Consider the following 227,425-nt stretch of genomic DNA (forward strand, 5'->3'; position numbering starts at 1 on the left):
TCCGCTCGCAGCTCCCGCCTCCGGGTCTGGCAGGGCCAGTCGGCACCGCAGCCGCCGCACGTCCAGGCCGGCGTGATCGGGTGGTGAGTGGTCATCGGGCGCCGTCCTGGCTGGGCCAGTGGCCGCGGTTTATCGGGATGCGGTGACGGCTGCGGCACGGCAGGTCCGCGCCACAGCGGCAGATGCGTCGCCAGTGCCGCCATGACCAGACCGGGCGGTGGCGCCGGGCGAGGGTGAGCGCTGCTGCCAGGACGTACTCGTCGTAAGAGATCCGCTTCATCGGCTCGCCGCAGCGGTCGAGGGCGCAAACCGCCGAGTTGGGGAGATCGAAGAGAGCACTGCCGCCTCCTCGTGCCGCAGCTATCAGGAGGCGTGGATGCCCGATCGCGGGGGATGCGCCGGACATCCACGCCGGCGAGGGCGGCCCACAGCGCCAACCGAGGGAATCGACCTCCTCGGCAACCTCCCACAGGTACCGTTGGGTAGTCAAGGGCTGACGTAGGTGGTCTACTCGTGTTGCCAACCGAGGGGAACACTGTGCCACCGCGTTACCGCTATGAGCAGATCGCCGACGACCTCGCCGAACGCATCAAGTCCGGCGAGTTCCGGCCGGGCTCCAAGCTGCCCAGCCGGCGAGAGTTGATCGAGCACTACGGCGTCACTGAGCCCGTAATCGACCGAGCCATGCAGGTGCTACGGATCAAGGGAATGACCGAAACCCTGCCGGGCGTGGGCGTCTTCGTCGCTGAGTAGATTCCTCCTACAGCCAGCCGCCGGGACCTGGACCCTTGTCGACCGCGATTATGGAACGCGAGCGTCGCCTTTCGGGGCCTAGAGTGCGATCCATGTCGGGCCGGCGGGAACGGATACGTCGAGAGCTGGGCGGCTTCCTCAAGCAGTATGGCCGCAGCTCTCGATCTCGCAACGGGATGGATCCCAACGATCGCCAGTACAGCCGCAAACTGGAAACCCAGATCAAGCGGTTGCGCCCTGAGGACCTTGACCGCCTGATGCGAGACGACGATGGCGACGACCAGTAGCAAGCACCGCCAGTTTAAAACCGACGACTCCTTGACCCCCAGGCAACCAACACATCTGCCCGACCTGCTTCCCCACGACAGGTGAGCTGCGAGAACCGTCCTCCGGCGTCCACGGTTGTCCGCCGACGTCGGTCCCGGTCGTCACTCAGTTAGTCACCCAGTCCCACCGGGACCTCGTAGTCCCCACGTAAGCCGGTGACCTCGTCACCCTGAGGGTCGTAGATGACCAGGCCGTGCTGCTCCGCCAGATCCAGGATGACGTCTATCGCCTCGCTGCCCCGCGGTGAGTAGCTGATGTTCATGCTCACGTGGTCGAAGCCGACATCGAGAGGTGCCGACATCCAGGGCGACTCCGGGTCGTACGGCGGATGATCCGGGAAGCGCGCACGCAGTTCCTCGTAGAAGGAGACGATGCGCTGGTCAAGCTCGCCGTCTCGGTGTTCCATGCCGGTGCAGTGATCGGCCATCTGCCGCGCATCGTCTGCCGCCGTGGAAGGCTCGACCGCCAGGACCACAAGATCAAAACTCACGGCTACATGCTCCCTGACCAGGAGCGGCTCCGTCGACCTCTACCCCACCGTCAGTTTGGAGGGTGCCAAGCATCAGCTTGGGAATCGGGTTGATTCACACCGTGAGTAGGCCGCGCTGCCTAGTGGATGACCAGGTCCCGGGCGCCGAGGTGCCCTTGTAGGCCGTTGCGGACCGCTGCATCGGGCACACATCGGGCACGCCGACGTTTCGCTGTGAACTCTCACCGTCACGGTCGCGGTCAGTTCCCGTATCCCGGCAACCAGGGCAGCGAATCGACCTCGGCCGCTCGCCCCTTCAAGACCATCCTGAACAGGTCCAGCATCCCGGCCCGGGAGTAGCCATCCATGTGCAGCGGGCCGCGGACTTCGTCGTGATCCTCCCAGATCACAAGCCCTCGGCTGCCCTCGAACGCCGACACGCTGTACCCAGCCTCGTTATCGCTGATCCACACGTCAGGATGCTCTGGGTCCTCGACCTCTAGCTCGTCGAGCAGATCGGCGAGCTGGTCGACCGATGACGCATCCTCACTGCTTCCCCACCGATGCTGGATGGAGCAGCGTCTTGCCCGCGGAGCGTTAGCCATGGAGCAATCCTCGCCCATGCCGAGACTGGTGCCCGATGTGTGCCCCGGCAGACTCCTTGACCCCAGGCAACCAACACGCCTCTGTCACCTGCTGCTCTACGCCGACTGAGCTGCTACGACGGTCCTTCGCTATACGTACTCGTCCGCGGACGTCCGTCGCGATCGTCACTCAATTGGTCACCCGCCCGCACGTCGGCTGTCGTCGGCTCGCGTCGCGTCCTGACCCGGGCGGCTAGACGGACGACTCTTCTTCTGGCCAACACGGCTTAGCAGGATGAGAAGTGGGCCGCCGACGAACAGCGTGAGGCAGCAGCACAGGCTCCTAAGCGGGACGCCTGGATCGACGGTGGAGGGTTCCATTCGAAGCACCCTAGCCAAGATCAGGCGATGTTCGGTGTCCCCGCCTGCCGTTGGCCTCGATCCTGATGCCACTTGGCGTTGTATTGATTTCGGCGGTGGACGTAGCCATCCGAACCGGGCGAGATGCTCTCTGACCCGGGCCGGGACGCGTCATCGATGGTCATTGGTCGTCACTGCTGGTTCACCTCAGACGGCCTGGAGACGGCCTGATCTTGATGGCCCGTCCGATGCTCGCCAACTGGTATCGACTGGATAGCCGGTCCCGCTACGGCTTGGACCAGACAATCGTCGACGACGTCTACAGGTACCTCCGCCTGCCCCGACCCCTCGCTTGTAAGTTCTGGACAGCCCGTCGACCACGTCCAGCTCCGGCCGGCCAGCCTCCGTTCGACCCGCCCGTTGCACGTGATCGTGCGCCGTCGTCCGCCCGTTGCTACAGCCGCTGCTACACCGTCCGGTATCCCATCGGACCAGCGGATTAAGAGTGCTGCCTCTGGGCCATGGCCAAACCCTCTGGCCTCGGCTATGCCTGCTGGGCTGCCGTGCTGGCCGTGCTCGTCTTGCGGCCGGTTGGGGTCGCACTGGGGTCACCCCTGTTCGACGCTGTCGCTGTTGGCGCTACTGGCCCGCCCTCCCCGGGTACGCCGGTCTCCCTAAGGGACGTCTCGTAATCCCGGCGTCTGTCTGCTGAGGACGGTCATCGAGGATGTCTGGGTGCAGGTGATCACCGCGAGGCACCCGGAGTGGATCTTTCCGTTCACTGGACTGCAGCCCGCCCAGTTCCGCCGGCTGGTCCACCTGGTCGCCGAGCGTGGCGGTGACGCGATCGCTGACGGCCGGCCAGGCCGGCAGTGGGCTCTCGACCTGGCCGACCGGGTGCTGCTGGTCGCCGCGTACTGGCGGACGAACCTGACGATGCGCCAGATCGGCCCGTTGTTCGGGGTGTCGCACTCCGCCGCTCACCGGGTCATCGACACCCTCGGCCCGCTGCTGGCCCTGGCCCCGATTCGCCGGCGCCGGGTCGACCAGATCGCGATCGTCGACGGCACCCTCATCCCGACCCGGGACCACCGCCTGGCCGCCCCGAGCAAGAACTACCGCTACTCGACGAACCTGCAGGTCGCCATCGACGCCCACACCCGCCTCGTGGTGGCCCTCGGCGACCCACAACCCGGCAACCGCAACGACACCATCGTCTACCGGACCAGCGGCATCGACCAGAAGCTGGCCGGACGGCCGGTCATGGCCGACGGCGCCTACCGCGGCAACCCAGAGGTGATCATCCCGTACCGCAAGCCAGCCGACGACAGCGAGCTACCCGAGTGGAAGGCAGACCTGAACAGACAGCACCGCACCGTCCGAGCACAGGTGGAACACGCCCTGGCCAGGATGAAGTGCTTCAAGATCCTCCGCGACTACCGCCGCGCCGCCCACACATTGACCGACGCTTCTTCCGGCATCGCCCATCTCCACAACATCATCCTCGCCGGCTGAACCACCAGCCCGGGCGGGGCAACACCTTCGGTGAGTTACGAGACGTCCTTTAGCTCCCGTGTCACTGTGCCATCTAGGCAACGGCGCTAACTGTTCATATCCTCAGGGCGTGACTAATGCAGGCGGCGACGAAACCATCACACCCTTCTACCGATATAATGCTCCCGACAAACCAGTCCGACTCTATAAGGGGCAAATTTCGGGGATTGCGGATCGTCCATTACAAGGCGAAATTCGAATGAATACCGCATCAAAACTAAGCGTTGTATGGATCGCCAAACCGTCGGGCTCCATGGCATTTGGACCACGCCCGCTAAATCTCGGCCTCAACGGGGCATTCAAGAGTGATCCCATTGAGGCTTTCGCGCGCAACTGGGACGAGGGGTGGATCAATGAGGCGGAACTCGGATCCAAGGAGGTCCGGTTAGCAAAAGCCAAGCTCCATTGGTTCAACCTTCCTCGACTACGTGCAGCGCGGCGCCTGCATTCAAGCAACAACAGTGCGGCCGATAGCTACAGGTGGGAACTATCGATCGCCGGATGGGTGCTGCGACTCGATCGGCGGCCTGACTACGATGCGGTGTGGGCCGGCCTGCATGAGTCCGAGAAGTTTCTCATGACCCATGTCATGGAAGTAACCAGAGCCGACGGTAGCGAATACGGCGTTGACGATTTGAAGTCGCTCGCCACGGCCCTGCATATGGCTTTCTCTTTCGCCATGGGCTGTCACGTTGCGCCAGCACTCCCAATAGGTTACGACGGGTCGGGGCGAGTCGTGTGGAAGCAATGGCGCGTCCCTCACTGCGATCCCGCACGCAGCATCAGTCCCGGGTGGTGGTCCGACTTCCAAGGGGCCGACTTCGACTCGTATCTTCAACTAGCGGTGCCGGCACTGATGGACTCACCGCTCGGCGAGCAACTTCAATTTCAGATGATGTTTGCCATCGCTTCCATTGTGCCGACAGGGTTCGTAGAGCAGCGAATTATGATCGGCTTCGCTGGGATCGAGCATTTCACCTGGCACAGACTCGTGGTCGACAGACACATGAGTAAATCCAGCTACCGCGATTTGGACGGGCACGAGCGACTCCGCAAGGTGCTGAACATGGCAGGCATCCCGGCCGACCTCGACGCGGCCATATCACCTGCGTTGGATGCGTTTGCCAAGGCTGAGCTAGCGAGACAGGGCCGCGCGTTGGATGCGGCAGATGTTGCCACTCAGATGCGCAACCGTCTCGTGCATCCCACAGATCTGCCTGGACTGGTGTATCACATCGCTGACCTCATCACCGAGGCTTGGGCGCTCACTCGGCATTTCCTCGCGCTGTTGATTCTTCAGACTCTCGACTACCGCGGCAGCTACCGCGATTTGCGCCAGTTGACGGGAAGCGCCCACCAGGTGGCGCCTGTTCCGTGGAAGTGAGAGCACAAGCACTTCCCGCGAGGGCTTGCGCAGCGTCTCTGCCGCCGGCAAGATCCACGCACCGACACCTGGCCGGACGATACGAGGCAATGGCCTTCACTGCGCAGCCCGCGTTTGTACCCCCCACCTGCGGGACGTGGGCGAAGACGAAGACTTCGTCTATGTCATCGGACTGCGCGAGAGCACCGACCCAGAGTCGTGGTCACTGCTGTTCATGGAGCCTGATGACGAGGACCTAGAGGAGGCCGACGACGAGGACCTGGAGGAGGCCGACCTCGGGACCTACTGTCTCCTCGTCGACCCTGGCCAGGCAACCCACCACGGCGGCGTCATAGAGTGCGAGATAACCGAAACGCGGCTGCGACTCAAGCTGACGACAGAGGCGGCCAGAGATCTTGCCATGCCCACCGACGTCACCTTCACCCCTCCTTCAGACCTAGCAGGCCGCCAGATCGCCTCCACCCCGGGCCTGCAGCCGCACAGTCTCCGGCGTACAGGTCGACTCGTCCGTCGCCCACCAGGCCAGCCGCTGTCGCATAGCGGCTGACCTGCTGTCTCTTCGGGTGTTAATGGTCGTCGTTGGTTGGCTTTGGTCGGCCTCTGACGGCCTCGCGACGGCCCGGACGGCCCAGAGACGCCCCGATGGGTGTGTCGGCTTCTGTCGGTCCTGTTTACCGGCAGCAGTGCATACGTTACTGATCGTCCATGAAGATCCTTCGCCGGTATTGGGGCCTCGTCGCGTTGGCCTTGCTGCTCACCGCCTGGTGGACGACCGAGGTGGGTCCTGGAGTGCTGTACCTGTTGTCGGGTGCGGTCGTGCTCTGGTCGCTCTTCCAAGCGCCTGCCTGGTGTGGAGCCGCGACCCGAAGCCGCGGTGGCTTCTGCCGGAACAACTCGCGTGGGCTGCTGCTCGGTTGCCACCTTCGCGAGCATCGGTGGCAAAAGTTCAAGATGTTGTTCTACTCCAGCCGGTGGGCGGCGTTCAGCCGAGGTACATGGGCCACACCCAGCGCCAAGCTCGCCACAGTGTCGGGCTTGATCGGAGGCGTGTCCGCCATAGCAACTGGCATCAAAGACTTCGCGTTGAGTTGAAGCGGAACTAAGACGCACCGTCCCGCAACCTGCGGTAACGCCCTCTGACACCTGCTCACACGGCTCCTGAGGCTGCCGTAGCTGCTCACTGGTTCACGACGTTTGACGGTCTCTTGTGCCCCCTGTGTGCCCCACGCTGCCGTGCTCGTCAGTCTGGTCGTCCTCGATGCCGGGCCGGACCAACTCAGTCTTCGAGGCTAGGAAGCTGAACCTCTCTCGCCCAGACCTGCCAGTCACCGTCCGACTGGCGACGTTGCCAGCCGTCCGGCTCCGGCCCGTGCTCGAAAAACCTGTCGATGCGCCCCTCAAGCCACCCAGCGAAGCCAGCACGCCGATCATCAGAAAGTCCCGGCACAACCATGGCGTGAACCGTCGCGCCACCATCGCTCGGCCTGAGGACTACATAACCGACTACGTCAGGCTCATCGCTGCGGCCTAGGTCCCCCTCCTCAATCGCCAAGCCGCGTTGAAGGAGCCGCTGTTCGGGCTCGGACATCACGGCCTCCATGGTAGGCGGCATGCCGTTGCCGAGCGAGCCGCGGGCCGCGCAGCGGATTAAGAGGACACGCGCCCGGCCGTGGCCAACCGTCCCTGCCTCGGCAGCGGTCCGCTGCTGGCTTGGCTCGTCGTGCTGTCCTGGCGGCAGGTTGGGGTCACGTAGGGGTCAACCTCGCCTACGACCCCTCGTTTGTAAGTTCTGGGCGCTCTATCCGGCGGGGTCCGTCGGCGTCACCGGCCTCGGGCGACCGTCCTGCGTCGGTCCTTGCTGGGTGTCTTCGTCCGCGCCGGTTGCTAATGAGAGTTACCGGGTCGGTTGCGGCAGACTCGGGTCCGGTAGCCGCTGGCGGGTGAGCACTCGCGGTTGCAGGACGCGATCGCAGTCCTAGTGACAGATCGTGCCCCTGCCGGTGGTCGGGAGGCGGGACCGCTGATGGGATGTCGTGCCCGCCGCTCGCCGGCGTGAGCACTTGTTCATTAGCTCGCGGAGGTCTCCCGGAGGCTGCCTGAGGTCCGCTGTGGACTTGGGAGGCTGATGTGCTGTTCGTGGGAGACGACTGGGCCGAGGACCACCACGACGTCGAGGTGCAGGACGAGACGGGCCGGCGGCTGGGCAAGGCCAAACTTGAGGAAGGGATTGCCGGCATCGCCCGCCTGCACGCGCTGATCGGCGAGCAGTTGGGCGAGAGCGATGAGTCGGCTCAGGTGGTGGTCGGCATCGAAACCGACCGGGGCCCGTGGGTGCAGGCACTGATCGCCGCCGGCTACCAGATATACGCGATCAACCCGCTGCAGGTGGCCCGTTACCGGGAACGGCGCGGGGTGTCGGGTGCGAAGAGTGATGCTGGTGACGCGCACGCCTTGGCCGACATGGTGCGCACCGACCGGCATCAGCTGCGCCCGGTCGCCGGCGACAGCGAACAGGCCGAGGCGGTCAAGGTGGTGGCTCGGGCGCACCAGACGCTGATCTGGGAACGCACCCGCCACACATTGCGGCTGCGGCAGACGCTGCGGGAGTTCTTCCCCGCCGCCCTGGCCGCGTTCGACGAACTCGCCGCCGCCGACACCCTGCACCTGCTCGGCAAGGCCCCTGACCCAACATCGGCGGCCCGCCTAACGACCATGCAGATCGCCGCTGCGCTCAAGCGAGCCCGCCGCCGCGACGTGCCGGCCAAAGCCGAGAAGCTACGGGCGGCGCTGCGCGCCCCGCAACTGGGCCAGCCGCCAGTGTGGTCACCGCGGCGTACGCGGCCACCGTCCGCGCCCAGGTAGCGATCCTGACCACGCTGCACATCCAGATCAAGGCAATGGAGGAGCAGGTCGAGGCGCATTTTGGGCAGCACCCGGACGCTGAGACCTACCTCAGCCAGCCCGGCCTGGGCCGAATTCTCGGCGCCCGGGTGCTTGCCGAATTCGGCGACGACACCACCCGCTACGCCGACGCCAAAGCCCGCCGCAACTACGCCGGCACCAGCCCCATCACCCGCCAGTCCGGGAAGAAGAAGATTGTGCTGGCCCGCTACGTGCACAACGACCGGCTCATCGACGCCCTCGGCCGGCAGGCCTTCGCCGCCCTGAAAGCCTCCCCCGGCGCCCGCGCCTACTACGACCAGCAACGCCACCGCGGCCTCGGCCACCACGCCGCCCTACGCCAACTCGGCAACCGCCTCGTCGGCATCCTCCACGGCTGCCTCAAAACCGGCACCCCCTACGACGAGAACACCGCCTGGCAACACCGCGAAGAGCACCACCACAAGGCGGCCGCTTGACCGCAGCGCTCATGGGATGTCTGTCACCGTTGCTGTCGACAGCATCGACCCGGTTGGCAGAGTAAGTCACCGACCCGTGGCGCGTATGACCTGCTCCGATTTCCGTTCAACTAGAGCGCCCACCACCGAAGACGGCTGTCGCACAGCCGACTCAGCGTTGACTCAACCAACAGAAGGAAGCACACTCTCGGCTTGCAGACCAGCCATACCACGCACAGAGCCGGGGCCAGGCATTGCTAGACTCCACTATTGAAATACTGGGCAACGCTGCGCCGGTCGCTGCGGCCTTGTTAGGGCTGTTCTTTTCGTTCTTCCTGGAAAGGATTGGCCGCAGAAAGGCTAAGGCGGTCGAGGCGGAAGTCATATCGGCCCTGGGCCTGACTGAGCGGGCTTCACCTGAGGGCACTTCTGCCAACTCCTCCCACGAATCGCACACTGCTCCAGCCGACGAAGCAAGCAATGATCCGCAAAATAACCCGGTCTCGCCAAGCCAGAACATTTATGTTGACCTCAGAAACGGTAGCGAAGCTTCGGAAGCTCTGGCCGAGATAGCGCAGCAACAATCTGACGGTCACGCCAGACTGATTGTCAAGTACTACGCCCAGGGCCATCAACAGGCCTTCGTCACCTTCATCGCAAGCATTGCATTCGCCGTTGTTGGTTTTGGTGTCATTATTGCCGCTTGCGTCTATCTGCTTACCCACCCAAAGGACCCAGAACCAGCAGCCATCTCGGGAGCAGTTGGGCTTGTTACGCAGGGTGTTGGGTATTTGTTTTTCCGCCGCGCTGACAATGCCCGTGGGTTGATGATGCAACTGATCGACAAGCTTCGCGATGATCGCGACAGAGAGATAAAGTTCATCGCTGGCATGGTTTCGGCAAATAGCATCGTTTCGCCCTCCCTTCGAGACGCCGTCAAGGTAGCAACGGCAGTGCACTTGGCCGGTGTCTCCATGTCGCCGGAGCAGATCGAGGCGATTGCCAAAGAGGCGGCCCGGCCAAGCACAACGAACGCGGCGCCGATCTATATAAACCCGCCGCCTAAGTCGGACACTCCAGCCTCTACGCCATGAGATCGCCGCGTCGCACCGATACACCAACTACAGGTAGGGCGGACCCGGCCGGGCTGGTGATCGGGCCGAACACGTCCTGCTACCTGGACAGATGTCCTCACCAGTGGTCATCGCTGGTCACTCACGATCAACCTCCGGCGGCCTGGTGACGGCCTGGCCCTGGTCCTCGTCGACCTGCCCCGAGCCGGGCCGGCCCGCTACGACCCCTGCGCCTGCCATGGCTGCTCACTGGTTGACGACGTTGACGGTGTCTTGTGCCCCCTGTGTGCCCCAAGCTGTCATAAGCGACTATCGCTCTCGGTTCGCGTCCAGTCGGTCAATCGTCAAGCCGCAGTCGTGAAAGCGTCTCCGACTACTGATCCGATAAGGGCGCCGATGATCCCTGCCCAGAGACTGTCCACATCGGCAGTATCCTCCCTGGATACAAGCCTTGGCCTTAGCCCGGCCTTCGCACTTAGTCTTCGCCATCAATCTCTAGGCGGATCGACTCATCGTCTGGTATAACGAGGACTCCGCTCGTCACCTTGCCCTTCTCAAGCAGGTACAGCTTGTCGGACTTCTTGGTCAAGAGAAGCAGTCCCTCGTACTTGAACGAATAGCGCGAGTTGGAGGACGCCTCTAGCGTCGTTTTCTCCACGCCGGGCCGCTCAATTCGTAGGTCTTCCTTGCTGTACAAGATCGCTACAGGAATTTTTCTGCGGTCGTCCACTGCCTGGTCGGCTCTGTACGCTCCCAGCCCCGAGCCAACCTGGCCTATAAACGAAAGTGTCAGGATCCCAAGCAGTACTAAGATTGCCGGCAGTGCTTGCTGCACATGCGCGAGGATTGCGTCCGGTACGAGCCCCGCCGCCCGCGCAAACCAATAGTAGAGGAAGCCCACCACGGCAGTGAAAAGGCAGAGTCCGGCCACCAAAAGGGACTCGTATGCGTAGCGATCGCGGGCGAATATTATGATCACGTACAACGCCGTGCCTGCTGCCCATAATAGAGCTCCAAAAATCCTCGACATCCCGACTGCATGCCTAACCTTGCCGTCGCGGAAAAACAGAGGGCGACCCTGCACAATGAGATGGATAATCAGGCCAGCAACTAGGAGTACAACCACAAAGACAGTTCCGCCACTTAACATGACGTCCGCAGGACTCATTCCCAATAGTCCCGTCGGTACACCGAAATATCCATAGTAGGCTCTTTCGTGCGACCATCCATAGAAATAAAGTAACCCGATGAAGAAAACCGACTGAGCAATGACTGATTGAGTAATTGCCACGAAAGCGCCTGTGCTCTGTGCTTTTGCGGGTGTTTGGAGTTCGGTCATCGTCATCCTCCTAGGCATCGGGATACTAGTTGAGGCAAGCTCGTTCGCCTGTCTTCCATCCCGTCTGCCGTCGACCCGCCCTTCGGGGAGCGGACTCTCGCCCGGCCCGCCATGAGGTACGGACCGTGACGGCTGGTTCGCGCGCTGGCGGGTCGGGCGATGGTCTGCTCGGCTTGCCCGGGTCGACGGCAGACGGGATGGCCTACCGCAACCAACCACGGACCCGGCGGCTGCCGACGATCTCGGCCATCCTGGAGCCGGAGCGCCCCCGCCGGAGGCGCAGTAGCCGCAACCCCGCCCGGTGCACCAACTGGCCGACGCGGTCGGCGTGCGCTCCCTCACGACGCGCGGGTTCTGGCCGCGCGGCCCGGCCGGCTGCCGGCTCAACCTCAGCGCCCAATGACCTGTCGTTCTGCGGCGGCCCCTTGGGCTTCCCGCTTCCGCGCCAGCCGCCGGGCGTGTTGCGTGGCCGGCGTGGAGCGACAGCGGCGCGTCGGACGCGCGCCCAGGCGGCGGCGCGTGCGGCCCGTTCAGGGCCGCCTTGATAGACGTACAGAAAGTCCTCCCACACGGCCGGCAGCCGGCCGGTCCGCCTCGGCTTCGGGATCACGGCGGGTTGACGTGTCGGCACCCGGTGCTACTCTGGCGCTCGTCGAGCACGCCAGCGCGGCCTTCCTGCCGAATCGCTGGACTCGACGTCGGAGATGCCGGTCGGCCTTCCTGCCGCTGATGCGGGCCACGTCCCGCCGGCTCTCGATCACACCGGCCGCCGTGCCGGTTCCCTGAATCCGCTGAGCGGCCCAGCACGGCCTTCTGCCGTACACGATGGCCCGGATTCGCTTACCTCCACAGGTGGGGCAGCCTGCGGCAACCCGCCGGCTGCCGACATCCCAGGCTCCCCACCCGTGCCGGCTCTACTCATCAGGTCCACGAGCGCGAAAGGACACGACCGATCGGCGGGAAGTGGCACCACCACGATTCCGCCCTCCGGCGTCAGCCGCCCTCCCGGCGGTGCCAGGAGACCCGACGAACACCACCAGCGGACAGGCGTCCATGGCTGGTGGTGCTTCGTCTCCCGTCCCTGTCACCGTCTGAGGAGGAAGCCATGTCCACCCCGCTCGACCTGTACCGGCCCGCCGTCGCCGCCGGCCGTGACGCCCAAGCCCTGCACCGCGCCGCCACGCCGGATTTCTCCGGCTGGCTGGAGCACACCGCCCCAGCCGGCGGCTGCTCCCGCCCGATCCGTCTCGCTGGCACCATCGCTGCTGTCGACCGCGACAGCGGCAGGATCCTGGACGAGCAGCACACGGACGAGTTGCCCGACCAGGCGCTCTACAAGGCCTGCGGCAACCGCCGCGAATCGCATTGCCCCGACTGCGCCTGGGTCTACGCCGGAGACGCCTACCAAGTGGTGCGCTGCGGCCTGACCGGCGGCAAGGGCGTCCCCGCCTCGGTCGGCCGGCACCCGGTCGTCTTCGCCACCTTCACCGCCCCCTCCTTCGGCGCGGTCCACCGCCGACACGTCCCGCACCACACCTGCGCCACCCGGCAGCGCTGCGGCTGCCGCCCCGCGCCCTGCCACGCTCGCCGGGAGGTCGGGAGCTGCCTGCACGGGCAGCCCGCGGTGTGCTTTGCCCGCCACGACGCCGACGATCCGCGGCTCGGGCAACCGTTGTGCCTGGACTGCTACGACCACGCCCACCAGGTCGTCTGGAACTACTTCGCCGGCGAGCTGTGGCGGCGTACCAAGCAGGCCATCGAACGCCACCTCGCCGCCCTCTGCCGCCGACGCGGCATCCCCCTCGTCCGGGTCGTCACCGGCTCCGGCAAGGTCCGCTGGGTGCCGCCGGTTCGGGTGTCCCACGGCAAGGTCGCCGAGATGCAGCGCCGTGCCGCCGTCCACTTCCACGTCCTGCTGCGCCTCGACGGCATCGATCCCGACGACCCGGACGCCCTCGTGCCGCCACCCGCCGGCATCACCATCGACGACCTGGAGGAAGCGGTCGATGTCGCCGCCTCCCGGATCACCGTCAGCGCGCCCTCACACCCCGACCGGCCGCAGGCTGGGTGGTCGCCTGGGGTGAGCAGGTCGACGTCCGACGCATCAACACTGCCAGCGGCGAGCTGACCGATGGCAAGGTGGCCGCCTACCTCGCCAAGTACGCCACCAAAGCGACCGAAGCCACCGGCCACTCCTTCACCCGACTCACGCCCACCACCATCTACGACTACGCCGACCCCGAAGGCCACCACCTCGCCCGCCTCATCGACGCCTGCTGGCGACTCGGCCGCCCCACCCACGACCCCACGACCAGCGGCGCCGCAACCGCCGACGGCCGTCAAGGCAGGCTTGACGCCAAATCCAATGCCTACGCCGGGCTCCGCCGCTGGGCCCACATGCTCGGCTTCGGCGGCCACTTCCTCACCAAGGCCCGCCGCTACTCCGTCACCTTCGGCCTGCTCCGCGACACCCGCGCCACCTACCGCCGCACCGAGGACGACGACCCCGCCGACACGATCACCGTCGGCACCCTCACCTACATCGGGGCCGGCTGGCTCACCGAAGGCGACGCCTTGCTCGCCAACACCGCCGCCCGGCAGCGCCGGGAGCGCAGACGCATCGGTCGCGAAGAACTCGCTCATGAAGCCTGGCTCACCGGAGCCGCCGCATGAGCAGAGACCTCACCCCGCGCTGGTACTCCCCCGCCGAGGTCGCCGTCCTGCTCGGCTTCGGCATCTCCAAGGTCAAGATGAAGATCGCCACCGACGAACTGCGCTCCATCAAGGACGGCAAGTACCGCCGCATCCTCCCCGAATGGGTCGACGACTACATCCGCGAACAGGTCGAACGCCAGGAGGCCGCCTGATGCCCGGACGCACACGAGCCAACGGCGAAGGCTCCATCTTCCCCTACCGCAACGGCTTCGCCGCCTACGTCTGGGTCACCAAGCCGGACGGCAGACGCACCCGCAAGTACGTCTACGGAAAGACCCGCGAGGCCGTCCACGACAAGTGGATCAAGCTGCACCAGCAGGCGAAACAGGGACCGGTGGCGACCAACGTCCCGACGGTCGGCAGTTTCCTCACCTGGTGGCTGACCGAGATCATCCAGCCCAACCGGGCACCACTGACCTACGCCACCTACGAGACGTTCGTCCGCCGCTACATCGCCCCCGGCCTCGGGGCAAAGCGGCTCGACCGGCTCCAGTCGCGGGACGTGCAGACGTGGATCAACCAGGTTGCCCGGACCTGCCAGTGCTGCGCCCAGGGCAAGGACGCCTCCCGTTGCGAGGACAAGCGGCGCTGCTGCGCGGTCGGCCGCTGCTGCCAGGCCGTCCCGTCGACGCGCACGGTCAGCGATATCCGGGCCACTTTGCGGGCCGCCCTCACCCACGCCCAGGCCGAAGACCTCATCTCCAAGAACCCGGCGGCGTCGGTCACCCTGGCCACCGTCCGCCGGCGGCGGGGCAAGTCCTGGTCGAGCGATGAGGCGCGGAAGTTCCTGGAGTCCGCCCGCCGGGACGAGGACCCGCTCTACGCCGCCTACGCCCTGGTCCTCGTCACCGGCCTACGCAAGGGAGAGGCGCTCGGGCTCACCTGGGCAGACGTCGACCTCGACGCCGGAGAGCTGACCATCGGCCGCCAACTGCAACGCGTACGCGGGCAGCTCCTCCACCGCGACACCAAAACCCAGGCGTCCGACGCCACCCTCCCCCTGCCCGACATCTGCCTGACCGCCCTCAAGCTCAGGCAGGAACAACGCGAAGAGGCGCGAGCAGCCGCCGGAAAAGCCTGGCACGAAACCGGCCTCGTATTCACCACCCGCTATGGCACACCGATCGAGCCGCGCAACTTCCAGCGCTCCTGGCAGACGAGATGCGAGAAAGCCAACGTCACGCCGATCACCGTCCATGACGCACGGCGCACCTGCGCCACGCTCCTGGCCGACCTCGACGTCCACCCGCGAGTCGCCATGCAGGTGCTACGGCACGCCCGCTTCTCCGTGACGATGGAGATCTACACGCACGTATCGTCCAAGGCCACGCGCGAAGCGCTCAAGCGCCTCGGGGATGTCCTCGACGGGTGATGCTGCAACCGTTCGCTACGGTCAGGTCGCGCTGTGAGGCTGTCCGGCGCACCAGGTCGCGAGAGCTTCCTCTGTATAGGGGAGATTGCACTCTCCGATGGCTCGCGGCATCATCGCGCCCTGCCTCAGCAGACTGGCACCAATGACGACCCGAACAACCTCCTGCTGCAGAGGTGAGAGATCATCGAATGCGGTGCCGTCCCGAAGCGGACCGCCGGGAAAGGCCAGGCCGAGCAATAGCCGCAGTGCCAGGAAGTCATGCCGGTGCGGGTCTGGAACCCGCATCCGCTCCAGCAGCAGTCCAGCGAGCTGTGGCACCGAGTTCGCGGTGAGACCGCCGAGGGCCGAGGCGACGGCATTGGCCATCGCGCCGGCCTGCGACTCCCAATCCTGAACCGGCTCCATCAAGCAGTCGGCAAGTTCGGCCAGAAGCGCCGTGTCGGGTGCCGGGAGGAGCCGCACCAAGCCGATCAGCGCCGCCCGGTGGAGAAGCCGGTCGGAGTTGCCACGCCATTGGCGTACCGCATCCACGATGGCACCGTCGGAGGGTTGGCCGGCGAGGCCGGCCGCGATGCACATCTCGGCGGCTACGGCCGGGTCGGTCTCGACTGGGAGCCGTTGGGCCAGAACGGGTGACATGGTTGCCCACTCCTGCGGGAACGCGGCGAGCAGATACGCCATCCCGAGCCGAAGGTCAGGGTCGGGATCCTGCAGGACCTGCAGGTACGTGGGGAGACCGGCCCGCACCGCCTCATACGCTGAGGCGTGGCAGGGATCGGTGACCGGGCGTTGAAATCCGCCATGCCTGCGCCACTCCGGCGACCTGGACAACCACCAGTCCGAGCGCTGCGATGCGAGGTCGCTGAGACTCGGAACGTCGGACGCCGGCCTCGGCGATTCGTACAGCTCGACACAATCGAGGATCGTCCGCAGGAGGCGGTAGGCCACCAGCCGATCCGGTGCCTCCTGGTCGGCAAGCAGATCGATCAGGTACGGCGCTGCGGCGGCAGCCGGCTCCTCCACCAAGCCTTGGTGCTGGAGATGGTCTTCGAGCTGCTCTTCCGCCTCGCCCCGCGCCGCTGGGTCGTGAGTTCGAAGCGTCTGCAACAGCCTTGGCACATCCGAGGCGGGTCCGTACGGACCTTGCAGCGATTCCCAGTCGACGGCGCGCAGGTAGTCATTCACGGCCGGCAAAGTAGCATCGCGGACCGACCGCCCGGCTGATCGAGAACCGCCAGCTGTGCCAACCCGCGTGCCCGCGCCGGGTGGGTCGTCACTCGCCCGCTGACCGTTGCTGTACTTCGCTGCTGTACGGGCAGCAAAAAGGCCACCCCCAATGAATGGGGATGGCCTTTGACCTGCGTGGGCGATGCTGGTATCGAACCAGCGACCTCTTCGGTGTGAACGAAGCGCTCTCCCACTGAGCTAATCGCCCTCAGCGCCGATGACTCTACCCGATCGTGGAACCAGACCGGAAATCCGGGGTCAGTGCGTCGCGAGGTAGTGCATCGCCTTCGCCACCACGTCGATGCCGAGGCTGTACTTGAGCGACAGCCAGACCACCACGCCCACGAAGACCAGGCCGACAGAGCCGAGCACGATGCGCACAAGCAGTGACTGTCGCCTCACCCACTGCGTCCAGCCGTGCACGTGTCGGCGGGTGAAGCCGAGCAGCCGGCGGGCCCAGTGGTACTCGACGGCCCAGATGCCCAGCCCGGCGATGACCAGCAGCCAGCCCGGCCCGGGGAGCGGAATGAGGGCGATGCCGATCGTCACCACCAGCGCACCGGCGATCGCGATGAAGACCTTGAGGGCGATCCGGCCGGTGGGGTTGGCCCGGATCAGGTCGAGGGTGGTCGAGATTCGCCCCCGCCAGCGCGGGTGCCGCGGCGGGTCCGCCACGACGATGACGCCACCGGCACCACGACCCGCACCGCCATGACCCGCACCACCGCCGCTGGCACGATCCGCGCCATCGCCGGACTGGTCAGCACCGCCATCACCGGCGCGCGCGCCACCGCCGGTCCGTCCCGCGTCGGACCCCGGCCGACCGGACCACTCGGGCTGCTTCCTCGGCACTCCGTACCCCCGCTTTTCGGCTGCTCGGACCGCGACGTTCGGTGGGCCGGACGCCGCAGCCGGATCCACTGAGGATCGGTTCGTAACCATTTCACCCCCCAGTGTCGCTCGGGCCCGTCACTGCAACGGTCGACTGGACGTTACCGGAGTAAGTCGACGACTGAACCACCCGATGCCGGGCGGGATCACGCACTGGGCAGAACCGGAAATCCTACATGAATCCTCGCATTCACGAGGCGTTTCCGTCCCCCTTCCCACCACTGGGTGAAGTCAGCGTATGGCGGAGCGTAGCCAGGAGTAGCACCTGAGTATGGGAAAAGCGGGACACGCGCGTTCCGCAGCGGTGCCGGGGGGAGAACGTCCATGAGTGTCATTCGACCGACGACCGTAGAGGTCGAGACGTCGCTAAGGCTCGTCGCGCCTGACGCCACCGCATTGCCGGTGCGTGCCAGTCTGCGTTACGACCCTGCTGACCCGTATGCGGTCCATGTCCTGTTTCATGCCGAATCGGCTGGTGGCGAGGCAGTGAGCTGGTCCTTTGCTCGCGAACTGCTGGTCACCGGCCTGGACGAGCCAGCCGGAATCGGGGATGTGCGGGTCTGGCCCTGGGCCACCCCGCGCGGCGACTTCGTCGCGCTGGCCCTCTCGTCACCGGACGGCAACGCCCTCTTCGAGGTGCCGCGCAGCGTCCTGGTGCGTTTCCTTCGACGGACCTACGTCGTCGTCCCGCGCGGTCGGGAGGCCGAGCACCTGGACGTCGACACGGCGGTGAACCGGCTGCTCGCCGGTCGCTGACCACCGCCCGAACGGGCAACACCGGCCATCACGGGGCCGCGCGGATCTGCCGACCGCGCGGCTCCGGCACACCCGGGGGTACGCGGGCCTGCCCGCCCCGGGTCGGCCGGTGCCTCAGCCGTGCGTGGTGATGCCGCCGTCGACCGGGATGACCGCGCCGGTGAGGTACGCGCCAGCCCGCGAGGACAGATAGATGGCCGTGCCGGCCATGTCCTCCGGGCGGCCGATGCGACCCAGCGGCACCTGCTGCTCGATGGTGGCCCGGCTCGTCGGGTCGTTCAGCGCGAACGCCATCATCTTGCTCTCGAACGGGCCGGGCGCGATCGCGTTGACGGTGATCTGCTCGCCGGCCAGTTGGTGGGCAAGGCTGCGGGTGAGCATGTGCACGGCCGCCTTGGTGGCCGAGTACGCGTACACCTCCATCCACGGCACCCGGACGCCGTCGATCGACCCGATGTTGATCACGCGAGCTGGGTCGTCGGCGCTGGCGGCGGCACGCAGCGCCGGCAGCAGCGCGGTGGTCAGCCGGAAGACGGCCTTGACGTTGACCGCCCAGAGCTTGTCGAACGCGGCCTCCGGGTAGTTCTCCAGCGGCGCACCCCAGGTCGCGCCGGCGTTGTTGACCAGCACGTCGAGGCGGGGGAAGCGCTCCCGCACGGCGGCGGCCAGCCCCTCGGCGCCGGCGTCCTCGCTGAGGTCGGCCGGGATGGCCTCGCAGCGGCCCTCGGCGGAGAGCTCCTTGGCGACCGCCTCGCAGACGTCCGCCTTGCGGGACGAGATGATCACCTGCGCGCCGGCCCGGACGAAGCCCTGGGCGATCATCAGACCGATCCCCCGCGACCCGCCGGTGACCAGGACCGTCTTGCCTTCGACCGAGAACAGCTGCGTCATGCCCATCCCATCGCGAGTCGGCGAGGTCCGCCGGCTCGGCGCGCGACCGGCGGGGCGCCGGGCGGGCCGAAACCGGACGGCGCTACCGCCGGGTAACGTAGCCCGGCCGTCGGGACCGCGACAACCCCGTGGCGGCGCGCCGGGTCCGGTGCGGCGGGCATCATCGGCCGGGGGATGCGGTGACCTGCGGTTCGGGCTACCGTCGCAGGCGATGGTCTCCACCGGTCCCTTCACCGCGCCACCGATCGGAACGGCTCGACCCGTACCCGACGAGATGGCCACGTTCGCGCTCGCCGACCTGGCCGGCGACCGTGACTGGCGTCGGCCCGTGCTCGTCGAGCGGGAGCTGTTGATCCTCACCACCCGTGGGCATGGGGACGCCGAGCTGGACTTCCACCTGCTGCCGTGCCGACCGGGCACGCTGCTGCGGGTCCACGCCGGCCAGGTGCTGCGCTGCGCCGGTCCGCAGTTCGACGCCACCGTGGTCGGCTGGGACGCCCAGGCGCTCAGCGGCTTCGACGTCGACCCGGACGCGCCGACCTGGCGGCAGTTGGCCGGTGAGGACGAGGACGCCGTCATCAGCGAGGTGAGTCAGCTCGCGGTGGACTGCCAGCGGCATGGCGACAGCTCCGCCGCCCGCGCCCTGCTCCGCCACCAACTCGCCGTACTGCTGCTGCGCCTGACCCTGCCCGGGGCGGACCGGTCTCCACCCCGACCCGAGGCGGAGACGTTCCAGCGGTTCTGCCGGGCGGTGGAGCACGACTACCAGCACACCCGGCGGGTGGAGGACTATGCCGCCAGCCTCGGCTGCTCGGTGCGGACCCTGACCCGCGCCTGCCTGGCCGTCACCGGGCGCAGCGCCAAACAGGTCATCGACGAGCGGGTCGCGTTGCAGGCCGGGCGCCTGCTCGCCGCCACCGATGAGCCGATCGCCCGGATCGGCCGGGATCTCGGTTTCTCCGAGCCCACCAACTTCGGCCGCTTCTTCACCCGGGAGGTCGGGGTCAGCCCCGGCGCGTTCCGGGCCGCCCGGGAGCAACCGGCCGTCCGGGTGGTCCGGCCCCGCCCGCCCGTCGAGGCGGCGAGCGCCAACGGAGGGCGGTTCCGACCCGGCAACCCCGGCGAACCGGCCAACGGCGGTCACGCCATCCGACCCTGGTAGCCCGCCAGACCAGACAGCGGCGGCGGCCGGGCATGATGGCAGGGTGCAGATCTCCGCGCGCGGTGACTACGCGGTACGGGCGGCGCTCAGCCTCGCCACCGCGTACCCCTCGCTGCTGTCCACCCAGGCCATCGCTGCGGAGCAGGACATGCCCCGCAAGTTCCTGGAGGCGGTCCTGGCCGATCTGCGCCGGGCCGGCGTCGTCCGCGCCCAGCGCGGCGCCGAGGGTGGCTACACGCTCGCCCGCCCGCCGCGGGAGGTGACCGTCGGCGCGGTGCTGCGCGCCGTGGAGGGCCCGCTGGCCGGGGTACGCGGCCTGCGCCCGGAGGAGACCCGGTACGAGGGCTCGGCGGAGAACCTGCCCGGCCTGTGGGTGGCGGTGCGCGCCGCCGTGCGGCGGGTGGTCGACGAGGTGAGCCTCGCCGAGATCGTCAGTGGCCGGCTGCCAGCCCACGTCCGCAAGCTCACCGCCCTGCCCGACGCCTGGGAGCCACGCTGATGTCCACTCCGACCCTGCACACCGATCGCCTGCTGCTGGAGCCCTACCGGCCGGCCGACGCCGAGGGTTTCGTCACGTTGCTCGCCGACCCCGAGGTGGGCCGGTTCATGGGCGACGGGCCGATGACCGTGACGGACGCCGCCGACCTGTTCGGACGGGTGTTCAGCCGGGTCTACGCCGACGACCTCTTCGACGTGTGGGCGGTCCGCCGGGACGGCCGCTACGTCGGGCACGCCGAGATCAAGCGGACCGACGACATCGACGGCCACGAGATCGTCTACGCCCTGGCGACGTCGGCATGGGGCGGCGGGCTGGGCACCGAGCTGGCCACGGCCGTGATCCGGTACGGCTTCGAACGCCTCGACCTGACCCGGGTGTACGCGACGGTCTCCGACGCCAACCACGCCTCGCTCGGGCTGCTGGCCAAACTTGGCTTCGTCCACGAGCGCGACATGGCCGAGGAAGATGGCAGCGTCACCCGGGTCCTCGCCCTGGACCGGGAGACCGTACCGGCCTGAGCCCGAGTCGGGTCACCGGATGCTGATCACCTCCGTCGCGTCCAGCCGGGGCAGGCGGTCGTGCCAGGCGTCGGGGCCGGGGCGGCCCACGTTCATCAGCAGCAGCGTCTCGTGCCGGCCGTCCGGGAAGAACTCCCGGGTCACACCAGCCGCGTCGAACCCGGCCATCGGGCCGGCGGCGAGCCCGGCCGCGCGTACGCCCACCAGCAGGTAGCCGATCTGGAGGGTCGCGTTGAGCCGTGCCTGCTCGGCCCGCGCCGCCCGGTCGGTCAACCAGTCCCGGGCCTGCGGGCGGTGCGGGAACAGCTCGGGCAGCCGATTGTGGAAGTCCACGTCGGCGGCGAGCACGGCCACCAGCGGGGCGGTGGCCGTCTTCGCCCGGTTGCCCGACGAGAGGTACGGCAGCAGCCGGGCCCGGGCCGCCGCCGAGCGGAGCAGCAGCACCCGCAGCGGCTGGCCGTTGAACGCGGTCGGCCCGTACCGGATCAGGTCGTGGATCGCCGTGACCTGGGCGTCGGTGACCGGCTCGTCGGTGAACGTGTTGGCCGTGCGGGCCGCCCGGAACAGCAGGTCCTGGGCGGCCCGGTCCAGCGCTAGCAGGTCGGTCTGGGCCGGTGCAGTCACGCCGGCACTCCATTTAGCTGCGTGCCGGCGCGACGCGACGCGCTGCTGTGCCCAATGGTTCGCTCGCTGCGCTCGCTCACGCCGGCACCGGCGGAACGGCCGTGGTGTAGCCGCCCTGGTGGTGCACCAGTGGCGGGCCGTCGCCGCCGTCGCCCAGCGCCAGCGGTTCGGCGATCACGAGCGTGTGGTCACCGGCCGGCACCCGGTGCACCACCCGGCAGAGCAGCCGGGCCAGCACTCCGGTCAGCAGCGGCACCCCGAACGGCCCGGCCGTCCAGTCCGGGTACGCGGCGAACCGGTCGATGCCGCTGGTGGCGAAGACCCGAGCGGCCTCCCGCTGCCCGGCGGCCAGCAGGTGTGCCGCGACGTGCTCGGCCCGGGCCAGCACCGGCCAGCTCGACGAGTCGACCCCGAGGCAGAACGAGACCAGCGGCGGGTCCAGCGACACCGAGGTGAACGAGGTGGCGGTGAACCCGGCCCGGATCGGCGCGCCGATCCCGCCCAGGCAGGCCGGGTCGGTGGCCCGCGCCACCGCGGTGACCACGGTGACGCTGGTGGCCTGCCGACGCAGCAACGCGCGGAACAGGTCCCGGTCCACCGGCCGCAACTCGGCGGCGTCCGTCTGCGGACGTTCCACGGTGGTCACGCCAGCACCAGCGCCGGCGTGGCGTACGAGCTGGCCGGCCGGGGCAGGCCGTAGTGCTCGCGCAGGGTTCGGCCGGTGTACTCGCTGCGGAACAGGCGACGGGCGCGCAGCACCGGCACCACGTGGTCGACGAAGTCGGCCAGCCCGCCGGGCAGGTGCGGCGGCATGATGTTGAAGCCGTCCGCGGCGCCCCGGGTGAACCACAGCTCGATCTGGTCGGCGATCTGCTCCGGGGTGCCGGCGACCACCCGGTGGCCCCGGCCAGCACCGAGCCGGCCGATCAGCTGCCGGATGGTGAGCTGTTCGCGGCGGGCCAGCTCGGTGACGAGCTGATAGCGGCTCTGGTGGGCCTGCACGGTGTCGGCGTCCGGCAGCTCCGGCAGCGGCCCGTCCAGCGGCAGGCCGGTCAGGTCGATGCCGAGCATGCCGGAGAGCTGGGCGAGGGCGTAGTCGGGGACGATCAGCTCCTCCAGTTCGGCGGCGAGCGCCCGCGCCTCGGCCTCGGTGCCGCCGATCACCGGCGCGATGCCGGGCAGGACCTTCACGAGGTCGGGGTCCCGGCCGGCGGCGGTGACCTGCCGCCGCAGCTCGGCGTAGAAGCTCTGGCCGTCGGCGAGGGTCTGCTGGGCGGTGAAAACCGCTTCGGCGTACCGGGCGGCGAATCCGATCCCGTCCGGTGACGAGCCGGCCTGCACCAGCAGCGGCCGTCCCTGCGGCCCACGGGGGATGTTCAGCGGACCACGGACCTGGAACTCCGGTCCGCGATGGGCCACCTCGTGCACCCGGTCGGTGTCGGCGATTACCCCGGCCGCAGTGTCGAAGACCAGCGCGTCGTCCTCCCAGCTGTCCCAGAGCTTGATCGCCACGTCGACGAACTCGGCGGCCCGCCGGTACCGGTCGGCGTGTGCGGGGTGGCTGTCCCGGTTGAAGTTGACCGCCTCGCGCTCCTGGGCGGAGGTGACGATGTTCCAGCCGGCCCGACCGCTGCTGAGGTGGTCCAATGAGGCGAACTTGCGGGCGATGTGGAACGGCTCGTTGTAGGTGGTGGAGACGGTCGCGATGAGACCGATGTGTTCGGTCACCGCGGCCAGCGAGGCGAGCAGGGTCAGCGGTTCGAAGACGCTGTGGATGTTGTGCCGGGGGTTCGGCCCGACCGAGAGCCCGTCGGCGAGGAAGAGCGAGTCGAGGGTGCCACGCTCGGCGATGCGGGCCAGTTCCTGGAAATGCCGCACGTCGGTCACCCGGCGCGGGTCGGTGCGGGGGTGCCGCCAGGCGGCCTCGTGGTGGCCGACGCCCATCAGGAACGCGTTGAGGTGCAGGGTACGAGTCATTGGAATCTGTCCTATCCGGCGGAGACGTCGACGCGCCAGGTGGAGAAGCGGCGTTCCAGGGCGACGAGGAGCTGGTTGACGACCAGACCGATGGCGGAGATCGTGATGATCCCGGAGTACATGTCGGGGATCGCGAAGTTGTACTGCGCGTAGTTGATGAGGTAGCCAAGGCCGGCCTTCGCGCCGACCATCTCGGCCGCGACCAGCACCAGGATCGAGTACGCCCCGGCCAGCCGGATGCCGGTGAAGATGGTCGGCACCGCAGCCGGCAGGATCACCTTCTGGAACAGCCGCAGGTGGTTGAGCCCCATCGAGCGGGCCGACCGGATCAGCAGCGGGTCGACGCCCTTCACCCCGGCGATGGTGTTCAGCAGGATCGGCCAGGAGCAGGCGTACAGCACCAACGCGATCTTGGAGGTCTCCCCCAGGCCAAGGATGAGCACGAAGACCGGTAGCAGCGCCAGCGCGGCGGTGTTGCGGAACACCTCCAGCAGCGGGCTGAGCAGCTCGGCGAGCGGCCGGTACCAGCCGATCAGCAGCCCGAGCGGGATGGCGGTGAGCACGGCCAGGCCGAGCCCAGCCAGCGACCGGGTCAGGCTCGCCCCGACGTGCTCGGCGAGCTGCCCGCTGCGCAGCAGCTCCCACCAGGCCACCAGCACCTCGGACAGCGGGGGCAGGAAGACCCGGTCCACCAGCCCGAGCCGGGGTGCGCCCTCCCAGATCGCGGCCAGCGCGGCAATCGCGACGGTGCGGTGCAGCACCCTCCCGCCCGTGCCGAGCAGCCGACCGGCCAGGCCGGGCGGGGCGGGATCGGCCGCCGCGCCGGGCACGGCGGGTGGCGCCTCCAGCCGGGTTGGACGTTCGGCGATGTCAACCAACGCGGGCCTCCTCGGTACGGGTCGCCGCCGGCGCCGCACGCTGCGCGTCGGCTCCGGCCATGGCAGGGGTACGACCACCGGCTGCTCCGGTGTGGGCAGTGCGGCTGGCGGCGGCGCCTTCGGCGGCCTGGGCGGTGCGGCTGGCGGCGGCGCCTTCGGCGGCCTGGGCGGCGCGCACCTCGTCGCGTAGCAGCGTCCAGATCTGGTGCCGGTGGTGGCGGAACGCGTCGGTGGAGCGGACGTCCTCGACGGCGTCCCGGTCGCCGAGGTCGATGTCGATGACCTCCTTGACCCGCCCGGGCCGGGAGGTCAGCACCGCCACCCGCTGGCCGAGGTGCACGGCCTCGTCGATGCCGTGGGTGATGAACACGATGGTCTTGCCGGTGCGGGCCCAGATCCGCACCAGTTCGTCCTGCAACGAGTCGCGGGTCTGCGCGTCCAGCGCGGCGAACGGCTCGTCCATCAGCAGCACGTCCGGGTCGTAGGCGAGGCTGCGGGCGATGGCGACGCGCTGCTTCATTCCGCCGGACAGCTCGTGCGGGTAGCGGTCGGCGAAGCCGCGCAGGCCCACCAGGTCCAGGTGGTGGTCGATCAGGTCGGCGCGTTCGGCCCGGGGCACCCCCTTGGCCTCCAGCCCGAACGCGACGTTGCCGGCGGCGGTGCGCCAGGGCAGCAGCGCGTACTGCTGGAAGACGATGCCCCGGTCCAGGCCGGGGCCGGTGACCGGCCGGCCGTCGACCAGCACCTGCCCGCCGGTCGGCGCGGTGAGCCCGCCGAGCAGGTCGAGCAGGGTGGACTTGCCGCAGCCGCTCGGGCCGACGACGACCAGGAACTCGCCGGGGCGTACCCCGAGGGTCACCCGGTCCAGCGCGGTGACCGCGCCCGCGGTGCCACGCCGGGTGGCGCGGACCGGGAAGGTCTTGCTCACCTGGTCGAAGAGGATCTTGTCGGTGCTCACGCGCCGCCCCCGTCCACGAAGGGGTTGAAGCGGTTGGTGTAGATGTCGGCGGGCTTCGGCCGGTCGCCCTTGAGCTCGCCCTCGGCGGCGAGCCAGTCGATCCAGGTGCCGAACTCCTGCTCGCCGATCACCCCGCCGCGACCGGCGACGCCGCTGCTCTTCCAGTACGCGACCAGCGACGGGTCCTCGTTGCGGCCACGCTTGGCGATGATGTCCCGCATCCGGGCGACCACGGTCTCCCGCGGCTGGGTGCGGGCCCACTCGATGGCCTTGCCGACCCCGGTGACGAACGCCTTGACGGTGTCCGGGTTGCGCTTGATGAAGTCGTCACGGAAGACGTAGGTGCCGGCGCTGAACGCGCCGAGCAGTTCGTGGTCGGTGAAGACGGTACGGATGCCGCCACTGGCGATCGCCTTGTCCCGGATCACCCCGCCGAGCACCGCGACGTCGATCTGCTTCTGGCGCAGCGACTGTTCGGTGTTGACCGGCGGCAGGGCGACCAGCTCGACCTGCTTGATCTCGGCCGGGGTGAGCCCGCCGCGGGCGAGCCATGTCTTCAGCACCGCCTCGGCGTGCGCGCCGAGGGTGTTCATGCCGACCTTCTTGCCGATCAGGTCGCGGGGGCCGCGGATCGGGCTGTCGTCGAGCACGTAGTAGCCCTGGAAGCTCTGGGCGTCGGAGCCGTAGTAGCTGACCACGGCGGTGATCGGGGCGTTGGCTGCGGCGAGCTTGACGATGGCGCCGTTGAACGCGCCGCCGAAGTCGCTCTGCCCGGTGGCGGTGGCCTGGATGTCCTGCGGGCCACCGGTGACGTTGCCGATCCAGTTGAGCCGGACGTCGCCGAGGTAGCCGAGGTCGGCGGCGAGTTCGGGGAGGGTGACCTGGCCGACCGAGCCCTGGTAGCGCAGCTCGGTGGCCTGTCCGGCGCCGGCCTCGGCGTCGCCACCGCAGCCGGCGGTGCCGGTGACCAGGGCCAGTACGGCGGTGGTGGCGAGGGTACGCAGGACGGCACGACGGGGTGGGGACATGAGGAGTCTCCTGATCTGTCCACGATGGGAGCGCAGGACGCCCAGGTGATGGGCGCGAAGGCACGCTGCTCCGCGTTGAGCGCGGGCGGTGGGAGTGCGGTGCTGGAGCCGAGCCGGATGAACCGGTCAGCTCAACAGAGCGCGCTCGCGTGCCGGACCAGGTCGACGTGCACGCGAGCGGTGAGGAGAAGCTCATCCCGCTGCGACATGACCCCATGCTGCCGGCGGTGGGATCGACCGGTCAACGGTCTTCCAGAAGGTGAGATTTATGTCCCTGACTATGTTACGAGCCGCCTCCACCAGCGTTTACCGCCCGGCAACACCTATCTGTTGGATAGAGATTTGTGGCGCGTGCGGTCCACTGTCCAGACCGGACCCGAAGAGGGTTTCAGAAGTCGCCGGTTCGGGCATGTTCGATCTCGACACGGCAGGGAACGGTGACGAAGGGAGTCCTCCGATGGGCCTCATGTTTCGCAAGCGCAAGAAGTACGGTCCGATCATCCTGAACTTCACCGAGAACGGTTTCTCCTCCTGGAGCATCAAGATCGGGCGCTGGTCCTGGAACTCGAAGGCCAAGGCGCACCGGGTCGACCTGCCGGGTCCGCTGTCCTGGAAGCAGGACAAGTCCCGGTCGTAGCATCCCGGGAGTCGAGCGGGGTGCCGGTGAATCACCGGCACCCCGCTCGGCGTCTGTGGGCCGGGTGACTGGGTCCGCGCGCCGCGCTCAGCCCCGTACAGTGATGATCTCGTCGCCGGCCAGCCGGCCGGCCTCGCGTTCGCGGCGCACGTCGCCCGCCTCAAGCAGGGCGGTGAGCGCCCGGTTGGCGTCGGCGGCCCGGTAGACGGTGGTGGTGAGGGTGTGCCGGCGTAGTTCGGTGACCGGTCGCGACCCGCCCCGGCGCAGCTCGGCCAGCAGCTCCCGGGCCAGCGCCTCGGGGTTGGGATCGCCGGCCACATCGACCGGCACCCCCGCCGGGTCTGCCGGGTCGCGGTAGCGCACGTCGAGATCCGCGCCGATCGCCCAGAGCGCGTCGCGGACCGCCTCCAGGCTCCGGTCCGAGCGGCTGCCGAACGCGATCACGCCGGCCGCCTCGTCGTCCGGGAGCACCGGCACCACCTCGGCGACCAGCGGGAAGCCGGCAGCGATGAGGGCGTCGCGGGTGCCGCTCCCGGCGTGCAGCAGCACCTCGCCAGCGCGGCCGTTGCTCGTGGCGGTGAGCAGCTCCGGAGTCGCGGCGCCGGGCAGGTCCACGAAGGAGAACAGCGGAGAGCCGGCCGCGCCGGCCGCCTTCACGGCGACCGGCAGCCGGTCCGGAACACCGGGCAGCAGGTGGACGGTGACCTCGGCGGGCAACTCCGCCTCGACCGGGCCGAGCCGGGCCGGCAGGTCAGCCGCCCCGTCGGCCAGCACCAGCACGGTCACCCGCCGGCCCCGCACCTGGTCGGCGTGCCCGGCGATCACCCGCAGCGCGGCCTCCGCGCCGCCGCCCTCGTCGGCGCCCGCCCACGCCAGGGCGACGGTGGCCCGCCGGGAGCGTTGCAGGGCCGCGGGCAGCCAGGTCGTCAACTGGCGGACCAGCAGCTCGCGAAGGAAGTCGGTGGTCCGGTTGGTCGGCATCGGTCCGTTCTACCGTATGGCCGGTCAGGCCGGGACGGAGATCCCCACCCCGCCCCGGGTCTGCCCGCCGTAGCGCTGCCGCTCGGCGGCCAGGTCGAGCCGGCCGATCCGCTTGCGCGCGGCCAGCGCGGCGTCGTCGAGCCGGTCGGCCGGGACCAGCCAGACGATCTCGAACTCCAGGCCGTCCGGGTCCTGCCCGTAGAGGCTCTTGGTGGTGCCGTGGTCGGAGGTGCCGACCAGCGCGCCGGCGGCGGTGAGCCGCTCGGCGGTGGCGGCCAGCTCGTCGAGGGTGTCCACCTCCCAGGCCAGGTGGTACAGCCCGACGGTGGCCCGACCGGCGGTCGACCGTCCGGCGCCAGCGCCGATCTCGAACAGGCCGAGGTCGTGGTCGTTGGTCGAGTCGGGGGCCTGGAGGAAGGTGGCGCCCCGGAAGCCGTCCGGAGTCATCGCCACCGGGCGGAAGCCCAGCACGTCGCGGTAGAAGGCGACGCTGCGGGCGAGGTCACTGACGTAGAGAACCGCGTGGTTGAGCCGGTGGATACCCATGACCCCAGGCTAGCGCGGTTTAGTTGAGCGTTCAACTATCTCGGGTATGATGACGGTCATGACCCGCTGGCTGGACTCCGACGAGCAGCGCACCTGGCGGGCGTACCTCACCGCCTCCCGGGCGCTGATGGACACGCTCGACCGCGAGCTGCAACGTGACGCCGGCATGCCGCACGCCTACTACGAGATCTTGGTCCGGCTCTCCGAGGCCCCCGACCGCCAGCTGCGGATGAGCGATCTGGCCGAGGTGACCGGATCGTCGCGCAGCCGCCTTTCGCACGCCGTGGCCCGGCTGGAGTCGGCCGGCTGGGTGCGCCGCGAGGAGTGCCCCACGGACCGGCGCGGGCAGGTCGCGCTGCTCACCGACGCCGGTTTCGCCACCCTCGCCGCCGCCGCACCCGGCCACGTCGAGGGGGTACGCCGACATCTGTTCGACGCGTTGAGCCCGGCCCAGGTCGACCAGCTACGCCGGATCAGCGAGACGCTGGCCGAGCACCTGACCGGATCCTGACCGATCGACACCGGCGCGGGACTTGTACTTACCGTCGTCAAATGAGCACGATGGGGCGTGTCCTCCGGCTTCGGCGAACTGACTGATCAGGCGCACCACCTCGTGTCCGCCGGTGACCTGGCCGGCGCGCAGCGGCTGCTCTCCGACGCGCTCACCGACGCCGACCCCCGCCCGGCCAACGCCAGCCCCGATCTGGCCGAGGCGGCCAGCCTCCAGGCACGCGTGCTGGTCGCCCTCGGCGAGCCGCACTCCGCGCGGGGCTGGGCCGCCTTCGCGTACGCGGCCACCAACCGACTGCACGGCCGCACCGACCCCCGCACGGTGGCCGCCGCGGCGACCCTGGCCGCGGTGCTGCACCGGGTCGGCAGCCACTCCCGTGCCGCTCGGCTCTACCAGGAAGTCATCATCGAGCTGACGGCGCAGGACGGCCCCGAGTCGCTGCGGGTGCTCGCCGCCCATGCCGACCTGGCCACCGTCGAGTACGCCCGCGGCCAGTGCACGGTGGCCCGCGACCGGCTCCAGGACGCCTGGGAGCTGCACCGCGAGGTGTACGGCGACGGCCATCCCAGCGGCATCAAGATGCTGGCCCGGCTCGGCGCGATGCAGCGAGACTGTGGGCAGTTCGCCGAGGCACACGACAATCTGGCGCTGGCCCGTGAGCTGTGCCGGCAGCACCTGGCCGCCAACGACCCGCTGGCCTTGCAGGTGGCGGCACTGGCCCGCGCGGCGGCCAACCCCGACCACGTGTGCGCCGACGACCCGCCCACCGCCCCGGACACCCCGGCGGTGCCGGCCGCCCGCACCCCGCCGCACAGCGACGGGCGGGTCGGGTCCGGCTACCACCCGCCGGAGCCCTCGCCGCACCACTCCGGCCCGGCGTCCACCGACGCTGCCGTGACCGGCGGTGGGGCCACGGCCGGCGGCGGCGCCCTTGCCGGCGGCGCGGCGGCCGGAGGCGGACCCGTGGCCAGCGGCGGTGCGGCGGCCGGCGGCGGGGCCGTCGCGGGCGGCGGTGCGGTGCCGAATCCCCGTGTGCCGGCCGACGAACCCGGTGGGCCGGCGGGCTCATGGTGGCCACCCGGTCCGACCAACGAGTCCACGCCCCACCCCACCGACCCGCCGGTGCCCCCGTCGGTAGTCGGCCTCGCTGGCGGCGGGGAAGAGGCGTCGGGGGTGTACCGGCTGCACCGACCCGGCGCGCCGTCCGAGCCGGGTCCGCCGACCGAGCCGTACACGTCGACCGAGCCGTACACATCGGCCGAGCCGTACACGCCGTCCCAGCCGTACAGGCCGGTCGAGCCGTACAGGCCGGTCGAGCCGTACACGCCGTCCCGATTGCTGCCGGTGCCCGTACACCGGGCACCGCCGCCGCAGCGCAACCGGTTGGTGCCGGTGCTGGTGGGCGGTGTGGTCGTGGTCCTGCTGGGCGCCGCGGCGGTGATCGCCGGGGTGGCCCGGGTCGGCGAGCGGGACGACCAGGTGCCCACGCCGGACACCGGCTCCCCCAGCGCCGGCCCGACCGGTACGGGCGCACCGGCCAGCGCCACACCGGCCACCACCAGCGCGGCGCCGCCCGGCGCGGCGCCGCCCGTAGCCGCACCCGGCACCCCACCGGGCACGGTGGCCCTGCGCGACAACCGGGACAACATCGCCCTGTCCTGGACCTACCCAGCCGGCGGCGAGGGGCCGGTGGTCGTCTCCGGCGGTCGGGTCGGTCAGGGCAAGAGCCCGTTCGCCACGCTGCCCGCCGGCGCCACCAGCTTCGTGGTCTACGCGCTGAGCCGCACCAACGACTACTGCTTCACGGTGGCCGTCGTCTGGTCCACCGACACCATCGCCAGCGCCGACGAGGTCTGTACCCGCCGCCGCTGAACATGGTGAGCCGGAGCGTGGTGGCGGCTCGTCACGGGGTGTCGGCGGTCGGCTCGGTTGGCAACGCCGGCAGCAGCAGGCAGACCCGTAGCCCGCGCTGGTTGTCGGCGTCCGTCAGCGTGATGCTGCCACCGGCCCGGCGGACCAGCTCCCACACGATGGCCAGGCCCAGGCCGGCCCCGCCGTCGTCACGGGCCCGCCCGTCGTCCAGCCGGGTGAACCGGCCGAAGACCCGACCCCGGTCGGCCACCGGAATCCCCGGGCCGTCGTCAGTCACCGTCACCAGGTGGTACGCCGCCTCCCGGTGTTGCACCGACGTCGCCTCGGCCGCGAGCAGGACGCTGCCCTGCGCGTGCCGGACCGCGTTGTCGACCAGGTTGGCCAGCACCCGGCGCAGCTCGTCGGCGTTCCCGGCGGTCCACAGCGGGCCGGGTGGCGGCACCACCCGCACCGGCGGCGACGGATACCGGGCGGCGACCTCGCTCAGCAGGGCTCCCAGCTCCACCGGCCCGGTCCCCCGGACCGGTGGTGTCTCGTCCAGGCGAGCCAGCAGCAGCAGGTCGTCGACCAGCCGGCTCAGCCGGTCGGTGTCGGCGAGCAGGTTGGCGGTCACCGCCGTCCAGTCCGTCTGACCGGCGAGGCGCTGAGCCACCTCCAGCTCGGTCCGGATGTTGGTCAGTGGGCTGCGCAGCTCGTGCGCCGCATCGGAGACGAACGCCCGCTGCCGAATCCGGGCGGACTCCAACCGGTCCAGCATCCCGTTGAGGGTGACCGCCAACCGGTGGATCTCGTCCGCTGAGGCGGGCACCGGCAGTCGGCCGGTCCCGGCCCGCCCGGTGATCTCCTCGGCACCCTGGCGCAACGCCTCCACCGGCCGCAGGGTCGCGCCCACCACTCGCCAGGCCACCCCGGCCAGCACGGCCACCAGCAGCGGGAACGCCACCAGCAGGATGGTGCGGACCACGTGCATGCTGTGCCGCACGTCGGCCATCGAACGGGCGACCAGCACGGTCAGCGGGTCGTCTGCGGTCCCGGCGGGAACGGTGACCACCCGGACCGGGCCGGCGAGGCCGACCCGCTCCGCCGACACCTCCAGCCGCTGCCGGCGGTCGCGCTCCAACCGCTCCGGGCGGACCATCGGTACCAGCCGGTCGGCGTCGATCGAGGCGGCCCGGACCCGCCCCTGCGCGTCGACCACCTGGACGCGGACCTGCCCGCCGGCCACCGGCAGTGGATCGGGCAACGCGTCCTCGGCGGCGAGCAGGGCGACCGCGTCGGCGGTCCGGAACGCCTCGGTGTCCACGGTGCGCTGGAGGACGAAGCCGAGCGCCCCGAGCAGCACCACCCCGCCGAGGGCCAGCCCGACGGTGAGGCCGAACGCCCCGATCGCCATGAGCCGGGCCCGCAGCCCGAGCACCGGCAGCCGGCCGCGCCAAGGCCTGCCGGCAGTCGTCGGGCCCGCGGCGGTCGGGGGGCCCGCGGGCGTCGGGGGGCCGGCGGAAGTCGTCGGGCCGGCGGCGGGCGGCGGGGTGTTCGCGGGAGTGGGCGACACCCCGGCGGTCAGGTCGGCCGGCACGTCGGTGCTCACGTCGCCAACCGGTAGCCGGCGCCCCGGACGGTCTCCAGCCGGTCCCGGCCGAGCTTGCGCCGCAGGTATCCGACGTACACCTCGACCGCGTTTGGTGCGGTCTCCAGGCTCGCGTCCCAGACGTGGTCCAGCAGCTCGATCTTGGAGACGACCTGACCGGGCCGGCGCATCAGGTAGTCCAGCAGGGCGAACTCCCGCGCGGTCAGCGCCACCTCCGCGTCTGCCCGGGTGACCCGCCGCCGGGCCGGGTCCAGCCGCAGGTCGCCGACCGCGAGCACCGCCGGGCGTTCCGGCGCGCCCCGGCGAAGCAGCGCCCGCAGGCGAGCCAGCAGCACGACGTACGAGAAGGGCTTGGTGAGGTAGTCGTCGGCGCCACAGTCCAGGCCGTCGGCCTGGTCGTACTCGCCGTCCTTGGCGGAGAGCATCAGCACCGGCAGCCAGTGCTGCTCGGCGCGCAGCCGCCGGACCAGCTCGTAGCCGGAGAGGCCGGGCAGCATCACGTCGAGGATCATCGCGTCGTACCCGCCGTGTCGGGCGGCGTCCAAGCCGGCCGGGCCGGTCGCCGCCACATCCACCGCGAACCCCTCCGCCTGTAGGCCGCGTTGTAGGGCAGCCGCCAACCGGGCCTCGTCCTCCACCACCAGCAACCGCACGACTCAAGGGTGCCACCCGGGTCAATTGAGACGGATCCGCGTCCTCAGCACGTTCACAGCGGCGACCGGGCAGGATGGTCGCAGGAGGTGCCCACCATGTCCGTTCTGAGAAGTCGTCCCGTCCTGCGCTGGCTGGTCCCGGCGACCGCCGCCGTCGCCGTCATCGGTGGCGGCGCGGCGATCGGCACGTTCGCCGCCGAGGCCGAGCCGAGCCTGCCGCCGCGTACCGCCGCCCAGCTCCTGGTCGATCTGCAGACCTCCCGGCTGGAGGGGTTGTCCGGCACCGTCGTGCAGCGCGCCGACCTCGGCCTGCCGCCGCTGGTCGGGCTGGTCCCCGGCAACGACCTGACCACCCTGCTGACCGGCACGCACACCCTGCGGGTCTGGTACTCCGGGCCGGAGCGGCAGCGGGTCGCGCTGCTGGACACGCTCGGCGAGCAGGACGTGATCCGCAACGGTCGGGACGTGTGGACGTGGCAGAGCCGCAGCAACACCGCCAGCCACCGCACGCTCGGCGCCGATGCGGGCAAGCCCGCACCGGAGGCCGACCCGAGCCTGCCGGCCACCCCGCAGCAGGCCGCCGACCTGGCCCTGGGCGCGATCGACCCGACCACCGAGGTCAGCGTCGGCCGGTCGGCCACCGTCGCCGGCCGGGACGCGTACGAGCTGGTGCTCCAGCCGCGCGACAAGGACTCGCTGGTGCACCAACTGCGGATCGCCATCGACGCCAAGCAGCACGTGCCGCTGCGCTTCGAGGTGCTCGCCAAGGGCAGCGACCAGCCGGCGTTCGAGGTGGCCTTCACCCAGGTCGACTACCAGCGCCCCGACGCCGACCAGTTCACCTTCAACCCGCCGCCCGGGGTGACCGTCACCGAGGAGACGGCCGAGCCGTCGGCCGCGGGCCGACCCGCCCACTCCGCGCCGGCCGGTGATCCGCAGGTCAAGGCCGTTGGTGCCGGCTGGACGACCGTGCTGGTCGCCCGCCTCGACGAAGCGACCGGCGGCAAGCCGGCCGGTGACAAGCCTGCAGGTGACAAGCCGGCCGGGGCACCCGACGTGGACATGTCGAAGCTGCTCGGCGGGCTCACGGCGGTCAGCGGTGACTGGGGCAGCGGTCGGCTGCTCAACGGCAAGCTCTTCAGCGTGCTGCTCACCGACGACGGCCGGGTACTCGCTGGCGCGGTGACGCCGGAGCGGCTCTACCAGGTCGCCCGCGGCTGATCCAGCGGTGTTCGCGCCGGGTCGACCTTGTGGTCGGCCCGGCGCGTCGTCGTCTGCGGCCCCGCCGCGCCCGGCCCATTGGTGTCCGGCGTCACCGCACATAGCCGAGCGACGCGCACCGGCGTCGAGCTGGAGTCAGGCGCTGACGGTCGCGCCGAGAGCGGTGAGGAACGCGTCGGCGAGCACCGCATGGCCGGGCAGGTGGGGGTGCACCCGGTCGTCGGCCCAGCGCTTCGCCGGACTGACCGCCAGCACCCGGTCGAACGCCGCCTGGGTGGGCACGTGCACCGCGTTGAACTCGGCGGCCAGCGCGGCCACCACCGCGGCGTACCGGTCGGTGTCGGCGCGCTGCGGTTCGCTGCGGTCGGCCTCGATCAGGAACGGGTCGCCGAGGATCAGCCGGCAGCCGGTGGCGTCCACCGCCCGGCGGAGCAGGTCACGCAGGGTGCGCTCGTACTCGTCGATCGGGACGGCCTCGTCCGGCCGGTCGCCGTAGCGCCGCCAGATGTCGTTGATGCCGATCATCACGGAGAGCCAGTCGGGGCGCTCGGCGATCGCGTCGTCCGCCCAGCGGGCGGCGAGGTGCCGGACGGTGTCTCCGCTTACACCCCGGTTGACCCACTCCAGCTCCAACTCGGGGTGGCGGGCGCTGACGAGGGCGCGGACGAGGCTGACGTAGCCCTCGCCGTACGGCGCGGCGGCGCCCTGCCGGCCGCAGTCGGTGATGCTGTCGCCGATGAAGACCACCCGTTGCCCGGTCCGCAGGATCATCCGCCGCCACCTCACGATCACCGGGCGCGCCCGCCCGTCCGGCTTGGTCCGAGCCGGCGAGACGCGCTATCTTCAACAGTTCGAGGGCACAAAAAAGAACGGCTTAAAAGCCGTTCCTGCAAAGGATTCTAATCTTTAGGGAGACGGCTTGTCAAGGCACTCCGGCGGTTCCGGCGAATTGCCGCTCGACGACGAGATCGGCCGCGAGCAGGAGTACGTCTCGATGCTCTACGACCGGCTGGACGGGCTGCGTGAGCAGGCCGCCTCCCGGCTCACCGACGAGCTGCGCAGCACCGGCGGCACCCGCCAGGACCGCTCCCAGCGGGACAGCTCGGTAGCGATGTACGCCGACCAGGTCGAGCAGTTCTCCGCCGTGGAGGACGGGCTCTGTTTCGGGCGTCTCGACGGCGACGACGACTCCCGCCGCTACATCGGCCGGATCGGCATCTTCGATACCACCGGCGACTACGACCCGTTGCTGATGGACTGGCGGGCTCCCGCCGCCCGCCCGTTCTATCTCGCCACCGCCGCCAACCCGCAGGGCGTCCGCCGCCGCCGGCACCTGCGTACCCGTCAGCGCAAGGTGACCGGGCTCAACGACGAGGTGCTCGACATCGACACCGCCGCTCCGGACGCCCACGAGGAGCTGACCGGCGAGGCCTCGCTGCTCGCTGCGCTCAACGCCGGTCGGACCGGCCGGATGCGCGACATCGTGGAGACCATCCAGGCCGAACAGGACCGGATCATCCGCGCCGATCTGCCGGGGGTGATGGTGGTCCAGGGCGGCCCGGGCACCGGCAAGACGGCGGTCGCGCTGCACCGGGCGGCGTACCTGCTCTACACACACCGGCGGGAGCTGTCCAGCCGGGGCGTCCTGCTGGTCGGCCCGAACGCGACCTTCCTGCGCTACATCTCCCAGGTGCTGCCCACGCTGGCCGAGACCGGCGTGCTGCTGCGTACCCAGGGCGACCTCTTCCCCGGGGTCAGTGCGCAACGGACCGAGCCGGCCGAGACCGCCGCGCTCAAGGGCCGAGCGGTGCTGGCCGAGGTGCTGGCGCTGGCCGTACAGGACCGGCAGTGGGTGCCGAACGAGCCGCTGGAGATCGAGGTGGAGCGGGAGGCGCTGACCCTCGGCCCGGAGACCGTGCGCGCTGCCCGGGACCGGGTGCGCCGCGCCGACCGGCCGCACAACCTGTCCCGGGCGCTGTTCGACGTGGAGATCGTGCACGCGCTCGCCGACCAGGTGGCCGAACGGATCGGCGCCGACCCACTGGGCGGGGACAACCTGCTCGACGAGGCCGACCGGGCCGAGATCCGCCGGGAGTTGCGAGACGAACCGGAGATCCGGGCCACCCTCGACCGGCTCTGGCCGGTGCTCACCCCGCAGCGCCTGCTCGCCGACCTGTACGCCGACCCGGACCGGATCGCCACCGCCGCCCCGATGCTCACCGACGCGGAGCGGGCCCTGCTGCACCGCGAGCCGGGTGGCTGGACACCGGCCGACGTGCCGCTGCTGGACGAGGCCGCCGAGCTGCTCGGCGAGGACGAGCGCGCCGCCGCCGCCCGGCGGGATCGCATCCGCATGATGGAACGGGAGTACGCCGAGGGCGTGCTGGAGATCGCCCGGGGTTCCCGCTCGATCGACGTCGAGGACGAGGCCGAGGGCGGTGAGATCCTCGGCGTGATCGACCTGATCGACGCGGATCGGCTGCTGGAGCGGCAGGAGGAGGCCGACCGCCTGACCACCGCGCAGCGCGCCGCCGCCGACCGGAAGTGGGCGTTCGGTCACGTCATCGTGGACGAGGCGCAGGAGCTGTCGCCGATGGCGTGGCGGCTGCTGATGCGCCGCTGCCCGAGCCGGTCGATGACGATCGTCGGGGACGTGGCGCAGACCGGCGCGCTCACCGGCACGCCCTCCTGGGCGGACGCCCTCGCCCCGTACGTGGCGCAGCGATGGCGGTTGACCGAGCTGACGGTCAGCTACCGCACCCCCGCCGAGATCATGGCGGTCGCGGCCGACGTACTGGCGGAGATCGACCCGGCGCTGCGGCCGCCGCGCTCGGTGCGGGAGAGCGGCGTACCGCCGTGGGACCGGGCGGTGCCCGACGAGCAGTTGGCGGCGGAGTTGGTGGCGGCGGCCACCCGGGAGGCGGCGGGGCTGGCCGACGGTCGACTCGGCGTGATCGTGCCGGCCGGTCGGGTGGATGTCCTGGGGGCGACGGTGACCGCCGCGCTGCCGGAGGCCGCCGTTGGCGAGCATCCGGAGCTGGAGAGCCGGGTGGTGGTGCTGACCGTCGCGCAGGCCAAGGGGCTGGAGTTCGACTCGGTGCTGGTGGTCGACCCGGACCGGATGGTGGCCGAGTCACCGCGCGGGCGCAGCGACCTGTATGTCGCGCTCACCCGCGCCACCCAACGCCTGGGCATCCTGCGCCCCACCCGCTGACCGGCGTCCGCCCGCCGCCCCCACCGATCCGTCGATCGGCGGGGGCGGCGGGCGGGCTCGCGCTCCGCGGTCAGTCTCGGGATCTGTCCCTGATGGACTTGGCTGGGCCGATGGCGGAGGTGGACTGGTCGCTGGTGTTGCCGCCGTCCGCCGGGGTGCTCAGGCCGCCGGTGGTGGCGTCGCCGGTGGTGGTCGGCGCCACCGTGCCCCGGTGCCGCTCCGGCTGCCGCGCCACCCGACGCACGCTCGCCGGGCCGGCGGTGCCGCCGGTGGTGGTCACCGCGCCCTGCCCCCGGGTGGGACCGCCGTCTCGCAGCACGTTCGGGTCGACCGGCTGGTGCGCCGGGTCGTACGGGTCCTCGTCCTGGATCACCCGCTCCACATCCGTGCGGGGCAGCGTCACCTCGTCGACGGCGCCCTTGCCGTACACACCGCCGGCGATCCGGTCCTCGGCCCGGCGAGCGGCGTCCTGTCGCATGTCGTCCTCACGCACGTCCATCACCTCGCAGAAGCTGTGGAACTGACTGCGTGCCCGGCCACCGGCCGACCAAACCCGCCGCGACCGGGAGGTCGTCCACCCCGGTTCACCGTCGCGCCGCCCGCCAGCCGCCCACAGGTCTTTCCCGGTGTCCATGCTGTCCCGCGACCGGTGGGAGACGCCCGCCGGCAGGAGGGGATGACAGCGTGCGCAGAGTACGCCGTACCGCCATCGCGGCCCTGGTGGCCGCGACGGTGACTACCGGGCTCGCGGTGCCCGTCCAGGCAAAGCCGCGACCGGACCGGACATTCGACGTGCAGGCCCACCGCGGCGGCCTCGGGCTGCGGGTGGAGAACACCCTCGCCTCCTTCGGCAACGCCCTCCAGCTCGGGGTGAGCACCCTCGAACTGGACGTGCAGATCACCGAGGACGGCCAGGCCGTGGTCACCCACGACCGGAAGGTCACCGGCACCAAGTGCGTCGACACCGCTCCGGTGACCGTCGGCGACCCGGAGTTCCCGTACGTCGGGAAGTACGTCAACACGCTCACCCTGGCCCAGGTGCGCACTCTCGACTGCGGTTCGAAGACCCTGTCGGACAAGCCCGGTCAGCTCGCCGTGCCGGGTGCCCGGATGCCGTTGCTGCGTGAGGTGTTCGCGCTGGTCAACCGTTACCGGGCGAAGGACGTGACGCTCAACGTCGAGACCAAGGTGGAGGCCGGCGCGCCGACCGAGACCGCGCCGCGTGAGCAGTTCGTGCGGGTCACCGCGGCCGAGATCCGGGCCGCCGGGCTGCTCAAGCAGGTCACCATCCAGAGCTTCGACTGGGGCGCGCTGATGCGGATGCGCCAGGTCGAGCCGAAGCTGCCGCTGGTCGCGCTGACCAACTACGACTTCCTGCAGACCGGCCAGCCGGGCGTTTCGCCGTGGCTCGGCGGGCTGGACATCGACGACTTCGGCGGTGACCCGATCCGGGCGATCCGCAGCTTCGGCGCCAGCGCCTTCTCGCCGGTGCACGGCTTCCCGCAGAACGGCACGGTCACCGACCCCGGCTACAAGCCGTACGTGACGAAGGCGATGGTCACCGAGGCGCACCGGTACGGGATCAAGGTGATCCCGTGGACGATCGACGACGTGCCGACCATGGCCAAGCTGATCGACGACGGCGTGGACGGCATCATCACCGACTACCCGGACCGGCTGCGCGGCCTGCTGGCGCAGCGCGGCTACCGGCTGCCGAAGGCGTACGCGGCGCCGTTCGACATCCAGGCGCACCGCGGCGGTCGGGCCACCCGGCCGGAGAACACCCTGCCGGCCTTCGCCAACGCACTGGCCAACCGGGCCATCTCCACGCTGGAGCTGGACACCGGCGTGACGGCCGACGGCAAGCTCGTCGTGCTGCACGACCGCACCGTCAACGGTTCGCACTGCGTCGACACCGCGCCGGTACGCCCCGGCGACCGGCAGTTCCCGTACGTGGGCAAGCCGGTGCACGAGCTGACCCTGGCGCAGCTCAAGACCGTGGACTGCGGCACGAAGACGCTGCCCGAGCTGCCCGCTCAGGTGCCCGCGCCGGGTGCCCGAATCCCCACCCTGGACGAGGTCTTCGCCCTGGTGAAGGCGAGTGGGCGCAACGACATCGGCATGAACATCGAGACGAAGATCAGCCCGGTGGTGAACGACACCGAGCCGTACCGCAGCTTCACCCGCAAGTTGGTCGAGGCGATCCAGCGGGCCGGCTTCACCAGCCGGGCCACCATCCAGTCGTTCGACTGGCGCACCATCACCTACGCGCGGCAGCTCGACCGCCGGATCGGCACGGTCGGCCTGGTCTGGCAGTACGGCCCGGCCGAGTGCGCCACCCTCGCCGACGAGTGCTCGCTGGAGGCGGTGTACGGCGACCCGTCGGTGCGGAGCCCGTGGACCGGTGGGCTGGACTGGTGGAAGTACCAGGACCTGGGCAAGCTGACCCGGGCCGCGGGTGCCGGCACGGTGTCGGCGAACTGGCAGGTGCACGACTCGCGCCAGGGCACGGTCGCCTCGGCTGACTGGTACCTGCGGGAGAACCCGGCGTACTTCCACGGACCGGACGTGCGGACCCTTCAGACGCGTTATGACCTGAAGGTGATCCCGTACACCGTCGACGACGCGCGGGTGATGCAGCGGGTCATCGACCTCGGTGTCGACGGCATGATCACCGACGACCCGGACCTGTTGGTGAGCGTGGCGGTGCGCAACGGCCTGCGCTGACGCGCTGACCACCCGAACGCCGGCCGGCTTTTCCGGCCGGCGTTCGGTGTTACCTGCTCAGGGGCCTCGGGTAGTCGGGGGGTGTCCCCGCCACGAACGCGAACCCTGCCGTGGCCGAAACGCGGTAGCGGGGCGAGGGAATGCAGGTACGACTCATCGCATCCTGAGGAGGACCAGATGAGCACGCAGGCTGCTTCCACCAGGCCGATGAACCGGCCGATGTCGGACGTGCAGAATCCGGCGTCGATGCAGACCCAGCAAATGCCGGTCATGACTGACGGGCACCGGGAACAGATGCCGTCGCCGGGTACGGAGACCAAGCAGGCGTTCCTGACGACGGAATTCTGGATCTACGCTGCTGCGGTCGCAGTCGTCGTGATCGCCGCGTTCTGGCGGGGTTCCGCCACCAACGGGCTGAACATCAACAACCCGAACCAGGCGTGGTGGTTCCTGACCATCCTGACCGGTGGTTACCTGGTCAGCCGTGGTCTGTCGAAGGCCGGATCCGCACGCCGGTCCGGCAAGGAGCGAAGCAACAGGCGGCGCTGACGCGCCATGAGACGAGACGGTGGCCTCCGGGAGAATCTCCCGGAGGCCACCGTCGCATCTGGCGACTACTCGTCGAATCCGCCGAAGTCCTCACCGGCGTCACCCTCGAAGGCGTCCTCGATCATCTCGCCGGCGATCATGCCGCCCGCGACGCCGAGTGCCGCGCCGGCCACCATGCCGCCCATTCCCATCCCGCGCCCCCGGCTGTGCCCGTGACCCGGCCCGAAGCCCTGGGTACGCAGGTTGCCGTAGCGGGAGGTGGTCTCGCGCAGCCAGCCGTCGACGACCTGCGCCCAGTCCACCCGGTCGACGTCGGCGTGCGACACCTGGTAGCGGCCGAACGCGTCGTGCCCGGCGCTGAGGAAGCCACCCCGCTTGTCGCACTCCAGGATCACCTCGACCCCGCGCTGGCTGGTCACGAAGGTCAGCTCGACCTCCCTGATCGTGCTGGAGTACTGCGGCGAGGCGAAGAACTCGATCTCCTGGTAGAACGGCAGCGTCTGCTGCACGCCCCGGATGTGGCCGCGCTCCAGGTCAGCGTGCTTGAACCGGAAGCCGAGCCGCTGGAACGCCTCCAGGATCCGCTCGTGCACCGGAAGCGGGTGCACCGCCACCTGGTCCAGGTCGCTCTTGTCCACGGCGCGGGCCAAGGCCAGCTCGGTGCGCAGGCCCATCGTCATGCCGTGCAGGCGCTGGCCGTACACGTCGGTGATCGGGGTTTCCCACGGAACCGGAAGCTGGAACGGGATCGAGACCTGCTGCTTGGGCGCGAGCTGGAGGGGGCCGCTGACGGCCATCCGGTGGAACTCCATGGTGCCCGCGTACTCCGTGTCATGGCCCTCGACCTCGACCCGGGTGACCAGGCCGATCACGACCTGCTCGATCGCCGCCGGGCTGTCACCGCCGACGAGGTTGACCTGCCCGTCGAGGGTCAGGCCGGGCCGGGTGTTGGGGTTGGTCAGCACGGTGTCCACGCTGGGACCGCCCACACCGAACGCGCTCAACATCTTCTTGAAGACCATCGGAAACTCCTGTGCGACAGCCGACCGCTCCAGGATGGAGTCGGACGTTGACTCGCAGGCACTTTATCCAGCAGCCCTGTGAGGTGCCTGTGAAGTGCAGGTGGCCGCCACCACGCTCGCCATGATGTGGCCCACCAGCACCGCCGACCGGAGACACCGGCTTCGCCTCGACCGACGACCCGGAGGCCGACCGGGACTGGTTATACCAGTTCGGCCTACAGCGGATCCTCGACGGCATCCAGGTCCTGATCGACCAGCGCCTCTCCCAGGAGAGCTGAAGACCCTCGCACTCCCCCGAGCGCAGCCGCCCTGCCCCGGTCGGCCCCTGTCGAACTGCCCCAGATATGGGGCGAGCGGCGCGATCGGCCCGCCTCACCGGAGCTGAGCCGCTTCATCGACTCCATCTCGCCGATATCGCGGCTCGCTGGGGATTACCGCAATGTCGGCGGAAGGGCAGATGATCAAGGGGCTGCGCCGGTTCGTGGGTCTCCGGCCAACCCCGCACCCCTGAATCGAGCCCTCCGGGCGGCCCCCGCCCCATTTCTGGGGCAGCTCTACAGGGCTTGAAAGGTGCGCACTGCCGTCAGAAATCGCGTCCCCGATGACGCCCGAGTGCAAGCGGTCAGGAATCGAGAAGCCCTGGTCGACGAGCCGCGGTTAGCGTGACCGCCATCGACATCCCACCCGGCACATCGCCGGGCTAGGCGTCCTCAAAGGAGGCTTCCTTGAACTCGAACCGGTGGGTGCGACAGATTCACCGTTGGCTGGCCATCGCCTTCACGGTGACCGTCATCGTCACCTTCGTCGCCCTGGCACAGGACGAGCCTGTCGTCTGGGTGTCCTACGTGCCGCTGTTTCCCCTCGCCCTGCTCCTGTTCACCGGTCTGTACCTGTTCGCGCTGCCGTACCTCCTCAAACAACGGCAAGCTGGGCGGCCGGACTGACGCTGCGGTCGGAGCGTCAGGCCGTCAGTCGGCCTCGACGAGGATCAGCTCGCCGACCTGCTCGCCGATCGCCGTACGCGCCTCCGCTGGCAGCCCGACGTCGGTGATCAGCACGTCGGCGGCCTCCAGCGGGGCGATGGTGGCGATGCCGATCGTCTCCCACTTGGTGTGGTCGGCGAGCACCACCAGCCGTCGGGCGGCGCCGATCAGGCAGCGGTTGACCCCGGCCTCCAGCAGGTTCGGCGTGGTGAGGCCGGTCCGTGGGCTGAGCCCGTGCACGCCGAGGAAGAGCAGGTCGACGTTGAGCGCGCTGATCGCCGCCTCGGCCACCGGCCCGGTCAGCGCGTCCGACGGCGTACGGATGCCGCCGGTGAGCACCACCGTCTGGTCGGCGCGCGGATTCTGGTAGAGCGCGTCGGCCACCGGGATCGAGTTCGTCACCACCGTCAGCCCTCGTACGTCGGAGAGCAGCGTGGCCAGCGCGGCGGTGGTGGTGCCGGCGGAGAGCGCGATGGCCATCCCCGGCTCCACCATGGTCGCCGCCCGTTCGGCGATGGCCCGCTTCTCCGCCTGCTGGCGGATCGACTTCGCGGCGAAGCCGGGCTCCTCGGCGGAGCCCGGCCCGGCCAGCGTCGCGCCGCCGTGCACCTTGTCCACCAGCCCGCGCTCGGCCAGCACCTCCAGGTCACGCCGGATCGTCATGTCGGACACGCCGAACCGGCTGACCAGGTGGCTCACCCGTACGCCACCACGCTGACGGATCAGATCGAGGATGGCGGTCTGCCGCTGCTGGGCGAGCACCTGGGGAACCTCCTTCGCACCGACGCTGTCGCCGGATCAGGCTGGGTCGGCGGCCCGGTCCTCGCGGACCACGGCCACCTCGCCGGCCGGCACCGTCAGCTCACCGGCACACCGCACTCCGGTCAACAGCTCGGTGCCGGTCGCCGTGAGTCGTACCTCGGCCTCGGTGTGGTTGATCGCGAACAGCCAGCTTCGCTCGCCGTCGCGACGCCGCACCACCTCCACGCCGGTCGGCGCCTGCGCCGCCGGGCGGACTCCGGCTTCGTCGAGCAGGCGGGCGACCAGCCGGTCGGTGGCCGGTTCGTCCAGCCGGGTGCCGACGTACCAGGCGGTGCCCGCGCCGACCGAATGCCGGGTGAGCGCCGGTACGCCCGGCAACGGCCCGTCGGCGTACGAGGCGAGCACCTCGGCGCCCTCCGCGTGCAGCCACTCGGTCCACACGTCGGCCGTGCTGCCGTCGTCCAGCCGGACCCGCTCACCCTCGCGCAGCGGGAAGAACTCCTCGGTCCGTACGCCGAGCAGTTCCCGGAAGGCGCCCGGGTAGCCGCCCATCCGGATGTGGTCGTTCTCGTCCACAATGCCGCTGAAGTAGGTAACCGCCGCGGTGCCGCCGGCCTCGACGAACCGGCTCAGCGCGTCGGCGTCGGCGTCGCGGACCAGGTAGAGGGTGGGTGCCAGGACCAGTCGGCAGCCGCTGAGGTCCGCCGACGGGTGGATGATGTCGGCGGTCACGCCGGCCCGCCACAACGCGCCGTAGAGGGCGGCCAACTGGTCGGCGTAGTGGACGTCGACGCTCGGGTGCGAGTCGAGCTCGACGCCCCAGCACGCCTCCCAGTCGAACAGGATGGCCACCTCGGCGTCCACCCGACTGCCGCGCACCTCGGCCAGCGCCTTGAGGTCCGCGCCGAGCTGGCAGACCTCGCGGAACACCTTGGTCTCCGGCCCGGCGTGCGGCACCAGCGCGGAGTGGAACTTCTCAGCGCCGGCCCGGGAGGCGCGCCACTGGAAGAACAGCACCCCGTCGGCCCCGCGGGCGACGTGCGCCAGGCTGTTGCGGCGCATCTGCCCCGGTAGCTTGGCCACGTTGCGCGGCTGCCAGTTCACGGCGCTGGTGGAGTGCTCCATCAGCAGCCACGGATCGCCACCGGCGACGCCACGGGTGTGGTCGGCGGAGAGCGCCAACCCGACGTGCGCCTGCGGGTCGGCGGCGGTCAGGTAGTGGTCGTTGGAGACGAGGTCCACGTCGTCGGCCCAGGAGTGGTAGTCCATGTACTTGATCCCGGTGCCGATCATGAAGTTGGTGGTCACCGGCTGGCCGACCAGCGTCTTCAACAGCTCGCGTTCGGCGCGCAGTTGGGCCCGTTGCTCGTCGGAGGAGAAGCGCAGGAAATCCAGCTGCTGGGTGGGGTTGGCGAAGGTCGGCGCGGTGCGCGGCGGGTTGATTTCGGCCCAGTCGCCGTAGCGCTGGCTCCAGAACGCGGTGCCCCACGCCTCGTTGAGCCGGTCCAGGTCGCCGTAGCGCTCGCGCAGCCAATCGCGGAACGCCTGTGCGCTGACGTCGCAGTAGCAGTGCACGTTGTGGCAGCCCAGTTCGTTGGAGACGTGCCACATCACCACCGCCGGATGCTCGGCGTACCGGCCGGCGACCGCCCGCACCAGCTCCAGCGACCGCTCCCGGAACACGGGGGAGCTGGGGCAGTACGCCTGCCGCCCGCCCGGCCAGAGGATCGCGCCGTCGGCGCGGCGGGGCAGCGTCTCCGGGTACGCACGGGCCAGCCATGGTGGAGGGCTGGCGGTGGCGGTGGCCAGGTCGACCTGGATGCCGCCGTCGTGCAGCAGGTCCAGCACCCGGTCCAGCCAGCCGAACTCGAACCGGTCGGGGGCGGGTTGCAGCAGGGCCCAGGAGAAGATGCCGACGGAGACCAGGTTGACCCCGGCCTGACGCATCAGCTCGACGTCCTCCGACCAGGTCTGCTCGGGCCACTGCTCGGGGTTGTAGTCGCCGCCGAAATAGATGCCGTCACCCTGCCATCGCCGCATGAGAGCTGAGGGTGCACCTGGCAACCCACGGAAGTCAACAGGTTCCAACATCGATTTCTTTTCCAACGTTTACCACGTAACAGCCGTGTCACGACTGAGTTCTGGGAGGCGAATTGCCCTCTTGACAGCGCCCGGCGGACGGGTAGCTTGAGGCCCCAATGGCCGTTCGTGTTTGCCAATGTGGATTCTCGTGGGATCCCGATGTGTATTCACGGCGCCGAACCTGCCTTCACCACCCCTGACGGCCCTTGGGCGTAGCACCTCTTCATTCGCAGGAGGCACAGATGTCCCGTCCCCGATCCCAAGCCGAGTACCTGGCTCGGCTCGTACCGTCCTCTGTCGCCGGCATCAACCGACGCTCGCTGCTGGCCGGCGCTGCCGGCACGGGCGCGCTGCTCGGCACCGGCCTGCTCGCCGGCTGCGGCGACGACTCCGGCGGGTCCGACTCGAAGGACGTGTCCCTCGGCTCGAACCAGTCCGACCCGAAACCGAAGGACGTCGTCGCCAAGGTCACGGACGGTTTCAAGACCTCGTCCGGCGTCCAGGTCGCGGTGAACACGGTCGACCACAACACGTTCCAGGAGAACATCAACAACTACCTGCAGGGCAAGCCGGACGACGTGTTCACCTGGTTCGCCGGCTACCGGATGCGCTTCTTCGCCCAGAAGGGCCTGGCCGGCGACATCAGCGACGTGTGGGGCAAGCTCTCGGGCTACTCCGACGCCTTCAAGAAGGCGTCCACCGGGGATGACGGAAAGCAATACTTCGTTCCGGCGTCGTATTACCCGTGGGCGGTCTTCTACCGCAAGTCGGTCTGGCAGCAGTACGGCTACCAGCAGCCGAAGACCCTCGACGAATTCACCACCCTCGCCGGCCAGATGAAGAAGGACGGCCTGACCCCGATCGCCTTCGCCGACAAGGACGGCTGGCCGGCGATGGGCACCTTCGACATCCTCAACCTGCGGATCAACGGCTACCAGTTCCACATCGACCTGATGGCCGGCAAGGAGGCCTGGACCTCCGACAAGGTCAAGAAGGTCTTCGACACCTGGGCCGGCCTGCTCCCCCTGCACCAGCCGGACAGCCTCGGCCGCACCTGGCAGGAGGCGGCGCAGTCGCTGCAGCAGAAGAAGAGCGGCATGTACCTGCTCGGTCTCTTCGTCGGCCAGCAGTTCAGCAACGAGGAGCAGAGCGACCTCGACTTCTTCACCTTCCCCGAGATCGACCCGGCGATCGGCGCCAAGGCGCTGGACGCACCGATCGACGGCTACATGATGGCCCGCAAGCCCAAGAACGAGGACAACGCCAGGAAGCTGCTGGAGTACCTCGGTGGCAAGGCCGCTGCGGACATCACGGTCAAGAACGACCCGGCCACCCTCGTCGCCAACAGCGGCGCGGACGTCAGCGGCTACACCGCGCTGCAGAAGAAGGCTGCCGAGTTGGTCGGGTCGGCCACCGAGATCGCCCAGTTCCTCGACCGGGACACCCGGCCGGACTTCGCCTCCACGGTGATCATCCCGGCGCTCCAGCAGTTCATCAAGGACCCCAAGGACATCGGCGGGCTCACCTCGAGCATCGAGAACCAGAAGAAGTCGATCTTCACTGACTGACGGCGGAAAGGGGAGGACATCGTGTCCGACCTGCCCCTGATCCAAGCGGATCGCGCCGTGCCGCCGCCGGCCGCGACCACCTCCACGGGTGGTCGTCGCCGGCGGCTACGGCTCCTGTCCCGCACCGACCGCGTGGTCATCACGCTGATGGTGCTCGTCCCGCTGCTGCTCGTCACCGGGTTCGTCTGGCTGCCGGCGGTGGCCACCGTGCTGCTCTCCGGCACCAACTGGGACGGCATCGGCCCACTGAACGAGATCGAATTCGTCGGCGCCCGCAACTACAGCGACGTGGTGAACATCTACCCGCCGTTCGTGCCGGCGGTCCAGCACAACCTGCTCTGGCTGGCGGCGCTGTTCGTCGTCGCCACCCCGTTCGGCATGTTCCTTGCCGTCCTGCTCGACAAGGAACTGCGGGGCAGCCGGTTCTATCAGACCGCGCTCTACCTGCCGGTGGTGCTCTCGCTGGCACTGATCGGCTTCGTCTGGCAGCTGCTCTACTCCCGCGACCAGGGTCTGATCAACGCGGTCTTCGGCAGCAACATCGACTGGTACGGCGACTCGAACGTCAACATCTGGGCGGTCATGGTCGCCTCCGGATGGCGGCACGTCGGCTACATCATGCTGCTGTACCTGGCCGGGCTGAAGGGCGTCGACCCGTCGCTGCGGGAGGCCGCCGCGGTCGACGGCGCCTCGGAGAGCCGGGCGTTCTTCCGGGTGGTGTTCCCGGTGATGCGGCCGATCAACATCATCGTGCTGGTGGTGACGGTCATCGAGTCGCTGCGCGCGTTCGACCTGGTCTGGGTGGTCAACAAGGGCCGCAACGGGTTGGAGCTGATCTCCGCGCTGGTCACCCAGAACGTGGTGGGTGAGGCGAGCCGGATCGGGTTCGGCTCGGCGCTGGCGACCATCATGCTGGTCGTCTCGCTCGTCTTCATCACCATCTACCTGGCGACCGTGATGAGGGAGAACCGGGAATGAGCACCGCGACCGTGACCCGGCGTACCGAAGGCGAAGCCGACGCCCCCGGCCGCCGCCGCAAGCTGACCCCGCTGCGGCTGCTGCTGCACGGCTTCCTCATCGTCGTCTCGCTGACCTGGCTCTTCCCGATCGCCTGGGCGGTGCTGACGTCGCTGCGCTCCTACGAGTACACCGCCGCCAACGGCTACGTCTCGTTCGGCGGCTGGACCATCGACAACTACGTCACCGCCTGGCAGACGGCGGAGTTCGGTAAGCACTTCCTCAACTCGGTGTACATCACGGTGCCGGCAGTGCTGCTGACGCTCTTCCTCGCCTCGTGCGTGGCGTTCGTCATCGCGCGGTTCAGCTGGAAGCTCAACCTCGTGCTGCTCGGGGTGTTCACGGCAGCCAACCTGCTGCCCCAGCAGGCGCTGCTCATCCCCCTGTTCCGGCTGTTCACCGAGGTGCCGCTGCCGGAGTTCATGAGCGACTCGGAGCTGCTCTACGACAGCTACTGGGGGCTGATCCTGATCAACGTGGCCTTCCAGTGCGGGTTCTGCGTCTTCGTGCTCAGCAACTACATGAAGGCGCTGCCCCGCGACCTGTACGAGGCGGCGATGGTCGACGGGGCGAGCATCTGGCGGCAGTACTGGCAGGTCACCATGCCGCTGTGCCGGCCGGCCCTGGCGGCGCTGGCGACCCTGGAGGTGACCTGGATCTACAACGAGTTCTTCTGGGCCACCGTGCTGATGCGCACCGGCGACAAGTTCCCGGTGACCAGTTCGCTGAACAACCTGCGCGGTGAGTTCTTCACCGACAACAACCTGGTCTCGGCGGGCAGCGTGCTCGTCGCGATCCCCACCCTGGTGATCTTCTTTATGCTCCAGCGGCACTTCGTCCGGGGCCTGACCTTGGGAGCCTCCAAAGGATGACGATCCTGCACCTGCGCCGCGCGCGGACCAGCCTGGTGCTCGACGCGCGCGGCCCGGGGCTGCCCCGCATCGTGCACTGGGGCGGCGACGTCGGCGACCTCGACGACGACGGCCTGCGCCAGCTCGCCGACGCGACCGTACCGCCGGTGGTGCCGAGCAGCTTCGACGAGCCCACCGTGCTCTCCCTGCTGCCCGAGGCGAGCGCCGGCTGGAGCGGCCGGCCAGGGCTGGCCGGGCACCGCGACGGCACCGGCTGGTCCACCGCTTTCCGGCTGGACGGCCTCGACGTCGACCAGCCGGCCGACGAGGGCTCGGCACGGGTGACCGTACGGGCCAGCGACCCGGCCGCCGAGCTGTCCCTGACCATCGAGATCGAGGTGGACCCGACCGGGTTGCTGCTGCTGCGCCACCGGCTGCGCAACGACGGCGACGGCGCGTACGAGCTGCGGGAGCTGACCCCGGTGCTGCCGGTGCCGGCGGTCGCCACCGAACTGCTCGACCTGACCGGCCGGTGGTGTCGGGAACGGTCCCCGCAGCGGCACCCGTGGCAGCAGGGCAGTTGGGTCCGCGAGGGGCGGCACGGGCGTACCGGGCACGACGCCACCCTGCTGCTCGTGGCCGGCACCGCCGGGTTCGGCTTCGCCCATGGCGAGGTCTGGGCGGTGCACACCGCGTGGAGCGGCGACCACGTCACCTTCGCCGAGCGCCGCCCCACCGGCGAGTCGACCCTCGGCGGCGGCGAGCTGCTGGCCCCTGCCGAGATCCGGCTCGGCCCCGGCGAGTCGTACGCCACTCCCCTGCTCTACGCGGTCTGGTCCGACGCCGGGCTGGACGGGCTCAGCGACGTGCTGCACACCCACCTGCGCGCCCGGCCCGGTCACCCGCGTTCCCCCCGCCCGGTGACCCTCAACGTCTGGGAAGCGGTCTACTTCGACCACGACCTGGACCGGCTGTGTGCGCTCGCCGACCGGGCCGCGCAGATCGGCGTCGAGCGGTTCGTCCTCGACGACGGCTGGTTCCGCGGCCGGCGCGACGACACCGCCGGGCTCGGCGACTGGTTCATCGACGAGGGCGTCTGGCCCGACGGCCTGCAACCGCTGATCGACCACGTGACGGGCCGGGGCCTGGAGTTCGGCCTCTGGGTCGAGCCGGAGATGGTCAACCCGGACTCCGACCTGTTCCGCGCGCACGCCGACTGGCTGCTGGCCGTGCCGGGACGGCTGCCGCCGCTCTGGCGCAACCAGCAGGTGCTCGACCTGGGGCGCCCGGAGGCGTACGACTACCTGCTGGACCGGCTCGACAAGCTGCTCACCGAACACCCCGGCATCAGCTACCTCAAGTGGGACCACAACCGGGACCTCACCGAGGCCGGGCACCACGGCCGCCCCGGCGTGCACGAGCAGACCCTGGCCGTCTACCGGCTCCTCGACGAGTTGCGCAGCCGCCACCCCGGCGTGGAGATCGAGAGCTGCGCGTCCGGTGGCGCCCGAGTGGACCTGGCCATCCTGGCGCGCACCGACCGGGTGTGGGCCAGCGACTGCAACGACGCCCTGGAACGGCTCAGCATCCAGCGCTGGACCGGGCTGCTGCTGCCACCGGAACTGGTCGGCACACACGTCGGGCCGGAACGCTCACACACCACCAACCGGGTGCACGACCTCGGCTTCCGGGCGGCCACCGCGCTCTTCGGCCACCACGGCATCGAGTGGGACATCGCGTCGATCAGCGCCGCCGAGCAGACCGACCTGGCCGCCTGGGTGGCGCTGCACAAGCGGCTCCGGCCGCTGCTGCACGCCGGCCGCGTGGTCCGGGTCGACCACCCGGACCCGGCCGTCTGGGCGCACGGCGTGGTCGACCACGACGGCACCCACGCGGTGTACGCCATCGCCCGGCTGGCCACCTCGGTGGCGCAGTCCCCCGGCGCGGTCCGGCTGCCCGGCCTGGACCCGGGCCGGCGTTACCTGGTCCGACCGGTGTCGGAGGTGCCGCCCCCGGCGACCATCGACCGGTCCGCGCCGGGCTGGCTGGCCACCGGCGTCACGCTCAGCGGGGCGGCACTGGCCCGGATGGGGGTGCAACTGCCCGCGTTGCACCCGGAGCAGAGCCTGGTCCTGGAGGTCATCGCCACCGGCTGACAAAATTCTCGGAGATTCTTTGGGTCGGGGTGTCGAGAACGGTGCCGCCTGCTTCTACCTCAGGGTGAGAGCACCGAAGATGGTGCGCAGGCGTGAGGAGCGAAACCATGAAGTACATGTTGCTGATGCAGTTCAGCGCCGCCGGGACCGACTTCCCGGGCATCGACACCTGGAGCCCCGAGGAGATCCGGGCGCACATCGGCTTCATGCAGGAGGTCAACGACAAGCTCGTCAGCGACGGCGAGATGGTCGACGGCCAGGGGCTGGGCGGCCCGGCGCAGGTCCGGATCGTCCGCGCCGGGGCCGACGGCGCGCCGGTGGTCACCGAGGGGCCGTTCGCCGAGACCAAGGAGTTCCTCGCCGGCTACTGGGTCGTCGACTGCGACACCCCGGACCGGGCTGTCCAGATCGCCGCGCACATCTCCACCGCACCCGGCCCCGGCGGCCGGCCGCTGAACATGCCGATCGAGGTGCACCCCGTGATGTCCGCCCCACCCGTGGAGTTGTGAGGGCTGACGACCACCGATCCCCGCATCGAGGACCTGCTGCGCGAGTTGGCGCCGCAGGTCCTCGGCGTGCTCGCCCGTCGGTTCGGGGACTTCGCCACCGCCGAGGACGCGGTGCAGGAGGCCCTGCTGGCCGCCGCCACCCAGTGGCCGACCGAGGGGACGCCGACGAACCCGCGCGGCTGGCTGATCCAGGTCGGCTACCGCCGGATGATCGAGCTGGTCCGCGGCGAGCAGGCCCGGCGTCGCCGGGAGGACCTGGTCGCCCAACGGGACCCGTACGACCGACAGCACGCACCGGCGGCGGACGAGGAGCTGACCACCGAGCGGGACGACACCCTGGTCCTGCTCTTCCTCTGCTGCCACCCGGCGCTCGCCCCGGCGTCGGCCGTCGCACTGACCCTGCGCGCGGTCGGCGGGCTGAGCACCGCCGAGATCGCCCGTGCGTTCCTGGTGCCGGAGGCGACCATGGCGCAGCGGATCAGCCGGGCCAAGCAGCGCATCCGCTCCTCCGGGCTGCCGTTCCGGATGCCCGACGAGGCGGAACGGGCCGACCGGCTCGCCGCCGTGCGGCAGGTGCTCTACCTGATCTTCACCGAGGGGCACACCAGCACCGCCGGCCCGGACCTGCGCCGGGTCGACCTCGCGGTGGAGGCGATCCGGCTGACCCGCGCGCTGCACGCCCGGCTGCCCACCGACAGCGAGTCGGCTGGGCTGTTGGCGTTGATGCTGCTCACCGAGGCACGCAGCCCGGCCCGCACGGGGCCCTCCGGCGAGCTGATCTCACTGGCCGATCAGGACCGCACCCGCTGGGATGCGGCGGCGATCGCCGAGGGCGTCGCGCTGGTCACCTGGGCGCTGCCGCGCGGGCCGGTCGGCCCGTATCAGGTGCAGGCCGCCATCGCCGCGCTGCATGACGAGGCGCCGAGCACCGGGGCGACCGACTGGCCGCAGATCCTGGCGCTCTACGAGGTGCTGGAGCGACTGTCCGGCAGCCCGGTGGTGTCTCTCAACCGGGCCGTGGCGACCGCCATGGTGCACGGGCCGGAGGCCGGCCTGGCCGCCCTCGACGCGCTGACCGACGACCCACGGCTGGCCGGGCACCACCGGTTGTCCGCCGCCCGCGCCCACCTGCACGAGATGGCCGGCGACCACACTCGGGCGATCGCCGACTACCGGGCCGCCGCCGGGCGTACGAGCAGCCTGCCCGAGCAGCGCTACCTCACCATGCGGGCGGCCCGACTCGCCGCCGTGGCGCACCAACCCACCACGAAGGACTGAGGGCCGCATGGCGTACGTGTTGCTGGGGATCGCCATCGCCGCCGAGGTGCTGGCGACCAGCCTCCTCAAGACCACTGCCGGGTTCAGCCGGCTCTGGCCGACGGTGGCCTGCCTCGGCGGTTACGTCGTGGCGTTCATCCTGCTGGCCCAGGCGGTCAAGGAGATCCCGGTCGGGGTCGCGTACGCCCTCTGGTCGGGCCTGGGCACCGCCACCATCGTGGCGATCGGTGCGGTGTTCCTGGACGAGCCGGTCGGGCTGGCCAAGCTCGGCGGCATCGCGCTGATCATCGCCGGGGTGGTCATCGTGAACCTGGCCGGGGAGCACTGACCACGAAGGGTCGCGGTGGCCGGGCCCGTCGCGGGCCCGGCCACCTGCCCGTCGGTCAGCTCGCGGTGCAGCTCACCTCCGGCTTGGCGTTGCTGCCGGTCCAGCCGCCGATGAAGCCGAAGCTCGTGCTGGCGCCGGCGGCCAGCCGGCCGTTGTAGTCCACGTTGCGCGCGGTCACCGCGGCTCCGCTGCTGGTCAGCGTCACGTTCCAGGACTGGCTGACGCTCTGCCCGTTGGCGAAGGTCCACCGGGCGCTCCAGCCGGTGATCGCGGTCGCGCCGGCGGTCACCCGCACCTCACCCTGGAAGCCGCCCTGCCACTGGTTGACGATCGTGTACGTCGCGGTGCAGCCACCGGCCGGCGGCGGAGTCGTCGGCGGCGGAGTGGTGGGTGGCGGGGTCGTGGGTGGCGGGGTCGTCGGCGGCGGGGTGCCGCCGAAGACCGTTGCCTCCCGGGCGGTCTGCCGGATGCCGTTGGCGCCGTTGAAGATCCGCTGGCCCCAACTGGTCAGGCTGGCCGGGTTGAAGGCGGCGGCCATGTCGAGATACTCCACGCCACCGCCGTTGCCGCTCCACGACCAGCCCAGCCAGCCGATCCCGTTGGCCTGGCTGTAGGCGAGGATGGTGTCCTCGTCCGGGTCGCCGTCGGAGTGGTTGAAGCCGAACTCGCCGACCACGATCGGCAGCCCCGCGGTGCGGAACCGGCCCAGGTAGTCGCTGATCTCCTCGGCGGTGTCGAAGACCCCGTACATGTGGATGGAGAAGACGGTGTTGCGGGCCGGGTCGGCGGCGAAGACCGAGGCGGCGTTGTCGCGCATGGTGAACGACCAGTCCTGCCCCCAGTTCGGCGCGTCCACCATGATCGTGTGGGTCAGCCCGGCGGCGCGCAGCCGCTTGATCGCGTTGGCGTTGTCGGTGGCCCAGGAGGCGTAGTTCTGGTTCCCGTACGGCTCGTTGCCGATGTTGACGATGACGTACTTCTCCTGGCCGGCGAGCACGTCGGCGATGCTGAGCCAGTAGTCGACGGCCCGATCGAGGGTGATCGCGCCGCTCTGCTCGCCGTAGCCGGTGGTGTCGTGCACCTCCAGTACGCAGATCAGCCGGTTGGCCTTGCACGTCGAGATGACGTTGGCCACGTCGGCGTTGGTGTTACGGGTCCACCGGTCGCCGCTGGAGAGCACCACCCGCACGGTGTTCGCGCCGAGCGCCTTGACGTCGGCGAACGAACTGGTCTGCTGCGGGTACCAGGTGTGCGCGTGGTTGACCCCGCGCATGATGAATTCGGTGCCGTTGGCGTCGTACAGCTTGCCGCCCGCGACGGAGAAACCGGCCGCGGCGTGTGCCGGCTGGCCGAACGCCAGCACGGCGACGAGCAGCGCGAGCAGGGCCGCGCCGGCGGCGGAGAGTCGAGTCTTCATGGCCTTCCTCAGGGAGGACCCCCGGTGCCCGACAGGGGTGGGACGTGACAGGGGAAGGCGGCTGCAGCCCGACAGCCGCCGCCCGGATCCCGACGGCGCAGGCATCAGCGTAGGACGATGGATCGGTCGGCGCAACCGGTTCAGTGGCCGGATCCGGGCGGCAGACAGCCGTGACGGCCCACGCGGACGCGGGCCGTCACGGGGCGGTCATCCCCACCACAGGATGTACGCCACACCGGACTCTTAACCGGTTAAGAGCGACCGTATGCAGGCCATCGTCATCCGTCAAGCGTTGTCCGTCGGAACCGGACGGGATGGTTGACCGCTGCCGACCGGGGTATCCCGGGAACGTCGCCGGTGGGAAGGGAAACCAGGATGGTCAGTGTCGGCTACACCCTGATGTGCGAGCAGTCCGGTCCGAAGCAGTTGATCGACCACGCGGTCCGGGCCGAGGCTGCCGGCTTCGACCAACTGGTGGTGTCCGATCACTACTCCCCCTGGCTGGACGCACAGGGCCACTCCCCGTACGCCTGGTCGGTGCTCGGCGCGGTCGCCCACGCCACCTCCCGCGCGGAGCTGATGTCCTTCGTGACCTGCCCGATCCGCCGCTACCACCCGGCCGTCGTGGCGCAGAAGGCCAGCACGATCGGGGCACTCTCGGACGGCCGGTTCACCCTCGGCCTGGGCGCCGGGGAGAACCTCAACGAGCACGTGGTCGGCGGCTGGCCACACGTGCAGCAGCGGCACGAGATGTTCGAGGAGGCGTTGCAGGTCATCCGGCCGCTGCTCAACGGCGAGTCGCTGACCTTCTCCGGCAACCACTTCGACGTGCCCGACGCCTACGTCTGGGACCGCCCGGAACGGCCGGTTCCCATGGCCATCGCCGCCTCCGGCCGACAGTCCGCCACCCTCGCCGCCGAGTACGGCAACGGCCTCGTGGCCACCGAGCCCGACCGGCACATCATCGAGATGTACGACGACGCCGGCGGCGCCGGCCAACCCCGCTACGGGCAGGTGCCCATCTGCTACGGCCCGGACGAGGCGGAGTGCCGCAAGATCGTGCACGACCAGTTCCGCTGGTTCGGGTTGGGCTGGAAGGTCAACGCCGAACTGCCCGGCCCGGACTCCTTCGCCGCCGCCTCCCAGTTCGTCCGGGAGGAGGACGTCGCCGAGGGCATCTCCTGCGGCCCGGACGTGGACACGCACGTCGAGGCGTTCCGGAAGTTCGTCGACGCCGGCTTCACCCACGTGGCTATCGTCCAGGTCGGCGGGGAGACCCAGCCGATGTTCCTGGACTGGGCGCAGGAGGAGTTGCTGCCCCGGCTGCGCTCGCTGTGAGCACTGCCCCGTTTGACTGGCGGGACCAGATGACCCGGCTGGTCCCGAACGCTCGGCTGGTCGTCGTAGCCACACTCACGGACAGGTGAAACCTCATGCGCTTTGGCAACACGGAGATCCGGCCGTTCGGTGGAGGTCTCGGCTGCCTGCTGATGATCCTCGCATCGATCGTCGCGTCGGTGGTGCTCACCGTACTGCTCAATCTGGTGCTCTGAGCCGAGCCGGCGGTCCGGTGGCCGACCCGACGCCGGGTCGGCCACCGCATTCACCGCTGGAGCGGACGCCAGGACGCCCGATCGTTCCAGCCCTCGATCATCCGCATCGAGGCGGCCATTTCCAGGCCCCCGTCGCGGCCACCCACCGCGCTCGCGCCGGCCGGACTCTCCGTCGAGACCTCGGTGACACATCCCGAGCAGCCGGGCACCTGCGCCACCCGGAACACTCCGACGCCCGCGTCATCGCTCATCACCGACCCGACGCGGCCCGCCACCATCGTGCGGGACTCCTCGAAGTCGCTTCCGTCACCGGCGAACTTCCCGTTGCTCACGCCGATGCTGAGGTCCTGACGGGGGCCCGGCCCACCCGTGCGGTAGTGGACGTCGACGTCCAGCCACTTTCCGTTGTACATCCGCACCTCGGTGCCCTTCAGCGTGGCCCCGGCCGGTACGGCGACCGGCGCGAACGGGACGCTCACCCGCTGGGTCTCCCACACCAGCCCCGCCGCGATCTGGCGGCCGAGCTCCTCGGGATGGTCGACCTTCGACATGCGGATCGACATCCAGCCGTCCGGCGCGTACTGCCAGGAGAGCAGCGTCTCGCTGCCGTCGGTGTAGAGGAAGGCCGAGTGCCCGTCGACCGGTGCCACCGGTGCGCCGGGCAGGGCGACCGGCGGCGGCGGACCGTCCAACTCGCTCCGCTGCCGCTGGTTGGCGAAGAGATCCACCCCACGCGCACCCAGCCGCACGGTCACCGACCGGCCCACGCCCATGATCGGCCCCGGCTCCACCGGCCCGCCGGGGCTGATCGCCTCGGGAACGCTCGCGTCCACCGCCAGGACCTTCACATCCGTCCGGTACGACTGGCTGACCGCCTCGGCCGTCACCGACCCGAGCCGGAACAGCCGCAGCGTCGGATCAAATGCCTCCGGTGCCACCGTGGGCGGTCCCGCCGGGGCCGTCGCGGACGGCGACGGATCGCCCGCAGGCGACGGGCCCACCGACGGCCGGACACCGGCCAGCAGGGCGGCCGAGCCGAGCAACGCCAACACCGTGGCCACCGCCCCAACCGCGGTCAACTGTCGGTGCCGGCGGACCGTCCGCTCGCCGTCGGCCAACGCCCTCTCCATCGACACCCCGCCGCCGGGCAGGTCGTCGGCCGCGCGCGCCAACAGGCTCCGCACGTACGTCTCCTCCTGATCGATCACCGGGCCACTCCCTTCGACTCCGCGTCCTGCGGCAACTGCCGGCGCAGCGCGGTCAGCCCCCGCGCGGTCTGACTCTTGACGTTCCCGGTCGAGCAGCCCAGCACCTCGGCGGTCTGCTCGACGCTCAGGTCGGCGTAGAACCGGAGCACCAGGACCACCCGCTGGCCGGGTGGCACCGCCGCCAGCGCGGCACGCACCGTCACCGCGTCCGCGGCGGCGTCACCCGGCCCGGACAGCGCACCGCGGGGCACCGGCTCGGGTGTGCGGTCGAACAACTGAACGCCCCACCAGCGGGACCGCCGCTCCTGCTTGAACGCGTTGACCAGCATCCGATGGACGTACGCACTGACGTTGTCGGCCTGCCGTACCCGGGGCCACTTCACGAAGAGCTGGGTGAGCGTCTGTTGCACCACGTCGTCGGCCCGGTGCCGGTCACCGGTCAACAGGTAGGCGGTGCGTCGCAGTTTCTCGGTCACTCCGGTGACGAACTCGACGTACTCGTGCCGTTGTGCGGCATGCATCAACCACTCCCGTTCCGGATTCCGACGCTGTCACCCTATGGATGGACGCGGATCTGGATCAGGTTGCACGCGCACCGGCGCGGCCGGCGTCAGCGGCGCAGGCCGAGGGCGGTGAGCACCTCACGGGAGGCCAGCCGAGCCGGATCGAGCACCGAACGGCGGATCCAGCGGGCCACCGGTGACACGGTGGCCCGCCACGCCGCCCCGACGCCACGCGCCACCGGCACGACGATGGCCGACCAGGCCCACCGCAGACCGCGCAGCAGCGGTCGGTACAGCAGCCGCAGCAACCACCCGGCCACCCGCCACGCCCCCACCACGGCGGCGACCACCAGCCGGCCGGCCGGCGCGAGCACCGTGCCCAACCAGCGCAGCGGCCGTACCACCAGGTGCTCGACGAGCCAGACCAACGCCCGGCCGAACAGGACCAACGGCGGGCGGAGCACCACGCGGGCCACCCAGGCCATGACGTGGCCGAGCCAGACCAGGGGGAGCCAGACGAACGTGCGGGCGACCCAGACCAGCGGGACCCACAGGAGTCGGTGCAGCGCCCAGGCCAGCGGCGCCAGCAGCCAGCGGCGCAGGAACCGGCCGGTCGGGCCGAGCAAGTAGCGGTACAGCAGCCGGCCGGTGGCCGCGATCAGCTCCCAGAGCAGGCGTACCGGCAGCACCACGACCAGCGCCACACCGCGCGCGACGGCCGCGACGAGCGGAAGCTCGGCGGCGGCCGGCGGGTCGGCGGCCGGACCGGCCACAGTGGGCGCGCCGGGCAGCGGCGGGCGGACGGTCGAACGGTCGGTCACGGTGGGCACCGTAACGGGCCCGCGCCACGCCTGGGGTCCCGGTCGCACCTAGCGGACCGCTCAGCGTGGGGCTGGGTCCAGGTCCAGATCGGCCAGCAACGGATAGTGATCGGAGGCGGTGTCCGCCGCCCCGCCACGGATCACCAGGCACTCCCGGACCCGCTCGGCCAGCGCCGGGGTCCCGAACAGGTAGTCCAGTCGCATCCCGGCGAACTCGGCCCCGCCGAACCGGGTGGGCACGGTGCGGCCGTCGGCCTCCGGTGCTCCGGCGGCGGCCGACGGCCAGAGGTCGACCAGGCCGGCGGCCAGCAGCCGGGCGACAACGCGGGTGTCCACGGCGCCGCCGCCCCGCCGCAGGTGGCGCCGCCGGTAGAGAGCGGGCATCCCGGCCAGGCGCACGGTGTGGTCGACGGTCGGGTCGAGCGAGTTGAGGTCACCGGCGACCAGCGTCAGTGGCCCCTGGGCGCGTCGCAGCGCGGCCACCAGCCAGTCGACCTCCATCCGCCGCCGTCCCCCGGAGTACGGGTAGAGGTGGGTGCCGAGCACGGTCAGCGGACCGGCCGAGGTGGCCACCACGACGCGGGCGGCGGCGTGGTGGAACGGCCGGCGCAGCGACCCCGCGGCGACGACCCGCAGCGGCGGCCGGACCAGCACCGCCACCGGCTGTCCGAAGCAGGACCGGGCCAGGTGGGGTGTCATCCCCACCCGACCCGCCACCTCGGCCAGGAGCCCGCCGCGGTCGAAGCCGCGCAGCTCCTGCAAGGCCAGCACGTCCGGCGCCTGCGCGGTGATCACCTCGACCAGCAGGTCCCACCGGTCGGAGCCACCCCGGTCTCGACCGCCGGTCCGGATGTTCCAGGTCATCACCCGCAGCACGGGACGCTCAGTCCGCCCGGCCGGCCCTGGCCAGCTCGTCGTCGAGGGTGTCCACGTCCTCCGACTCGATGCTCGGTTGGTTGCCCTCCCGCACGTCGGCGTTCGGCCGGATGACCAGGTAGAGCAGCCCGATCCAGAGCGCGGAGAGCAGCATCGCGCCCATGAAGTCGGTCGGGTGGTGCATCCCCCGGTACATCCGGGAGGTGGCCACCCCGACCGGCATGATCACCGCCAGGGCCACGAGGATCCAACGCCACCAGCGATCGGTACGCGGCAGCACGATGACGGCGATCGCCAGCCAGATGCAGATGGTCGCCGCGATGTGCCCGGACGGGAACGACGAGGTGGGCATCTGCCCGTCCAGGTTCTCCACCGCCGGGCGCGGCCGGTCGACCGCCCTTGCGGAGGCAAGGAAGAGGGTCAGCTCGCCGACCATCGCCAGCGCCACGAACAGCACCGGCCGCCAGCGCCGCCACACCGCCAGCACCAGCGGGCAGAACACCACCGCGATGAGCAGGATGGCGTGGGTGTCGCCGAACTTGCTCCACCACCAGCTCACCTCGGTCAGCACCTCGCTGTGCCGGTCGGCGAACCAGCGCGGCACCTCGGTGTCGAGGGTGTCGAAGAAGGTGCCCTTGGCGTGGTAGCTGACGTACGTGCCGAAGGCGTACAGCGCCCCGAACACCAGCACCCAGCCGACCAGCAGCTCAGCCACCGCTGAGCGGGGGTGGGCCAGCACGTGCTCCTCGGCCGGGGCGGGGGCGATGTCGTGCCCGGCCTCCGGCTCCAGCCCCTCGGTCAACGGCGGGACCGGGCGGCCCCGTTCACGCCGCCACAGCTGGAAGGCGTACGAGGTGACACCGAGCCAGGCGGCGCCGAGCAGCCAGCCGGCCAGCACGTCGGAGACGAAGTGCACGCCCAGCGCGATCCGGGTCAGCCCGATCAGGGTGACCAGCACGCCGACCGCGACGATCGCCGGCTTACGCCAGCGGGGCGCCATCGCCGGCAGGAAGACCAGCAGCAGCGCCCCGTACGCGACGAACGAGCCGAGCGCGTGCCCGCTCGGGAAGCTGTTGCCCGGGGCGCTGGCGATTGGCAGGTCCACCACCGGGCGGAGCCGGCCGACCAGCGTCTTCAGCGACGGGTCGAGGATCAGGCCGCCGACCCCGGTGATGATCAGGTAGACGGCCAGCCGTGGCTGCCGCCGGATCAGCAATCCGACCACGGCGATGGTGACCAGCCAGATGAGGATCGGCCGGCCGCCCAGGTCGGTCACCGCCTGGAGCACAATGACGAGTGCGTGGTACGGGGCGACGAGATCGTTGAACCAATCGGCGACCGCGTGGTCGGCGTCCTGCAACGGGCTCCACCGCACCCGGACGAGCAACAACAGCAGCCCGAAGGCCACCCCGGCGCCGGTGACGGCCGCCAGACCAGCGATGCTCCGCTCGGCGAAATGCCCGATCGGACGCCGCACCACCTCTTTGACCGCGGTCACCCCGCACCTCCCTTGTCTGCCTGGCGGTGCGCTTTACCCGATCGGCGCCTCCCGTACACGCGGACGTCGGACGCGGCGGCTACAGGGCCGTCATGTCCCCGGTGTCGAAGAGCTCGGCGCGGTCGGCCTCCGGCTCCCAAAGGTCAGGTTGGGCGGGCTCCTGCACGCCGATGCGCAACGCCTCCAGCTGGGCGGCGAAGGCCAGCCCGCCGAAGAGCGCCATGCCGGTGAGGTTGGCCCAGAGCAGCAGCGCCATCATCCCGGTCAACGCGCCGTAGGTCTGGCCGAAGTCGTCGCTGAACCGCACGTACGCGGCGAGCAGCAGGCTGGCCAGCCACCACAGCGCCGTGGCGATGCCGGCGCCGAAGAACAGCCAGGAGAGGCCGGGCTGCTTGCGGCGCGGCGCGCGCCGGAACAGCACCGCCACGGCGAGCACGGTCAGCCCGAGGCTCAGCGGGAAGCGGATCACGTTCCAGACGCCGGTGGCGACCGCACCCCACTCGTAGTGCTCCCGCACCGAGTCGCCCACCGCGCCGCCGGCGACCAGGATCAGGAAGCCGGCCAACGCGGGCAGGCCGGCGGTGAGGGCCAGCACGGCGGCACGGAAGTACTTCCGCAGCGCCGGGCGGTCCCGCTCCACGCCGTAGATGCGGTTGGCGCCCCGTTCGATCTGGGCCATCGTGGTGGTCAGCGCGACCAGCCCGGTGAGCAGGCCGAGGGTGAGCGCCAGTTCGCCCGCGTCCTCGACACGTTCGCCCTCGCCGAGCAGCTCGGCGACCACCTGCTCGCTCTGGCCGGGGGTGAGCGCCAGGACGGTGTCGGCGACCACGCGGCCGCCCTCTTCGACGCCCAGCTCGCTGATCAGGCCGGTGAGGGCGATCATGAACGGCACCACGGCGAGGCAGAGCTGCAGCGCGAAGGCCCGGGCGTGGCTGAACCCGTCGCCGTAGCGGAAACGGATGAAGGCGTCCCGCAGCAGGTGCCAGCCGCCCTGGCGGCGCAGCGTGTGCCAGGCGTCGTCGGCGGACAGCTCCTCGTCGGCCATCAGCCGGGTCTCCGGCACGATCCGGGTGCTACTCACGGCGCGCTTCCTCGATCAGCTGCTCGCCCCGCTCCCCGGCTCGCTGCGCGTCGACGGCCAGGTCGGGGGCGTCCTCGGGCTGTGGCACGCAGAGCCAGAGCGCCTGCGGCCGGACTTCCGCCCGCAGCTGCCGGCCCGGGGAGATGAGGTCGCCGTCCAGCTCCCGGGGCTGGGCCCGGTTGCTGGTGACCACCACGCGCCGGCCGCGGAACACCTCCATCTGCGGCACCTGGCCGTTGCGGCGGATCACGGCCCAGCCGAGCGCGAGCCAGTGCCGCAGGTTGCGTGGGGTGAGCACCGCGATGTCGAGCCAGCCGTCGTCCGGCTCGGCCTCGGTGAGCAGCCGCACGCCGCCTTGGAGCCGGCCCACGTTGGCGATCAGTACCGAGCGGGCCCGGCGGCGCACCGGCGGGCGGTCGTCGATGCGGATCTGCACCCGCATCGGCCGGTCCCGCAGGTGCCGGGCGGCACCCACCACGTACGCCGGCCAGCCGATCCGGGCCTTGGTGGTCTCGGAGGTGGCGGCCAGCATCTGGGCGTCGAAGCCCATGCCGGCCATCACGGTGAAGTACTGGTCCTCGACGGCGCCGACGTCGAGCAGCCGTCGGCCGCGCTCGATGGCGACCTGCAGCCCGGCGGCCATGTCCGTGGAAAGACCCAGGTTGGCGGCGAGCAGGTTGCCGGTGCCCTGGGGCAGCACGGCCAGCGCCACGTCCGTGCCGACCAGGCCGCTGACGCAGGACATCACGGTGCCGTCGCCACCGCAGGCGAAGACCAGGTCGACGCCGGCCTTGACGGCCTGCTCGGTCTGGCCGCGCCCGGGGTCGTCGGCAGTGGTCTCGAACCACTGCGGCTCGGGCCAGCCGGCGGCGGCGAGGGCGTCGTTCACGGTGCGGCGCAGCTCGTCGAGATCGTCGACCTTCACCGGGTTGACCACGACGGCGGACCGCAGCCCGCCGTCGCCGCCCGAGGGCCGCCTTTCCTGTCCAGCATCCACGGCGCCAGTGTGCAGCACCGGTACGCCTTCAGCGAGCCCACGAGCGGCCGGCGTCGGAAGTGCCACAGACAGGTTTCAACACGCCTGCCGCTGTTTCACGCGACCGCTGTCAGGCCGCCGTCCGCAGCGCGCTCTCCACCCGTCGGCGCAGATCGTCGAGGTCAGCCCCGGCCTCGGTGAGCACCAGCGCACCCAGGCCCTGGCCCTCGCGGAGCACCCCGAGCAGGATGTGCTCGGTGCCGATGTGGCGGTGACGCAGCCGCAGCGCCTCCCGCAGCGACAACTCCAGCACCTTCTTGGACCGGGGCGAGAACGGCCCGCCGAGGAAGCGCCGGCGGCCCCAGCGGCGGCGCGGTGCCGGCACAGCCTCGCGCAGTGCGTCCGGGCCGAAGGACTGCTCGATTCGGGCCACGATCGCGGCCAGGTCGATGCCGATCTCGCGCAGCGCCGCCGCGTCCGCGTCGCCGAGGCCGGCGCCGCCGCTGGCCGTGTGTCGGCGGACCCGCTCGCGCAGGTCGTCGGCGCGTACCCCGGCGTCGGCCAGCACCCGGCTGGCCAGGCCGGCCTCGTCGGCCGTCAGGGCGAGCAGCAGGTGCTCGGTGCCGACCGGGCGCTGGCCCTCGGCCCGCGCCTCCTCCAGCGCCCGGTGCACCACGTCGCGCGCCCGGTCGGTGAACCGTTCGAACATCACGCCTCCCAGGATTGATTGACCGCCGGCCGCCCGGCGTGCTTCTTGTGCACCGCCTGCCGGCTGACCTCGAGCGCGTCGGCGATCTCCTGCCAGGACCAGCCCTGTCGACGGGCGTTGTCCACCTGGACCACCTCGAGCCGCTCGAGCAGCCGGCGCAGCGCGCGGACGGCGCGCAGCCCGACCCGGGGGTCGGTGCTGCCGGCTGCCGCCGCGAGTTCCGTCGCCTGACTCATGCCGTCAACATACGTTGACAGCGCCACTCGTGTCAACCCCAGTTGACGAACGCCGCGGCCAGGAATCGACTGTGGGTGCTCAGCGAGGTTGATCCGTTCTCACCACCAGGGGCGGGTCCGTGGAGACAACGAAAGACCCCGCCCCTATGGTGGACCGATGGCGTCGGTCAAGCAGTTCCAAGTCACCTTCGACTGCGCAGAGCCTGAGCGCGTCGCTCGCTTCTGGTGCGAGGTGTTGGGGTACGTCGTACCGCCGCCACCGGAGGGGTTCGCCACCTGGGACGAGTTCGATCGCGCGCTGCCGCCTGAGCAACAGGGTTCAGCGTTCGCATGCAGTGATCCCTCAGGTGTGGGCCCGCGACTGTTCTTCCAGCGCGTCCCCGAAGGCAAGGTCGTCAAGAATCGGCTGCATCTTGACGTGCGGGTCGGCACCGGGCTCGTGGGTGAAGAGCGCCTGGCCGCACTTGAGGCCGAATGCGCACGACTGGTCCCGCTCGGCGCGGCACGCGTGCGACTACTGCTTGCCGATGGCGACAACGAGTCGTGCCTCGTGATGCAGGACATCGAGGGCAACGAGTTCTGTCTCGACTGAGTGGCCACGAACGTGGCACCTCCGCTGAGAACCCACATCGACAGCACCCCCGAACCGGCCCACCATCGTGACCACCCGACTACCCTCGGTCAGGGACAGCGTGGTCGTGCCGGGCGCGACGCCCGGGAGGTGATGTCGGATGGCCGCATCCGCCGATGCAGCGGTGCTGGTCGGTCTCGGCTCGGACCGCGACCTCCCGGTCGTCCGACTGGCCGCACAGGAGGCCGCCACCCACGGCCGGCCGCTGCACCTGCTGCACGTCTTCGACTGGCAGGCGGCCTTCGCCGCAGACACCGTCGCCGCGCCCCGGGACCACGCCGAAGACCTGATCACCCGGGCCGCCCAGCTCGCCCACGAGGTCGAGCCGGGACTGACCGTACGCGGCGAGATCATCGAGAACGCCACGCTGCTCACCCTGATCCGCCGGTCAGAGGCGGCCTTCCTGCTCGCGGTCGGCGACAGCGGGATGGCCGGCAGCGGCGAGTGCGTCGCGTCCGACACGCCTGCCGTGCAGCTGGCCGCACGGGCCGGCTGCCCGCTGCTGGTCGTCCGCGACGACCCGCCGCCGCCGGGCCCGATGCTGGTCGGGGTGGACGGCTCGCCCAGCTCGACCCTCGCCCTGCAGTGGGCCTTCGAGTGCGCGACCCGGCGCAGCGCCCGACTGCTGGCGCTGCGGGTGGTGGAGCCCGACGAGGACACCGCCGAGGTCACCGATCAGCTCACCGAGCTGATGGCCCGCCACGCCGCCCGCCGCACGGAGGTGCCGGTCGAGTGCCGCGTCATCCGCGGCGCTCCCGAGCAGGTGCTGGTCGACATGTCGCGCTCGGCGCAGCTGACGCTGGTCGCCGCCCGCGGCGACGAACCGGGGCGTGGAATGCTCGGTTCGGTCGCCCAGTCCCTGCTCTACCACTCCCCGGCCCCGGTGATCGTCGTCCGCGGGCTGACCGACATTCCGCTGACTGGGCCCGACGTCCGCCCGACCCGGGACCAACGGCCCTGACCCTGGGGCGTCGGCGGCGACGAGGCTGGACGCCGGACGCCCCACTCCTACCCGCGAGAGGTTCAGCATCATGGACACCGCTCTCGACGCGCGCCGTGCCCTCACCGACGACGAGCTGCGCCGTCTGGACGCCTACTGGCGAGCCGCGAACTACCTCACCGTCGGGCAGATCTACCTGCTGGGTAATCCGCTGCTGCGGGAGCCGCTGACCGTCGACGACATCAAGCCGCGGCTGCTCGGTCACTGGGGCACCAGCCCCGGGCTCAACCTGATCTACGCCCACCTCAACCGGGTGATCGTGGCGCGCGACCTGAACGCCATGCTGGTCACCGGTCCCGGGCACGGCGGCCCGGCCATCGTGGCCAACACCTGGCTGGAGGGCACCTGGTCGGAGCGCTATCACGACGTCTCGCGCGACGAGGCCGGGATGGCCCGGCTGTTCCGGCAGTTCTCCTTCCCGGGCGGCATTCCCAGCCACGTGGCGGCGGAGGTGCCGGGCTCGATCCACGAGGGCGGCGAGCTGGGGTACGCGTTGAGCCACGCCTACGGCGCCGCCTTCGACCACCCGGACCTGGTGGTCGCCTGTGTGATCGGCGACGGTGAGGCGGAGACCGGGCCGCTGGCCGGCAGTTGGCTCTCGAACGTCTTCCTCAACCCGGCCCGCGACGGTGCGGTGCTGCCCATCCTGCACCTCAACGGCTACAAGATCGCCAGTCCGACCGTGCTGGCCCGGATCCCCGAGGCGGACCTGCTCGACCTCATGCGCGGCTCGGGCTACCAGCCGTACGTGGTGGCCGGCGACGACCCGGCCCAGGTGCACCGCACGCTCGCCGCGACGATGGACCGGGCGCTGGACGAGATCACCGCGATCCAACTCAAGGCGCGCTCCGGCGGCGCCGTCGAGCGTCCCCGCTGGCCGATGATCATCCTGCGGACGCCGAAGGGCTGGACCGGCCCGAGCGAGGTCGACGGCACGCAGGTGGAGGGCACCTACCGCGCCCACCAGGTGCCGCTGTCCGGGGTACGGGACAACCCGGCGCACCTGGCCGAGCTGGAGCGCTGGCTGCGCAGCTACCGCCCCGAGGAGCTGTTCGACGCCACCGGCGCGCCGGTGGACGAGCTGTGCACGCTGCCGCCGCACGGCGACCGGCGGATGAGCGCCAACCCGGTCACCAACGGCGGGGTGGTGCTCCGCGACCTGACCCTGCCCGACTTCCGCGAGTACGGCGTGGACGTCCCCCAGCCGGGCGAGCCGATGGCCGGTGCGACCGGTGTGCTCGGCGCGTGGATCCGGGACGTCATCGCCGCCAACCCGGAGACGTTCCGGCTGTTCGGCCCGGACGAGGTCGCCTCCAACCGGCTGGGCGCCGCCTTCGAGGTGACCGACCGGGCCTGGGTGGCCGACACGGTGCCCAGCGACGAGCACCTCTCCCCGGACGGCCGGGTGATGGAGGTGCTCTCCGAGCACCTGTGCCAGGGCTGGCTGGAGGGCTACCTGCTGACCGGCCGGCACGGCCTGTTCACCAGCTACGAGGCGTTCATCCACATCGTCGACTCGATGCTCAACCAGCACGCCAAGTGGTTGAAGGTGACCCGGGGCATCCCCTGGCGGCAGCCGCTCGCCTCACTGAACTACCTGCTCTCCAGCCACGTCTGGCGACAGGACCACAACGGCTTCTCCCACCAGGACCCCGGCTTCATCGACCACGTGGTCAACAAGAAGGCCGAGGTGGTCCGGGTCTACCTGCCGCCGGACGCCAACACGCTGCTCGCGACGATGGACCACTGCCTACGCAGCCGGCACTACATCAACGTGGTGGTGGCCGGAAAGCAGGCGGCGCCGAACTGGTTGTCGATGACCGAGGCGATCCAGCACACCCGGCGCGGCCTGGGCATCTGGGAGTGGGCCAGCAGCGACGGCGGCAGCGAGCCGGACGTGGTGCTCGCCTGCTGCGGGGACGTCCCCACGCTGGAGACGCTGGCCGCCGCCGACCTGCTGCGCCGGCACCTGCCGGACCTGAGGGTGCGGCTGGTCAACGTGGTGGACCTGATGCGACTCCAGCCGGCCACCGAGCACCCGCACGGCCTGCCCGACAACGAGTTCGACACCATCTTCACCGCGGATCGGCCGATCATCTTCGCCTACCACGGCTACCCGTGGTTGATTCATCGGCTCACCTACCGCCGTACCAACCACGACAACCTGCACGTGCGCGGCTACAAGGAGGAGGGCACCACCACCACGCCGTTCGACATGGTGATGCTCAACGACCTGGACCGCTTCCACCTGGTCATCGACGTCATCGACCGGGTGCCCGGGCTGGCGGCCCGCGCCGCGCACCTGCGCCAGCAGATGGTCGACGCCCGGCAGTCGGCCCGCGACTACACCCGCCGGCACGGCGAGGATGACCCACAGGTCGCGGAGTGGCGCTGGGTCCGGGAAATCGACCCGACCAACCCCTGAGGAGGACAACGTGCGCGACTCGGAAATTCTGGTCGGCTACGACGGCTCCACCGACGCCTCGGTGGCCCTGGACTGGGCGCTGGACGAGGCTGGGCGCAGCGGCCAGCCGGTGCGGCTGGCGTACGTCTTCGAATGGCTGACCGTGGCCAGCTGGGTCGGCCCGGGCGTGGCGCCCGGCATCTGGCCGGACGATGCCGCCCGGCGACAGGTGGAGGAGTTGGTCCGGGACGCGGCGGCGAAGGCCGCGGCCGCGCACCCCGGGCTCACCGTCACCGGCGAGGTGTTCGACGGGCCACCCGCCCTGGTACTGCAGGAACGCTCGGCCAAGGCCGGGCTGCTGGTGCTCGGCAGCCGCGGCCACGGCGGGTTCGGTGGGCTGCTGGCCGGATCGACGGCGGTGGCGGTCGCCGCACACGCGCACTGCCCGGTCGTGGTGGTCCGGGACGGGGCCGGCAGCGCACCGGCGGACGCGACGGCCGGGCCGGTGGCGGTCGGCGTGGACGGTTCCGAGCCGTCGCTGGTGGCGCTCGGCTTCGCGGCCGAGCGGGCGGCCCAGCGGCGGGTGCCGCTGCGCGTCCTGCGGGCCTGGACGCCCGGCCCCGGCGGGGCGGCCGGGGTCCCGGACGAGCGGGCCGCGGTGGAGGAGAACGTGGAGCCATGGCGGCGGACGTTCCCCGAACTGACCGTGACCGTCGACCTGGTCCCGGGCAGCCCGGCGGCCATGCTGATCGAGGCGAGCCGCGACGCGCGGCTGGTGGTGGTCGGCAGCCGGGGCCGGGGCGGGCTGGCCGGCATGCTGCTCGGCTCGGTCAGCCAACAGCTGATCCAGCACACCCACTGCCCGGTCGCGGTGGTCCGGGAACGCTGACGCCGGCCGGGCCCGGGATCAGCGGCGATCGGGCACCGGGTCGGACGGGTCGAGCGAGAAGAACTCCTCCTCTTCCTGGACCAGGTGCAGACGGAGCACGGCGTCCAATCCGTAGAGGGTGGCGAGCAGGTCGGGGACCTGGTCCGGGCGCAGCCGGCCGTCGGCGGTCTGGGCGAGTTGGGCGCCGAGCAGGTCGACCTGGCGGCGGATCTCCACGTGCGCCCGGCTCATCGTCGAGGTCGCCGCACCGCTGCCCAGCGGATCGGCCAGCGCGGGGTAGAGCTGCCGTTCCTCGGCGGCCTCGTGCGGCAGCACCCGGTCGGTCAGCCGGCGGTGCGTCTCCCGTACCGCCGGCAGGCACCTCGGCGAGCCCGGGTCGGTGGCGACCAGGTCGGCGGTGTCGCGCAGCCCGGCCAGCACGTCGCGCACCGCCTGGTGCTCCCCGGCGTAGCGGGCGAGCAGTTCGCGGGTGCGCGGTGGGACGTCCCGACGGCGCAGCCCGCCGCCGAGTGCCCGCAACGCGTTGAGGATGACCAGCACGTCGATGCCCTCCTGAAGGAACGCGCCAGCGACCGGGGGCAGCCGGCCGGCCGCCGCCGCGAGCATCGCCAACACCGCGAGCCCCATCCCGACGGTGGCGCTCTGCACCGCGATCCGGCGGGCGTACCGGGCGATCTCCACCGCGTCGGCGAGCCGGTCCAGCCGGTCCACGGTGAGTACCGCGTCGGCCACGTCCGCCGAGGCGCTCGCGCCGGTCGCGCCCATCGCCACGCCCACGTGCGCCTGGGCCAGCGCCGGGGCGTCGTTCACCCCGTCGCCGACCATCACGGTGACCGCCCGCTCGGCCTCCGCCCGGACCCGGGCCACCTTCTCCTCCGGCGTACAGCGGGCGAGCACGTCGTCCACGCCGACCGCCTCGGCGACCTGGGCGGCGGTGGCCGGCCGGTCACCGGTGACCATCACGATCCGCCGCAGCCCCGCCGCGCGCAGCCGGCGCACGGTCCGGCGGGCGTCGGGGCGTACCGGGTCCTCCAGCAGGATCGCGCCGAGCGGGCCGTCGTCGTCGCTGACCCACACCGCGGACCAACCGGCCAGCTCGGTGCGGGCCCGCGCCCGGTCCGCCCACTCGGGCAGCTCGCCGGTGAACTGGCCGACCCGAATCAGCCGCCCGTCGACCCGGCCGCTGACCCCCCGTCCCGGCTCCTCGGTCACACCGGTGGGCTCGGTCAGCGCCAGCCGCCGCTCGCGGGCCTGCCGGACCAGCGCGGCGGCGAGCACGTGCGGGGAGAGCTGCTCGACCGAGGCGGCCAGCCGCAGCACCTCGTCCCGGTCGCCGCCGGGGGCAACCACCGTCTCGGCGGTACGCGGACGCCCGGCCGTCAGCGTGCCGGTCTTGTCCACCAGCAGGGTACGGGCCCGCCCGAGCAGCTCCAGCGCACCACCGTCGCGGACCAGCACCCCACGCCGGGCAACCCGGGACAGCCCGGACACGATCGCGATCGGGGTGGCCAACAGCAGCGGGCAGGGGGTGGCCACCACCAGCACCGACACCGCCCGGACCAGATCGCCGGAGAGCAGCCACGCCAGCCCGGCCAGGACCAGCGTGAACGGCACGAACGCGGCGGCGTACCGGTCCGCCAGCCGGACCATCGGGGCCTTGTGGGCCGTCGCCTCCTCGGCCAGCCGGACGATCCCGGCGTAGGTGCTCTGCGCCGCGCTCTTCGTCGCCCGCATGCCAAACCCGGCGCCAGCGTTGACCACACCGCTGGCCACCACCTCGCCGGCCGTTCGCTGGACCAGCCGCGACTCCCCGGTCACCACCGACTCGTCCAGGGTTGCCGCCTCGTCGATGGTCCCGTCGACCGGCACCACGTCCCCCGGGCCGACCAGCAACCGGTCAGCCACCGCCACCCGGTCCAGCGGCACCACCTCGATCGCGCCGTCGGGCCCACGCCGACGCGCGGTACGCGGGGCACGTTCCAGTAGTGCCCGCAGGTCGCGGGTCGCCCGACGTTGCGCGTACGCCTCCAACGACCGTCCGGTCGCCACCATCACCGCGATCACCGCTCCGGCCAGGTACTCCCCGACCCCGAGGGCGCCGGCCAGGGCCAGCACGGCGATCACGTCCACCCCGAAGTGCCGGTGCCACAGTGCCCGCAGCATCGACCAGGCGGCGGGCAGGAGCGCGGTCACTGTCACGGCCGCCCAGATCAGGTCGGCCACGCCCGCTCGGCCGACGATCCGCAGCACCGCACCCGCCAGCACCGCGACGGCGAGCCCGACCAGTGGCGTCCACGCCCACCAGCGCCGCACGCGGCCGCGGGCCGGCTGCTCCGCCACACACTCGGTCGACTCGGCCCCCACCTGCGCATCGTCGCAGCCCGCGACCCGCCACCGACCCCACACCGAACGTTTCGCCAGGCCCACCACCTGGGGGTCGGCGGCGCTCCAAGCGGGCGGAACGACCGGGCCCGGTCGGGACCTGCGACCCCTGCGGGAGGCCCTCCGATGCCCCAGGATGGAGCGGCAACGACACGCACAGCACCGCGCCGTGAGGCACGATGGGCAGAGATGGAAAGGTCGTGACCATGAGTCAGGAGAGCAAGCTGACCACCGCGCTGGCGGAGGCCGCCGCGACCGCTGGCCACGCCCCCTCGGTGCACAACACCCAGCCGTGGCGCTGGCGGGTGCTGCCTGACGCATTGGAGCTGCGCACCGTCGCCGACCGGCAGCTCACCGCCACCGACCCGGAGGGCCGGCTGCTCGCGATCAGTTGCGGCGCCGCCCTGCACCACGCCCGCCTGGCGCTGGCCGCCGAGGGGTGGCGCGCCGTGGTGGAGCGAATGCCCGACCCGGGCGACCGCGAGCTGCTGGCCCGGCTGACCACCCTCACCCGCGTGACGGCCTACCCGGACGCCATGCGGATGGTGCAGTGCATGCAGATCCGGCACACCGACCGGAGGCCGGTCAGCGACGAGCCGGTGCCAACCGCCGCGATCGGGGAGATCACCCGGGCGGTCACCACCGAGGGCGGCCGGTTGCAGATCCTCGACGGCGACCAGGTGCTCGAGCTGGCCGCCGCGGCCGGGCACGCCGACACGGTCGAGGCCGAGGATCCGCAGCTGCGCGCCGAGCTGGAGTACTGGACCAGCAGGGCCGGCACCGGCACCGGGCTGCCACCGGAGGTGCTGCCCGAGCAGCCTCCGCAGACCACCGTGCCGGCCCGCGACTTCGGCCACCCCGGCGGCCTGCCGATCGGCCCCGGCCACGACCGGGCCGCCGTGTACGGGATGCTCTACGGCGACGAGGACGAACCGGACAGCTGGCTGCGCGCTGGCGAGGCGCTCTCCGCCGCCTGGCTGACCGCCACCCGGCTCGGCGTCTCGCTGGTGCCCCTCAGCTCGGTGGTGGAGGTGGAGGGCACCCGGCAGAGCCTCCGGCACCTGCTCGCCGGGCTCGGCTTCCCGTACCTCGTGCTGCGATTGGGGATCGCGGACCCGACGCACGCGGGCCCGCCGCACACCCCGCGGCTGACCACCGAGCAGGTGATCGACACCACCGCGGTGCGCGGCGAGCGGGGTTGACGGTTCTGGCCACGGCGATCATCGGCGATACCATCGCTCGATGACCAACAGCGCTCCGCAGCCTCGTCAGGAAGCCCATGTGACCCCGTCGCTCGGGCTGAGCCCGCTGCCGCGGGTCCGCCTCGACGAGTTGCTCCAGGAGATGCTGGACCGGGTCGGCGAGGTCGTCACCAGCCGGGAGCGGCTGCGCGCCCTGCTCGACGCGGTGGTCGCCATCGGCACCAACCTGGACCTGCGCAGCACCCTGCAACGCATCGTGCAGGCGGCCTGCGAGCTGGCCGGCGCCCGGTACGGCGCGCTGGGCGTGGTCGGCCCGGACCGGCTGCTGCACGACTTCATCGTGCACGGCATCTCCCCCGAGGTGCACGCCCAGATCGGCGACCTGCCACACGGGCGGGGCGTCCTCGGCCTGCTGATCGACGACCCCCGGCCACTGCGGATGCCGGACATCACCCAGCACCCCCGCTCCTACGGCTTCCCGGCCAACCACCCGCCGATGCACAGCTTCCTGGGCGTGCCGGTGCGCATCCGGGACCAGGTGTTCGGCAATCTCTACCTGGCCGAGAAGCAGGGCGGCACGCAGTTCACCGAGGACGACGAGGAGATCGTGGTCGCGCTCGCCGCCGCGGCCGGCGTGGCCATCGAGAACGCCCGCCTGTACGCCCTGGCCCACCGGCGGGAACGCTGGCTGGCCGCGACCGCGGAGATCACCTCGGTGCTGCTCGGCGAGGTGCGTCGCACCGACGCGCTGGCGCTGGTCGCCCGCCGTGCCCGGGAGGTCGCCGAGGCGGAGCTGTCGCTGGTGCTGCTCTACGACACCGACAGCACGCAGTTCACCGTGGAGGTGGTCGACGGCGCCGACGAGCAGGCCCGGGCGCTGGTCGGCACGGTCCTGCCGTTCGCCGACACCAGCTTCGGCGCTGCGGTGGCCGAGGGCCGCCACGACCAGGTGGACGATCTCGCGCACGCCGCACCGTGGCCCGCGCTGCTGCACACCGGCCCGGCGGTGATCTCACCACTGGCCACCGCCGAGACCCTGCACGGTGTGCTGGTCGTGGCGCACCGGCCGGAACGCGGCGGCGGCACCAGCGAGGACGACGTGGCCCTGCTGGGCAGCTTTGCCGGGCAGGCCGCGCTGGCCATGGAGCGGGCCCGCGGCCAGGAGGAGCGGGAGCTGCTGGTGGTCCTGGAGGACCGCGAGCGGATCGCCCGCGACCTGCACGACGTCGTGATCCAGCGGCTCTTCGCCACCGGCCTGCAACTACAGAGCGCCGCGCCGATGATGACCCGCCCGGAGGTGGCCAAACGGATCAACGCGGCGGTCGACGACCTGGACGCCACCATCCGGGACATCCGCCGAACCATCTTCGAGCTGCGCACGCCCATGACCGCGGCGCTGCGCACCGAGATCCGCGAGGCGATCGAACTGGCCGCCGAGTCGCTGGGCCACAAGCCCCACCTGGAGCTGACCGGGCCGGTGGACAGCGCCGTCCCGGACGCGATCCGCCCGGACCTCACCGCCGTGCTGCGCGAAGCGCTGTCCAACGCGGTCCGCCACGCGCAGGCCAACCAGGTCGCCGTGGCCGTACGCGTCGACGCCGGCCATGTCACCGTGACGGTCACCGACGACGGCGTGGGCTGCGATCCGAGCGCCGCCAGGGGCGGGCTGGTCAACCTCCGCGAACGCGCCGAACGTCACGCCGGCACCTTCACGATCAGCCCAGTCGAGCCGCACGGCACCGAGGTGAGCTGGTCCGTGCCGCTGCGCGACTGACCGGCGCGGGTCGGGTCAGGGGGTCTTGCCGAGCAGGCGGGTGGCCAGGACGGCGGCCTGGGTGCGGCGCTCCAGGCCCAGCTTGGCCAGCACGCTGGAGACGTAGTTCTTCACCGTCTTCTCGGCCAGGAACATCTTCCCGGCGATCTCCCGGTTGGTCATCCCCTCCGCCACGTACTCCAGGATCCGTCGCTCCTGCTCGGTGAGCGACTTCAACTCGCGCGGCTGCTCGACGCCGTTGCGGATGCGCTCCAGCACCCGGGTCGTGATCGCCGGATCGAGCAGCGACTGCCCGGCCGCCACCCGACGCACGGCGTCGACCAGGTCGGTGCCGCGGATCTGCTTGAGCACGTACCCGGCGGCGCCAGCCATGATCGCCGCGAACAGCGCCTCGTCGTCCTCGTACGAGGTGAGGATCAGGCCCTTGATGGACGAGTCGACGGCGCGCACGTCGCGGCACACGTCGATGCCGTTGCCGTCGGGCAGCCGTGCGTCGAGGATCGCCACGTCCGGCCGCAACGCCGGAATGCGGCGGGCCGCCTCCTGCGCGGAGCCGGACTCGCCGACCACCTCGATGTCGCCGCTGCTCTGCAGGAGGTCGGCCAGGCCACGGCGGACGACCTCGTGGTCGTCGAGGAGGAACACGCGGATCATTCCTCGTTTCTACCCGGGTCCCGCGTCGGGTGCACGGGCCGAAGGTCCCGATCACACCGGTTCCACCGGCAAGGTCGGGCCAGCGCGACGGTCGGACCCGGGCTGGGGGCCGGTCGGGCCCGACGGATCGGGACGTCCGGCCCTGCACGCCGCTCACCCGACGGGCGGACGGTAGGGATGCGTCGCGGCACCATCGGCCGCTGGCACCGGGAAAGGAGCACCTGCCATGGACATCGGCTACACCCCCGCACAGCTGCGGGCCGCCGCCGTGGACGCGGTACGGGCACCCTCTCTGCACAACACCCAGCCGTGGCGGTTGCGGCTGCGCGACGGCGGGATCGAGGTGCTGGCCGACCCGGCCCGCCGGCTGCCGGCGACCGACCCGAGCGGGTGGGGAGTGCGGGTCGGCTGCGGCGCCGCGCTGTTCAACCTGCGGATCGCGCTGGCCGTCGCCGGCATCCCGGCCCAGGTGCGACTGCGCCCTGACCCGGCCGAGCCGAACCTGCTGGCCCGGCTGGTGCCGGACACCCCGCGCCCGCCCACCCCCGCCGAGCAGAGCCTGTACGCCGCCATCCCCCGCCGGTTCAGCAACCGGCTGCCGTTCTGGCCGAACCCGGTTCCGGCCGACGCCCGTTGGCGGCTCGGCGAGGCGGCCCGCACCGAGCAGTGCTGGCTGGAGATGCTGATCGGGGTGAGCGCGGTCTCCGCGTTCGGCGAGATCGCCCGAAGCGCGCACCGGGTGCTGGAGCGAGACCCGGCCTACCGGGCGGAGCGCGAGCAGTGGCTACGCCGGGAGCCCGCACCGGACGGCGTGCCCTCCTCGTCCGGCGGCCCGCAGAGCGAGCCGCAGGACGTGCTGCCGGCGCGCGCCTTCGGCGGGCTCGACCGGGCCCCGGGGCGGGACTTCGAGCCGGAGCCGCTGGTGGCGGTGCTCGGCTCGGTGGGCAACACCGCGGTGGACCAGGTCATCGCCGGGCAGGCCCTGCAACGGGTGCTGCTCACCGCCACCGACGCCGGGCTCAGCGTGTCGATGCTCTCCCAGCCGATCGAGGTGCCCGGCGCGCGGGAGCAACTGCGGCTGTCGCTGGGCCGGTTCGGCACACCGCAGATGGTGCTGCGGATCGGGTACGGCCAGCCCGGCCGACCGACCCCGCGTCGCAGCATCGACGAGGTGCTGGACCTGCCGGTGGTGCCGGCCTGAGCCGGGATCACCAGCCGCACCCCGTCGACGGCGGACGCCCGGTCAGGCGGTGAGCAGCTCCGCCTCCCGGGCGGGATCCAGCCCCACCGGCTCCCGGGCCGGCCGGCCGGCGCGCGGTGGCACCGACCCCACCGCACGCAGCCAGCGCCAGGTGTCGGCGACGGTGTCGGCCACCGGTCGGCAGGTCAGCCCCGCCGCGTACGCCTTCTGCACGCCGCGCTCCTGCATCCACCGGAACTCGTGACCCTCCGGAACCCAGATGGGCAGGTCGTTCCAGGGGACCACGCCAGCGGCCAGGATCGGCGCGGGGTCGGTCCAGTGCAGCCGGGCGCCGGAGCCGGTCACCGCGACGACCGTGTCGAGCAGCTCGCCCATCGTGGTGTGCCCCGGGGGGCTGATCACGTTGAAGGCACCGCCGACCCGCTCGGCGGCGCGGTCCAGCGTCCACGCGGCCAGGTCGCGCACGTCGATGTACTGCACGGGCAGATCCCGAGGGCCGGGCGCGAGCACGTCACCGCCGCGGGCCACCCGCTGCAGCCACCACGGCAGCCGGCCGATGTCCTCCCCCGGCCCAAGGATCAACCCCGCGCGCACCAGCAGCGCCCGCTCGCCGTAGACCTCCGTCGCAGCCAGCTCCCCGCCCGCCTTGCACTCCGCGTAGTCTCCCCCGGTGGCGTCGGCGGCGGCCGTGCCCACAGTGGGCGCCTCCTCGCCGACCTGCGCCGGCACCGGCTGGGCGTAGACCGAGCCGCTGGAGATGTAGGCGTAGTGCGGGACCGCGCCGACCAGCGCGCGAGCCGCGTCCCGCACCGCCCGGGGGGCGCCGTCCCAGGTGTCGACCACCAGGTCCCATTCGCCGCCCGCCAGCGCCGCCAGGCCGTCCGGCTGCGTCCGGTCACCCCGCAACCGCTGGACGCCGGGCGGGACCGTGCCGTGCATCCCCCGGTTGAACACCGTCACCGACCAGCCCCGGCGAACCGCGTCGGCCACCGTCGCTCCACCCACGAAACCCGTCCCACCCAGCACCAGCAGTCTCATGCGGTCCACCCTGCCCGCTGGCCAGAGCGGGTGACACCCATGTTCACCGGTAGCGGATCTGCCGCTGGCAGAACCGCTGGCTGACGCGGCAGGTCGGTGGGACTAGCCGGCGAGAAGGTGGTCCAACGGTCGGGGTACGCAGGCCGGGTCGAGGGCGCGGACGAGCGCGCGGGCGTACCGGGCCTTGCGACCGCTCATGGTGCCCATGAAGCGGCGCAGTTGCCGCTCGACCGACCGCTCGCGCTGCGCGGGCTGGTTCTGGAAGACCCGGAACCTGGCCAGGTCCTTCTCCGCCGCGAGGACCTGCTCGACGCCGGTGCTGCCGAGCGCGCGGATCAGCTCGTCCTCGAGGTCGGCGACGCACACGTAGAAGCCGAGCGCCTCCATCGCCGACCGGGTCAGGCCACTGCCCAGGCCGGCCTGTTCGAGCCCGCGCCGGAAGTAGGTCTCCTCGGCCTCGTCACAGAGCCCTCGCACCGTCAGGGCGAGCCCCTGTGCACCGAAGAGCCGCAGGAACCGACCGACGCTCATGGCGCCCCCGATCGGCACCACACACACGCCCTCGTCGGCCAGGTCACGGTCGCGCCGTGCGGCCAGCGCCTCCACCGCGCACTGGTCGCTGACCCCCTCGACGAGCACGACCGTGGCCAGGCCGTCGCGGGCCAACTCACGGGCCGCCGTGGCGGCCGCCGCGGCATCCGTGCCGCCAGCCGCCCAGGCGCCGACGGCGGCTCGGAAACGGTCCGGCTCTCGCACAGGTCAGAGTCTCGCAACGACCGATCCGGACCGCCACCGGATTGTCGGCGGGCCGCGTCGCGGATGACGTTCTCGAACCGGATGTGGACTTTGGACTCTGTATCTCAGGTCTGACATCGGCAACCTTTGAAGAAGGAAGACGACGCCGCACGAGCCGCGCACTGGGAGGACCCGATGGCACGCTGGCCATATGCCGATGACGAACTCCGGGCCATGTACACCGGAGGGCGCGGCAACTCGACGGCCCGCCGGTTCGCCCGGTTCTGGGCGGTCGTACAGGGTGCCGGCCTGCTGCCCCGACGTTGGGTCACCCTTGAGGTGCCGGGCCGTCGCACCGGGCGGATCACCCGGTTCCCGCTCGGCATGGCCGACCGGAACGGCGTCTGGTACCTGGTCTCGATGCTGGGCAACGACTGCAACTGGGTCCGCAACGTCCGGGCGGCGGACGGCCGGGTCACCATCCGACGCGGCCGCGCCCGGCCCCGCCAACTGGTCGAGGTACCCGTCGAAGAGCGTGCCCCGATCCTCAAGCGGTACCTGCAGAAGGTGCCGGGGGCTCGACCACACCTGCCCGTGGACCGCGGCGCACCCCTGACGGCTTTCGAGGCGATAGCGGCGCGCTATCCCGTGTTCCGCATAGAAGCCGCGACCACACCAGCGCGCACCCTCAGGGAAAAGGGGGAATGAGCGCCGCCGCAGCTCAGCATCACTACGGATGAATCTGGTGGGCGATACTGGGTTTGAACCAGTGACCTCTTCCGTGTCAAGGAAGCGCGCTCCCACTGCGCCAATCGCCCGTGGTGATCGCCCGACCCGACAATCAGGATCGCGGGGCGGATCGCGAGCGGACGACGGGATTCGAACCCGCGACCCTCACCTTGGCAAGGTGATGCGCTACCAGCTGCGCTACGTCCGCACGTCTCCGGCAAGTGCCGGCGACGGGTGAACTCTACCCGACGCCAAGATCGCTGGGCGCGGCACCCTGCGGCCTGGTGATTGCGCTGGTTGGTGAGGGGGTACTGAAGGACCTCGACAGCGCACCACACCCCCTAAGGAGGCTGTCGTGGGTATCGGCACCAGCATCTTCCTCATCGCGCTCGGCGCGATCCTCACCTTCGCCCTGGACGCGAACGTCGGCGGCATCGACCTCGACGTGGTCGGCTGGATCCTCATGGCGGCCGGTGTGCTCGGCCTGATCATGACCACGCTGATCTGGGGCCGCCGCCGTGCGGTGGTCACCACCAGCGAGCAGCCGGTCGAGTACCGACGGGTCGAGGAGCCAGTGGAGTACCGCCGGGTCGAGGAGCGGCGGGACATCGCCCCGCCGCTGTGATCCGACCCCTGCCCATCGCCGGTGGAGCCGGCAGATCACGCGACGACGGGCCGGTCACCTCGACCGAGGTGACCGGCCCGTCGTCGGCAATGGCCCCGCCCTCCCCGTTCAGCGCATCAACGCGTTGAGCGTGCCGTAGTCGAGGGCGTCCGCCAGCGCGTCGTACGTGCCCGCGCCGAGCGCCTCGTCCGCCGCCCGGCGGGCAACCGCGTACGCGGCCTCCGCGACCGACGAGCCGAGGCTCACCCGGGCCACCCCCAGGCGGGCCAGCTCCCCCACCGCCGGCGCACCCGGCCCGGCGAGCACGTTCAGCGGCGCCGGCACCGCCTGCACCAGCGCGCGGATGGTCACCGGATCGACCACCCCGGGCACGAAGATGCCGTCCGCGCCGGCCGCGAGATAGGCGGTGGCCCGGGCCACGGTCTCGTCCAGGCCGCCGGTGCCGCTGAGGAACGTGTCGATCCGGGCGTTGACGTAGAGCGGCAGCCCCGCCGCGTCGGCGGCGGCCCGCACCGCGCCGATCCGGGCGCACTGGTCGGGCACGTCGCGCAACGGCGGACCGGCCTCGCGTCGGGCGTCCTCGATGTTCACGCCGACGGCACCGGCGTCCAGCACCGCGCGGATGGTCGTACCGACCTCCGCCGGCGTCGCCCCGTACCCGGACTCGATGTCCGCGGTAACCGGCAGCGGCACCGCGGCGGCGACCCGGCCGACCAGGTCGACGGCCGCGTCGCGACCGAGGACGTCGCCGTCCGGGGCGCCCAGGCTCCAGGAGACGCCGGCGCTGGTGGTGGCCACCGCGCGGGCGCCGGCGGCCGCCACGATCCGGGCGCTCGCGGCATCCCAGGCGTTGACGAGGACCAGCGGCGATCCGGGGGTGTGCAGGGATCGGAACAGTTCTGCTCGGGTGTGGTGTTCGCTCACCCGGCAAGTCTCGGCCCGCCCCGACCGCCGCAGTAATGTTTCAGTCCCAGCTGAATCCAACGGGGGTGCCGTGGTCGCCATCGGCCTGTCGGCGGGCGCCGTCGCCCGCATCCGGTTCGCCGTCTCCTGCCTGTGGGAGGTCGTCGCGAGCGTCCGGGTGCTGCGCGACCCCGGGGACCACGCCGTCCACCTGCCCTGGGTACGTCGAGTCCGTCCACCGCTGGTCGAGGCCGGATTGGCCGGCCCGGACGGCGGGCTGCTCTGGCAGCTGGTGCCGGCCCCGCCCGGGTACCTGGCCGACTTCCTCACCCCTCCGTCCGCCGGTCTCATCCCGGACCTGGCCGTCGAACTGGCCGCCCTGCGCGCCACCCCGGCCGACTCCGTCCGCACGCACCTGGACCTGTACCCGGGCGACCGAAGCCCGGCGCTCGCCGCCCTGTACGCCGACCCGCCAGCCGGGCTGCGGCGGCTGACCGAGGAGATCGAGGCGTACTGGCGGATCGCCCTGGCCCCGCACTGGCCACGGCTACGGCTGCTGCTCGACGCCGACGTCACCGCCCGCGCCCGCCTGCTGGCCGAGGACGGCGCGGCCGTGCTCCTCAACGACCTGCATCGGCAGGTCCGGTGGGAGGACGACACCCTGCTCATCGCGCAGCGGCACTGCCTGGCCCCGGACGTCCCGGACGGGCCGGGGCTGGTGCTGGTCCCGTCGGTCTTCGTCTGGCCGTCCGTGCTGAGTGTCTCCGCCGGGGGCGCGCCGCAACTCGCCTACCCGGCACGCGGGCTCGGCACACTGTGGGAGCGCCCGAACGGCGTACCGGACGCGCTGGCCGCCGTGATCGGTCGCGGGCGGGCCCGGCTGCTCACCGAGCTGACCGGGCCGGCGAGCACCACCGAGCTGGCCCGACGCGCCGGGATGTCGCCCGGCGGGGTCTCCCAACACCTCACCGCGTTGCGCGCGGCCGGCCTGGTGGTGACGCACCGGCGGGGCCGGACACTGCTCAGCGCCCGCACCGACCTCGCCGAGGCACTGCTCTCCGCGACCGGGTAGACCATCGCCGCGCGGCGGTGCCGGTCAGCCCACTGCGGACGGTCAGCTCAGGCAGCTGAGCGCGACCTCGGCGGAGCGCATCAGGGCCGCTCGGTCCGGGTTGATGGCACCCATCACCCGCAGGCCCTGGAGGCTGGTCACCAGGAAGGCGGCCAGATCGCTGGCGCTGCGGTCGGCCGGGATCTGACCCCGCAGCTGCCCCTCGGCGAGCAGGTCGTAGAGCGCCAACTCCACGGACTGGGTGGTCGAGCGGAGTCGCTCGGCGACCCGCAGGTCGTGGTGGGCCCGTTCCATCGATGCCCCGACGATCAGGCAGGCGAGACGCTGACCGTCGCCGGCGACGTCGTCCACCAGGTCGACGAACATCGCACGGACGACCTCGCGGGCGTCGTTGCCCGCGCGCAGCATCTCGACCAGCGGGGCGGCGTAGCGCTGCCGGTAGAGGTCGAGCGCGGCCAGGTACAGACCGTCCTTGCTGCCGAACGCGGCGTAGATCGAGCCGCTGCCCAGGCCGGTCGCCTCCGCGAGGTCACGGATCGAGGTGCCCTCGTAGCCCTTGCTCCGGAACACCTGCATGGCCGCGTCCACCGCGGCGTCGAGGTCGAACTCACGAGTACGGGCCATGCACTCACACTAGCGAATATCTGGAACGTACGCCAAAGTATCGTGCATCACGGCGAGCCCGGTGGGACCGCATTCCGTCCGGCAGATTGCCGAAACCACAGCCAGCCACACCTCTCAGCGCCGATCATTACTTGTACGTTCGTTCCACATACTGCCCAGAGGCCCGCGTTACGATCCGACTCGTGGAGTCCCTCGGGCTGCACATCAGCGAGAGCACCGACCTGGACACGTTCGTCCCGGCGTATGCCCGGGTGTCCGGAATCCCGGCGGAGGGCGTGGCGGCGGCGATCGACCGGGAGAAGGCGTTCTCCGGCGACGGCACCGTGCTCAGGCTGGCCGGCCGCCTCGACGACCGGATCGTCGGGACGGCCGTCGCCTGGCTCAGCCACGGCCTGCTCACGCTGTACTTCGTCGGCACTCAGCCCGAGCGGCGCCGGCGGGGCATCGGCGCGGCAATGACCAGGGCCGCGCTCGACCTGGCCGGCGAGCGGGGCGTCCGCACGGCCGCTCTCACCTCGACTCCCGTCGGTGAGCCCGTCTACCGCCGCCTCGGCTTCCGCACCGTGGGCACCTTCCGGCTGCTGACGTTCTGAGCCGAGCCGTCCGGGTACGGGTCGACCGCCTGCCCTACGCCAGCAGTGCCGCGGCGGTGGCCGCGACGAAGCCGTCGGGGTTGTCCAACATGATGTTGTGGCCGGCGTCCGGCACGGCGACCACCCGCACGCCGGCGTCGCTGAGGGCACGCGCACCGATCGGTTCGCTGTCGGCCGGGTGGAGGTAGGTACGCGGCACAGGCAGGTCGAGCAGCAGGTCACGGATGGTGGGGGTGGTGCCGGCGCCAAGGTGCGCCGCGGTGCGGTAGAGCGCTTCCGCACCGGTGAGCCGCATGGTCGCCGCCCAGGCCGGGCCCACGCGGTCGAGCGTCTCGGCTCGACCATCGCCGCGGACGAACTGCTCCTCGGTGTAGCGGGCCTGAATGCCGACGCCCGGAGGCTGCGGGTCGAGGGTGGCGTCGACCAGGACCAGTGCGGCGACGAGGTGCGGATGGCGCGCGGCCAGGACGATGGCGACGGCGCCGCCCATGCTGTGGGCGATCACCTCCGCGCCGCTGACGCCGGCCGCGGTCAGCGCCGTGGCGAGCAGATCGGCGTGCTCCTCCAACGTGTACGAGGCGTCGGCCGGCCGGTCGCTGATGCCGTGCCCGAGCAGATCCATCATCAGGCTGCGCCGTCCGGCGAGTGTGGGGTTGGTGGCCACTCCTGCGTAGTAAACCGGCGAGGAGGCGCCCAGACCGTGCAGGTAGACCCGGGTGGGTTCGGCGCCGGGCAGCTCCACCCAGCGGATCGTCGTGCCATCTGGTCGCACCTGGGCGCCGCGCATCACGTACCTCCTGATTAATACCTCGGCTTCGAGGTATACCGTTGCGGAGGTAAGCTAACACGATGTTGGAGTTCGCGATACTGGGCTTCCTGGCCGACGCCCCGCTGCACGGGTACGAGCTGCGCCGGCGCGTGGCCGCACTCACCGGCCACGTCCGACCGATCGCGGACGGGACGCTGTACCCGACGATCAAGCGGATGGAGCGTGCGGGCTTTCTCCGTCGCGATGTGCAGGCCGGCCAGGTGGCGGCACCACGGCACGTGCTCATCCTCAGCCCAGCCGGGGAGGCGGAGCTGAGACGTCAGCTCCGCACCCCCGACGAACTGTTCATCAGCGACGAGAACCGCTGGTTCACACTGCTGGCCTTCCTGCGCCATCTCGACGACCCGGCCGGCCAGGCCGCCGTCCTGCAGCGTCGGCTCGACTTCCTCACCCAGCCGGCGAGCTTCTTCTGGGACGGTGACCGACCACTGCGTGCCGCCGACTTCCCCGACGACCCCTTCCGCCAAGGGCTGTTCCGCATCGCCACCACCACCAGCCGCACCGAGATCGCCTGGCTGCGGGAGCTGCTGACATCACTCACGCGATGAGGTCGTGCGGCCAAGCGGGGGCACATACAGAAAGGCTTTGGCCCGGGCATCGGTGTCACACACCAGGATCGGTCCACCGATCCTGGCTGCCTCGTCCTCGGCTCGGTTCTGGCGCTCGACCACCTCGGCGAAATCGTCCCTCGACCAGGTCACATCGCACCGCGTCTTGCAGTAACCGGTCAATAAACCGAGGTAGTGGGGGTCGACTGTCCCTGGAGGCAGTCGACCCGCCCGCTTCGGGTAGGCTGATCTTTCATCAAAGTCGCCATGCCAAAGGGTGATCGTTGTCGACCATGGCAGAACGTTGAACCCGTCTACGCTTTGAGCCGGCCGCCTCGCAGCCGCGGCAGCCTAGCGCTCAGATTTGTTAAGGGACCTTTGCGTCATGCATGAATTCCCGTCCCCGCCGCAGGCCCGGTTGGCGGGCCGTCTCCGCGAGTCTCGTGCTCGAGGTCTCATCGGTCGAGAGCATTACTTGGCCGAATTTCGGGCCGCGCTGGCAGGTGAGCCCGGCGCATACGCGGTGTGTTTTCTGTATGGTCCCGGTGGAATCGGCAAGTCGTCGCTGCTCCGGCGGTTCAAGGACGAAGCCGAGGAAGCCGGTCGCACTGTGATCGAAATCGACGGCCGCACTGAGCCGTCTCCTGCCGAATTCTTCGTGGAGGCGGAGACGGCACACACCGATCACCGAACGGTGGTATTGATTGACACCTTCGAGAAGTGCGAGGTTCTGGAAGACTGGCTGCGGGACCGCTTCCTTCCACAGGTCAAGACCGGTGTGGTGGTGGTCGTGGCCGGCCGCAGACCACCGGCGGCGAGCTGGACCTCCGACGTAGCCTGGGCGGGCACACTTCAAGTGATGGAGCTCGATGGGCTCAGTCTCAAGGAGTCTGCCGCGTTGCTCGATGCCCGTGGTGTGAGGCCGGAATTACGAGACACCATCGCCGCCTTCGCCGGTGGGAATCCGTTGGCCCTGAGCCTCATGGCAGAGGCCGCCGCCCGCATCGGTGCCTCCCATGCCAGGTGGAGACCCACGCAGGACTTCATCGCGCCGTTGATGGGTCAGCTCGTGGGACCCGTGCCGAGTGAGACGCATCGTGTGGCGCTGACCGTGTTGACCCAAGCGCGTGTGACTACGGAAGCGCTGCTCCAGACGGTGATGAGCAAGTCGGACGCTGCCATGGTGTTCGACTGGCTGATTCAGCAACCATACGTAGAACTGGGTCCACGCGGAATATATCCGCACGACATCGTCCGCGGGGTCCTGGAGGCGGACCTGCGATGGCGAAATCAACAGCGCTACGCCGAAATCTACAATCGAATCTGGCCGTACCTGCTCCAGGTCGGCCGGGCCGCCACCGGTTCCGACGTGCTGCCCGCGATGCAGGACCTGTCTCACCTCCTGCTACCTGAACTGGGGGAGGAGGACCGCTACTTCTTCAGTACCCCGTACGAAGGACAGCTACACGAGGCAGCCATGAATCCGGAGGACCGCCACGACGTCCTCGCGATGGCGGCCGAGACCGAAGGGCCGGAGTCCATCGCCATTCTGGACTTCTGGCTGCAGCGAGAGCCGGAGTGCGTACGCCTCTATCGTTCGGAATCCGGGGCTCTCGTCGCGTTCATGGTATGGATCCGGCTTCGTGCTGGTGACCGAGAGGCACTCCAGCGAGACCCGGTCGCGGCTGCTGCCTGGGCCCACGCCACCGAGACCGGCGCGCTGCGCGCCCACGAGCACATCAGGATTGACCGGTTTCTTGTCTATCCCGCTTCGTACCACCGCGTATCGGCGAGGCTGCACCCTATGCAGCTGCGCATCATGGCGGAGTGGGTACAAGCGGAGAATCTGGCCTGCTCATATGTCGTGCCCTCCGATCCCGACTACTGGCGTCGGCTCATGGACCACGCACAACACCGGCCGGTCCCGCAGCGCCCCCGAATCGACGGCGTGGAGCACACGCTGTTCGGCCGAAATTGGGAGCACGTCCCCCTCGAACACTGGTTCGCGGACCGCTACAACACGTCGCCCACCACTCAACCTGCCGGCGCCATGAACAGACTGTCGCGAACTGAATTCGACTCGGCAGTACGGCATGCGCTCGGTAGCTGGCGGAGCACCAGCGAACTGGCTGCCAATCCACTCAGGCACGCTAAGCTCGTCCGGCATTCGCTCGCCGGTCAGCCGGTCGACGAGGCGGCAGTGGCCGGGGCGTTGCGAGATGTGCTCGGCGACGCCGTCAGCGCACTGCGCGAGGATCCGCGTACGGTCAAAATGCATCGCGCCGTTGCGGCCACCTACCTTGAAGGGTCACGAACCCAGCAAAGTGCCGCCCATCGGTTGAATCTACCGTTCTCAACCTACCGTCGACACCTCACTCGAGGCCTCGACCAGATATGCGAAATCCTGTGGAAGCACGAGCTGAAGCCTCGCCCGCTTGTGACGCCAGAAGGTAGTACGGCAGTCCGGGTCGTTGTATAAATGACCGGCGATGAGTGCGGCTCGTTCCGGGCTGGCCGGCGTGTCTGCGGGCATGGAGACCGTCGCAACTCACGGGTGACTCGTGATCTAGGGTGAAGATCAAGAAAAGGCCAGGTCAGATAATCTCTGACCTGGCCTTTTTGCTGGTGGGCGATACTGGGTTTGAACCAGTGACCTCTTCCGTGTCAAGGAAGCGCGCTCCCACTGCGCCAATCGCCCGTGCCTTGTGCTGAGGTGGGGACGGGATTTGAACCCGCGTACACGGCTTTGCAGGCCGTTGCCTCGCCTCTCGGCCACCCCACCGAGGTTGCCCCCGTCATACGTGGCGGCAGCTCCGAGCGGACGACGGGATTCGAACCCGCGACCCTCACCTTGGCAAGGTGATGCGCTACCAGCTGCGCTACGTCCGCACGCCCCCGGACGTTCCCGGGTGACGGATGAGAACTTTAGCCGAGCCGGTGAACGACTGCCAACTCGGGGTCCGGCTCGGCGCGTCCCACCCAAGCAGGTGGACGAGTGCGACCGCTGGCGGGATCGGAGCCATCACCGACCGGCTTCCTAGGGGGCTGACCTGGTAACTCCCTGATCGTCACACTCCGGCACCGCTGGGGCCTGCCGGCCCCGCACAGGCGGGGCGCCCCTTGGTGGGCGTCCCGGTGCGTCGACCAGTGCCGGCGGACCTCGACGAACACTCCCAGAAGAACGACGGAAGGCACCCTCAGGAAGTGTCCGGCTTCCGACTGTCGTGCGACGAATCGGACGGTGGCCGTAACTGTTCGTGTTCGGGTAGATGGGCTACGGTAACGGTCGTGACGAGACGTGCGGCCGAGATCCGCCTGGATGCCCTGCTGCGCACCGCCTGTGACGTGATCGTCGAGCGCGGTCTGGCCAACACCCGGACAGCGGACGTGGCGCAGGCGGCCGGTGTGAGTCAGGCGCTGGTCTTCTACCACTTCGCCACCAAGGAGCGACTGCTCGCGCAGGCATTCGCGTACGCGGTCGAGCAGGACCTGGCCCGGCTGGACGTGGTGACCCGCTCCTCGGCCCCGCCGCTGACCAAGCTCCGGCGGATCCTCAAGCTCTACACCCCGGCCGGGCGAGCCACCTCCTGGTCGATGTGGATCGACGGCTGGTCGGAGTCGTTGCGTACCCCCGAGGTGGAGAAGGTCTCCCGCCGGCTCGACCTGCGCTGGCGGCAGGACCTGGCCGCGGTGATCTCGGCCGGGGTCGCCGACGGCACCTTCCAGTGCGCCGACCCGGACGGGGCCGCCTGGCGGATCAGCGCGGTGATGGACGGCCTGGCCGTGCAGCTCGCCGTGCACGACCGGGTGATCTCCCGCCGGCAGTTCGGCGAGTGGGTCCGGCTGGTGACCTCCCGGGAACTCGGCCTGGATCCCACCGACCTGGCCTGACCCCGTTTGGCCGGGTCGATCCGGCGGGCAGCCGGGCGTGCGGGCACCGGCACCGTTGATTTATCTCGATCTGTCGGCGCGTCGCCGGCCCGGGGCCTTGCCGCCGCCCCTAGCGGCTGATATCCACAGATGCGCATGCGTTACCGCGCAGCGTCGGTCGGCGGCCGCCGGCCATCCCGCTCCCACGAGGAGGTCCCGTGCCACAACCGGAGTGGTCACCCCCGATGAGCCGGCGTCGACGCCGGCTCATCGCCGTACTGGCGACGACCGCGACGGTCGCCGCGCTGCTCCCCACCGGCGCGAGCACCGCGGCCCCCGCCGGCGGCGCGCCGTCCGCCGAGCGCCGCTCCGGGCCGTTCGCCGAGGGGCACCAGCACGCCGACGTCGACAACCGCACCGGTACGGCGGCGCCGGACGCCCGCCAGCGCGGGTTGGCCCGCGCCGCCGACCCCGACGTGCGGTGGAACCGGCTCGGTACCCCGCAGGCGCTCGGCCCCGGCCGCACCCCGCTCGCCACCGGCCTGCCCACCGACCCGGAGGCCGCGGCCCGCGCCTACCTGGCCGCCAACCGCGACCTGTTCGGGATGGACACCGCCACGGTGTCCAGCCTGGAGCGGGTGCTGGTCCGGCCGATCGGCAGCGGTGCCGTGGTCACCCTGCGGCAGCGCTTCGGCGACCTGCCGGCTGGCCCGGACGGCCTGGTCACCATCGCGGTCTCCGGCGGCGCGGTGCTCTCGGTCAGCTCCTCGCTGGCCCGCGACACCGGCGCACCGGCGCCGGCCACCCGCACCGCCGAGCAGGCGTACGCCGCCGCGCTCGCCGACGCCAAGCTGGACGCCAGCGCGGTGGCCAGCCACACCGTGCGCGCGGTGGCCGTGCCCACCCCGGTGGACGGGCCTCGGGCCGGATACGAGGTGACGCTGATCGGCGCGGACACCGACCACCCGGCCGCGTTCACCACCTACGTGGACGGGATCACCGGGCAGGTGCTGGTCCGCGAGGACCTCGTCGACTTCGACTCCGACAACCCGAGCTGGGCGGTCTTCCCGGCCACCCCGCCCCGCGACCTCGCTCCCGGGCAGGACCCCCGGGTGCGCTGGTGTGGCGACCCCACGCCCGGCTGTCAGGCCGCGTTCCGCGACCCGGCGACCGGCCAGCCGTGGGACGTCGACGCGGCAACCGGCACGCCCACCTTCACCTCGCGCGGCAACTCGGCCAACACGGTGCTCTCCTGGGGCGCCGGCACTCCGGTCGTCCCGGCCACCCTCAGCCCGGAACGCCGCTACGAGTACCCGTTCACCGACCAGTGGCACCAGGCGAAGTGCAACCCGGAGGTGTTCACCTCCGCGCAGCGCAACGACGCCGACGCGGCGATCGGCAACCTCTTCGCCATGCACAACCGGATGCACGACTGGGCGTACCAGTTGGGCTTCACCGAGTCGGCGTGGAACCTCCAGGCGGTCAACCTCACCCCGGCGGGGCTGGGCGGCGACGCCGAGCAGGGCCGCGCCCAGCAGGGTGCGCTGACCGGCAACCGGAACAACGCCAACCAGGGCACCCCGCGCGACGGGCTGCCGCCGACCACCAACATGTACCTGTGGCAGCCGCAGGCCGGCGGGCCGTACCCGCCGTGCGTGGACGGCGACTATGACATGACGGTGATCGGCCACGAGTACACCCACGCGATCAGCAACCGGATGATCGCCGGCCCGGACAGCGGGATCGGCGGCCACCAGGGCGGGTCGATGGGTGAGTCGTGGAGCGACCTGCTCGCCGCCGAGTACCTCTTCCAGCACGGGCTGCGCGCGCCCGGCGAGACGCCCTTCGTCACCGGCGGCTACGTCACCGGCAACCTGGTCAGCGGCATCCGCAACTACGACCTCAGCCGCAGCCCGCTGAACTACTCCGACATCGGCTACAACACCGGTGGTCCCGCCGTGCACGCCGACGGGGAGATCTGGGGCGCCACCAACTTCCGGGTCCGCTCCGCGCTGGTCAAGCGGTACGGCCTGGGCACCCCGCAGCGGCAGCTGGAGTGCGCGCAGGGGAAGGTCGCCGCCGACAAGTGCCCGGGCAACCGGCGCTGGTCGCAGCTGGTCTTCGACTCGTTCCTGCTCCAGGCGGCCAGCCAGGTGAGCATGCTCGACATGCGGGACAACATGCTCACCGCCGACCTGCTCCGCTTCGGCGGCGCGAACCAGGACCTGATCTGGGCCGAGTTCGCCCGCTCCGGGATGGGCCGCGACGCGGTCACCAACGGCGCCGGTGACACCGACCCGACGCCGAGCTTCGCCTCGCCGCGCGGCGGCAACGCGACGCTCACCCTGCGCCCGCGCGGGGACAGCGCCGACGCGCCGATCCGGGTGTACGTCGGGGCGTACGAGGCACGGGCGATGCCGATCGCGGACACTGACCCGGCCACGCCGATCCCGGACACCGTGGAGCTGGTGGCCGGCACGTACGACCTGCTCGCGGTGGCGCCCGGCTTCGGACACCAGCGGCTCAGCGTGGTCGCCAAGGCCGATCACGACGGATACGTGGACCTGCGGATGAGCCGCAACCTCGCGTCCACGGCGTCCGGCGCCACGGTCAGCGGCGACGGGGTCAACCTGGACCGGGTCGCCGACGACACCGAGGCGACGAACTGGGCCTCGCTGGACGGGGTGGCCGGCCGGCAGCTCACCGTGGCGCTGCCCGGGGACGCACCGCAGGTGGTCAAGCGGGTGAACGTCAGCGCCATGCTGCGCCCGGCGATCACCGGGGACGCCGACACCGGCAGTCAGAACGCGCTCAGCGCGCTGCGCTCGTTCGCGGTGTCGGCCTGCAACGCGAAGACCACCGACTGCGCGGATCCGGCGCGCTGGCAGCGGATCTACACCAGTGCGGGCGACGCGTTCCCCGGCGGGGCGTACCGGGCGTACACCCGGGACATCAACCTCCGGACGTTCGCGGTGCCCACCACGCTCGCCACCCACCTGCGGCTGGAGGTGCTGGCCAGCCAATGCACCGGCGGCCCGCAGTACGCCGGTGAGCAGGACAACGACCCGGCCACGACGACGGACTGCGCGACCGCCAGCCCGGCCCGGAACCAGGTCAGGATCGCCGAGTTCCAGGCGTTCTCGAAGTGACACCGTCGGGGCCGGCGGACCTCCGCCGGCCCCGACCACCTCGATCAGTGGCGGACCGGTCGCCCGCGGCCCCCGGCCCCGCCGGACAGGCCATCAACCGCCTCGATCAGCGGCCGGCCGTTCGCCAACGGCCGGCCGGCCGCTCCCACAGCCGGTCCACCGGTGGGTCGTCGGCCTCCGCGGTCGCGACCCGGGTCAGGTGGCGCAGCCGCAGCAGCAGCCCCAACCCGAGCGAGAGCAGCAGCCCGCCGAGCAGGAACGCCGCCTGCGTCACGCCGAAGCCGCCGGCCTGCGATACCGGGCGGCCGGACGCCGGCGGCGCGGCGTCGACCGGTTGGTCGCCGACCGGCCCCGCGCTCTCCTCCTCGCCCGGCGCGTTCGCCGGGTCGCTGGGCTCCGCTGGTGTTCCGGTCGGCTCCGCCGACCTGCTCGGGACGCCGCCCGCCCCCACCACCGAGCGGGTGGCCGTCTGGCGGGCCAGCAGGCGCAGGTTCGCGTCGTACGCCTCCGCGGCGAGGGTGACCCGCCCCTCGGTGACGTCCTCGGCGAAGGCCAACCGGTAGCGGGCGGTGACCGTGCGGTCCGGGCAGAGCGTGCCCGGGTCGAGCTGCCGGTCGGTCAGCCGGGCCACGTCGCCCTCGGTCTGGATCTCCAGCGGGAAGTCGCCGGTCTCCTCCACCCGGTCCATCTTCACCTGGTCGAGTCGGATGCCCTGCACGCTGAGCACCATCGACCAGCGCACCTTCACGCACCCGCCGCGCCGGTCGGTCCGCGAGACCACCGCGGAGACCGTACGCACCTGGTCGCCGGCGGTGAACCGGGCCGGCAGCCCACTCAACTCGGTAGTGAACGCCGCCTGCGCCGGAGCGGCGAGCACCAGCTCCACCCCGCTCAGACAGGCCAGCACCACCCCGAGCCGCAGCGCGTACCGCCACACCGTCACCACCGCCGTCTCCGTTCGGTTGCCTCCACCACGCAACGCTAGGAGCGGGGCGTCGACCCGACCAGACGGGTGTGTTCGCACCGGGCGGCAAGGACAGGGCGCGTTTTCACCGACGGTGGTGAACCGGTCACCGGTCCCCCGCGACACGCCGGGCACTGGGTCGCTGGGACAATCGCCGACGTGTCCGAACTTTCCACCACCTTCGTCCGGCTGCACGCCCGGCTCACCCCGGTGGCCTTCGTCCCGGAGGTGCGGCTGCACCAGGCGGACGAGCCGATCGGGCTCTGGGAGCTGACCGAGGGTGAGTTCAGCACCGACCGACCGCCGCCGTTCTGGGCCTTCGCCTGGGCCGGCGGCCAGGCCCTCGCCCGCTACGTGACCGACCACCCGGAGCTGGTCGCCGGCCGCCGGGTGCTCGACCTCGCCTCCGGCTCCGGCCTGGTGGCCATCGCCGCGGCCCGGGCCGGCGCGGCCGCCGTCCGGGCCGTCGAGGTGGACGAACTGGCCGTCGCGGCCGTCGCGCTCAACGCCGAGGCCAACGGGGTACGCGTCGACGCCGAGTTCGGCGACATCCTCGACGGCGACGCCGGGGACGCCGAGGTGGTGCTCGCCGGGGACGCCTTCTACAGCGAGGCGATGGCCCGCCGGATGCTGCGATTCCTGCTCCGCGCCGCCCGTGCCGGCGCCCTGGTGCTGGTCGGCGACCCCGGTCGGGCGTTCCTGCCCCGGGACCGCTTCGACGAGCTCGCCCACTACGACGTGCCGGTGCCGGAGGCCCTGGAGAGCGTCCGGGTGAAGCGCACCACCGTGTGGCAGTTGCGGGCCGGGCTGCCGGGGGCCGCCGGCTAGCGTGGCGGCGTGCTGTTCCGGAGCTGGGCGTCCGAGGTCGAGGCACCCTGGCCGGACGTGGCCACGGTGACCGACCACGTCGGCGTACCCCATCTGGTTGTGACCCGGCGAGCGCTGGTCCGCCAGGTCCTCGCCGACCCGGCGACCTACCGGCCGGACAAGGCGCTGGACGCGGTGACCCCGATGCCGGTGACGGCGCTGCGGGTGCTCGCCGGGCATCGGTTCCGGCTGCCACCGACCCTGGCGAACAACTCGGGTGCCAGCCATCCGGAGATCCGGTCGATCGTCGCCGGCGCGCTGCACCCCGCCCGGGTCGCCGCGCAGCGCCCCTGGCTCACCGCGCTGGTCCGGGACCGGGTCACCCGGCTGGCCGCCACGCTCGACGCCGGCGCGCCAGTCGACCTCCACACGGAACTCGCCGCGGACCTGCCACTGCTGGTGCTGGCCCGGCTGGTCGAGCTGCCGGACGCACCGGTCGGCGCGGTCAAGGAATTCGCCCGGGCCGCGCTGGAGCTGTTCTGGGCGCCGCTGGACGCCGACCGGCAGCAGGCGCTCGCCACCGAGGTGGGCCGGTTCCACCGCGTGCTGCGCGACTTCGCGGCCACCGGCGGCGGGCTGGCCGCCGAACTGCGCGCGGCCGGGCACGCGCCGGACGTGGTGGTCGGCGCGCTCTTCTTCCTGCTGGTCGCCGGGCAGGAGACCACCTCGCAGTTCCTGACCCTGCTGTTGCACCGGCTGGCCGGGGAGCCGTCGGTGCGGGCCGGGCTCCGCACCGGCGAGGTCGCGGCGGCCGACGTTGTGGAGGAGGGACTGCGACTGGAACCGCCGATCGTCACCTGGCGCCGAGTCGCGGCGACGGACAGCACGCTGGGCGGGACGGTGGTGCCGGCGGGCACCAGCCTCGTGCTCTGGCTGGCCCGCGCCGGCCGGGACCCGGCGGTCGTCGAGGCGCCCGACGAGTTCCGCCCGGGTCAGCGCGGATCGCGCCGGCATGTGGCCTTCGGCGCCGGTGCGCACCGCTGCGTCGGTGACGTGCTGGCGCGGATGGAGGCGGCCGTGGTGGTGGCCGAGGCCGCGCCGCTGCTCGACGGGGTGACCGTGGTCCGCGCCCCCTGGTGCCCGGACAACCTCACCTTCCGGATGCCCGACGCCTTCGTGATCCGGTCAGTCGAGCGGGCCATGGACCAGTAGCACGATGCTCCCCGCTCCCCAGAGGCGGTTCCACGAGCTTATTGAAGGTCACACTCAGCCCGATGAACCCGAGCAGCAGGCCGAAGCCACATGTGGCGAGCACCTGCATGATCCACCGCGCCATCCGCCGCCCCCGTTGACCGAAGCAACTCTGACCCGAGACTAGGCAGCCCGGGCAACACCTCGTTGCCGCCAGCGGGAGCACCACCGGGCTGCAAGATCCTGACATCGACTCGATACGTTTCCGGGCGTGTCAGCAACCCCTGTGCGCCGCATCCGCGCGGCAACAACACTTCTGGCCCTCCTGGCGCTGAGCGCCTGCGCAGCCGACCACCGCCCCAGACTCCAGGTCCAGCGGATCACCGCGGATCAACCGAGCCCGTCCGTCGCGTCCTCGGCGACGCCGTCGACCTCGCCGTCCGCGACCGGAAAGCCCGTATTCAAGAGCCTGGCCTGGTACGTGTCGCAGGTGCCGGCCTTCCCCGCGGCACCACCACCGCAACCGGTGCAGCCGGCGGCGAACGGCTCGGCGCCGTTCTGGCACCGGGTGCCAACCGAGCAGAAGGTCGCCTTCATCACCATCGACGACGGTGGGCTGGCCCGCCCGCCCGAGGTGATCGACTTCATCCGGGAGGCACACATCCCGGTCACCATGTTCCTGAACTCGCCGGCGGCGGCCGAGCACACCGACTACTTCCGGCAGATCGAGGCGGCCGGCGGGGTCGTGGCGAACCACACCATCACGCACCCCTCGCTGACGGGCCGGTCGTACGCCTCCCAGAAGCACGAGATCTGCGGCGCGGCGGACGAGTTGGAGACGCTGTTCGGCAAGCGGCCGGCCCTGTTCCGCCCACCATTCGGCGACCGGGACTCGACCACGCTGAAGGCCGCCCACGACTGCGGCATGAAGGCGGTCTTCCACTGGACCGAGACCGTCCACGAGGGGAAAGTGCGCTACCAGACTCCGGAGAAGGTCGTCCGGCCCGGCGACGTACTGCTGATGCACTTCCGGCCGGCGCTCATGGACGACCTCCTCGCGGCGCTGAAGGCGATCCACCGGGCCGGGCTCACCCCGGCGGTGCTGGAGGACTACGTGGGCTGACCGACGTTGCGGACCTGACGAAAGTCAGGGCGCAGTGCTGCCGTTCGGGCGCGGCGGCAGGGTGGTCCGTGCGCCTAGCGTCAGCGCATGATCACATTACGTGGGTTGACGAAACGGTTCGGGGCGACCGTCGCGGTCGACGCCCTGACCGTCGACGTCGCGCCCGGCCGGGTCACCGGCTTCCTCGGCCCGAACGGCGCCGGCAAGTCCACCACCATGCGGATGGTCCTCGGCCTGGACCGGCCCAGCGCCGGGCAGGCGTTGGTCGGCGGCCGGGCGTACTGGGAGTTGCGGCAGCCGTTGCACGAGGTGGGCGCGCTGCTCGATGCCCGGGCCATCCACCCGACCCGGTCCGGCCGGGCGCACCTGCTGGCCATGGCCCGCAGCAACGGCATCCCGGCCCGCCGGGTGGACGAGGTGCTCGACACCGTCGGGCTGGACGAGCGCGCCGCCGCCAAGCCGGGCAAGACCCTCTCCCTCGGCATGGGTCAGCGGCTCGGCATCGCCGGCGCGCTGCTCGGCGACCCGCCGGTGCTGATGTTCGACGAGCCGGTCAACGGCCTCGACCCGGACGGGGTGCGCTGGGTCCGACAGCTGATGCGCTCGCTCGCCGACCAGGGACGGACCGTCTTCGTCTCCAGCCATCTGATGAGCGAGATGCAGCTCACCGCCGACCAGCTCGTGGTGATCGGCCGCGGACGGCTGCTCGCCGACGCGCCGATCGACGACGTGATCGCCGGCAGCGCGGTCGCCGTCCGGGTCCGCAGTCCGCACCCGGACGGGCTGGCCACCCTCGGCGCGCGCCTCGTCGCGGCCGGCGCCACCGTCGAGCCGGCCGGCCCCGACGAGCTGACCGTCACCGGGAGCACCGTGGACCGGGTTGGTGACCTGGCGTACGAGCTGGGGGTGCGGTTGCACGAGCTGAGCTCGCACGGCGCGTCGCTGGAGCAGGCGTTCATGGAGCTGACCGCCGCCAGCGTCGAGTACGCGGGCGGCCCGACCGGAAGCGGGGCACGATGAGCACCGGCACCATCCCGAACACCCGTCCCGGCCCGGCCGCCTTCCGCGGCGCGGTGGCCGCCGAGTGGACCAAGCTGTTCTCGGTGCGGACCACCTGGTGGACGGCGCTGGCCGCGTTGCTGCTGATGGCTGCGAGCGCCGTCCAGCTGGCCATCTACGCGGCCAACGACAACACCAACGACGACCCGCTCGACGACCGGGGAATCGTCACCGTCGGCAGCGTGGTGATCGACTCCGTCGAGCTGACCCAGTACGCCGTGCTGGCGCTGGGCCTACTGGCGATCACCGCCGAGTTCACCAGCGGCACCATCCGGACGACCCTGCAGTGCACCCCGGCACGCGGTCGGGTGCTGCTGGCCAAGGCCGTGGTCGCCGGCGCGGTCACCTTCGCCCTCGGGCTGCTGCTCGGCGGCGTCGGCGCACTGGTCGCGTGGCCGGCGCTCGGCGAGTGGGGCAGCGTGCCGGTCGCCGGCACGATCAGCGACATCGTGGCGGTGGCGACCTACCTGGCGCTGGTCGGCGTGCTCGCGCTGGGCCTCGGCGCGGCACTACGCAGCGCGGTGCTCACCCTCACCGTGCTCTTCGCCACCCTGATGATCGTGCCGCTGTCGCTTCAGGAGCCGGACATCGCCGTGCTGAACCGGATCGCCGACGTGTTCCCCGGCGTGGCCGGGGGGCATTTCCTGGCCGGCGACACCGAGCCGTACCCGGGCGTGGTCGGGCTGCTGCTGCTCGCCGGGTGGGCCGGTGCGGCGCTGCTGCTGGGCCGGGTCGCGCTGCGCCGCCGCGACGCCTGAACGGTGAGCGGGGGCCTGCCGGCCCCCGCTCACCCGTCGACCAGCCCCGCCTCGTAGGCGATGATCGCCGCCTGCACCCGGTTGCGCACGTCCAACCGGGTGAAGATGCTGGTCAGGTAGCTCTTCACGGTGCCCTCCACCAGGTGCAGCCGGCGGGCGATCTCGGCGTTGGACAGCCCCGCCCCGACCAGCGCCAGCACCTCCCGTTCCCGCTCGGTCAGCGCCGCCGTCCGGTCCCGCGCTGCGGGCCGGCGGGCCAACCGCCCAGCGCCCAGCTCGATCACCCGGCGGGCCACCCGTGGCGACAGGTACGCCCCGCCGTCGGCGACCGCGTGCACCCCGGCGATCAGCTCGCGCGGGTCCCCGGCCTTGAGCAGGAACCCGCTGGCACCGTGTCCGAGCGCCCGGGCCACATGGTCGTCCTCGCCGAAGGTGGTCAGCATGACCGTCGCCGTCGCTGGCGCCACCCGGCGGATCTCGGCGGCGGCGGCCAGCCCGTCCAGCCGCGGCATCCGGATGTCCAGCAGCGCCACCCGGGGTCGGTGTGCGCGGACCAGCTCCACCGCCGCCCGCCCGTCGCCGGCCTCGGCGACCACCTCGATGGCCGGATCGGCGGCGAGGATGGCGCGAACACCGGCCCGGATCATCGCCTCGTCATCGGCGAGGACAACCCGTACCGGCCCACGTTCCATGGTGTCGCTGCTCATCGTCAGATCCGCTCCTTGCTGACAAGTCGGCCGTCGGCGAAGCAGAGCCGCCAGGTCGGCGCGGCGAGGGGAAAGTTGCCGTCCGTGTAGTACTCGCAGCCGGACCGCCGTACGCCGGCACTCGGGTCGACCTGCCGCCGGGGCAGCTCGGCCAGATCGCCGCGCGCCACACCCGGCCGCATCCGGTCGAACGCCGACTCGTCCAGCACGGTGCCGGCCGTGGCGACCGGGTAGTAGATCAGCGACAGGACGAGGGCCAGGCCGGCCGGGGCGCCGAGCGCCAGCAGCAGGCTGTGCCGTACCCGTCGGTGGGCGTCGCGCAGCTCGGCGTCGGCCGGCCGCTCCGCGCCGCCCTCGACCGGGCCGGGCGCCTCATCCGCAGCCGGCCACCCACCGGCGGCAGGGACAGCGGAGACCACGCCGGCAGGGGCGGTGGGCAGTGGCAGTCGGGCCTGTACCGCGAAGCCGCCGTCCGGGCGCGGGCCAACGTCCAGCATGCCGCCGGCCAGGCGGACCCGTTCGGCGAGCGCGAGCAGCCCGCTGCCGGAGGACGGTGGGGTGGGCAGCGGGCCGGCCGGCGCCGGCCCGTTGACTACCCGCACCTCGATCTCGTCCGCAGCGGGGGCGAGAGTGACGGTCACCGGGGCGCCCGGGGCGTAGCGCGCCGCGTTGGTGAGCGCCTCCCGGACCACCCGGTGCGCGGCGAGCCCGGTCATCCCGGGCAGCTCGACCGCACCGGGCGGGACGTCCAACCGGACCGCCATCCCCGCCTCCCGGGCACCCTCCACCAGGTCGGCGACGGTCTCCCCGGCGGGCCGGAGCCCAGCCGGGCCGCCCTCCTCCCGCAGCACGCCGATGATGCCGTGCAGTCGCTCGGTGGCGGCGGCGACGCTGGCCCGCAACTCCCCCACCGACGCCCGGTGTGCGGGGTCGAGGTCGTCGGCGAGCTCCAGCGCGGCGGCGCGCAGTGCGATCAGGCTGAGGTCGTGGCCGAGCGAGTCGTGCATCTCCTCGGCGATGCGGGCCCGCTCGCGCAGCCGGATCCGCTCGGCGGCGCCGCGCTGTTCGCGCGCCAGCGCGTCAGCCTGCCGGCGGCCCGCGTCGGCCAACTCCTGCTGCTGCCGGCGGTACCGGCCCACCAGCCACGGAAACACACCGGCGAAGAGCAGCACCGAGGCGAGCATGAACCAGGTGCCCGCCGCGGTGCCGAGCAACCCCAGGTTCAGCACCGTGCCACCGAACGCGATCACGCCGAACAGCACGGCCGCCGGGGCCGCCCCGGCGCTGCGCCGCCCGGTCAGGTAGCTGAACACCGGAATGGCGAAGACGAAATTGCCGTCGACCAGCGACCCGAGCACCACCAGCAGCAGGCCGACCAGCGGCCGACGCCGGCTCAGCACCACCGCCACGGCCAGCAGCGCCAGCCCGCCGACCAGCGACGCCAGACCGTGCCGCGAGAACGGCGGGGTCAGCCCCGCGAACCCGATGGGGGCGGCGAGCACCACCCAGAGCAACGCATCCTTCGGCCGCGCCACGCCCGACGCCCCGTCCACCGGCCACCTCGGGGTCCTCACGGCGGCCAGGCTACCCACGCACGACCTGGCCGGACACCGACGAAAGTCAGGTGATCAGCCGATCTCCTCGGCCCAGGCCCGCCAGTCGTCGAGCACCCCGTGCAGGGCTGGGGTGAGCCAGCCCGGCGCGGAGCGCCGGAACACGCCCGGGTCCATGGCGCCGGCACCGGCGGGCAACGCGCCGAGCAGGTTCGGTACCAGATCGGTGAGGTTGGTCCAGTGCACCAGCTCCGGCGTGGCCGGCCAGGCGCCGATCACCACGCCGGCCGGCACGGCCCGCCGGTCCAGCGCCTCCAGGGTCAGCGCCGTGTGGTTGAGCGTGCCCAGCCCGGCGCGGGCGACCACCACGGCGGGCGCACCGAGCGACACCGCCAGGTCGGCCATCGTCCACGGCTCGCCGGACGGGCGTAGCCCCATCGGGACCAGCAACCCACCGGCACCCTCGACCAGCACCAGGTCGTGCTTGTCGGCCTCGTCGCGAACCGCGTCCACGGCGGTGTACAGCTCCAGCGGCGGCAGGTCGGCGACCCGAGCGGCCGCCAGCGGGGCCAGCGGGTCCGGAAAGCTGGCGAGGGTACGGCCGGTGAGCGGGGCGGCCAGCCGGTTGATCGCGTCCACGTCGCCGGGTTCGCCGCCGGACGTACCCGTCTGGCCGGGTTTGACCACGGCCACCCGCAGGCCGGCGGCCTGCGCGGCGGCGGCGATCGCCGCGGTGACCACCGTCTTGCCGACCTCGGTGTCGGTGCCGGTGACGAGCACCGGGCCACGCCACGGCTCGCTCACCGCAGCGCTCGCAAACCCGGCTCACTCCTCGCGCTCACGGCGCGCACTCCACGATGACGTCCAGGGCGCGTTCAAAATCGGCCCGGGACACCCCGGCGCTGATGGTGAGCCGCAGGCGGGAACGGCTGTCCGGGGTGGACGGCGGCCGGAAGCAGCCCACCGCGACGCCCCGGTCCCGGCAGTCGGCGGCCCAGGTGGTCGCCGCCTCCGGCCCGGGAGCGGTCACCGAGATCACCGCCGCGTCCGGCGCGGAGACGGTCAGCCCGGCCGCGCGCAGCCGAGCGACCGCCAGCGCCACCCGGTCGGCCAGCTCGGCGCGCAGGCCGTCGCCGGCCCTGGCCAGCCGCAGCGCGGCGTGCACGCCGGCGGCGACCGCCGGCGGCAGCGCGGTGTCGAAGATGAAGGTGCGCCCGGTCTCGACCAGGTGCCGGACGAACTCGGCCGGGCCGGCGACCACGCCACCCGCTCCTCCGAGCGCCTTTGACAGGGTGGCGGTGACGACCACGTCCGGTTCGCCGGCCAGCCCGGCGGCGGCGACCGCACCGGCGCCGGTCGGACCGGTCACGCCGAGCGCGTGCGCGTCGTCGACCAGCAGGAGTGCGCCGTACCGGCGGGCCACCTCGTGCAGCCGGGCCAGGGGGGCGAGGTCGCCGTCGACCGAGAAGACGGACTCGGTGACCACCACCGCCGGGCGGCCCGGGGCGGCCGACAACGCTGCGGCCACCGCCGTGACGTCCGCGTGCGGCGTCACCACGGTCTCCGCGCCGGAGATCCGGCAGCCGTCGATCAGGGACGCGTGGTTGTGCGCGTCGGAGACGAGCAGCGTCCGGGGTTGGACGAGAGCCCGCAGCGCTCCGAGGTTGGCCAGGTAGCCGGAGGAGAAGACGAGGGACCGGTCGGTGCCGAGCCACTGCGCCAGCTCGTCCTCCAGCGCCTGGTGCGCGTCGGTGGAGCCGCGCACCAGCCGCGACCCGGTCGCTCCCAGCCCGTACGCCGACAGAGCCGCCACGGCCGCGGCCGTGACCTCCGGATGGGTGGCCAGGCCGAGGTAGTCGTTGCCGGCCAGATCGGTCATCCCGTCGCCAGCGGGACGCGGGTGCAGCCGCCGGGTCAGCCCAGCCTTCGCCCGCAGATCCGCGCGGCGGTCGAGCGCCGCCAGCCAGTCCGCCACCGTCACCCCTTCGCCGCCGTGCGGGCCGGTCACCCCGACACCCGCCGGGCGAAATTACCACCCGCCACCACCGGCCCGACGGATCCACTCGGTACGCGGGGCCAAACCTGCACCGAACTCCAGCTTCGAGGCAGGCCCGCTGCGAGCGGACCGACCGGCCAGCAGGCCGTTCCCGGTGACCCGGGGGCCTTGTAGGGTACGAGCCATGCCAGAGATCCTCGACCAGGCCCGAACCCAGGTCCTGGGTGACGGCGTCGGCCTCGACCAGGCCGGCGTCCTCGCCGTGCTCAACCTGCCCGACGAGCACCTGCCCGCCGCCCTCCAGCTCGCCCACGACGTGCGGATGCGGTGGTGCGGCCCGGAGGTCGAGGTCGAGGGGATCGTCTCGCTGAAGACCGGCGGCTGCCCGGAGGACTGCCACTTCTGCTCCCAGTCCGGCCTGTTCACCTCCCCGGTGCGCTCGGTCTGGCTGGACATCCCGTCGCTGGTCGAGGCGGCGAAGCAGACCGCGAAGACCGGGGCGACCGAGTTCTGCATCGTGGCCGCCGTGCGCGGCCCGGACGCTCGGCTGATGAAGCAGATGCGCGAGGGCGTCGCCGCCATCAAGGCCGAGGTCGACATCCAGGTCGCCGCGTCGCTGGGCATGCTCTCCCAGGAGCAGGTCGACGACCTGGTCGACATGGGCGTGCACCGCTACAACCACAACCTGGAGACCTGCAAGTCGTACTTCCCGAACGTGGTCACCACGCACTCCTGGGAGGAGCGCTGGGAGACGCTGCGGATGGTCCGCGACTCCGGCATGGAGGTGTGCTGCGGCGGCATCCTCGGCCTCGGCGAGACCGTCGAGCAGCGGGCGGAGTTCGCCGCGCAGCTCGCCGAGCTGAACCCGCACGAGGTGCCACTGAACTTCCTCAACCCCCGCCCCGGCACGCCGCTGGGTGACCGCCCGGTCGTGGAGGGCAAGGACGCGCTGCGGGCCATCGCCGCGTTCCGGCTGGCCATGCCGCGCACCATCCTGCGGTACGCGGGCGGCCGGGAAATCACCCTCGGTGACCTGGGCACCCGCGACGGTCTGCTCGGTGGCATCAACGCGGTGATCGTCGGCAACTACCTGACCACGCTGGGTCGGCCGGCGACCGCCGACCTGGACCTGCTGGACGAGCTGAAGATGCCGGTCAAGGCCCTCTCGGCGACCCTCTGAGATGATCCGGTGAGAACGACGTGACCGAGCTTGTCGAGCCCGTGGCGGCGCAGCGCTGGTGTGACCGCTGCGGCGAGGACGCGGCGATCGGCGGGCACGAGTCGTGCGCGGCGGCCCGGGCGCTGGAGCCGCCGCGCTACTGCCCGCACTGCCGCCGCCGGATGAAGGTGCAGGTGCTGCCGGTCGGCTGGTCGGCGGTCTGCGTCGAGCACGGCGAGATCCGGGGCTGAGCCGATGCTGCGGGGGCGTGCGGTGACGTTGCGGCCGGTGACGGACGACGACGTGACGGCCCTCGCGGCGATCCGGGCCGATCCGGAGGTACGCCGGTGGTGGCGGGGCGGCGACGACCTGACCGACTCCGTCCGCGCCGACCTGGACGACGACGATCTGACGCTGTACGCCATCGAGCACGACGGCCGGGTGATCGGCGCGATCCAGTGGTACGCCGAATCGGACCCGGACTACCGGCACGCCAGCCTCGACATCTTCCTCGACCCGGCGGTACGCGGCGCCGGGCTCGGCGTGGACGCCATCCGCACCCTGGCCCGGCACCTGATCGACGAGTACGGCCACCACCGCTTCACCATCGACCCGGCGGCGGCGAACAGCGCCGCCATCCGGGCGTACGCCAAGGCTGGTTTCCGGCCGGTGGGGGTGCTGCGCCGCTACGAGCGCGGCGAGGACGGTCGCTGGCACGACGGCCTGCTGATGGACCTGCTCGCCGACGACCTCGTGGAGTGAGCCGGCCGGGGCCTCAACCGTCCGTGGCGCCCTCATCGCCGCCGGTTGGCGGGACGACAAGTGAATCTTGGACAGTTGCCGTTCCCGGTGAACGGCAACTGTCCAAGATCTCGGTCAGGCGAGCGTGCAGGCGGTGCCGTTGACGGTGAAGGCGGTGGGTTTCGGGTTGCTGCCGGAGTGGGTGCCGTTGAAGCCGAGGCTCACCGACGCCCCCGGGGCCACGGTCCCGTTGTAGGAGAGGTTCGTCGCGGTCACCGCCGCGCCGGCCTGGCTGATCGTCGCCGACCAGCCCTGGCTGACGGTCTGCCCGCCGGGGAAGCTGAACCTCAGCGTCCAGCCGTTGATCGCGGTGGTGCCGGTGTTCGTGATCGTCACGGTGGCGGTGAAGCCGGTGCTCCAGTCGCTGGTGACGTACCCCACCGCGCAGGCATCGCCGGCTGGCGGGGGCGCGGTGGTCACGGCGACCGGCGCGGACGCCGCGGAGGTGTTGCCGGCCGCGTCCACGGCCACCACGTAGAACTGGTACGCCGTGGAGGCGGTCAGCCCGGACACCGCCAGCGTGGCGGCGGTCGGCGAGCCGACCAGCGGGTCGGTGGCGCCGGCCTCCCGGTAGACCCGGTACCCGGTGACGCCGACGTTGTCGGTCGACGCCGGCCAGCTCAGGGTGAGCCCGGTGGCGGTGACGGCCGAGGCGACCGGGGTGCCGGGCGCGCTCGGCGCGGTGGTGTCGGCGCTACCGGCTGGCGGCGTGGTCACGCTGAGTGTCGGCGAGGCGGCCGACGTGTTGCCAGCGCCGTCGCGGGCCACCACCGTGAACTGGTACGTCCGCTCCGGCAGCAGCGTCGAGACGGTCAGCGGGGTGCCGGTGACGGGCCGGATCACCACCACGTCGTTGCCGACCAGGAACTCGCGGACCTCGTACCCGGCCAGCCCGCTGCCGCCACTGTCCGTGGACGCCGCCCAGGTCAGGGTGACCGAGCGGGCCGTGAGGTTCGACGCGACGGGCTGGCCGGGCACGGTCGGAGCGGTCGTGTCCGGCACGGTCGGCCCGGGCTCGTCGCCCCAGACCCGGGTGCCGCCCGAGTACAGCGGAACGCGCGCGTTGGGCCCGGCGGTGGCCTGGTACGACGGGTCGTTGGTGGGGTCCCAGGTGCCGCCCTCCGGAACCCCGATCTTGAACTGGACCTCCATCCGGTGCTGCGACTGGCCGGCCGGCGCGATGGTGTGCCCGGTGCAGTCCACCTCGACGTACCAGATGTCGCCGCTGAACTGCCGGGCGGTGGTCGGGGACGGGCAGCCCTGGGTGTAGCCGGCTGTGACCTGCACCGGCCCGGCGCCGTCGGGGCGGAAGTAGTACCGGAACCGGCCGTCGGTCAGGGCCCGGGCCGGGAACGCGGACTTGTTGTAGATGATCGCCTTCAGCCCGGTGGCCCGGGGCTCGGCCTGCATCACGGTGGTTTCCACGGTCAATTCGTCGAGGTCCGGCGTCTCGGCGACCGGGAAGCCGGTGAGCGGATTGCCGCCGTACTCGGAGACCAGCCGGACCAGCGCGGAGGTGAAGCCGGCGTTGTAGTCGGTGGCCACCTCATTCATCACGTAGTCCGACCGGCTGTCGGTGTACGCGTCGTTGGCCGCGGACGGACCGCCGACCAGCGCGCCGTAGAGGGTGTGTCGGGTTTCGACGGGCACGCTCTGGCTGTCCCACCAGGAGCCGTGCGCGGTGCGGTGGTGCGGGTTGCGCGGCGCGTTGGCGCCGAACCCGATGACGTAGCTGGAGCTGCGCGGGTTGTCGCCCAGCGCATAGTTGATCTGCCGGACGGCGAAGTCGTGGTAGCGCGCCTTGCGGGTCGCGTCGGTGGTCCTGTCGCTGTAGACCAGCGCGGCGAAGGAGGTGTTGGCGGCGTACCGCAGCGCGCCCCAGGAGTCGAGCACCGCCATCCCGCCGGGCGAGTAGGGCACCCGCTGGCCGTTCACGCCGACGGTCCAGTAGTCCAGCCAGCGGTTGGCGTCGTCGACGTACTTCTGCTTGCCGGTCAGGTTGGCCAGCAGCACGTACGCGCCGAACTGCTTGTTGTCCCAGGCGATGGTCCACTTGTAGGAGCGGGTGGTGGACTGGTTCTCGGTGCCGAGCTTGTCGTACTCACTCTCGGCCTTGGCCAGGTAGCTGACCTCGCCGGTGGCCCGGTGCAGCCAGATCGCGCCCCAGACCAGCTCGTCCTGCCAGCCGCTCCACGAGCGGTAGAAGCTGGTCGCGTCGGTGATGCACTCGTGGTACGACTTCCGCACCGTGTCGGCGAAGGTGTAGAGCTGCCGGGCGTGCCCGAGCAGCCGGTCGGCGTAGGCCGCGTCGGTGGGCCGGAACACCATCGAGGAGGCGGCCATCGCGGCCGCCGTCTCCCCCGCCAGGTCCGCGCCGCCGCAGCTCGCATCGATCTTGTACGCGGGCCGCGCCATCGGCAGCACCTCGGCCGGCCCCCACCACTTGTGGTCGTCGTCGCCCTTGCCGACCTGTCCGTAGAGGACGTTCGGCGCGGGGTGCGCCTTGATGAAGTAGTCGTTGACGTGGCGCAGGTTGTTCAGCAGGTGCGGCAACTGCCCGGAAGCCGTGTAGCCACTGCGGTACTCGACCGCGCCCCAGGCGAGCATGGTGGCGCTGAACGCCATCGGGAAGCCGAACTTGACGTGGTCGCCGGCGTCGTACCAGCCGCCGGTGAGGTCCAACCCCGCGTCGGCGCCGTCGGTGAGCGCGCTGTCGCCACGCCAGGAGACCCGGTTCCAGTCGGGCAGCCGGCCGGACTGCTGCGCCTCGTAGAAGAGCAGCGACTTTTGCAACGCCTCGGCGTAGTTGAAGGCCGGCGCGGCGGACGCGGGCCCGGACGGGGGTGCGGCGACCGCGAGGGACAGCCCGGTGAGCAGGGCGACGCCGGCAGCCAGCAGCCGCCGCGGCCAGGGCTGGTCGACGACCGGCGATCGGCCGGGGTGGCCGGGGACCGGCCGGGTGGGGTGGCGCATGGCGGGCTCCTGTCGGAGGCGCCGCCGGCGGCCGCACCGACGCGGGACGGCGTCGAACGGCACGGCCACCGGCGACTGCGGGGTGGTGGAGTGACCATGAGCATCTATGGAAGCGCTCCCATGGATAAGCGACAATGTAATGTGGACACCGCCGGTTGGGAAGCCCGCCGAGTGCGCCGGCAGCGTCGTGACGCACGTACGCGTTACCGCGACACGCGCTCGACGGCCGGGAAAGTCCGCCGGGATCCAACTCCTGTCCAGGACGTCGTCGCAGCTCAGGCCGATTGACCGATGCCGGTCGGGGATCCCGCGAATGGATCATGTGCCGTCCCCTCGGCCAATCTCGGAGGAATCCTCATGCCACAGCGTCGGCGCCTGGCGCGCGCGGCCGTCTGCACGGCCGCCGCCACGGCCGGTCTCGCCATCGGCTCGCCCGCCTGGGCGGTCGCCACGTCGATTTCGCTCAACCCGGCCCACATGGGTTCGCAGGCGGGGACCTTCGCCAACCAGGAGTGTGGCGACGAACGGTTCGACGACCTTCCGGCCGGCTACGACGGGTGGCACTTCGTTCTCCCGCAGCAGGGGCGGGGCGACAGCAGCTTCGAGTCGCTGACCCTCACCTTCGCCAACAGCTCCACACCGGTCCAGGTGCGGGTGCCGGACAGCACCGACGCGTACCCGGACTACTTCTACAAGGCCGGCGACAAGGTGATGCACGCCTACGTCTTCACCCCGGCCGGCTGGACGCTGAGCGCCGGCACCGCCCAGATCACCGGCGGGGCCGACAAGTTCAACCTCAGCCACACGTGCGCCGGCACCAGCCAGTCGCCCAGCCCGAGCCCGTCGACCACCGCGTCGCCGACGCCGTCGACCTCCGTCTCCCCGTCGCAGTCCACGTCCCCCTCGCAGTCGACCTCGCCGTCGCAGTCCGTGTCGCCGTCGGACTCCGTCGCGCCGTCGGACTCGATCTCGCCGTCGCCGAGCACGGGTAGCGGCGGCGGCGAGGGTGGCCTGCCGAAGACCGGCGTCGCTGTCACCAGCATCGCGCTGGGCGGCGTCGCCCTCATCGGCGGCGGGGCGCTGCTGATGCTGCGCCGCCGTCGCGACCGGATCACCTTCACCAGCTGATCCCGCCGCAGTGCCGACCGGCCGCCGGAGCTCCTCCGGCGGCCGGTCGCGCCGTTGCTAGGGTCGGACGATGAATGCCCTGGAACCATCCCGTACCGCCATCCTTCTGATCGACCTACAACGACAGATGGTCGACCAGGCCCTCGCCCCGCACTCCGGCGCCGAGGTGGTGGCCCGGTGCGTCGCGCTCGCCGACGCCGCACGCGCCGCCGGGGCGTTGGTCGTGGTGGTCCGGTTCGACCAGCCGGGCGTCGATCCACAGTCGGCCGGCAGCCAACTGGTACCAGAGGTTGCGCCACACCCGGGCGACCTGGAGATCACCAAGCGCACCTGGGGCCCGTTCCAGGACACCGGCCTGGACGCGACGCTGCGCGAGCGGGGCGTCGACACGCTGGTGGTGGCCGGCGTGGCCACCAACTACGGGGTGGAACAGACCGCCCGGATCGGCTACGAGATCGGCTATCGGGTCGTGCTGCCGCAGGACGCGATGAGCGGCCTCCAGACGTCCGCGCACGAGTTCGCGGTGAACAACATCTTCCGCGCGCTGGGCACGGTCTGCACCACCGTCGAGGCGGTCGACGCACTGGGCGGTTGATCCGCTCCCGCCGTCGATCCGTACTGACGGGTAACCGGTCGACGGCGCCCGGGGGCTAGGTCACATCATCGATGTTCGTTGATTTATCAGCGAGTGTCTGCGCAGCTCCGACGGCTCGCCATCGAGCGAGCCGCCGGGCTGCGCGGACGCGACCGTGTCCAGCCAGACAAACGTACTGTTGCTGACCCGCTACCCGGCGCGAGACAGTACCGGTCACCAGTGGTGCCATCGACGCCGCCGCTCCCCGGACAACCCTGAGGAGAACGCGATGGCACTACGACTCGCCGAGGGCACCGCATGGTCCGACGTCCTCGCCCGCGCGGTGGCCGCCACCCCGGAGGCGTTCGGCGCCGAGGTCGACGGCGTCACCACCCTGCACAACCTGGTCGAAGGCGACTGGCGGGCCATCGGCCGCCCCGCACCGGTCCGCACCCCGGTGGACAACACCGTCGTGATCAACCTGCCCCGGCTCGACGCTGACACCGCCCGCGCCGCGGTCGCACACGCCGCCGCCGCGCACCGGGCCTGGGCCCAGACCCCACTCGCCGAGCGTAAATCCCGGGTCACCGACGCGCTGGACGCGCTCACCGCCCACCGCGACCTGCTCGCGCTGCTGCTGGTCTGGGAGATCGGCAAGCCGTGGCGGCTGGCCTGCGCCGATGTGGACCGCGCGCTGGACGGCGTCCGCTGGTATGCAGGCGAGATCGACCGGATGCTCGCCGACGGCCGCGAACCGCTCCCCGGCCCGGTCAGCAACATCGCGTCGTGGAACTACCCGATGAGCGTCCTGGTGCACGCCGAGTTGGTCCAACTGCTGGCCGGCAACGCGGTCATCGCCAAGACCCCGTCACAGGGCGGCGCGGTCTGCCTGACCGTCGCGCACGCGCTGATGCGCCGGGCCGGGCTGCCCGCCACGCTGGTCTCCGGCGGCGGCGAGGAACTGTCCGAAGTGCTGGTCCGCGCGCCGGAGATCGGGGCAGTGGCGTTCGTCGGTGGGCGCTCCAACGGGGGCAAGGTGGCCGCCGCGCTGCTCGACAGCGACAAGCGGCACTTCATCGAGCAGGAGGGCCTCAACGCCTGGGGCATCTGGAACTTCTCCCAGTGGGACCTGCTCGCCACGCACCTGAAGAAGGGCTTCGAGTACGGCAAGCAGCGCTGCACCGCGTACCCCCGGTTCGTGGTGCAGCGCGACCTGGTCGACGAGTTCCTCGACATGTACCTGCCGGTGGTGCGCTCGGTCCGCTTCGGCCACCCGCTGGCCGTGGACGAGACCTGGCGGCCCGGCGACCCACTGCCTGAGTTGGACTTCGGGCCGCTGATCAGCGCCGCCAAGGCCGACGAGCTGCACCGCAAGGTCGACGAGGCGGTCCGCGGCGGCGCGGTGCCGCTGCACCGGGGCAAGCTGACCGGCGCACCGTTCCTGCCCGAGCAGGACACCTCGGCGTACGTGGCACCGTCGGTGCTGCTCGCCCCGCCCGGCCGGTCCCGGCTGATGCACGCCGAGCCGTTCGGGCCGGTCGACACAATCGTCGTGGTCGACACCACCGACGAACTGCTGGCCGCGATGAACGCCTCCAACGGCGCACTGGTCGCGTCGCTGGCCTGCGACGACACCGACGAGGCCGGCAAGCTCGCGGTGGACCTCCAGGCGTTCAAGGTGGGCATCAACAAGCCGCGCTCGCGCGGCGACCGGGACGAGGCGTTCGGTGGCCGGGGCGCCTCCTGGAAGGGCGCGTTCGTCGGCGGCGACCTGCTGGTGCAGGCGGTCACCGTCGGCGGCGACAGCCGGCTCTACGGCAACTTCCCCGACTACAGCAGCTACCCCACCACCTGATCGAGGTGTGCGAAAGGGCCCCCTGACGGCACGGCAGGGGGCCCGCTCGACACCGCGCTGGCGGAGTTCCCTGCTATGCCCCGGGCGTCAGGAAGGTGCCCTTCCTTTCCACCGGAGCGGGGACGGCGAGTGGAACGGTGAGGGTGAGCAGGGCACCGTCACGCTCGGCAACGCTGGGCCGATCCAGCCGGCGCAGGGTCCGCAGCATCGGGGTGTTCTCGGCTTGAACGTGCAGCAGCAACGCCGCGTACCCGGCCCGGTCGGCGTGCCCGACCAGCCGGCGCAGCAGCGCCGAGCCCAGCCCCCGCCGCTGCCAGTCGTCGCGTACCAACAGCGCCACCTCGGCCTCGTCGCCCTCGCCGAGCAGGTTCGCCATCGCGACCACCGACTCCGCCACACCGTCGGAGGCCGGAGCCGAGGCGATCAGGGTCAGCCCTCGGCTCGGCTCCAGCAGCCGGCGCAGCCGGGCCGGCTGCGGCAGCGCCGCCCCGCCCAGGTAGCGCCGGTGCCGGCTGCGCGCTGAGCAACCCTCGTGCAGCTCCAGCACGCCCGCCACGTCATCCGCGCAGGCCGGCCGGACGGTCAGCTCGGCACCGTCAGGCAGCACCAGGGTGACCTGTTCGGCGGCCCGGCGCACCACCGTGGCGGCCAACTCGACCAGGGCCTGCGCCCGCGCGTACTCCGCCGGAGTGAAGGCAGGCGCGGCCCGCCGCAGCGCGAACGAGCCGCCCGCCGGGTCGGCCAACAGCATGCTGGCGCCGACGATCCCCCGGTCGAGGCCGATCGACGCGGGCCGCCAGCTGACCGAATCCGCGCCGAGCAGGGTACGCAGCGCCTCGCCCGTCGCGTCCGGGTCGCGCACCAGCCGGGTGGCCAGGCCGAGCACCCGGGTGGGCTGGTCGGCCAGGCCGCGCGCCTCGCTGCGCGCCACCCAGCAGTCCCGGCCCCGACCCCGCTCGACGGCGGCGATCAGTTCGGCCTCGTCGAGCGCGTCCGGCGCGTCGACCAGGAAATCGTCCACCGCGCCGTGCTCGGTGGGTTGCACCTGCACGGTGAGGATGTTGACCCCACGCAGCGCGAGGCTCGCCGTGAGAACCGACAGGTACCCCGGTCGGTCGTCCACGGTGGCTCGAATCCGCCACAACGTCATGGTTGGCTCCCTTCCCCGGTATGAGCCTCGCCTCCGGCTGTTGCCGCCCGGTTGCTCGCCGGTGACGTCCCGGGAACTCCTCGGGTCGCTCAGGGGCCAGCGACCACCGGAGGCGCGCCGACCAGGTCCAGCCGGTCACCGAGGATCACCGCGCTGGCCCGGACGAGCTGGGTGAGCCGGTCCACCTCGGTGCTGTGGAACGCGGCGGCGGAGAGGGTGTCGCTGTGCTCACGGGCCACCACCAGCACCAGGCCGGCCCGGCCGAACGGCGTGATCGCGTGGTGCGTGCCGTCGGGCGTGGTCACCGACCGGCCGCGCAGCGGGGTCACCTCCGGCAGCCGCAGCGGTACGGGAGCCCGCCAGCTGGCGTGCTCGACTGTCGCCCCACCGGTGCCTCCGGTCCGCGAGGCCCAGTCCAGCGGCACCACGGCGGCAACGGCCCAATCGGCCGCCAGCAGCCCGGGTACCGCGTCGACCAGGGTGGCCAGCCCGTCGGCGGGGTTCGCCGCGACCTGGGCCAGCAACTCCGCGTCCTGGCCGGTGGTGGTGGGCGCGCCGATCGCCCGCCACACACCGTCCACCCGGACGCCCGGAATCGCCGCGAGGCCGGCCAGGAGCCGCTCCACCCGGGCCGCGCCCGGCCAGACCACCGTGAAGTCGTCCACCGCGCGCCCGCCGAGCCGCTCCAGGACCACCACCTGGACGATGTCCGCGCCGGATACGCCCAGCGTGCGGGCGACCTGGCCGAGGGTGCCCGGACGGTCCGGCAGGGTGACCCGAACTCGCAGCAACATGTCTGTCCCTCCGCTCGGCGGGCCGGCAGTGGCCGGCAGGGCTGGTCCCAGCCTGGTCCGTGACCATTTCGTCCCTGTTGCAGAGGCATGTCCCGAGGGCAAAATCCGACCTTGACAACGTGAGCCGGCTGCCATCAACTAGTCGGATGACCGATCCGGCCGTCGATGCGATCCGGCCGGGAGCCGTTCCGGCCTCGCCCGCCGGGCTGGACCTGGCCCGGCTCGCCGACTATCTGGCAGAGCACCGCCCCGAGTTGGCCGTCGGGCCGCTGCGGGCCCAACTGATCGCGGGCGGCAAGTCCAACCTCACCTACCTGCTGCGCCTCGGCGACCGCGAGGTCGTGCTGCGCCGGCCGCCGCTCGGGCACGTGCTGGCGACCGCCCACGACATGGCCCGCGAGTTCCGGGTCATCTCGGCGCTGGCGCCGACCGATGTGCCGGTGCCGGGTGCGCTGCTGCTCTGCACGGACCCGGAGGTGCTCGGCGCGCCGTTCTACCTGATGGAGCGAATGCCCGGCGAGGTGTTCCGCAACCGCCACCAGACCGACCCGCTGGGCGACGAGCGACGCCGAGCCCTCGCAATGGCGATGATGGACACCCTGGCCGCGCTGCACACCGTCGAGCCGGCCGCGGTCGGGCTGAGCGACTTCGGCCGTCCCGAGGGCTACCTGGCCCGGCAGGTCCGCCGCTGGGCCGGGCAGCTCGACCGCTCGCGCAGCCGCCCACTGCCCGGCATCGACGAGCTGCGCGACCTGCTCGCGGCGACCGCGCCCGAGGGTGCGAACGCGGGCCGGATCGTGCACGGCGACTACCGGCTGGACAATCTCCTCGCCTCGGCCGACCCGGTGGCAGTGCACGCGGTGCTCGACTGGGAGATGGCCACCCTCGGCGACCCGCTCGCCGACCTGGGGCTGCTACTGACGTACTGGAACGTGCTGGGCGACAGCGAGACGACCGCCGGCAATCCGGTCGCCGACGGGCTCGGCCCGCGCGCCGGCTTCCCCACCGGCGCCGAGCTGATCGACCGGTACGCCGGGCGCAGCGACGTCGACGTCGGGCCGCTGCACTGGCACGTGGCACTCGGCTGTTTCAAGCTCGCGGTCATCTGCGAGGGCATCCACTACCGCCACACGCTCGGGCAGACGCTCGGCGAGGGCTTCGACCGGATCGGCGACATGGTGGCACCGCTGGTCGAACACGGGCTGACCGCCGCCAGGGAGCGGTGATGGATTTCTCGTACGACGCCCGGACCGAGGAGCTGCGCGACGAGCTGACCCGGTTCCTGACCGAGCACGTCTATCCAGCCGAGGCGGTGCACGCCGAGCAGGCGGCCGCCGGCGACCCGTGGTCGCGTACCCCGGTGCTGGCCGAGCTGAAGGCGGAGGCCCGCAAGCGCGGCCTGTGGAACCTCTTCCTGCCCGACCCGCGCTACGGCGCCGGCCTGACCAACCTCCAGTACGCCCCGCTCGCCGAGCTGACCGGGCGCAGCCCGCACCTGGCACCGGAGGCCGTCAACTGTGCGGCTCCGGACACCGGCAACATGGAGCTGCTGGCCGAGTTCGGCTCGGACGCGCAGCGGGAGCGCTGGCTCATGCCGCTGCTGGAGGGCGAGATCCGCTCCGCGTTCTGCATGACCGAGCCGGACGTCGCGTCCTCCGACGCCACCAACATCGCCACCCGGATCACCCGCGACGGCGACGAGTACGTGATCAACGGGCGCAAGTGGTGGTCGTCCGGTGCGATGGACCCGCAGTGCGAGATCTTCATCGTGATGGGCAAGACCGACCCGGACGCCGACCGGCACCGCCAGCAGAGCATGGTGCTGGTCCCCCGGGACACTCCGGGGGTGACGGTGCGCCGGGGCATGACCGTCTTCGGCTACACCGACGGTTCCCACGGCGGGCACGCCGAGATCGACTTCACCGACGTCCGGGTGCCGGCGGAGAACCTGATCGGCGCCGAGGGCACCGGTTTCGCCATCGCCCAGGCCCGACTGGGCCCGGGCCGCATCCATCACTGCATGCGGATGATCGGGATGGCCGAGCGGGCGTTGGAGCTGCTCTGCCGGCGGGCCAACGAGCGGATCGCGTTCGGCCGGCCGCTGGCCGAGCAGGGCGTGGTCCGGGAGTGGATCGCCGAGTCACGGGTGCGCATCGAGCAGTCCCGGCTGCTGGTGCTCAAGACGGCCTGGCTGATGGACACCGTCGGCAACAAGGGCGCGCACACCGAGATCCAGGCCATCAAGATCGGCACGCCGGCGATGGCGGAGTGGGTGGTCGACAAGGCCATCCAGGGGTATGGCGGCGCCGGCGTCAGCCAGGACACGCCGCTGGCCGCCCTCTGGGCGCAGATCCGCACCCTGCGCCTGGCCGACGGCCCCGACGAGGTCCACCGCAACTCCCTGGCCAAGCGCGAACTCCGCCGCTGGACCCCCACCCCCGCCTGACCACGCCGCACCCCGCACCCCGCACCCCGCACCCCGCACCCCGCACCCCGCACCCCGCACCCCGCACCCCGCACCCCGCACCCGATGATCGCGCTCGATCCAGGATGTAGTCCCCTCGCGCAAGCCCAACACCACTACATCCAGGATCGAGCGCGATCATGCGCGCGCTTCACCCGGTGATCATGAGGTTAGCGGTGCGTCGTGCCCGAATTGTCCCCGTCAACCTCATGATCACGCCGCGAGGGGGCGCGAGGGGGCGCGGGCGCGAGGGGGCGCGGGCGCGAGGGGGCGCGGCCGGGGAGGCCGGGGGGTTAGGCGGAGGCGCGGTGGACTAGTTGGGTGTCCAGGAGGATGTGGGGGGCGGGGAGGTCGTCGCCTCGGATGCGGGCGACCAGCAGTCGCGCCATCTGCCGGCCCATCTCCTCCACCGGCTGGAAGACCGTGGTCAGCGGCGGATCCGCCTGCCGGGAGATCGGCGCGTCGTCGAAGCCGATCACTGCGACGTCCTCGGGCACCCGCCGGCCGGCCTCGCGCAGGGTACGCAGCGCGCCGAACGCCATCAGGTCGGAGGCGACGAAGACCGCGTCCAGGTCCGGGCAGGCATCCAGCAGCCGCCGCATGCCGGCCGCGCCGCTGCCCTCGCTGAAGTCGCCGTACGCGATCAGGTCGGGGTTGACGCCGGCCCCGGTGGCCTTGACCGCCTCGGTGTAGCCGGCCAACCGGGCCAGGCCGGCGCCCATGTCCTGCGGCCCGGCGATGGTGGCGATCCGGCGCCGCCCCCGGCCGGCCAGGTACTCCACCGCCTGCCGGGCGCCGCCAACGTTGTCCACGTCGACGAACCAGGCCGCCTGGGCGCCCGGTTGCAGCATCCGGGCGGGCCGGCCGCCGAGGACGGCGGGCAGGCCGCGCTCCTCCAGCAGGGTCGGCAGCGGGTCGGAGTCGTGCAACGACAGCAGCAGTACGCCGTCGACGTGCTGGTTGGTCAGGTGGTGCTCGACCCGCTCCCGCTCCACCGGCGACTGGGCCATGGCCAGCCAGAGCTGCATCGGCGTCTCCAACAGCGCGGAGCTGATCCCCCGCACGATGCCGGCGAAGAACGGCTCGGTGAAGACCCGATCACCGGATTCGGACACCACCAGCGCGACGGAGTCGGTCCGCTGGGTGACCAGCGCGCGGGCGGCCCGGTTCGGCACGTACCCCAGCTCGGCGATGGCCTGCTGGACCGCGGCCCGGGCCTCCGGGCTGACCTGGGGCGAGCCGTTGACCACGCGGGAGACCGTGCCCCGCCCGACGCCGGCGCGCGCCGCGACCGCATCGAGGGTCGGGCGCCCGAGCGACCGGGTGCGCTGCGTTGTCATCGTCTGCTCCTCCGACGGCGGGCGGACCCGGTGCCACCTGCGGGAGGTGGACACCAGGACCGCCCTGATGGCTGGCCCGAGCCTATTGTGCGGCCAGACCGTTGCGTCGGATCACCGAGGCGTACCACCTGGCACTGGACTTGGGGATGCGGACCTGGCTGTCGTAGTCGACATGGATCATGCCGAACCGCTTGGTGTAACCCCAGGCCCATTCGAAATTATCCATCAGCGACCAGGCGAAGTATCCGCGCAGGGGCACCCCGGCGTTGATCGCTTCGTGCGCGGCGCGCAGGTGGGCGTCGAAGTAGGCCAGCCGGTCGACGTCGTCGACCTGCCCGTCGACCACCGTGTCGACGAACGCGGAGCCGTTCTCGGTGACGTAGAGCGGCAGGTCGGTGTACTCGTCGTGCACCCGGCGCAGCGTCTCGGTCAGGCCCGGGGCGTCGATCTCCCAGTTCATGTCGGTGACCGGGACGCCGCGCGTGACGAACCGGACGTCCTCGCTACCCGGCCAGCAGGAGGGTGCCCGCCAGTACGGCTCCGGCTCGGCGCCCTCGATCGGAGCGGCGACCACGTGCCGGCTGTAGTAGTTGACCCCGACCACGTCCAGTGGCGTGGAGATGGTCGCCAGGTCCCCGTCGCGCACGTGGTCGAAGTCGGTCACCGTGCTCAGGTCGGCCACCAGGTCCGCCGGGTACGACCCGCGCAGCAGCGGGTCGAGGAAGAACCGGTTGGCCAGCGCGTCGATCCGCCGGGCCGCGTCCACGTCGGCGGGGGCGTCGCTGGCCGGGTCGACCGGGTACAGGTTGACCGTCACGCCCACCTCGGCGCTGGGCCGGGCGGTCCGCAGCGCCTGCACGGCCAGGCCGTGCCCGAGCATGAGGTGGTGTCCGGCGCGGACGGCGTCCGCGCCGTCGGAGCGGCCGGGGGCGTGCACGCCGGAGCCGTAGCCGAGGAACGCCGAGCACCACGGCTCGTTCAGCGTGGTCCAGTAGCGCACCCGGTCGCCGAGCGCGTCGGCGACCAGCGTCGTGTAGTCGGCGAAGCGCGCGGCAGTGTCCCGGGCCGGCCAGCCGCCGGCGTCCTCCAGCGGCTGCGGCAGGTCCCAGTGGTAGAGGGTGAGCCACGGCTCGATGTCGTGCGCCAGCAACTCGTCGACGAGCCGCCGGTAGAAGTCCAGGCCCTGCGGGTTGGCCGCGCCGGTGCCGCCGGGCTGCACCCGGGGCCAGGAGACCGAGAAACGGTACGACTTCAGGCCCAGCTCGGCCATCAGCGCGACGTCGCCGCCGAGCCGGTGGTAGTGGTCGCAGGCCACGTCGCCGGTGTGCCCGGCGAGCACCCGGCCGTCGGTGTGGCTGAAGGTGTCCCAGATCGACGGGGTACGGCCGTCCTCGGCCGCCGCCCCCTCGATCTGGTACGCCGCGGTCGCGGCCCCCCAAAGGAAGCCGGGCGGAAAGGTCAGCCCGGGGCGCTCGTCGAGGACGCCGACGGCGGGCGGGCTGGCGGGGTTGCTCACGACTTGACGGCACCTTCCATGATCCCGCCGATGATCTGGCGGCCGAACACGATGAACACGATGACCAGCGGTACGGTACCGATCGCCGTGGCGGCGAACACCTGGGAGTAGTCGGTGTAGTAGGCGTACGACAGGAACGCCAGCGACACCTGCAGGGTGGGGTTCTCCGGGGTGAGCACCGCGTACGGCCACAGGTAGGAGTTCCACGTCTCCATGAAGGTGAGCAGGCCGAGCACGGCTGCGGCGGGCCGCAGCGCCGGCAGCACGATGTTCCAGTAGATCCGGAACGTGTTGGCCCCGTCGACCCGGCCGGCCTCGATCAGCTCGTCGGAGACCGCCTGGCTGGCGTACTGCCGCATCATGAACACGCCGAACGCGCTGACCAGGAACGGCACGGTCACCGCGTAGAGGGTGTCGTACCAGCCGAGATCCTGGATCATCCCCCAGAGCGGGATCAGACCGAGCTGGGTGGGGATCATCATGGTCACGATGATCGACAGCAGCAGGACGTTGCGGCCCCGGAAACGCAGCTTGGCGAACGCGAAGCCGGCCAGCGACCCGGTGATCACCACGGAGAGGGTGACCACCGACGAGACGATCAGCGAGTTGATCAGGCCGGTGACGAAGTTCGCCGCGTCGTTGTCGAGCACCCGGCCGAAGTTGTCGCCGAACGAGTTGCCGGGCGTCATCGGCGGCGGCACGTCGTTGATGGCGTCCAGGCTGCGGGTGGCGATGACGATCATGTAGTAGAAGGGATAGATCGAGAAGAGCACCGCGAGCACGAGTGCGCAGTAGGTCAGCGGGCTGGTGCGCCAGAGGCGCTGGGAGGCGGAGTTCACGGCTGTCTCCTCACTTCACCGAGCGGCGGACGAGCAGGAAGTTGAGCAGCGAGAACAGCGCGATCATGATGAACATCGCCCAGGCCACGGCGGCGCCGTACCCCGCCGTGTTCAGGTTCTCGATGCCGAGCTCGTACATGTACATGGCCAGCGTCTGGAACTCCCGCTGGTCGCCACCGGTGATGTTGCCGTTGGCGAAGACCAGCGGCTCGGTGAAGAGCTGCAGTCCGCCGATGGTCGACAGGATCACCACGAAGACGAAGGTCGGGGTGAGCATCGGCAGGGTGATCCGCCAGAACTGCTTCCACTGGTTGGCCCCGTCGATCGACGCGGCCTCGTACAGGTCACGCGGGATGGCCTGCATGCCGGCCAGCAGGATCAGCGTGTTGTAGCCGGTCCACCGCCAGTTGACCATCGACGCGACGGCGGTCCAGGAGCTCCAGCGTTGCGCGTCCCAGTCCACCGGGTCGACGCCGACCATGCCGAGCAGCCAGTTGAACACGCCGAAGTCGCGTTGGAAGAGCATCCCGAACACGATCGCCACCGCGGCGACCGAGACCACGTTCGGCATGAAGATCGCCATCCGGAACACCGTCCGGGCGCGCAGGAAGGTCCGGTTCAGCAGGTTCGCCAGGAAGAGGGCGAGCAGTAGCTGCGGGACGGTGGAGAGCAGGAAGATGCCGAAGGTGTTGACCGTGGCGTTCCAGAAGTACTCGTCGGTGACGAGCGCGGTGTAGTTGTCGAACCCGATGAAGGTGTGGTCACCGACCAGGTTCCAGTCGTGCAGCGACATCCAGGCGGTCCGCAGCATCGGGTAGAACCCGAAGACGCCGAAGATCACGAAGAATGGCGCGATGTAGAGGTACGGCGAGAACTTCAGGTCCAGGCGGGTCAGCGAGTGCGCGCGGGACCGGCGCGGGGTGGACGGGTCAGGGGGCGGCGCGGCGGGAGGCGGCGGCGCCGTCGTGGCCGGCAGGCTCATGGGATTTCCTTTCCCGGCGCCGGGAGGCCGGCGCTGCGGGGTGGCACGCGGAACAGGACGCCACCGGTGGCGTCCGGACGGCTGCCCGGACGCCACCGCTGTGGAGAGGAATCAGAGGTCAGAAGGCGCCCTGGGTCTTGGCGTCCTTGGCGAACTGCTCCCAGGCCTTGTCCTTCGCGGCCTGCCCGCTCTCGTACGACCGCAGTGCCGGCTCGAAGGCGTTCTCCTTGATGCCCTGGTGCTTCGGGCCGAGGTGCAGCGGCTGGATCTTCGCCACGCTGTCGCCGAAGATCTTGCCGGTCGGGGCGTTGTTGAAGTACTCGTTGGTGTAGGCGAGGAAGTCCGGGTTCTTCAGCGCCTCAAGGTTGGTCGGCAGTGGGCCCTTGAGCTTGAACGCCGCCACCTGGTTCTGGGCGTTGGTGAGGTACTCGGCGAGCTTCGCCGCCTCCTTCTGGTACTTGCTCTGCTCCGGCACGGCGAGCCAGGAGCCGCCCCAGTTGCCCGCGCCACCGGGGACCGCCGCCACGTCCCACTTGCCCTTGTTCTCCGGGCCGGAGTTCTCCTGGACGATGCCGAGCATCCAGGACGGGCAGAAGGTCGCCGCGAAGGTGCCCTGCTTGAAGCCGGCCGACCACTCCGGCGACCAGGTCGCCGTCTTCGCGGAGATGTTGGCGTCCGCCATGGCGACACCGGTGTCCCAGGCCGCCTTGACCGACGAGCTGGTCTCGGCGACGACGTTGTCCTCCTTGTCGTAGAACAGGTCACCGCCCTTCTGGAACATCACGGCGCTGGAGGCGGTGGTGACCGAGTCGAGCATCCCCTTGCCGGTGGCCGCGCGGTACTTCTTGCCGGTCTCGATGAAGCCGTTCCAGTCCGGCCAGAGGGCGGCGACCTGGTCCCGCTCGGTGGGCAGCTTGGCGGCCTCGAACAGGTCCCGGCGGTAGCAGACCGCGAGGCTGCCGACGTCGGTGGGCAGGCCGATCAGCCGGCCGTCCGGCGCCTTGCCCAGCTCGTACTTCCAGGGCAGGTAGTCCTTGCTGTGGTCGGCGACCAGCGGAGCGAGGTCAGCCCAGTTGGCCGGGTTGGCCTTGAACTCGTTGAGGATGCCCTCTTCGAGCGCGATGACGTCGGAGGCGCCCTTGCCGGTGGCCAGCGCGCGGACGATCTTCGGGCGGTACTCGTTGAGCTGGGCGGTCTTGCGCAGCTCGACCTTGATCCCGGTGTCCTTCTCGTACTGCTTGACGATCTCGTCGTAGCCGAATTCGCCGAAGGTGTCGACGACCAGCTTTGCCGGCTTCTCGCCGGCCGCCGGCTCGTCGTCGTTGCCGCAGGCCGCGAGACCGCCGATTGCGGTGATCGCGGCCAGGGCAGCGGCCGCCAGGCGGGTACGCCGCGTGGTGACACTCATTCGCTGACCCCTCTTTCCGGTGGTGAGGCTGGGTGGGTGTGGTGGGGGGTGCTTGCCGCGCCGGATCCGAGGAGCGTGGGTGACCCACGACACTCCCGGGAGCGCTCCCATGAGATTGCCGGCGGGTAACGGGGGTGTCAATAGGTCGATGGGAGCGTTCCCAGATCGTTACCGCCACCGGCCCGCCAGGCGCCTCACCCCACAGTGGGCGGCGCGGCAGGAGCGAGCGGTGGGTGGCGCGACGTCAGCAGAAGCGGCGCAGGAGGGTGTTGGTGCGGCTGGCGTCAAAGCGGGACGGGTCGAACGTGGAGCCTGCCCAGTCGCGCAGCATCGCCTGCTGTGGGTCGTCGAGGTCCGCCGGATCGCCCTGCTCGGCCAACGCGACCAGCAGCGCGCGGTAGCCCAGCGGCCCGCCGATACCCTCCGGCGGGCAGGCCCGCTCGCCGTCCAGACAGAGCGGGTACCGCTCATCGGGGTCGGCGGTCAGCGCGTCCTCGACCACCAGGTCGTGCTCCCACCAGTCGCCGAAGTCGTAGGTGTAGGAGAACCGACTGCCCTTGCCGAGGACCGCGTCCAGCCGGACGTCCAGCTCGTCGTGCAGCGCCAACTCCCCGTCCGGGTCGGGCTCGCCGTACTGCACAGCGTCGATCTCGAACGAGTGCAGGTGGCAGTCGCGCCAGCCCATCGCGTGCTGGACCACCCGGTGCAGTCGGTCCAACGTGTAGCCGGCCGGGACGAGCACCCGGCGCCACACCGGCGGGCGTACGCCGGCGAGGGACATCTTCAGCTGGAAGATCTGACGCGGCATGCTGTCCCTGTCCTCCCGCGGCTTAGGCTTCGAGCATGATCTGCCGAGCGTGCCGGGCCCGGCGACACGACGAATGCCCGGGCCGGAACTGGTGCGACTGTCAGCACCGTACCGCCCGACCGACCCCTCCGGTCACTGGTCCGGCCAGCGAATGACCGTCGGAATCCCGATCCGACGGCTCTGGCCCGAGCCGTCCGAGCTGCCGCTCGACGACGCCGCACTGACAAGGCTCTACGGCCGCGCCGACCGGCCCCGGCTGCGGGTCAACTTCGTCTCCAGCCTGGACGGCGCGGTCTCCGTGGACGGCTACTCCGCCGGACTATCCGGCGAGCCGGACAAGCGGGTCTTCGGCCTGCTGCGGATGCTCTGCGACGCGCTGGTGGTGGCCGCCGGCACGCTCCGGCACGAGGGCTACCGGGCGGTTCGGCTCGACGAGCGCCGCCGCGCCTGGCGCCGCGCGAACGGGCTGGCCGAGTACCCGACGCTGGTGGTCGTCTCCGGCACGCTCGACCTGGACCCCGTGCAGGCCGCCCTCGCCGACGCGCCGGTACGCCCGATCGTGCTCACCCACGCCGGCGCCGACCCGCCGCCCGGTCTCACCGACGTCGCCGACGTGCTGCCCTTCGGCGCGGACCGGGTCGACCTGGCCGCCGGGCTCGACGAGCTGCACCGGCGTGGGCTGTCCCAACTGCTCTGCGAGGGTGGCCCGCACCTGTTCGGCGCGCTCACCGCCGCCGACCTGATCGACGAGCTGTGCCTCACCGTGTCGCCGCTGCTCGCCGGCCCGGGCCCGGGTCGGATCACCGCCGGCGCCGCCACGCCGCCCCGGCAGCTGCCGCTGCGGCACGTACTCGCCGCCGACGACGGCGTCCTCATGCTCCGCCACGCCCGCCCGTAACAGCCGACACCGCGACGGGCCGTCGCCGGTCGCACACCCAGCGTCGCGAGCGCGACGGCGGATGGTGTCGTCCGCCGCGTCGCGTGGCGACCTGTCGTACTCCTCGGGCAGGATGCACCTCATGCGCCCCGACCGTGATGCCCGACCGACCCGAGTCGCCCGATGACCGACGACGGCCCCGACGGCCTCGACAGCCCGGGCCAGCCGGTCGGCCGGGTGCTGGGCACCGCCGACGCCACCCCGTTGCAGTTCTGGACGGCCGTGGCGCCCGGCAGCTACCTCCAGCTCGACGACGTGGTGGTCACCCGGCGTGAGCTGCCCGACCGGGAGCCGGTGACGATCGCCGGGGTGGTCACCCAGGTCCGGGCCCGGCACGAGGGTGCCCAGTTCGACTCGGACGTCTTCGCCATCGCCGACGGGACGCTGCCGGCGCAGGTGCAGGAGGCGGCCGAGGTGACCACCACCCGGGTCGATCCGGAGTTCTACGTGCCGCCGACTCCCGGCGCGGTGGTGCACCGTGCCGAGGGTGACGCGCGGGCCCGGGCGCTGCACTTCGACCGGATGGAGCGGCGCATCCCGATGGGGATGGGCCGCGACGGGGTGCCGGTCTACCTCAACGCCGACTTCCTCGACGGCAGCCGGGGCGCGCACGTCTCCATCTCCGGCATCTCCGGGGTGGCCACCAAGACCAGCTTCGCCACCTTCCTGCTCTACTCGGTCTTCCGCTCGGGCGTGCTGGGCGGCGACGCGGTCAACGCCAAGGCGCTGATCTTCAACGTCAAGGGTGAGGACCTGCTCTTCCTCGACCACCCCAACACCCGGCTCGACGAGCCCACCCGTGCGGCGTACGCGAAGCTCGGGCTGACCGCCGGCGCCTTCCCCGACGTGCGGGTGTACGCCCCGCCCCGGGTCGGCGACTCCGCCGGCACACCGGACGTGAGCAGCCGCCTCACCGGCGTGGACGCCTTCTACTGGACGCTCAGCGAGTTCTGCGCAGACCGGCTGCTGCCGTACGTCTTCGCCGACGCCGACGACGAGCGCCAGCAGTACACGATGGTGGTCCACTCGGTCACCGCGCACCTGGCCCGGTACGCCCAGCCCGCCGACGGTGGGGTGAGCATCGACGGGGTCCGGCTCGGCTCCTACGGCGACCTGGTCGACCACATCGTCGACCAGCTCAACGACGACGAGACCCGCTCCGACTGGGCGGGCAGCGCGGTCGGCCTGGGCACAGTCAACGCGTTCGCCCGGCGGTTGATCGGCAGCAAGAAGGATCTCGCCCGGCTGATCCGCGGCGACCTGACCACCCGCCGCCCGCACTCGATCAACACCAGCGAGTCCGCGCAGGTCACCGTGGTCGACCTGCACAACCTTCCGGACCGCGCCCAGCGCTTCGTGGTCGGTGTGACGCTCAAGAGCGAGTTCGAGCGCAAGGAGAAGTCCGGCACCGCCAAGCCGCTGCTCTTCGTCGTCCTCGACGAGCTCAACAAGTACGCCCCCCGGGAAGGCTCCTCGCCGATCAAGGAGGTCCTGCTGGACATCGCCGAGCGGGGCCGTTCGCTCGGGGTGATCCTGATCGGCGCCCAGCAGACGGCGAGCGAGGTGGAGCGGCGGATCGTCACCAACTCGGCGATCCGGGTGGTCGGCCGGCTCGATCCGGCCGAGGCCTCCCGCCCGGAGTACGGTTTCCTGCCCCCGGCGCAGCGGCAGCGGGCGCTGCTGGCCAAGCCGGGCACCATGTTCGTCAACCAGCCGGACATTCCGGTGCCGCTCTGCCTGGAGTTCCCGTTCCCGGCCTGGGCCACCCGGGTCTCCGAGGCGGGCCGGGCTCCATCGGAGACGCTCCGCTCGATCACCCAGTCCGCCGACCCGTTCGCCGTGGTGGGCTCCGGCGGCGGCACCGACGACGACATCCCGTTCTAGGGGTGGCCCGGTGAGTCCCGCAGTCGCGCAGCACGGAAGGCAGCCACGGTGAAGATCCTGCACACCTCGGACTGGCACGTCGGCAAGGTGCTCAAGGGGCAGTCCCGGGCCGAGGAGCACAAGGCCGTACTGGCCGGCGTGATCGACATAGCCAACGCCGAGCAGCCGGATCTGGTCATCGTCGCCGGCGACCTCTACGACACCGCGGCGCCCACCTCGGAGGCGACCCGGCTGGTCACCCGGGCGCTGACCGCGCTGCGTCGCACCGGCGCGGACGTGGTCGCGATCGGCGGCAACCACGACAACGGCCCGGCACTGGACGCGCTGCGACCGTGGGCGGAGGCCGCCGGCATCACGCTGCGCGGCGGTGTGCGGGAAAACCCGGACGAGCACGTGATCGACGGCACCACCGCCGGCGGCGAGCGGTGGCGGCTGGCGGCGCTCCCGTTCCTGTCCCAGCGGTACGCGGTGCGCGCGCTGGAGATGTACGAGTTGACCGCCGCCGAGGCCAACCAGACCTACGCCGACCACCTGGGCCGGGTGCTGGGTCGGCTCACCGAGGGCTTCACCGAGCCGGACCGGGTGCACCTGGTCACCGCGCACCTGACCGTGACGGGCGCGGCCACCGGCGGCGGCGAACGGGACGCGCACACCGTGCTCGGCTACGCCGTGCCGGCCACCGTCTTCCCCGCCACCGCGCACTACGTGGCACTGGGCCACCTGCACCGGGCGCAGCGGGTCGTCGGCCCCTGCCCGGTGCGCTACAGCGGCAGCCCGCTCGCGGTCGACTTCGGCGAGCAGGAAAACATCCCCTCGGTGACGCTGGTCGAGGTGACCGCCACCACCGCCGCCCGGGTCCGCGAGGTGCCGGTGACCGCGGCGAGTGCGCTACGCACCGTGCGGGGCACCCTGGCCCAGCTCGCCGAGATCGAGGCGCCGGACGCGTGGCTGCGCGTGTACGTGCGGGAGCAACCCCGCGCCGGCCTGCGCGAGGAGATCCAGGAGCTGCTCCCCCGGGCGCTGGAGATCCGGATCGACCCGGAGCTGCTCGCCGCGCCGGGCAGCGGCGCCCGCATCGCGCAACGCTCGGGGCGTTCGCCCCGGGAGTTGTTCGCCGACTACCTGGACAGCCGGGGCCACGCCGACGAGGGCGTCCGGGAACTCTTCGACGAGCTGTTCGAGGAGGTCGATCACTGATGCGTCCCATGCGGTTGGACATGGCCGGTTTCACGGTCTTCCGGGATGACACCACGGTCGACTTCACCGACGCCGACTTCTTCGCTCTGATCGGCCCGACCGGCTCGGGTAAGTCCACTGTGCTGGACGCCATCTGCTTCGCCCTCTACGGCATGGTGCCCCGCTGGGGTGGCGCCCGAGGGCTGGCCAACGCGCTCGCGCCGTCTTCGACCGAGGCCCGGGTGCGGCTGGTCTTCGAGTCCGGCGGCGCCCGGTACGTGGCCACCCGGGTGGTCCGCCGGGACGGCCGGGGCAACGTCAAGACCGCGAACGCCGGGTTGCAGCTGATGCCGGCCGGCTTCGACGTGACCAAGCTGGACACCGGATTGAGCCCGGACGACCTCGGTGAGGTGGTGGCCGGCACCCCCGCCGAGATGGAACAGGCGGTGCTGGAGGCGGTCGGGCTGCCGTACGAGCAGTTCACCAGCTGTGTGGTGCTGCCGCAGGGGCAGTTCGCCGACTTCCTGCACGCCAAGCCGGCGACCCGACAGCAGATTCTGGTCAACCTGCTCGGCCTCGGCGTCTACGAGGACGTGCAGAAGCGGGCGACGGCGCGTGCCGCGCAGGCGGAAGCCCGGTTGGACGCGGTCGACCAACTGCTGGCCGGGCTCACCGGCGTGGACGACGAGGCGCTGGCCGAGGCCGACGCCCGGGTTGACCGGATGGCCGAGCTGGCCGCCGCGGTGACCGCGGCCGTGCCGGAGCTGGCAGCGGCCCGGGCCACCGCGCGGGAGGCGGCCGGTGCGCTGACCGCCCTCGACGACGAGCTGACCGTGCTGACCGGGGTGCGCGCGCCGCGCGGCGTGGCCGAGGTGGCTCGTGCGGTGACCGAGGCGCGGGCCGAGGCCGAGGCGGCAGCCGCCGGCGTCTCGCTGGCCGAGGAGCGGGAGGAGAAGCTGCGCGGCGAGCTGGCCGGCGCAGGGGACGAGAGCGCGCTGCGACTGCTGCTGCGGGCGTACGACGATCGGGACCGGCTGACCGGCGAGGCCGAGACGGTCCGCGCGGCGGTGGGCGCGGCGAACGACGAGCACAGCGCGGCGGTGGCCGCGCTGGCCGCCGCCCGCGCCGACGCCGAGCGGGCCGACACGGAGCTGGAGGCGGCCTTCCGGGCGCACGAGGAGGCGAAGGCCACCGACCTGGCGGTCAGCCTGCGGGTGCACCTGCATCCCGGCGGACCCTGCCCGGTCTGCGAGCAGCCGGTGACCGAGGTGCCGGCGGTGCCGGCCGACTCGGCGGTGGCCGCCGCCACGGCGGCCGGCAAGGCGGCGCGGGCCGCCACCAAGGCCGCCCAGGCGACCGTGCAGCAGCGGGACGCGGCGGCGCGCGACCTGGAGCGGCTGCTGGTGCAGGCCAAGGCCCGGCAGGAGCAGTTGGACGCCCGGCTGGCCGACCTTGACGGGCAGCTCGTTGGCGCGGCCGAGCCGGCCGCGCTGCGCCGGGAGCTGGCCGAGCACGCGCGGCTGCGGCGCGCGCTGGAGGAGGCGGCGACCGCCGTCCGTGCGGGCCGGGACAGCGCCCGCCAGGCCCGCGCCGGAGTGGACTCGGCGCAGGAGCGGCTGCGGGCGACCTGGCGGGGCTTCGACACCGCCCGCGACGGTCTGGCCCGGTTCGGTCCGCCCGCGACCGACCGGGACGACGTGGCCGCCGCGTGGGCGGCGCTGACCGGCTGGGCGACGGCCGAGGCGGAGCGCCGCCGCGCCGACCGGGCCGGCCGGGCCGCCGTCGTGGCCGACGCCGAGGCGGCCGCCGACGCCGTGCAGCGGCGGATCGCCGACATCTTCGCCGCCGCGGTCGTGCCGGTCGCGGACGATCCGGTGCACGCCGCGACGGTGGCGGTGGAGCGGGCCGACGCCGACCGACGCCGGCTGCGGGAGCGCCGCGAGCAGGCTGGGACGCTGCGCGAGCAGCGCACCGGGCACGAGCGGGAGGCCCAGGTGGCCCGCGCGCTCGCCGGGCACCTGCGGGCCAACAACTTCGAGCGGTGGCTGCTGGCCGAGGCGTTGGACCTGCTGGTCGACGGCGCGTCGGGGATCCTGCGGGAGCTGTCCTCCGGGCAGTACGAGCTGGTGCACGACAAGGGCGAGTTCTTCGTGGTCGACCACCACGACGCCGGGCTGCGCCGGGGTGTGCGCACCCTCTCCGGCGGCGAGACGTTCCAGGCGTCGTTGGCGTTGGCGCTGGCGCTCTCCGAACAGCTCGCCGGGATGTCCACCACGGCGGCGAGCCTGGAGTCGATCGTCCTGGACGAGGGCTTCGGCACGCTGGACGCGGCCACCCTGGACACGGTGGCCGCCACCCTGGAAAACCTGGCCGCCCGGGGTGACCGGATGGTCGGCGTGGTGACGCACGTGCCGGCGCTGGCCGAGCGGATCCCGGTCCGGTTCGAGGTACGCAAGGACGCCCGCTCGGCGCGCGTGGAACGGACCGGCCGGTGAGCGCAGCCCAGCGGAGCCCCGCAGTCGCGAACGAAAGGCTCATTCGGTGACTGACGCCGCGTTCTTCGTCGACTCGTGGGACCCGGCGTACGGGGCGTCGTTCGAGGCGTCCGCTTCCGGGCCGGCCACGCCGAGCAGCGCGCAGGTCGACGCGGACGTGGAGCTGCCCGCCGTGGACTGGCGGGCGATCGGGGTACGGCCGGGGGTGCGGGCGCCGGACGTGGTGCTGCTGGTCGACGGGGTACGCCGGATCGACGCGAGCATCTGGACGGCCGAGGCCGACGGCGCGTCGTTCCCCGGGCTGGCCGCCTCGTACGCGGCCGGGGTGGTTCGCTGCGACCTGGGCCGGGGCGCGGCGCAGCTGGCCGGTACCCGGGTCGGTCGGGGTCTGTTCACAGCCAGCCCGTCGGCGCAGGACGTGGTGGCGGGGGCGATCCGCTACCCGGTGCACCGGGTGGGCGGCACCGGTGAGCTGGCCAAGCTGCCGGCCGCCGTGCAGGGCCCGCTGACCGCGCTGGAGGTGGCGGTCTCCGACGCCGCCCGGGTCGACGGCGATCTCCTGGTGGTGGACGGCCCGTTGCGTAGCCGCCGGCAGTTGCCGCGCACGCTCGGCTACATCAAGACACAGCACAGTCAGTACCTCGACGCCCGGCTGACCACGGTGGTGACCAGCCTGGCGCCCGGTGAGCGCTCGCCGGTGTTCCGGCTCGGCACGGCCTGGGGCGGCTGGTCGTGGTATCTGCGGCTGCCGGTGGCGCTCGGCGCGCCGTGGGCGGGCATCGTCCGGGTGGAGTGCTCCGCCGACCTGCCCATCGAGGCGGCGATCGAGCTGGCCGACCTGTCGCTGGTCACCCTGCCCCGGTTCGCCTCCACCCCGTACAAGGACCCGAGGGCCCCGCAGAACCTGATCCCGATCGCCGGCCTGGAGCGCCGCCTGCGGGCACTGCTCGGCGATTCCCGGCTGCTGCACCGCGCGTTGACCGCCGCGGCCCGCGCCGCCCGCTGAGCGCGGATACTGGTTGCGATGGGACGCAAACGGGCAGGTGACCGGCTGGTCGAGCAGGTGGACACCGGGCAGGCTGAGCTGCTGCCGGACCCGGACCGGCCCGGCTCGTGGACGCTGCTGCTGGACGGCGCGCCGCAGTCGCACGTCGATCTGACCGACCCCACCCACCTGGAGTTCGAGTACGTCCGGCGGCTGGCCGCCGCACTGGATCTGATCGCACCCGCCGGCGAGCCGCTGCGGGTGCTGCACCTCGGCGGCGGCGCGCTGACCCTGCCCCGGTACGTCTCCGCCACCCGGCCCGGCTCCACCCAGCGGGTGTCCGAGGTGGACGGTGCACTGGTGGAGCTGGTCCGCCGAGCGCTGCCCTGGCCGACCGACGCCCGGCTGCGGGTCCGGGTCGAGGACGCCCGGGCCGTGCTGGCCGCCACCCGGGACGCCAGCTACGACGTGGTGGTCGCCGACGTGTTCGCTGGTGCCCGCACCCCGGCCCACCTCACCTCGGTGGAGTACGCCGCCGAGGTGGCCCGGGCGCTCCGCCCGGCGGGCTGGTACCTGGCGAACCTGGCCGACGGCCCGCCGCTGCGGCACGCCCGCGGGCAGGTTGCCACGGTCCGCTCGGTGCTGCCCCAGGCCTGTCTGGTCGGGGACGCGGCGGTGCTGCGTGGCCGGCGGTACGGCAACCTGGTGCTGGTCGCCGGGCGGACCACGCCCCCGGTGCCCGAGCTGACCCGCCGGGCGGCCGGCGACTGGTTTCCGGGCCGGGTGGTGGCCGGCGACGAGCTGGACCGCTTCGCCGGCGGTGTGCCGGTGGTGCGGGACGCCGACGCCACGGGCTCCGATCCGCCACCGCCGGGCCTGTTCTCCGTCCGCCGCTGACCGGCCCGTCCGCGGGCTGTGCAGAAACTTTTTTCGCGGTTCGTTGATCCGCTCGGGGGTGGCGGTGCGTACCACCGGGCGGCCCACCTCGTGGGCCGGCGTTGGTCACGGACACCCCGGAGGTCTGCATGCACGCGGTGGCGGCCGGTTGGCATGGCGACGCGGTTCGCGCGGACTGGTTGTCCGCGCGGTCCTCATCGCGGCCAACCTCGTCTGCCCGAGGGGTCGACGCCCGTGCGACCTCTCGCCAGAATGGTCCGGTGACGCCGCGACCGGCGCCCGGGCGCCATCAGGCGACGTCAACCGAGGCGAGCCACTCCGACCAGTTGATCCGGCTGCTCTACGCCGAGCACGCCGGTCCGTTGCTGATGTTCGTCATGCGGCTCACCGGGGGGGACCGGCAGCGCGCGGAGGACATCGTCCAGGAGACGCTGCTGCGGGCCTGGCGAAACGCGCACCGCCTCGGGGCGCAGGGGCAGGGTTCGCTGCGGCCGTGGCTGGTCACCGTGGCCCGCCGCATCGCCATCGACGAGCACCGCAGTGAGCAGGCCCGGCCGCCGGAGACGTACGACCGGGATCTGACCGCGTTCGCCGAGGCGGACAGCACCGACCGGGTGCTGCGCACCATGACGGTGGCGGACGCACTACGCACGCTGAGCCAGTCGCACCGCGAGATTCTGATCTCGACGTACTTCCGGGGGCGGACAGTGCCGGAGGCCGCCGAGGAGTTGGGGCTTCCACTCGGCACCGCCAAGTCACGGGTCTACTACGCGCTGCGTGCGCTTCGCACGGCTCTGCAGGAACGGGGGGTGACAGAATGAGCCGGCCAGAACATATGGACGTCGCCGCGTACGCGCTCGGCGTACTCGACGAGCAGGACACCGAGCGGTTCGAGGAGCATCTCGCCACCTGCTGGGCGTGCGCGGCCGAGCTGGAGACGATGGTGCCGGTGGTCGGGCTGCTCTCCGACATCGACGGCGAGACGATGATGGCGCTGGAGCAGACCGCCACCGACCCCGCGTTGCTGGACCGGACGCTGGTCGCGGTCCGGGCCGACCGGCGGCGCACCCGGTTCCGCCAAATGCTCGCCACCGCTGCGGCAGTGGTGGTGCTCGGCGGCCTGACCGGGTTCGGCTTCGTCAGCCTGACCGACAGCGAGCCGCCGGGGGTGCTCGCCGAGTCGACGCCGAGCGCGCCGGCGAACGATCCGCCGACCGGCGGACCGACGGGCGGGCCGACCGGCCCGGGCGTCGGCGGCACCGAGGAGGAGGGCGACCAGGTCGACGCCACCGACCCGACCACGGGCGTGCAGACGACGATGTTCCTGGTCACCCGGGATTACGGCACCCGGATCAACTTCAACCTGCGGAAACTGCCCGGCCCGCGGACCTGCCGATTGGTGGTGGTGCGCAAGAACGCCTCCACCGAGGTGATCTCCACCTGGTCGGTGCCGGCCGGCGGTTACGGCACCAACACCCGGCCACAGGGTCTCGAACTGAGCGCCTCGACATCGGCTCCGGTCGGCGACATCAAGCAGCTCCAGGTGCAGTCGGTGGACGGCAACGGGGTGGCCAGCCCGCTGGTCACGGTGCCGATGTAAGTCGCGTACCGCGTCGGCGCCGGCCATTTTCACAATGGCCGGCGCCGATCTGTCGTTGTATGGGAACGGTCCCGTGCAGTGCCATACGGACGACCGCCCGAATCGGTTCAACCAATTCAAGTGAAATTGACCACTGTTACTACTTCAACCTTGACAGCTCTCCTGCCGTACCTATGGGTGAACTGCCAAGAATGAGGAGGGCACGTGGCACAGATGAAGCGGACCGTCATCGTCGTGAGCGCGATGGTCGCACTAACGGCCTGCGCTCCCGCGGGTTACGACGGGGCGAACCCGGGCGCGGCCGAGCCGGTCGCCGTCGCTGCGGCCGAGCCCACCGCAACGGCTGAACCCGAGGCCTCGGCGTCTGCGGAGGCCCCGGTGGCCGACGCGCCGCCGCCCGCGGACGTCGACCTGACCGAGCAGTTGATCGGCAAGAAGGTTGCCCGGATGGGCAGCGTGGTCACCGACCAGGACGGCTGGATCCTGTACCGCTTCGACAAGGACACCGCCGACCCGCCCGCGTCGAACTGCGTCGACAAGTGCGCGCAGGTGTGGCCGCCGGCACTGACCGACGGCAACCCGCAGCTCACCGGCGTCTCCGACGACAAGGTCGGCAGCGTCACCCGGCAGGACGGCACCCGTCAGCTCACCGTCGGCGGCTGGCCGGTGTACCGCTACATCGGCGACAAGAAGCCCGGCCAGTGGAAGGGCCAGGCCGTCGGCGGCACCTGGTTCGTGGTCCAGCCGGACGGCAAGAAGAACCTGAGCTGCCTGCCCACCTCGACGCCGAAGGCGGTCGCCCCGCCGGCGGACAGCGGGACGGGCGACGCCGGCAGCTCGGGCTACTCGTACTGAGTCCCGCTCGGCACGAGGGCGCGCTCGTTCTGAGCCCGCACGTCAGAAGGCACGGTGGTCGGTCGCAGCCGGGGAGGGCGCGGCCGACCACCGTCATGCCGGCAGGTCCGGTGCCGTCGTCACCGCCCCCGGGCCGGGGACAGCCGGCGGTTGCGCTCACTACCCCGTTCGAACTGGCTGGCGATGGGGAAGTAGGCACCGAGGAACGCCTCGATGATCCTTGCCTGGTCCTCAGCCGGCACGTCGCCGTCGTGGTAGTCGTTGAGGCAGAACACGTCGAATGCTCGACCGGCCAGCAGATTGTCCAGCCGCGGCAGGTGCGCGGCCAGCCCGACGTTGGCGAAGGTGCAGCGGACCGATCCTCCCGTCGTCCGTCCGCTCATCAGACCGAAGTGATGCGCCAGGGACGAGAGCATGGATACGTCGTCGGTCGACCGGATCCGGTTGGCTGCCGTCCGCCGGACCTGCTCCGGAAACGCCGCTTCAATGTCGTAGAGGGTGCTGCGTCGGTGTGCGTGCGGAGCGTGCAGGAACGCGTGGATCAGCGTCTTGCCGAACGCTCCCTCCAGCAACCGCCGGTTGTTCTTGGCGGCCACCGCGAACGCCTCGTCGTCCGGGCCGGGGGGCGTGAGCGGGATCTGGGTGGGGCTCTTGAACGCCTTGGGCAGCCCACCCGGGTCGAAGAACATGTCGGGACCGAAGAGCCGGCCGAAGAAGACGTCGTCATTGAGGTAGACGAAGTGCTCGGACAGCCCTTCGATGTGGTGCAGTTGTGTCTCGATGGCGTGGGAGTTGAACGTCGGCAGCACGCCCGGGTCGGCGAAGATCTCCCTGTGGTCGACCATCCGGATCTTCGGATGCCCGGTGTCGAGCCAGTCCGGCACCTGGTCGTCGGTGACAATCCAGATCCGGTTCACCCACGGCGCGAAGAGATCGACCGACCGTAGCGAGTACCGCAGCTCGTCCCGACTGCGGAAGCGTTCGGCGCCCTGCAACGCGCCCTGCTCGGCGTACCCGATCCCGAGTGCCTGCGCGCGGCGGCGCGCCCAGGCCGGGTCCGCCCCGTCGACCCAGGTGTAGACGACGTCGATGGGGAAAGTGATCTCGTCGGCGAGCCGTCGGGTGAATGGTTCGACGGATCGGTAGTCACGCCCACCCACCGTCACCGCGGCGGGAGTGAGGGATTCGGCGGCCAGCCGCTCCCCCACCAACGTCCGGGTCGGTCCGCAGAGGTCCGATCCGTCCTCGGCGGTCTGCCAGAACTCCAGGGCACACCCGTAGATGGTGCCCAGCCGCAGCGTCTGCGACAGGGTCATCGCGGGTTCGAAGACCCGCAGCCAGGCGGCCGTCGCCATGGCGGCCACCCCGACCGTGGCCGCCGCCGGCCAGACCCCCATTGTGCGGTTCCGCTGGTCGAAGGCCTCCACGTAGACCGGCCGATCCGCGTGCCGGCGGGCGAGGGCGGCCACGACGGACTGCCGGGCCTCCTCCCGTACCGCCACCCGGAATGTCGGCGACATCTGTCGGACGAGGAAGTAGTCGATGCCCCCGGCGTCGAGGCTGTCCACGGTCAGGTCCAGATTGTCCCGCGCGACCTCGTACGGCGTGGAGTCCCGGAGGCGCGTCAACTGCCCCCGCGTCCAGATCAGGTCGTCCCGTCCGGCCTCGACTCCGGCAGCCCATGCCTCCACGTCGACCTCGCCCACGCTCTGGGCGGCCGCCTTGGTCGGAACCACGTTCGGTGCCGCCCTCCGGGCCTGGTGCGCGGCCACCGCGGCGAGTCGCCGATCGGTCCACCCCGGACGGCCCCGATCAGCGAGCAGATCGGCGAAGAGCTGCTCCCACTGTGGCATCACCCGCTCGACGGAGAAGCGCTCCACATCGCGCAGTGCGGCGTGCCCCATCGTGTGCCGCAGGCCGTCGTCCTCGACGAGCTTCCGCAGAGCGGCGGCGAGTTCGTCGATGTTGTCGGCGGCGACGAGGAACCCGGTTTCGCCGTCCTCGATCACCTCACGCGGCCCGTTGGGGCAGTCGTACGCCACCACCGGTACGGCGGCGCTCATCGCCTCGATCAGGGTGAGGCCGAAGGACTCGACGCGGGACGTCACCATCGCGACCGACGCCTTGGCCCACTCGTCCTCGATGCTCTCCGTCGGGCCGAGCAGTTGGACCTGGTTGCCGAGTTTGAGGCCGGCGATGCGCTCCTCGAGGCGCGTCCGTGAACCGCCCCCGAAGATGCGCAGCCGCCAGTCGGGGTGGTCCGGGGCGATCTGACCGAAGGCGGCGATCGCGTGCTCGAACTGCTTTTCCGGGCTCAACCGACCCGCCATCACGACGGTACGGGTCTCCCGCGTAGACCGTGGCCGGTAACCCTCCTCGATCGGGTTGGGCAGCACGACCAGCCGGGGAGCGGCATCGGCCAGCAGTTCGGCGAACCAGTCCCGGGTGGGCCGGGAGAGCAGCGCGATCGCGTCGGCCCGGGCGGCGAAGAGCCCGAACGGCTCGCCGGAGGAGCCCCGCAGTTCGGCGACGCGGTGCTCCTGCGCGACGATCACCACGCGTCGGGGCAGCAGCGTCGCGGCGACCGCGAGCAGTGCGGGGGTGGTGGTGACCACCACGTCGGCGTCGGTCTCGCCGAGCACGCGTTCGAGCTCGAGGTCGGACAGCGCGGAGAACGCGCCCTCCCAGTGTCGCCGGACGAGCGTGCTGGGCGCGGCGGCCAGCGCCTCGGCGATGGCGTCGGGCATCCCGCCGCGCACCGGCCGGGACACGCCTCCGCGAGTGTCGATCAGGTGCACCAGCTTTACCGCGGGGTCCACCTCGAAGGGCATCTCGTCGCGGGTGCGGAGGACACCGATGACCTCCACCTCGTGCCGATGGGCCAACCAGTTCGCCTGTCGCAGGACGGTGCGTTCGGTGCCACCGATGGCATCGGCCCACGTGAGCAAATAGGTGATCTTCATGAGTTGCCGTCCGTCGGGCGGGATTGGATGGGGAGGCAGGCCAGGGCGAGGCTGCCGGCCGGGGTGAAGTAGGGGCGGACACGGACCGACCGGCCGGGCGCGGCCCAGACGATCGCCGCCGCCGGACGCAGGGACTTCTTGGGGTTGGCGAGATCGTGCAGCACGGTGCCGACACGCAGCCGGCGCGACCCGGCGTACAGCCGGACGTCGAAGATCCTCTCCCGAACGCGTCCCACCTCCGTCATCGGCGACAGCGGCAGGGCGAACCGCAGCAGTTCCGTGCCTACCGGCTCGCCGCGGACACGGAAAGACTCGCCGCCGCCCCGCGGCTCCAACCCGACCTCCACCGGCCCGTCTGGCTGCCAACCGACCGTCCGCACGTCCAGGCTCGCACCGGTCCAGTCGAGTCGGACGTCGGTCAGCTCGGCCAGCGCCCCGGGAGCCGTGACGGCGAGCGCGAGCCGGCCGGCCTGGTCGGTCAGCGGTCGGTACCGGTATCCCGAGTCGGGGCAGGGCGGCGCCGACACGGTCGGGCCCGCAGGGCGTTCGGTCGCGCCGCCGACCACCCGGACGGGATCTCCCCCACCGGACCCGCTGATGAGGCGACACTCCACCCGCCACGGATCGCCCGGGGAAAGATCCAGTCCACCCGGCCTACCGCAGAGCAGGAGGGCGGTGGACACGGCCAGACCTCCGCTGCCGTGCCGCAGGTCGGCGGGCGCGCTGAGCCGCGTACTCCCGCGGACGAGGTGCAGCTCGGCACCGACGACGTCGGCGGCGAGCGCGGACGGCACCTCGAGGTCCAGGTTGAGGGTGTGACCGTCGAGCACGCCCACGAAACGTGCCTGGATCGACGGTCCGGCCGGCAGCGCGGCCCGGAAGAGCCGTCGGGGAGCCGGTGTCCGGACGGTGCCCTTCAGCTGCGCCACCTGCCGGCTCAGTTGCCGGTCGGCCCGGCGCAGGGCGACCCGCAGCCGTGGCCAGCGCCGCAGCGCGTCGGACGCCAGATCGCGCAGATGCGCCCCGTTCATGCCCGTCCCGCTCATGCCCGTCCCCGCCCATTCCCAATGGCCGTCCAGTTGCCGAACTGCTCACCACAGCCCGCCCGGCGCTGCCTAGCCGTCCAGAGTCGTCCATCCACCCCGACGACAGCGGCCACGGCCCGTCTGCTGGCGTCCACCGCCAGGGCCGGGGAGCCGACGAAGAGGACACCAGAGGTGGACCACGCCGTGGACACCCCCCGCCCCGCAGGCTGCCAGGACAGGCTGGTCGTACCGGCGTCGTCGCGTTTCATCAGCACCGTCCCGCCGGGATCCCGGGGAACCGCCGCCGCGGCTACCGGCCCGAAGCCGCCCTGCCCGTCGAGGCTCGCCGGGTTGACCGGCCAGCCACCGCCGACCCGCTGCCGCAACGCCATCACCCGACCGCTCTCCGCCTCGCGGAACACCAGCAGCAACCGGCCCCCGGGCTCCTGCAGGACGGTCAACGGACCCGCCGGGGCCGGAACGGACAACGTCGATGGCCGCTCGAACGGCCCGTCGACTGTGGCCTGGCGCCAGTGCAGCACCGCCCTGTCGGTGCCCGCGAACAGCTCGATGCGACCGTCGGCGGCGCTCGTGGCCGCCAGTCCCTCCTGCACGACACTGCCGCCGAGGTCGCCCCAGGGGCCCCAGGTATCCGGACCGGTCTGCGCCCGGCTGCTCACGCCGCGCCCGAAGTTACGGACGAACACCTGCACTCGACCGTCGGCACCGACAGCGGCGACCGGCATGCCCATCTCCAGCCGCCGCACCTCCGCGTCGACGGCGCCGTCCGCCGGATTACCCAGTTCCACCCAGGGGCCGAACGGTCCGCCCGGCTCTGACTCCACAGTGGTCACCAGAACGCGCCGGTGTCCCTCCCGCGCCGGGTCCAGCACCTGTCGGACACCGAAAAGGTGGATCCGACCGTCGGCGCCCGGAAGCGCGTACAGGTGCGGCACCAGCCCTGCCCCGTCGACCAGATCGGGCCCACGCCAATTCCCGCTGCCGGGTCGGGTTTCCCGCCACACCGCCGCCCGGTCCCCAAGCACCGCGAACGCGGCGAGCCGCCCGTCGGCCTGTCGGCGCAGCCAGGATGCGCTCCCGGGATAGCGGGGATGGGTGCTCTGCCCGTAACCGGGCACGTGACCCTGGTCGCCGACCTGGTAGTCGCCGCAACCCACCGGGTCCCCGCAGTCCCGGGGGACACCGCCGTAGATGTCCAGCAGTGCCTTCTTCGCGGCGAACGCCCCCGGCCCAAGGTTCCGCGGCCAGTGCCGGTTGTAGTAGCCCCGGTAGCTCTCCCGCAGGACCGGCCGCCCGCCGGCCTGTTCGTAGCGTCGTACCGCCTCAAGGGCGAAGTACGCGCTGGCCGTGTGCGTGAGGTGGTCGGAGTACGCGATCCGCCCGCTGGCGGCGTCGTAGGTCTTGTGGTCCGGATCGGGGTCGAGCAGCCGCACGACGGTCGGCTCGACCTCCCGCAGCAGCGCCGTCAACGCGGTGAGCAGTTGCTCCCGGTCGTACTCGCCGACGGCCTCCAACGGGCTGCCCGTCGGCCGTAGGGCCGGCAGGGCAGCCAGGCGTCCCTCCCACAGCACGCTGAGCCACCGGGGCGGCTCGTCCGCGACGGCGTCCTGCGTCCGCAGGTTGAAGAAGACCAGCCGCACGGCCGGCGCGTCGACCAGGGTGGCGATCTCCACCGGCACGCCACCCGCCAGCACCTGGGCGACCCGTGACCAGGCGGCCCGCCGGTCGCCGAGAGCCATCTGCGCGTACGCCGCCCGGATGCCGTTCTGGCGAGCCGCAGCGTAACCGGCGAAATCGACCGGAACGGCATGGCGATCGGGCTGGTTCTGGGGAGCGTTGCGGCCGTCTGCCTCGCTGGCGGTGAGATAGACCGCGGTGACCGGGGAACCGCTGCCAATCGCCTGCTGCACGGCGGGGTTGAGAAAGAAGAGGTCGTCGTCGGGGTGCGCGACGACCTGGAGGTAAGCCGCAGGATGGCGTGCCGACGTGGGGACGGACCGGCCGCCACCGTGTCTCAACCAGAACAACGCGTTACCCCCGGCCTGGGAGAGCGACGACGGCGGTCGCCGCGAGACGGTGTGGAACGGGGCGCGGTAACCATGTCAGGCCTTCTCCCACGGGCTGGGCACCGGGAAGTAGGTGTCCAGAAAGGGCGTGAGGACCGCGAGCTGAGCGGTCAGGTCCTCCTCGGACGAAAACGCGTCGTTCAGACAGAAGACGTGCCGGTCCCGACGGGCCAGCAGGTGCGCGAGTCGCGCTGGAGTGTCGGGGTGGGACAACTCGGCGATGGCGTACTCCAACTCGCCAGGCACGGCGCGACCGGTCTGGAACGCGTAGTAGTGGTGCAACGACGAGGCGATCGAGATGTCCGTCATGCCGCGGAACCGGCTGGCGGCGGTCCCGCGGTGCGGCACCGGGAACTCCTGCTCGATCTCGTACAGAACGCTGCGCCGAAGCGCGTGCGGCATGTGCTTCATCTTCTGGTTGAGCACGGTTCCGAAGCGTTCGGCGATCAGTGCCCGATTGTTCTTCCCGGCTACCGACGACGGGATGTCCTCGGCGCTCGGGGCACCGGGCGGCACCAGCGCCGGCGACGGGAAGAAGCGGGAGATGCCGTTGGCCAGGAAGAAATCCTGGGGGAGCACCTCGGTACCGAGGAAGACGTCGTCGTTGAAGTACAGGAAGTGCTCGGAGAGGCCGTCGAGGTGGTGCAGCTGGCTCTCAATCGCGTGCGAGTTGTAGGTGGGCAGCACCGACGGGTCCGTGAAGATCTCCCGGTGGCTGACCACGCGGATCCCCGGTGCGGACAGCTCCAACCAGTTGGGCACCTGGTCGTCGGTCACCAGGTAGATGTGTCGCACCCAGGGCGCGAACAGGTGTACCGACCGCAGCGAGTAGCGGAGTTCGTCGCGGCTGAGGAACCGAGCCGGGCTCGCTGCCTCGGCGTGGTAAGGAATCCCGGTCACGTCGGCGCGCCGACGCAGCCAGTCCGGGTCCGTGCCGTCCACCCAGGTGTAGACGACGTCAATGGGGAAGGACACGTCCTCGGGGCGCCGCCCCGCGAACTCCTGCCGGCTGCGAGCGGTCGCGCTGGCGGTCGGCGGCACCAGGCCGGTGAACAACGACTCGGGCACGAGGACCGGAGGCGACGACACCTGGACCTGCTCCGCCACCGGGTTACGACGCGGGGCGACGAGCGTGTCCCCCTGCCGGGTCCAGAACTCGACGTCGCAGCCGTACGCCAGCCCCAGCACCAGCCGGTGCCGGGAGTCCGTCCAGTACCAGGTCAGCCGCACGACCGGGGCGTCCGCAACCCGGTCCCACGTCTTCGGCTCGAAGCCCGCGGCCGGGGGCCGCTCACCGCTGCTTCGGGGCACGGAGACGTAGCCGGGCACCCGTCCGCAGGCCGCCGCGAGCGCGGCGTACACCCGGCCGCGGTCAGCGGCGTCGACGGCGACCACCGACGCCCGGTGTGACCGCCCGCGGACGCGGAAGTACTCCACGCCAGCCTCGTCGAGCGCCGCGGTCACGGCCGTCAGATTCGCCGTCCGGGCCCGCAGCGGCGTGACGGCTGGGTCGACTCGGGCGATCCGCGACGCGCGGTCGGCCGTCACGACCGCCCGGTCGCCACCGGCGAGCAGTTCCGGCTGCCGCCGAGCCAGCCGCTCGCCCCGGCGCCCCGCCACCTGGGCGTCCCGGGACGCCCGGGCGACCCACTGCTTCAGCTGGTGGCGCGCTCGCGGACTCACCTTCGTCGCGATGGCACGACGGGTCTGCGCGCTCAACACCCGGCGGTAGACGTCGACGAGCCCCGACGGCTCAGCGAGCGCCCGTGGCGGCTCCGACGACGACGGCTGGGGTGCGGGGCGAACCAAACTGGGCTCCACTAGGGATGGTGTACGGGAAACACTGGCTGGGGCGGCGCAGTCGGGTCAGCCGTCCGGCCTCGTCACGACGGCCTTGAAGTCGGTGACCGTGTTGACCATGTTGTTCGGCAGGGTCGGCGCATCAATGGGGGCGGCGCGACGGGGCCCCGGGACCGGCCGGAAGGAGCTACGCCACAGGGCGGTGGCCCCCAACCGCCTGCGCTCGGCGACCACGTCGTCGGGCAGCTCGAAGGGCGCCGGGAAGGGCAGGTAGCGCGGCAGGAAGTCAGCCAGCATCTTCTCCTGCTCCTCGATCACCCGGGAATCGGAGTCGGTGTCGTTGAGGCAGAACACTTCACGGTGCCGGCGGGCCAGCAGTTCCGCGAGGCGGGCCGGGGTCGAGGGGTGACCGAGGTCCGCGTACTCGTACTCGATGTCGGCAGGCACCGCCTGGCCGATCAGGTACGCCCAGTACTGATGCAGCGAGGAGGGGATGGACAGGTCGCCGTGGTGGCGGAAGCGGTGCCGGGCCGTCGCCAGCACGTCCGTCGACAACATGCCCTCGATCTGCTGCATGATGCTGCGCCGCAACGCGAAAGGCGTGTGCTTCATCTTCTGGGTGATGGTGACGCCGAACTGCCGCTGGATGTGCCGGCGGTTGTTCTTGCCGGCGGCGTTCACCGGTGGGTCGCTGGGCTTCGCCTCGCCCAGCCCGAACTGCGCCCGCGAGAGAAAGAACTTGGCGATCCCGTTGGCGTGGAAGAAGTGCGTCGGCAGCAGTGGCCGGCCCAGAAAGACGTCGTCGTTGAGGTAGAGGAAGTGTTCGGCCAGACCGTCGATGCGGTGCAGCCGGGACTCGATGGCGTGTGAGTTGAACGACGAGCGCCCGCCGAGGTCCGCGAAGATCTCGGCGTGCGAGACGACGGTGACCATCGGGTGGTTCGGGTCGAGCCAGCTGGGCAGCTGACTGTCGGTGATCAGGAAGATCCGGCGTAGCCACGGCGCGAAGCTGTGCAACGAGCGCATCGAATACCGCAGCTCGTCCCGGTTGTGGTAGCGCGAGGTGTTCGCCGCGATCGCGTGCAGGGGACCATCGGGAGTGCCGAGCGCGGCCATCTTGCGCTTCAGCCATTCGGGATCCGACCCGTCCACCCAGGTGTAGACGGCGTCGATCGGGAAGCCCACCCGGTCCGGGGCCCGGACCGTGAGATCGCGGCGGGTGCGGTAGGTGTGGTCGTCCGCCTCCGGAACGAAGTGGCTGATCAGTGCTGCGGCGACCCGGACCTTCTCCGCCTCGGCGGGTGCTTCGTCGATCACCGCGTTGTGCCGGGGAGCGCGAACAACGTCGCCGTGCCGAGTCCAGAACTCGATCTCGCAGGCGAACTGCACACCGAGGACGACGCCCGCCCGCGCGTCGGTCACCGGGAACCAAATCTGGAACACCTCGGCCGGGGCCGCGTCCGGCCGGTCCCGACCGGGCTGGACGTTGACCACCCGGACGTGTGCGCCGGACAGCGCCGGCGCGGACCGGACCAGGCGACCCACCGCCGGCCGCTGATCGTCGAGGACCGCGACTGAGCTACGCAGGTAGTCGTCGTTGCGCAGGCAGTGGTAGTCGACGCCAGCCGCCTCCAGGGCGGCGGTGACGGCCGTGAGGTTGCGGTGCCACAGCTGCAACGGAGTGGCCGTGGCGACCACCTCGGCCTGGATCCGGACGCCACCGTCGGGAACGCTCACCCGGGCACCCATCGGATGCACGGTGTCGCCGCCGCGCGGCCGGGAGAAGGCGTGCACCAGGCCGATCCGGCGGTGCGCGGGCAGCAGACCCAACAGGCGACGCCGCGCCGGTAGGGGTAGGAGTCGGTAGATCTTCAGGGCGATCATGCGGCGGGCCGTCCGCTCGGGACGACCGCCTCGTCGGCAGCCATCAGCGCGTCAGCCCTGCTGGTCGGTGGCGGCCTGAAACTCGTCGCGCGCTGACTCGAGACGCACTTGTGCAGCCATCACTGCATGCCCTTTCACAGGTCCCCCGGTAGCACTGCATGGCGATCTGGTGCCGTCCGCTCCACGCTGTCGCGGGCTGTCGGCTGGCACCGATCTCCGGGCCGGCTCGCGTCCTCCCAGCAGTGGGAAAGGGTGGCCGCCGCAGGTGGCCCGGAGCAGTGCGTTTACCTGCGGGCCATCAAACAACCACAGGATCCACAGCCGGCACACAGGCGAACGTCGCATAAAGATGTTTTGCACCGATTAGCGGGAAAAATCCTGACCGTTCAGTCAGTACGACGGCACCGGTAGGGCCGGATGAAGCCGGCCTCACGTTCCTCCCCCGCCGACCGTGGAACCGATAATGCGGTCCTCGGGGCCGCACCGCGACCTGGCAGAGTGGCGGGGTGACCGAGACCGAGCCCGCCGCGACCCGGGTGCTGCACCCGCCGGTCGGCTACCGGCTGGCCGCGTCGGTCCGCGCGCTCACCTTCAGCCCGTACGACCCGTGCGCCCGTGTCGCCGCCGGCACCTTCTGGTGGGCCACCCGCTCGCCGGACGGACCGGCCACCCTCGCCCTGCGGCCAGCCAACGGCGAGCTGGTGGCCGAGGGCTACGGGCCGGGTGCCGAGCACGTGCTGGCCCGCGCGGACGCGATCGCGGGGCTCCGCGACGACCTGACCGGGTTCGCCGAGCTGGCCGCGACGCACCCCCTGGTCGCCCGGCTGGCCCGGGAGCATCGCGGGCTGCGGATGCCGGCCACCGGGCAGGTCTTCCCCCGGCTGCTGCGCGCGGTCTTCGAGCAGAAGGTCACCGGCAAGGAGGCGTACCGGGCGTACTCGGCGACCGTGCGGCACTTCCGCGAGCCGGCGCCCGGTCCGCTGCAACCGCTGCTGCTGCCGCCCGAGGCCGCCGCGGTGGCCGCCACCCCGTACTGGGTATTCCACCCGTTCGGGGTCGAGCAGCGCCGCGCCGACACGCTGCGCCGCGTCGCCGCGCTCGCCGACCGGTTGGAGCGCTGCGCCGACGCCGCCGAGGCCACCCGCCGGCTGACGGCCGTCGCCGGCATCGGGCCGTGGACCGCCGCCGAGGTGGTCCGTATCGCCTACGGCGACCCGGACGCGGTCAGCGTCGGCGACTACCACATCCCGAACACGGTGGCCTGGGCGCTCGCCGGCGAGCCACGGGGTGACGACGCTCGGATGCTGGCCCTGCTGGAGCCGTTCCGGGGCCACCGGGGCCGGGTGTGCCTGCTGCTGGAGGCCGCCGGCATCCAGGCGCCGAAGTACGGTCCCCGCGCCCCGATCCGCTCGTTCGCCCGGTTCTGAGCAGCCGGCGGTTCTGAGTAGCCGGCGAAACGCTGGTCAGCGGCCCGCGCAGAGCCGGCGCAGGGTGCGGCCGAGCCACCAGGCGTACGTGTGCTGCACCGCCTGCACGGCCGGGCCGGCGGCGCGGGTCAACCAGCGGTCCGGGCGGCTGAACGCCCGCACCTCGAACCAGACCGCGCCGGCGTCGTCGCGGCCGACCACGAACGCCTCCTCGCCGCGCTCCGGATGCCCGGGCAGGGTGCCGTAGCCGAAGCCGGCGAGACCCGGCGACTCCTCGCTCCAGATCACCCGGCAGGGCCCCCAGATGCGGGCCGGACCGACACCCAGGCCGGCTGTCACCAGCACGCCCTCGGTGGCGCGCGGGGCGTCGGTGCGCATCCGGACCCCGGCGGCGCGGTGCAGTCGCCAGCTCAGCACCGCCTCGGCCGCGACCTCGAAACAGCCGGCCGGCAGCGGGTACCGGTGGCGCAGGTGGTGGTACCCGCCGGGCAGCGACCCGTGCCGGGTCCGGCCAACCTCCGGGTACGTCAGCTCGGCCACCGCTCCCCCTCGACCTCGTCCGGACATGCGTCAGGGTACGGCCGGCCGGGCGGGCCGCCGGTCGAGGACGGCAGAGGCTGTGGTGTGCTGCCCGGATGAACGTCGAGGCGAGCATCGTCCCGGCCGGTGTCGCGGACGCCGGCGAGATCCTCACCGTGCAGCGCGCCGCGTACCTGACCGAGGCGCAGCACTACACCGATCCGTTCCTGCCGCCGTTGACCGAGACGCTGGACGAGGTCAGGCGGTGCTGACCGGTCCGACCACCGTGCTCGCCGCCCGGCTGGGGCACCGGCTGGTCGGCTCCGTGCGGGCCCACCTCGACGGGGACACCGCACACGTCGGGCGGCTGTCGGTCGCCCCGGACCAGCAGGGGCGAGGCGTCGGGGGTCGGCTGCTCGCCGCGATCGAGGCGGCCTGCCCGCCCTCGGTGGCCCTGTTCACCCTGTTCACCGGCGCGGACAGCACCCGCAACGTTCGGCTGTACCAACGGCACGGCTACCGGATCGTGGCGCACCGGCCGGACCCGAACGGCATCCGGTTGGCCGTACTGGAGAAGCCGGCGGTCAGCCCAGCTCGCTCCGGCGCTTGAGCCCATCGGCCTCCAGCCGCAGGTAGCGGCGGAGCAGACCGCCGTACAGCCAGCCGACCGGCCCGGCCAGTGGCCCGGACTGCGCGATGGCCAGCTCGACCCGGGTACGCCCGTCGGGTAGCGGCAGCAACCGGTGCTCCGCCCGGGTCCGCACGCCGGGGGCCTCGGAGACCCAGGTGAAGTCGCGCCCCTCGGTCAGCTCGGTGACCCGCCACACCGCCGGCCGCAGCTTCGGCTGCGTCAACCGCGCGGTCGCGCCGACGGTGAGCGGCCCCGGCTCTCCCCGTTCGACCTGGCTCACCGAGGCCGTCCACTCGGGCCACCGCTGTACGTCGATCAGCACCGCCCACACCCGCTGGGCATCGGCGGCGATCTCCGTACCGGCTTCGAACCGCATCGCGTCTCCTCCCCGGCGGCGCCGCCCGGCGACACCGCGCCATGGAGACGAGGCTGCCCGACGGATAGTGACCCGGGCAACCACTGGCCGGCCATGCTGCGGAAGCGCCGCCGGGAATCAGGCGGCTTCGCGCAGGTCGGCCAGGGTGAGCGGGGTACGCCGACGCAGCAGCTCCGCCAACTCCGGCACCGACCCGACCTCGCCGAGCACGTTCTTGCCGCCGCCGAACAGCTCCGGGTAGCGACGGACCAGCCGGTACCGGTAGCGGCCCCGGATCAGCTCGACGCTCACCCGCCACCGCCCGCAGCAGTCACAGACCCACTCGGACACCTCGCGAAACTAGCTCTGACCTGCGGCTATCTGATTCGCCCGGTCGGGACGAGCGGCGCGCGGGCGGACACGCCACCCCGGCACCCACGGTGATCTGCCTCACGACTGTCGGCACCGTCTGATTGACTGGTCGCCGTGGACCTGCCGATCAACCCTCCGGTCGAGCCGATGCTGGCCAAGAGCGTCCCCAAGCTGCCCACCGCGCCCGGCGTGACCTACGAGCCCAAGTGGGACGGGTTCCGGTGCATCGTGTTCCGCGACGGCGACGAGGTGGAGCTGGCCAGCCGCGGCGGCAAGTCGATGACCCGCTACTTCCCCGAGGTGGTCGAACAGGCCCGCCGACAGCTACCCGAGCGGTGCGTGGTCGACGGGGAGCTGATCGTGATCCGGCGGGACGGCCCGGGCGGCCAGCCCCGGCTGGATTTCGAGCTACTGGCCCAGCGCATCCACCCGGCCGCGTCCCGGGTGAAGCTGCTGGCCGAGACCACCCCGGCCGACTTCGTCGCCTTCGACCTGCTGGCCATCGGCGACGAGGCCCTGGTCGACCAGCCCTACCCGCGCCGTCGGGAGCGGTTGGTGGAGGCGCTGTCCGGGGTGCGCCCGCCCGTGCACGTCACCCAGGTGACCACCGACCCGGAGACCGCCCGCCGGTGGTTCGACGTCTTCGAGGGCGCCGGGCTGGACGGGCTGATCGTCAAGCCGGCCGACCTGCCGTACGAGCCGGGTAAGCGGCTGATGTTCAAGGTCAAGCACGCCCGCACCGCGGACGCGGTGGTGGCCGGCTTCCGCTGGCACAAGTCCGGCCCGGTGGTCGGCTCGCTGCTGCTCGGCCTCTACGACGACGCGGGGGTGCTGCACCACGTGGGGGTGAGCGCCTCGTTCAGCATGGCCCGGCGGGCCGAGCTGCTCGACGAGCTGGCGCCCTACCGGGACACCGGCGGCGAGCACCCGTGGGTGCACGGTGACCACGAGCGCGGCCAGCGCATCCCGGGCGGGGTGAGCCGGTGGACCGGCACGAAGAACCTGGAGTGGGAGCCGCTGCGCCCGGAGCTGGTGGTCGAGGTCGGTTACGACGCGATGGAGGGCGAACGGTTCCGACACACCGCCCAGTTCGTCCGGTGGCGGCCGGACCGCGATCCTCGGTCCTGCCGCTACGACCAGCTCGAGCGCCCGATCCGCTTCGATGTGGACCAGGTGCTGCGCGGCGACCCGGCGGCCACCGTGGACCGGGCCGCCACCGGCCCCGCGTAGCCTGGCCGTCGACTCGACTCCGGAGGACCACGTGACCCGCACCGCCGACCAGCCTCGAATGGCGACCAGTCGCCGGGTCCGTCGCACTCTCGCCGGCTTCGCCGTGGCCGCGCTGCTCACCGCCGGCTGCACCCTGCCGGCGTTCGCGCCACGCACCGAGGTGGAGGGCGAGGCGGCGCCAACCGGCAGCTCCCCGACCTGGCGAGCCTGCCCGGAGGTGGCCGACGAGTTGGTAGGGCGGGGCGCCCCGGACATGCGCTATGAGTGCACCCGGATCGCCGTCCCGCGCGACTGGGGCACCGGCGGCGGGGCGACCGCCGGCCCGGGCGCGGGGCAGACCTTCGAGATCGCCCTGCTGCGCGCCCGATCCACGAAGCAGCGGGACCGGATCGGCTCGCTGGTGATCAACCCGGGTGGTCCCGGTGGCTCCGGCGTCGACACCGCCGTCTACCTCTCCTTCGGCACCCAGTTCGGTGGGCTGCCCACCACGATCACCGAACGCTTCGACATCGTCGGCTTCGACCCGCGCGGGGTGGCCCGGTCCAGCCCGGTCAAGTGCATCTCCGACGCCGACCTGGACGCCAGCTTCGGCTACGACCCGGATCCGACCAGCCAGTCGGCGTTCGACGGCTTCGTGGGGCTGAGCCAGCGGATCGGGCGCGGCTGCGGCGACCGGTACGGCGACCAGTTGCCGCTGTACGGCAGCGAGCAGGCCGCCCGGGACATGGACGCGGTCCGCGCCGCCGTCGGCGACGACAAGTTCACCTACCTGGGCTACTCGTACGGCACCCTGCTCGGCGCCGTCTACGCCCAGCTCTACCCGCAGCGGGTGCGGGCGCTGGTGCTCGACGGCGCGGTCGACCCGCAGCAGCGGCTGGTGGCCGGCTCGGAGAGCCAGGCCCGCGGCTTCGAGCGGGCCTTCGACAACTTCACCCGCTGGTGCGCCGCGACCGCCGACCGCTGCCCGATCGCACCGGACGCGCGCGCCGCCGTCACCACGGCCATCGACAAGGCCAGGGTCTCGCCGGTCCGCGGCGACGACGGGCGGGAGGCGACTCCCGGCTGGGTCTTCTACGCGGTCATCTCCTCGCTCTACACCGAGTCCGGCTGGCAGGAACTGGCCCGGGCGATCGACCGGCTGGCCGAGGGTGACCCGAAGGACGTGTTCCGGCTCGCCGACGCGTACGCGGGGCGGGAGAGCGACGGGCACTACTCGAACCTGTTCGACGCCAACCTCGCCATCAACTGCGCCGACGAGACGGAGAAGCCGAGCCGGGCCCAGATCCGCCAGTTGCAGTCGCAGTGGCGCACGAAGTACCCGCTGTTCGGGCCGGCGCTGGCGGTCGGCATGCTGAGCTGCGTCGAGTGGCCGGGCGGGCGGGACCCGTACCCGACCGGCCGGGCCAACGGCGCGCCGCCCATCGTGGTGGTCGGCACCACCGGCGATCCTGCGACGCCCTACGAGCAGACCCCCCGGCTCGCCTCGATGCTGGGCGTCGGTCGGGTGCTCACCTGGGAAGGCGAGGGGCACACCGCCTACCCGCAGACCTCCTGCATCACCGCGGCGGTGGACGCCTACCTGATCGACCTGACCGTCCCCAGGGACGGGTTACGCTGCCCGGCTCGGTGACCGGCCGGGTCGGCGGCAGCGGCGGCAGCTCGATGCCCTGCCGGGCGGCCAACTCCTCCAGCAGCGCCCGCATCCGCCGCACGTCGGTCTTGAGCTGCTCCTGCTCCTCGTGCACGAAGGCGTCGTCATCGACGATGAGCCGGCTGGCGAAGTGTGCGGTGATCAGCGGGATCACCAGCAACACCATGGTCGAGATGAGCAGCGCGGCGAGCGTCCGGCCCGCCCAGGTGGTCGGCGAGATGTCGCCGTACCCGACGGTGGACGCGGTCACCACCGCCCACCAGACGGCGTCGGCAGGGCTGCGCTGCTCGACCTCGCCGTAGATGACCCCCGCCACCACGATCATCAGCAGGTACGACGTGATCAGCGTGCGGGGTGAGTTCGCGAACCACACCAACGCCCGGTAGATCCACCGGAACGGCAGGAACAGAAGGTCCATGCCGCCCTATGCTGCCCCCTCCCGGCAAGCGGCACCGACCCATCCGCCGACGTCACTGTGCCAGGCTCAGCGGCATGACCGACATGATCTACCGCGAGGCGGTACGGGCCGACCTGCCCGCCGTCATCGCCCTGCTCGCCGACGACGTCCTCGGCAAGGCCCGCGACTTCACCGAGGTCGACGAGGCGTACGAGCGGGCGTTCGCGGACATCAGCGCCGACCCGCGCAACCAGCTGATCGTCGCCGAGCAGGGCGGCGAGCTGGTCGGCTGCCTCCAGATCACCTACATCCCCGGGCTCGGCCGGCACGGCGCCGAGCGGTCCCTGATCGAGTCGGTCCGGGTCCGGTCCGACCGGCGCGGCCAGGGGCTGGGCCGGGAGCTGATGACCTGGGCCATCGACCAGGCCCGGCAGCGCGGCTGTGCGCTGGTGCAGCTCACCACGGACAAGACCCGCCAGGACGCACACCGCTTCTACCTGGGCCTCGGTTTCGTGGCGAGCCACGAGGGCATGAAGCTCGCCCTCTGACCGCCCGCCGACGGCGCCAGCCCGTCGGTGACGCCAGCCCGCCGACGGCGCCAGCCCGTCGGTGACGCCAGCCCGTCGATGACGTCGACCCATCGGTGGCGCCAGCCCATCGGTGACATCGACCCATCGGTGGCGCCAGCCCATCGGTGACGCCAGCCCGTCGATGACGCCAGCCCGTCGATGACGTCGACCCGTCGGTGGCGTCGGCCCGTCGGCTGCCTCTGGCCCCATCACGCCCCGAGGTCCCCAGGTGCCCCTCGACGCCTGTCGAGCTGCCCCAGATCTGGGGCAGCGAACCGCGTCGACGGCGAGCTTCCACACCCCCGCACCCGAACACCCCGTGACCCACATCCAGAACTGCGAACAAGCCGACGGCGGCGCCCCACCCAGGCTCCCTCACCTGGGCTCCCGTGCCCACGCCTTCCCAGGTCAAGGTCAACCCGATCGCGGCCTGGTCGCAGGGCGACCCGGGCCACCGGTTTGTCCGTTCAGAAGTGCCCGCGCCTTCCGTGCCCGCGCCTTCCGCGGTCCATATCTGGGGCAGCTCGACAGGGAGCGAACATGCCCCTGCCGGTCGCCTCTCGCCGAGCCCGTAGCCCACGGTGCTCACGGCCCACGGCCCACGGCCCACGGCTCACGGCTCACGGCTCACGGCTCCACGCGCACCGCCCACCGCTCAGGGCCCACGGCCCACGGCCCATGGGTCGAGGGCAGCGGTCAGCCGTCGACCAGGCGGCCGTCGCGCAGGTTGAGCACCCGGTCGGCGAGGTCAATCAGGGCGGGGTCGTGCGTGGCCACCAGCGCCGTCATGCCTCGGGCGTGCACCACCGCGCGCAGCAGATCCATGATGGACCGACCGGTCTCCGAGTCGAGCTGGCCGGTTGGCTCGTCGGCGATGAGCAGGTCCGGCTCGTTGGCCAGTGCGCGGGCCACCGCGACCCGCTGCTGCTGCCCGCCGGAGAGCTCGTACGGGCGCTGCGCCGCGTGCCCGCCCAGGCCGACAAGCTCCAGCAACACCGCGACCCGCTGTTCCCGCTCGGCCGCCGGCACCTGGGCCAGCCGCAGCGGCACGCCCACGTTCTCGGCGGCGGAGAGGATCGGCACCAGCCCGAACGTCTGGAACACGAACCCGACGGTGCCCCGGCGCAGCTTCAGCAGCTCCGCCTCGCCGGCCGCGGTCACCTCGTGCCCAGCCACCACCACCTGGCCGCTGTCCGGCCGGTCCAGCCCGCCGATCAGGTTCAGCAGCGTGGTCTTGCCGGCGCCGGAGCGGCCCCGGATGGCGACCAACTCGCCGCGGTTTGCGCCGAACGAGACGTCCCGCACCGCGTGCACGGCGTGCTCGCCCCGGCCAAAGGTCCGGCTCACGCCGCTGACCCGGACCACTTCACCGGGGACCGCCCCGGCCTGGGCCAGCCCGCCAGCCCCGGCTGGGCCGGTCACCACCATGTCCCGACGGCTCACGCCCGCCCCTCCTGCCCATCCGAGGCCCGGTCACCGGGCCGTACCTGCACATGGTCCGGCTCGAGATCGAGCCGGACCCGCTCCCGCATCGCCAACGCGTCGACGAAGGCGGCCGGCAGCTGCATCCGACCGTTCCGGTCCAGTACCGCGTACTCCTCGCTGACCAGTTCGGTGCTGCCGTCCGCGCCGACCCGCGCGGTCCGGCGTACCTCGGAGGCGGTCCGGCCGTCGCGGATCGCGACGGTCCGGCGGACCTGCGTGGCCACGGCTTGGTCGTGGGTGACCACCACGATGGTCACGCCCAGCTCGGCGTTGATGGTGCGCAGCGCCGCGAAGACCTCCGCACCGGTCGCCTCGTCCAACTCGCCGGTCGGCTCGTCAGCGAAGAGCACCTCCGGGTCGTTGGCCACCGCCACCGCCACCGCGCACCGCTGCTGCTCGCCGCCGCTGAGCTGCCCCGGCCGCCGATCCGCGCAGTAGCCCACGCCGACCAGGTCGAGCAGCTCCCGGGCCCGCTCCCGACGGGCCCGCCGGGAACGCTTGCCGGCCAACTGCATCGGCAGCTCGACGTTCTCCAGCGCCGTGAGGTACGGCAGCAGGTTGCGGCCGGTCTGCTGCCAGACGAACCCGACCAGCTCCCGGCGGTAGCTCAGCCGCCGCTTGGCGGACAGCGAGAGCAGGTCGTAGTCGGCCACCCGGGCGATGCCGGCGGTCGGGGTGTCCAGGCCGGACAGGATGTTGAGCAGCGTCGACTTGCCCGAGCCGGAGGCACCCACGATCGCGACCAGCTCACCCCGGTCGATGACCAGGTCGAGCCCCTGCAGGGCGACCACCTCCACCCCCTCGGTCTTGAAGATGCGCACGAGGCCGTCGCAGACGATGTGCCCGCGCAGCCGGTCCTGGCCGCCGGCCCGCTCGGCGGCGCGCTGCGCGGCCCGCTGTTGCAGGGCGGCCAGGTCGGGCGCCACGGGAACCTGGGCAGTAGCGGTCATCTCAGCTCTCCTCTCCGAGCCGGAGCACCTCACCGAGGCGCAGCCGGCGGTTGTTCAGGGCCTCGACGGCGACCGCGAAGCCGAGGGCGACCGCCCCGAGCGCGAGCACGGCGGCGACCAGACCGGGCTCGAAGGCCACCCGGACCGGGACACCACTGGTGAACGCGGACAGGCCGAGCACCGGGTTGAGCAGGAGTGGCAGCGCCGCCCCGACCAGCGCGCCGGTCAGCACCGACACCCCGACCAGCGGAGTCAGCTCGACCAGCAGCAGCCCCCGCCACTGCCGACGGGACAGGCCAAGGGTGCGCAGCCGGGACAGCACCTGGCCCCGGGCCCGCGCGCCGGCCAGCACGGTGAACGCGATGGCCAGCAACCCGAGCACGGTGCCACCGATGGCGCCGGCCACGAACCCGAAGGCCAGCACCCCGTTCGCGCCGCCGTCAGCCAACTCCTGTCGGACGTCCGCCCGGGTGGAGACCGTCACCCCGCTCGGCCGTTCCCGACCGGTCACCGCCCCTGTCTGCTGGTAGCGCAGCTGCCCCTGGTCACCGGCCTGGCGCAGCACCTCCGCGTCCAGCCGGTCTCCGGCGACCAGCACAGTGGTCGGTACGGGCGTGGTGTTCCGCTCGGGCAGCGCCTGCCAGGGCAGGATGACGAACCGGCTGCTGTTCTCCGGCAGCAGCGGGAAGCTCTCCGCGGTGTCGGCCACCCGGAACTCGTACCGCTGGCCCTGCACGGAAGCGAAGGCGGAACCGTCCAGCCCGGCGCGGGCCAGCTCAGCGGCGACCGCCGGGGAGACGACCGCGGGCAGCGGCCCCGGTTCGGCCCGGGCGGTGAGCAGCGCGGGTGACATCGGCAGGTCCACGCCGGACTCCCGCGTCACCGTGGCCAACCCCGGGGCGTCGACCAACAGCACGGCCACCTGCCCGATCCGGGCGTCGGTGCCGATCTCGTCGGCAGCCAGCCGGTCAGCCGGCTCGTTCAGCACCCGGGTTGCGGCCCGTACCCCGGGCAGGCGGCCCAGCTCGTCGATGGTGTCCGGGGCGAATCGTTCACCCCGGATCAGCGCATCGGCGGGGACCGCCTGCTCGGCGGCCCGGTCCCGGCTCGCGTCGACGCCGGCGGCGACCACCGCGCAGAACGCCGCGGTCCCGATCGCCAGCACCACGACGACCAGTGGGGCGGCGACGGCGGACCGGCCGGCTCGCGCGGTGCCGAGGAAGGTCACACTGCCCCGGGTCCGCGCGGCCAGCCGGCTGACCAACAACAACGGCCAGGGGTACGCGCGCAGCGCGAGCACCGCCGCGGCGATCGCGAACAGCACGGGCACCGACACCAGCAACGGGTCCACCTCGCCGAGGGTGAGTCCGCGCCGGCGCAGCAGCACCGTGGCAAGTCCGGCCAACAGCAGCAGGAAGACCTCGACGGTGAGCTGGCGGGCCGAGGGCCGTACCCGGATCAGGTCCCGGCGTGCGGCCCCGCCGGCCGGCACGGCCAGCGTGGCCATCGGCAGTGCCAGGGTGACCAGCACGGCCGCCGCGATGACGTACGGCGCGGTCGGGTCCGGGGTGCCGGGGACCAGGGTGCCCAGCCACCAGCCCAGGACGGCGGCGACCGGTACCACCAGCAGCGACTCGGCGAGGCTGCGTCGGGCGCCGGTGGTGGCCGCGCCACCACGGGCGCGCAGCAGGGCGAACTCCGAGCGGCGGCGCCGGGCGGCGAGGATGGCCGCGAGTACGACGAGCCCGGCCAGGGTGGCCAGCACCCCGGCCGAGATCACCGCCAGCAGGGTCCGAGCGGCGTCCACCTGTGCGGCGAACGCGCGCAGCGGAACGTCGGCGCCCTGGATCAGCGTGAGATTCGGATCGGCTTCGCGTTGCAGCTGTTGCAGGCCGTCGATCAACTGGTCGAGCTGGCGTGCGTCGATCCGGTCGATGCCGAGCCGGTAACGCCAGTCGGAACGCACCGGCCAACCAGCCGCGGCCCGCTTGTCGATGGTCACCTCGGCGACCACACCCACGGCGATGAACGGTTCGCCGTCCCCGCGCGGACTGATGACCTGCAGCAGCGATGGCAGCGCGTCCCAGATGCCGCCCGCGCGGTCGACGGGGCGGAACAGCCCGACCACCACCATTGGTGCCGGGTCGGTGATACCGGTCTTGGTGGGTGTGCCGATCTGCAGTTGGCTGCCGGCCCGCAGGTTCAGCTTGCGGGCCACGTCGGCGTCGAGCGCCACCTCGGTCGGCCGGTCGGGGACGTACGTCTCGTTCGGCCACGTCCCCTCGACGAGGGTGCCGGCATCCTGGACGCCAGGCATGGCACGCAGGCCCAGGTCGACCAGCAGGTTGCGTGCCTTCAGGTCGGGGCCTACCACTCGGGTCGGCGCGGCGTCCACGCTGTACCACCGCTCGGCCACCGCCGAGCGCACCGGCGCCGGCATCTTCTCGGCCATGGCCTCGAACTGCCTGCGGGCGTCGCCCATGATTTTCGTGGATGGGGCGGTCATTACCCCGGAGGTGTACGAGATGTCCCGGCGCGCGGCCGGCTCGCTGGTCAACTGCGCCCGCAGGCCCTGTTCGGCGAGCCGGTTGACGAGCCGGGGCACGCCGCTGACCAGCAGCGTGACCACCAGCGTCAGCACCGCCAGGAGCAGGAACTGCCCGCCGTACGCCCGGACTCGCCGGACGGCCGCACCGATGCTCATCGGGTACTCCCCCGTCGTGCCCGGTCACCGGGTCGCACGTCGCGCCCGCTCATCGTTCTCCCCCGATCCGCAACTGCACCGCCGCCACCCGCTGCCGGATGCCGGTGGCGATGAACGCGCTGAAGGCGAGCGCCGCCAGCAGCAGGCCGACCGCTGTCGCGCCGATCGGCACCCAGGGCAGCTCGAACGTCGCCGGGGGCACCGGCCGGCCGGCGGCCGGGGTGAGGATGACCAGCGGAGCCATGGTTGCCCCCACCGCGGCGCCGAGCAGCAGCCCGACCCCCACGCCGATGCCGGCCAGGAAGGTCTGTTCGGCCAGCAACGCCCGGGCCAGCAGCCGGGGCGTGGCGCCGAGGGTGTGCAGCACCGCGAACTCACTCAGCCGGCGCCGGGCGGTGGCCCATACGTCGACCATGAGGCCGACCAGGGCGAGCAGCACCGCACCGAGGGCCGCGGCGAGCATTCCGGTACGCGACCCGCGCCAGTACGGGTCCTCGGCGGACGACTCGATCACCGCCTCGCGGGCGAGCACGGTGACAGCGGGCAACTCGCTGGCGGCGCGGGCGGCGGCCGTCGCGTCGTCGGTGCCGATCCACCACTCCGGTACTGGTCGCACGATGCCGCCGCTTCGAATCAGCGCGTCGACCGCGGCGGGCAGGTCCAGCAGGATGCCCTCACCGGTGGTGGCCGGCACGGCGGTCACCTCACCGACCAGCTTGACCGGCAGCGTCGCTCCGGACAGCGTCAGGTTGATGGTGTCGCCGATGCCGAGGCTCAGCGTGTCGCGTACCTGCGGGGTCATCAGCACCGGTATGGCCGGGCTCTGCCCGGCGGGCACGATGGCGAACCGGGTGTCCGGCTGGTAGGCGAACTGCCCGCCGGGAATCAACGCCACCGGGTGGAATTCGGAGAACCCGGTGGCGGTGGTCCGCACCGGCGAGGGTCGCTCGTCGCCGGCCACCATGACCCAGTCACCGGTCAGTCCGGCGGGCCGGGTGGTGCCGTCCGCACCGACCACGGTCAACCCGTCCACCTGGAGCCGGTAGGACGTGCCGACCGCCGGCCCGCCGTCGGCTTCGAAGCCGGCCAGCCGTAGCCGTGCCCCGTCGACGTCGGGCAGTCGCACGGTGAACGGGGTGATCCGGCCGTCGCTGTCGGCGTCGGCCACCGGGAGCCGCAGGGCGAGCCCGTCGGAGCTGGTGACCAGCAGCGTCACCGCGATCTGGAGCGGCCGGGTTGCCCCCTCCACCGGGGTACGGACCGTGCCGGTGATCTCGCGGGCGTCGGCGGGCAGTTCGACGCCGGCGGGGGCACCCCGGGCCCGCACCATCTGCTGGTAGAGCTGCGGCACCGGCTCGTCGGCCAGCTGGTCGCCGAGCCGTACGACGCCGGCGGCGCTGGCGGCGTCGAGGCCGATCACGGTCACCGGCAGGTCCTTCCGGCCGACCCGCACCTCGTCGCGCCACACCGGCAGCGCCCGTTCCACGCCCGGCAGCGCGGCGAGCTGACCGACCCGGGTCGGCGGGCCGGAACCCGCCCGCTCGGTCACTCGCAGGTCGGCGCCGACCGTGTGACCGGCCTGCTCGGCCTGGGACCGCTCCCCCGTGCTGATCAGCGACCAGGCCAGCGTGCTGCCACCGACGGCGAGCGCGAGCAGCAGCACCGGGCCAGCGTGCGGACGTCGGCCGGCCTGCCACATGCCCAACATGGTGGCCGTCCAGGGACGCCGGTCGACGAACCGCTCGGCGAACCGGGTGAGCGGCGGGAGCACCCGCAGCGCCAGCACGGCGCCGGCCAGCACGCCGAGCGTCGGAGCGGCGATCAGCAGCGGGTCGATCCCGAGCCGGCCACCCGAACCGGCCAGCGGAGAGGCGTACCGGCGCAGTTGCACCCACGCGAGCAGGGCCAGCGCCACCAGCACCAGGTCGACGCTGGCCCGCTGGACGCTCGCCGCCCGGTTCGGCCGGGACCGGGCGGCCATGTCGGCCACGTACGTGCCGGAGCCGCGCAGCGTCGGAGCGACCATGGCCACCAGGCAGCCGGCCGCGGTGGCGGCGGCAGCCGCCCAGACCAGGGTGGTGTTGCCGCCTGCGGTGGAGAGTTCCGCCGCCCCGCCCGGCCGGACGTACCGCAGCGCCTCCACGGCGATCAGTGGCCCGAGCAGGGCGGCCGGGGCGACCACCAGGGCCGCCTCGCGGGCGGCCAGGCCGGCCAACTGCCGGCGGGCGGCGCCACGGGCGCGCAGCAGCGCGGTCTGCGCGCGGCGGTCCTCGTGCAGCAGGGCGGCGACCAGCACCAGCGCGTACCCGCCGAGCACCAGGATGAGCAGTAGTGGGGTGGCCAGCGCGGAGCGGCCCACCAGGTCGGCTCGGGCCATCCGGTCCAGCAGCCGATCCATCCGGGTCAGCGTCTGCCCCGACGAGCCCAGGTTGGCGGCCTCGGGCACCGCCGTGGCGGCCGCCGTCATGGCCGTCCGCACGGCGGGCAGGTCGGCGGCGTCGACGCCCGCGAGGTCCGGTTCGGCCAGCCAGGACGCCGACACCGAGCCCGGGAAGGTGGCTGCGAAGTCGGCCGGATCCAGCACGAACGGCCCGTACGAGGTGGCCGAGCCGGCGCTGCCCGCACCCACCCCGGGGGCCAGCAGCCAGTACGCCTCGGCAGGATCGCGGGGCCGCCAGGTGCCGGCGAGCACCACCTGGCTGGCCCGCTCGATGGACCGGTCGCGCACCGGGATCGGTTCGCCGGTGGTCAGGCCCAGCGCGGTGGCGACCCGTTCCGGCAGGCTCACCTGGATCGGGTTCGCGCCGGGGCGGGGCCACGCCCCGCTGGTCAGCTCGGCGTGCGCGGCCAGGTCTTCCAGGGTTGCCAGGTTGGCGAAGACCGGTTCGTCGCCGGTACGGGGCACCGACCCGAGGTCGCCGGTCAACTCCCGGCCGGTTCCGTACCGGGCCGCGGCAACGGTGACCGGCACGCCGGCGAGCCCGTCGGCGAACTCGTCCCGGACCGCCTTGTCGCGTGTGGCGAACTCGGCGGCGTCGCGCCCGCCGGAGCCATTGACCACCAGGCCGCGCTCCTCGGCCGGCGAGGCCGCCACCAGCGCCCGCTGCCCGGCGTCCACCGCGCGGCGGTTGTAGTCGGACAGGCCGGTGACCAACGCGACGGCAACCAGGGCGGCGATCACCGCGGCCACCAGCAGACCCCGTGCCTCGCGGGCCCGCCTCCACACCAGCTTCATCGACGCCTCCCCTGGCCCTGACGGGCCGACGACCTTCAAGACAGGTCATCCCCCGGGAAAGGTTCGCGCCCGTTACTTGATCGTTACTCCGAGGAGAGTCAGCTCCAGCTCGACCCGTCCGGTCGGCGCGGTGTCCGCGGACTACAGACGCTTACGCATCTGAATCGCGGTGACCTCGTAGCCCATCTGCTCGTACAGGTCACGGGCGCCGAAATTGAAACCGAAGACACTCAAGCCCACGGACACGACGCCCCACTCCCGGCACAACTGCTCCGCGGCCTGCATGATCGCTCGACCGTAGCCCTTGCGGCGCAGGTCCGATTCCACGTAGAAGTCGTAGCCGAAAGCGTGCAGACCGTCGGACTTTCGTTCGAGGTGCAGCCACAGCATGCCGATCTCGACATCGCCCTCGTAGGCGGTCCAGAGATGATGACCCTCCGTCGCCAAGCCGCCGGGCAGAAGTCGGTCATAGTCCTGGCGCGACTTCTCCTGCGCCTCCGGCAACGGCACCGCGCCGGAAGCTGCGATGTCGTGCGCATAGCTGATTTCCGCTCGATGCCGATACCGCAGGTACTGCTCCTCGGTCATCGGTACGAGTTCCAGTGCCGCCATGCCGGCACGCTATGCCACCCGCGCTCACCACGCAGGCCCCGGACACCGCACCATCGCCGACGTCGAGTCGATCATGAGCAGGTAGGGCGCCGGGGATCAGCTGATCCCCGGCGCCCTTCCCCACAAGCCGGCTGGCCGATCCGGGACGGCTATTCGCAGCCCAGGGCCCCTCGGTACCCGGCGGGAAACTCTCCGGCGGCCACCTTGTCGGCGGTCTCCCAGAACACCTCCGGCCAGTCACCCTCGTCGTTCATCTGGTGCAACACCTTCCATTTGTGGCTGCTGCGCAGCGCGTCAGCGGCCCGCTGAAGCGCGGCGGCGTCGCCGGCCTGCTTCGCGCGCAGCCACTCCGCGATCCACCCGCAGCCGACCCGGCTGGTCAGCGCGGCGCCGAACTGGTAGGCGTCGTTCGTGCCGAGGCCGGTCAGGGCTGCCATGTCGAAGCCCGGCGGGAGCGGCACGTCGGCGAGCACCTTGGCCGCCTGCTCGTCCACCCGATCCGGGGTGACGATCTCCGCCGGAAGCGCGGCCAGCCACGTACGGGCGTCAACGCGGACCACGTCGGCGAGAACCCGATCGAACTCGCTTCGCGTCCAGGCGCCCCCGGTACGCAGTTCGACGAAGGACCCGTCGCGGGGCCGGAGCATGACCGCGAAGTCGCTCGCGCTGTAGCGGAACAGGTCGCCCGGCCAGCGGTCGACCGTCACCTGCTCCGGTTTGCTGACGTGCAGCCGATCCTTGTGGTAGCCGTCGTACTGGTCGGCCGGGTACCAGTTCATCTGCAACCGCTGCCCGTCGTTGCTGAACTCGATGGTGCCCTCCTTCTCGGTGAACCCGTAGACGGTGGTGGCCTTCCAGCCAGGCTGGTCGATCAACAGCCGTGGGTTCTCCTCGGCCGCCTTGAGGACCATGGCGGAGTAGGAGGTTGGTTTCGTCGCCTCGGAGGTGGGACTGGTGTCCGGGGATGCTTCGCGGCCTCCCGGGCCATCGACATTCATGATCGAGACGGTGAGGACAATGGCGAGAACGGCGGCCGCGACACCGGCGCTGGCGAGGCCGCTCATCATGGTTCGACGCGCCCGTGAGGGCTTGCCCGGCGGTTCGGCGACGGTCTCGAGGGTCGGCGCGGACATGATCTCCTCCAGGAGGTGCTGTGCGGCCCCGTCGAGGTGAGTGATGACATCGGGTCGGTACGGGTCGGCGTCTCGGACCATCCGGTCGAGCTGCTCGTCGGTCATCTGCCCTCCTCCGGGGCTCGTGCGGCCATGACGTCGAGTACATGTCCGGGTGGGCCGAGGTCGTCACCGACGAGACTTCGCAACCGGGCCCGGGCACGCGACAGCCGGGTGCGGACCGCGGCCGGGCTCACGTGCAGAACCACGGCGGCCTCGCGTGGCTCCAGGCCCTCCCAGAAGGTCAGCATCAACACCTCCCGGTCCAACTCGCCCAGCCTGGCCAGCGCGGCCTGGACCGTGAGCCGTTCCGGCACCTCGCTGCCCGGGTCGACGGCGACCGCGGCCCTGAGCCGTTGCCGCAACCGTTCACCCAGCCGTCCCCGGCGCACTCCGCCGCGGTGGTGGTTGGCAAGCACCCGTCGGGCCACGCCGTGCAACCACAGCCGGACCTCGGCCTCCGGCGGCATCTCACGGCTGCGCCGCCAGGCGACGAGGAAGGTCTCGGCGACCACGTCAGCCGCGTCTTCGGGCTGCTCGACGCGCCGCATGGCGTACGCCAGCAGCGGCTCGAAGTTGACCGCGTAGATGCGACGGAAGCGGTCCTCGTGCTCAGTCCCGGAGGTCACGTCTACTCCATGTCCGGTCGAGCGCCCGTCGTGACGGGTCCGATCCAGAAACCGCGACGCGCGCCGGGGCCGGCGTCGACCGCCAGCGTCAGGTGCTGTCGTCGCCGGGCGTGCGCTTGGCGCGGCTGGGCTGGACCCGCTTGGGCTCGCCGGGCATCTTCGGGTGGTCCGGCGGGTACGGCAGGTCGCCCTGGCCGGCGGCGGCGTCCCGCTCGGCCCACTCCAGCAGCGGGGTGATGTCCCACGGGGCGTCGTCGATGCCGGCATGCGGGTCGCCCCGCTCGGTGAGCCGGGCCGGCACACTGCGCAGGTCGAAGTCGTCCGGCTCGACGTCGGGCAGCTCATCCCAGGTGACCGGGGTGGAGACGGTGGCCCGCGCGTTGGCCCGCAGTGAGTACGCGCAGGCGATGGTGCGGTCCCGGGCCATCTGGTTGTAGTCGACGAAGACCCGGTTGCCGCGCTCCTCCTTCCACCAGGCGGTGGTGACCAGAGCGGGGTGGCGGCGCTCCACCTCCCGGGCCAGCGCGATGGTGGCCCGGCGCACCTCGGTGAACGTCCAGCGGGGTTGGATCCGCAGGTAGACGTGCACGCCCCGGCCGCCGGAGGTTTTCGGCCAGCCGGTGGCACCCAACTCGTCGAGGACCGCGCGGACCTCCGCGGCGGCCCGCGCCGCGTCGGCGAAGTCGGTGCCGGGCTGCGGGTCCAGGTCGATGCGCAGCTCGTCGGGCTGGTCGACGTCGGCGGCGCGCACCGGCCACGGGTGGAACACGATGGTGCCCATCTGGGCCGCCCAGGCCACGTGCGCCAGGTCGGCCGGGCAGAGCTCCGCCGCGCTCCGGCCGCTCGGGAAGGTGATCTCCGCGGTGGAGATCCAGGGCGGTACGCCCCGGGTGGGCACCCGCTTCTGGAAGAACATCTCGCCCTCGACGCCCTCGGGAAAGCGTTGCAGCGTGGTGGGCCGGTCCCGCAGGGCGCGCATGATGCCGTCGCCGACCGCGAGGTAGTAGTGGAAGACGTCCGCCTTGGTGAAGCCCCGCTGCGGGAAGATCACCCGATCCGGACTGCTCAACCGTACGGTGTGCCCAGCCACCTCGACCTCGGCGACCGCTGCCTTGGTGCCACCCATCCCGCGACCTTATGCCACAGCCCCGACGCACGACGTACCGTTGACGGGTGAGTCTTGACGACAACGAGCTGCCCCAGACCGAGGACGAGTGGCGGGTCCGGTTGACCCCCGAGGAGTTCCACGTACTGCGGGAGGCCGGCACCGAACGCGCGTGGACCGGCGAGTACGTGGACACCAAGACGGCCGGCGTCTACAACTGCCGCGCCTGCGGGCTCGAACTCTTCTCCAGCGACACGAAGTTCGACTCGCACTGCGGGTGGCCGAGCTTCGACGACGCCATCCCGGGCCGGGTCAAGGAGATCGAGGACCGCAGCATGGGTATGGCCCGTACGGAGATCCGCTGCGCCCGCTGCAACAGCCACCTCGGGCACGTCTTCCACGGCGAGGGCTTCACGCCGAAGGACACCCGGCACTGCGTCAACTCGGTCTCCATCCGGCTGGAACCCCGCTGACCTGAGCCGCCTCCGCGTGGCGGGAGGTGCGCCAGCGGCGTACCCCGATCACCGCCGCGCGGCCGGCGGCATGGTCAGCAGCCCGACCTCGGCGGTCCGGGACTGCTCGATCCGCCGGGCCAGGTCGCGTACCCGCTCGTTGCGGCCGACGTCGACCTGAGCCCGGGCCAGGTCGGCCGCCGCCCGCTGGTGGTCGGCGAGCACCTCGCGCAGCACCCGGTCGACGTCGGCGTCCGGCGCGGTCCGCAGGCGGTCGAGCGCGGCGTCATCCCCGTGCCCGGCGTGGTGGTGTGTGGCCGCGCTGGCACCCGGCCCCGCCGTGGGCAGCCAGCCGCGCATGGCGGACAACTCGTCTGCCTCGGTCGCCTCGATGGCGGCGGCCAGGGTGCGCAGCGCGTCGTCGCGCACCCGGTCCCGGGCCAGCCGGACGATCTGCAGGGTGCGCTCACTGTGGCCGACCATCGTGCTCAGGAACACCACGTCGATGCCGCTCATCGAGTCCCCGGCGGGCGCCGACCCGCCCGGGGACTCGACAGCCGGGGGCACGCCAGCCGGTTGCGGCACGGCCGACGGGTTCACCGCGGGTGGCCCGGCGCAGGCGGCGGTGAGCAGGAGCGCGGTGAGCAGGGGCGCCAGCAGGGTTCGGCGGGTCATGCCGGGTGCTCCGATCAGCGAGGATGGCGCACGGGTGCGACCGGGGGCCGCACCCGTGCGGTCAGACCTGACTCCAGAGCGCCGGCACGTTCGGCGGCTCCCATCCGGGGATCGCGGTGTGCGCCTGCCGGCAGCGGTACGTCGACCCGCCGTAGGTGACCTGGTCGCCGATCTGGTACGCCCGGCCGGCCGTCCAGCTGCCACCCGGCGCGGGCGGAGTGGTCGGCGTGGCGGTCGGGGTGGGCCGCGGGGTGGGTGAGGCGGTCGGGGTCGGGGTGGGGCTGGGCGTCGGCCCGCCACCGCCACCGATCTGCACGTCGATGCAGGAGTAGAAGGCGTTCGCGGTGTCGGAGATGTTCCACACCGCGAGGATCTTCTGCCGGCCCGAGAAGCCGCCGAGGTTGACGTTGTGCGAGACGGTGGCGCCCGGCTGCTGGCCGTTGCCGTTGACCGAGGCGACCCGGGTGTTGCCGATCCAGTACTCCCAGTTGCTGGTCGCGTGCCGGGCGGTGTTCACCCAGGTGAAGGTCAGCGAGCTGCCGACCGAGGTGGCCGGCCAGCCCCGGCTGTCGTCGTTGAGGACGGCGAAGTGGGCGATTCCGGCGTTGCAGCTGCGCAGACCCTTGGGGCCCTCGACGCTCTGCGGCTCGTACTTGATCTGCCCGCAGTCGGGCACCCGCCCCTGCGCGCAGAGCGCCTGCCGGCTCGGTGGGGCGGAGACGTAACCGTGCGCCTGCGCGGGCGCGGCGACGGTGAGGGTGGCGGCCACGGCGCCCGCCGCCACCAGCGGGACAGTGATTCTTCGACGCATCGGGGCACTCCTTCTCCAGGTCGGGTGGTGCCCCTCAAGGTAATTTAAACTTTGTTAACAGTAAAGACCATTGTCGATAAAATACATCGATGGCGACGAGTTTTCTGTCAGAGCCGGAGCAGCCCGCCGCGGTCGTCGACCTGGTCGGCCGATTCGTCGTCGAGCCGCGGCTCAATCGGCCCACCGGACGACACACCGGAGCCGACACGCCGCACCGGCCGGTCAACTGGCGGCATTTCGCCCTTCACCGCCCCGCACTGGAGCAGTCTGGTAGCACATGTCCTGATACAGGAGGTTTTCCATGGCAACGTGCGAGGTCTGCGGCAACGACTACTGGATGGCGTTCGAGGTGCGTACGGTCAGCGGCGACGTGCACACCTTCGACTCGTTCGAGTGTGCGATCCACCGGATGGCACCGATCTGCGAACACTGCCAGATCAAGATCGTCGGACACGGCGTCGAGGTCAACGGCCGGTTCTTCTGCTGCGCGCACTGCGCCCGCTCCGTCGAGGGCACCGAGGGTGCCGAGATCCGCGACGCCGTCGGCTCGCGACCCGCCTGACGCGGCCCTGCGGTACGGTCGTCCCCATGCGACCGTTCCTGGGCGTCCTGCCCCCGCCGCGCTCCTGAACGGAGCGCCGCGCCTCCCGCCGACCGGTGCCTGACCCGGCTCGGCCATCTCGCCGTACGCGCTCCGTCGACGTCGTCCCCGTCAACGGCTCACCCTTCGGAGCGCACCCGTGTCCACGTCCCGTACCGCGCCGCCGGCCGCCCCGGCCCCGGCCGTCGCCCAGGCCCGCACCGGCCTGATCCAGATCACCGTCACCGGAGTGCTGTGGGGCACCACCGGCGTGGCGGTGCAACTCCTGCGCGAAAGCACCGGGCTCAGCCCGGTGAGCATCGGCTTCCACCGCCTCGCGATCGCCGCGCTCGTCCTGCTGGCGTGCACCGCCGGCCGACTTGGCGCGATCCTCGCCACCCTGCGCGCGGCGCCAGTTCCGCTGCTGCTGACCGGAATCGGCCTCGGCCTCTACCAGGCGCTCTACTTCGCCGCCGTGGCACTGGCCGGAGTCGGCGTGGCCACCGTGGTCAGCCTGGGCCTGGCCCCGGTGCTCGCCGCGGCCTGGGAGTCGGTGCGCGCCCGGCGGCTCCCCGGTCCGCTACGGCTCGGCACGCTGATCGCCGCCGTCGCCGGCCTCGCCCTGATCACCGGCGCCACCGCGGAACCCACCGGGGCAGCGCCCGCACCGCTGCTCGGCCTGCTCGCGGCGGCCGGGTCCGGCCTCGGGTACGCGGTGACCACCCTGATCAGCCGGCAGGTGTCGCAGCGCGCCGCGCCGATGACGCTCACCACCATCTCCACCACCGTCGGTGCGCTGACGCTGGCGCCGTTCGCGCTGGTCGCCGGGATCGGCGTACCGGTGCGCGTCGACACCGTGGCGCTGCTGCTGCACCTCGGCGTGGTCACCACCGCAGTGGCGTACGCGCTGTTCTACGCCGGACTGCGCACCACCTCCGGCAGCGTCGCCGCAGTGCTGACCCTGCTCGAACCGCTGACCGCGGCGGCGCTGGCCGTGGTGCTGCTGCACGAGCCGCTGCCGCTGCCGGTGATCGTCGGCGGCGCGCTGCTGCTCACCGCCGTGGCCGCCACCTATCTCACCCCCGCCCGCCCCGACAGACCGTGACCGGGCCCGGCCGGGCGGGACGCACCGGAACCCGCCCGGCCGGACGGCCTACCATCGGTGCGTGCCCCAGCAAACCACCGAGGTCCGGACGGCCTCGTTCGCCGACCTGAACGCCCGCACCTTCCACGACCTGCTCAAGCTGCGCATCGACGTGTTCGTGGTGGAGCAGCACTGCCCGTACCCGGAGCTGGACGGGCGGGACGTGGAACCGGGCACCCGCCACCTCTGGCTGACCGACGGCGGCGCGCCGCTGGCGTACCTGCGAATCCTGGCCGACCCGGACGGCACCGCCCGGATCGGTCGGGTGGTGGTGGCCCCGGCGGCGCGCGGCGGCGGCCACGCCGGCCGGCTGATGGCCACGGCGCTGGAGGTGGTGGGCAACCGGGCCTGTGTGCTGGACGCGCAGTCGCACCTGGTCGCCTTCTACACCCGGCACGGCTTCGCGGTCAGCGGCCCGGAGTACGTCGAGGACGGCATCCCGCACACCCCGATGCGTCGCGGAGCCATTGACGTCTGACGATATGCCTGGCATCGTGCGGGGTAGAGCCATCGCGGGAGCCTGCGAGTAGGCACGGGAGCGGGCATCTCCCGGCAGTCCGGGTGTCGTCGTCCGACCTCATCCCCCCGGGGGCTCCATGTCCACTCTCGTCCGATCACCACGCATGCTCTGGCTGCTCGCCATCGCGGCGGCCGCCACGCTCCTGCTGTCCACCGCGCTGACCACCGCGCTGGTCCGCCCCGCCTCGGCGCACGGCTCGGTCGTCGACCCGGCCTCGCGCAACTACGGCTGCTGGCAACGCTGGGGCAGCGACTTCCAGAATCCCCGGATGGCCACCGAGGATCCGATGTGCTGGCAGGCCTGGCAGGCCGACCCGAACGCCATGTGGAACTGGAACGGCCTGTTCCGCGAGGGTGTGGCCGGCAACCATCAGGGTGCCATCCCCAACGGGCAACTGTGCAGCGGCGGGCGCACGTCCAGCGGCCGCTACAACGCCCTGGACACCGTCGGCGCCTGGAAGACCACCGCGGTGTCGAGCAACTTCCGGGTCCGCTTCTTCGACCAGGCCAGCCACGGCGCCGACTACATCCGGGTGTACGTGACCCGGCAGGGCTTCAACCCGCTGACCGAGCCGCTCGGCTGGGACGACCTGGAGCTGACCGGCCAGATCGGCAACACCCCGGCGTCGCAGTGGAAGCAGGAGACCGGCGGCGTCTCCATCGAGATCCCGGCCAACGCACCGGGCCGCACCGGTCGGCACATCGTCTACACCATCTGGCAGGCCAGCCACCTGGACCAGTCGTACTACCTGTGCAGCGACGTCGACTTCTCCGGCGGAACGGGCACCCCGCCGCCCACCACCCCGCCGCCCACCACGCCCCCGCCCACCACGCCTCCGCCGACCACTCCGCCGCCGACCACTCCGCCGCCGGCCGGGGCCTGCACGGCGACGTACCAGGTCACCGGCCAGTGGGCCGGCGGCTTCCAGGCCGAGGTCCGGGTGACCGCGGGCGGCTCACCCACCCAGGGCTGGTCGGTGAGCTGGAACTACGCCAACGGCCAGCAGGTCAGCTCGTCGTGGAACACCACCATCAGCACCAGCGGCACGCTGGTCACCGCCCGCAACGTCGGCTACAACGGCACCCTCGCCGCCGGAGCGAGCACCACCTTCGGTCTGCTCGGCTCGTGGAACGGCAGCAACCCCGCCCCACTGGTCTCCTGCACGGCGACCAGTTGACCCCGACCGGCGCCGCACCCGGGCGGGGGTGCGGCGCCGGCCGGCGGGAAATCCGGTGGTGCGGGACGCCGGCCCCCGGCACGATTCCCGCATGATCGAGACAAGGGTGCTCACCCCCGACGACTGGCCGACCTGGCGCGAGCTGCGGCTGGCCGCCCTCACCGAGGCGCCGGACGCGTTCGGCTCCCAGCTGGCCGACTGGCAGGGCGACGGCGACCGTGCGGAGCGCTGGCGCGACCGGCTGACCATCCCCGGCTCGCACAACCTCGTGGCCGTCCTGGGCGGACGGCCGGTCGGGATGGCCAGCGGCGTACCCACGCCAGACCCGCTCGTCATGGAGCTGATCTCGATGTGGGTGCACCCCGAGGCGCGCGGTCGAAAGGTCGGCCACCTCCTGGTGGACGCGGTGGCGGACTGGGCCCGCGAGAGCGGCGCCGACCGGCTACGCCTCAGCGTCATGCCGGACAACGCGGCGGCGAAGGCCCTCTACCTGCGCGCCGGCTTCGGCCGCACCGACGAACTCGGCGACCTCCTGTCCGACGGCGTACGCCGCGAACAGGTCATGCTCCGCCCGCTCTGACCCGCGCCCGGCGGGGATCAGACCAGGCAGTCGACGATCTCGGCGATCGAGCGGCGGCGGCCGGTGTAGAAGGGGACTTCCTCGCGGACGTGGCGACGGGCGCCGGAGGCGCGGAGGTCGCGCATCAGGTCGACGATCCGGTGCAGCTCGTCGGCCTCGAAGGCGAGCATCCACTCGTAGTCGCCCAGCGCGAACGAGGCGACCGTGTTGGCCCGCACGTCCGGGTAGCCGCGAGCCATCTTCCCGTGCTCGGCCAGCATCTCGCGCCGCTCGGCGTCCGGCAGCAGGTACCACTCGTAGGAGCGGACGAACGGGTACACGCAGATGTAGGGGCGAGCCTCCTCGCCGCCCAGGAACGCCGGGATGTGGCTCTTGTTGAACTCCGCCGGCCGGTGCAGCGCCATCTGCGACCAGACCGGGGTGAGCGCCCGGCCCAGGGTGGTGCGGCGGAACCGCAGGTACGCGTCCTGCAGCGCGTCGCTGGACGCGGAGTGCCACCAGATCATCACGTCCGCGTCGGCGCGCAGCCCGGAGACGTCGTACACGCCCCGGATCACCACGTCCTTGCCGGCCAACTCCTCGAAGAGGGACTCGACCTCGCCGGTGACGTTGTCTCGCAGCGACGGCAGCGGTGCGCTGGCCCGGAACACCGACCACATGGTGTAGCGGATGCTGTCGTTCAGCTCCCGCAACCGGGCCGCGTTGGTCTGCTCGGTCATCTCGCCGATCCTCCCAGTGCTGTGATGATCTCGTCGGCCGCCGTCTCGCCGGAGCGGACGCAGACCGGTATGCCGACCCCGTCGTAGCCGGCGCCGGCGAGGACGAGGGTGGGGTGCGCGGCCCGCAACGCCGTCCGCGCGGCGGCGACCCGGTCGGCGTGCCCCGGGGTGTACTGGGGCAGCGCTCCGCCCCACCGCTGCACGTGCCCGTCGACCGGGGAGGGCAGCGGGGTGCCGAGCACCGCCGAGAGCTCGCGATGCACGGTGGCGGCCAGGTCCGCGTCGGGGCGCTGGAGATGCGCCTCCTCGCCGTACCGACCCACCGAGGCACGTACCAGCGCCAGCCCGTCCGGCCGGCGCAGGTGCCCCCACTTGGTGGTGAAGAAGGTGGCTGCCTTGATCAGCAAGCCCTCGGTGCTCGGCACCAGGAAGCCGGACAGCTCGGGCAGCCGCGGCTGCGGCAGCGCCAGGGTGACCAGCGCGACGCTGGCGTAGTCCAACTCGCCGACGCCTGCGGCGACCACCGGGGCGGGGCCGGCGAGCAGGCGGGCCGCCGGCCGGGCCGGTACCGCCAGCACCACGGCGTCCACCTCGACCAGCTCCGGGTCCCGGGTCGGGCCGACCGTGAGCCGCCAGCCCGTGTCGGTCGGGGTCAGCTCGCGGACCGCGGCGTCCCGCCGAACCGTCGCGCCGCTGGCCGTCGCCGCCGCCTCGACCAGGCTGCTCAGCCCGTTGGCCAGAGTGCCGAAGACCGGGACGCCGGGGGCGCGCGGCGACGCGGCCTGCGCCGCCCGGACCGCGCCCACCAGGGTGTGCTCCACCCGGGCCGCGCGGGCCAGCGCCGGCATGGTGGTGACCAGGGAGAGATTGTCGGCGCGGCCGGCGTACACGCCGCCCAGCATCGGGTCGACCAGCCGGTCGACCACCTCGTCGCCGAAGCGGGAGCGGACCAGCGCACCCACCGAGACGTCCACGTCCGGTGCGACCAGCGGTCGGCCTCCGTCGGTGTCGGCGTCCGCGGCCGGGCGGGCGACCGCGGCCACCTTGTCCAGATCCCCGGGTACGCCCACCAGCGTGCCGCCCGGGACAGGGCGCAGCCCCCCGTCGACGACCAACGCGGCCTGCCCGACCGTGGGGTGCACGATCTCCTCGGCCATTCCGAGCCGGCGGATCAGGGCCACCGCGGCGGACTCGGCACCGGTCGGGTCGCGCATCAGGAACGACTCGGCGCCGAACTCCACCGGCTGGCCGGCCAGCTCGCCGGTACGCAGCTTGCCGCCCAGCGCGCCGGACTGCTCGTACACCAAGATCTCGGTGCCGGCCGGGGCGCTCTCGCGCAACCGGGCCGCGGCGGCCAGCCCGGCGATTCCGCCGCCGACCACCGCCACCCGCCAAGGCTGCCGCATCGCGTGTCAGCCCTGGTCGGCCCGGCGGCTGGACAGCTCGTGCACCAGCGCCACCACCCGCGTCAGCACGTCGGGGTCGGTCTCCGGCAGCACCCCGTGGCCGAGGTTGAACACGTGCCCGGGGGTCGCCCTGCCCTGGTCCAGGATCCGGCGTACCTCGGTCTCCACGACCGGCCACGGCGCGAGCAGCACGGCCGGATCCAGGTTGCCCTGCACCGCCTTGTCCGGGCCGATCCGGCCGGTGGCCACGTCCAGCGGGGTCCGCCAGTCGACGCCGACGACGTCCGCGCCGGCCTCGCCCATCGCGCCGAGCAACTCGGCGGTGCCGACCCCGAAGTGGATCCGCGGCACCCCGGCGTCGACCAGCCCGCTCAGCACGGCCGTCGAGTGCGGCAGCACGTAGCGCCGGTAGTCGGCCTCGGAGAGCGCACCGGCCCACGAGTCGAACAGTTGCACGGCGGAGACCCCGGCCTCGATCTGCACCCGGAGGAAGGCCAGCGTCACCTCGGCCAGCCGGCCGCAGAGCGCGTGCCACAGCTCCGGATCGCCGTACATCATGGCCTTGGTCTTGGCGTGGGTCCGTGACGGACCCCCCTCGACCAGGTAGCTGGCCAGGGTGAACGGCGCGCCGGCGAAGCCGATCAGCGGGGTGTCGCCCAGCTCGATCACGAGTTGCCGGACGGCCTCGTCCACGTACGGCACGTCGTCGCGGGTGATCGGGCGGACCCGCTCCACATCGGCGGCGGTGCGGATCGGCTCGGCGACCACCGGGCCGGTGCCCGGCACGATGTCCAGGTCGACCCCGGCCGCGGCGACCGGCACCACGATGTCGCTGAACAGGATTGCCGCGTCCACCCCGTGCCGGCGTACCGGCTGGAGGGTGATCTCGGTGACCAGTTCCGGGCGACGGCAGGACTCCAGCATCGGCACGCTCGCCCGGATCTCCCGGTACTCCGGCAGTGAGCGGCCAGCCTGGCGCATGAACCAGACCGGGGTGTGCGGGCCGGGCCGCCGCCGGCAGGCCCGAATGAAGGGCGAGTCGGCCGGTCCGCCGGCGCGCTGTTCTCCGTCTCGGGCGGCAGTGCCCGTGGTGTCCGTGCTCATCGCCGCAATCGTGCCACGGCCCCCACCCTCTCCCCGCCTGGGGTGAAAGGAAGAACACGTTGCTGACATCGCGCGGCGGGCCGAGCGGCTCGGATCGCGGGGCGGGATGGCTGGGACCAGCGAACGGGAACGGCGGCCGGATCGGGCGTCGGCGCGCCGCCGAAGCGGGTGGGCGGGCGGCGGCATAGGCTGCCGGCATGGCCCCCCCGATCGCGCTCCCGGAGACCTTCGCCCGCGCGGTCGCCGGGCTGCGGGCGGCGGCGCCCCGGCCGGAGATCACGCTGGAGGAGGTCGGCGCTCCCCAGCGGCTGGCCCCGTACGCGTTCGCGCTCTCCGCGACGGTGCTGCGCGACGGCGACGAGGTGGCCACCGGCCGGCTGATCCTGCTGCACGACCCGGTCGGGCACGAGGCGTGGCAGGGCACCCTGCGACTGGTCACCTACGTGACCGCCGAGTTGGAGGTCGACCTGGCCGCCGACCCGCTGCTGCCCGGGGTCGGCTGGACCTGGCTGACCGACGCGCTGGACGCCCACGACGCCGGCCACCGGGCGATCGGGGGGACGGTCACCCAGACCATGTCGACCCGGTTCGGCGACCTGGCCGGCCCGCCGACCGCCGGTGACATCGAGATCCGCGCCTCCTGGACGCCGGTCGACGACGACCTGACCCCGCACCTGCTCGGCTGGTGCGCGCTGCTCGCCTCCACGGCAGGGCTGCCCCCGCCCGGGGTGACAGCCCTGTCCGACCGCCGCCCCGCCGGCGCGGCCTAAGCCGCAGGCAGCCACCACCCACCACCGGGTCGATCATGGGGTCGTGGTGGGCGGGATGCCCCTCACTGCGGCATTCGCGGGGCACCACAACCCCATGATCGACCAGGTTGGTGCGGCTGTCAGAGGTAGTTCTCCGCCTCGTCGCAGACCTTGTCCAGGCCCTTCATCGCCGCGTCGTAGGCGCTCTTGTTGCCGGCCGCCGCCGCACCGAGCGCGGTGGTCAGCTTGTCCAGGCAGCTGGCGATGACCTTCTTCTGCCGGGCCTGCTCGTCGCGGTCGTTGCGGGTCCCGGTCAGGTCCTGCTCGGTGTTGTCGAGCTTGTCCTGCATGGTCTGCAGGTCGGACTTGAGCTTGATGATCTCCGTGGTGTTGGCCGCGATGGTGCCGTCCCGCTCGCTGACCTGACCGGTGAGCCGCTTCTCCGTGCGGTTCAGCTCACCGTTCTTGGTCACGTACAGACCGGTCATCACCCCACTGACGACGAAGAGCAGCGCGGCCACCAGGGCCAGCACCAGTACCGCGCGACCCCGGCCGCCCGCCGGTGCCCCGGCCGGGCCGTACGGCGGTGCCATTCCGGGCGGCGCCGACATCGGCTGGCCGTACGCCGGACCGGGAACCGGCGGCGCCGACATCGGCTGGCCGTACGCCGGACCGGAAACTGGCGGCGCGGACATCGGCTGCCCGTACGTTGAGCCGGAGACCGGCGGCGCCGACATCGGCTGTCCGTGCGGCGGCGCGGAGACCTGTCCGGCGTACGGCGGGGCGCTCGCCGGGTAGGTGGGTGCGGCCTGCGGGACGCCGTACTGCGGCGGTACGGGCTGGGCGGTGCCGTACTGCGGCGTGGCCTGCCCGGAGGCGTACTGCTGCGGCGTCGCCTGCCCGGGGGCGTACTGCTGCGGCGTGGGCTGGACCGGCGCGTACTGCTGCTGCGGCGCGGGCTGACCGGCCTGGTATCGCGCGGTCGGGTCGGCAGCAGTCGGCTGCGGCACGGCTGGGTGCGGCACGGTCGGGTCGGCGGCGCGCGGGCCGGCGGCGTACGACACGGTCTGGTCGGCGGCGGACGGCGGCTGATCCGGGCCGGCCGACGGCGTCGGGAAACCTTCCGGCCCGGTCGGTGGCTGGGACATCGTTATTCCTCCAGGTGAGCTGGTCCCGCGCCGGTAGGCGCGACGGACCGGGGTGCAGCGGCGAGATTCGCTCGGGTCCGGGGACCTGGGCGGGATCGGAGAGGGCCGGCGGTGGCCCTGGGTGACGAGAGCGGCCCGGCGACGTGGCCGGGCCACCGGTTCAGCAGATCTTGAAACCGTCGCAGGCGACCTTGATCGGTACGGCCAGCCCGATGCCCTCGGCGTCGCGAGCCTTGGCGGTGGCGATGCCGACCACCTGCTTGCTGCCGTTGACCACCGGCCCGCCGGAGTTACCCGGGTTGATCGGGGCATCGAATTGGATGGCCGGCCCGGAGCTGCCCTGAGCGTCGCGCAGCGCGCTCACCACACCGGTCGTGACGCTGTCCTCCAGGCCGAGCGGAGCGCCGACGACGACGATCTGCTGGCCGGACTTCACCGCGGCGGACGCGGTGACCAGGCCGGTGAACTTGCCGCTGGCACGCAGCTGCGCCACATCGTTGGTCTTGTCGACCTTGACGATGGTGGCCGGGAAGCGCTGGTCGGTGCGCTCCAGGAAGACCTGGCGTCCGCCACCGTCCCAGACGGCCTCGACGACGTGGAAGTTGGTGAACAGGTTGGTCCCGCCACCGGTGGCCGGCTTACCGACCGCGAACGCGCTGCCGGTGAACTGACCGGCCCGGACCCGGAACACGCTGGGCAGCACCGCGCTGGCCACCGCCTCCGGGTTGAACGCGGCACCGGCCTGCTTCTCCAGTGCCTCCGCGCGCTTCTCCAGGTCGTCGAGGCGGGTGCCGTCGCCGTCCTGAGCCTGCGCCAGGCGCTGGTCGGTGTCGCTGAGCCGATCGGTGAGCCGATCGAGCTGGTACGCCTGCAACCCGGCCACCAGGGCCAGCACCACGACGGTCAGCGTGGCGAGCAGGACCGGCCAGCGACGGCGGCTGGGCCGGGCGGCCGGCGGCGGGGCGGCACCCGGCCAGCCGGGCTGCGCGGGACCACCCGGGTAACCCGCGGTGGCGAACGGCGGGGCGCTGGCCGGGTCGCCGAGCGGTGGGTACCCGCCGCCCGGGAAGCTCGGCCCGGGCGCCCCGGGGAGGCCCTGTCCGGGCGCTCCGGGGACGCTCGGCCCGACGGCCGGCGGATAGCCGACGGTGCCGGTGGCCGACGGTGGTGCGCTCGTGCCGTAGGTCGGGGCGGCGCCCGGGGTGGCTCCGCCGTACGGGCCGGCCGGCGTCGTGCCGTACGGCGTCGGCGACGTGCCCGGGGGTGCCACAGAAGCGGTGCCGTAGTGCGCGGCCGGGGCAGTGCCCGGGGTGGTGCCGTGCGGAGCCGGCGCGGAGCCCCACTGCCCGTTGTTGGGTGGAGCGGCCCAGCCGGTGCGGGGAGCCGGGACGGTCAGGGACGGATCGGTACCGCCGGTCGGGGTGGCGGAGAAGGGCGACCCGGGGTACGGCTCGATGCGCGGTGGCAACGGTCCCGGCCGTTCGGCCCCGGGCATCGTTCCACCCGCGCCGTCAGGCTCGGCGCCCGCCGCTCGCCCGTCCCCCGAACCGTAGCCAGCCGTCATGATCGCCTTGCCTTCCCGTGGTGTCCCCGTGCCGCCATCGACCCGCGTGTCACAAGATCGGGACCGGCGGCTCGATGGACCGTACCTGCGTCAAAGGGCTTTGTCTCCCCCGATGTCCGGCATCCGAAAGGACACCTTGTGGACACCCAACCGACACGCAGCCGACCGGCTGCACCCGCCGGATCACCGCGCGCACTAGGGTTGGCAGGTGACCGACGAACCACCCCTGCGCCGTCGGCCCACCGAAGAACTCCCGGGAAACGCACCCCACCACCCGCCGTCGGCCCAGCCGCAGCCGGCGGGCGAGGGGACCGACCCGACCGACGGTGGGCCCGTTCCGCTGATCGCCCCGCGTGACGGCACCCCCGATCCGGTGGCCGCGCCGGCTGAGCTCGCCGAGGTCGTGGCCCGTTTCGCCGCGGGCACCGGCCCGGTCGCCCTGGATGCCGAGAGGGCCTCCGGGTACCGCTACAGCCAGCGCGCCTACCTTGTGCAGCTCCGGCGGGCCGGTGCGGGTACGGCGCTGATCGACCCTCTGCCGCTGCCCGACCTCAGCGCGCTGGACGCGGTGATCGGCGAGGCCGAGTGGGTGCTCCACGCGGCCAGCCAGGATCTGCCCTGCCTGGCCGAGGTGGGGCTGCGCCCGCGACGCCTGTTCGACACGGAACTGGCCGCTCGGCTGGCCGGATTCGAGCGGGTCGGCCTGGCCGCGCTGACCGAGCAGCTACTCGGGTTCACTCTGGAGAAGCACCACTCGGCGGCTGACTGGTCGAGCCGGCCGCTGCCCGAGTCGTGGCTGACCTACGCCGCCCTCGACGTGGAGCTGCTCACCGACCTGCGTGACGCGCTCGACGCCGAGTTGGCCCGGCAGGGCAAGTCGGAGTGGGCCGCGGAGGAGTTCGCCGCGCTGGTCCGTACCGGGGCACGCCCGCCCCGGGTCCGCGCAGAGCCCTGGCGGCGTACCTCCGGCATCCATCGGTTGCGCGGCGCGCGGGCCCAGGCCCGGGTCCGCTCGATGTGGTACGCCCGGGACCAGATCGCGTCCCGACGGGACGCCGCACCCGGTCGCGTGCTGCCCGACTCGGCGATCATCGCCGCCGCCGAGCTGGACCCGAAGGACGAGAAGACCCTGCTGACGCTGCCCGGTTTCGGCGGCCGGTCGGTACGCCGGCTGGCCCGCACCTGGCTGACCGCACTCGACGACGCCCGGCAACTGCCGGACGATGCGCTGCCGGTCACCCCGGCGGTGGAGGGTCCGCCCCCGCCGCACCGGTGGGCCGAGCGGGACCCGGTGGCCGCCGGTCGGCTGGCCCGTTGCCGGGAGGTCGTGGTCCGCATCGCCACTGAGCACAACCTGCCTCCGGAAAATCTGATCACCCCGGATTCGGTCCGCCGGCTGGCCTGGACCCCGCCGGAGGAGGTCACCGAGGAGACCGTGGCGGAGACCCTGCGCGGCTTCAACGCCCGCGAATGGCAGATCGCCCTCCTCATCCCCCACCTGACCCCGGCCCTGACCCCGGAGCCCTCCACCCCTCCCGTCCCCTGACCCACCTCCACCGCAGTTGATCATGAAGTTGTTGCCATCGGGCCGGCGTGTCCCGACAACAACTTCATGATCGACCGGGCTGGGCGTTCGTGGTCGGTGTGGGGTGGGCCACAACGGGGGGTGCGGACGGGGTTGGTTACTGGCGAGTAGCATTCGGTGGAACGTGCCCGTGTCGGCTAGGAGGCTCAAGTGCCCCGTGAAGTTCGGGATGTCGTCTTCGTCGACGGCGTCCGTACCCCGTTCGGCAAGGCGGGTGGCATGTACGCCAACACCCGCGCCGATGATCTGGTGATCCGCTGCATCCGAGAACTGCTGCGCCGCAACCCGCAGCTGCCGCCGGAGCGGGTCGAGGAGGTCGCCATCGCGGCCACCACCCAGATCGGCGACCAGGGCCTCACCATCGGGCGGACCGCCGCCCTGCTGGCGGGTCTACCCAAGACCGTTCCCGGCTTCGCCATCGACCGGATGTGCGCCGGTGCGATGACCGCGGTGACCACCGTGGCCAGCGGCATCGCCATGGGCGCGTACGACATCGCGATCGCCGGCGGCGTCGAGCACATGGGCCGCCACCCGATGGGTGAGGGCGTCGACCCCAACCCGCGCATCGTCGCGGAGAAGCTGGTCGACCCGTCCGCGCTGGTCATGGGCGCGACTGCGGAGAACCTGCACGACCTGGTCCCGCACATCACCAAGGCACGCACCGACGCGTTCGCGCTCGCCTCGCAGCAGAAGACCGCCAAGGCGTACGCCAACGGCAAGCTCCAGGACGACCTGGTGTCGATGTCCATCCGTGACGCGGAGGGCGGCTGGGGTCTGGCCACCGTCGACGAGGCCCCCCGGGACACGTCGCTGGAGAAGCTCGGCACCCTGAAGACCCCGTTCCGCCCGCACGGCAAGGTCACCGCGGGCAACGCGGCCGGCCTGAACGACGGCGCCACCGCGAGCCTGCTCGCCTCCGAGGACGTCGCTCGCGAGCTGGGCCTGCCGGTCGCCATGCGGCTGGTGTCGTTCGGTTTCGTCGGCGTGGAGCCCGAGGTGATGGGCGTCGGCCCGATCCCGTCGACCGAGAAGGCGCTGCGCATCGCCGGGCTCAGCATCGACGACATCGGCCTGTTCGAGCTGAACGAGGCCTTCGCCGTGCAGGTGCTCGCCTTCCTCGACCACTTCGGTATCGCCGACGACGACCCGCGGGTCAACCCGTGGGGCGGTGCCATCGCCATCGGTCACCCGCTCGCCTCCTCCGGCGTACGGCTGATGACCCAGTTGGCCCGCCAGTTCGCCGAGCACCCCGAGGTCCGCTACGGCGTGACCGCCATGTGTATCGGCATCGGCATGGGCGGCACCGTGATCTGGGAGAACCCGCACTGGACGGAGGGCAACAAGTGAGCGCGCTCGCCGCACCGAACGAGGTCGTCACCAAGGCGCTGCTGCGCCAGGTGAACGTACCGGGGCTGGACCGGCCCGCCGCCCTGATCACGCTGGACAACGGCTTCGACCACACCAAGCCGAACACCTTCGGCCCGGGTGGGCTGACCAGCCTGGACGAGGCGATCACCGCCGCGCTGGCCGCCGACCCGGCGTTCATCGCGGTCACCGGCAAGCCGTACATCTTCTGCGTGGGCGCGGACATCGTCGGCCTGCCGCAGCTCGCCGACCGCGCGCAGGCGCTGGAGATCGGCCGGCTCGGCCACCGGGTCTTCGCCCGGCTGAAGGACAGCACCGTACCCACGTTCGCGTTCGTCAACGGCGCGGCGATGGGCGGCGGCCTGGAGCTGGCGCTGCACTGCCACTACCGGACGCTCTCCGGCGGCGCGGCGGCGCTCGCCCTGCCCGAGGTCTCCCTCGGTCTGGTCCCCGGCTGGGGCGGCACCCAGCTGCTGCCGAACCTGATCGGCATCCCCGCCGCCACCCAGGTGATCATCCAGAACCCGCTGATGCAGAACAAGATGCTCAAGCCGAAGCAGGCCGCCGAGCTGGGCATCGCGGACGTGCTGCTGGAGCCGGCCGACTTCCTGGAGCGTTCCCTGGAGTGGGCCGCCGGCGTGGTACGCGGCCAGGTCACCGTGACCCGGCCCGAGGTCGACAAGGACATGTGGGCGGGCGTGCTCTACTTCGCCCGGGAGACCCTCAACCAGCGGCTGCACGGCGCGGTCCCGGCCGCGTACAAGGCGCTGGACCTGCTGGAGACGGCGAAGGACGCCGACTTCGCCGCCGGCACCGCCGCCGAGGACGAGGCCCTCGCGGACCTGATCTTCTCCGAGGAGCTGCGCAGCGGCCTGTACGCCTTCGACCTGGTGCAGCGGCGGGCCAAGCGCCCGGCCGGGGCGCCGGACAAGGGCCTGGCCCGACCGGTCACCAAGGTCGGCATCGTCGGCGCCGGCCTGATGGCCAGCCAGCTCGCGCTGCTGTTCGCCCGTCGTCTCCAGGTGCCGGTGGTGATGACCGACCTGGACCAGTCCCGGGTGGACAAGGGCGTCGGCTACGTGCACACCCAGATCGAGAAGGCCGTCACCAAGGGCCGGATGGACAAGGGCACCGCCGCCAAGCTGTACGGCCTGGTCAGCGGCACGGTCGACAAGAGCTCCTTCGCCGACGCCGACTTCGTCATCGAGGCGGTCTTCGAGGACCTGGGCGTCAAGAAGCAGGTCTGGGCCGAGCTGGAGAAGATCGTCTCCCCGGAGGCGGTGCTCGCCACCAACACCAGCTCGCTCTCGATCAGCGAGATGGCCGCGGAGCTGGAGCATCCCGAGCGGGTGGTCGGCTTCCACTTCTTCAACCCGGTGGCGGTGCTGCCGCTGCTGGAGATCGTCCGCGGCGAGCGGACCGACGACGCCACCCTCGCGACCGCGTTCGCGGTCAGCAAGCAGCTGAAGAAGTCCTCGGTGCTGGTCAAGGACGCACCGGCGTTCGTGGTGAACCGGCTGCTCACCCGTTTCCTGGGCACCGTCTTCGCCGCCGTCGACGCCGGGACCCCGCTGGACGTGGCGAACAGCGCACTGGACCCGCTGGGCCTGCCGATGCGCCCGCTCGCCCTGCTTCAGCTGGTCGGGCCGGCCGTGGCGTACCACGTGGGTGGCACCCTGCACGCGGCGTACCCGGACCGGTTCGGTGTCAGCGAGAACCTCAAGCGGATCGCCGACTCGGGCCAGCCGATCGTGGTCGACGACCAGATCAACGAAGATGTCGCCAAGCTGCTCGTGGTCGGTGACCAGCCGCTGACGGCCGAGCAGGTACGGCAGAACGCGCTCGACGCGATGGCGCAGGAGATCCGGCTGATGCTGGACGAGGGCGTGGTCGCCGAGGCGCAGGACATCGACCTGTGCATGATCCTCGGTGCCGGCTGGCCGTTCCACCTGGGCGGCGTCACGCCGTACCTGGACCGGACCGGCACCAGCGAACGGGTCACCGGCCGCCGGTTCCTGCCGCGCGGGGCGGCGAGCCTGCCCGCCTGACCGGTCGCAGCACCACCGTCGCGGTGGTCGGACCGTCCCTCGTGGACGGGGCCGGCCACCGCGATCGCTTCTGCGCCAACGGGTTGCTCGCGGACCCGAGCACGAACCCCCGCAGGCGCGCAAACGGGCAGCGCAGGGCACGTGTGAAGGGGCAGCGGACGGCCCCGCCACCGGGTTAAGATCACCCGCTTTGCCATCCCATCTTGGAGCTGACTGATGTCCCAGCCGCCGGCCACCCCCTACGGCCCGCCGCACAATTCCCCTCCCCCGCCGCACCAGCCGCAGCAGCCCGGTGGTTGGCCGCAGCAGCAGCAGCCCGGTGGTTGGCCGCCGCCGCAGCAGCAGGGCTTCCCGCCCGCGCAGCCGGGTCAGCCGTACGGCGGCCCGAACCTGCCCGCCGGCCCGCCGCCGAAGAAGTCGAAGGCCGGCCGGATCGTGCTGATCGTGCTGGCCGTGGTGCTGGTGCTCTGCCTCGGCGGAGCGGCGATCACCTGGTTCGCCGTCAAGGACGAGGTGGGCGACGTCGTCGATGCCACCAACACCCGGGTGTCCGCACCGGCCACCCTCGCCGGCCGGCCGAAGAACACCGACCCGCAGTTGCAGAGCGTCGCCGACGCGATGGTCGCCGAGATGAAGACGACGGCGCAGAACGAGACCAGCGCCGTCGGCGCCTTCTACGGCGACCCGGCCAAGCAGGACCTCTTCATGATTGCCGCCGCGTCCGGGCTGATGACGGACCCGAAGAAGGAGCTGGACGACGCCGTGGCCGGGCTCTCCAGCGAGCTGGGCATGGCCTCCATGGCGACGGTCGAGCCAGGGCCGCTCGGCGGTGACGCGCGCTGCGGCGACGGCAAGGCCAAGGACGTACCGGTGGGCATCTGTGTCTGGGCCGACCGGGGCAGCGTGGGCATGGTGATCATGTACTACAAGTCCGCCGCCCAGGTGAAGGCCGAGTTCGTCACCATTCGGGGGCAGGTCGAGCAGCGCTCCTGAGCCGTACCGACCGGAGCCCCGGCCACCTTCGGGTGGCCGGGGCTCCGTACGTCAGCGTCAGGCCGGTTCGCCGGCTCCCGCGGCGGCCCGCGCCGCCGCTGCCGCCGCCCGCTCGGCCGGGTTACCGAGCACGCAGAACTCGTTGCCCTCCGGGTCGGCGAGCACCACCCAGCCCCCGCCGGTCGGGCCGACGTGATCGGCGACGTGGATCGCGCCGACGCCGAGCAACCGCTCGACCTCCTCGGCCCGGGTCCGGTCGGTGGGTTGCACGTCCAGGTGCAGCCGGTTCTTCACCGCCTTGTCCTCCGGCACGGCGATGAAGAGCACCTCCGGGCCACCAGGCGGCAGGAGCATCGCCTCCGGGTCGCCGGGGAAGTCGTCGGGCTGCCGGGGGCAGTCGAAGACCTGCGACCAGAAGCCGGCCAGCGCGTACGTGTCGTGACAGTCGATGCTGATGTTGTGAATCGTCGAACTCACGGTTGAGCCTCCAGAGAGGTGGCAGGGACACGCTCGCCGGCGCTGCGGACCACGCAGAACTCGTTCCCCTCCGGGTCGGCGAGCACCGCCCAACCCGTGCCGTCGGCCTGCCGTCGGTCGGCGACCATGCTGGCCCCGAGGCCGAGCACCCGCTCGATCTCCTCGTCCCTGGTCCGGTCGACGGGTTCCAGGCAGATGTGGAGCCGGTTCTTGGTCACCTTGTCTTCGGGCACCGCTTGGAAGAACAGGTTCGGGGTGGCGTCGTCCGGCGGCAGCAGGGCCGCCTCCGGGTCACCGGGGGCGTCCTCGGAGTGCCGGGCGTACCCGAGCACGGCCGACCAGAAGCCGGCCAGGGCGTACGTGTCGTGACAGTCAAAACTGATGTTGCGGATCCGTGGATACACGGGTGTTCCCTCCGTGCTGAATGGGGACGCTCCGCCTCTGGGTGTCAGCCGAGAGAGACCCGGGGCGCGGAGCCAGTGTTGGTGGACATTCGACGCACCCCCCTTCGATCTCGAGCTGACGACGTGATCTTTCCATCCGGCGCGGACCGCCCGCAACCCGGTACGGGACGGGTCAGCCGCCGATGGCGGGCACCGGGCCGGTCACCGCCGGGGCGTCCGCCGACGGCAGGGTGACCGTCACCTCCAGGCCGCCGCCGGTCTGCGCGATGACCCGCACCGTGCCGCCGTGCGCCTGGCAGACCGCCCGGACGATGGACAGCCCCAGGCCCGAGCCGCGGGCCCCGGTCCGCTCCCGGCCGCCGCGCCGGAACGGCTCGAACAGCCCCGGCACGTCGACCTGGTCCACCTCGAAGCCGGTGTTCCCCACCACCAGCCAGGAGCGTTCGCCGTCCGAGCCGGTGCGCACCCAGAGTCGGCCGTGCAGGTGGTTGTAGCGGACCGCGTTCTCGATCAGGTTTCCGGCCAGCCGGTCGAGCAGCCCCGGGTCGCCGACCACCGGCGCGGACTCCAGCGAGGTCTGCACCCGTAGCCCGATCCGGTCCACCTCCCGGCGCATCGCCGACAGCGCGTTGGCCGTCCCGGTGGCCAGGTCACATTCGGTACGCCGACCGAGCCGCCGCCCGGCCTGCGCCTCGCTGCGGGCCAGCACCAGCAGCGCGTCCACCAGGCCGTTGGCCCGCTCGGAGGCGTCCCGGACCACGGTGGCCATCCGGCGGTACTCGGCCGCGTCCGCGTCGTCGTCGCTGAGCGTCACGTCGATCTCGGTCCGCATCACCGCGAGCGGGGTACGCAGCTCGTGCGAGGCGTTGGCCACGAAGCGCTTCTGCGCCTCGAACGCGGACGCGATCCGGTCCAGCATGGCGTCGAACGTCTTGGCCAGCTCGGCCACCTCGTCGTCGGCGCCCGAGTAGCCGATCCGCTGGTCCAGGGTCGCCTCGCCGAGCCGCTGCGCCGTCGCGGTGACCTGGTGCAGTGGACGCAACGCCCGGCCGGCGACCGCGTACGCCCCGGCCACTCCCACGATGCTGATCGCCAGCAGCGCGACCAGGCCCTTGGCGAGCAGTTCCCCGGAGGCGGCGTCGACCAGTTGGTGCTGCCACTGACCGGCGTCCAGCGACCGGCCGTCGGCCAGGACCACCGTGGTGCCGGGCAGCAGCTCGTCGGTGGGCCGCAGCGCGTCCCGGACGAGCAGCCAGGCCAGCAGCACCAGGATCGCTCCCGCGCCGACCAGCAGCACGCCGTTGAGCAGGGTCAGGCGCAACCGCAGGGTGGGCCGCAACCGCGCCCGCCCCGTCATGCCCCCACCTCGGCGGTGCGGTAGCCCGCGCCGACCACCGTCTCGATCAGCGGTGGATCTCCGAGCTTCTTGCGCAGCGTCATCACGGTGACCCGGACGATCGTGGTGAACGGGTCGGTGTTGGCGTCCCACACCCGTTCCAGCAGCTCCTCGCTGGAGACCACCGCGCCGCGCGCCTTGAGCAGCTCGCTGAGCACCCCGAACTCCTTGTTGGTGAGGTCGACCGGCACGCCGGCGCGGGTGGCGACCCGGCGGGCCGGGTCGAGCACCAGGTCGGCCAGTTCGAGCACCGGCGGCGCGGCCGGGGTGGCCCGCCGGCCCAGCGCCTGCACCCGGGCGACCAACTCGTCGAAGGCGAACGGTTTGGGCAGGTAGTCGTCCGCGCCGAGCTGCAACCCCTCCACGCGGTCGGCTACCGTGCCGCTCGCCGTCAGCATCAGCACCCGGGTCAGCGCGCCCGAGGCGGCCAGGTCCGCGCAGATCTGATCACCGTGCACGCCGGGCAGGTCGCGGTCCAGCACGACCACGTCGTACCGGGTGACGAACGCCGCCTCGTGGCCGGCATCGCCGTCGTAGGCCACGTCGACCGCCATCCCCCGCTTGCGCAACCCGCGCGCGATCGCGTCGGCGAGGTTGCGCTCGTCCTCCACCACCAGTACCCGCATCCCGGCCTCCTCGCTGCTGACCACCGACAACGTAGTGCCGGCCGGCAACCATCGTCCCTCGCCGCCCGCGCCGCCCGGCGTTGCGGGCCATCCCGGCGTACGCGATGCTTCCGACACCCCAGCGACGGACGGACCTGTCATGACCACCGCGGCACCACCCACCCGGCGGAACATCGCCTACCAGGGCTTCCACCTGCCGGCAGACCAGACGGCCGGCACCGGAGACGGCCTGCACACCACCGACCGGGGGCTGACCCTGCGCAGCGCCGACCGGCCGGTGTCGCGGGGCAGTTGGACGTCCCCGCCGGTGCGGGTCGGCTTCGGAGTCACCAACGTGGTGCCGTCCTGGACCGCCGACACCCCCGACGGCTGCTGGATCGAGGTCGAGCTGCGCGGCTGGCACGAAGAAGCGCCCAGCACCGACTGGTACCTGCTGGCCCGCTGGGCGGCCGACGACCGCACGGTACGACGCGCCTCGGTGCCCGGGCAGCGCGACGGCGACGCCCGGGTGGACACCGACACGCTGGTCGTGACCGGGGCGACGGTCACCGGCTGGCAGGCCCGGGTGACCCTGTGCCGGCCGGACGGCAGCCCCGCGGCCCCGGTGCTGCGCAGCGTCGGCGCGGTCGCCGCCGGCCACGCCCCGGCCGAAGCGGCAAGTGAGCCGGGGCCGGAGGAAGGCCGGGAGCCGGCCGTCGGCGCCGGGCGTGGGACTGTGCTGGACGTGCCCGGCTACTCGCAGCGGCTGCACGCCGGCCAGCACCCGCAGTGGGGTGGCGGCGGCGACTCGTGGTGCAGCCCCACCTGCACCTCCATGGTGCTCGCCTACTGGGGGGCCGAGCCGACGCCGGAGCGCTACGCCTGGGTGGACCCGCCCGGCCCGCGACCGGTGGTGGTGCACACCGCCCGACACTGCTACGACCACGCGTACGCCGGGGCCGGCAACTGGCCGTTCAACACCGCATACGCCGGCCTGCACGGGGTGGACGCGTTCGTCACCCGGCTGCGGTCGCTGGCCGAGGCGGAGGCGTTCATCGCCGCCGGCATCCCAGTGATCGTCTCCGCCGCGTTCCGGGCCGGTGAGGTGCCGGGCCTGCCCTACGACACCAGGGGGCACCTGATGGTGCTGATCGGCTTCACCGCCGACGGTGACCCGGTGCTCAACGACCCGTACGCGCCGGACGACGACACGGTTCGTCGGACCGTGCCCCGGCAGCGGTTCGAGCCGGCCTGGCAGCGGGGCAGCGGCGGGGTGACGTACGTGCTGCGGCCGGCGTCGGTGCCGCTGCCCCCGCCACCCGCCCAAGCCAACTGGTGATCAGTCGGGTAACTGCCACAGCCCGTACGAGCCGTCCATCCGCCGGCACAACAGCCGACCGACGCTCGCCTGGCACTCCCCGATCGCGTCCGGCAACACGTCCAGCACCCGCACCTCCCCGGTGCGGACGTCCAGCTTGGCGACGATCAGCCCGCCGCCGGGAAGCCGGCGCACCCCGACCATCGGATCCTCGAGACCGAACTGGGCCAGCTCCCACCGGCCCAACTCGGCCACCACGTCCCCGGTGGCTGGATCGAGCGCAACGAACTGCTCATTCCTGCTGCCGGTGCTTTCCGACGGGGTGGTCACCAGCCGACCGTCGTACGGCCAGGCCCACCCCCAGCGCCCGCTGCTCCAGAGCACCCGGCCGGTCGCGGGGTCGACCGCCCGCAGCCCGCCGGCTGGGCTCTGCAGACAGACGACGGGACCGCAGCCCAGCACGTACAGCTCCCCGTCGCCGGTGGCGCTCCAGCGCCGGTCCAGCCGGTCCAGCCCGTAGGCGGTGGCCGTGGCCGGAGATCCGCCGACGGTGACCAGCAGGTCGTCCACCACCTGCACGGTCGGGTACGGCCCACGGCCGGGCGCGCCCAGATTGGCGCGCGCCAGCACCGTGCCGGTGGTCGCATCGCGTACCTCGACCTGCCCGTCCGGACGGCTGAGCACCACCCGGTCCACCCCGTTCTCCGTGCCCCGAAAATTGATCTCAGCGGGGGTGGTGGACAGCTGCCAGCGCACGGTGCCGCAGCACGGATCGACGGCGCGTAGGCTGCCCGCCCCCTCGCCGTCGGTGGACTGCAGCAGCAGGTTCCCGTCGGCCAACTCGACGGCGCTGCCCGGCTGCTGCCAGCCGTACGCCCCGGTCGCCCGGTCCAGCGTGATGGTGAGCGCGCCCTGACCCCCCGGGTCGCTCTCGTGCCCGGTGACCAGCAGCATCCCGCCCTGCTCGGAGACCCCCCAGAGCCGGCCGTCCACCGGCAGGGGCACCTGCCAGACCGGCTCGCCGTCGGGCAGCCGGAAGGCGGCCAGCCGCCGCTGCCTCGACTGCGAGCTGAGCGGGTCGAGGAGGAAGAAGAGGTCGCCGGAGACGAACGCTTCGGTGCCCGGCTGCCCCGGCAGCGTCACCACGGCACGGCGGCCCGGCGGCCCGGCGGCGGCGAGGGTGACCAGCAGGAGCAGCAGGACCAGCGCGCAGCGCAGCGGCCGGCCGTTGGCGCGGGGCGGACGGGGCAGCGGGACGGAATCCGGCTCGTGCCGCAGCTCGCCGAGATCGATGACCGGGCCGGTCACGGCCGCAACCGCCACAGCGCGGTCGAGCCGTCGAGTCGCCGGCAGAGCAGGACCGCCTGGGACGCCTTGCAGTCATTGGAGACGCCCGACAGCACGTCGATGATCCGTGACCGGCCGGCCACCAGGTCCAGTTCGGCGACGACCAACTGCCCGGCGTTCCCCTGCCGCACGCCGATCAGCGGATCGTCGGGGCGCAGCACCGGCACCAGGTCCCACTGCCCCAGATCGGTCCCCGTTCGCCCGGTCGTCGTGTCCAGCGCCGTGTATCGCCGGAGAGGCCCGATCATCAGCAGTCGGCCGTCCCGGACGTCGGCCAGCATGTCCCCGCCCGGGCGCGACCAGCGCACGGCACCGGTCGCCGGATCGAAGGCCTGGATGCCGCCGGTGTGCTGAAACGCGCAGAGCAGACGGCCGCAGCGGAGCACAAAGGACACCAGTGGCACCTCGGCCGTCCATCGCCGATCCAGCTCGGACAGTCCGTAGCCCTCCAACCTGGTGTGACCGGGTGGGGCGAGCAGCAGCAGATCACCCACGACCTGCGCCTGTTGGAGCGCTGACCGGTCGCCGGGCAGTGTGTCGATGCTGCGCAGCAGCCGGCCAGTGCCGGCGTCGTGCACCTGGAGCTCGCCGGTCGGTTGGAGGAGCACGAACCGGTCGACTTCGCCGATGCCACCGTGGTAACTGACGTTTCCGGGCGGCGGGACGGGCACCGACCAGAGCGCCCGGCCGGTTTCGGGCGCAACCCGGCTCACCGCACCCGACCCTTCGTCGGTGGCACTCAGCAGCAGGCCGCCGTCGGCCGTCCACGAGGCGATACCCGGCCGCCGCCAGCGCTGCTCGCCCGTCGCCGCGTCGAAGGCGGTGGTCTGCTGCTGGCCGTCGCCTGCGGAGACCCCCGTGAGCAGCACCAATCCCCGCTCGTCCCGGATGCCCAGGTAGTCACCGACGCCGGCCAGCGGCGCCTGCCACCGGCGCCGCACCTCGCCGCCGGCGGCCGGCTGGGCGTACGCGGTAATGTGCCGATCCCCGCCCGCGCTCGACGCGTCGATGACGAAAATGCCGTCCTCGGTGAGGTACGCCCTCGCGCCCGGCGAGGCCGGCACCGGGGTCTCCGTCCGCCTCGGCACCGGTGCCGCACTGGCCAGCGCCACCAGCGCCACCAGCAGCACCGCCGCGCAGCGCAGCGGACGGCCGGCGGCGCGCGGCCGGCGAACCGGCGGCGCCGAGGCCGGCTCCTCCCGGACCTCGCCCAGCTCAATGATCGACACCGACCGTCCTCCCCCCGCCACGCGCGGCTGGCCGACGGGTCACCTCCGGCAAACCGGCCGTGGGTGCACCGGCCCGGCAAATGCGACGCGTGGTCGCCTGTACGATGGCGCGTCGTGGCTGTGCCGGTGGTAGACCCTTCGCTGAATCCCGTGACCGACGTCGACCCGGCCGAGGCCGAACCGACGCGACGGCCCCGACGGCGCCCGGTCCGCGCCGACCTGTTGGCCCTCGGAGCCTATGTGCTGCTGGGCGTGTTCGTCTGCCTCAACTACTGGGGGGACGTGCAGGGCCGGGTCTCCTCCCACCTGCCCACCGACCACAGCTGGTTCGAGTGGCTGTTCGCGCACGGCGCGTACTCGGTGCAGCACCTGGAGAACCCGCTGTTCACGGCCCGTCAGAACGCCCCGGACGGGGTGAACATGATGGCCAACACCTCGCTGCTCGGGGTGACCCTGCCGCTGGCCCCGCTGACCATGCTGCTCGGTCCACAGGTGATGTACGCGCTCTACCTGGGCGGGGCGTTGGCGGCCACCGCCGGCACCTCGTACTGGATGCTGTCCCGGCATCTGGTGCGCTCCCGGGCCGCGGCCTTCGTCGGCGGCGCGTTCCTCGGCTTCGCGCCGGGGATCATCCACCACGCCAACGGCCAGCCGAACTTCGTGTCCAACTTCCTGCTGCCGCTGATCGTGGTGCGGGTGCTGCGGCTGGGTGAGCCGGGTCGGTGGCGGCGCAACGGGCTGGTGCTCGGGGTGCTGGTGGCGTACCAGATCTTCATCAACGAGGAGATGCTGCTGCTCACGGCGCTGGCCTGCCTGGTCGTCGTGCTGGCGTACGCCGTGCAGCGACCGGCGGCGGCACGGGCCGCAGCCGGCCCCTTCCTGGCCGCGCTCGGCGTCGGCGGCGGGCTGGCGTTGCTGCTCGCGGCGTACCCGATCTGGTTCCAGTTCAACGGCCCGCAGTCGTACCGCGGCCTCCAGGGCGGTGTCTTCCACAACTGGGGTGAAGACCTGGTCGCCTTCGTCACCTTCGCCCGGGACACCTGGGCCGGGGACCCGGCGGTGGAGAAGACGATCGGGCTGACCGAGCAGAACACCTGGTTCGGTTGGCCTTTGGTGCTGCTCTCGGTGGTGGCCCTGGTGCTGCTCGTGCGCCGGTCGCTGGCCGCCCGGATCGTCGCGGTGCTGATCGTGGTCTTCACCGTGGCCGCGATCGGGCCGACGGTGCGCTTCAACGGCGTGGAGACCGAGGTGCGCGGCCCGTGGTCGTACGTCCCGGACGACCTGCCACTGGTCGAGATGATGATGCCGACCCGGTTGAGCCTGGTGGTCGCCGCCGCGGTGGGCGTGCTGCTCGCGCTGACCTGCGACGCGGCGGCCCGTCAGGGCCGGCCGCTAGCCGACCGACCCCGGGTGCCGGCACCGCGCGCCGGCGAGCCGAAGCCGGCGACGTCCGGTGAGTCGACCGCACCCGCGCCGGTTGCGTCGCGCCGGCGGTGGCTACGCCCGGTGGGGTACGCGGCAGTGGCCCTCGCCCTGCTGCCGCTCTTCCCCCGGCCGCTGCCGGCCCAGCCGATGGACCCGCCGCCGCACTTCATCACCGCCGGCGGCTGGCGGCCGTACGTGCCGGCGGGCCGGACCCTGGTGCCGGTGCCGATCCCCAGCAACGTGCACGGCCTGCCGACGCTGCGCTGGAGCGCGCTGACCGGGCAGGAGTTCCCGGTCCCGGGCGGCTACTTCATCGGCCCGAACGAGGTGGGTGAGGGGGTCTTCGGCGCGCCGAACCGGCCGACCAGCAGCCTCATCTACTCCACGATGGACACTGGCGTGGTGCCGGCGCTCACCGACGAGAACCGCCGTCAGGCCGTCGAGGACCTGCGGTTCTGGCGCGCGTCGGTGGTGGTGCTCGGGGCGCACCCGCGTGAGGCGGTGCTGCGCGACCTGGTCACCGCCCTGCTCGGGCCGCCGCAACGGGTCGACGACGTCTGGGTCTGGGACGTCCGCACGCTGGTGGGTTAGACGCGGTCCCGGACGTCCCACACCCACCCGCCGTCGACCGGTCGGCCCGGGCCGAGCAGCTCCTCGACGGTCCGGCGGACCGGGTCGCCGTGCGGCAACCGGCCGAGCACCACCAGCGCGGCCCGCCAGTGCCGCAGATCCTCCACGGCCTGCCGGCGGTCGGTGTCGTTGAGCACCGGCACCGTGCCCGTCTCGGCCACCCGGCGCAGCAGGACGGCGGTCGGCCGGTCCGGCGCTCCCCAGCGGGCCGCCGGGTCGTCCGGGCCGCTCGGGCCGATGAAGTACCCGCCCGGCGCGCGAAACGCCAGCCCGGTGCGGGCTGACCAGAGCATCACGGGGCTGAGCGCGGCACCGGTGACCGGGGGTACCGCCACGATGGTCCGGCCCGGCGGCACCAGCGGGCGCCACCCTCCGTCGGCGACGAACCCCGGCACCGGCGCGACGGGCACCGCCCGGATCGGCGTCGGGACCAGGGGCAGCAGCGCGGCGGCCACCGCGCCGGTCCAGAGCAGCCGTACCGGCAGCCCCGGTGCGGCCGACGGCCCGCGCGCCGCCCGGACCCGGTCCAGGGAGAGCGCCACCAGCAGGCCCAGCACCGGCACACACACCAGCGCGAACCGGGCCGGCACCGCGAGGTCCAGCAGCGGCAGCCCGGCGACCAGCCGGTACGGCCCCGGGATGCCGGTGGCCGTGCCGTCCACCCGCAGTTCGGTGCCGAGCGACAGCAGGGCGAAGATCAGGCCGCAGCCGGCCAGCGCACGGACCAGCGGTCGTCGCCACAGCCAGATCACGATCACCACGGCGAGCACCAGCAGCCCGGGGCCGAAGAACGAGTTCTCCTCGGTCGGGTTCGGCGAGAGCAGCCCCGGCAGCCAGTCGTCGCCGAGCACGGTCTGCCGCGCCGATGCCGTGAACGACGCCGCGTCGAGTTGGAAGCCGTGCACGGCGAAGGCCATCCCGGAGTAGTGCTGCGGGCCGCGGAACTGGAACCACAGCGGGTACGCCAGCAGCGCCGCCGCCACCACGGCCGCCACCCCGAGCCGGCCGAGCAGTGCCGGTGCGAGCCGCCGGGCCGCCACCCGGTCGGCGAGCGCGTAGCCCAGCGCGAACACCCCGGCGGCGAGCGCCAGGAAGACCAGCACCTCCTCGCCGATGAAGACCTGCCAGGCGAGCAGCAGGCCGAGGCCGACGCCGGGCCGCCACACCCCGCCCGGACCAGGCCCGGGCCGGAACACCAGGGCGAGGATCGCCGGCACCAGGAACTGGGCGGCCATGTGCAGGTGTGCGCCGGCCTGGGCGATCATGCCGGGGGCGAAGCCGCAGATCAGCCCACCGACCGCCGCCGCGGACCGGGCGGTGACCAGGCGGCCGCGCAGCAGCGCGTACCAGGCCGTGGCGGTGCCGGCGAGGCAGCAGACGACCGCCACGCAGAACGCCGCCTGCGAGCCGAAGAGCAGGGTGACCGGGGTCAGCGGAACACCCAGGCCGAGCACCGAGGTGTTCGCCATCAGGTTGACCCCGTCCGGCGCGTTCAACGCGGTGCTGTAGAGCGGGTTCTCCCCTTCGGTCACGGCGTGGGCCGCGTGGGCCAGCATCCACTCGAAGAGGACCTGGTCGCCCGCCTGATGGAACAACCGCCCGGGGTGGCGCCACTGCCCGCTGGTCAGCAGCACGGCCAGAACCAGATAGCCGGCCACCACCAGCGCGTCCGGCAGCCACGCCCGCCGCGGCCGGTCTGGCGTCGCCGGGACCGTCGTCGCCGGGGACGCCGTCCCGGTGGTCATCAGACCGAGCGGTCGGTCAGTGTCCGGACGTCCCACACCCAGACGTCCAGCTCCTGGCGGCCGGGACCAACCAGATCCTCGACGGTACGCCGCAGCGGCTCGGCGTTCTGCTGCCGGACCGGCAGCACCAGGATCGCCGCCCGCCAGTGCCGCAGTTCGTCCGTGAAGCGACGGCGCTGCCGGTCGTCCAGCTTGGGCGTGCGCCCGGTGGTCGCCACCTCCTCCAGCACCTGACCCACCCCGCTCGGCCGGCCGCCGAACCGGCCAGGGTCACCGGTGTTGCCGTTGCGGGGGGCGAGGAAGTAGCCGCCGGGGATCTTGAAGTCGAGATTGGTGGCCGCCGCCCAGCGCATGCCGTGCGTGTTGCCCATGCTGGGCACCGGGATCGGCACCAGCGTCTGGTCCGGGCCGACGTACGCCCGCCAGCGGTCGGCGGTGATGAAGTCCGGCACCGGCGGCCGGGAGATCATCCGCAGCGGCATCGGGGCGATCGGCAGAAGCGCGAACGCCAGCCCGGCGACGGTCAGCTTCCGCACGGTGCGCCGGTCGGCCGGACGCAGCGCCCAGGCCCGCTCGACGGCGAGCGCGAGCAGCAGACCGACCACCACGCTGGTGATCAGACCGAACCGGGTTGGCACCACGGCGTCCAGCAGCGGCAGGTGCACCAGGAACTGCCAGGGCCCGGTGACCAGCTCCCGGTCCCACCAGGAGATCCGCTCACCGAGGGAGAGCACGGCGAAGAACACGCCGGTTGCCGCGAGCGCCCGGACGACCAGATTCCGCCGCAGCCAGACCACGACGCCGACGGCCAGCAGCGACAGGCTCCAACCGAAGAAGGCGTTCTCCTCGGAGTAGTTCGGCGACAGGTTGACGTTGGCCCGCTGGTTGCCGCCGAGGGTGGGCGAGCCGGGGGCGAAGAAGGCGGCGATGTCGTTGCCGTAGTCCTGCACCGCGTCGCTGAGCCCGTGGTACGCCATCGGCCCGGCGAACTGCACGTACAGCGGGTACGCCAGCAGCGCCCCGGCCAGCAGCGCACAGGCTGCCAGGCCGGCGCCCAGCGGTCGCCACGCCGCCCGCCAGCGGGCTGGCTCCTGGACGAGCACCGCGAGCAGGAAGATCCCGCAGGCCATCGCCGTGAAGAGCAGGATCTCCTCGTTGATGAACGCCTGCGCGGTGACCAGCAGCGCCAGCAGCATCCCGTCGCGTACCGGCCGGCGGGACCGGGTGAGCACCAGCACCCGCCAGACGATGAACGGCAGCAGGAATTGGCTGATGATGTTCGGATGCCAACTGGCGTGCGAGAGCATCGCCGGGGAGAACCCGCAGAACCACGCGCCGGCCGCCGCCGCCAGCGGGGTACGCACCAGGTGCCGGGAGAGCATGACGTACCAGGCCATCGCGGTGCCGGCGAGGCCGAGCGTGACCAGCACCACGAAGGACACCGCAGGCCCGAAGAGCAGGGTCACCGGCACCATCGGGATGCCCAGCGCCAACACGGCCGTGTTGGCCATCAGGTTGACGCCGTCGGGGTAGTTGAACTGCTCGGTGTAGAACGGGTACTCCCCGTGCAGCACCACGCGTACCGAGTGGGCGAGGAAGAACTGCACCTGGGCCGGGTCGCCGGTGTAGAGCGACGCCGCCCGCCCGGCGGGGTCCAGCCAGATCCGGCTGGTCACCCAGACCGCGGCGAGCAGGAACAACCCGCCCACGGCCAGGTCCTGCCGCCGCCGCGTCCACCGACGCCGCCACGTCCCGACGGTTGGCTCCGCTCGGTCGTCCGCCCCGGACTCAACCGGCACTGTGACCGGCGTGGCGGTCGGCGCTGCAGTCAGCGTGGCGGTCGGCGCGGAGGCCGGAGTGCGATGGCTCACTGTCTCGTCGGGGCCGGCCGCCGCCTCCGGGTGCGGCGCGGACAGGGCGCGGGACTCGGCAGGCGTCACAGTCGGCGGAGTCTACCCGAGGCTCGAAAGGGCACTAAAGCCCCGGTGAGGTCCATTGTGGTGGGTGGACCGGCGGCCACCGGAGGCGTCGCGTCGGACATCTCGTACTATGGCGCTTTCCGACAGCGACTGCGAGGCGATCGGAGGGCGGATCAGGTGATGCCAGGCCGCCGGTACGGCTGGACACTCGCCGTCCTGCTCGGTGCGCTGCTGGCCGGCACCGCGTGCGGTCCGGTCGCCGACCGGAAGCCACAAGACCTGCGGGTCGGCTATGACAGCCTGGACGGCTCGCTGGCGGTGTGGCCGCCCCGGGGTGACCTGGCCGCCGACGCCGCGGTGACGGCGGCCGTCACCGACGTGGTACGCGACTGGCGGTCGCCGGTCGACGACCGGGCGCACCTGCCCTCGTCCGGCATTCTCTTCTCCGGCCGGATCGACGGCACCCCGGTTGCCCTGGTCGCCGCCGACGTGCCCGGCGAGAGCGCCTCCTGGCTGCTGCAACTCACCCGCGACGGCGACCGGTACGCGGTGACCCGCGCCACCGAGTACACCGACCCCGGCTACCTGGTCTACTCCGACGTGCTGCCGGTGCAGACCGCTGGCGGCCGGCGCTACCTGGTGTCCGCCCGAGTGCAGAAGCTGCTCGGGCCGCAGGGCCGGGCGCTGACCGTCGCCGACGGCCTCAGCGCTCCGGTCGACGTGCCGGCCTGCACGGCGGTCCCGGTCACCGCGACCCTGCGGGCCACCGAGTCGCTGCCCCGGGGCCGAGCCGCCGACCGGCTGCTCGACCTGGGCACCGGCACCGCCGATCCGCGCTATCCGCTGGTGCGGGACGAGTCCGGCACCGGCCGGCGGGCGCTCACCGGCCTGGACACCTGTGTGCTGGCCGGCGACCGGGGTCCGTTCGGCAGCATTCCGCGCCGGATCGGCGACCGGGACGCGCCGCGCTCGGTGCCGACGTCCTGGCCGATGGCGAAGCTCACGGTCCGCTCGCTCGGCGAGGTCGCCCTGGGCGGCGGCGAGGCCGCCGAGTTGCAGCAGCTCAGCTGGGACACTGATGCCGGCACGATGACGGCGGTGGTCTACCGCCCTGCCGACGGGAGCGCGCCGGTGGTCTCGCCGGCCGACCGGGCCACCCCTCTGCAGACGTACGAACTGCCGGTGCCCGGCCAGCCGCTGGTGGTACTCAGTTGGCGGGCCACCCGGGACAGCTCACTCTCCGTCCCGCCGGGCACCCCAGTGCTGGTCGAACGCCCCGGCCTGGTGGTCGTCCCCGAACCACCCCGCACCCAGACGTTCAGCCTCGCCGGCACCGACAAGACTCACTACCGCTCGATAACCCCCCGCTGATTACACGGCGACGGCGGGCGCCCCCGGAGGGGACGCCCGCCGTCGCGCAGGGGTCAGTTCTGGGCCGGGGCGTCGGTTGCCGTCAGCTGGACCGGGGTGCCGTCCAGGCCGGAGATCCAGCCGGTGACGTCGCGGGCCACGTCCTGGGCGGTCAGGCGCAGGTCGGCGAGGATCTGCGCGCGGGTGCCGTGCGGGTGCCAGTCAGCCGGTACGCCCAGATCCCTGAGCGGCACGCGGACATCGGCGTCGCGCATCGCCTGGCCGAGCGCGTCGCCCACGCCACCGACCCGGACGCCGTCCTCGACGCTGACCACGAGCCGGTGACCGGCGGCCAGCTCGACCAGCTCGGCCGGGATCGGGCGGACCCACCGGGGGTCGACCACGGTGACCCCGTAGCCCTGCTCGGCGACCCGGGCGGCCACCTCCATGCCCAGGTGGCCGAAGGAGCCGACGGCGACCAGCAGCACGTCGGTGCGGGCCGACTCGGCCAGCACGTCGACCGGGCCGACCCGGCGCAGCGCCGGCAGGTCCGCGGCGACCGCGCCGGTCGGGAAGCGCACCACGGTCGGGCCGTCGTCGACAGCCACCGCCTCGCGCAGCTCCTCGCGCAGCGTGGCGGCGTCCCGAGGAGCGGCGATCCGGAGCCCGGGCACCACGCCGAAGACCGACATGTCCCAGATGCCGTAGTGGCTGGGGCCGTCCGGGCCGGTGATGCCGGCCCGGTCCAGCACGAAGGTCACCGGCAGCTTGTGCATCGCCACATCCAGCAGGACCTGGTCGAAGGCGCGGTTGAGGAAGGTGGCGTAGACCGCGACCACCGGGTGCAGGCCGCCCAGCGCCAGCCCGGCCGCCGAGGTGGCGGCGTGCTGCTCGGCGATGCCCACGTCGTACACCCGCTCGGGGTACTTGCGGGCCAGCTTGGCGATGCCGGTCGGCTCGGCCATCGCGGCGGTGATGCCCACCACGTCCGGCCGCTCGTCGGCGACGGCCAGCAGCTCGTCGGCGAAGACGTGGGTCCACTTCACCGAGGGGGCGGCCAGCAGCGCGCCGGTCTCCACGTCGAAGGCGCTGCCGGGGCCGTGCAGGCAGTCCGCCTCGTCCTCCTCGGCCGGGCGGTAGCCGTAGCCCTTGCGGGTGACCGCGTGCACGATCACCGGGCCGCCGAAGTTCTTCGCCGCGCGCAGTGCCGACTCGACCGCCGCCACGTCGTGCCCGTCCACCGGGCCGACGTACTTGATGCCGAGGTCCTCGAACATGGCCTGCGGGGCGACCGCGTCCTTGATGCCCTTCTTGACCGCGTGCAGCACCTCGTACATCGGCCGGCCGACCAGCGGCGTGGAGCCGAGGGCGTCCTTGACCGTGTCGAGGACCTTCTCGTAGCCCGGGTTGAGCCGCAGCGAGGAGAGGTGGTCGGCCAGCCCGCCGATGGTCGGGGCGTACGAGCGGCCGTTGTCGTTGACCACGATCACCAGCGGGTTGCCGGCGGTGGCGATGTTGTTCAGCGCCTCCCAGCACATGCCGCCGGTGAGCGCGCCGTCGCCGACCACGGCCACCACGCTGCGCGCCTCGCCCCGCAGGGCGTACGCCTTGGCCAGGCCATCGGCGTAGGAGAGGGCGGTGGAGGCGTGCGAGTTCTCGATCAGGTCGTGCTCGCTCTCCGCCTGGCTGGGGTAGCCGGAGAGGCCACCGCGCTGGCGGAGCTTGTCGAAGCCGGCCTGCCGCCCGGTGAGGATCTTGTGCACGTACGACTGGTGGCCGGTGTCGAACAGGAGCCGGTCCCGGGGGGAGTCGAAGACGCGGTGCATGGCCAGCGTCAGCTCGACCACACCGAGGTTGGGACCGACGTGCCCGCCGGTACGGGAGACCTTGGCGATCAGGAAGTCCCGGATCTCGGCGGCGAGGACGTCCAGCTCCTCGCCGGACATCCGCTTGACGTCCTGCGGACCGCGCACCGTCGCCAGCAGCCGGCCGTGGTTGGCCGTGTCCTCTTCAACACTCATGACCGGAGAGTCTATCGGCCCTCCGGTACTCCGCAGCCCGGGCCGAGGCCGGTACACCCACGCCCGCCAGCTGAGCGCCTGGTCAGACCCCGGCCGGCCCGGCCCGCAGCGATCGGCCACGTGCCTGGTCAGGACCGGATTCGCAGCCGGCGCGGCGGGTCGGCCGGGGTGCCGGGGTACGCCGGCCCCGCCGGGGTCCAGGAGCCGAGCACCACACCCCGGGTGGCGCCGGTCACCGACGGGATCGACCCGGGTAGCCCGTGCCAGGACAGCCAGCCGAGCAACGCGAAGGCGTACGCCTCCTTGGCCTGCGCGGGCACACCCAGCTCCTCGGTGCCCCGCAGCCGCCACCGGCCGGCGCCCAGCGCCGCGAGCCGACCCAGCAGGGTGGGGTTGCGCACACCACCGCCCGCGGCGACCACCTCGACCACGTGGTGCCGGTCGCACTCGGCAGCCACCACCCGCGCGGTCAGTTCGGTCAGCGTGGCCAGCAGGTCGTCCACCGGCACCGGCTCACCGAGCGCGGCCAGCCGCCGGTCCAGGTAGCCGGCGTGGAACAACTCCTTGCCGGTGGACTTCGGCGGCGCCGCCGCGTAGTACGGCTCGGCCAGCAGCTCGGCGAGCAGGCCCGGATGCACCCGGCCGGCCGCCGCGCGGGCGCCGTCGAGGTCACACGGCCGGTCCAGGAAGCGCCGGGCCGCCGCGTCCAGCAGGGCGTTGGCCGGGCCCACGTCGTACCCGAGCACCGGCGCCCCCGGCGCGACCACGGTGAGGTTGGCGATGCCGCCGAGGTTCAGCGCCGCGCGCGGCGCGGCGGCGCCGTCGGCCGGGTCCAGCAGCAACGCGTCGAAGGCCGGCACCAGCGGCGCGCCCTGCCCGCCGGCGGCGATGTCCGCCGAGCGCAGGTCGCTGAGCACCGGTACGCCCACCCGGGCGGCCACCCGGGCGACCGCGCCCAGTTGCAGGGTGCCCCGGGCCACCCCGTCGGCGACCCAGTGGAAGACCGTCTGCCCGGGTAAGACCACCACGTCGGCCCGCCCGCCGGCCAACTCCAGGCCGACCGCCGCCGCCTCGGCGAAGACGTCGCCGAGGCGGTTGTCGAGCCGGCAGACCGCCTCGATGGTGGTGGCCGCCGGCGGCAGCAGCGCGGCGATCTCGGCGCGCAGCCGCTCGTCGTAGTCCAGGCCGCGGTGCCCCAGCGGACGCAGCCACAGGGTGTCCCCCTCGGCGGTGAACTCCGCCGCCACCACGTCCACCCCGTCGTACGACGTTCCGGACATCAACCCGACGATCCGCATGGAGGACGGCTCCCCTGCTAGTGCCCGGCCGGCGGGAGGAGCAGCCCGACGCACTCGACGTGCTGGGTCATCGGGAACAGGTCGAAGCCGCGCAGCGCGGTCAGCCGCCAACCGAGCTCGGCGAACGTGCGCACGTCTCTTGCGAAGGCGGCCGGGTCGCAGGCCACGTACGCGATCGCCCGTGGGCCGGCGGCGGCCAGCGCGCGGACCACCGGGGCGCCCGCTCCGGCGCGCGGTGGGTCGAGCACCACCACGTCGACCGGGCCGGTGATCCGTCGGCGGGCCAGCGCGGTCTCCACCCGGGCCGACACCACCTCGACCCGGGGCAGGTCGGCCAGGTTCTCCCGGGCGGCGGCGACGCCCTGCGGCGCCGCCTCCACCAGGGTCACCCGGCCGGTCGCACCGACCCGGGCGGCCAGCCCGGCGGCGAACAGCCCGGCACCGCCGTAGAGGTCCCACGCCAGCTCACCCGGTCGCGGGTCGAGCAGTTCCAGCACGGCCGTGGACAGGGTGTCCGCAGCGGCCGGGTGCACCTGCCAGAAGGCGGACGCGGGCAGCGTCCAGTCCCGCCCGGCGGCCACCTCGCGGACCACGGTCGGCCCGCTCACCGGGGTGGCCACCCCGTCGCGGACCTCCGCGACGGTCACGTCCCCGCCGGTGCTGGCGACGGTCTCCACCGCCTCGGCGGCCGGCCAGAGCGCGCCGGTCGGCGTGAGCACCGGCAGGTGCTGGATGGCGGGGTGGGCGATGCGGCAGCGGTCGATCGGCACCACCTCGTGCGAGCGGTGCTTGAGCAGGCCGGCCCGGTCCGCGGCGTCCACCGCGTAGCGGACCCGGGAGCGCCAGCCCAGCAGCCCGCCGGGCAGCGCCTCGACCCGGACGCCGAGCTGGTCCAGCTCGGCGTCGGTCAGCCCGCCGAGGCGGACAAGCTGCTCGCGCACCACGGCGGCCTTCCACGCCAGCTGCGCGTCCGGGGCCACGTGTTGCAGGTCGCAGCCGCCGCAGGCGCCCGGCTTCGCGTACGGGCAGGGCGGCTCGACCCGGTCCGGGGAGGCTTCCAGCACGGTGACCGCGTCGGCCCGGACGAACCCCCGGTGCACCTCGGTGACCTCGGCGATCACCCGTTCGCCGGGCAGCGCGTGCCGGACGAAGACCACCTGCCCGTCCACCCGGGCCACGCAGTGCCCGCCGGGGGCGATCGCGTCAACGGTCAGCTCGACCAGCTCCGCCTCGGCCAGCCCACTCTTCGGCGGCGGAGGTGTCACGGCCCGCACGTCCGGCTCAGTCACGGCCGGTCCCGACCGGCCCGCTGTCGACCGGCCCGCCGTCGACCGGTCCGCTCTCGCCTGCCGGCGCGGAGACCACCGGCGGCAGGGTGCCGCGCGGGGCCACCCGTGGGCCGCGCGCCGGGGTCCGGGAAAGCGTGGCGTCCAACCGGTCCAGGTTCTTGCTCGCGGTCGAGGCGAGCTGCCACGGAACGCTGACCACCATCACCCCCGGTTCGAAGAGCAGGCGGCCCTTGAGGCGCAGCGCGCTCTGGTTGTGCAGCAGGTTCTCCCACCAGCGTCCGACCACGTACTCCGGGATGAAGACGGTGACCACGTCCCGGGGTGACTTGCGGCGGGTGGAGGCGACGAAGTCCAGAATCGGCCGGGTGATCTCCCGGTACGGCGAGTCGATCACGGTGAGCGGGATGGCCATCTCCCGCCGCTCCCACTCGGCCTGCAGGTCCCGGGTGTCCTTGTCGTCCACGTTGACCGTCACCGCGGTCAGCGTGTCCGGCCGGGTGGCCCGGGCGTACGCGATGGCCCGCAGGGTCGGCTGGTGCAGCTTGCTGACCAGCACGATCGCGTGGTTACGGGCGGGCAGCACGGCGCGACCCTCGTCCGGCGGGGTCAACTCCTGGGCGACCCGGTCGTAGTGCCGGCGGATGCCCAGCATCAACACGTAGATCACCGCCATCGCGGCGATCGCGATCCAGGCGCCGAGCAGGAACTTGGTGACCAGCACGATCACCAGCACCGTGCCGGTCAGGCCCATGCCGAACGTGTTGATGGCCCGGGACCGGTGCATCCGGCGGCGCGCCTCGGGATCCCGCTCGGTCCGCAGGTGCCGGTTCCAGTGCCGGATCATGCCGGCCTGGGAGACGGTGAACGAGACGAAGACCCCGACGATGTAGAGCTGGATGAGCCGGGTCACCTCGGCCTGGAAGCCGACGATCAGCACGATCGCGAAGACGGCGAGGAAGACGATGCCGTTGGAGAACGCCAGCCGGTCGCCCCGGGTGTGGAACTGCCGGGGCAGGTAACGGTCCTGCGCGAGGATCGAGCCGAGCACCGGGAAGCCGTTGAACGCGGTGTTCGCGGCCAGGAACAGGATCAGGGCGGTCACCCCGGCCACCACGTAGAGCAGGATCGACCCGGAGCCGAAGACCGTCTCGCCGAGCTGGGTGGTGACGGTCTTCTGCACGTACCCCTCGGGGCCGGAGACGATCTGGAGGGCCGGGTCCTCGACGAACTGCAGGTGGGTCAGCCGGGCCAGCCAGATGATCCCGACCAGCATGCTCACCGAGATGGTGCCGAGCAGCAGCAGGGTGGTGGCGGCGTTGCGGCTCTTCGGCGCCTTGAACGCCGGCACCCCGTTGGAGATCGCCTCGACTCCGGTGAGCGCGGCGGCGCCCGAGCTGAACGTCCGCAGCAGCAGGAAGATCAGCGCGAAACCGGTCACGCTGTGCTCGGCCTGGATCACCAGATCGGCGCTCGGCGCGCGGAGTTCGTCGCCCAGTACGAAGACCCGGACCAGCCCGGTGAGCAGCATCCCGCCCATCACGATCACGAAGCCGTAGGTGGGGATGGCGAACGCGGTGCCCGATTCGCGCAGGCCGCGCAGGTTCACCGCGCTCAGCAGCACCACCGCCGCCACCGCGATCATGACCTTGTGGGTGGCCACGAACGGCACCACCGAGCCGAGGTTGGCCACGCCGGAGGAGACCGACACCGCCACCGTGAGCACGTAGTCGACCAGCAGGGCGCTGGCCACGCCGACGCCGAACTTCGGGCCGAGGTTGACCGTGGCCACCTCGTAGTCCCCGCCACCGGAGGGGTAGGCATGCACGTTCTGCCGGTAGCTGGCGACCACGGTCAGCATGACCACGACCACCGCCAGCGCGATCCAAGGCGAGAAGACGTACGCGGAGGCTCCGGCGATGGAGAGGGTCAGAAGGATCTCGTCAGGCGCGTACGCGACGCTGGACAGCGCGTCGGAGGCGAACACGGGCAGCGCGATGCGCTTCGGCAGGAGGGTGTGCTGCAGCCGGTCGGACCGGAACGGTCGACCGACGAGCAGCCGCTTCAGCAGCGAGGTGGGACTGGCCACGAACGCCAAGACTACGACCACCACGGCAAGAGTGCGGGGGTGGGCGATCACGGCTGGCCGAGGCCACGGGGTACGGTCGGTCCCCGCTGTCGACCCGGACGTGGCAGGCTCGCACCGAAGGCCACCGGAAGCGGGAGCGGTACGCACCTTGGGAGGGACAGCGTGCACGTCGTGATCATGGGATGTGGCCGGGTCGGGTCGACCCTCGCCCACAGCCTGGAGTCCCGGGGGCACTCGGTGGCGGTGATCGACCAGGACGCCGACGCCTTCCGTCGGCTCGGCCCCGACTTCGCCGGGATCACGGTGACCGGGGCGGGCTTCGACGGCGACGTCCTGCGGCAGGCCGGCATCGAGCGGGCGGACGCCTTCGCGGCCGTGTCCAGCGGAGACAACTCCAACATCATCTCCGCCCGGCTGGCCCGGGAGACGTTCGGCGTGTCCCGGGTCGCGGCACGCATCTACGACCAGCGCCGGGCGCAGGTCTACGAGCGGCTGGGCATCCCCACCGTGGCGACCGTGCGCTGGACGGCCGACCGGATGCTGCGGCACCTGGTGCCGGAGGGCAACGTGGAGATCTTCCGCGACCCCACGAGCACGGTGTCGATCGTCGAGGTCCCGGTGCACAAGGACTGGATCGGCCGGCCGGTACACACGCTGGAGGAGGCGACCGGGGCACGGGTGGCCTACCTGATCCGCTTCGGCATCGGCACGCTGCCCACCGCCTCCACCGTCGTGCAGGAGGGTGACCAGGTCTTCATGCTGGTCAGCGACGACATCGTGGCGACGGTCACGTCGGTGGCGGCGACACCGCCGGAAGGGGGGCACTGAGCCATGCGGATCGCCATCGCGGGCGCCGGCAACGTGGGTCGCTCGATCGCCCAGGAGTTGATCGAGAACGGCCACCAGGTGATGCTGATCGAGCGCCAGCCGAAGATGCTGCGCCCGGAGCGGGTGCCGTCCGCCGAGTGGGTGCTGGCCGACGCCTGCGAGCTGGCCAGCCTGGAGGAGGCCAACGTCGCCGGCTGCGACGTGGTGGTCGCGGCGACCGGCGATGACAAGGTCAACCTGGTGGTGTCGCTGCTCGCCAAGACCGAGTTCGCGGTGCCCCGCGTGGTCGCCCGGGTCAACCGGGCCGAGAACGAGTGGCTGTTCACCGAGCAATGGGGCGTGGACGTCGCGGTGAGCAAGCCGCGGGTGATGGCCGCGCTGGTCGAGGAGGCGGTCACCGTCGGCGACCTGGTCCGGCTGATGACCTTCCGGCAGGGCGAGGCGAACCTGGTCGAGATCACGCTGCCGCCGACCGCGCCGTACGTCGGTCAGCCGATCCACGCCGTGCCGCTGCCCCGCGACGCCGCTCTGGTGGCGATCCTGCGCGGCAAGCGGGTCCTGGTGCCCAGCCCGGACGACCCGATCGAGGCCGGCGACGAGTTGGTCTTCGTCTGCACCGCCGAGGTGGAGGACCAGGTCCGCGCGGTGATCCTCGGGCCGGACAGCGTCGAACGGACCCGCGGCTCACGCTGAGCCGCGGGGGCGCTCAGGCGCCGGGCAGCGGGGTCGGTTGCGGCTCCCGGGTGACCCGGCGCACCGTCCAGACCGTGATCAACAGCAGCAGCGCGTACGGCGGGTAGCCCAGCGCCAGCCGGGCCACGCCCAGCGCGGTGTCCTGATGGGCGAGGTAGAGCCCGGCCTGCACGCCCACCTTGGCCAGCCACACCACGCCCCAGAGCACGGTCAGCTGGGTGAAGGTGCGCACCAGCTTCGGGTCGTCCCGCCACTCCGCGCGACCCTTGGCCACCAGCACCGACCAGATCCAGCCCACCAGCGGCTGCCGGATGGCCGCCGAGATCAGCAGGGCGATGCCGTAGCCGATGCCGTAGAGGATGCCGGGAAGGTAGAAATCCCGTTCGTCGCCGGTACGCCAGGCGATGGCAGCACCGATGCCGACGCCGAAGAGCCCGTTGACCGCGTGCCGGATCGGCCGGCGCTGGGCCAGCCGCAGCCCGGCGATGAGCAGCGCGACGGCCATCGAGGCGATCACCGCGGGCCGCAGCTCGCCGATGATGTTGGCGACCACGAAGACCACCACCGGGATGCTGGACTCGACCAGCCCTCGCCAGCCGCCGAGCTGGTCGGCCATCTGCTCGGCGATCGTGGGGAGTCGCTCGTCGTCCGGAGGGCCGGTCTCCGGCTGTGCCGCCCGGTGCTGTCCCGTGGTCATCGCCGACCTTCCGTCCGCAGCGCCGTCACTTCGGCGAGTCCAGCTCGTAGTACGGGTTGTAGATGACCTTGCGGTCGTCGCGCATCGCCACCCGGCCGCGCGCGGTCAGGTGCCGCCCCGGCTCGATCCCGGCGATGTGCCGCCGGCCCAGCCAGACCAGGGTGACCACGTCGCTGCCGTCGTACAGGTCGGCTTCCAGGGTGGGCAGGTTGGTCCGCGGCGTGTAGACCACGGTGCGCAACCGGCCGGCGACCGAGACCACCTGACCCCGGGAGCACTGCTGGGCCGGGACGCTGCCGCACTCGGCGCTCTCCCGACGCAGCTCCTGCGCGTCGATCTCGGCCTCGCTGGCGGTGAACCTTTGCAGGATGCGCCGCAGCGACACCCTGCTCTCGTCGGTCGTCATGACCTCCGCGTCACCCTCTCCACGCTCACCGTCCCCGGCCGGCACCGGCAACGCCGGAACCGTGCCGCCAGCGTACGCCGACGGGGCCGGTTCCGGCGGGCCGGTGCGCGTGGATCAGACCTGGCGGGGCTCGGCGGCGGAGGCGCCCTCGGCCTCGGCTCCGGCCTGGTCGGCGATCTCCTGGGGCAGACGCAGCGGCAGCGGCTCACGGACCGGCTTCGCCTCCTGGCCCCGGTCGACCACCAGGCCGTCCAGGCACTCGGCGAGCGGACCGGCACTGGCCGGGTCGGTGGCCACCGGGCCCTGGAACACGCCGCGGACCATCCAGCGCGGCCCGTCGACACCGACGAACCGCAGGTTCGTCGGGCCGTCCGGGGTGCTCACCTGAGCGTGCAGCTCGGGGCCGTACTCGCCGTCGACCTCCTGGGCGGTGGCACCGTCGCGGAGCAGCGACTGGCGGATCTCCTCGCGCACCTCGTCCCAGATCCCCTCGGACCGGGGGGCGGCGAAGACGCCGAGCTGCAGCGCGTTCTCCCCGTGCACCAGCACCACCTGCTGGATCACGCCCTGCGGGTCGGCCTGCACCCGCACCTCCACCTCGGCGATCGCCGGGATGCGCAGGCTGCCCAGGTCGAGGCGCTGTACGTCGTCGTTGACCTCGGAGACGTCGTACGGGCCGCGTTCCAGCGCCGGCGTCGACTCCTCGACCCCCTGGCCGCCGACCTCGGTGGTCCGCTCGTCGCGGGTGTGCCGTCCGGCACCGGCCCGCTTTCGGGAGAAGATCACTGCGCCCACCCTCCGCTGTTCACACTCACCCTGCCACCTCTTCCGTCCACCCTCGGCCCGGCTCGTCCCGCCGCTGCTCGACCCGGTCCTGACCCGCTGGCGACGGCACCAGCCCGGCGTGCCCGCCGGTGGAGCCGTGCCCGCCGGTGCCGCGTCGGGACCCGGGCAGCTCGGCCACCGGCTCGAACCGCGCCCGTGCGACCCGCTGGACCACGAGCTGGGCGATCCGGTCGCCCCGGGAGATCTTCGCCGGCGTTTCCCGATCATGATTGATCAGGTTGACCAGGATCTCACCCCGGTAGCCGGCGTCGACCGTACCGGGCGCGTTGAGCACCGTCACGCCGAGCCTGGCCGCCAGACCGGAGCGGGGGTGGACCAGGCCCACATACCCCTCCGGCAGTGCAATGGCCACGCCGGTGGGCACCAGAGCACGGCCGCCGGGCGGCAGCTCCACGTCCGCGGCCGCCACCAGGTCGGCCCCGGCGTCGCCGGGATGGGAGTACGCGGGCAGCGGCAGCTCGGCATCGAGCAGGCGTACGGGCACGGGTACGACGTCGGTCACGGGTCCCCTCTTCGTCCGGTTCATCGGGTGACCCTGCCATCCTGCCGGTTACCCGGGCCGCCGTGCGCCGTACCCTCGCAGGAGTGAGCATGTCGCCCTCTCCGTCCACCGATCAGTCGCCGGTCGCGGCCCGCACGGCCTACGCCGAACGGCTGGATCTGCCCTGGTGGCTGTGGCTGGTCGGGCTCCTGGCCGCCGCGCTGCTGGCTGTCGAGATCTGGATGGGCGCCAGCGGCGTCCGCACCTGGCTGCCGTTCGCGGTGCTGCTGCCGGCCGCCGCGGCCGGGCTGTGGTGGCTGGGCCGGATCCGGGTCGCGGTCGCCGACTCCGAGCTACGGGTGGACGACGCCCGGCTGCCGGTGCGCTTCGTGGCCGACGTGGTGCCGCTGGACGCGGCCGGCCGCCGTGAGGTGCTCGGCGTGGGCGCGGACCCGCTCGCCTTCGTGGTGCAGCGGCCGTGGATCGGCGGTGCCGTGCAGGTGGTGCTCGACGACCCGGCCGATCCGACCCCGTTCTGGGTGGTGAGCACCCGGCATCCGGTGGAGCTGGCCGAGGCGCTGCTGACCGCGCGGGACGCCCGATCGCCCGTCGACCACCCGGCCGGCGAGCCGGGCTGACCGCACCGGCGGCAGCGGCTTCCACCAGCGCCGACGTGCGTGGCCCGCTCAGGTGCCGGTAGGCGGGCCCGGGAGGGCCTGCGGCGGGGCCGGACGGGCGATGCCACGCCGGCGCAGGTCGGCCTGGAGCTGGTCGGCCATCTGCCGGGTGGCCCGGCGGTTGAGGAAGCTGGCCACCGCGGCGCCGGTGAGGAACGGCCCGAGCGTGGTGAGGTTGCGCCCGAAGCGCCGGAGCAGCGTGTCCCGCAGCTCCTTGCGGGCGGCGGTGCCGAGCACCGCGCCGACACCCACGCCGGGCACCATCGGATTGACCCCGCGTTGGGTGGCCCAGGAGTGCACCAGGGCGACCGTCCGCTGGTTGCCGCTGTCCGCCAGCGGCACGCCGTAGACCTCGTGCAGCTCACCGACCAGCTTCAGCTCCACCGCCACCACGGCGACCGTCTCGGCGGCGAGCAGCACCGGCGCGGAGAGCAGGGTCGGGGCGACCGTCCACTCGACGGCGGCGACTCCCCCGCCGGCCGCGCCGACCGCGGCGGTGGTCCGGGCCGCGTTGCGGATCAACCGCTCGGCCAGGGCGTCGTCATCCAACCCGGGGAAGTGCTGACGCAGGGTGGCCAGGTCCCGCAACGGTATGTGCGGGGCGATCTCGGCGACGGTGTCGACCATCCAGCGCACGGCGGCGCGGGGCTTGAACAGGTCGGCGATCCCACGGACGCGGGCCTGCCCGACCATCCGGGTGAGCAGTTGACGGCGCTGGGCGGGCTCGATGTCGTCCGCGGTCAACGCCGCGACCGTGGCGCCGAGGTCGTCCGCGCCGCCGCCGGTGGTGGTGTCGCCTCGATCGCTCATGGGTCGAACCTCCCGGTGCTCTGGCTACCCGCTACGAGTCAAGCAGGTACCCACAGGTGCCGCACGCCTACACCGGCAGCGGCGGCCCCGATCAGGAGGCCGCCGCTGGTGTCGTGAGTGTCAGACGCACTCGCGGCAGATCAGCTCGCCGTTACGCTCGACCGCCAGCTGGCTGCGGTGGTGTACCAGGAAGCAGCGGGCGCACCGGAACTCGTCCTGCTGCATCGGTAGCACCTTGACCGTGAGCTCCTCGTCGGCCAGATCGGCACCGGGCAGCTCGAAGCTCTCGGCTACCTCGGCCTCGTCGACGTCCACCGCGCCGGACTGCGAGTCGACGCGCCGGGCCTTGAGCTCTTCCAGGCTGTCCTCGCCGAGGTCGACCTCGTCGCGACGCGGGGCGTCGTAGTCGGTGGCCATCGGTTTCACTCTCCCATATCGATGTTGTCGCTTCCGGTTGTAACGCCGGACGACGCTGTTTCGGTTCCGCTGGCCGGCCACCAGTTGTGTCGGGCACCCGACCCGGGGACCGAACGGGTCGAGCCCGCTGGGGCGACTCCCCTGCGAGCGCGGAACCTTACCCCCCCTTTGGGCGAGGCATGTATACCGCCCTCGTGGCTGAGATGTACGCCCCTGCACGCGAAGTTGTTCCCAATGTGATTCAGGCGACACGAAGATAGGGGTAGTAGTACCCGGTTCGCGGTCGGCGCGCCGGCATGTCGGACTGTTTCCACGCGACGGCCGGACAACCGTTAACCTCAGCGGCGTATTCGACGGCCGGCGGGTCACTGCGATCGTTGGCGGCCGCCGCCACCCACCTGAGGTCCCGGGAGCGCCCAGATGAGTTTTGCGCGAGTGCGAGCACTCGTCGTCGTCGGCCTGCTCGGGGTGCTGGCCCTGGCTTTCGTGGTCACTGCCCTGATCCGCGACACGCAGGGCACGGCGGGCACGGCCAAGGGTTGCCCGGATGGCTGGCCACTGGCCGACGTCACCCTGCGCGAAACCAAGGACGTCAAGATCAACGTGTTGAACGCGACTGACGAGGCCGGCCGGGCCGGCAGCGTCGCGGACGACTTCCGCAACCGCAAGTTCCAGGTCCAGAAGGTCGGCAACGCGCCCAAGGGGATCGACGAGGTGGCCGTGCTGCGGTACGGCCCCGAGGGCGTCGGCTCCGCTCACCTGCTGCAGGCGTACTTCCTCAACAACGCCGAACCGGCCTACGACGAGAAGCGCAAGGGCGACACGGTCGACGTGGTGCTGGGCAACCGCTTCCAGCAGCTCGCCACGACCACCGAGGTGAACCAGTCCCTCGGTGACCTGGGCGCCCCGGTGGCGCCCAAGGGCTCCTGCCCGGCCCCAGTCAAGAAGAAGTGATCGCGTACGTCGGCGGGCGCTGACCCGTCCACCACCACGCGCCCGTCCATCACCTCGCGCCCGGCGTCCCCGCCGGCCCGACGGCCGGCACCGGGGCCTTGGCGCGCCGTCCGTCCGGGTACCCGGTCAGGGGCCGCCGGCGGCGTCCAGGGCGGCCAGCCGGCCGTGCAGCGGCGCGAAGAGCGCCGCCGGGGCCGCGACCACCAGGTCCGGGCCGGGCGGGCGACCGTCCAGGCCGCTGACCCGCACGCCCGCCTCGGCGGCCACCAGGCCGCCGGCCGCCAGGTCCCAGGCGGCGAGGCCCTTCTCGAAGTACGCGTCCAACCGCCCCTCCGCGACCAGGCAGAGGTCCAGCGCGGCGGCACCGAGCCGGCGGATGTCCCGCACGTGGGCGATCAGCCCAGCCACTACCCGGGCCTGGTGCGCCCGGCGGCCGGCGTCGTAGCCGAAGCCGGTGCCGACCAGCGCCTGCCCGAGGTCGGTCTCGCCGGAGCAGCGCAACCGGACGCCGTCGCGCCAGGCGCCGCCGCCGGCCGTGGCGGTCCACTCCTCGCCGGTGTTCACGTTGCGCACCACACCGGCGACCACCACCCCGTCCACCTCGGCGGCGAGCGACACGGCGCTGTACGGCAGCCCGTAGAGGTAATTGACGGTGCCGTCGATCGGATCGATGATCCATCGCACGCCGCCCGGACCGACCGGCCCGGTGTCCCCCGTGCCGTACTCCTCGCCGAGCACCGCGTCACCCGGCCGCCGCCGGTGCAGCGCGTCGAGCACCTGCCGCTCCACCGCCCGGTCCGCCGCGGTGACCACGTCGGTTACCGTGCTCTTGGTCGCCGCAACCGAAACACCCTCGACCCGCATCCGGTACGCGGTGGCCGCGGCGTCCCGCGCCACGTCGACCGCGATCGCCAACAATTCCTGCGCTGACGGCACCGAACGGTCCATCCCAGGTCCCCTTCCCGCACGACCGGGGCGTTCCGGGCCACGCGCGAGTATCATCCTTACAAAGTCCACATCTGCGCCGAATTGGCGGTCCCCAACCGCCGTTACGCCGTGCGGCGCAGGATGATCGCCGCAGACGGCGTTACAATTCACCCCTGCCCACGCGCCACGGACCGCCGACCACCGGCCGGCCCGTGACACGGGGGCCCCTCAACCACATCGCCCGGCCTGTTGCCCCACGCTGTGCCGGACGACCCGGCCGTACCCGCTCTTCGCCTCCGGAAGGTCATTCGTGACAGAACCCCGCCAGACCGGCGCCGACGTTCGCTCGCTCACCGACACCCTGATCGCCCACGCGCAGAGCGCCGGTGGTCAGCTCACGTCGGCCCAGCTCGCGCGCACCGTCGAGTCCGCCGAGGTGACTCCGGCCCAGGCCAAGAAGATTCTGCGGGCGCTCTCCGAGGCGGGAGTGACCGTGGTGGTGGACGGCTCGGCGAGCACCCGCCGCCGGGTCGCCGCGGCCCGCTCGACCACGCCGGCGTCCCGGGCCACCACCGCCAAGACCACCAAGAAGGCCGTCGCGCCGGCGCCGAAGCAGGCGCCCGCCGCAGACGAGGCGCCATCGGCGCCGGCTCCGCGGAAGGTGGCCGCGCGCAAGGCCACCGGCGGCACCGCCGAGGTCGCCGCAGCGGCGGCGACGCCGGCGAAGGCGACCAGGTCGACCCGGGCCACCAAGGCGACGGTCGCCGCGGCCGCTGGCGCCAAGCCGGCCAAGGCCGGCGGCAAGGCCAAGGGCGAGGGCGCCGAGGGTGAGATCGACCCGGAGGAGCTCGCCGCCACGATCGAGGACGTGGTGGTCGAGGAGCCGGCCGAGCTGGCCCAGGCCGCCGAGACCGACGCCGCCGCCTCGGCCACCGACAACGACTTCGAGTGGGACGACGAGGAGTCCGAGGCGCTCAAGCAGGCCCGGCGGGACGCCGAGCTGACCGCCTCCGCCGACTCGGTCCGTGCATACCTCAAGCAGATCGGCAAGGTCCCGCTGCTCAACGCCGAGCAGGAGGTGGAGCTGGCCAAGCGGATCGAGGCCGGGCTCTACGCCGCCGAGCGGCTGCGCGCGGCCGACGAGGGCGAGGAGAAGCTCAGCCGGGAGATGGTCCGCGACCTGGGCTGGATCTCCCGCGACGGTGAGCGGGCCAAGAACCACCTGCTGGAGGCGAACCTCCGCCTGGTGGTCTCGCTGGCCAAGCGGTACACGGGGCGCGGGATGGCTTTCCTGGACCTGATCCAGGAGGGCAACCTCGGCCTGATCCGCGCGGTGGAGAAGTTCGACTACACCAAGGGCTACAAGTTCTCCACCTACGCCACCTGGTGGATCCGCCAGGCGATCACCCGCGCGATGGCCGACCAGGCCCGCACCATCCGCATCCCGGTGCACATGGTCGAGGTCATCAACAAGCTCGGCCGCATACAGCGCGAGCTGCTCCAGGATCTGGGCCGCGAGCCCACTCCGGAGGAGCTGGCCAAAGAGATGGACATCACGCCGGAGAAGGTGCTGGAGATCCAGCAGTACGCCCGGGAGCCCATCTCGCTGGACCAGACCATCGGCGACGAGGGCGACAGCCAGCTCGGTGACTTCATCGAGGATTCCGAGGCCGTGGTCGCGGTCGACGCCGTCTCGTTCTCGCTCCTGCAGGACCAGCTCCAGCAGGTGCTGCAGACGCTCTCCGAGCGTGAGGCGGGTGTGGTGCGTTTGCGCTTCGGCCTGACCGACGGCCAGCCGCGGACGCTGGACGAGATCGGCCAGGTCTACGGGGTGACCCGGGAGCGGATCCGGCAGATCGAGTCCAAGACGATGTCCAAACTGCGTCACCCGTCCCGGTCGCAGGTCCTCCGGGATTACCTGGACTGAGCAGGTTTCGTCAACCGAACGTGTCGTTTTGACCACCTGGTGTGCAACGCCAGATGGTGATCGTCCGGATGCACGAATGTGATCGTTGACGTGGCACCCTGGGTGCACGGCACACTGTCCCTGCCATGTGTGACCTCGGTCCCCCGCGGGCACACAGGGAAGGCACGGCCCAGCATGGGTGTTGCACGATAGGTGAGCAACGACCGAAGAGATTGTTCATCGGTGACGACCAGAGGAGGAAGGCGATGACCCCGACCCTCACGCCGCCGCCCGCAACGGTGGCTCCCCCAGCCGCCGATGAACGGTGCGACCGCTGCAATGCTGCCGGCAAGCTCCGGATCACTCTGGCGGGTGGTAGCGAGTTGGTGTTCTGTGGGCACCACGCGAACAAGTACGCGGAGGATCTCGTGAAGATCACCGTGCGGTTCGCGACGGACCCCGAGTTCAGCTGGCGTGGCGCCGACCTGATGGAAAACTAAACCCGCAACCCGACATAGCCGACCGGAGGCACCCCGAGGGTGTCTCCGGTCGGCTTTTCTCTGCCCACCAAACCCCCCTCCCATGATCGTGCTCGATCCTGGAGCTTGTCTCATCCTGTTTGGGCTGGTGGGGTGGTGTTGACAGGACGAGTCGTGGGGTCGCGGCGCTGGTCAGGGTGTGGTGATCTTCGCTGATGATCGACTGCCCTCGGGAAGGTTCGATCTGTTCCGGTGTTGCGCGTGGCTCATAGCAGGGCCCTCGGTGAGGGTTGCAGGTCGTGACACACGACAACACGCCCACCGAGGGCCATGCTCTGGTCTACCAGGTCCATCTGCCCTTGTCGACGAAGTCGCTGACCATGATCACTCAAGCGATCCGCCGGTATCGCCGTGGTGTGCGCTCGCGGTGGCGCAAGCTGCCCGATGAGCAGGTCGCCCTCATCGTGCTGGCCGTGCTCCGCCATGATCAGCGTCCCGCCGACCTCGCCGCCGCCTACGGGGTGTCGCATCACAGCGTGCGCCGCTGGGTTCGGCAAACCATCACCACTCTCGCCGCGATGGCGCCCCGCCTGGACCGAGTCCTCACCCACACCGCCCGCACCAGCAGTGAGGACCCGCTGCTGTTCGACGGCACCTGCCTGCCCGTGCACCGCCCGAGCGGCCGCGCCGAACGACGCCTGTGGTGCGGCAAACACAAGGCTCACCACCTACGCGTACTCACCCTCACCGACCACCACGGCCGGCTGCTCTGGATCTCCGCCGCCGCCGGCGCCCGCACCCACGAAGCCACCCAAGCCAAACGCCTACGCCTACCCACCCGGCTACGCCGTCATGACCTCGCCGTCATCTGCGACCGCATCCACACCCGCCTCGACGACCAACCCGAGAACCCCACCGTCATCACCGGACGACGCGGCAACCGCCACCACCCCTCACCCCCGCCCAACACAGCGTGAACACCCTGCTCAGCCGCGAACGCGCGGCCAATGAACACGCCCACGCTCACCTCAAGAACTGGCGCATCCTCACCCGACTACGCCACGGCTGGCGCCCACACGCCACCACCCTGCTACGCGCCCTACTCGTGCTGACCAACACCGAAATCAACCGCTAGACAGATGATCAACACCGAAGATCCACACCCGCACACCAGCACCCCAACCACACCACCACGACCTGTCAACCATCCCTGAGCAGCCCAAACAGGATGAGACAAGCTCCTGGAAGTAGTGGCCTCACCGATACGGGGTGCCACTGGATCCTGGATCGAGCACGATCATGGAGAGCTGACGCCGCCGGACACCGGGCAGCGCCGGTCACCCGGGGCGGGAGGCGTGGTCGGTGTGGGTGGGGCTGGCGGGCTCAGAGGGTCTGCACGGTGGCGATGCGTTCCTCTAGCTGCTCGATGGTGGCCTGGGCACTCGGCGGTCCGCCGCAGAGTCGGCGCAGCTCCGCGTGGATCTTGCCGTGCGGCTGGCCGGTGCGGTGGTGCCGGGCGGCCACCAGAGCGTTCAGTTGCCGCCGGAGCGCCACCCGGCGCTGGGCGGCGCTCATGGGTGCCTGCGGCGCCACGGTGGGCGCAGCGGCCGGCTGAGCGGCCGTGCGGCGGCGCTGGGCGGCGAGTTGCTCGGTCTGCCGCTTGGTCAGCAGCAGGGAGACCTGATCGGCGGTGAGCAGGCCGGGCAGGCCGAGGTACTCCTCCTCCTCGGGGGTACCGGCCTGGGCCGCGGTGCCGAAGGACGCGCCGTCGAAGATCACCTGGTCCAGCTCGGCGGTGGCCGAGAGCGCGGCGAACCGCTTCTCCAGCTCCCCGCTGGCCTGGTCGTCGCGCTGGGCACGCTCCAGCAGATCGTCGTCGAAACCGTCGGCTTCCTTGGGTTTGCCGAGTACGTGGTCCCGCTCGGTCTCCATCTCGCTGGCCAGCCCGAGCAGGTGCGGAACGCTGGGCAGGAAGACCGACGCGGTCTCCCCGGACTGGCGTGCCCGGACGAACCGGCCGATCGCCTGGGCGAAATAGAGCGGGGTGCTGGCACTGGTGGCATAGACCCCGACGGCGAGCCGCGGGATGTCCACACCCTCGGACACCATCCGCACCGCGACCAGCCACCGCTGCTCGGACGCCGCGAATGTCGCGATCCGTGCGGACGCGCCCAGGTCGTCGGAGAGCACCACGGCGGCCTTCTCGCCGGTCACCTGCTCGATCAGCTTGGCGTACGAGCGGGCGGTCTGCTGGTCGGTGGCGATGATCAGCCCGCCGGCGTCGGCCATCCCGGCGTTGCGCAGCACGGTGAGCCGGGCATCAGCGGCCCGCAGCACCTGCGGCATCCAGTCTCCGGCCGGGTCCAGCGCGGTACGCCACGCCTGCGCCACCAGGTCCTGGGTCATCGGCTCGCCGAGGCGGGCCGCCAACTCCTCCCCCGCGTTGGTCCGCCAGCGGGTCTCCCCGGAATACGCCAGGAAGAGCACCGGCCGGACCACGCCGTCGCGCAGCGCGTCGGAGTAGCCATACACCGAGTCGGCGCGGGAGCGGAGCAGCCCGTCACCGCCCCGCTCGTAGCTGACGAACGGGATCGGGTTGTCGTCGGAGCGGAACGGCGTGCCGGTGAGCATCAGCCGGCGTACGGCGGGCTCGAAGGCGTTCTTCACCCCGTCGCCCCAGGATCGGGAGTCGCCCGCGTGGTGGATCTCGTCGAGGATGACCAGGGTGCGCCGGGTCATGGTGCGCCGACGGTGCACCTGCGGGGCCATCCCCACCTGGGCGTAGGTGACCACGGCGCCGTGGAAGTCGGCCGCGGAGTGCACGTCCGCGTTACGGAAGGCGGCGTCGAGTTGGATGCCCACCCGGGCGGCGGCGTCCGCCCACTGGTTCTTCAGGTGCTCGGTCGGGGCGACCACGGTGACCGCCTCCACCGTGCCGTCGCCGAGCAGCTCGGCCGCGATCCGCAGGGCGAAGGTGGTCTTGCCGGCACCCGGCGTGGCGACCGCCGTGAAGTCCTCGGTGCGTCGGCGCAGGTACTCCACCAGGGCTTTGCGCTGCCAGGCGCGTAGGGCCGGGAACGTCTCAAGCACCGGCGTCCGGGCTGCCACGCGAAGCTCCTCTCCGACCGCACGACGGCGGATCCGGGGCGAGGGCCACGAGTACCGCCGCCCATGAAAACGCCTCCGCGCAGAAGCTGCCGCGAAGGCCGACTCAGCATAACCAGCGCGGGCGCTGCGGCCCAGGCGACGCCACGCTGGTCACATCCACCACCCCCGCCCGCAGCGCCCCACGACCCCCTCGCACGGGTGCCCGGCCCCGACACTCGGTCAGAGCGAGCGCGTCACCACTCCCGGTCGGTGCGGGGATCCGCCCCGCTGGTGCGCGGCGGGCGCATCGTCGCCACCGGGGCGGACCAGCGTCGGCGCAGCGCGATCAGACGCAGCCCGAAGACCAGTACGGCGGCGGCGGTGAGCGGTGCGGGCCCGGTCTGCCCGGCGACGTACAGCAGCGCCACCGCGACCGACCCGACCAGCGCGGCCACGGCATAGATCTCCCGACGCAGCACCACCGGGATCTCGGCGGTGAGCAGGTCCCGGCCGAGCCCTCCGCCGATCGCGGTGAGCATGCCGATCAGGCAGGCGCCGACCGCCGGCACCCGGGCGTCGAGCGCCTTGAGCGTGCCGGTAACGGTGAACAGCCCGAGGCCCGCCGCGTCCAGCACCAGCACCGTGGTGCGCAGCCGGGCCAACTGTGGGTGCAGCCAGAAGACGGCGAGGGCGGTGATCGCGGCGGTGGCCACGTACCGCCAGTCGGCGAAGGCCAGCGGTGGCACCTCGTCGATGACCAGGTCCCGGAGGATCCCACCGCCGAGGGCGGCCACGAAGCCGACGAACGCGACACCGAACAGGTCGAGCCGTTTGGCCACCGCGGCCGAGGCCCCCGAGGCGGCGAACACGGCCACCCCGGTCAGGTCGGCGAGGAGCAGGGCGGTGGAGGTGGTCACCGCCGCAGGCTACGTCGCCGGCCGGGACGCCGGCCGGCGTTCACTCGCGGTACGAGTCGTAGATCTCCTTGCACTTGGGGCAGACCGGCGAACCCGGCTTGGCCGCCTTGGTGACCGGGAAGGTCTCCCCGCAGAGCGCCACGACGTAGGTGCCCATGACGGCACTCTCGGCGATCTTCTCCTTGCGGACGTAGTGGAACATCTCAGGACCGGTGTCGGCGTCCTTCAGCTCCGGACGCTCGAGAACCTCTGTGCTCACGTCTGCACCTCCAACCGTCAAGTTTGGCAGGTCATCACGGCCGGGTCCACTTGAGGCCGGCCGAAGCCCCACCCCGTACCGTGCCCCCGTGACTGACTTTCGCATCAGCTACGGCACCGAGGTGGCCGAGGCCCTGCACGACGGCCGGCCCGTCGTCGCCCTGGAGAGCACCATCGTCTCGCACGGCCTGCCCCGGCCGGAGAACCTGCGCGTGGCCCGGGAGATCGAGCAGACGGTCCGGGACGCCGGAGCGGTACCGGCGACGATCGGCATGATCGGCGGCGAGCTGGTGGTCGGCCTGGACGACGCGCAGCTGACCCGGCTGGCCACCGTCGATGGTGTGACCAAGCTCTCCGTCCGCGACCTCGCGGTGGCGGCGGCGACCGGCGCGGACGGTGCCACCACCGTGGCCGCGACCAGCGCGGTGGCCGCCGGCGCCGGGATCGGGGTGTTCGCCACCGGCGGTCTGGGTGGGGTGCACCGGGAGGCCGCGCACACCTTCGACGAGTCGGCGGACCTGATCACCCTGGCCCGGACCCCGATCGCGGTGGTCTGCGCCGGGGTCAAGTCGATCCTCGACGTGGGCGCGACGCTGGAGCGGCTGGAGACCCTCGGGGTCGCCGTGGTCGGTTACCGCACCCACCGGTTCCCCGGCTTCTACCTCACCGACGGCGGCTTCGACCTGGACTGGTCGGTGGACTCGCCGGAGCAGGTCGCCGCCGTGCTCGCCGCCCGTGACCGGCAGGCCGTGCACGCCGGCGGACTGATCATCGCCAACCCGCTGCCGGTTGACGAGCAGCTCGACCCGGAGCTGCACGACCGGACCCTCGCCGACGGCCTGGCCCGGCTGGACCGGGACGGGGTGACCGGCAAGGCCGTGACCCCGTACCTGCTGGCGCACTTCCACTCGGCCACCGAGGGCGCGAGCCTGGCGGTGAACGTCCGGATCATCCTGCGCAACGCCGACCTGGCCGCGCGGATCGCGGTGGCCTCGGCCGCCCGCTCCACCGCCGTACCGGCATGACCCACCCGGCCCGGGTGGTCGTCGTCGGGGACGTGATCACCGATGTGGTCGCCGTGTTGTCCGGGCCGCTCGCGGCCGGCTCGGACACCGCGGCCGAGATCAGCCTTGGTGGGGGTGGGCAGGCGGCCAACACCGCCGCCTGGGTCGCCGCGCAGGGGGTTGACGTCACGCTCGTCGCCGCGGTCGGCGACGACGACGCGGGGCGGGACCGGATAGCCGAGCTCGACCGGGCGGGCGTCGACTGCGCGATCGACCGGGTCGAGGGCGTCCCGACCGGCATGGTGATCGTGCTGGCCACCGATGGCGAGCGCACCATGGTCAGCCAGCGGGGCGCGAACCTGCGGCTGTGCGCCGAGCACGTCGAGCGGGCCATCGCGGCGGTGCCCGACGCCGGGCATCTGCACCTGTCCGCGTACACCCTGTTGGACGCCGGGTCGCGCGGCGCCGGGCTGCGGGCGCTCGCCGCCGCCCGCGAGCGCGGGCTCACCACCAGCGTCGACGCGGCCTCCGCGGCGCCGCTGCGGCGGGTCGGCGCGGCGGCCTTCCTGGGCTGGGTACGCGACGTCGACCTGCTGCTGCTCAACGCGGACGAGGCGACGGCGCTGGCCGGCGGCCTGGACCCGGCGGCGCAGGGGCGGGCGCTGTCGGCGACCGCCCGGCGGGTGGTGGTCAAGGGTGGCGCGGCCGGCGCGGTCTGGGTGGACCGCACGGACACGGTCAGCGTGGCCCCGGCCCGGCGGGTGACGGTCGTGGACGTCACCGGTGCCGGCGACGCCTTCGCGGCCGGTCTGCTCACCGCCTGGCTCGCCGGCGCCACCCCGGCGGCGGCGCTGAATCGCGCCACCGACCTGGGCGCGCTGGCCGTCTCCACGATCGGCGCCCGGCCGCGGCCGTGACCTGCCGGACCCTGGCCCGCACGCGGGTCAGGGTTCGGCGTCGATGACCTTGTGCGGGCGCTCGTCGGCGGTGAGGCTCATCGGCGGGGTGTCGTCATGCTGGCGCGGGTGGAACCGGTTGGCCAGCCGGTGCTCTTCCTTGGGCGGCCGGTCGTTGGCCAGCAGCACGGCCAGCCACGGGATGAGCACCATGCCGAGGGCACACAGCGACAGCCAGAGCCAGAGCAGTGGGGCGTTCACGCCAACCAGGATCGCGCCGACAACGATGCAGGCGACCCTGATGCACATCATCAGGACATAGCGGCGCTGACGGCTGGTGAGCTGATCGTCCTGGCTGCGCGAGGCGTCGGTGATCAGAATCGGCTGGTACGCCTGACGCTTCACCATGGACCTCCTCGAGGGGATTACGCCTCATCCTGTCACCGCGTCGCCGTGATCAGCGAAATTCGACTCATCCCGTCGCGTGTTACGCCCGTGGTACGCTCCGCGACGTGGGCAGCAGGTTCAGCTTCACCGATGAGGCGTTGGCCAACCTGAGGGTCTACGACGTCACGCCCGGGGAAGTCTGGGAGGCGCTGCACAGCGCCCGACGGGTGATTCGCCACCTGGGCGACGACGTGATGGTCGTCTACGCCGTCGCCCGGCGGGGCCGCCGACTGGCGGTGCTGCTCGCCGAGGCCGATGGCACCGACAACGACTGGGACATCCTCTCCGCTCGCGAACTGAGCGACGTCGAGTCCAAGCGCTACGACGAGGCCGTGCGGAGATCTCGCCGATGAGGAGGCCGTGACGATGCACCGTAACGACGCGACCAAGCAGTTCCACAGCGGCGACGACCGGATCGCCGAGCTGATCGATGAGAGCCCGGCGGTGGATCTGCCCACCCCCGACACCGACGTGCCGATGGTGAGCCGATCGGTCCGGCTGCCGCTGGACACCTACGAGCGGGTGCGGGCCGCCGCCGACGCCCGGGGCATCGGGGTCACCACGCTCATGCGTCAGTGGATCGAGGCCGGCCTGGCCGACCTGGACGACTCCGCCACCGTCTCGCTCGCCGACGTCCGGCGTGCGCTGGCCTCGCTGGCCCACCCCACCGCCGCCTGAGCGATCGGGTCAGCTGCCCGCGGTTTTCGCCTTCGCCGCCGCCTTCATCTGCTGCTTGTACTCCCGCACCTTGCGCAGGGAGTCAGCGTCGGTGACGTCGGCCACCGACCGGTACGCGCCCGGGTCGCCGTACCCGCCGGCCGCTTCCCGCCAGTCCTGCGGGGTCACTCCGAACCGCTTGCCGAGCAGGGCCACGAAGATCTGCGCCTTCTGCTTGCCGAAGCCGGGCAGCTCGGCGACCCGGCGAAACAGCTCGGGCCCGTCGGCGACGTCGGACCAGAGCAGGGCGGCGTCGCCGTCGTAGCGGTCCACCAGGACCTGGCACACCTCCTGCACCCGGGCCGCCATCGCCTTCGGAAACCGGTGCAGCGCGGGCGGGGTGGCGAAGATCGCGACCAGGGCCTCCGGGTCGTACCCGGCCAGCTCCGCGGCGTCCAGGTCGTGGCCGAGCCGCTGCTCCAGCACGTACGGCGAGGAGAATGCCTTCTCCATCGGCACTTGTTGATCAAGAACCATGCCAAGGAGTCTGGCCAGCGGGCTGCGCTCCAGCAGCAGGTTGGCCTCCGGGTCGATGGGTAGCACGAGCGTCATGCACACCATCCTGCCCGGCCGCCCAGCCGGGCGAACACCGACGCTCCGGGTCGGATCCGGCGGGTGGCGCTGACCGGGGACACAACGGGGGGCAGGATGGCGGCGTGGACGAACACGACATGCTGCTCTCCCCCGCTGGCGTCGACGCGCTGCGGACCGCGCTGACCGGGGCCGGGTTCACCAGCAACGGGATCGCGAACCGGCTCGGCGCGCAGGCGACCGGCGCGGTCGCGCGCAACGACTACCGGGCCGCTCTGCGGGCAACCGAGGACCGCGACCCGCTCGGCACCCTGATCCGGGTGTTCATCTGCGACCAGACCGAGTCGGAGGCGACGGTGGCTGCCGCGCTGGCGCCGCTGAGCATCGACGAGGCGGTGGCCGGCGGGCTGGTCGAGCGGCACGGTGACGGCCTGCGCGCCGGCGTCGACCTCGAACCGTACGGCGACGACTGGTGGGTGCTCGCCGACGTGCCCGCCAGCGCCCGGCCGGGCCGACCGCTGCACGCCGAGCACGTGCTCGGCCTCGGCGGGGCCACCCACACCCTGATCGGCGCGACCGTCCGTCGGCCGGTCGACACCGCGCTGGACCTGGGCACCGGCTCCGGCATCCAGGCCCTGCACCTGGCCACCCACGCGGGCTCGGTGACCGCCACGGACCTCTCGGAGCGGGCCCTGCGCTTCGCCGCGACCACCGCCGCGCTCAACGGCCAGGACTGGGAACTGCTGCGTGGCGACATGGTCGCGCCGGTGGCCGGCCGGCGCTTCGACCTGGTGGTGAGCAACCCGCCCTTCGTGGTGGGCCCGGGCACCACCACGCACGTCTACCGCGACTCCGGTCGGGTGGGTGACGCGATCGGCGCCGAACTGGCTGCCGCCGCCCCCGACCTGCTCACCGAGGGCGGCACCATGCAGTACCTGGCGAACTGGGTGCACGTCGCCGGCGAGGAGTGGGACGAGCGGGTTTCCGGTTGGTTCACGGGGACCGGCCTGGACGCCTGGGTGATCCAGCGCGAGGTGGCCGACCCGATGGCGTACGTCAACCTGTGGCTCACCGACGTCGGCGAGAGCGCCGACCCACAGCGGATGGCCGCCTGGCTGGACTGGTTCGACGCGCACAAGGTGGAGGCCATCGGCTTCGGCATCGTGTCGCTGCGCAGGGGCGGGCACGCTGACCCGGTGGTCCGGGTGGAGGAGCTGCGCCAGCGGGTGCAGCCGCCGCTGGGCGACCAGGTCGCAGCCTGGTTCGACCGCCAGGACTTCCTTCGGGTACGCGACACCGAGGCGCTGCTCGCCGAGCGCTACCGGGCCGCCGAGGGCCTCCAACTGCGGCAGGAGGCCACCATGGGCGACGAGGGCTGGGCGGTGGACCGGCAGGTCCTCGCGATGCCGCACGGCCTGCGCTGGAGCGAGGAGGTCGACCCGCTGGTATTGGCGCTGGTCGGGGGCGCCGATGGGCGGCTGCCGCTGCGCGACCAGCTCGCGCTGCTGGCCGCTGCGCACGACGTCGCGCCCGATGAGCTGGCCGAGGCGGCCGGCCCGATCGTCGCGCACCTGGTGGAGCGCGGCGTCATCGAGCCGGTGACCGCCTGATGCGGGTGACACGGGCGGCCGGGCCGCTGGCGGGCCGCTGATGCGCGCGGTGGTGCAGACCGTCGGGCGGGCCAGCGTGACGGTGGACGGCGCGGTGGTCGGCGCGATCAAGGACGGCCTGCTGGTGCTGCTCGGGGTGACCCACACCGACACCGCCGAGACCGCCGCGACGATGGCCCGCAAGGTGCACGAGCTGCGCATCCTGGACGACGAGCGGTCCGCCGCCGACACGGGTGCGCCGATCCTGGTGGTCAGCCAGTTCACCCTCTACGGCGACGCCCGCAAGGGTCGCCGTCCGAGCTGGACCGCAGCCGCCCCCGCCGAGGTGGCCGAGCCCCTGGTCACCGCCGTGGTGACCGCGCTGCGCGAGCGGGGCGCGCCGGTCGAGACCGGCCGCTTCCGCACCCACATGCTCGTCGAGAGCACCAACATCGGCCCCCGAACCATCCTCCTGGACCTCTAACCCCACCCCGCACCCCCGCCCCCGCACCCCCGCAGCGGTGATCAAGAGGTTCGCGTCAGAACTCGCCCTCGATGTGACGCAAACCTCTTGATCACCGGGGAGGTGGGGCCGAGCACGTCCGTTAGGAGAAGAGGCCTCGGCGGGACAGGGACTGGCGGAGCCAGCCGTCGAGTTCGGCGGTCCAGTCGGTGCGGTCGGCGGTGGCGTGGTCGACCGTGAAGCGGCCGAAGGCGTCGCGGCCCTCGGTGAAGACGCCGCCGCGCTTGTCGACCTCCAGCACCACCTGCATCTGCTGCGGGTCGGCGATGAAGGTGACCTCCAACTGGTTGATCGAGCGGGCGTACTGCGGCCCCGGGCTGAACTCGATCTCCTGGTAGAAGGGCAGCGTCTGCCGTACGCCGTAGATGTGGCCACGCTCCACATCGGCGCGGGCGAACCGGAAACCCAGTCGCAGCAACGCCTCCAGCAGGCGCTCCTGCGCCGGCAGCGGGTGCACCGCCACCGCGTCCAGGTCGCCCTTGTCGACCGCGCGGGCCACCTCCAGCTCCGTACGCAGCCCCATCGTCATGCCGTGCAGGTGCTGCCCGTACAGCTCGGTGACCGGCGTCTCCCACGGCACGTCGAAGCGGAACGGGATGTCGTGGCGCTGCCCCGGCTGCAGCCGGAACGCACCGGTGACCTGCTGGCGGTGGAACTCCTGAGTGGTGTCGTAGTCGTTGTCGCCGCTCTCCACCTCGACCCGGGTGACCAGGCCGAGCGTCACGTGGTCGATGTCGACCTGGTGGTCACCGCCGACGACCTGGATGCGGCCCTCCAACTGGCCGCCCGGGCGGCAGTTCGGGTTGGCCAGCACCGTCTCCACCGACGGGCCGCCGACCCCCATCGCCTTCATGAGCCGCTTGAAGACCACACCATCCTCCATCTGTTGTCCCGCCGACCCGGGATGGCCGACGGTCGGGACGGTAGCCGGGGCGGGCAAGGCACACCGGGGCGACACACCGCTCCGCCGATCCGACCGGATTCCTGTCGGGTGCCCGATCGCCTCACTCCCGTTTCACGCCCCGCCCGCCAAGCTGTGTGTCACACCGGCACCACTGGGCCGGAGGCACGGCACAGACGTGGACACGGGGAGAGACAGAGATGGCCCTGCAGATGACGGAACACCGGATGCGCCCGGCCGCCAGCACCGACACCGACGGGGCCACCGAGGTCCTCGCCGACCTGGACGCCACCGATGAGCGTGGCATCTCCACCGACCTGGTTCGGGCGTACCTCAACGGGATCGGCCGGACGAAGCTGCTGACCGCGGCCCAGGAGGTCGACCTGGCCCGGCGGATCGAGGCCGGCCTGTTCGCCGACGAGAAGTTGGCCACCTGCACCCCGGTCTCGCCGGAGCTGCGGGCCGATCTGGAGCTGATCGTCGCGGAGGGCCGCGCTGCCAAGGACCACCTGCTGGAGGCGAACCTGCGGCTGGTGGTCAGCATCGCCAAGCGCTACACCGGTCGCGGGATGGCTTTCCTGGACCTGATCCAGGAGGGCAACCTCGGCCTGATCCGGGCGGTGGAGAAGTTCGACTACGCCAAGGGCTACAAGTTCTCCACCTACGCCACCTGGTGGATCCGGCAGGCGATCACCCGCGCGATGGCCGACCAGGCCCGCACCATCCGCATCCCGGTGCACATGGTCGAGCAGGTCAACCGGATGGTCCGGGCCCGCCGCGAGCTGGCGGTGTCGCTGGGCCGCGAACCCACGGTCGCCGAGGTCGCCCAGGCGCTGGACATCCCCGAGTTCCAGGTCATCGAGCTGATCTCCTACGACCGGGAGCCGGTCAGCCTGGACCAGGCCGTCGGCGACGACGGCGAGAGCGCGCTCGGTGACTTCGTGGCGGCGGTGGACCCGCGCGGCGTGCCGGGCGACGCGGCCGCGCAGGGCGAGCTGCGCAACGAGGTGAGCATCGTGCTGGCCACCCTGTCGCAGCGGGAGCAGGCGGTCATCCGGCTCCGGTTCGGGCTGGACGACGGCCGGCAGCGCACCCTGGACGAGGTCGGCCGGGAGTTCGGCCTGTCCCGGGAGCGGATCCGGCAGATCGAGAAGGTGACGCTGCTGAAGCTGCGAGCCCCGGAGCGGGCCCAGCGCCTGGAGGCGTACGCCTGCTGACGCACCTGGTTCCCATGGAAGGCCTCGGCGGTTCGCCGGGGCCTTTCATGCTGTCGAGGTGCTTGACGGTGGCACCGATCCGCGATAGAAACCATGTGGTTATACAACCAGGAGGTTATAGGCGGTGGGCACCGAACTGTTGGACGCGACCTTCGCGGCGCTGGCCGACCCGACCCGGCGGGCCATCCTGGCCCGGCTCGCGGGTGGTGAGGCGACGGTGACCGAGCTGGCAGAGCCCTTCGCGATGAGCCAGCCGGCCATCTCCAAGCACCTCAAGGTGCTGGAACGCGCTGGCCTGATCAGCCGGGGGCGGGACGCCCAGCGCCGACCGTGCCGGCTGGAGGCCCGACCGCTGCGGGAGGCCACGGCCTGGCTCGCCGACTACCGCGACTACTGGGCGGAGAGCTACCAGCGCCTCGACGCCCTGCTCGACGAACTCCAGGCCGTCAACCAGACCGACGCCGAGCGCCGGCGCGCCCGACTGGACGGGACGGGCGGGTGACCGGCATCGGCGACGCGCTCGTCGTACACACCCCGGGCGACCGGGAGATCGTGTTGAGTCGGCTGTTCGACGCACCGGTGCACCTGGTGTTCGCCGCCTTCACCCAGCCTGAGCTGCTGGTCCGGTGGTACGGCGCACGCGGGTGGCGGCTGGCGGAATGCGATGTCGACCTGCGGGTCGGCGGACGGTGGCGGTACGTGTCACTGGGCCCCGAGGGCGCTCGGATGGTCCAGGCCGGGGTCTACCGGCAGATCGAGCCACCGCACCTGCTGGTCTGCACCGAGCTCTTCGACGACCAGTCCTACCCGGGCGAGACGCTGGTCAGCCACGAGTTCACCGAGCTGGCCGGGCGAACGACAGTCACCACCACGCTGCGCTACGCCACCCCCGAGGGGCGGGACATCGTGCTGCGCTACCCGATGGCCCGAGGCGTCGGGCAGAGCTTCACACGGCTCGCCGAACTGCTGCACCTGACAACGACGATGCGAGGAGAGACACCATGAACTGGACACTGGAAGTGGTGATCGTGCCGGTCTCCGATGTGGACCGGGCAAAGAAGTTCTACGCCGACCAGCTCGGCTTCGCCGTGGACCACGACACGGTGGTCGGCGACGGCGCACGGATCGTCCAGCTGACCCCGCCCGGGTCCGGCTGCTCGGTCGTGATCGGCAAGGGCGCCGTCCCGGACATGCCGCCGGGCTCGCTCAAGGGACTGCAACTGGTGGTGCCCGACCTGGAGCAGGCCCGCGCCGAGCTGGTCGAACGTGGTGTGGAGGTCAGCGAGATCCAGGTGCTGGGCGCCAGCCCGAGCCCCACGCCGCACCCGCTGGACAACGTCGGCTTCGTCTTCTTCACCGACCCGGACGGCAACGCCTGGGCCATCCAGCAGATCTCCAGCCGCGCCTGACCGGACCCGCTGAGAAGGGGCCTGACCGGACGCGCTGAGAAGGGGCCCTCACAAGCGGCGAGGGCCGGTGTCCGGTCGGGCGGCCACGCCGCCGACCCGTACCTGGGCGTGCAGGACCGAGATGCCGTCCGGGCGGGCGAGCACCGGGTTGAGGGTCAGCGAGCGCACCCGCGGCTGCTCGTCGGCGAGCTGACCCACCCGCAGCAGCAGGTCGGCCAGGGCCGCCCGGTCGACCGGTGCGGCGCCCCGGTGCCCGCGCAGCAGCGGCGCCGCCCGGGGCTCGTCGACCAGCTCTGCGGCGTCCCGGTCGGTCAGCGGCACCGCCCGCCAGGCCCGGTCGCCGAGCAGCTCGGTGGCGACCCCGCCGAGGCCGAAGCCGACCACCGGCCCGAACGCCGGATCTTCCACCAGCTCCACCACGCAGGCCACCCCGGGCGGGACCATCGGCTGTACCAGCACGTCCGCGCCGAATGCCGCCGCCAGCTCGGCGTACGCCCGGCGGACCGTCGACTCGTCGGGCAGGTCGAGCCGGACCGCGCCCAGGTCGAGCCGGTGCCGCAGCCCCGGGGCGGCGGCCTTGAGCGCGACCGGGAAGCCCAGCCGCGCCGCCGCGCCGGCCGCGGCGTCGACCGAGTCGACGGGCACCGACGCCACCACGTCGATGCCGTACGCCGCCAGTAGCGCGGTCGGGTCAGGCGGGTCGGCGCGCAGCGCGGTCTGCGCGGCGGTCCGGTCGATCCGGGACAGCTCGGGCGCGACTCCGGGCGGGCGACGCAGCCATTCGGCGTACCGGTGCACCCGGGCGAGTGCCCGCACCGCCTCCTCCACGCCGCCGTACACCGGCACGCCGGCCGGCAGTCGCCCGACCAGGAACGTCGCCACGGTCGGCTTACCCAACGCAAGTGCGGCGGGCAGCGCGGCGGCGACATCGGCGTCCACATTGCTGGGTTGGCCGGGCAGCGGTGGGGCGAGGACCACCACCAGCGCGTCCACCCGGTCGTCGGCCGCCGTCTCGGCCAGCGCGGCCGCGAAATCGGCGGCGCCGGCGCTCGGCCCGACGTCACGGGGGTAGCCGTCGACGACGGTGAGGCCCTGCCCGGCGCAGGCGCTCGCCGCCAGGCCGGTCAGCGCCGAGGAGTTGCCGACCACGCCGACCCGGCCGGCCGCCGGCAGTGGCTGGTTGGCCAGCAGCACCCCCACGTCGAGCAGCTCCGGAACGGTGTCCACCCGGATGACCCCGGACTGGGCAAAGAGCGCCGCCACCGCCACCTCGTCCGGCCCGGCGGTGTCGCCGACACCGACCGGACGGGCGGGCGAGGCGAGCGCGACGACCGGTTTGGCCCGGCCGATCCGCCGAGCCAGCCGGGCGAACTTGCGCGGATTACCGAAGGTCTCCAGGTACAGCATGATCACGTCGGTGTCGGGGTCGTCCTGCCAGTACTGGAGCAGGTCGTTGCCGGAGACGTCGGCCCGGTTGCCGGCCGAGACGAAGCTGGACAGCCCGAGGCCACGCCGGTCGGCCTCGGCGAGCAGCGCCACCCCGAAGGCACCGGACTGGCTGAAGATGCCGGCCCGACCGGCTGGCGGCAGCGCCGGGGCGAGCGTGGCGTTGAGGCGTACCGCCGGGTTGGTGTTGGCCACGCCGAGACAGTTCGGGCCGACCACCCGCATCCCGGCGGCGTGCGCCGTGCGGACCAGCGCCCGCTGCATGGCCGCGCCCTCGGCGCCGGCCTCGCCGAAGCCGGCCGAGATGACCACCAGGCCGTGCACCCCGGCGGCGGCCGCGTCGGCGACCACCGCGGTCGCCGCCTCCGGTGGGACCGCCACCACCGCCAGGTCCACCGGCAACTTGGCGTCGACCGCCGACGGGTACGCGCGCAGCCCCGCCACGGTCGACGCGCTCGGATGCACCGGCACCACCGCACCGGTGAAGCCGCCGTCGCGCAGGTGCCCGAGCACCGCCGCGCCGACGCCCTGGCCGGTGGCGCTGGCACCGTAGACGGCGATCCCGCGCGGGGCGAGCAGCCGGGCGATCGAGCGGGCCTCGGTGCGATGCTCCCGACCGCGCTGCACCTCCAGCGTGGCCTCGGTGGGCGCGATCGGGAAACTCAGGTGGACCACGCCGTCGGCGTACTCGCGCTGGACCTGGTAGCCGAAGTCGGCGAAGACCCGCAGCATCGTCCCGTTGGCCGGCAGCACCTCGGCGACGAAGCTCATGATGCCGTTGCGCCGGGCGGCCTCGGCCAGGTGCTCCATCAGCACGGAACCGATGCCCCGGCCCTGGTGGGCGTCCTCCACCACGAAGGCCACCTCCGCCTCCGGGGCCTGCGGGCCGAGCCGCTCGTAGCGGCCGACCGCGACGATCTGGTCGCCGGCCAGCACCACGAACGCCTCGCGGTCGCGATGGTCGACGGTGACGAAGCGGATCAGATCCCGCTCGGGGATGCGCGGGTACGGCGAGAAGTAGCGCAGGTAGCGGGTGCGTTCGGAGAACCGGCCGTGCATCGCCACGATGTCCGGCGCGTCCTCCGGACTGATTGGTCGCAGTTGGACGGTGCTGCCGTCGCTGAGCAGCACGTCCACCGACTGGTCGACGGTCGTCACCGGCCCGGCTCAGTCCCGCGGATCGTGCGGGTCGAGCCCGAGCAGCGGGAACACCGTCTTGCGGGTGGCCGCGATCGCCCGGTCCACCGCGTTCGGCTCGCCGGTCGGCTGCCACGGCTCGTACGACGGGTCCGCGTCGTCGGTCATCCGCAGCGGCACCTCCCGACCGGGGCCACGGGCGGCGGCCAGCGCCCGCCACGCCGGCGGGGTGAGCGTCGCCGGGTCGAGCGGGGCGCCGGTGGCCACGGCCAGCAGGTGGGTCCAGGCCCGGGGCACCACCTCGACCAGCGCGTACCCGCCGCCGCCGGTGGCCACCCAGCGGCCGTCGCACAGCTCGTCGGCGAGCGCCCGCAACGCCAGGTAGGTGGCCCGCTGCCCGTCCACCGTCAGGTTCAGGTCGGCGAGCGGGTCCAGCCGGTGCCCGTCGGCGCCGCACTGGCTGACCAGCACCTGCGGTCGGAACGCCCGCAGCACCGACGGCACGATCGCGTGGAACGCCCGCTGCCAACCGGTGTCGTTGACGCCCGGGGGCAGGGGCATGTTCACCGCGGTGCCCTGCGCGCCCGGCCCACCGGTCTCGTCCGGGAAGCCGGTGCCCGGGAAGAGCGCGAGTGGGGTCTCGTGCAGGCTGACCGTGAGCACCCGGGGGTCGTCCCAGAAGATCTCCTGCACCCCGTCGCCGTGGTGCACGTCGACGTCCACGTACGCGACCCGCTCGGCGCCCAGGTCGAGCAGGCGGGCGATGGCCACCGCGGGGTCGTTGTAGACGCAGAAGCCGGAGGCCCGGGCCGGCATCGCGTGGTGCAGGCCACCGGCGACGTTCACGGCTCGCCGGGCGTCACCCCGCCAGACCGCCTCGGCGGCGGCCACGGTGGCGCCGGCGATCAGCGCGCTGGACTCGTGCATCCCGTCGAAGACCGGATTGTCGGAGGTGCCCAGCCCGTAGCCGGCGAACAGCGGGTCGTACGGCGCGGCGCGCACCGCGGCCAGGTAGGCCGGCTGG

Annotated in this window: 208 protein-coding genes, 6 tRNA genes and 3 pseudogenes (2 of these 217 only partly in view); 105 read left to right on the plus strand and 112 right to left on the minus strand. The window is 72.0% G+C overall.

Features of this window, described 5'->3' with window-relative positions; translation table 11 throughout:
- Window positions 1-95: the 5' end (the start) of a flavin reductase gene (locus OG990_RS20465; protein WP_406076808.1), read on the minus strand. The gene continues 124 nt to the left of window position 1, outside the view; only the first 95 of its 219 coding nucleotides appear in the window; the start codon lies at window positions 93-95; its stop codon lies off the left edge, out of view.
- A gap of 442 nt (window positions 96-537) precedes the next feature.
- On the opposite strand from OG990_RS20465, the gene OG990_RS20470 reads away from it, so the two are divergent.
- Window positions 538-753, plus strand: a complete 216-nt coding sequence (locus tag OG990_RS20470; RefSeq protein ID WP_406076809.1) for a winged helix-turn-helix domain-containing protein — start codon at window positions 538-540, stop codon at window positions 751-753.
- 92 nt (window positions 754-845) lie between these two features.
- Complete coding sequence (locus tag OG990_RS20475) at window positions 846-1,040, plus strand: hypothetical protein (RefSeq protein ID WP_406076811.1); 195 nt, start codon at window positions 846-848, stop codon at window positions 1,038-1,040.
- Window positions 1,041-1,189: 149 nt separating this feature from the next.
- Here OG990_RS20475 and OG990_RS20480 read toward each other — a convergent pair whose 3' ends face one another.
- Window positions 1,190-1,570 (minus strand): hypothetical protein, encoded by a 381-nt coding sequence (locus tag OG990_RS20480; RefSeq protein WP_406076813.1) that lies wholly within the window; start codon window positions 1,568-1,570, stop codon window positions 1,190-1,192.
- A 239-nt stretch (window positions 1,571-1,809) separates the two neighbouring features.
- Window positions 1,810-2,154, minus strand: coding sequence for a hypothetical protein (locus tag OG990_RS20485; RefSeq protein ID WP_406076814.1), 345 nt, complete (start codon window positions 2,152-2,154; stop codon window positions 1,810-1,812).
- Window positions 2,155-3,228: 1,074 nt separating this feature from the next.
- Here OG990_RS20485 and OG990_RS20490 point away from each other — a divergent pair.
- The 4 genes from OG990_RS20490 (at window position 3,229) to OG990_RS20505 (ending at window position 6,523) form a co-directional block, all read left to right on the plus strand.
- Window positions 3,229-4,008: a transposase family protein gene (locus OG990_RS20490; protein WP_406076815.1), complete on the plus strand. Its 780-nt coding sequence runs from the start codon at window positions 3,229-3,231 to the stop codon at window positions 4,006-4,008.
- A 109-nt stretch (window positions 4,009-4,117) separates the two neighbouring features.
- The gene (locus OG990_RS20495) at window positions 4,118-5,431 is read left to right on the plus strand and encodes a hypothetical protein (protein WP_406076817.1); all 1,314 of its coding nucleotides are present in this window, start codon (window positions 4,118-4,120) and stop codon (window positions 5,429-5,431) included.
- Window positions 5,432-5,567: 136 nt separating this feature from the next.
- The gene (locus tag OG990_RS20500; protein ID WP_406076818.1) at window positions 5,568-5,978 is read left to right on the plus strand and encodes a hypothetical protein; all 411 of its coding nucleotides are present in this window, start codon (window positions 5,568-5,570) and stop codon (window positions 5,976-5,978) included.
- A 158-nt stretch (window positions 5,979-6,136) separates the two neighbouring features.
- Window positions 6,137-6,523 carry a hypothetical protein gene (locus tag OG990_RS20505; RefSeq protein WP_406076820.1) on the plus strand — a complete coding sequence of 129 codons (387 nt, stop codon included), beginning with the start codon at window positions 6,137-6,139 and terminating at the stop codon, window positions 6,521-6,523.
- A gap of 184 nt (window positions 6,524-6,707) precedes the next feature.
- Here the strand turns inward: OG990_RS20505 and OG990_RS20510 are convergent, their stop codons facing one another.
- Complete coding sequence (locus tag OG990_RS20510) at window positions 6,708-7,022, minus strand: hypothetical protein (RefSeq protein ID WP_406076822.1); 315 nt, start codon at window positions 7,020-7,022, stop codon at window positions 6,708-6,710.
- 536 nt (window positions 7,023-7,558) lie between these two features.
- Between OG990_RS20510 and OG990_RS20515 the strand changes: the two are divergent.
- Window positions 7,559-8,790 (plus strand): annotated as a pseudogene (locus OG990_RS20515) (IS110 family transposase).
- 233 nt (window positions 8,791-9,023) lie between these two features.
- Complete coding sequence (locus tag OG990_RS20520; protein WP_406076823.1) at window positions 9,024-9,863, plus strand: hypothetical protein; 840 nt, start codon at window positions 9,024-9,026, stop codon at window positions 9,861-9,863.
- A 454-nt stretch (window positions 9,864-10,317) separates the two neighbouring features.
- Here OG990_RS20520 and OG990_RS20525 read toward each other — a convergent pair whose 3' ends face one another.
- Window positions 10,318-11,181 carry a hypothetical protein gene (locus OG990_RS20525; RefSeq protein ID WP_406076824.1) on the minus strand — a complete coding sequence of 288 codons (864 nt, stop codon included), beginning with the start codon at window positions 11,179-11,181 and terminating at the stop codon, window positions 10,318-10,320.
- 1,105 nt (window positions 11,182-12,286) lie between these two features.
- Here OG990_RS20525 and OG990_RS20530 point away from each other — a divergent pair.
- From OG990_RS20530 to OG990_RS20540, 3 genes and pseudogenes are all read left to right on the plus strand, one after another.
- Window positions 12,287-13,854, plus strand: a pseudogene (locus OG990_RS20530) (replication initiator).
- Window positions 13,851-14,048, plus strand: coding sequence for an excisionase family DNA-binding protein (locus OG990_RS20535; RefSeq protein ID WP_406076825.1), 198 nt, complete (start codon window positions 13,851-13,853; stop codon window positions 14,046-14,048). The pseudogene OG990_RS20530 and the gene OG990_RS20535 overlap by 4 nt, the downstream one beginning before the upstream one ends.
- On the plus strand, window positions 14,048-15,268 hold the full coding sequence (locus OG990_RS20540; RefSeq protein WP_406076827.1) for a tyrosine-type recombinase/integrase: 1,221 nt from the start codon (window positions 14,048-14,050) through the stop codon (window positions 15,266-15,268). Before OG990_RS20535 ends, OG990_RS20540 begins: the two co-directional genes overlap by 1 nt.
- Before the next feature lie 21 nt (window positions 15,269-15,289).
- Here OG990_RS20540 and OG990_RS20545 read toward each other — a convergent pair whose 3' ends face one another.
- From OG990_RS20545 to OG990_RS20555, 3 genes are all read right to left on the minus strand, one after another.
- Complete coding sequence (locus OG990_RS20545) at window positions 15,290-16,453, minus strand: hypothetical protein (RefSeq protein ID WP_406076829.1); 1,164 nt, start codon at window positions 16,451-16,453, stop codon at window positions 15,290-15,292.
- A gap of 178 nt (window positions 16,454-16,631) precedes the next feature.
- Window positions 16,632-16,703: transfer RNA gene (locus tag OG990_RS20550), tRNA-Val, on the minus strand.
- 50 nt (window positions 16,704-16,753) lie between these two features.
- Window positions 16,754-17,437 carry a TIGR02611 family protein gene (locus tag OG990_RS20555; RefSeq protein ID WP_406076830.1) on the minus strand — a complete coding sequence of 228 codons (684 nt, stop codon included), beginning with the start codon at window positions 17,435-17,437 and terminating at the stop codon, window positions 16,754-16,756.
- Window positions 17,438-17,710: 273 nt separating this feature from the next.
- Between OG990_RS20555 and OG990_RS20560 the strand changes: the two genes are divergently transcribed.
- Window positions 17,711-18,142, plus strand: a complete 432-nt coding sequence (locus tag OG990_RS20560; protein WP_007457244.1) for an SsgA family sporulation/cell division regulator — start codon at window positions 17,711-17,713, stop codon at window positions 18,140-18,142.
- 114 nt (window positions 18,143-18,256) lie between these two features.
- Here OG990_RS20560 and OG990_RS20565 read toward each other — a convergent pair whose 3' ends face one another.
- Window positions 18,257-19,033: a glucose 1-dehydrogenase gene (locus tag OG990_RS20565; RefSeq protein ID WP_406076832.1), complete on the minus strand. Its 777-nt coding sequence runs from the start codon at window positions 19,031-19,033 to the stop codon at window positions 18,257-18,259.
- 211 nt (window positions 19,034-19,244) lie between these two features.
- On the opposite strand from OG990_RS20565, the gene OG990_RS20570 reads away from it, so the two are divergent.
- From OG990_RS20570 to OG990_RS20580, 3 genes are read left to right on the plus strand one after another with little or no spacing between them, the layout of a single operon-like run.
- On the plus strand, window positions 19,245-20,195 hold the full coding sequence (locus tag OG990_RS20570; protein ID WP_406076834.1) for a helix-turn-helix transcriptional regulator: 951 nt from the start codon (window positions 19,245-19,247) through the stop codon (window positions 20,193-20,195).
- 43 nt (window positions 20,196-20,238) lie between these two features.
- Window positions 20,239-20,694 carry an Rrf2 family transcriptional regulator gene (locus tag OG990_RS20575; RefSeq protein ID WP_210785538.1) on the plus strand — a complete coding sequence of 152 codons (456 nt, stop codon included), beginning with the start codon at window positions 20,239-20,241 and terminating at the stop codon, window positions 20,692-20,694.
- A complete protein-coding gene (locus OG990_RS20580) occupies window positions 20,694-21,212 on the plus strand; it encodes a GNAT family N-acetyltransferase (RefSeq protein WP_406076836.1) in 519 nt (172 codons plus the stop codon). Before OG990_RS20575 ends, OG990_RS20580 begins: the two co-directional genes overlap by 1 nt.
- A 12-nt stretch (window positions 21,213-21,224) precedes the next feature.
- Here OG990_RS20580 and OG990_RS20585 read toward each other — a convergent pair whose 3' ends face one another.
- The 7 genes from OG990_RS20585 to OG990_RS20615 all read right to left on the minus strand — a co-directional run bounded on the left by OG990_RS20585 (window position 21,225) and on the right by OG990_RS20615 (window position 26,886).
- Window positions 21,225-21,836: a malonic semialdehyde reductase gene (locus OG990_RS20585; protein WP_406076837.1), complete on the minus strand. Its 612-nt coding sequence runs from the start codon at window positions 21,834-21,836 to the stop codon at window positions 21,225-21,227.
- Window positions 21,837-21,912: 76 nt separating this feature from the next.
- On the minus strand, window positions 21,913-22,482 hold the full coding sequence (locus tag OG990_RS20590; protein ID WP_406076838.1) for a flavin reductase family protein: 570 nt from the start codon (window positions 22,480-22,482) through the stop codon (window positions 21,913-21,915).
- Window positions 22,479-23,813: an LLM class flavin-dependent oxidoreductase gene (locus tag OG990_RS20595; RefSeq protein ID WP_406076840.1), complete on the minus strand. Its 1,335-nt coding sequence runs from the start codon at window positions 23,811-23,813 to the stop codon at window positions 22,479-22,481. Before OG990_RS20595 ends, OG990_RS20590 begins: the two co-directional genes overlap by 4 nt.
- An 11-nt stretch (window positions 23,814-23,824) precedes the next feature.
- Entirely contained in the window at window positions 23,825-24,691 is an 867-nt protein-coding gene (locus OG990_RS20600) for an ABC transporter permease (protein ID WP_406076841.1), read from the minus strand.
- Window positions 24,684-25,649: an ABC transporter ATP-binding protein gene (locus OG990_RS20605; RefSeq protein ID WP_406076843.1), complete on the minus strand. Its 966-nt coding sequence runs from the start codon at window positions 25,647-25,649 to the stop codon at window positions 24,684-24,686. The genes OG990_RS20600 and OG990_RS20605 overlap by 8 nt, the downstream gene beginning before the upstream one ends.
- Window positions 25,646-26,677: an ABC transporter substrate-binding protein gene (locus OG990_RS20610; RefSeq protein ID WP_406076844.1), complete on the minus strand. Its 1,032-nt coding sequence runs from the start codon at window positions 26,675-26,677 to the stop codon at window positions 25,646-25,648. Before OG990_RS20610 ends, OG990_RS20605 begins: the two co-directional genes overlap by 4 nt.
- Window positions 26,678-26,808: 131 nt before the next feature.
- Window positions 26,809-26,886, minus strand: a complete 78-nt coding sequence (locus OG990_RS20615) for a putative leader peptide (RefSeq protein ID WP_349881247.1) — start codon at window positions 26,884-26,886, stop codon at window positions 26,809-26,811.
- A gap of 248 nt (window positions 26,887-27,134) precedes the next feature.
- Here OG990_RS20615 and OG990_RS20620 point away from each other — a divergent pair, with 248 nt between their 5' ends.
- Window positions 27,135-27,314, plus strand: coding sequence for a DUF4236 domain-containing protein (locus OG990_RS20620; RefSeq protein WP_053653605.1), 180 nt, complete (start codon window positions 27,135-27,137; stop codon window positions 27,312-27,314).
- Between the two features lie 87 nt (window positions 27,315-27,401).
- Here OG990_RS20620 and OG990_RS20625 read toward each other — a convergent pair whose 3' ends face one another.
- Entirely contained in the window at window positions 27,402-28,295 is an 894-nt protein-coding gene (locus OG990_RS20625; protein ID WP_406076847.1) for a hypothetical protein, read from the minus strand.
- Window positions 28,296-28,319: 24 nt separating this feature from the next.
- Window positions 28,320-28,841, minus strand: coding sequence for a VOC family protein (locus OG990_RS20630; RefSeq protein WP_252416419.1), 522 nt, complete (start codon window positions 28,839-28,841; stop codon window positions 28,320-28,322).
- 49 nt (window positions 28,842-28,890) lie between these two features.
- Between OG990_RS20630 and OG990_RS20635 the strand changes: the two genes are divergently transcribed.
- Together OG990_RS20635 and OG990_RS20640 are read left to right on the plus strand one after the other, a co-directional pair.
- Entirely contained in the window at window positions 28,891-29,352 is a 462-nt protein-coding gene (locus tag OG990_RS20635) for a MarR family winged helix-turn-helix transcriptional regulator (RefSeq protein ID WP_406081829.1), read from the plus strand.
- Window positions 29,353-29,409: 57 nt separating this feature from the next.
- On the plus strand, window positions 29,410-31,224 hold the full coding sequence (locus tag OG990_RS20640) for a tetratricopeptide repeat protein (RefSeq protein WP_406076849.1): 1,815 nt from the start codon (window positions 29,410-29,412) through the stop codon (window positions 31,222-31,224).
- Window positions 31,225-31,255: 31 nt separating this feature from the next.
- On the opposite strand, the gene OG990_RS20645 is transcribed toward OG990_RS20640, so the two are convergent.
- Window positions 31,256-32,617 carry an ATP-binding protein gene (locus OG990_RS20645; RefSeq protein ID WP_328426403.1) on the minus strand — a complete coding sequence of 454 codons (1,362 nt, stop codon included), beginning with the start codon at window positions 32,615-32,617 and terminating at the stop codon, window positions 31,256-31,258.
- A gap of 191 nt (window positions 32,618-32,808) precedes the next feature.
- Window positions 32,809-33,465 carry a response regulator transcription factor gene (locus OG990_RS20650; RefSeq protein ID WP_328425171.1) on the minus strand — a complete coding sequence of 219 codons (657 nt, stop codon included), beginning with the start codon at window positions 33,463-33,465 and terminating at the stop codon, window positions 32,809-32,811.
- A 96-nt stretch (window positions 33,466-33,561) separates the two neighbouring features.
- On the opposite strand from OG990_RS20650, the gene OG990_RS20655 reads away from it, so the two are divergent.
- Window positions 33,562-34,686 (plus strand): LolA family protein, encoded by a 1,125-nt coding sequence (locus tag OG990_RS20655; RefSeq protein ID WP_406076850.1) that lies wholly within the window; start codon window positions 33,562-33,564, stop codon window positions 34,684-34,686.
- Between the two features lie 135 nt (window positions 34,687-34,821).
- Here OG990_RS20655 and OG990_RS20660 read toward each other — a convergent pair whose 3' ends face one another.
- Window positions 34,822-35,457, minus strand: a complete 636-nt coding sequence (locus OG990_RS20660; RefSeq protein ID WP_328425167.1) for an SGNH/GDSL hydrolase family protein — start codon at window positions 35,455-35,457, stop codon at window positions 34,822-34,824.
- Window positions 35,458-35,680: 223 nt separating this feature from the next.
- Between OG990_RS20660 and OG990_RS20665 the strand changes: the two genes are divergently transcribed.
- Window positions 35,681-37,900 (plus strand): HelD family protein, encoded by a 2,220-nt coding sequence (locus OG990_RS20665; RefSeq protein WP_406081831.1) that lies wholly within the window; start codon window positions 35,681-35,683, stop codon window positions 37,898-37,900.
- A 70-nt stretch (window positions 37,901-37,970) separates the two neighbouring features.
- Here OG990_RS20665 and OG990_RS20670 read toward each other — a convergent pair whose 3' ends face one another.
- Window positions 37,971-38,393, minus strand: a complete 423-nt coding sequence (locus OG990_RS20670; protein ID WP_328425165.1) for a hypothetical protein — start codon at window positions 38,391-38,393, stop codon at window positions 37,971-37,973.
- A gap of 191 nt (window positions 38,394-38,584) precedes the next feature.
- Here OG990_RS20670 and OG990_RS20675 point away from each other — a divergent pair, with 191 nt between their 5' ends.
- The gene (locus tag OG990_RS20675) at window positions 38,585-40,627 is read left to right on the plus strand and encodes a glycerophosphodiester phosphodiesterase family protein (RefSeq protein ID WP_406076853.1); all 2,043 of its coding nucleotides are present in this window, start codon (window positions 38,585-38,587) and stop codon (window positions 40,625-40,627) included.
- 261 nt (window positions 40,628-40,888) lie between these two features.
- Entirely contained in the window at window positions 40,889-41,176 is a 288-nt protein-coding gene (locus tag OG990_RS20680; protein ID WP_406081833.1) for a hypothetical protein, read from the plus strand.
- Window positions 41,177-41,241: 65 nt separating this feature from the next.
- On the opposite strand, the gene OG990_RS20685 is transcribed toward OG990_RS20680, so the two are convergent.
- A complete protein-coding gene (locus tag OG990_RS20685) occupies window positions 41,242-42,198 on the minus strand; it encodes a sporulation protein (RefSeq protein WP_406076854.1) in 957 nt (318 codons plus the stop codon).
- Window positions 42,199-42,923: 725 nt separating this feature from the next.
- On the opposite strand from OG990_RS20685, the gene OG990_RS20690 reads away from it, so the two are divergent.
- Window positions 42,924-43,142 carry a hypothetical protein gene (locus OG990_RS20690; protein ID WP_406076856.1) on the plus strand — a complete coding sequence of 73 codons (219 nt, stop codon included), beginning with the start codon at window positions 42,924-42,926 and terminating at the stop codon, window positions 43,140-43,142.
- 24 nt (window positions 43,143-43,166) lie between these two features.
- Here the strand turns inward: OG990_RS20690 and OG990_RS20695 are convergent, their stop codons facing one another.
- Window positions 43,167-43,943, minus strand: coding sequence for a DeoR/GlpR family DNA-binding transcription regulator (locus OG990_RS20695; protein WP_386989165.1), 777 nt, complete (start codon window positions 43,941-43,943; stop codon window positions 43,167-43,169).
- Between the two features lie 36 nt (window positions 43,944-43,979).
- Window positions 43,980-45,983, minus strand: coding sequence for a beta-galactosidase (locus OG990_RS20700; protein ID WP_406076858.1), 2,004 nt, complete (start codon window positions 45,981-45,983; stop codon window positions 43,980-43,982).
- A gap of 284 nt (window positions 45,984-46,267) precedes the next feature.
- Between OG990_RS20700 and OG990_RS20705 the strand changes: the two genes are divergently transcribed.
- The 7 genes from OG990_RS20705 (at window position 46,268) to OG990_RS20735 (ending at window position 53,732) form a co-directional block, all read left to right on the plus strand.
- Window positions 46,268-47,593 carry an ABC transporter substrate-binding protein gene (locus tag OG990_RS20705; RefSeq protein ID WP_386989171.1) on the plus strand — a complete coding sequence of 442 codons (1,326 nt, stop codon included), beginning with the start codon at window positions 46,268-46,270 and terminating at the stop codon, window positions 47,591-47,593.
- A 21-nt stretch (window positions 47,594-47,614) separates the two neighbouring features.
- On the plus strand, window positions 47,615-48,571 hold the full coding sequence (locus tag OG990_RS20710) for a carbohydrate ABC transporter permease (protein WP_386989174.1): 957 nt from the start codon (window positions 47,615-47,617) through the stop codon (window positions 48,569-48,571).
- Entirely contained in the window at window positions 48,568-49,482 is a 915-nt protein-coding gene (locus OG990_RS20715; RefSeq protein WP_386989177.1) for a carbohydrate ABC transporter permease, read from the plus strand. The genes OG990_RS20710 and OG990_RS20715 overlap by 4 nt, the downstream gene beginning before the upstream one ends.
- A complete protein-coding gene (locus OG990_RS20720; RefSeq protein ID WP_406076861.1) occupies window positions 49,479-51,617 on the plus strand; it encodes an alpha-galactosidase in 2,139 nt (712 codons plus the stop codon). The genes OG990_RS20715 and OG990_RS20720 overlap by 4 nt, the downstream gene beginning before the upstream one ends.
- 107 nt (window positions 51,618-51,724) lie before the next feature.
- On the plus strand, window positions 51,725-52,126 hold the full coding sequence (locus OG990_RS20725; RefSeq protein ID WP_328425144.1) for a YciI family protein: 402 nt from the start codon (window positions 51,725-51,727) through the stop codon (window positions 52,124-52,126).
- A 24-nt stretch (window positions 52,127-52,150) separates the two neighbouring features.
- A complete protein-coding gene (locus OG990_RS20730) occupies window positions 52,151-53,404 on the plus strand; it encodes an RNA polymerase sigma factor (RefSeq protein WP_406081835.1) in 1,254 nt (417 codons plus the stop codon).
- A 7-nt stretch (window positions 53,405-53,411) separates the two neighbouring features.
- Complete coding sequence (locus OG990_RS20735) at window positions 53,412-53,732, plus strand: multidrug efflux SMR transporter (RefSeq protein ID WP_328425142.1); 321 nt, start codon at window positions 53,412-53,414, stop codon at window positions 53,730-53,732.
- A gap of 55 nt (window positions 53,733-53,787) precedes the next feature.
- On the opposite strand, the gene OG990_RS20740 is transcribed toward OG990_RS20735, so the two are convergent.
- Entirely contained in the window at window positions 53,788-55,149 is a 1,362-nt protein-coding gene (locus OG990_RS20740; protein ID WP_406076864.1) for a cellulase family glycosylhydrolase, read from the minus strand.
- Window positions 55,150-55,524: 375 nt separating this feature from the next.
- Here OG990_RS20740 and OG990_RS20745 point away from each other — a divergent pair, with 375 nt between their 5' ends.
- Window positions 55,525-56,487, plus strand: a complete 963-nt coding sequence (locus tag OG990_RS20745) for a TIGR03557 family F420-dependent LLM class oxidoreductase (RefSeq protein ID WP_406076865.1) — start codon at window positions 55,525-55,527, stop codon at window positions 56,485-56,487.
- A gap of 265 nt (window positions 56,488-56,752) precedes the next feature.
- On the opposite strand, the gene OG990_RS20750 is transcribed toward OG990_RS20745, so the two are convergent.
- The 9 genes from OG990_RS20750 to OG990_RS20790 form a co-directional block, all read right to left on the minus strand.
- Window positions 56,753-57,910 carry a hypothetical protein gene (locus tag OG990_RS20750; RefSeq protein WP_406076867.1) on the minus strand — a complete coding sequence of 386 codons (1,158 nt, stop codon included), beginning with the start codon at window positions 57,908-57,910 and terminating at the stop codon, window positions 56,753-56,755.
- Complete coding sequence (locus tag OG990_RS20755; protein ID WP_406076869.1) at window positions 57,907-58,431, minus strand: SigE family RNA polymerase sigma factor; 525 nt, start codon at window positions 58,429-58,431, stop codon at window positions 57,907-57,909. Before OG990_RS20755 ends, OG990_RS20750 begins: the two co-directional genes overlap by 4 nt.
- Window positions 58,432-58,520: 89 nt before the next feature.
- Complete coding sequence (locus OG990_RS20760; protein WP_406076870.1) at window positions 58,521-59,234, minus strand: hypothetical protein; 714 nt, start codon at window positions 59,232-59,234, stop codon at window positions 58,521-58,523.
- A gap of 60 nt (window positions 59,235-59,294) precedes the next feature.
- On the minus strand, window positions 59,295-60,110 hold the full coding sequence (locus OG990_RS20765) for an endonuclease/exonuclease/phosphatase family protein (RefSeq protein WP_406076872.1): 816 nt from the start codon (window positions 60,108-60,110) through the stop codon (window positions 59,295-59,297).
- 7 nt (window positions 60,111-60,117) lie between these two features.
- Window positions 60,118-61,608, minus strand: a complete 1,491-nt coding sequence (locus tag OG990_RS20770) for a phosphatase PAP2 family protein (RefSeq protein ID WP_406076873.1) — start codon at window positions 61,606-61,608, stop codon at window positions 60,118-60,120.
- 79 nt (window positions 61,609-61,687) lie between these two features.
- Complete coding sequence (locus OG990_RS20775; RefSeq protein WP_406076874.1) at window positions 61,688-62,689, minus strand: YihY/virulence factor BrkB family protein; 1,002 nt, start codon at window positions 62,687-62,689, stop codon at window positions 61,688-61,690.
- Window positions 62,682-63,686 (minus strand): diacylglycerol/lipid kinase family protein, encoded by a 1,005-nt coding sequence (locus OG990_RS20780; protein ID WP_386989201.1) that lies wholly within the window; start codon window positions 63,684-63,686, stop codon window positions 62,682-62,684. The genes OG990_RS20775 and OG990_RS20780 overlap by 8 nt, the downstream gene beginning before the upstream one ends.
- 109 nt (window positions 63,687-63,795) lie before the next feature.
- Window positions 63,796-64,374: a Clp protease N-terminal domain-containing protein gene (locus OG990_RS20785; protein WP_328426397.1), complete on the minus strand. Its 579-nt coding sequence runs from the start codon at window positions 64,372-64,374 to the stop codon at window positions 63,796-63,798.
- Entirely contained in the window at window positions 64,374-64,610 is a 237-nt protein-coding gene (locus tag OG990_RS20790) for an HTH domain-containing protein (RefSeq protein WP_074318164.1), read from the minus strand. The genes OG990_RS20785 and OG990_RS20790 overlap by 1 nt, the downstream gene beginning before the upstream one ends.
- 157 nt (window positions 64,611-64,767) lie before the next feature.
- On the opposite strand from OG990_RS20790, the gene OG990_RS20795 reads away from it, so the two are divergent.
- The 4 genes from OG990_RS20795 to OG990_RS20810 all read left to right on the plus strand — a co-directional run bounded on the left by OG990_RS20795 (window position 64,768) and on the right by OG990_RS20810 (window position 69,534).
- Window positions 64,768-65,202 (plus strand): VOC family protein, encoded by a 435-nt coding sequence (locus OG990_RS20795; RefSeq protein ID WP_328425122.1) that lies wholly within the window; start codon window positions 64,768-64,770, stop codon window positions 65,200-65,202.
- A 139-nt stretch (window positions 65,203-65,341) separates the two neighbouring features.
- Window positions 65,342-66,202 (plus strand): universal stress protein, encoded by an 861-nt coding sequence (locus OG990_RS20800; protein WP_328425120.1) that lies wholly within the window; start codon window positions 65,342-65,344, stop codon window positions 66,200-66,202.
- Between the two features lie 70 nt (window positions 66,203-66,272).
- Window positions 66,273-68,666 (plus strand): phosphoketolase family protein, encoded by a 2,394-nt coding sequence (locus OG990_RS20805; RefSeq protein ID WP_328425119.1) that lies wholly within the window; start codon window positions 66,273-66,275, stop codon window positions 68,664-68,666.
- A 10-nt stretch (window positions 68,667-68,676) separates the two neighbouring features.
- Window positions 68,677-69,534, plus strand: a complete 858-nt coding sequence (locus OG990_RS20810; protein ID WP_328425118.1) for a universal stress protein — start codon at window positions 68,677-68,679, stop codon at window positions 69,532-69,534.
- Window positions 69,535-69,552: 18 nt separating this feature from the next.
- Here OG990_RS20810 and OG990_RS20815 read toward each other — a convergent pair whose 3' ends face one another.
- Window positions 69,553-71,898 (minus strand): heavy metal translocating P-type ATPase, encoded by a 2,346-nt coding sequence (locus OG990_RS20815; protein ID WP_406076878.1) that lies wholly within the window; start codon window positions 71,896-71,898, stop codon window positions 69,553-69,555.
- Window positions 71,899-72,122: 224 nt separating this feature from the next.
- Here OG990_RS20815 and OG990_RS20820 point away from each other — a divergent pair, with 224 nt between their 5' ends.
- The gene (locus tag OG990_RS20820; protein WP_406076880.1) at window positions 72,123-73,118 is read left to right on the plus strand and encodes an Acg family FMN-binding oxidoreductase; all 996 of its coding nucleotides are present in this window, start codon (window positions 72,123-72,125) and stop codon (window positions 73,116-73,118) included.
- A 40-nt stretch (window positions 73,119-73,158) separates the two neighbouring features.
- Complete coding sequence (locus tag OG990_RS20825) at window positions 73,159-74,892, plus strand: GAF domain-containing protein (protein ID WP_406076882.1); 1,734 nt, start codon at window positions 73,159-73,161, stop codon at window positions 74,890-74,892.
- A gap of 15 nt (window positions 74,893-74,907) precedes the next feature.
- On the opposite strand, the gene OG990_RS20830 is transcribed toward OG990_RS20825, so the two are convergent.
- A complete protein-coding gene (locus tag OG990_RS20830; protein ID WP_328425112.1) occupies window positions 74,908-75,546 on the minus strand; it encodes a response regulator transcription factor in 639 nt (212 codons plus the stop codon).
- Between the two features lie 226 nt (window positions 75,547-75,772).
- On the opposite strand from OG990_RS20830, the gene OG990_RS20835 reads away from it, so the two are divergent.
- Window positions 75,773-76,747 (plus strand): Acg family FMN-binding oxidoreductase, encoded by a 975-nt coding sequence (locus OG990_RS20835; RefSeq protein ID WP_386989218.1) that lies wholly within the window; start codon window positions 75,773-75,775, stop codon window positions 76,745-76,747.
- 42 nt (window positions 76,748-76,789) lie between these two features.
- On the opposite strand, the gene OG990_RS20840 is transcribed toward OG990_RS20835, so the two are convergent.
- On the minus strand, window positions 76,790-77,785 hold the full coding sequence (locus tag OG990_RS20840) for an NAD-dependent epimerase/dehydratase family protein (RefSeq protein WP_406076885.1): 996 nt from the start codon (window positions 77,783-77,785) through the stop codon (window positions 76,790-76,792).
- A 102-nt stretch (window positions 77,786-77,887) separates the two neighbouring features.
- The gene (locus tag OG990_RS20845; RefSeq protein WP_406076887.1) at window positions 77,888-78,541 is read right to left on the minus strand and encodes a TOPRIM nucleotidyl transferase/hydrolase domain-containing protein; all 654 of its coding nucleotides are present in this window, start codon (window positions 78,539-78,541) and stop codon (window positions 77,888-77,890) included.
- A 174-nt stretch (window positions 78,542-78,715) separates the two neighbouring features.
- On the opposite strand from OG990_RS20845, the gene OG990_RS20850 reads away from it, so the two are divergent.
- Entirely contained in the window at window positions 78,716-79,228 is a 513-nt protein-coding gene (locus OG990_RS20850; protein WP_406076888.1) for a nitroreductase/quinone reductase family protein, read from the plus strand.
- A gap of 35 nt (window positions 79,229-79,263) precedes the next feature.
- Here OG990_RS20850 and OG990_RS20855 read toward each other — a convergent pair.
- Both OG990_RS20855 and OG990_RS20860 read right to left on the minus strand, forming a co-directional pair.
- Window positions 79,264-79,338 (minus strand) — tRNA-Val (locus OG990_RS20855).
- Window positions 79,339-79,384: 46 nt separating this feature from the next.
- A tRNA-Gly gene (locus tag OG990_RS20860) sits at window positions 79,385-79,457 on the minus strand.
- A gap of 147 nt (window positions 79,458-79,604) precedes the next feature.
- On the opposite strand from OG990_RS20860, the gene OG990_RS20865 reads away from it, so the two are divergent.
- Window positions 79,605-79,874 carry a DUF6458 family protein gene (locus OG990_RS20865; protein ID WP_386989230.1) on the plus strand — a complete coding sequence of 90 codons (270 nt, stop codon included), beginning with the start codon at window positions 79,605-79,607 and terminating at the stop codon, window positions 79,872-79,874.
- Between the two features lie 108 nt (window positions 79,875-79,982).
- Here the strand turns inward: OG990_RS20865 and OG990_RS20870 are convergent, their stop codons facing one another.
- The gene (locus OG990_RS20870; protein ID WP_406076889.1) at window positions 79,983-80,798 is read right to left on the minus strand and encodes an isocitrate lyase/phosphoenolpyruvate mutase family protein; all 816 of its coding nucleotides are present in this window, start codon (window positions 80,796-80,798) and stop codon (window positions 79,983-79,985) included.
- Between the two features lie 70 nt (window positions 80,799-80,868).
- On the opposite strand from OG990_RS20870, the gene OG990_RS20875 reads away from it, so the two are divergent.
- The gene (locus OG990_RS20875; protein ID WP_406076890.1) at window positions 80,869-81,849 is read left to right on the plus strand and encodes a DUF5937 family protein; all 981 of its coding nucleotides are present in this window, start codon (window positions 80,869-80,871) and stop codon (window positions 81,847-81,849) included.
- Window positions 81,850-81,891: 42 nt separating this feature from the next.
- On the opposite strand, the gene OG990_RS20880 is transcribed toward OG990_RS20875, so the two are convergent.
- Window positions 81,892-82,473, minus strand: coding sequence for a TetR/AcrR family transcriptional regulator (locus tag OG990_RS20880; protein WP_406076891.1), 582 nt, complete (start codon window positions 82,471-82,473; stop codon window positions 81,892-81,894).
- 182 nt (window positions 82,474-82,655) lie between these two features.
- On the opposite strand from OG990_RS20880, the gene OG990_RS20885 reads away from it, so the two are divergent.
- The gene (locus OG990_RS20885) at window positions 82,656-83,066 is read left to right on the plus strand and encodes a GNAT family N-acetyltransferase (protein WP_406076892.1); all 411 of its coding nucleotides are present in this window, start codon (window positions 82,656-82,658) and stop codon (window positions 83,064-83,066) included.
- Between the two features lie 34 nt (window positions 83,067-83,100).
- Here the strand turns inward: OG990_RS20885 and OG990_RS20890 are convergent, their stop codons facing one another.
- The gene (locus OG990_RS20890; protein WP_406076893.1) at window positions 83,101-83,853 is read right to left on the minus strand and encodes an alpha/beta fold hydrolase; all 753 of its coding nucleotides are present in this window, start codon (window positions 83,851-83,853) and stop codon (window positions 83,101-83,103) included.
- A gap of 62 nt (window positions 83,854-83,915) precedes the next feature.
- On the opposite strand from OG990_RS20890, the gene OG990_RS20895 reads away from it, so the two are divergent.
- Together OG990_RS20895 and OG990_RS20900 are read left to right on the plus strand one after the other, a co-directional pair.
- Window positions 83,916-84,443 carry a PadR family transcriptional regulator gene (locus OG990_RS20895; protein WP_406076894.1) on the plus strand — a complete coding sequence of 176 codons (528 nt, stop codon included), beginning with the start codon at window positions 83,916-83,918 and terminating at the stop codon, window positions 84,441-84,443.
- A gap of 385 nt (window positions 84,444-84,828) precedes the next feature.
- Window positions 84,829-86,922, plus strand: a complete 2,094-nt coding sequence (locus OG990_RS20900; protein ID WP_406076895.1) for an ATP-binding protein — start codon at window positions 84,829-84,831, stop codon at window positions 86,920-86,922.
- A gap of 144 nt (window positions 86,923-87,066) precedes the next feature.
- Here OG990_RS20900 and OG990_RS20905 read toward each other — a convergent pair.
- From OG990_RS20905 to OG990_RS20915, 3 genes are all read right to left on the minus strand, one after another.
- Window positions 87,067-87,141: transfer RNA gene (locus OG990_RS20905), tRNA-Val, on the minus strand.
- Window positions 87,142-87,154: 13 nt separating this feature from the next.
- Window positions 87,155-87,225 (minus strand) — tRNA-Cys (locus OG990_RS20910).
- A 34-nt stretch (window positions 87,226-87,259) separates the two neighbouring features.
- Window positions 87,260-87,332, minus strand: a tRNA-Gly gene (locus tag OG990_RS20915).
- 399 nt (window positions 87,333-87,731) lie between these two features.
- Here OG990_RS20915 and OG990_RS20920 point away from each other — a divergent pair.
- Both OG990_RS20920 and OG990_RS20925 read left to right on the plus strand, forming a co-directional pair.
- Window positions 87,732-88,334 carry a TetR/AcrR family transcriptional regulator gene (locus OG990_RS20920; protein WP_406076896.1) on the plus strand — a complete coding sequence of 201 codons (603 nt, stop codon included), beginning with the start codon at window positions 87,732-87,734 and terminating at the stop codon, window positions 88,332-88,334.
- Between the two features lie 197 nt (window positions 88,335-88,531).
- On the plus strand, window positions 88,532-91,462 hold the full coding sequence (locus OG990_RS20925) for a M36 family metallopeptidase (RefSeq protein ID WP_406076897.1): 2,931 nt from the start codon (window positions 88,532-88,534) through the stop codon (window positions 91,460-91,462).
- Between the two features lie 106 nt (window positions 91,463-91,568).
- Here the strand turns inward: OG990_RS20925 and OG990_RS20930 are convergent, their stop codons facing one another.
- Window positions 91,569-92,408 (minus strand): hypothetical protein, encoded by an 840-nt coding sequence (locus OG990_RS20930; protein ID WP_406076898.1) that lies wholly within the window; start codon window positions 92,406-92,408, stop codon window positions 91,569-91,571.
- A gap of 177 nt (window positions 92,409-92,585) precedes the next feature.
- Here OG990_RS20930 and OG990_RS20935 point away from each other — a divergent pair, with 177 nt between their 5' ends.
- From OG990_RS20935 to OG990_RS20955, 5 genes are all read left to right on the plus strand, one after another.
- Window positions 92,586-93,254 carry a class I SAM-dependent methyltransferase gene (locus OG990_RS20935; protein ID WP_406076899.1) on the plus strand — a complete coding sequence of 223 codons (669 nt, stop codon included), beginning with the start codon at window positions 92,586-92,588 and terminating at the stop codon, window positions 93,252-93,254.
- Window positions 93,255-93,263: 9 nt separating this feature from the next.
- Window positions 93,264-94,445 (plus strand): cytochrome P450, encoded by a 1,182-nt coding sequence (locus OG990_RS20940; protein WP_406076900.1) that lies wholly within the window; start codon window positions 93,264-93,266, stop codon window positions 94,443-94,445.
- 250 nt (window positions 94,446-94,695) lie between these two features.
- Entirely contained in the window at window positions 94,696-95,547 is an 852-nt protein-coding gene (locus tag OG990_RS20945) for a polysaccharide deacetylase family protein (RefSeq protein WP_406076901.1), read from the plus strand.
- Between the two features lie 87 nt (window positions 95,548-95,634).
- Window positions 95,635-96,567 carry an ABC transporter ATP-binding protein gene (locus tag OG990_RS20950; RefSeq protein WP_406076902.1) on the plus strand — a complete coding sequence of 311 codons (933 nt, stop codon included), beginning with the start codon at window positions 95,635-95,637 and terminating at the stop codon, window positions 96,565-96,567.
- Window positions 96,564-97,364, plus strand: coding sequence for an ABC transporter permease (locus tag OG990_RS20955; RefSeq protein ID WP_406076903.1), 801 nt, complete (start codon window positions 96,564-96,566; stop codon window positions 97,362-97,364). The genes OG990_RS20950 and OG990_RS20955 overlap by 4 nt, the downstream gene beginning before the upstream one ends.
- 29 nt (window positions 97,365-97,393) lie before the next feature.
- Here OG990_RS20955 and OG990_RS20960 read toward each other — a convergent pair whose 3' ends face one another.
- From OG990_RS20960 to OG990_RS20975, 4 genes are read right to left on the minus strand one after another with little or no spacing between them, the layout of a single operon-like run.
- Entirely contained in the window at window positions 97,394-98,071 is a 678-nt protein-coding gene (locus tag OG990_RS20960; protein WP_386989272.1) for a response regulator, read from the minus strand.
- A 2-nt stretch (window positions 98,072-98,073) separates the two neighbouring features.
- Complete coding sequence (locus OG990_RS20965; RefSeq protein ID WP_406076904.1) at window positions 98,074-99,645, minus strand: sensor histidine kinase; 1,572 nt, start codon at window positions 99,643-99,645, stop codon at window positions 98,074-98,076.
- A gap of 54 nt (window positions 99,646-99,699) precedes the next feature.
- Window positions 99,700-100,404: a dethiobiotin synthase gene (gene bioD, locus OG990_RS20970; RefSeq protein ID WP_355603720.1), complete on the minus strand. Its 705-nt coding sequence runs from the start codon at window positions 100,402-100,404 to the stop codon at window positions 99,700-99,702.
- 58 nt (window positions 100,405-100,462) lie between these two features.
- Entirely contained in the window at window positions 100,463-101,599 is a 1,137-nt protein-coding gene (locus OG990_RS20975; RefSeq protein ID WP_328426391.1) for an 8-amino-7-oxononanoate synthase, read from the minus strand.
- A gap of 205 nt (window positions 101,600-101,804) precedes the next feature.
- On the opposite strand from OG990_RS20975, the gene bioB reads away from it, so the two are divergent.
- Genes bioB through OG990_RS20990 form a run of 3 tightly spaced genes read left to right on the plus strand, consistent with a single transcriptional unit; the run spans window position 101,805 to window position 103,541 of the window.
- The gene (bioB, locus tag OG990_RS20980; RefSeq protein ID WP_406076905.1) at window positions 101,805-102,800 is read left to right on the plus strand and encodes a biotin synthase BioB; all 996 of its coding nucleotides are present in this window, start codon (window positions 101,805-101,807) and stop codon (window positions 102,798-102,800) included.
- Between the two features lie 20 nt (window positions 102,801-102,820).
- Window positions 102,821-103,030 (plus strand): hypothetical protein, encoded by a 210-nt coding sequence (locus tag OG990_RS20985; protein ID WP_328425065.1) that lies wholly within the window; start codon window positions 102,821-102,823, stop codon window positions 103,028-103,030.
- 4 nt (window positions 103,031-103,034) lie between these two features.
- Window positions 103,035-103,541: a GNAT family protein gene (locus OG990_RS20990; protein WP_355603380.1), complete on the plus strand. Its 507-nt coding sequence runs from the start codon at window positions 103,035-103,037 to the stop codon at window positions 103,539-103,541.
- Window positions 103,542-103,655: 114 nt separating this feature from the next.
- On the opposite strand, the gene OG990_RS20995 is transcribed toward OG990_RS20990, so the two are convergent.
- On the minus strand, window positions 103,656-106,553 hold the full coding sequence (locus OG990_RS20995; RefSeq protein ID WP_406076906.1) for a glycoside hydrolase family 9 protein: 2,898 nt from the start codon (window positions 106,551-106,553) through the stop codon (window positions 103,656-103,658).
- Window positions 106,554-106,910: 357 nt separating this feature from the next.
- Here OG990_RS20995 and OG990_RS21000 point away from each other — a divergent pair, with 357 nt between their 5' ends.
- The 3 genes from OG990_RS21000 (at window position 106,911) to OG990_RS21010 (ending at window position 110,110) form a co-directional block, all read left to right on the plus strand.
- A complete protein-coding gene (locus OG990_RS21000; RefSeq protein ID WP_406076907.1) occupies window positions 106,911-107,681 on the plus strand; it encodes an LPXTG cell wall anchor domain-containing protein in 771 nt (256 codons plus the stop codon).
- Between the two features lie 70 nt (window positions 107,682-107,751).
- Window positions 107,752-108,276 carry an isochorismatase family protein gene (locus tag OG990_RS21005; RefSeq protein WP_406076908.1) on the plus strand — a complete coding sequence of 175 codons (525 nt, stop codon included), beginning with the start codon at window positions 107,752-107,754 and terminating at the stop codon, window positions 108,274-108,276.
- A gap of 268 nt (window positions 108,277-108,544) precedes the next feature.
- Window positions 108,545-110,110: an aldehyde dehydrogenase family protein gene (locus OG990_RS21010; protein WP_386989286.1), complete on the plus strand. Its 1,566-nt coding sequence runs from the start codon at window positions 108,545-108,547 to the stop codon at window positions 110,108-110,110.
- A 73-nt stretch (window positions 110,111-110,183) separates the two neighbouring features.
- On the opposite strand, the gene OG990_RS21015 is transcribed toward OG990_RS21010, so the two are convergent.
- A complete protein-coding gene (locus OG990_RS21015; RefSeq protein ID WP_406076910.1) occupies window positions 110,184-111,260 on the minus strand; it encodes a GNAT family N-acetyltransferase in 1,077 nt (358 codons plus the stop codon).
- Between the two features lie 89 nt (window positions 111,261-111,349).
- A complete protein-coding gene (locus tag OG990_RS21020) occupies window positions 111,350-112,054 on the minus strand; it encodes an amino acid-binding protein (RefSeq protein WP_328425051.1) in 705 nt (234 codons plus the stop codon).
- 146 nt (window positions 112,055-112,200) lie between these two features.
- Between OG990_RS21020 and OG990_RS21025 the strand changes: the two genes are divergently transcribed.
- Both OG990_RS21025 and OG990_RS21030 read left to right on the plus strand, forming a co-directional pair.
- Window positions 112,201-113,280, plus strand: coding sequence for a phosphotransferase family protein (locus OG990_RS21025; RefSeq protein WP_328425049.1), 1,080 nt, complete (start codon window positions 112,201-112,203; stop codon window positions 113,278-113,280).
- Window positions 113,280-114,500: an acyl-CoA dehydrogenase family protein gene (locus OG990_RS21030; RefSeq protein ID WP_328425047.1), complete on the plus strand. Its 1,221-nt coding sequence runs from the start codon at window positions 113,280-113,282 to the stop codon at window positions 114,498-114,500. The genes OG990_RS21025 and OG990_RS21030 overlap by 1 nt, the downstream gene beginning before the upstream one ends.
- Before the next feature lie 311 nt (window positions 114,501-114,811).
- Here OG990_RS21030 and OG990_RS21035 read toward each other — a convergent pair whose 3' ends face one another.
- From OG990_RS21035 to OG990_RS21060, 6 genes are all read right to left on the minus strand, one after another.
- A complete protein-coding gene (locus OG990_RS21035) occupies window positions 114,812-115,858 on the minus strand; it encodes a LacI family DNA-binding transcriptional regulator (RefSeq protein WP_328425045.1) in 1,047 nt (348 codons plus the stop codon).
- A gap of 82 nt (window positions 115,859-115,940) precedes the next feature.
- Window positions 115,941-117,374, minus strand: a complete 1,434-nt coding sequence (locus tag OG990_RS21040; RefSeq protein ID WP_406076913.1) for a GH1 family beta-glucosidase — start codon at window positions 117,372-117,374, stop codon at window positions 115,941-115,943.
- Window positions 117,371-118,213, minus strand: a complete 843-nt coding sequence (locus OG990_RS21045) for a carbohydrate ABC transporter permease (protein WP_406076914.1) — start codon at window positions 118,211-118,213, stop codon at window positions 117,371-117,373. The genes OG990_RS21040 and OG990_RS21045 overlap by 4 nt, the downstream gene beginning before the upstream one ends.
- 10 nt (window positions 118,214-118,223) lie before the next feature.
- The gene (locus tag OG990_RS21050) at window positions 118,224-119,195 is read right to left on the minus strand and encodes a sugar ABC transporter permease (RefSeq protein ID WP_328425040.1); all 972 of its coding nucleotides are present in this window, start codon (window positions 119,193-119,195) and stop codon (window positions 118,224-118,226) included.
- A gap of 118 nt (window positions 119,196-119,313) precedes the next feature.
- Window positions 119,314-120,603, minus strand: a complete 1,290-nt coding sequence (locus OG990_RS21055) for an extracellular solute-binding protein (RefSeq protein WP_328425038.1) — start codon at window positions 120,601-120,603, stop codon at window positions 119,314-119,316.
- Window positions 120,604-120,847: 244 nt separating this feature from the next.
- Window positions 120,848-121,411 (minus strand): plasmid pRiA4b ORF-3 family protein, encoded by a 564-nt coding sequence (locus OG990_RS21060; RefSeq protein WP_386989307.1) that lies wholly within the window; start codon window positions 121,409-121,411, stop codon window positions 120,848-120,850.
- A 151-nt stretch (window positions 121,412-121,562) separates the two neighbouring features.
- Between OG990_RS21060 and OG990_RS21065 the strand changes: the two genes are divergently transcribed.
- The 9 genes from OG990_RS21065 (at window position 121,563) to OG990_RS21105 (ending at window position 132,240) form a co-directional block, all read left to right on the plus strand.
- Window positions 121,563-122,309: a pyrimidine reductase family protein gene (locus tag OG990_RS21065; protein ID WP_406076916.1), complete on the plus strand. Its 747-nt coding sequence runs from the start codon at window positions 121,563-121,565 to the stop codon at window positions 122,307-122,309.
- Between the two features lie 162 nt (window positions 122,310-122,471).
- Window positions 122,472-124,232, plus strand: a complete 1,761-nt coding sequence (locus OG990_RS21070; RefSeq protein ID WP_328425033.1) for an ATP-binding protein — start codon at window positions 122,472-122,474, stop codon at window positions 124,230-124,232.
- Between the two features lie 48 nt (window positions 124,233-124,280).
- On the plus strand, window positions 124,281-125,429 hold the full coding sequence (locus OG990_RS21075; protein ID WP_328425031.1) for an exonuclease SbcCD subunit D: 1,149 nt from the start codon (window positions 124,281-124,283) through the stop codon (window positions 125,427-125,429).
- Complete coding sequence (locus tag OG990_RS21080; RefSeq protein WP_406076917.1) at window positions 125,429-127,903, plus strand: AAA family ATPase; 2,475 nt, start codon at window positions 125,429-125,431, stop codon at window positions 127,901-127,903. The genes OG990_RS21075 and OG990_RS21080 overlap by 1 nt, the downstream gene beginning before the upstream one ends.
- A 46-nt stretch (window positions 127,904-127,949) precedes the next feature.
- Window positions 127,950-128,909 (plus strand): hypothetical protein, encoded by a 960-nt coding sequence (locus tag OG990_RS21085; RefSeq protein WP_355603434.1) that lies wholly within the window; start codon window positions 127,950-127,952, stop codon window positions 128,907-128,909.
- Window positions 128,910-128,927: 18 nt separating this feature from the next.
- Window positions 128,928-129,785 (plus strand): spermidine synthase, encoded by an 858-nt coding sequence (locus OG990_RS21090; protein WP_406076918.1) that lies wholly within the window; start codon window positions 128,928-128,930, stop codon window positions 129,783-129,785.
- 128 nt (window positions 129,786-129,913) lie between these two features.
- On the plus strand, window positions 129,914-130,606 hold the full coding sequence (locus OG990_RS21095; RefSeq protein ID WP_328425023.1) for a sigma-70 family RNA polymerase sigma factor: 693 nt from the start codon (window positions 129,914-129,916) through the stop codon (window positions 130,604-130,606).
- Window positions 130,603-131,385 carry a zf-HC2 domain-containing protein gene (locus OG990_RS21100; protein WP_355603440.1) on the plus strand — a complete coding sequence of 261 codons (783 nt, stop codon included), beginning with the start codon at window positions 130,603-130,605 and terminating at the stop codon, window positions 131,383-131,385. Before OG990_RS21095 ends, OG990_RS21100 begins: the two co-directional genes overlap by 4 nt.
- A gap of 204 nt (window positions 131,386-131,589) precedes the next feature.
- A complete protein-coding gene (locus OG990_RS21105; RefSeq protein ID WP_406076920.1) occupies window positions 131,590-132,240 on the plus strand; it encodes a hypothetical protein in 651 nt (216 codons plus the stop codon).
- Between the two features lie 119 nt (window positions 132,241-132,359).
- Here the strand turns inward: OG990_RS21105 and OG990_RS21110 are convergent, their stop codons facing one another.
- From OG990_RS21110 to OG990_RS21130, 5 genes are all read right to left on the minus strand, one after another.
- Window positions 132,360-135,203 carry a stealth conserved region 3 domain-containing protein gene (locus OG990_RS21110; RefSeq protein ID WP_406076922.1) on the minus strand — a complete coding sequence of 948 codons (2,844 nt, stop codon included), beginning with the start codon at window positions 135,201-135,203 and terminating at the stop codon, window positions 132,360-132,362.
- The gene (locus tag OG990_RS21115; protein WP_386989329.1) at window positions 135,200-136,234 is read right to left on the minus strand and encodes a hypothetical protein; all 1,035 of its coding nucleotides are present in this window, start codon (window positions 136,232-136,234) and stop codon (window positions 135,200-135,202) included. Before OG990_RS21115 ends, OG990_RS21110 begins: the two co-directional genes overlap by 4 nt.
- 11 nt (window positions 136,235-136,245) lie before the next feature.
- On the minus strand, window positions 136,246-138,276 hold the full coding sequence (locus OG990_RS21120; RefSeq protein ID WP_406076923.1) for a PIG-L family deacetylase: 2,031 nt from the start codon (window positions 138,274-138,276) through the stop codon (window positions 136,246-136,248).
- 75 nt (window positions 138,277-138,351) lie between these two features.
- On the minus strand, window positions 138,352-139,998 hold the full coding sequence (locus tag OG990_RS21125; protein WP_406076924.1) for a stealth family protein: 1,647 nt from the start codon (window positions 139,996-139,998) through the stop codon (window positions 138,352-138,354).
- Window positions 139,999-140,181: 183 nt separating this feature from the next.
- Complete coding sequence (locus OG990_RS21130; RefSeq protein ID WP_406076925.1) at window positions 140,182-141,999, minus strand: stealth family protein; 1,818 nt, start codon at window positions 141,997-141,999, stop codon at window positions 140,182-140,184.
- Between the two features lie 506 nt (window positions 142,000-142,505).
- On the opposite strand from OG990_RS21130, the gene OG990_RS21135 reads away from it, so the two are divergent.
- Complete coding sequence (locus tag OG990_RS21135; RefSeq protein WP_406076926.1) at window positions 142,506-143,426, plus strand: DNA-3-methyladenine glycosylase family protein; 921 nt, start codon at window positions 142,506-142,508, stop codon at window positions 143,424-143,426.
- Window positions 143,427-143,462: 36 nt separating this feature from the next.
- Here OG990_RS21135 and OG990_RS21140 read toward each other — a convergent pair whose 3' ends face one another.
- Window positions 143,463-143,966 carry a DUF1990 family protein gene (locus tag OG990_RS21140; protein WP_406076927.1) on the minus strand — a complete coding sequence of 168 codons (504 nt, stop codon included), beginning with the start codon at window positions 143,964-143,966 and terminating at the stop codon, window positions 143,463-143,465.
- A gap of 95 nt (window positions 143,967-144,061) precedes the next feature.
- Between OG990_RS21140 and OG990_RS21145 the strand changes: the two are divergent.
- A pseudogene (locus OG990_RS21145) lies at window positions 144,062-144,555 on the plus strand (GNAT family N-acetyltransferase).
- Here the strand turns inward: OG990_RS21145 and OG990_RS21150 are convergent.
- Window positions 144,530-144,952, minus strand: a complete 423-nt coding sequence (locus OG990_RS21150; RefSeq protein WP_406076928.1) for an SRPBCC family protein — start codon at window positions 144,950-144,952, stop codon at window positions 144,530-144,532. The pseudogene OG990_RS21145 and the gene OG990_RS21150 sit on opposite strands and share 26 nt — an antisense overlap.
- A gap of 117 nt (window positions 144,953-145,069) precedes the next feature.
- Window positions 145,070-145,282, minus strand: a complete 213-nt coding sequence (locus OG990_RS21155; protein WP_406076929.1) for a hypothetical protein — start codon at window positions 145,280-145,282, stop codon at window positions 145,070-145,072.
- A gap of 135 nt (window positions 145,283-145,417) precedes the next feature.
- Between OG990_RS21155 and OG990_RS21160 the strand changes: the two genes are divergently transcribed.
- Together OG990_RS21160 and OG990_RS21165 are read left to right on the plus strand one after the other, a co-directional pair.
- On the plus strand, window positions 145,418-146,533 hold the full coding sequence (locus tag OG990_RS21160; protein WP_406076930.1) for an ATP-dependent DNA ligase: 1,116 nt from the start codon (window positions 145,418-145,420) through the stop codon (window positions 146,531-146,533).
- A 58-nt stretch (window positions 146,534-146,591) separates the two neighbouring features.
- Window positions 146,592-148,163, plus strand: coding sequence for an alpha/beta hydrolase (locus OG990_RS21165; protein WP_406081836.1), 1,572 nt, complete (start codon window positions 146,592-146,594; stop codon window positions 148,161-148,163).
- Here OG990_RS21165 and OG990_RS21170 read toward each other — a convergent pair.
- Window positions 148,090-148,602 carry a potassium channel family protein gene (locus OG990_RS21170; RefSeq protein WP_406076931.1) on the minus strand — a complete coding sequence of 171 codons (513 nt, stop codon included), beginning with the start codon at window positions 148,600-148,602 and terminating at the stop codon, window positions 148,090-148,092. The genes OG990_RS21165 and OG990_RS21170 overlap by 74 nt on opposite strands.
- Window positions 148,603-148,676: 74 nt before the next feature.
- On the opposite strand from OG990_RS21170, the gene OG990_RS21175 reads away from it, so the two are divergent.
- Entirely contained in the window at window positions 148,677-149,129 is a 453-nt protein-coding gene (locus OG990_RS21175; RefSeq protein ID WP_406076932.1) for a GNAT family N-acetyltransferase, read from the plus strand.
- A 717-nt stretch (window positions 149,130-149,846) separates the two neighbouring features.
- Here the strand turns inward: OG990_RS21175 and OG990_RS21180 are convergent.
- From OG990_RS21180 to ligD, 8 genes are all read right to left on the minus strand, one after another.
- On the minus strand, window positions 149,847-150,578 hold the full coding sequence (locus tag OG990_RS21180; protein WP_406081837.1) for an ABC transporter ATP-binding protein: 732 nt from the start codon (window positions 150,576-150,578) through the stop codon (window positions 149,847-149,849).
- An 11-nt stretch (window positions 150,579-150,589) separates the two neighbouring features.
- Window positions 150,590-151,585 carry an ABC transporter ATP-binding protein gene (locus OG990_RS21185; protein ID WP_328425003.1) on the minus strand — a complete coding sequence of 332 codons (996 nt, stop codon included), beginning with the start codon at window positions 151,583-151,585 and terminating at the stop codon, window positions 150,590-150,592.
- A gap of 1 nt (window position 151,586) precedes the next feature.
- On the minus strand, window positions 151,587-154,289 hold the full coding sequence (locus tag OG990_RS21190; protein ID WP_406076933.1) for an FtsX-like permease family protein: 2,703 nt from the start codon (window positions 154,287-154,289) through the stop codon (window positions 151,587-151,589).
- A 49-nt stretch (window positions 154,290-154,338) separates the two neighbouring features.
- Entirely contained in the window at window positions 154,339-157,524 is a 3,186-nt protein-coding gene (locus OG990_RS21195; RefSeq protein WP_406076934.1) for an FtsX-like permease family protein, read from the minus strand.
- 141 nt (window positions 157,525-157,665) lie between these two features.
- Window positions 157,666-158,136: a GNAT family N-acetyltransferase gene (locus OG990_RS21200; RefSeq protein WP_328424997.1), complete on the minus strand. Its 471-nt coding sequence runs from the start codon at window positions 158,134-158,136 to the stop codon at window positions 157,666-157,668.
- Window positions 158,137-158,285: 149 nt separating this feature from the next.
- A complete protein-coding gene (locus OG990_RS21205; RefSeq protein WP_406076935.1) occupies window positions 158,286-159,374 on the minus strand; it encodes a hypothetical protein in 1,089 nt (362 codons plus the stop codon).
- Window positions 159,371-159,937, minus strand: a complete 567-nt coding sequence (locus OG990_RS21210; protein ID WP_386989365.1) for an RNA polymerase sigma factor — start codon at window positions 159,935-159,937, stop codon at window positions 159,371-159,373. Before OG990_RS21210 ends, OG990_RS21205 begins: the two co-directional genes overlap by 4 nt.
- Before the next feature lie 88 nt (window positions 159,938-160,025).
- On the minus strand, window positions 160,026-161,063 hold the full coding sequence (gene ligD / locus OG990_RS21215) for a non-homologous end-joining DNA ligase (RefSeq protein ID WP_406076936.1): 1,038 nt from the start codon (window positions 161,061-161,063) through the stop codon (window positions 160,026-160,028).
- A gap of 47 nt (window positions 161,064-161,110) precedes the next feature.
- Here ligD and msrB point away from each other — a divergent pair, with 47 nt between their 5' ends.
- Window positions 161,111-161,515, plus strand: coding sequence for a peptide-methionine (R)-S-oxide reductase MsrB (msrB, locus tag OG990_RS21220; RefSeq protein ID WP_328424966.1), 405 nt, complete (start codon window positions 161,111-161,113; stop codon window positions 161,513-161,515).
- A gap of 48 nt (window positions 161,516-161,563) precedes the next feature.
- Here the strand turns inward: msrB and OG990_RS21225 are convergent, their stop codons facing one another.
- Both OG990_RS21225 and OG990_RS21230 read right to left on the minus strand, forming a co-directional pair.
- On the minus strand, window positions 161,564-162,169 hold the full coding sequence (locus tag OG990_RS21225) for a DUF305 domain-containing protein (RefSeq protein WP_406076937.1): 606 nt from the start codon (window positions 162,167-162,169) through the stop codon (window positions 161,564-161,566).
- Window positions 162,170-162,230: 61 nt separating this feature from the next.
- On the minus strand, window positions 162,231-162,980 hold the full coding sequence (locus tag OG990_RS21230; protein ID WP_386989374.1) for a lytic polysaccharide monooxygenase: 750 nt from the start codon (window positions 162,978-162,980) through the stop codon (window positions 162,231-162,233).
- Window positions 162,981-163,281: 301 nt separating this feature from the next.
- On the opposite strand from OG990_RS21230, the gene OG990_RS21235 reads away from it, so the two are divergent.
- From OG990_RS21235 to OG990_RS21255, 5 genes are all read left to right on the plus strand, one after another.
- The gene (locus tag OG990_RS21235) at window positions 163,282-163,542 is read left to right on the plus strand and encodes a Prokaryotic metallothionein (RefSeq protein WP_328424960.1); all 261 of its coding nucleotides are present in this window, start codon (window positions 163,282-163,284) and stop codon (window positions 163,540-163,542) included.
- Between the two features lie 178 nt (window positions 163,543-163,720).
- On the plus strand, window positions 163,721-164,665 hold the full coding sequence (locus OG990_RS21240; protein ID WP_406076938.1) for a DMT family transporter: 945 nt from the start codon (window positions 163,721-163,723) through the stop codon (window positions 164,663-164,665).
- 61 nt (window positions 164,666-164,726) lie between these two features.
- Window positions 164,727-165,182 carry a GNAT family N-acetyltransferase gene (locus OG990_RS21245; RefSeq protein ID WP_406076939.1) on the plus strand — a complete coding sequence of 152 codons (456 nt, stop codon included), beginning with the start codon at window positions 164,727-164,729 and terminating at the stop codon, window positions 165,180-165,182.
- 118 nt (window positions 165,183-165,300) lie between these two features.
- On the plus strand, window positions 165,301-166,401 hold the full coding sequence (locus OG990_RS21250; protein WP_355608468.1) for a lytic polysaccharide monooxygenase: 1,101 nt from the start codon (window positions 165,301-165,303) through the stop codon (window positions 166,399-166,401).
- 91 nt (window positions 166,402-166,492) lie between these two features.
- The gene (locus OG990_RS21255) at window positions 166,493-166,981 is read left to right on the plus strand and encodes a GNAT family N-acetyltransferase (RefSeq protein ID WP_406076940.1); all 489 of its coding nucleotides are present in this window, start codon (window positions 166,493-166,495) and stop codon (window positions 166,979-166,981) included.
- Window positions 166,982-166,998: 17 nt separating this feature from the next.
- Here OG990_RS21255 and hemQ read toward each other — a convergent pair whose 3' ends face one another.
- The 3 genes from hemQ to hemE are packed head-to-tail and all read right to left on the minus strand — an operon-like array spanning window position 166,999 to window position 170,210.
- Window positions 166,999-167,700, minus strand: a complete 702-nt coding sequence (gene hemQ, locus OG990_RS21260) for a hydrogen peroxide-dependent heme synthase (protein ID WP_328424950.1) — start codon at window positions 167,698-167,700, stop codon at window positions 166,999-167,001.
- Window positions 167,697-169,106 (minus strand): protoporphyrinogen oxidase, encoded by a 1,410-nt coding sequence (gene hemG, locus OG990_RS21265; RefSeq protein ID WP_406076941.1) that lies wholly within the window; start codon window positions 169,104-169,106, stop codon window positions 167,697-167,699. Before hemG ends, hemQ begins: the two co-directional genes overlap by 4 nt.
- Window positions 169,107-169,112: 6 nt before the next feature.
- On the minus strand, window positions 169,113-170,210 hold the full coding sequence (gene hemE / locus OG990_RS21270) for a uroporphyrinogen decarboxylase (protein WP_406076942.1): 1,098 nt from the start codon (window positions 170,208-170,210) through the stop codon (window positions 169,113-169,115).
- A 197-nt stretch (window positions 170,211-170,407) separates the two neighbouring features.
- On the opposite strand from hemE, the gene OG990_RS21275 reads away from it, so the two are divergent.
- Window positions 170,408-170,980, plus strand: coding sequence for a DUF3000 domain-containing protein (locus OG990_RS21275; RefSeq protein ID WP_328424944.1), 573 nt, complete (start codon window positions 170,408-170,410; stop codon window positions 170,978-170,980).
- 119 nt (window positions 170,981-171,099) lie between these two features.
- On the opposite strand, the gene OG990_RS21280 is transcribed toward OG990_RS21275, so the two are convergent.
- Together OG990_RS21280 and OG990_RS21285 are read right to left on the minus strand one after the other, a co-directional pair.
- On the minus strand, window positions 171,100-172,107 hold the full coding sequence (locus tag OG990_RS21280; protein WP_406076943.1) for a hypothetical protein: 1,008 nt from the start codon (window positions 172,105-172,107) through the stop codon (window positions 171,100-171,102).
- Between the two features lie 160 nt (window positions 172,108-172,267).
- Window positions 172,268-173,602, minus strand: a complete 1,335-nt coding sequence (locus OG990_RS21285; RefSeq protein WP_406076944.1) for a trypsin-like peptidase domain-containing protein — start codon at window positions 173,600-173,602, stop codon at window positions 172,268-172,270.
- 277 nt (window positions 173,603-173,879) lie between these two features.
- Between OG990_RS21285 and OG990_RS21290 the strand changes: the two genes are divergently transcribed.
- From OG990_RS21290 to OG990_RS21305, 4 genes are all read left to right on the plus strand, one after another.
- On the plus strand, window positions 173,880-175,217 hold the full coding sequence (locus OG990_RS21290; RefSeq protein ID WP_355608452.1) for a ribonuclease D: 1,338 nt from the start codon (window positions 173,880-173,882) through the stop codon (window positions 175,215-175,217).
- A gap of 189 nt (window positions 175,218-175,406) precedes the next feature.
- The gene (locus OG990_RS21295; protein ID WP_328424936.1) at window positions 175,407-176,603 is read left to right on the plus strand and encodes an acetyl-CoA C-acyltransferase; all 1,197 of its coding nucleotides are present in this window, start codon (window positions 175,407-175,409) and stop codon (window positions 176,601-176,603) included.
- Window positions 176,600-178,669, plus strand: coding sequence for a 3-hydroxyacyl-CoA dehydrogenase NAD-binding domain-containing protein (locus OG990_RS21300; RefSeq protein ID WP_406076945.1), 2,070 nt, complete (start codon window positions 176,600-176,602; stop codon window positions 178,667-178,669). The genes OG990_RS21295 and OG990_RS21300 overlap by 4 nt, the downstream gene beginning before the upstream one ends.
- A 216-nt stretch (window positions 178,670-178,885) precedes the next feature.
- The gene (locus tag OG990_RS21305) at window positions 178,886-179,662 is read left to right on the plus strand and encodes a hypothetical protein (protein ID WP_406076946.1); all 777 of its coding nucleotides are present in this window, start codon (window positions 178,886-178,888) and stop codon (window positions 179,660-179,662) included.
- A gap of 57 nt (window positions 179,663-179,719) precedes the next feature.
- On the opposite strand, the gene OG990_RS21310 is transcribed toward OG990_RS21305, so the two are convergent.
- The 4 genes from OG990_RS21310 to OG990_RS21325 form a co-directional block, all read right to left on the minus strand.
- A complete protein-coding gene (locus OG990_RS21310; protein ID WP_406076947.1) occupies window positions 179,720-180,139 on the minus strand; it encodes a VOC family protein in 420 nt (139 codons plus the stop codon).
- Complete coding sequence (locus tag OG990_RS21315; RefSeq protein WP_328424927.1) at window positions 180,136-180,543, minus strand: VOC family protein; 408 nt, start codon at window positions 180,541-180,543, stop codon at window positions 180,136-180,138. The genes OG990_RS21310 and OG990_RS21315 overlap by 4 nt, the downstream gene beginning before the upstream one ends.
- 172 nt (window positions 180,544-180,715) lie before the next feature.
- Entirely contained in the window at window positions 180,716-181,900 is a 1,185-nt protein-coding gene (locus tag OG990_RS21320) for a HAMP domain-containing sensor histidine kinase (RefSeq protein ID WP_328424925.1), read from the minus strand.
- Complete coding sequence (locus tag OG990_RS21325; protein ID WP_088951539.1) at window positions 181,897-182,565, minus strand: response regulator transcription factor; 669 nt, start codon at window positions 182,563-182,565, stop codon at window positions 181,897-181,899. Before OG990_RS21325 ends, OG990_RS21320 begins: the two co-directional genes overlap by 4 nt.
- A 139-nt stretch (window positions 182,566-182,704) precedes the next feature.
- On the opposite strand from OG990_RS21325, the gene OG990_RS21330 reads away from it, so the two are divergent.
- Window positions 182,705-183,883 carry a peptidase C39 family protein gene (locus OG990_RS21330; RefSeq protein ID WP_406076948.1) on the plus strand — a complete coding sequence of 393 codons (1,179 nt, stop codon included), beginning with the start codon at window positions 182,705-182,707 and terminating at the stop codon, window positions 183,881-183,883.
- Here the strand turns inward: OG990_RS21330 and OG990_RS21335 are convergent, their stop codons facing one another.
- Window positions 183,884-185,170, minus strand: coding sequence for a PQQ-binding-like beta-propeller repeat protein (locus OG990_RS21335; protein WP_406076949.1), 1,287 nt, complete (start codon window positions 185,168-185,170; stop codon window positions 183,884-183,886).
- Entirely contained in the window at window positions 185,167-186,438 is a 1,272-nt protein-coding gene (locus OG990_RS21340; RefSeq protein WP_406076950.1) for a PQQ-binding-like beta-propeller repeat protein, read from the minus strand. Before OG990_RS21340 ends, OG990_RS21335 begins: the two co-directional genes overlap by 4 nt.
- A gap of 150 nt (window positions 186,439-186,588) precedes the next feature.
- Here OG990_RS21340 and OG990_RS21345 point away from each other — a divergent pair, with 150 nt between their 5' ends.
- Window positions 186,589-188,454 carry a hypothetical protein gene (locus OG990_RS21345; protein ID WP_406076951.1) on the plus strand — a complete coding sequence of 622 codons (1,866 nt, stop codon included), beginning with the start codon at window positions 186,589-186,591 and terminating at the stop codon, window positions 188,452-188,454.
- On the opposite strand, the gene OG990_RS21350 is transcribed toward OG990_RS21345, so the two are convergent.
- On the minus strand, window positions 188,451-190,238 hold the full coding sequence (locus OG990_RS21350) for a hypothetical protein (protein ID WP_406076952.1): 1,788 nt from the start codon (window positions 190,236-190,238) through the stop codon (window positions 188,451-188,453). The genes OG990_RS21345 and OG990_RS21350 overlap by 4 nt on opposite strands.
- A complete protein-coding gene (locus tag OG990_RS21355; protein ID WP_406081838.1) occupies window positions 190,238-191,953 on the minus strand; it encodes a hypothetical protein in 1,716 nt (571 codons plus the stop codon). The genes OG990_RS21350 and OG990_RS21355 overlap by 1 nt, the downstream gene beginning before the upstream one ends.
- Window positions 191,954-192,334: 381 nt before the next feature.
- On the opposite strand from OG990_RS21355, the gene OG990_RS21360 reads away from it, so the two are divergent.
- Entirely contained in the window at window positions 192,335-193,528 is a 1,194-nt protein-coding gene (locus tag OG990_RS21360; RefSeq protein WP_386989432.1) for a hypothetical protein, read from the plus strand.
- A 53-nt stretch (window positions 193,529-193,581) separates the two neighbouring features.
- Here OG990_RS21360 and dxs read toward each other — a convergent pair whose 3' ends face one another.
- The 4 genes from dxs to OG990_RS21380 form a co-directional block, all read right to left on the minus strand.
- Complete coding sequence (dxs, locus tag OG990_RS21365) at window positions 193,582-195,528, minus strand: 1-deoxy-D-xylulose-5-phosphate synthase (protein WP_328424913.1); 1,947 nt, start codon at window positions 195,526-195,528, stop codon at window positions 193,582-193,584.
- A 128-nt stretch (window positions 195,529-195,656) separates the two neighbouring features.
- Window positions 195,657-196,826, minus strand: coding sequence for an anhydro-N-acetylmuramic acid kinase (locus OG990_RS21370; protein ID WP_406076953.1), 1,170 nt, complete (start codon window positions 196,824-196,826; stop codon window positions 195,657-195,659).
- A 17-nt stretch (window positions 196,827-196,843) separates the two neighbouring features.
- Window positions 196,844-198,115, minus strand: a complete 1,272-nt coding sequence (locus OG990_RS21375; RefSeq protein WP_355608414.1) for a TRAM domain-containing protein — start codon at window positions 198,113-198,115, stop codon at window positions 196,844-196,846.
- Window positions 198,108-200,201: an APC family permease gene (locus OG990_RS21380; RefSeq protein WP_328424907.1), complete on the minus strand. Its 2,094-nt coding sequence runs from the start codon at window positions 200,199-200,201 to the stop codon at window positions 198,108-198,110. Before OG990_RS21380 ends, OG990_RS21375 begins: the two co-directional genes overlap by 8 nt.
- A gap of 162 nt (window positions 200,202-200,363) precedes the next feature.
- Here OG990_RS21380 and OG990_RS21385 point away from each other — a divergent pair, with 162 nt between their 5' ends.
- Together OG990_RS21385 and OG990_RS21390 are read left to right on the plus strand one after the other, a co-directional pair.
- Window positions 200,364-201,029 (plus strand): potassium channel family protein, encoded by a 666-nt coding sequence (locus OG990_RS21385; RefSeq protein ID WP_406076954.1) that lies wholly within the window; start codon window positions 200,364-200,366, stop codon window positions 201,027-201,029.
- Between the two features lie 3 nt (window positions 201,030-201,032).
- Window positions 201,033-201,722, plus strand: coding sequence for a TrkA family potassium uptake protein (locus OG990_RS21390; protein ID WP_328424903.1), 690 nt, complete (start codon window positions 201,033-201,035; stop codon window positions 201,720-201,722).
- Window positions 201,723-201,735: 13 nt separating this feature from the next.
- On the opposite strand, the gene OG990_RS21395 is transcribed toward OG990_RS21390, so the two are convergent.
- From OG990_RS21395 to dut, 4 genes are all read right to left on the minus strand, one after another.
- On the minus strand, window positions 201,736-202,419 hold the full coding sequence (locus OG990_RS21395; protein WP_355608407.1) for a DUF3159 domain-containing protein: 684 nt from the start codon (window positions 202,417-202,419) through the stop codon (window positions 201,736-201,738).
- 25 nt (window positions 202,420-202,444) lie between these two features.
- Window positions 202,445-202,825: an OB-fold nucleic acid binding domain-containing protein gene (locus tag OG990_RS21400; RefSeq protein WP_328424899.1), complete on the minus strand. Its 381-nt coding sequence runs from the start codon at window positions 202,823-202,825 to the stop codon at window positions 202,445-202,447.
- Between the two features lie 114 nt (window positions 202,826-202,939).
- Window positions 202,940-203,611 carry a DUF3710 domain-containing protein gene (locus OG990_RS21405; RefSeq protein ID WP_355608404.1) on the minus strand — a complete coding sequence of 224 codons (672 nt, stop codon included), beginning with the start codon at window positions 203,609-203,611 and terminating at the stop codon, window positions 202,940-202,942.
- Between the two features lie 25 nt (window positions 203,612-203,636).
- Window positions 203,637-204,173 carry a dUTP diphosphatase gene (dut, locus tag OG990_RS21410; protein ID WP_355608402.1) on the minus strand — a complete coding sequence of 179 codons (537 nt, stop codon included), beginning with the start codon at window positions 204,171-204,173 and terminating at the stop codon, window positions 203,637-203,639.
- An 83-nt stretch (window positions 204,174-204,256) separates the two neighbouring features.
- Between dut and OG990_RS21415 the strand changes: the two genes are divergently transcribed.
- A complete protein-coding gene (locus tag OG990_RS21415) occupies window positions 204,257-204,790 on the plus strand; it encodes a DUF3093 domain-containing protein (RefSeq protein ID WP_386989446.1) in 534 nt (177 codons plus the stop codon).
- Between the two features lie 48 nt (window positions 204,791-204,838).
- Here the strand turns inward: OG990_RS21415 and OG990_RS21420 are convergent, their stop codons facing one another.
- Together OG990_RS21420 and OG990_RS21425 are read right to left on the minus strand one after the other, a co-directional pair.
- Window positions 204,839-205,639 carry a hypothetical protein gene (locus tag OG990_RS21420; RefSeq protein ID WP_406076955.1) on the minus strand — a complete coding sequence of 267 codons (801 nt, stop codon included), beginning with the start codon at window positions 205,637-205,639 and terminating at the stop codon, window positions 204,839-204,841.
- Between the two features lie 120 nt (window positions 205,640-205,759).
- Window positions 205,760-206,056 (minus strand): DUF4193 domain-containing protein, encoded by a 297-nt coding sequence (locus tag OG990_RS21425; RefSeq protein WP_007075406.1) that lies wholly within the window; start codon window positions 206,054-206,056, stop codon window positions 205,760-205,762.
- Between the two features lie 435 nt (window positions 206,057-206,491).
- Between OG990_RS21425 and OG990_RS21430 the strand changes: the two genes are divergently transcribed.
- Window positions 206,492-207,010, plus strand: a complete 519-nt coding sequence (locus tag OG990_RS21430) for a LytR C-terminal domain-containing protein (RefSeq protein ID WP_328426379.1) — start codon at window positions 206,492-206,494, stop codon at window positions 207,008-207,010.
- 126 nt (window positions 207,011-207,136) lie between these two features.
- Here OG990_RS21430 and OG990_RS21435 read toward each other — a convergent pair whose 3' ends face one another.
- Complete coding sequence (locus OG990_RS21435) at window positions 207,137-207,958, minus strand: inositol monophosphatase family protein (protein ID WP_406076956.1); 822 nt, start codon at window positions 207,956-207,958, stop codon at window positions 207,137-207,139.
- Window positions 207,959-208,247: 289 nt separating this feature from the next.
- On the opposite strand from OG990_RS21435, the gene OG990_RS21440 reads away from it, so the two are divergent.
- The 4 genes from OG990_RS21440 (at window position 208,248) to OG990_RS21455 (ending at window position 211,457) form a co-directional block, all read left to right on the plus strand.
- Entirely contained in the window at window positions 208,248-209,864 is a 1,617-nt protein-coding gene (locus tag OG990_RS21440) for an RNA polymerase sigma factor (RefSeq protein WP_386989452.1), read from the plus strand.
- 245 nt (window positions 209,865-210,109) lie between these two features.
- On the plus strand, window positions 210,110-210,343 hold the full coding sequence (locus OG990_RS21445) for a hypothetical protein (protein WP_328424885.1): 234 nt from the start codon (window positions 210,110-210,112) through the stop codon (window positions 210,341-210,343).
- 278 nt (window positions 210,344-210,621) lie between these two features.
- A complete protein-coding gene (locus OG990_RS21450) occupies window positions 210,622-211,299 on the plus strand; it encodes a hypothetical protein (protein ID WP_406076957.1) in 678 nt (225 codons plus the stop codon).
- Window positions 211,296-211,457, plus strand: a complete 162-nt coding sequence (locus tag OG990_RS21455; RefSeq protein WP_406076958.1) for a hypothetical protein — start codon at window positions 211,296-211,298, stop codon at window positions 211,455-211,457. The genes OG990_RS21450 and OG990_RS21455 overlap by 4 nt, the downstream gene beginning before the upstream one ends.
- Window positions 211,458-211,705: 248 nt before the next feature.
- On the opposite strand, the gene OG990_RS21460 is transcribed toward OG990_RS21455, so the two are convergent.
- The 3 genes from OG990_RS21460 to OG990_RS21470 form a co-directional block, all read right to left on the minus strand.
- Window positions 211,706-213,430, minus strand: coding sequence for a DEAD/DEAH box helicase (locus OG990_RS21460; RefSeq protein ID WP_406076959.1), 1,725 nt, complete (start codon window positions 213,428-213,430; stop codon window positions 211,706-211,708).
- A 233-nt stretch (window positions 213,431-213,663) separates the two neighbouring features.
- Window positions 213,664-214,326 (minus strand): trimeric intracellular cation channel family protein, encoded by a 663-nt coding sequence (locus OG990_RS21465; protein WP_406076960.1) that lies wholly within the window; start codon window positions 214,324-214,326, stop codon window positions 213,664-213,666.
- A gap of 40 nt (window positions 214,327-214,366) precedes the next feature.
- The gene (locus tag OG990_RS21470; RefSeq protein ID WP_088946800.1) at window positions 214,367-214,585 is read right to left on the minus strand and encodes a DUF3039 domain-containing protein; all 219 of its coding nucleotides are present in this window, start codon (window positions 214,583-214,585) and stop codon (window positions 214,367-214,369) included.
- Between the two features lie 88 nt (window positions 214,586-214,673).
- On the opposite strand from OG990_RS21470, the gene OG990_RS21475 reads away from it, so the two are divergent.
- Together OG990_RS21475 and OG990_RS21480 are read left to right on the plus strand one after the other, a co-directional pair.
- Window positions 214,674-215,609 carry a pseudouridine-5'-phosphate glycosidase gene (locus OG990_RS21475; protein WP_355608382.1) on the plus strand — a complete coding sequence of 312 codons (936 nt, stop codon included), beginning with the start codon at window positions 214,674-214,676 and terminating at the stop codon, window positions 215,607-215,609.
- A complete protein-coding gene (locus OG990_RS21480) occupies window positions 215,606-216,505 on the plus strand; it encodes a carbohydrate kinase family protein (protein WP_406076961.1) in 900 nt (299 codons plus the stop codon). Before OG990_RS21475 ends, OG990_RS21480 begins: the two co-directional genes overlap by 4 nt.
- A 27-nt stretch (window positions 216,506-216,532) precedes the next feature.
- On the opposite strand, the gene OG990_RS21485 is transcribed toward OG990_RS21480, so the two are convergent.
- Window positions 216,533-216,892, minus strand: a complete 360-nt coding sequence (locus OG990_RS21485; RefSeq protein ID WP_328424875.1) for a DUF3099 domain-containing protein — start codon at window positions 216,890-216,892, stop codon at window positions 216,533-216,535.
- A 104-nt stretch (window positions 216,893-216,996) separates the two neighbouring features.
- On the opposite strand from OG990_RS21485, the gene OG990_RS21490 reads away from it, so the two are divergent.
- On the plus strand, window positions 216,997-217,284 hold the full coding sequence (locus tag OG990_RS21490) for a hypothetical protein (RefSeq protein ID WP_328424873.1): 288 nt from the start codon (window positions 216,997-216,999) through the stop codon (window positions 217,282-217,284).
- A gap of 13 nt (window positions 217,285-217,297) precedes the next feature.
- Complete coding sequence (locus OG990_RS21495; protein WP_278138095.1) at window positions 217,298-217,609, plus strand: hypothetical protein; 312 nt, start codon at window positions 217,298-217,300, stop codon at window positions 217,607-217,609.
- A gap of 9 nt (window positions 217,610-217,618) precedes the next feature.
- Here the strand turns inward: OG990_RS21495 and OG990_RS21500 are convergent, their stop codons facing one another.
- Complete coding sequence (locus tag OG990_RS21500; RefSeq protein WP_355608375.1) at window positions 217,619-218,209, minus strand: HhH-GPD-type base excision DNA repair protein; 591 nt, start codon at window positions 218,207-218,209, stop codon at window positions 217,619-217,621.
- Between the two features lie 95 nt (window positions 218,210-218,304).
- Here OG990_RS21500 and OG990_RS21505 point away from each other — a divergent pair, with 95 nt between their 5' ends.
- Window positions 218,305-219,789: a methyltransferase gene (locus tag OG990_RS21505; protein WP_406076962.1), complete on the plus strand. Its 1,485-nt coding sequence runs from the start codon at window positions 218,305-218,307 to the stop codon at window positions 219,787-219,789.
- Window positions 219,790-219,829: 40 nt separating this feature from the next.
- On the plus strand, window positions 219,830-220,252 hold the full coding sequence (gene dtd, locus OG990_RS21510) for a D-aminoacyl-tRNA deacylase (RefSeq protein WP_328424867.1): 423 nt from the start codon (window positions 219,830-219,832) through the stop codon (window positions 220,250-220,252).
- A gap of 121 nt (window positions 220,253-220,373) precedes the next feature.
- On the opposite strand, the gene OG990_RS21515 is transcribed toward dtd, so the two are convergent.
- Window positions 220,374-221,162, minus strand: coding sequence for a sporulation protein (locus OG990_RS21515; RefSeq protein ID WP_406081840.1), 789 nt, complete (start codon window positions 221,160-221,162; stop codon window positions 220,374-220,376).
- A gap of 230 nt (window positions 221,163-221,392) precedes the next feature.
- On the opposite strand from OG990_RS21515, the gene sigB reads away from it, so the two are divergent.
- The 4 genes from sigB (at window position 221,393) to OG990_RS21535 (ending at window position 223,818) form a co-directional block, all read left to right on the plus strand.
- A complete protein-coding gene (sigB, locus tag OG990_RS21520; RefSeq protein WP_406076963.1) occupies window positions 221,393-222,409 on the plus strand; it encodes an RNA polymerase sigma factor SigB in 1,017 nt (338 codons plus the stop codon).
- Window positions 222,410-222,533: 124 nt separating this feature from the next.
- Window positions 222,534-222,911, plus strand: a complete 378-nt coding sequence (locus OG990_RS21525; RefSeq protein ID WP_406076964.1) for an ArsR/SmtB family transcription factor — start codon at window positions 222,534-222,536, stop codon at window positions 222,909-222,911.
- A 5-nt stretch (window positions 222,912-222,916) separates the two neighbouring features.
- The gene (locus OG990_RS21530; RefSeq protein ID WP_406081841.1) at window positions 222,917-223,414 is read left to right on the plus strand and encodes an SRPBCC family protein; all 498 of its coding nucleotides are present in this window, start codon (window positions 222,917-222,919) and stop codon (window positions 223,412-223,414) included.
- Window positions 223,411-223,818, plus strand: a complete 408-nt coding sequence (locus OG990_RS21535; protein WP_406076965.1) for a VOC family protein — start codon at window positions 223,411-223,413, stop codon at window positions 223,816-223,818. Before OG990_RS21530 ends, OG990_RS21535 begins: the two co-directional genes overlap by 4 nt.
- Window positions 223,819-223,866: 48 nt before the next feature.
- Here the strand turns inward: OG990_RS21535 and OG990_RS21540 are convergent, their stop codons facing one another.
- Window positions 223,867-226,422 carry a GNAT family N-acetyltransferase gene (locus OG990_RS21540; RefSeq protein WP_406076966.1) on the minus strand — a complete coding sequence of 852 codons (2,556 nt, stop codon included), beginning with the start codon at window positions 226,420-226,422 and terminating at the stop codon, window positions 223,867-223,869.
- A 9-nt stretch (window positions 226,423-226,431) separates the two neighbouring features.
- Window positions 226,432-227,425, minus strand: the 3' portion of a protein-coding gene (locus tag OG990_RS21545; RefSeq protein ID WP_355608360.1) for an acetoin utilization protein AcuC. 188 nt of this gene lie beyond the right edge of the window; only the last 994 of its 1,182 coding nucleotides appear in the window; its start codon lies beyond the right edge, outside the window; it ends in the stop codon at window positions 226,432-226,434.

The sequence above is a fragment of the Micromonospora sp. NBC_00858 genome, assembly GCF_045207365.1.
Classification (GTDB): domain Bacteria; phylum Actinomycetota; class Actinomycetes; order Mycobacteriales; family Micromonosporaceae; genus Micromonospora.

What these genes read in the sequence shown, in the direction of transcription:
- OG990_RS20475 (WP_406076811.1), top strand. Translation starts at nt 846, where the DNA reads ATGTCGGGCCGGCGGGAACGGATACGTCGAGAGCTGGGCGGCTTCCTC.
- OG990_RS20485 (WP_406076814.1), bottom strand. Translation starts at nt 2,154, where the DNA reads ATGGCTAACGCTCCGCGGGCAAGACGCTGCTCCATCCAGCATCGGTGG.
- OG990_RS20505 (WP_406076820.1), top strand. Translation starts at nt 6,137, where the DNA reads ATGAAGATCCTTCGCCGGTATTGGGGCCTCGTCGCGTTGGCCTTGCTG.
- OG990_RS20525 (WP_406076824.1), bottom strand. Translation starts at nt 11,181, where the DNA reads ATGACCGAACTCCAAACACCCGCAAAAGCACAGAGCACAGGCGCTTTC.
- OG990_RS20535 (WP_406076825.1), top strand. Translation starts at nt 13,851, where the DNA reads ATGAGCAGAGACCTCACCCCGCGCTGGTACTCCCCCGCCGAGGTCGCC.
- OG990_RS20540 (WP_406076827.1), top strand. Translation starts at nt 14,048, where the DNA reads ATGCCCGGACGCACACGAGCCAACGGCGAAGGCTCCATCTTCCCCTAC.
- OG990_RS20555 (WP_406076830.1), bottom strand. Translation starts at nt 17,437, where the DNA reads ATGGTTACGAACCGATCCTCAGTGGATCCGGCTGCGGCGTCCGGCCCA.
- OG990_RS20560 (WP_007457244.1), top strand. Translation starts at nt 17,711, where the DNA reads ATGAGTGTCATTCGACCGACGACCGTAGAGGTCGAGACGTCGCTAAGG.
- OG990_RS20565 (WP_406076832.1), bottom strand. Translation starts at nt 19,033, where the DNA reads ATGACGCAGCTGTTCTCGGTCGAAGGCAAGACGGTCCTGGTCACCGGC.
- OG990_RS20570 (WP_406076834.1), top strand. Translation starts at nt 19,245, where the DNA reads ATGGTCTCCACCGGTCCCTTCACCGCGCCACCGATCGGAACGGCTCGA.
- OG990_RS20580 (WP_406076836.1), top strand. Translation starts at nt 20,694, where the DNA reads ATGTCCACTCCGACCCTGCACACCGATCGCCTGCTGCTGGAGCCCTAC.
- OG990_RS20595 (WP_406076840.1), bottom strand. Translation starts at nt 23,813, where the DNA reads ATGACTCGTACCCTGCACCTCAACGCGTTCCTGATGGGCGTCGGCCAC.
- OG990_RS20610 (WP_406076844.1), bottom strand. Translation starts at nt 26,677, where the DNA reads ATGTCCCCACCCCGTCGTGCCGTCCTGCGTACCCTCGCCACCACCGCC.
- OG990_RS20615 (WP_349881247.1), bottom strand. Translation starts at nt 26,886, where the DNA reads ATGTCGCAGCGGGATGAGCTTCTCCTCACCGCTCGCGTGCACGTCGAC.
- OG990_RS20620 (WP_053653605.1), top strand. Translation starts at nt 27,135, where the DNA reads ATGGGCCTCATGTTTCGCAAGCGCAAGAAGTACGGTCCGATCATCCTG.
- OG990_RS20625 (WP_406076847.1), bottom strand. Translation starts at nt 28,295, where the DNA reads ATGCCGACCAACCGGACCACCGACTTCCTTCGCGAGCTGCTGGTCCGC.
- OG990_RS20630 (WP_252416419.1), bottom strand. Translation starts at nt 28,841, where the DNA reads ATGGGTATCCACCGGCTCAACCACGCGGTTCTCTACGTCAGTGACCTC.
- OG990_RS20635 (WP_406081829.1), top strand. Translation starts at nt 28,891, where the DNA reads ATGACGGTCATGACCCGCTGGCTGGACTCCGACGAGCAGCGCACCTGG.
- OG990_RS20645 (WP_328426403.1), bottom strand. Translation starts at nt 32,617, where the DNA reads ATGGCGATCGGGGCGTTCGGCCTCACCGTCGGGCTGGCCCTCGGCGGG.
- OG990_RS20655 (WP_406076850.1), top strand. Translation starts at nt 33,562, where the DNA reads ATGTCCGTTCTGAGAAGTCGTCCCGTCCTGCGCTGGCTGGTCCCGGCG.
- OG990_RS20660 (WP_328425167.1), bottom strand. Translation starts at nt 35,457, where the DNA reads ATGATCCTGCGGACCGGGCAACGGGTGGTCTTCATCGGCGACAGCATC.
- OG990_RS20665 (WP_406081831.1), top strand. Translation starts at nt 35,681, where the DNA reads ATGCTCTACGACCGGCTGGACGGGCTGCGTGAGCAGGCCGCCTCCCGG.
- OG990_RS20680 (WP_406081833.1), top strand. Translation starts at nt 40,889, where the DNA reads ATGCCGGTCATGACTGACGGGCACCGGGAACAGATGCCGTCGCCGGGT.
- OG990_RS20685 (WP_406076854.1), bottom strand. Translation starts at nt 42,198, where the DNA reads ATGGTCTTCAAGAAGATGTTGAGCGCGTTCGGTGTGGGCGGTCCCAGC.
- OG990_RS20700 (WP_406076858.1), bottom strand. Translation starts at nt 45,983, where the DNA reads ATGCGGCGATGGCAGGGTGACGGCATCTATTTCGGCGGCGACTACAAC.
- OG990_RS20705 (WP_386989171.1), top strand. Translation starts at nt 46,268, where the DNA reads ATGTCCCGTCCCCGATCCCAAGCCGAGTACCTGGCTCGGCTCGTACCG.
- OG990_RS20715 (WP_386989177.1), top strand. Translation starts at nt 48,568, where the DNA reads ATGAGCACCGCGACCGTGACCCGGCGTACCGAAGGCGAAGCCGACGCC.
- OG990_RS20720 (WP_406076861.1), top strand. Translation starts at nt 49,479, where the DNA reads ATGACGATCCTGCACCTGCGCCGCGCGCGGACCAGCCTGGTGCTCGAC.
- OG990_RS20725 (WP_328425144.1), top strand. Translation starts at nt 51,725, where the DNA reads ATGAAGTACATGTTGCTGATGCAGTTCAGCGCCGCCGGGACCGACTTC.
- OG990_RS20735 (WP_328425142.1), top strand. Translation starts at nt 53,412, where the DNA reads ATGGCGTACGTGTTGCTGGGGATCGCCATCGCCGCCGAGGTGCTGGCG.
- OG990_RS20740 (WP_406076864.1), bottom strand. Translation starts at nt 55,149, where the DNA reads ATGAAGACTCGACTCTCCGCCGCCGGCGCGGCCCTGCTCGCGCTGCTC.
- OG990_RS20745 (WP_406076865.1), top strand. Translation starts at nt 55,525, where the DNA reads ATGGTCAGTGTCGGCTACACCCTGATGTGCGAGCAGTCCGGTCCGAAG.
- OG990_RS20755 (WP_406076869.1), bottom strand. Translation starts at nt 58,431, where the DNA reads ATGCATGCCGCACAACGGCACGAGTACGTCGAGTTCGTCACCGGAGTG.
- OG990_RS20785 (WP_328426397.1), bottom strand. Translation starts at nt 64,374, where the DNA reads ATGTTCGAACGGTTCACCGACCGGGCGCGCGACGTGGTGCACCGGGCG.
- OG990_RS20790 (WP_074318164.1), bottom strand. Translation starts at nt 64,610, where the DNA reads ATGAGTCAGGCGACGGAACTCGCGGCGGCAGCCGGCAGCACCGACCCC.
- OG990_RS20795 (WP_328425122.1), top strand. Translation starts at nt 64,768, where the DNA reads ATGGCGTCGGTCAAGCAGTTCCAAGTCACCTTCGACTGCGCAGAGCCT.
- OG990_RS20800 (WP_328425120.1), top strand. Translation starts at nt 65,342, where the DNA reads ATGGCCGCATCCGCCGATGCAGCGGTGCTGGTCGGTCTCGGCTCGGAC.
- OG990_RS20805 (WP_328425119.1), top strand. Translation starts at nt 66,273, where the DNA reads ATGGACACCGCTCTCGACGCGCGCCGTGCCCTCACCGACGACGAGCTG.
- OG990_RS20820 (WP_406076880.1), top strand. Translation starts at nt 72,123, where the DNA reads ATGAGTCAGGAGAGCAAGCTGACCACCGCGCTGGCGGAGGCCGCCGCG.
- OG990_RS20825 (WP_406076882.1), top strand. Translation starts at nt 73,159, where the DNA reads ATGACCAACAGCGCTCCGCAGCCTCGTCAGGAAGCCCATGTGACCCCG.
- OG990_RS20830 (WP_328425112.1), bottom strand. Translation starts at nt 75,546, where the DNA reads ATGATCCGCGTGTTCCTCCTCGACGACCACGAGGTCGTCCGCCGTGGC.
- OG990_RS20835 (WP_386989218.1), top strand. Translation starts at nt 75,773, where the DNA reads ATGGACATCGGCTACACCCCCGCACAGCTGCGGGCCGCCGCCGTGGAC.
- OG990_RS20840 (WP_406076885.1), bottom strand. Translation starts at nt 77,785, where the DNA reads ATGAGACTGCTGGTGCTGGGTGGGACGGGTTTCGTGGGTGGAGCGACG.
- OG990_RS20850 (WP_406076888.1), top strand. Translation starts at nt 78,716, where the DNA reads ATGGCACGCTGGCCATATGCCGATGACGAACTCCGGGCCATGTACACC.
- OG990_RS20880 (WP_406076891.1), bottom strand. Translation starts at nt 82,473, where the DNA reads ATGGCCCGTACTCGTGAGTTCGACCTCGACGCCGCGGTGGACGCGGCC.
- OG990_RS20890 (WP_406076893.1), bottom strand. Translation starts at nt 83,853, where the DNA reads ATGCGCGGCGCCCAGGTGCGACCAGATGGCACGACGATCCGCTGGGTG.
- OG990_RS20895 (WP_406076894.1), top strand. Translation starts at nt 83,916, where the DNA reads ATGTTGGAGTTCGCGATACTGGGCTTCCTGGCCGACGCCCCGCTGCAC.
- OG990_RS20900 (WP_406076895.1), top strand. Translation starts at nt 84,829, where the DNA reads ATGCATGAATTCCCGTCCCCGCCGCAGGCCCGGTTGGCGGGCCGTCTC.
- OG990_RS20950 (WP_406076902.1), top strand. Translation starts at nt 95,635, where the DNA reads ATGATCACATTACGTGGGTTGACGAAACGGTTCGGGGCGACCGTCGCG.
- OG990_RS20955 (WP_406076903.1), top strand. Translation starts at nt 96,564, where the DNA reads ATGAGCACCGGCACCATCCCGAACACCCGTCCCGGCCCGGCCGCCTTC.
- OG990_RS20960 (WP_386989272.1), bottom strand. Translation starts at nt 98,071, where the DNA reads ATGAGCAGCGACACCATGGAACGTGGGCCGGTACGGGTTGTCCTCGCC.
- bioB (WP_406076905.1), top strand. Translation starts at nt 101,805, where the DNA reads ATGCCAGAGATCCTCGACCAGGCCCGAACCCAGGTCCTGGGTGACGGC.
- OG990_RS20990 (WP_355603380.1), top strand. Translation starts at nt 103,035, where the DNA reads ATGCTGCGGGGGCGTGCGGTGACGTTGCGGCCGGTGACGGACGACGAC.
- OG990_RS20995 (WP_406076906.1), bottom strand. Translation starts at nt 106,553, where the DNA reads ATGCGCCACCCCACCCGGCCGGTCCCCGGCCACCCCGGCCGATCGCCG.
- OG990_RS21000 (WP_406076907.1), top strand. Translation starts at nt 106,911, where the DNA reads ATGCCACAGCGTCGGCGCCTGGCGCGCGCGGCCGTCTGCACGGCCGCC.
- OG990_RS21005 (WP_406076908.1), top strand. Translation starts at nt 107,752, where the DNA reads ATGAATGCCCTGGAACCATCCCGTACCGCCATCCTTCTGATCGACCTA.
- OG990_RS21010 (WP_386989286.1), top strand. Translation starts at nt 108,545, where the DNA reads ATGGCACTACGACTCGCCGAGGGCACCGCATGGTCCGACGTCCTCGCC.
- OG990_RS21015 (WP_406076910.1), bottom strand. Translation starts at nt 111,260, where the DNA reads ATGACGTTGTGGCGGATTCGAGCCACCGTGGACGACCGACCGGGGTAC.
- OG990_RS21020 (WP_328425051.1), bottom strand. Translation starts at nt 112,054, where the DNA reads ATGTTGCTGCGAGTTCGGGTCACCCTGCCGGACCGTCCGGGCACCCTC.
- OG990_RS21025 (WP_328425049.1), top strand. Translation starts at nt 112,201, where the DNA reads ATGACCGATCCGGCCGTCGATGCGATCCGGCCGGGAGCCGTTCCGGCC.
- OG990_RS21030 (WP_328425047.1), top strand. Translation starts at nt 113,280, where the DNA reads ATGGATTTCTCGTACGACGCCCGGACCGAGGAGCTGCGCGACGAGCTG.
- OG990_RS21035 (WP_328425045.1), bottom strand. Translation starts at nt 115,858, where the DNA reads ATGACAACGCAGCGCACCCGGTCGCTCGGGCGCCCGACCCTCGATGCG.
- OG990_RS21050 (WP_328425040.1), bottom strand. Translation starts at nt 119,195, where the DNA reads ATGAGCCTGCCGGCCACGACGGCGCCGCCGCCTCCCGCCGCGCCGCCC.
- OG990_RS21055 (WP_328425038.1), bottom strand. Translation starts at nt 120,603, where the DNA reads ATGAGTGTCACCACGCGGCGTACCCGCCTGGCGGCCGCTGCCCTGGCC.
- OG990_RS21060 (WP_386989307.1), bottom strand. Translation starts at nt 121,411, where the DNA reads ATGCCGCGTCAGATCTTCCAGCTGAAGATGTCCCTCGCCGGCGTACGC.
- OG990_RS21065 (WP_406076916.1), top strand. Translation starts at nt 121,563, where the DNA reads ATGACCGTCGGAATCCCGATCCGACGGCTCTGGCCCGAGCCGTCCGAG.
- OG990_RS21070 (WP_328425033.1), top strand. Translation starts at nt 122,472, where the DNA reads ATGACCGACGACGGCCCCGACGGCCTCGACAGCCCGGGCCAGCCGGTC.
- OG990_RS21080 (WP_406076917.1), top strand. Translation starts at nt 125,429, where the DNA reads ATGCGTCCCATGCGGTTGGACATGGCCGGTTTCACGGTCTTCCGGGAT.
- OG990_RS21090 (WP_406076918.1), top strand. Translation starts at nt 128,928, where the DNA reads ATGGGACGCAAACGGGCAGGTGACCGGCTGGTCGAGCAGGTGGACACC.
- OG990_RS21095 (WP_328425023.1), top strand. Translation starts at nt 129,914, where the DNA reads ATGCACGCGGTGGCGGCCGGTTGGCATGGCGACGCGGTTCGCGCGGAC.
- OG990_RS21100 (WP_355603440.1), top strand. Translation starts at nt 130,603, where the DNA reads ATGAGCCGGCCAGAACATATGGACGTCGCCGCGTACGCGCTCGGCGTA.
- OG990_RS21110 (WP_406076922.1), bottom strand. Translation starts at nt 135,203, where the DNA reads ATGAAGATCACCTATTTGCTCACGTGGGCCGATGCCATCGGTGGCACC.
- OG990_RS21115 (WP_386989329.1), bottom strand. Translation starts at nt 136,234, where the DNA reads ATGAACGGGGCGCATCTGCGCGATCTGGCGTCCGACGCGCTGCGGCGC.
- OG990_RS21130 (WP_406076925.1), bottom strand. Translation starts at nt 141,999, where the DNA reads ATGATCGCCCTGAAGATCTACCGACTCCTACCCCTACCGGCGCGGCGT.
- OG990_RS21150 (WP_406076928.1), bottom strand. Translation starts at nt 144,952, where the DNA reads ATGCGGTTCGAAGCCGGTACGGAGATCGCCGCCGATGCCCAGCGGGTG.
- OG990_RS21165 (WP_406081836.1), top strand. Translation starts at nt 146,592, where the DNA reads ATGGCGACCAGTCGCCGGGTCCGTCGCACTCTCGCCGGCTTCGCCGTG.
- OG990_RS21170 (WP_406076931.1), bottom strand. Translation starts at nt 148,602, where the DNA reads ATGGACCTTCTGTTCCTGCCGTTCCGGTGGATCTACCGGGCGTTGGTG.
- OG990_RS21175 (WP_406076932.1), top strand. Translation starts at nt 148,677, where the DNA reads ATGACCGACATGATCTACCGCGAGGCGGTACGGGCCGACCTGCCCGCC.
- OG990_RS21180 (WP_406081837.1), bottom strand. Translation starts at nt 150,578, where the DNA reads ATGGTGGTGACCGGCCCAGCCGGGGCTGGCGGGCTGGCCCAGGCCGGG.
- OG990_RS21185 (WP_328425003.1), bottom strand. Translation starts at nt 151,585, where the DNA reads ATGACCGCTACTGCCCAGGTTCCCGTGGCGCCCGACCTGGCCGCCCTG.
- OG990_RS21190 (WP_406076933.1), bottom strand. Translation starts at nt 154,289, where the DNA reads ATGAGCATCGGTGCGGCCGTCCGGCGAGTCCGGGCGTACGGCGGGCAG.
- OG990_RS21195 (WP_406076934.1), bottom strand. Translation starts at nt 157,524, where the DNA reads ATGAAGCTGGTGTGGAGGCGGGCCCGCGAGGCACGGGGTCTGCTGGTG.
- OG990_RS21200 (WP_328424997.1), bottom strand. Translation starts at nt 158,136, where the DNA reads ATGGCGGCACTGGAACTCGTACCGATGACCGAGGAGCAGTACCTGCGG.
- OG990_RS21205 (WP_406076935.1), bottom strand. Translation starts at nt 159,374, where the DNA reads ATGACCGACGAGCAGCTCGACCGGATGGTCCGAGACGCCGACCCGTAC.
- ligD (WP_406076936.1), bottom strand. Translation starts at nt 161,063, where the DNA reads ATGGGTGGCACCAAGGCAGCGGTCGCCGAGGTCGAGGTGGCTGGGCAC.
- OG990_RS21225 (WP_406076937.1), bottom strand. Translation starts at nt 162,169, where the DNA reads ATGACCCGCCGAACCCTGCTGGCGCCCCTGCTCACCGCGCTCCTGCTC.
- OG990_RS21230 (WP_386989374.1), bottom strand. Translation starts at nt 162,980, where the DNA reads ATGCGTCGAAGAATCACTGTCCCGCTGGTGGCGGCGGGCGCCGTGGCC.
- OG990_RS21235 (WP_328424960.1), top strand. Translation starts at nt 163,282, where the DNA reads ATGGCAACGTGCGAGGTCTGCGGCAACGACTACTGGATGGCGTTCGAG.
- OG990_RS21250 (WP_355608468.1), top strand. Translation starts at nt 165,301, where the DNA reads ATGTCCACTCTCGTCCGATCACCACGCATGCTCTGGCTGCTCGCCATC.
- OG990_RS21255 (WP_406076940.1), top strand. Translation starts at nt 166,493, where the DNA reads ATGATCGAGACAAGGGTGCTCACCCCCGACGACTGGCCGACCTGGCGC.
- hemQ (WP_328424950.1), bottom strand. Translation starts at nt 167,700, where the DNA reads ATGACCGAGCAGACCAACGCGGCCCGGTTGCGGGAGCTGAACGACAGC.
- hemG (WP_406076941.1), bottom strand. Translation starts at nt 169,106, where the DNA reads ATGCGGCAGCCTTGGCGGGTGGCGGTGGTCGGCGGCGGAATCGCCGGG.
- hemE (WP_406076942.1), bottom strand. Translation starts at nt 170,210, where the DNA reads ATGAGCACGGACACCACGGGCACTGCCGCCCGAGACGGAGAACAGCGC.
- OG990_RS21275 (WP_328424944.1), top strand. Translation starts at nt 170,408, where the DNA reads ATGGCCCCCCCGATCGCGCTCCCGGAGACCTTCGCCCGCGCGGTCGCC.
- OG990_RS21280 (WP_406076943.1), bottom strand. Translation starts at nt 172,107, where the DNA reads ATGTCCCAGCCACCGACCGGGCCGGAAGGTTTCCCGACGCCGTCGGCC.
- OG990_RS21285 (WP_406076944.1), bottom strand. Translation starts at nt 173,602, where the DNA reads ATGCCCGGGGCCGAACGGCCGGGACCGTTGCCACCGCGCATCGAGCCG.
- OG990_RS21305 (WP_406076946.1), top strand. Translation starts at nt 178,886, where the DNA reads ATGTCCCAGCCGCCGGCCACCCCCTACGGCCCGCCGCACAATTCCCCT.
- OG990_RS21320 (WP_328424925.1), bottom strand. Translation starts at nt 181,900, where the DNA reads ATGACGGGGCGGGCGCGGTTGCGGCCCACCCTGCGGTTGCGCCTGACC.
- OG990_RS21325 (WP_088951539.1), bottom strand. Translation starts at nt 182,565, where the DNA reads ATGCGGGTACTGGTGGTGGAGGACGAGCGCAACCTCGCCGACGCGATC.
- OG990_RS21330 (WP_406076948.1), top strand. Translation starts at nt 182,705, where the DNA reads ATGACCACCGCGGCACCACCCACCCGGCGGAACATCGCCTACCAGGGC.
- OG990_RS21350 (WP_406076952.1), bottom strand. Translation starts at nt 190,238, where the DNA reads ATGACCACCGGGACGGCGTCCCCGGCGACGACGGTCCCGGCGACGCCA.
- dxs (WP_328424913.1), bottom strand. Translation starts at nt 195,528, where the DNA reads ATGAGTGTTGAAGAGGACACGGCCAACCACGGCCGGCTGCTGGCGACG.
- OG990_RS21370 (WP_406076953.1), bottom strand. Translation starts at nt 196,826, where the DNA reads ATGCGGATCGTCGGGTTGATGTCCGGAACGTCGTACGACGGGGTGGAC.
- OG990_RS21390 (WP_328424903.1), top strand. Translation starts at nt 201,033, where the DNA reads ATGCGGATCGCCATCGCGGGCGCCGGCAACGTGGGTCGCTCGATCGCC.
- OG990_RS21395 (WP_355608407.1), bottom strand. Translation starts at nt 202,419, where the DNA reads ATGACCACGGGACAGCACCGGGCGGCACAGCCGGAGACCGGCCCTCCG.
- OG990_RS21400 (WP_328424899.1), bottom strand. Translation starts at nt 202,825, where the DNA reads ATGACGACCGACGAGAGCAGGGTGTCGCTGCGGCGCATCCTGCAAAGG.
- OG990_RS21420 (WP_406076955.1), bottom strand. Translation starts at nt 205,639, where the DNA reads ATGAGCGATCGAGGCGACACCACCACCGGCGGCGGCGCGGACGACCTC.
- OG990_RS21425 (WP_007075406.1), bottom strand. Translation starts at nt 206,056, where the DNA reads ATGGCCACCGACTACGACGCCCCGCGTCGCGACGAGGTCGACCTCGGC.
- OG990_RS21435 (WP_406076956.1), bottom strand. Translation starts at nt 207,958, where the DNA reads ATGGACCGTTCGGTGCCGTCAGCGCAGGAATTGTTGGCGATCGCGGTC.
- OG990_RS21445 (WP_328424885.1), top strand. Translation starts at nt 210,110, where the DNA reads ATGACCCCGACCCTCACGCCGCCGCCCGCAACGGTGGCTCCCCCAGCC.
- OG990_RS21480 (WP_406076961.1), top strand. Translation starts at nt 215,606, where the DNA reads ATGACCCACCCGGCCCGGGTGGTCGTCGTCGGGGACGTGATCACCGAT.
- OG990_RS21485 (WP_328424875.1), bottom strand. Translation starts at nt 216,892, where the DNA reads ATGGTGAAGCGTCAGGCGTACCAGCCGATTCTGATCACCGACGCCTCG.
- OG990_RS21495 (WP_278138095.1), top strand. Translation starts at nt 217,298, where the DNA reads ATGCACCGTAACGACGCGACCAAGCAGTTCCACAGCGGCGACGACCGG.
- OG990_RS21500 (WP_355608375.1), bottom strand. Translation starts at nt 218,209, where the DNA reads ATGGTGTGCATGACGCTCGTGCTACCCATCGACCCGGAGGCCAACCTG.
- dtd (WP_328424867.1), top strand. Translation starts at nt 219,830, where the DNA reads ATGCGCGCGGTGGTGCAGACCGTCGGGCGGGCCAGCGTGACGGTGGAC.
- sigB (WP_406076963.1), top strand. Translation starts at nt 221,393, where the DNA reads ATGGCCCTGCAGATGACGGAACACCGGATGCGCCCGGCCGCCAGCACC.
- OG990_RS21535 (WP_406076965.1), top strand. Translation starts at nt 223,411, where the DNA reads ATGAACTGGACACTGGAAGTGGTGATCGTGCCGGTCTCCGATGTGGAC.